Below are 230,686 nucleotides of genomic sequence, written 5' to 3'. Positions count from 1 at the left end.
GATCACACCGTCGAACGTGGGCTGGAGGAACTGCATTGGTCCTCGTGCGCCAGCGTAGTTCTCGGTTCCGTTCGCGACGCCGGCCAGTGGGCTGCGGCCGTGATCGCTCTCGATCTTGCCGATCGCGGCGAGGATCGACCAGTCCAGACCGGGACAGGATGGGGCGGCCGCCTGGTAGAGCGCCAGGTAGTCGCCGGGGATGTCGGCGAGCGCTGCTGTGCTCGGCTGGGTGCTGCTGTTCCCGAAGAGACCTTTGACGATGGCCTGCGCGATGCCGCCGAGTGCGAGGGGCAGGGCGACGACTACCGCGGCCACCGCGATGGCGATCTTCACGGGTCACCTCCCGAAGTTGCTGGTGGGCGGTGGTGGCGGAAGCGGCTCCGGCGCGGCCAGTGCTAGAGGTGCCCCGCGGTTCGGGACCGTGGGCGGGGCCGGTGCCGCTGGCGGGGTGGCCTGAGGCCAGAGCTGCGCGAGCTCGGCGAGCCTCAGGCGGCCGGGCCGTCGCGAGGTTGCAGTAGAGATCGGTAGCCACCTGGCAGCAGCCGGATCTCGCTCAGCCGTGACGTCCGCGGAGGTGGTGGCCGCCGGCACGAGCTCAGGGCGATCGAGCTGGGCCAGAGCGGTGGCGAGTGTGCCGCGTGCGCTGGTTTCGCGGCTGTTGGTCGGTAGCCACACAAGGACCGGGGTGCTGATTCCTGTTGCGGTTGCGAGCTTCTCGTAGTCGTGGAGCTTGCTGCTGAGGATGCCGAGGACCTCGGTGCCGAAGTCGAACTCCAGGAAGAACTCGATCTCGTGGCCGTCTTCCCGCCAGCGGCCGTATGCGTCGGGGCGAACCATGTCGCCGAACAAGCGCATGCAGCGCAACTCCGACCACCACGCGGTCAGCCGGCCGTCGGCGCCGCGCTGCTGGCTGAGCGCGACGAGGCTGGCGAAGAAGCCGTTGACCCCGACGGTGTGAGCCAGGCGCAGGGAGTACGCGATGCCCAATGCGTCTTCGTGTCGGTAACCGATCTTCTTGGGGTCGAGGCCTTCCTCGTAGGCGAGGGCGACCGCGCCGGCGATGTCGAGCACGTAATGCATGGGCGCGGTGCCCTTGGTGATGAACGGTTGGAAGCGGTCGACGACGCGCCACGTGAACAGGTCGCGCAGACGGTGGTTGGCGGCGCGTTTGCTCGGGTAGCAGAGTTCGATGATCTGCTTTGAGGTCAGGACTTTGTGTTCGTAGAGCATCCTGGCCAGCCATCGGTCTCGTGGCGTGAGCCGCCGGGCCAACTGCGCGTGGTGTTCGCCGGTTGTGGCTGCTCGAGGTGTGGGGCGTTGGGGCATGTGCCCTCGTAGCGTCCGTTGAGGGGTGGGGTTCGAGATCATGGAACGCACCTCCCATGAGTAGGGGACTAAGTGGCGCGGCGTGGATCCACAGTGGACGACTTCGTCTCGACGGCGCCCGAAGCCGGTGGACGTGTGTTCACCCTCGCCGCGTTGCGGATGGCTTTGGCGCGTCCGGGAATGGCCGGCCTGAGCTTCTCGGTCACCGCGGTGAACGCCGGGGTCTCTTCGCCGCCGACTACGAGGCGGGCCGCGACGTGGTAGACGCCGAGGTTCGCGAGGTCGTGTTCGGAGAGCCTCGGCATGGTGTGCCGCGCCAGGCGTTTGGCGTCTTCCGGTGAGACGTTGAAGTAGATCTTCGATCGGGCGTTCGTGCTGATGCCCTCTTCGAGTTCCTTCGTGAGCTGGTTCATGTATTGGTGCGCGAGGGTGGTGGAGAGCTTGTAGGCGCGGGCCTCGGCGAGCATGTCTTCAGCCGGGTAGGGCAGGTTCAGGAAGTTGTGGCACTCGTCGATGTACAGGCCGCAGTGGCGTCGTTGGGGCTTGGGGATGTTGGCTCGGCGGGTGGCGGCCTGCCAGGTGCGTGCGACGACGATCGAGCCGACCAGCTGTGCGGTTTCCGTGCCGAGGGCGTCGCGGGCGATGCGGACCAGGCAGATTCCGCCGTTGTTGAGCACGTCGTCCATGTCTACGGTGGATTCGCCGCCGGCGATGGCCGCGCGGACGAAGGGGCGGAGCAGGAAGCCGCGGACCTTGTTCATCAGCGGTGCGATCACCTGGGCCCGGTTGGCTTCGGAGAGGTCGTCGTACCAGGTCCAGAAGCCCCTGAGCACCTCGTCGTCGATGTGGTCGCGCGCCCGCTGGCGGAACGCCTGCACGGTGAGCAGCTTGGGCAGGTCGACGAGCGTCGGAGTGCCGGGCATCGCGGTGAGGGTGAGCAGGCTGGCGCGCAGGATGTCCTCGGTGCGTGGTCCCCACGAGGACGCGTAGATGCGGGAGAAGATGCTGACGAGGTTGTCGACCGCGCGGACTTTGTCCTTGCCGTCCAAGGGATTGAGAACTGGCGGGCGGGATCTGGAGTCGGCGTCGAACAGCACGACCTTCTCTCCGAGTTCCTCCGGCAGCCTCATCAGGAGGTCGGAGACGAGGTCGCCCTTGGGATCGATTACCACGACGCCCCTGCCGGCTTCGGCATCGGCCAGGATCATCTGCGCCATTAGCTCGGACTTGCCGGAACCGGTGGCCCCGAGCAGGTGAACGTGGTGCGTCGCGTCCGCGACGTGCAGGCCGACGGGGCGGGAGTGGCCGGAGTCGGAACGCCCGATCGGTTTGACGTGCTCGCCGACGTCGGCGATTCCTGGCGGGGGCGGGGCCGCCTTCGCTCCGGCCCGTTGCAGGCCGGGAGTGGCCTCGTCGACCGGCAGGTGCGCGATTGCTGCCAGCTCGCGGATCGAGAGCAGGTCACCCTTGCCGAACCGGCGATCGGCCAGGGTGGCGGCTGGGTGGCGGAGCCGGACCCGGCGGTAGTAGTTGTGCTCGGAGTACGCGGCGAACGCCGAGGCGATCGCATGCCCACGACCACGCAGAACCTCACGCACCGCTTGAACTTCGCCTGCGGTCGCGTTCGCTGGCACGGTGGTGGTGACCGCGTACCGGATCCGGGTCTCGAACTGGTTCGCCCGCAGCTTCTCAACGACAGCGCGGTCTTGAGCGGCGTGCTCCAGGCTGGCCTGCCGGTCGACACCGTGGGTCCGATGCCTTGGTGACGACTTCGGCGTCTTGCCCGGTGTGATGAGGTCGAGGAGCCGGCCGATCAGGTGGGGTGACCGGCCCGCGTGCACGCGGCGGGCAGCTCGACGTGCCTTGGCTACGCGGTGGCCGGCGACCGGGCGGGCAAGGACCTGAACGCATGCTCGCTCGTGCGGTCCGAGCCCGATCGGGGCGCCGAGCAGCGATCGGATCGGATCCACGGGGTGTTCGGTGCGGATCGGCAGTGCCTCGGTCCGTGCGAGCCGCAACTCGCCGCCAACGGCTTCGGCTTTCCGGCCCTTTGGGACGGCGGGCAACGGCTTCGCGGGTGAGGTCTGGGTGTGGGAGCCAGGCCAGGCGGCTTCGATCGCGCGCTCGACCATGCCGGGTGGCACCAGACCAGGTATCCAGAACTGGATCTGGACGCCGTTCGCGGTGAACGTGAGCTCGAAGGCGAGGTGGGGCTGGCCAGAGAAGCGACGCAGCCACCCAGGCCTGAGCAGGCCCACCAGGTTGGACCACATCGTGAGCGCACCGGACGGGTCGACCGTGGGTGGTGCGAGGACGGTGATCAGGCGGGCGTCGCTGACCAGCCGTTGGTGGTAGCGGCGCTGCCAGCGGCGTCGCGCGAGGATCACGCCGGCCGTCGCGATCGCGAGAGCAGGGACGACGACCGGCCCCCACGTCAGCGCGAGTTCGCACAGGTGCGTCAGGACGTTCTGGAACGCACCCAGAGGGTCTCGCAGGTAGTCCTGGATCGGCGAGAAGTGATTGGAGGACAGGCAAAACACGAGGCCTCCCTACGTAGCAAGTGAAGAGAAGCGGTCAGGCGGCATCGGCGTGGCCAGCCGGCTCGGTGTGGTCGACGACCAGCCGCAGGTGTCGACGGCGCCGCGCCGCGATGCGCTCGGTGTCGGCTTCGGCCTGCCATTCGGAGAACCGGCGTCCAGCGAGACGCTTGAGGAAGGCGGGAATCCGGTTGGCAGGAACCCCGACCAGCTGTGGCCCGAGCACCGCGAGCAGGTCGCTGGCCTCCTGGGAGGACCACCCGGCTTCCTCGATCGCGGCCTCATTCGGGAACACGTCGGCCACGCGGTCGACGTCCGGGTTCAGCGCGGAGTCCTGGGTCCCGCCGTACGAGAAGACCCACAAGAAGTTCGGTGGCGGATCCGGCTCGACGAGACGACGGAACCGGTCGACCTCCTTGCTGTAGGCGTAGAAGTTGGTGCCGGGTCGAGCGAGGCAGATCCGCAGCCAGGCCTGGAGGTAGGCGTCGGAGAAGAAGTCGCCGCTGTCGTGGATCCGGATCCACGCGCCGCGGAACTTCGCGGCGCCCAGCTCGGCGACCATCGCGGCCTCCCAGCCGGGCAGGTCGTCGAGGACGAACATCAGGTTCGCGTGGTGCTTTGCGCGGACGACGGGCCACGTGTAGGTGCCGTGGCGGGCGTAGCAGGCCTGGGCGCAGACGCCTGCGCTTGGGCAGGTGTTGTAGGTGCGGCCATCTGGAAGTCGACCGGCCCAGGCCGGCAGTGACCAGTTCCACGCGCCGATCTGGCGCATTTCGCGGTTCTGGGTGAGAAGTCGAGCCGGCCGACGACCGGCCTCGGGCGACGAAGCAGGCATGGGTGTCCCCTCGGAGTGCTAGGCGGCGTCGAGCTCGACGAATGCGGATTCGATGTCCGCGGCGGTGCTGGGCATGGCGGCGACCTCGGTCGGGTCCGACGTGACCAGGTAGTGCTCGGCGGGGGAGGCAATCGCCTGGAACGCCACCCGTTGCGTTCCGGTACTGAGCAGTCCTTGGCCTTGGTCGGCGGACAGCAGGAACTGGCGTTCACCCAGGGAGAGGTTGAAGACGCTGCAGATCTCGTCGATCGCCTGCGGGGCCTGCCGCAGCAGGATCTGCGTCGCGGCGTTCGCGACGACCGCCTTGCCCAGGTGCGACGCCAGCAGGTCCAGGGCGTCCTGCGAGATGGCCACGAGGCCGGCCTTGTGCTTCCTGAACGTCTTGGAGGCGCGGAACAGGAACTCAGCGCCCGCGCGCTCCTTCATCAGCAGCCACGCCTCGTCGACCACCACGAGCCGTCGCTTGCGGATCGCAGGGTTGGAGACCTGGCGCCACACCGCGTCCAGTGACAGCAGGGTGCCGATCGGCTTGAGCTCGTCGGACAGGTCTCGTAGCGAGAAGACAACCAGGTGCCCCTCTGGACGGGTGGTGGTCGGTCCGGAGAACAGGGTGGAGAACGAGCCGGTGACGTAGGGCTCCAGCCCCGTCGCGAGCTGAGGCGCGTCTGTTTTCGCGAGTGCCTCGGCGAGGTCGGCCAGCAGGGGCGCTGGGCGCGTCCAGGTCCGCGGGTCCGAGGTGATGCCGGCGCGTTGGTACGTCGCGGTGATGGCCCGGTCCAGCACTGCCCGTTCGGCTGGTTCCAGCTCGCGGCCCAGCAGCACCGAGACGACGGTGTGCATGAACAGCGATCGCCGGACAAGTGCGTCACGAGGTGCGGTTCGCCGCCCGTCGGGGCGGGTGTGGATCGGCAGGTCCATCGGGTTGAGCCGGACCTGGTCGGCACCGAGGCGGACGTGCTTGCCGCCGACGGCTGCGGCCAGCCGCGCGTACTCGTCCTCGGGGTCGATGACGTGGACCTCGATCCCGCGGTACAGCGAGCGCAGCAGCTCGAGCTTCACCAGGTACGACTTGCCCGCGCCGGAGCGTCCGAGGATCACCGAGTTGTGGTTGTCCAGGGCAAACCGATCGTGGTGCACGAGGCCTTGGCTGCCGATGTTGAAGCCGTAGAGCACGCCCGTCGGCGCACCGACCGAGGTCGGGTCGGGAGGTGGCAGGTCGGGGGAGGTGAACGGGAACGCCGAGGCCAGCGCGCTCGTGTCGAAGGTGCGGCGCATGCCGATCAGGTCCAGGCCCATCGGCAGGCTCGTGACCCAGCCCTGCAGACTCCTGTAGGTCGTCGGCTTGCAGTCCAGCAACAACGACGCCGCGAGCGAACGCACCGCGGACACCTCGTCGCTCAGCGCTTCCTCGGTGGGCGCGTGCACGGTCAGGTACAGGCCGAACCGGTACAGCTTCCCTTCGCCGCGGGCGACGCGCGCGGACAACTCGTAGGCGTCCTCGGTGGCCGCCTCGACGTGCGGGTCGATCAACCGGCCCTTGTCGCTGGTGTGCCGACGCCCAGACTCCAGTTTGGACAGTTGCTTCTTGAGACGGCTGGCCGCGGTGACGGGGTCGATCGGCTCGATGTGCAGCGAGACGTCGACCCGTCCGGGATTGGTCAGCAACGGCTGCAACCAACCGGGATGGACCTCGCGCGGGTAGCCGGTGACCGCAAAGGACGCGAGCCACTCGCCGCCGACTTCCAGGGCGCGCGGATGGACCGAGAGGGCATCAGGGGTGAACGTGCTCATCGGTGATTCCTCCCGACGGTGTCGAAGTCGTCGTCGTTCCACTCGGGTTCCGGCGCGGTGGTGATGACGTCATCCGATCCGGCGAGACCGGCGTCCGGCGGAATCAAGCTGTCGGGGTCGCAGGCCGAGGCAAGCACCCCGGTCGCCTGTCCGGAGTCCAGCGGGGTGACCACGATTCCCGCGGGTGACAGCAGTTCGGCAGCCTCGCCGAGTCGACGAGCGAGCCTGGTTTCCGCGGCCCTTCGAGCAGGTTCATCAACTACCTGGGCCCGCTTGGCGGCCTTGCGTTTGGCCATCAGCGCGGTGAGCGGGGAGACACCACCGAGGCCGTCGGTAGGACCAGCGGCGAACAGCGGCTCGCGCAGGACCAGCAGAACCTGACGCCGTAGCAGTTCGGTGGCGCTGCCGAGCTGGTCGAGGTACTCGGCGTGCTCGAACGCGGCCTGTTCCAGCGCAGGGTGCGGCAGTCCGCCGGCCTGTCCGCGGAGCTCGGCGATCTGACCGGACAGATCGAGCCGTTCGGTGCGCACGAGCACTTGAACCGGGGCGGTGAGCGAGTGCAGGTACCGGCCGAACGAGGTGACGAGGGACTCCTGCTCGGTGTGCGTGCGCAGGCTGAAGTTGACCGTGGAGCACACGGCGACGACCGCGACGCCGTCCTTGCCGAGGTCGATCACGCCGGTGTCGGTGATCCCGTCGGCAGGAAGCCGCAATGCGGCGGGAGAGGGCGTTGCGGCATTGCCCAGCCACTCCGGAACGTCGCGGATGCCTTCGGGTGCTGCGACTCGGTGTCGCGGGGTAAGCCGCTGCCGCAACGCGGCGAGCACGAGCCGATCCAGCGTGACGCCGTCGCGCTGACCGAGCGCGAGGAACGCGGCAGTGGCGCCGATCGGGATCGCGACGACGAGGAACACTGCCAACGGCACGAACGAGCGCGTGGCGGTGTACGTGGCGTACAGCACGATCCCGGCGACGGAGACGATGAGCAGCTGCCGCGCGGTGAGCGGGCCGAGCACGTGGTCCTCGCGGTCGACGTCCGAAGGAATCCTGACGGGCTGACTCATTTCCCTTCGCCTCCTGAGGGCTTCGGTGCTTGGAACACCGGCGGTGCAACGGAGTGGGTGCGCCGACGGGCATCGCCGATGCGCGGCGCGGGCTGCGCCTCCCGGAACACCGGCGTTGAAGGCGCAGTTGCCGACTTGGCCATCGGTGGTTCAGGCGGCGGCTGAACTGCCGGGCGGAACTGCAACTGCGGAGGCACCGAGGCCACGCGGACCGGCTTCACCGCCTTGGGCGCGGCGGTGCGACGGCGAGGTCCGCCGGCAACCTGGAACTGCGGGGAGCTACCGGGCTTGGGGCCTCGCCGCGGCCGAGTCATCGGCGCGTCCGGCGCGGCGGCCGAGCTGAACTCCGGCTGCGTCGGCCCGAGCGTCGCCGGCATGACGGCGGGATCGTGGATCGTGTGCTGAGGTTGGGGTTGCAGGAACTTCGGATCCTGGGACGGCACCCGCGACCGACGAGCGGCCCGCAGGCGTTCCGCGTCGTAGGACTCCTTGAGGCGCTTGGCGACCATCTCGGGAGTCGAGGCGAAGCGAGGCTGTGCCGGCCACCGAGGATCTGCGGCTGCGGTGCGGCCGGCCGTGCTGCTCGACCGCGTCGCGGTGCGAGCTCCAGCCGCAGAGGCCCGGCCACCACCGACCAGCGCCATCGCTTTGCCGAACGCGAACGCGTAGGCCAGACCACCGAGGAACGAGCGTCGTCCGCCTCCGACTCGCACCTGGTTCATGACCCAGCTCGGGATCTTCACCAGGATCCAGATCAACGCGATCAGGACGATCAGGTTGATGATGCCGTCCGCGGTCGGCATGCCGAAGAAGTCGAAGCCGCCCGGCTCGAGGAACACCTTGAGCGCCACGACCAGCGCGAGGCTCTGTCCAACCTGGATGCCGAGCACTCCGGCACCCGAACGCCAGAACCAGTGCGCGACGCCCTCCAACTGCGGCAGGCCATGGCACATCAGCGCGAGCGGCGCGCCGGCCAGCAGGATGGCGGTGAGCCCGACGCGCACGACGTAGCCGACCAGCAGCCCGATCAACAGGATGGTCAGCGCGAGCGACAACAGCCCGGCGAACAGACCACCGTCGATCACAGACTGGCTGACCAACGCCACGAGCAGTTCCTTGACCGATTTGCCGGACGCCTGCGGGTCGAGGCTGTCGCCGAGCACCGCCATCGACGCGGCGTTGGCGAACCTGATGGCCTGATCGCCCAGCAGCAAACTGAGGTTCGCGGCGATGAAGCCGACGGCCACGCGAGGTGCGATCTCGCGAATCGTGTAGCGCGTCTGGAGGCTCTGGTGACTCATCACCAGGATCCCCGCGAGCAGCACCAGCAGCGAGTAGGCCGCGACGACGAACAGCCGGGACTGCTCCCAGATCTCGCCGATACGAGGCAACTGGTCGAGGGTGGGCGTCGACAGGAGAGTGTCGCCGAGCATCTGCAGCAGCCAGTTCAGGGACTCGCCGACCAACAGGTTGATGAACGACGAGAAGCCCTCGTTCACGCACGCCGACAGATCAGTGATGCCGCACTCCGCGCGTTCGGCAGGAGGTTGCTGTGGGCCGACGGTCGGAGGCGGTGTTGTGGTCGGCGGCGTTGAAATGGTTGGAGGCGCGGTCGGTGTCGGCGCGGTGGGCGTTGGCGTCACGGGCTGAGCAGAGGCTGCCGTGGCGAGCGTTCCCAGCAGGCCGATGGCGAAGCACAGCACCAGCAAGCCGACGCACCACCGCGGTGGACGACGTGCCCTTGTTCGGGGCGGGGTGACCTCCATCGTCAGGCACCCACGATCCCTTTGAGGATCTCGACGACCAGCGGCGCAAGGGCCGCGAGCCCGTAGCCCCAGCCCGCGGACCTGAACGCGGACTTGGCTTTCTCGACTTCGCCGGGATCGTTGCCGCCCACGATCCAGCGGGCGCCGCCGATGGACAGGAACACCGTCGCCAGGCCAGCGAGGATTCCCATGATCCAGTTGCGGATGTTGTTGAGGACCTCGTCGACCGACTTGGCCAACGCGACGGCCATCGTGTCGGCACCGGCCACCGAAGCGGACGTCAGCAGTACGAGAGCAGCAGCTCCCGCGACCGCGGCGATGCGCGACCAGTTGGTCAGCGTTGTCGACTGTGGACCGTCGCCGACGAGAGCGTTACGCGAACTGCGTGCGGTGGCAGAGAAACGATCGATCAGGCGCATTGGGACCCCTCCGAAGGCCGGGCTGTGCGCGGGTGTGTCCCGCATCCCTGAACTCCGGAATTCGTGTCCGTTTTGGACACGCGATCCTCAACTGCTTGCTCCGAATCGCCTTCGAAGGCGGCCACGAAGGGCGACAGGGAAGACAAGTCGCGGCTTGGTCGGACCGGACGCGCAAGGGCTACCGATGCAGCCACTTGGTCGGTGAGCGGGTCGGTCGGATCGGCCTCGACGACGGCCTCGCGGAGGTAGTCGACAAGCCGGAGCTCGGCGCGCTTGCGGGTCTTGTAGACCGCCCACTCGCCGACCTCGTGCTGCGCGGCCCAGTCCGCGACGGACACGTTCTCCAGCCGAGTCGCACCGATCAGTGCGGCCTCGATCTGGGTCAGAACTCCGTCCGCGACCGCGCGGGCGAGTACCAGATCTGGATGTCCCCACGGAGCGTGCGGCGGTGCCGATCGGAATCCCGGCGCGACCGGAGTCGGACTCGACAACGCCTCGGAAAGAGCCTTGTGACCAGAGCGGTAGGCGGACCATCGCAGCCGCAAGATGATCCGCGGCGGACGCAGGTCGATGGTCGACAGCGCTGCGAGGAAGCCGCGCAGCACCTCCGCGTGAACGTCAGCCGGATCGCCGGCGAACCGGTCCGACAACGTGACCGCCACCGACGTCAGCGCGGGCAGCGCAACCCCCACGGCCGCGACGGTCCAGGTCGCTCCTTCCGTCCTGGAACGGAGCACCAGGTGCGCCCACACCGCGTCCCGAGTCGCCTGCGAACAGCGGCGTGCCAACAACCGGTCGCGGACCTCGTCGAGCGGGATGTCCCGGCCTGGGAGCCCCGTGAAGAGTCGACCGTTCAACGAGACCGGGTGTGGCCCGGTGACCAGCCAGTTGAATGCGTCCCGCGCGATGTCCAACGAGTTCGTGGTCATGTCTTGACTCCTGCAAAGTCGATGCGAACAGCAACGACGTCAGGAAGCCACGAGTGATACCAAGGAAATACCAAGACGCTATTAGGCTGAGAGTAGAAGGTCTCGACATGGCTACTAGCTGCCGCTACGGGAGCCTTTTTGTTGCGTCTCGGGTCGGGCTCCAGCACATGCGCTGAGCTGCGAATTCAGTGACCTTCTAGTTGTTCGCTAGCTAGCTCGTCAGTGGCGCACGCGGTCAGAAAAGAATCTTGACGCAGTGGTCTGGGTCAGATGTCGATAAATTCGGGTGACGAGTCCAAAAGGAAGCGGAAAAGCGGAGTTAAGGGGTGTCAGCTAACGCGCCACCGTCCCGTCGGAGGAGACACGCGATGACCCCAGCACACGGAAACAAGTCTGCCGAAGACGACTCCGAGAACCTCAGCAAGTCCCACCACGAGCCTGCCCTGATCCCGCTGCCCCGGACACGGCGAACACGTTGGCGGCGAGGCTTGCCCTTCGTGCTCCGCAATATCGTTTCCGGTCGTCCGAGCACCGTCTGGCCGTGTGCCCAGGACGATCTCGGCGAAGTCACCGGATTGCTCGCAAGCTGGTTGCTGACCGCGGTCGTGAAGATCGTCACCACCTACTCCCAACCCGGTCAACGAGTGCTTCTGCTCGAACCTGCGGCCCGCTTCACGTCAACCGGACTGCGAACGGTGCGCGGCAGCCAAGGGCAGCCCCGGTCCGGCCCGTACGCCGGGCTGCACGAGGCTGGATGGACAGTGGTCCGACTAGGTCGAGGCGTCCAGTCGCAGACCGTCGTCCCGAACCCAGAGCAAGAAGGTGCACATCTCGGCGCGGAGTCCGGACGCGGACTGACGGAGTCCGTCAGCAGTCCGACTGTCGACGGTCTCGCACGACCGTCGGCCCACACCAACCGCGGACCGGAGTCGGCGCCGCGTCGCGTCAGCTCGGACCGTTACGACCTCGTCATTGCGGCGGCGGAGCCGCAGGCGCTCAGCTGGTTCCTGCCCGCAGAGTGGGGTCATCTGCTCACCCCGACAGGCGTCCTCGCCGTCATCACCCGTGGTGACCGAGCAAGCCACCGATTCGCCGACCCGGCCGACTTGCTGGTGCGCGCTACCCACTCTGCGGGGTTGCTCTACCTCGACCGAATCGCCCTGCTGCGCACGCCGGTTCGAGACGGCGCGCTCGTCGTAACTACGCCGGCTGGCCACGTCCGTTCGCGGACTTCAACGAGCCCACCGACGACACCGGTTCGGCACGTCCAGGTGCACGACGACCTCCTGGTGTTCACCCGCCAGCCGACCAACGAAAGCGGGTGAGCTCTCATGCCCGAACACCTCGCGCCTCCGCTGTCGGTCTGGCCGACTGGGCAACACGACCCGTTCGCACAGCTGCGTGAGACCGGCCTCCTGCCTGGCACCGAGACCGACCTGGAGCGGATTCCGCCAGCTGTCGCGGCACACACAATCGCGACCTACACACACCTCGGCGACCTCGTCCTGGATCCAGATTGCGGTGCGGGCACCGTCCTGTCGGAAGCGCTGCGCGCCGGACGACAAGCGTTCGGACTCACTGCCGATCGCCGATGGTGGACCCTCGCGCGAGCCAACGTCACTGCCGCCAAGCGCGCAGGCGCTTGGCGGGATGGTTCGGTTCTCGACGCGCGACCGAAAGCCTTGGAGACGGTTCGAGCTGCCGGTCTTTCGGGCCGGGTCGGACTGATCCTGACCGCCGTGCGCACCGCGTCGGGCCGCATGGCCGGCCCCGGCGACGACCCGATCAAGTCCACCGTCGCCAACCTCACCACGACCTTGCGCTGCTGCGAGCCGCTGTTGCGTTCTGGCGGGCACGTCGCGGTCGTCGCGCAGCCTTACCGTCGCTCGGACGATTCCCTGGTCGACCTGACCACGCGACTAGTCGCGGCCAGCACCGCAGCTGGGTTGGTGTTGGTCGACCGGTGCATCGCGCTGACCGCCGAGCTGCGTGACAGCCGCCTGGTCACCCGAGCTTCGCTCGTTGAGCGACGCAGGTCTGCTCGCACATCCGGTTTCCCGACCTCCCTCGTGGCCCACCGCGAGGTGCTCGTGTTCCAGCGTGCCCACGATGTTGAACTCGCTGCTGCGGCCGTCGAAGTCGGCGCGCCTGGCTGGAGGCGAGCAGCATGACGGCACGCATCGATCCTCATGTGTGCGTTGGCCGGCCTGAGCTCGGCGGCCGGCGCAATGTGGAACTACACCGAGCTGCACGACGACGCCAGGTGGTCCGCGATGGCGCTTGAGCTGTTGCGCCTGACGGCTGGTCTGTCGCGGACGTGGGCAGGTTTTCTCCGCGACTGGGATCGAACGCTTCGGGCAGGCAACTACCCCGAGACCACCCGCTACAACTACCTGCTCGCCGCATCCCAGCTCGCCGGCTACCTCGCCGGGGAGTGCTCAGAGCCGCACGCCGCTGATGCTGGGGAAGATCCCACTGAGGTCCGCAAGGAACACGTTGAGGCGTTCCAAGCGTGGATGGTCGAGACCAGGTCGGCTGCTACCGCGCTGAACAAGCACAAAGGACTACAGCAGTTCTTCAAGTGGTTGATGCACGACGAGGAGGAGATCGATCGTTCGCCGATGGACCGAGTAAGGCAGCCCAAGACGCAGAAGAAGCTGATCCCAGTCATTCGGGACGACGACACGAAGAAGGTCCTCGACACCTGCAAGGGGAAGACCTTCGTTCAACTGCGTGATGAGGCGATCATCCGGCTCTACTACAACACCGGTGCGCGTCTGTCCGAAGTCGGTCGGCTGGATCTTGTTGATGTGGACTTGAACCTGGACTCGGTCCACTACCAGGGCAAGGGAGGTAAGGAACGACGGGTTCGCTTCGGTCCGAAGACCGCCCGCGCACTCAGTCGGTACCTGAGAGCACGCGAGCGCCACGTCGGTGCGGACTTGTCGGCCCTGTGGTTGGCGGAACGCGGACGGCGGCCGTTGGCACCGAACGGAATCAAGATAATGCTCAAGCGCCGCGGAGTTGCTGCTGGCTTGTCTGGGATACACGCGCACCGGTGGCGTCACAACTACGCCCACGAGTGGAAGAAGGCCGGCGGCGACACCGGCGACCTCATGCTCCTGCTCGGGTGGACGTCTGAAGACATGCCTCGGCACTACGGCGCCAGCGCCGCGGCCGAACGGGCACAGGACACACAGCTTCGCCTCGGGATCGGTGAAAATGTCTGACGATCAAGGGAAGGCAACGCCAGATGGCCTGACTGCCGCGCAACGAAGCTTCCGAGCGCGCATCGCCGCGCACGCCTCTTGGGCGCAGACGTCTGATCGAAGTGCGCGTACAGCGCCTGCGACGGACGGCTTCCTCAGGCGGTTCGAGCAAGAGGTCGATCCGAACGAGGAACTTCCAGCCGAAGTGCGCCGCGAGATGGCCGTTCATGCGCGGACCTCTTACATGTTGAGGCTGGCGCGACGTTCCGCGGCCGCGCGGCGTCGGCGCAATTAGCTGGCGGTGATCCGCCAAGATGGCGGCATGACGAAGTACGCCTTCGACGACGAACGCCGGGCCCTGATCGCGATGTGGGAGACAGGTGACGGCTGTTTGGCACGCACAGTTGCGGTCTTGCCGTCATTCGTCGACCGAGAAGGCGCGCTCCGTCTCGCGGCGAGTCTGACGACGCTGTCGCACATGGCGTGGTGGACCTATACGCACCCGGCAAGCGCTGTGGAGAGCATCGAACCGAACAGCGAGGGATGGCGTCGTCAGGGCGAACGGGAGGCTTTCGTCGAGGTGCTCGACCACTTGAGGAAGCCCTACCTGCCTGACGAGCAGGGTTACCTCGTTCAATCACTCGTTCGGGTGGAGGAAGCGGCGCATCGAGTCGGACGCGCCTCCCATGCGATCGGCGATCAGGAGCTCACGGACGCGGTCGTCGCGGACGTCCAGCAGGAGTTGGCTGCCGTCGAGCAGGCGGAACTAGGTGACTTCTCGGGTCGCGCCCGGCAAGCGGTTCAGCTGAGCCGTGCAGACGCTTCGCCACTTCAGGTCAATGCCGCGCACGACTACCTCAACGCGCATCCGCTGTGGTCGAGCAAGCTCTTCGAGGAGGTTGATCCCACCGCTGCCGCGGTGGCTGCGGCGCACTGGTTGCTGGCTGCCGCGGAGATCGTCAGCGAGGTGTCGGGTGTCAGTCCTGCAGCCGTCGTCATGGAGGCGGACAACATCGAGGCGCTAGCCGTGGAGACACCGACTTTGGTGTTGGAGCGTCTGATAGTCGGCGAGAGCCCGCGGCGAGTTGTCGTCGATCTGGTCGCTGGAGCGATGGCCGCTGCTGAAGGCAAGCTGTCCGATCCGGACGGCCTGGTGGACGCGATCGAGCAGGCGAGGGCGCAAGCTGAGCAGTACGGACCGGGCGATGAAGAGCTCCTTGCCGGACTGATGCCGCGAGTAACGCCCCTCGATCCGGCTCGTCCTGCGCAGGACCTTCTTGAGGACCTGTTGGACGGGATCCGAGGGTGTTGGCTGCTGTACCGGTCACACGCTGAACTCGGTGACGAGGTGGATCTCGACAACGAAGCTGCCGATGAAGAGATCGATGAGGAGTTCTTCGCGGCCGTTCGAGAGGAGGCCGACGCCAAGCGTGATCGACTCTTGTAGAGGACTGCTGCGCTGGCCGGGATATGCGCGCGTAGCGGTGAGGATCTAGTCCTGCTCGTCCAAACGGACGAATCGCCATCGAGGGCGTTAACGCGGCCGGACGTTACTCCGAAGGAGGCGATACATCGGGCAAGGCGGGAGGGAAGGGCATGAGGCTGAGACGTCTGAGGATGAGCGGCTTCCGGTCGGTGGGACCGGAGCCGGTCGAGCTGACCTTGGAGGAGTCGACGTTCCTGCTCGGCCCAAACGGCGCGGGTAAGACAGTTTTTCTACATGCGTTGGCTCGTATGTTCGGTTCCGAGCGCGGCTTGCACCGGTTTCACCGTGACGACTTCCATGTCCCGCTTGGCGAAGCGCCTGGAGCCGTCGCCGAGCGGGACTTGTGGCTCGAAGCTGAGTTTGTCTTCCCTGAACTCACAGCCAGCCAGGCATCTCCAGCCGTGGCGTCCCACTTCGCGCATATGCGCATGAGCGATGCCGATGGACAGTTGGCGGCGCGCTTTCGTCTGAGTGCACACCTCGACGAGAACGGCGAGATCAGTGACACATTCGTCCACGTCCTTGCTGTCGACGACGATGACGAACCGACGCGGACTGTAGTAGCCAGTCCTTACAACCGCGGCACCATCCAGGTTCACTACCTGCCTGCTCGGCGTGACCCTGCTGATCACGTCTCGTATGCCGCTAACTCTCTGTTGGGCCGCCTGCTACGGGCCGCAGACTGGAGCGCGGAACGGTCCGGCGTCGGGCAACTCGGTAAAGAGATCAGCAACGTTCTCGCTGCCAACACCGCCATCAAGCAGCTGATACTCGATCTCGGATCCAAGTGGCGCTCGCTACACTCCGGGTCTTTCCTGACCAGTCCAGGTATGGCCTTCACCCCCAGCGAGATCGAGGGCATTCTTCGGTACATCACCGTTGAGTTCACGCCGGGACCAGGTGCTCAGGTGGTCGACTTCTCCCGGCTCAGCGATGGTCAGCAATCCATGCTCTACGTCGCGCTGGTAATGACTGCGCACACGATCGGCCGGTCGTGCTTGGCCGGTGGTGGTGGCGGCTTCGACGTGGACGTGTTGCGACCACCTGTATTTACGCTGTTGGCTGTGGAGGAACCGGAGAACAGCCTGTCCCCGCACTATCTCGGCCGAATGCTCGCGGCACTGACCGAGATGGCCCGTGGCCAGGACGCCCAGGTCGTCGTCGCGACCCACTCCGCTTCGTTGATGCGCAGAGTGGAACCTCATCAGGTGCGCTACCTGCGACTGAACGGCGCCCGTCACACGACCGTAAGCGTGGTGACGATGCCACCTTCAGCGACGGAAGAACACAAGTTCGTTCGGGAGGCGCTGCATGCGTTCCCAGAGCTGTACTTCGCTCGACTAGTTGTGCTCGGCGAGGGCGACAGCGAGGAGATCGTCGTTCCTCGATGTTTGCGTGTATCCGGCTTGGAGGTTGATTCTTCATCGGTCTCGGTCGTGCCGCTGGGCGGCCGGCACGTCAACCACTTCTGGCGGCTTCTCAACGGCTTGGGCATCCCGCACGTCACGCTGCTGGACCTCGATGTCGGTCGCTTCCAGGGGGGCTGGGGACGCGTCAAGTACGCGGCGGCGCAGCTGTTGAAATTCAAGGGTCCCAACGGACTGGGGGCCACGGCCGAGCAGCTCGAAGGCATCGACACCAGCCAGGACGTGCGTGGTCCTTTTGGCCAGAAGGTGATTGCCTGGCTGGAGGGGCATGGGGTGTTCTTCTCCGCGCCCTTGGACCTGGACTTCGCCATGCTGCAAAGCTTTGCTGACGCCTACGGCATCTTGCCAGAAGAGAAACTGCAGCCTGACAAGGACATCATCGCGGCGGTGCTTGGGGCAAAAGGATCTGCTGTCGCTTACACGGACGGCGAGCAGCTTTTGTTTCCCGCGTACAGCAAGAGGTTTAAGGGCAGTGGAAGCAAGCCCGCCGGGCACATCGCGGCAGTATCCGTTCTGAACGACGGTTTGCTGCTGGCGTCCATGCCCGACCCGATAGGACGCCTGATCGGTCAGGTCCGCGTCACGTTGGAAGGACTTCCCGAGTGATTCCTTCGGATCAATGGCGGCCAGCGGACGACATGACCTTGGAGCCCAACGCGTTCACCGCTGCGACCCGCACTGGTGCGAACCTCGTCGTCACAGCAGGGCCGGGCTCGGGCAAGACGGAGATGCTCGCGCAGCGAGCAGACTTCCTGCTGCGCACGGGCCAGTCCCGCTATCCCCACCGCCTCCTGGCGATCTCGTTCAAGGCGGACGCTGCCAAGAACCTCACGAACCGGGTTCGGCGTCGTTGTTCGCCGCAGCAGGCCGCGCGGCTCGACAGCTACACCTTCCACGCTTTCGCCAAACGCCTGATCGACACGTTCCGTCCGGTGCTCACTGGCGTCGACGCACTCGACCGCGACTACGAAGTCGGCCCCAGCTACCTTCCGCCCCATCAGATCGACTTCCAGAACATGGCACCTCTCGCGACCACCATCTTGGAGCAGAGCGCGGTCGCGCGGGCCGCGCTGCGGCACACCTACGGTTTCGTCTTCCTGGATGAGTTCCAGGACTGCACGTCGAACCAATACGCCTTGCTACGAGCCGCTTTCCACGGCACTGGCGTTCAGTTGATCGCAGTTGGCGACATCAAGCAGCGCATCATGGGCTGGGCCGGCGCCCTTGAGGGAGTGTTGGCTCGGTTCGCTGATGACTTCGCAGCTGAGCGGTTGAGCCTCTACCTGAACCACCGTTCTCAGCCGCGGCTGAGGCGCGTGCAGAACGCGATGGTTCGGCAGATGGAGCCTGCCGATGCCCTTGACGATGGAGCCATTGAAGGTACCGGTGGTGTTGTCGAGGTCCTGCGTTATCCAGACAGTGCAACGGAAGCCCGCGACCTGGCCGACAGAATCCAGGGCTGGATCGTGAGAGATGGCGTACCCGCGGAAGAGATCGCAGTGTTGGTGGCGAACCAGGTCAGGCCGTACACCGAAGCTCTCAGAGCGGAACTGCGTGCGCGGCGAGTGCCGTTTAGGGACGAGACCGAACTTCAGGATCTCGCTTCCGAACCCGTTGCGACGTTGATCCTTGACTACCTCGCGGTCATCACGGAGGACGGACAGCCTGACGCCTACGCCCGGTTGGTGGACGTGGCTACAGGGTGGCACGAAGACGAGGAGATTACTCGTCGTGCTTACTCGGCGATCGGGCAGTTCCTGGACAAGGAGCGAGCCGCGTACCGCGCTGGCTCTTCGGGCGGGCTTGATGCCTCGGCGGACCGGTTCTTAGCGCAAGTCGGCGGCGATGTCCTTGCCGGTCTCGGACCTCAGTACCAGCAGGGCAACCGATTGCAGCAAGTCGTGGACGAGGTTTGGCAGCGGCTGCGGGAGATCCTGAATCAGACCAACGATGTGGGGCTGACGTTGCAAGAGTTTGCCGGTAGCTACGCGGTGAAGCTCATGACGGTCCACAAGGCCAAAGGTTTGGAGTTCCGCAGTGTCGTCGTGCTCGGTGTTGAGCACGAGATGTACTTCGGAGGCGCCACGGCTGCGCGGTCGACCTACTTCGTCGCTGTGTCCAGAGCACGACAGAACCTGTACCTGACCACGGCTGCAAGACGACCGCTTCCCTCCGCCCCGGTTAGACGATGGGACGAGGAACGGAACCCGCACTCCGAGTTCTTGGGGTACGCCAGCACGTCGTAGTGAACTAGGCCGGGAGCGGCAGCTGTGCAGGTCGCGAGCGTAGACGCTCCTGATCGCGAGGTAGAGAAGCAGCGACTCCTTTACTCTGCCGGTTACACTTGGAGGCGACCTGGAAGAACAGGCCGGAGCACGCCGCTCAGTCGTTCCACGACTGGGGGTCAAGGGGTCGCAGGTTCAAATCCTGTCGTCCCGACGGTCAAGAGGGTCTTCGCAGCTCAGATGCTGCGGAGGCCCTCTTTTTGTGATCTTGCCGAGTTCTGCCGGGTCGAGCACGCCGCTCATCGGCCCCTTTACTCGGAAGGCATTCACAATGTCTCTTCTGGACTTGAACAAGCTCTCAATCGGCCCTCCAGGATCCGCGTGTTTTGGACCGGATGCTGCGTTCCGCGAGTCACGCAGAGACCAGTCGCTACAACTACCCCTCGCCGCCGCGAAGCTCCGGCGGCGAGCGGCAGATCACGACCGGGTTGCTCACCGGGTTCGGCGGTCACCCTGACACCTGCTACCAGGCGTCCTCGGACAGCCTCGGCTCAAGCGGCTCCTCTTCTTGTGCGGGTGGCGGAACAGGTGGGGGCATCACGTGCGGCGGTTCCGGCAGCCAGTCCGGCAGTTCATCGATCACGCCGCCGTCGACCAGCGTCGCGTAGAGGTTGCGCACCTCGGCACGTGCCCGTGCCGCCGCCTTCTGGATCGCGGCTGTGACCTGTGCGGTGAGCGTGGCATTGGCTTGCCGCGACGTGCCCAGGTCTAGCGAGGTGAGCATGCCGGTCGAGTCGACCACCACGGTGATCGACCCGTCCGGTGAGCTCGCCGTGCCGGTGATCTCCCGTGCTCTGGCCAACGTGTCCGCCATGACCTTCGTCGAGTCGCGCCGCAACGCGCGCACGTGCATCTTGCGGAACTCGTCCTCGAAGGTGGCCATTGCGAGCTGGCTCCCTGTCAGCCCAGTCGGGCGGAGATGTTCGACGGCTCGGCCTGTTGAGCCTGCTTCTTCTTGTCCAGCCACCGTTCGACGCCGGGCGTCGGGTGCTCGGGCGCTAGCTGGCCCTTGGGGTTCCGGTCGAACTCGCCCATGTCCAACGGTGCCGGCGGCGGTGCCGGTCGGACCTCGTTCAGGTCGGCCAGTTTGTCCGCGACCTCGGTGGTGATCGCGCTCGTCAGGCGTTCCTCCAGCTCACGGCACACCGCGAGGTAGTTGTGCGCGATGTCGGCGAACGACTCGCCGCCGAGCGACTCCTTCGCCGCCTCGGCGCCCGCGTCTGCGATCGCGGCGCCGGTGGCCGCCACGAAGGTCCCCACCAACTCGTCGGCCGGGCCGGTGACCACGGCCAACGCGACGCCCGCGAGCGCGCCCAGTGCGGTGATCAGGACCTTCAGGTCGGATGCCTGGTCCTCCTCGACCTTCTGCCTGAGCGCGTCGATGAACTGGTTGGCGATCTTCAGCCAGTCTTCGCGGGCCGCCTTGATGATGCTGCCGTACGTGAGCACCGTGGCGGCGAGCCTGGTGCCGCGGTCTCGCTCGTCGTTGACGTAGTCCATCAGGGCGCCGCCGTAGTCGGCACACGCCTTCTGCGCCGCGCCGGTCCAGTTGCGGAAGGTGTTGGTGCAGCCGCTCTGGAAGTTCTCCATGCCGTCGTCGATCTCACGGCTGTTGCGCACGAGAGCCTCGTACACCGCGCCGACCTCGTCCAGGGGCTGACCGCTGAGCAGCATCGGCACCCGGAAGAAGTCCTCGTGTGCAACGCCTTGAACAGGCAGCCCCTGCGACAGTTGCCTGGTCCGCTCGAACGGATCGCTGGACTCGACGACCAGGAAGTGCACCCAGGTGGTCATCACCGCCAGCAGTGGGAAGACCCCTCGCACTGCCTCGGTGAACGTCTGGTCGAGGTTGTAGTCGGAGACGCTGTCGGTCACGGGTGCCTCCGGAAGCTCTCCGCGTTGGCCTCCTCGACCGTGCGGTAGGTCCGCACCACGTCCTCCAACGCCTCCTGAAACTCCTCCAAGGACCGCACGGCCGCGCGCTGGCCCTCGACCAGCGCCGCGCTCACCACCCCGTACAACGGGATGATCGCGAGGCCGGCGGGCATGATGGTGAGACCGCCCCCCATCACCGTGGTGGCCGGGTGGTCCTCGATCTTCTCCACGTCCTTCACCAACTGGGTGAAGTGCTCCACCGCCGGCCGGATGTCCTTGCGGATCCCGTTCTCGATGTCCGCGAGATCGGCCTGGAAAGTGCCCATCGAGTCCCCCTCTCGATCGCTCCCGACAGGCTAGCGACGGCGACCGAGATCATTCCGGGTTTGTGGAGAAGTCGGCCGGTCCCGGTCAGCGGGTCAGTGCTCCCGGCCGAAGCCGACGAGCTGCGCGCGAGACCTCGTGTTGCTGGCGGAGATCGTGACGCGATGGCCGGCGTTGCAGCAAGTTTCGCGCGAGCTGGGCGCACAGCAGATGTGACTTGGTGCCTGAACGGGACACGAGGTGCGAACCGGTCGAAAGCACGATCGAGCTCGGAGCACTTGTGGGTGTGACTTGCGTCTGTCCGGTCGTTCGGCCAACGCGTCCGGTACGGCTGTGGAATCCTTTGGGCCGGATGGTCGAGTGTGAGATGGAGTGCTGGTGAAGACGCCCGAGGAGTGGATGCGGGACTTCGAGGCGAAGATCGCCGAGGCGCAGGCCAAGGCCGCGGCCGTCCAGGAGGGACTGGCGCAGGCGGGTGGGTCGGCTTCGTCGAAGGACGGGTCGATCGTCGTCAGCGTCGCGCCCAACGGGGCGTTGACCGGCCTCGAGTTGACCGCGGACGCGATGCGGAAGGCGCCTGGGCAGTTGTCCGGGGAGATCCTGGAGATCGCGCGCAAGGCTCAGCGGGGTGCGGCGGTGAAGGTCGCTGAGACGTTCGGTGCCGTGGAGGGGACCGGGTCCGAGACCTACCGCCTGATCACCGAGTACCTGCCGCCACCCGTGGAAGAAGAGCAGCCGAAGCCTGCGGGCTACGCGTTCAACGAGGAGTACGAGGAGCGCGCCGCTACGGCGCCGCAGCCTCCTCCTCTGCCTGCGCGTCGTCCTGCGCCACGTCCTGACGACGACGAGGACTTCGGCGGCGACTCCATCTTCAAAAAGCACTGACGCCGGCTGGGGGAGAAGTGGCAGAGGAGAACAGCACGACCACGTGGTCCACCGGTGCGGGTGTGGTGGACAGTGTCGCGGGGTTCGTCGACTCGTTGACGTCGGAGTCCGAGGGTGAGGGGCCGGACGTCATCGACGTGGCGCTGGGTGGTGCGGGCGTGGTGGTGGACGTCGTGGCCACGATGGCGAATCCGCTGGGCATGCTGGCGTCGGCGGGTGTCGGGTGGTTGTTGGAGCACGTGGACTTCCTGCGCGAGCCGCTGGACGCGTTGCTGGGCAATCCCGATGAGATCAACGCGAACACCGATCAGCTCAAGCAGGCGGCGCTGCAGATGAAGGTGGTCGCCCAGGAGCACCGCGAGGACTTGCGTTCGGTGTCGGACTGGGAGGGCGATTCGGGGGACGCGTTCCGGCGCGAGATGGAGCAGATGGCCGCCGAGTACGACGCGCTCGGCAAGACCATGGACGGCACCGCGGCGATCTACGCGTTGTCCGGTGCGCTGGTGTGCGAGCTGCGGTCGTTGGTGTTCGGGTGGATTTCCGACCTGATCGGTGAGCTGATCGCGAGCGCGCTCATCGCGGCCGCGTCCGCCGTGGTCACGGCGGGCGGTTCCATCGCGGCCTTCGCCGGGTACGCGGGCACCCGTGCCGCCATGATGGCGACCAAGATCGCGGGCCGGTTGTCGAAGCTCGCGGCGGCGATGGCGCGTTTCGGTGGTCGCATGGCGAAGCTGGCGGAGAAGATGCAGGGCTTGGTCAAGGGGCTCGAGCGGTTCGCGGAGTACGGCGGCTACGCCAAGACCGCGTACGACGCCGTCAAGCCCTACGACATGCCGACCGCCAACGCCTGATGACCGGCCGGACTCGGGGGTCCTCCTCTCATCACGGTGGTAGTTCGCACAGCGGCAACACACCGTCCTCCTCGCCACCTCCGTCCTCGTCGTCGCCCGGTGGTGTCGGCGGACGTGGCACGCGGATGGACCCGGACGCGGTCGAGTCGCTCGGCGGGAAGATCGCCGGTCGCGGCGACCAGGTCCGGGCGGATGTCGCGGGCAAGCTGAACATCAACGCCACGTCGGGCAGCGCGGGTGTCTTCGGCCAGGTGGCGATGCAGCACGCCGACCGCGCCATCCAGACCGCCCGCGGTGGTGCCGAGAAGGCGGCCGAGGCCGCGGACAACGCGGGTCACAAGACCCGGGAGACCGCTCGCACGACACGTGACACCGACCAGTCGGTCGCGTCGTCGATGAACCGCGTCCAGCCGAAGGCTCCGGCCCAGACGTCTTCCAGCAGTTCTTCGAGCAGCACGCCGTCGCCTTCGTCGTCCTCGGGGAACCGCACTTCGGCGCCGCCGTCGACGGTGGGCTCTCCCGGAAGCGGGTCCACCCGGACGCCCGCTCTCTCCGGGCCGGCGGCGAGGGTGCCCGACAAGCCGGGTGCGTCCACGAACGCACCCTCTGGGTCTCCGGTCAGGCCTTCTGCCGTCACGACGTCCGGTGGACCCGGTTCCCGGCCGTCCGTGCCTGGGGCGAGCCCGTCCACCGCCGCTGGTACACCACCTGCGGGAGGCGGAGCGCCGCCGCGGACGCCGAGCCCGGCTACGGGCACCGGGACGGGTGGAGCACCCAGGCCTGGTGGGCCCGGGATGACTCCTGCCGGTGGCCCGCCTTCCGGCCAGGGGCGTGCGCCTGCCGGCCAAGCGCTTGCGGCTGGTGGCCTGCCCGCAGGTGGCACCGGGCCGGGACGTGCGCCCGGCGGCGGGCAGCCGTCGGGTGGCCCCGCCGCCGGTGGGGCTGCTGGTCCAGGACGTGCTCCTGCCGGGGGTCCGTCCTCGGGCCTCGCGGCGGCTGGTTCGCAGGGGCCGCGAAGTGCTGGAGGGCCGCCCATGGGCGGCCCGATGGGCGGGCCGGGACACGCGCCTTCGAGCGCGGCGGGCGGACACGGGCGTGCGCCAGTCGGTGGTGGTCCGCCGGTCGGCCCAGGGCGTGCACCGACCGGACCACCGCCAGGTGGGACCGGGTTTGGACACAGCCTCGCGGGTCAGCAGCGTGGGCCCGCTGGTCCGCACACCCCCGCGGCGGGGGGACCTGGCCGTGGACCCGCGGGTGGTCCGCCTTTCGGCGGTCCGGCCGGCGGACACGGGCGTGGGCCTGCCGCCGGTCCGTTCGGTGGCGGGCCGGGACCCTGCGGCCACGGCCGTCCGCCCGGCGTGCCGCCGCACCCACCTCGCGCGTCTGGTCCGCTGCCGCCCGCTCAGCGCGGGCCTGGTCCGGTTCCCGGTGGGCAGGGGCACGGCATGCCCAACCCTGGCGGGCAGCACGGTCCTGGCCGTGGAGGCCACGGACCGAATGCGCCTCACCCCGGTGCTCCTGGGCGCGGCGGCCCCGTGCCCGGTGGGCCTCCCGGGCCGGGCACGCGCCCCGGTGTGCCGCCTGCCGGCCACGCTTCGCCGCCTGGGACGCGGCATGGCTTGCCTCCGGGTACGCGTCCTGGTGGACCTGGGGTACCGCCCGGCATGCCGCAGGGGCGTCCCGCCATGCCGCCGGGCACGCACCCCGGCACGCCCAACCGTCCCACCGGTTTCCACCAGCAGACCCCGGGAACGCACGCTCCGCCTGCGCACCGTCCCCCTGGGTACGGGAACACACCTGGTGCGCCGCAGGGGTTTCCGCCTGCGGCAAGCCCTCATCAGGGCGTTGGTCAGGACAGCGTGCCGCCTCCCGTGCACGAGGCCTACTCGACGCCGCGACCCGGGCCGGACGGCAGCCCGCCGGTCGCCGTGCGGCACGTCGACCCGTCGTACTACGGCGTGGACCCGGCGAAGGTCGTGCACCGCGATGTGCCCGGCTGGACGCGGGACGAGAACGCGCTGTACCGCGGTGACACGCGGTCGCCGGAGGAGATCAAGGCGGCGGGCGGGTTCGACGTCAAGGAGCCCGCCAAGCAGCCGGACCTGCTCCAGCACGTCCACGGGGACACCAACGGCTTCGTCAGCACCACGTCCGACCAGCGCACGGCCATCGAACGGGCCGGCACCGGCGAGGGCAAGGTCTACGTGGTCAAGGCGCCCGGCGGCATCATGACCGACGCGACGCTGGACAGCGTCGGCGATCACCGGCGCCGGTACTCCGAGAGCGAGACGCTCTTCCCCGGCGGCATCGACTGGCGTTACGTCGAGGGCTGGCACCAGGTCCGGCACGAGACCGGGCAGGGGCTCGTGCTCGGGCCGTTCGTGCCGAACCCGGACTTCGTCGGGCACAACGGCAAGGGCTCCGACGGCACCACCGCGCAGTCGGACGGTGTGCCGGACACGACGCGGCCGCGCGCCGAGGAGCAGGCGCCTCCCCGCCGCGAACCTGGTGCGCCGCAACACAACGAGACGCCGGCCAAGGCCGATGTGCCCGAGCGACAGGCCGGTCCGACGCAGGCGTTGCCGAGGCCCGCGGACGTGCCGCGGCCGTCCATCGCGGAGCGGCTCAACACCGCGCCGCCGACGCATCAGCCGTCGCAGGCGGTGGCACCGACGCGTGCAGAACCGTCGCCGGTGCACGACCGCCTGAACACGCAGGAATCCGGTCAGCCGCAGCACGAGACCGAGCGCCGGACCCCGGAGCAGGACCGTTCGGAACGCGAGTCCGACCGGCCCGGCCAGGAACAGGAGCGTCCACAGCGCGAGCCCGAGCGCCCGGACCAGGAGCCGGATCGTCCGGACCAGGAGTCCCAGCGCGACGACACACCGTCCGAACAGGACAGGAACAGTCGCGACGAGGAGCCCCCGGAGCGGCCCCGGAAACCGCTCAGCGACCGTCTCGACCCGCTCGGCGGCGAGCTCGACGCGAACGTGCGCGACCACGTGCACACCACTCCGGCGGGCATGTCGATCTTCGACAGGTCGCAGGACCGCAACGAGTTCTACACGGCCAGGGAGCTGCCTCGCATTCCCGGCCAGTTCGTCGTCGACCTGCACGGCAGCGCGCACTCCGCACGGGTGGGCAACTACCCGCTCACGCCGAGGGACGTCGCGGACATCATCCGCGCGAACCCCGACTACCGGGGCGAGCCGGTCACTCTCGTCGGGTGCGACACGGGCCGGCGGGACGACGGGTTCGCGGCCCGGCTCGCCCAGGAGCTCGGCGCGCCGGTGACGGCGCCGAACACGGACGCGTGGGTCGACTACAACGGCAACCTGTTCGCCACCAGGACACAGGACAACGAGCGACCCGGCTGGCCGCCGGACGGCGAGTGGCGCACGTTCGGGCCGGACGGCTCGCAGCAGATCCACGAAAGTCCCCACCCGCCAGGGCACACCCCCGAGTGGGGCGACGACACGCCCGAGTTCGCGCCGGAGACCGCGGAACGGCGCGGCGAGCGGGAGGACGACTTCCGCGACATGCGCGACGACAACCGCGAGAAGCGCGAGGAAGGTCTGGACTCGGTCCGCGAGCTCACCGGCCGCAACCCGAGCACGGACGCCGAACGCCGCCCGCACGAGCGCACGCTGTCGACGGCGCGCTACCGCAGCGACCGCGACGGTGAGTCGGCCGACTTCTACAACTTCAGCGGCAAGCAGCACGACTGGAGTCCGGCGGCAGAGGCCCCGCAGCAGCCGCCGAAGAACGAGCGGCTCTTCGAGACGTCCAACGCCACGTCGTACGACCCGGAAAGCGGGAGCTGGCGCGACGGCAGCGGCACTCCCAGGGTCAACGACTCGGAACCGAAGATGTTCGAGGACCTCGCACGACACCAGCTCGCCGAGTACAGCGGCCTGTCCCGCAACGAGGTCGACACGGCACTGCGGGACGCCAACAAGACGGTCGACACGCTGAACAAGGAAGACCCGGACTACTACAAGAACGGTTTCAAGGGCGAGGTGCAGCGCACGCAGGACCGCATGTCCCTCGCCATCGACGAGCTGAACAGGCGTGGCGCGGCACGGGCCGAGGCCAACGGCACGACCTACACGCCGTTCTCCGCGGCGGACATCTCAGGTGATCTCCGCATGGTCGTCGACCTGCCGTCGGCCAAGCGCGACGGAACCCCGGCCGAGTTCCAGATCTGCATGTCGTGTCAGAAGATCATGCTCGCCTACGAGCGCGTCTTCCCGAACATGCGCCTGGAAGTCGTCAACCGAGCTGGAGAGAGGCTTTACCCGCTGTGAACCAACCGACTGACAACCCCGTCGAGCGCGTCGACGCGATCTTCGAGCGGGTGTGCGCGAACGGTCTGCGACGCGGGTCCGTGCTGGGCGCGTCCGACGACCAGATCGACCAGATGGCCGCGGAGCAGGGTGTGGAGCGAGTGCCCGAGGCGGTGCGCGAGGTGTTGCGCATCATGGGTGTCCGATCTGGACTGTGGCTCGCCGGCACCGCGTTCGGGGTCGACGCGATGACCGCGGAACGCAAGCGGCACGTCGTTGCCACACTCGCGGGCCTGGAACACGAGCTGGCTGATCCGCGCGGTCTGCTCGCGCTGACGGCTCACCAGGGCTACGCGTACCACGTCGTCGACGGCGCAGACCTGGACCAGGACGACCCGCCCGTCTGGGACGTCGTCGAGGGCGAGGGCGCGCGCCGGGCGTGGGGGAGCGTCAGCGACTGGTTCGCGGGAACGGCACCGGACGTCGCCGATCTCCGCGACGTGCTGGAGATGATGGAGGAGATGGGCAAGCAGCCGCCGAAGTGGGCCGAGTTCGTCGAACCTCGTCAGTCGTGACCGTCTTCTCGTTGTGCGGCAAGGAGTGAAGCAGGTGCAGTTCGACATCGCGATCGACGGGGACGAGGCGTTCCGGATCGGGACTCGCGCGGACGGGCCGGTCGAGACGGTGCTGGGCGCCGAGGTCTGGCGTGTCAGCGACGAGGGAGCCACGCTCACCGACCTCGATCCGTTGCAGGACAACGTGAGCGACGAGCGGCTGGTCGTCGTCCGCGAGCTGCGCCCGCTGTCCGGTGCCTGGCCGCAGTACCCGTCGCTGCCGCCCGGCGACCCGATGCCGCGCACGAACACCCCCGTCCTGGACCGGGTGCAGGACGCCCTCGTCGCGCTCGCACCCGAAGGCTGGCAACAGATCGAGCTGCACTGCCGCGCGCTCGGCCGCCGGATGGAGTACGAGGCGACGGTCACCCTCGACGGCACCGCCCGCGCGTGGGCACCGCCTGTGATGGTCGGTCAGTGGCTGCACCGGTTCCGGATGCGCGAGTTCCGCAACAGCCTCGGCACCTGGTTCACCGGAAGCTTCACGTTCGTCCGGAATGGCGAGACGACTCGCCGGTTCCTGATCGACGCACCGCCGGCGTGGCAGGTCGAGACGTCCGGGGAGACGCACGCGGCGGAGGAGCTGCGCCTCCTGCCACGGCGGCCGGAGGCTGTGCCGGACTGGATGTGGCAGGCGGCCGGCAAGGCCCAGCAGCGGGGGCGCGTCCACGCCTGGGACCCGCCCCAGGAGCCGGCTCGTCACGAACTGACGCGCGCTTTCGACGCTGTCGAGGACGGCAAGGGGGTCTGGTACCGGCCGATGGTCGGGGGCAGGGAAGCCGCCCTTCTCCTGCGTTACCTGGAGAACGCGCCGGTCGTGCTGTCGTCGCGCGGCTCGGCGACGGACCTCGTCACCGGCGGCGACGAGAAGGTCGTGCCGCTCGCCTACCAGACCGACGGACGCTGGACGTGGCCCGCGAGCGTGGTCCACCACCTGCGTGAGCACCAGGTTCCGCCGCCGTTGGAGCTCGTCGACCACATTCGCCAGCTGCGCTACGAACTACCCGTCGTGCCGGAGATCGCGAAGGCGCGCGCGGCGGCGCTCGCGATGGGGCGGCCGTTTCGCGAGGAACAGGTCGAGGCGGCGCTGCGCAAGGCGCTGGAACCGTTGTGGCCGTTGCTCACCCGCCTGCAGACCAGCCCGCGCTTCTACAGCCTCGACGGTCACCGCGAGCAGGCGTGGTGCCTGGTCCGCGACGGCGACTTCTACGAGGTCTACTGGGCCGCGGACGGCCTCAGGGAGAAGCTGGAGAGGTTCGCGGACGTCCGCAACGCGGTCGCCTACCTGACGGGCCAGCTCATCCAGAACCAGGACGCGCTGGGGTTCGAGCTCGACGAGGAACTGCCCGCGTGGCAGTCGCCGTTCCAGGTGATCTCCGAGCAGGACCCGTCGCTCGACACGATGACCGGCGTGCGGCTGACCCAGGTCGAGGACCTGTTCGTGCACCGCTACGGCGGCCACGAGGGCAATCTCGCGTACGAGAGCGAGATCGAGTCGGACCGCGAGCACCACCTCTACCGGCTCAAGGGTCCGTGGAAGGTGATCACCGCCGTCACGGCCGAGGGCGTTCGCGTCTACGTGCTGCCGAAGCCGTTCAGCGAGTACCCGGACCACATCGACGACTTCACGCTGCACCCCGGCCTGCCCGCGGTGACGGACTCCCTGCGCGAGCAGGCCCGTCGCCAGGTCCCCGACAGCTGGCTGTGGTGCGCCGACCCCGAAGTCAACCCGAACTTCGTCGAAGGCATCCCGGACGCGACGTTGTTCGGCGCGTACGCGGTGGGCCCCGACGGCGAGCTGACGGGCGAGACCTACCTCAACCCCGGCTACCGGCCCGGTCCGCAGCGACGCGGCTTTCCCGAGCCCCTGGCGGACCTCGACGTGGTACTGGGCTACGTCGCGGCCGGGTGGGCGCCGCAGCAGCGGCTGCTGCCGGCGGCGCTGGAGGCCACCCTGATCGTGGAGACCGATGGACAGGGCAACCTGCGCATGGGAGCCACGGCGGACGGGCGGCGGTTCGTGGCGGTGTGGTCGGCGCCGGGGCACGTGCCCGAGGAGGTCACGGCGCCGATGCAGACGACGGGTCGTGAGCTTGCCGCCGTGCTGGCCGGTGGGGTGCTGGTGATCAACCCCGGTGGACAGCTCGGGGTGGAGTTGCCGGGTGACGACCTGATCGCCGCGTTGAACGCCTGAGCGGCACCGGGCCGCCGGCGTTGGGGGGTGGGGCCGTGACCGGGGTCCGGTTCCCGCCGGACCCACCTGGTGTGGCGATGGCGCTGCGACGGGCCGAGAGGCGCAGGGTGCCGCGGTTCGGCGTCCCCGCTGCCGATGCCGTGCCGTCGGACTGCGCCGTGGTGGTCGTCATCGATGCGCGGTGATGACTTGCCGCGCGCCCTGAAGTCGTTGCCGCGACAGAGGCACCGTGCCGTGTGGGGACCGCGGTCGTGCGGATCGACGGCCACCCGCGGGCCGGGTGGGTCAGGGTCGGTCGAGCCCGGCCCCGTCGCGCAGGTAGGTGAGGGTCGCCAGCACCCGCCGGTTGCGCTCGTCGCCCGGCGTGAAGCCGAGCTTGGTGAAGATGTTGCCGATGTGCTTGGTGACCGCGGCCTCGGACACGACCAGCTTCTCGGCGATGCCGGCGTTGGAGTAGCCCTCGGCGATGAGGCCGAGCACCTCGAGCTCGCGGTTCGACAGGGTGGCGAGTGGGGTGCTGCTGCGCTTGAGCAACGTGCGGACCACCTGGGGGTCCACGACTGTCTCGCCGTTGGCCACGCGGTGGAGGATCGAGATGAACTCGCGGACGTCGCCGACGCGGTCCTTGAGGAGGTAGCCGACGCCTATGCCGCCGCCCGAGTCCAGGAGGTCCGAGGCGTAGCTGGTCTCCACGAACTGGCTCAGCGCCACCACTCTGAGGTTCGGGTTCGCCTCGCGCAGGCGGACTGTGGCGCGCAGGCCCTCGTCGGAGAAGCCCGGGGGCATGCGGATGTCGGTGACGACGAGGTCGGGGGAGTGCTCGTTCACGGCTGCTACCAACGCTTCTGCGTCGCCTACCGCTGCGACCACCTGGAAGCCGAAGCGGTCCAGCAGGGCGGAGAGGCCTTCTCGCAGCAGGGCGCCGTCTTCCGCGAGGACGGTGCGGATCACTTCGGGCTGCATGGGAACTCCGCTCGCACGGTGGTGGGTCCGCCGATCGGGCTGGACAGGGACAGGGTGCCGCCCAGGGCGGCGGCTCGGTCGGCCAGGCCGGTCAGGCCCGTGCCCAGGGCGGCGTCGGCGCCGCCCTGGCCGTTGTCGGTGATCTCGACGGTGAGGCGGTTCTTCTTGACCTCGGCGGAGACCTGGATTTCGGTGGCGTCGCTGTGCTTGCTGGCGTTGCTGAGTGATTCGGCGACCACGAAGTAGGCGGCGCTCTCGACCGTGGCCGGGGGGCGTTGCGGGATGGTGGTGGTCACGGTCACGGGAGTGGTGGAGCGGTCGGCGAGTTCGCGCAGGGCGGCGGGGAGGCCCAGGTCCGACAGCGCTTGCGGGTGGATGCCGTGGATGAACTCCCGCAGTTCCACCAGGAGTTGCTTGGCCTGGTCGTGGGCGTTGGCGACGGAGTCGGTGCCGGGGGAGTCCGGGGGCATCTCCACCTTGGCGAGGCCCAGTTGCAGGATCAGGCTGACCAGGCGTTGTTGTGCGCCGTCGTGGAGGTCGCGCTCGATGCGGCGGCGTTCCGCCTCGAAGGCGTTGACCAGGCGTTCGCGCGACTGCGAGATCTCGACCAACTCCAGTCGCAGGTGCTCGTCGGAGGCGCCCGAGATCAGTCTCCTGGCGGTGGCGCCGTGCAGGCCCGCCACGGCGGAGAACACGTACAGCACCACGGGGACGAGGCCCAGGCCCAGCAACGCGTACGGCAGGGCCTCGGACACCGTGCTCACCCGGCCGAGGCCCAGGGCGAGCGGGGCGTCCGGCCGGACGACGAACGGGCTGATGATCAGCGAGCCGACCATCAGCAGGGTGAGGAACAGGGCGGCGCACGGCAGTGCCGCCAGGGACACCACGACCAGGTAGACGACCTCTCGCCAGGTCGCGGGTTCGGTGTAGCGGCGGTGCAGCCACCCGATCCAGCCGTCGCCCTTGGCGCTCACGTGCGGCCACGACGCCGCGTCCGCCTGGACCAGGCGCAGCCGCACTCGCTCCGCCTGGGCCACCGGGAGGGCGGCCAGCGGGCCGCCCGCCACGACCAGCAGGAGTCCGCCGAGGCTGACGAGCACGATCTCACCGAGAGCGATCGGGTCCGGGCCGATGAACTTGAAGACCAGGTACAGCCAGGGCAGGCACAGCGCGGTGAGCGGGACGCCGGCCAGCGCCGACACCACCGGGGTGCTGAGCACGTACGCCAGGCCGCGCCACGGCCAGTTGCTCAGGAGAAAACGGCCGTGTGCCATCGACTCCCAGATGGTGCGTGCGGTGCGTACGGACACGATGCTCACCGTAGTCAACATCCACATCGGCGGTGCGCCGGTCGGAGGTAGAGGTTCCTCTACCTCCAACTCGGAAGTTAAGGACAGTGACTCCCACCTGCGGTGTGCGGTTGAGTTGTCACCGTTGGTAGTCGAAGCGCGGTGGCAGGCGAGGGGGCCCGCGACGGCCGCGCGAGCGGTCGTGTCACCGCAGACGGGGGTTTTCACATGTCTTGGAATCAGCACCTCGCCGCCGGTCAGCGGCACGGGGTGCCGAACGCCGGTCGTTCGGCCGTGGAGCTGCACCAGGTGACGCGGTTCTACGGGGCCAAGAACACCGGTGTGGCCGCGCTGGACAACGTCAGCCTGAACTGCCCGTCGGGGACCTGGACCGCGATCATGGGTCCGTCCGGCTCGGGCAAGTCCACGCTGCTGCACTGCGCCGCCGGGCTGGACCAGGTCACCAGCGGGCGCGTGCTGCTCGCCGGCCGCGACATCACCCGTGCCCAGGACAGCCAGCTCACCGAGCTGCGCCGCCGCACGATCGGGTTCGTGTTCCAGAGCTTCAACCTGATCAGCTCCCTCACCGCGGAGCAGAACGTCGCGTTCCCCTTGAAGCTCGCCGGCGTGCGGGTGTCCAAGAGCGACGTCCGGCAGACCCTCGCGAGCGTCGGGCTCGCCGACCGCGCGAGCCACAAGCCGCGCGAGCTCTCGGGTGGTCAGCAGCAGCGCGTCGCCATCGCCCGCGCGATGATCTCCCGGCCCGCCGTGCTGTTCGCCGACGAACCGACCGGCGCCCTGGACTCGCACTCCGCGAAGATCGTCCTCGAACTGCTGCGGAACATGGTGCAGACCGTCGGCCAGAGCATCGTCATGGTGACCCACGACCCCGCGGTCGCGGCGAGCGCCGACACCGTGGTCTTCCTGGCCGACGGCCAGATCGTGGACCGCGTCGACATGCCGACCATCCACGACGTCGCCGAGCGGCTCGCGCGGCTGGAGAGCTGAGCCATGTTCCAGATGTCGTTCAGCACGTTCCGCGAACGGTGGGAACTCTTCATCGGGGCGATCCTCAGCGTGGGCGTCGGTGTCGCCCTCGTGCAGGCCTCGATGCTGGTGCTGGCCGCCACGGGCGAACCGCAGATCCCGGCCGGCACGGCGCGCCAGGTCGAGGACAAGATCCGCGAGGGGTACGTGGCCGCCGCGACGGTCATGGGCATGACCGCGTTCCTCGCCATGTTCCTCGCGGTGTTCATCGTGAGCTCCACGTTCAGCTTCACCGTCGCGCAACGCCGCCGCGACCTCGCCCTGCTGCGCCTCACCGGTGGGAGCCGCACGCAGCTGCGCGCGCTGCTGCTGTCGGAGTCGCTGCTGCTCGGGGTGGTCGGCGCCGTGCTGGGCGTGCCCTTCGGGTTGGTCGCGAAGTTCGCGCAGACCTGGCTGCTGGTCGAGATCGGCCTGCTGCCGGAGGGGTTCACCGCGCCGTGGCGGTTCTGGGCCGTGGTCGTCTCCGGGATCATCGGCGTGTGCGTCGCGCTGGCGGGCGTGTTCACCGCCTCGCTGCGCGCCGCGAAGATCCTTCCGCTGGAAGCGTTGCGGGAGACGGGGAAGGCCGCCAGGGTCATGACCCTCTCGCGCTGGTTCTTCGGCCTGTCCTTCGCCTTCTGCACCATCGCGATGGTGATGTGGGCGCAGGGCGCCAATCTGATCGGCGCCATGATGGCGGCGCTGGGCATCTCCATGTTCGGCGCGGTCGCCATGAGCATGCTGAGCCCGCTGGTGGTGCCGTTCATGGCCTGGCTGTTCGGCACGCTCGTGCCCGGCAGTTCGCTGGTCGGCCTCGCCCAGGCGAACCTCCGCGACGGGGTGCGCCGCAGCGCGGCCACCGCGTCCCCGCTGATCGTGCTCGTCGCGCTGCTGCTGGGGCTCGCGGGCACGTTCGGCTCGCTGTCCGCGGCGGGCGGCGAGGAGGCGAAGCGGTCCGTGAACGCCCACCTCGTGGTGACGTCCACGGGCGAGGAGGCGGAGAAGCTCGCCGGCGTCGAGGGTGTCGGCGTCGCCTCGCGGCAGAACAGCGTGGACATCACGATCACCACGCAGAAGACCCAGAACAAGCGGGTGATCACGAGGAACTTCTACTCGGGGATCATCGCAGTGGACGCGGCCGACTACGCCCGCACGCACACGTTGCCGCCGGCGCGGGGAGACCTGGCCGCGCTGACCGGCAGCACCGTGTTCACCGGGCCCGCCCGCAACGCCGACCGGATCGACCCCGGCCAGGTGCTCCCGGCCGAGGCGGGAGGGCAGGCGCTGCAGCTGACGGTGGTCGGGGGCATGCCGGAGACCCTCGAGATGGGCGACAGCTTCCTGGTCCCGCGCCAGCTGCTGCCGAGGCAGGTGTGGGCGGGAGCGCCGACCGAGACCGTCGTCCAGGTAGCGCCGGGGCAGGACCCCGACGTCGTCGCCGAACGCATCGAGAAGGCCGGGTTCAGCGACGTGCAGACGGTGTCGGACTGGGCGGTCGCACGCGCGGAGAAGGCCCAGGACGGCAACGTCAAGATCCTCACCGTGCTCATGGGGCTCGCCGGGCTGTACGCGCTGATGGCCGTCGTGAACTCGGTGGTCATCGCGGGCACGGAACGCCGGCGCGAGTTCGCGGTCTCGCGGGTGACCGGGCTGACGCAGCCCCAGGTGGTGCGCACCGCCGTGGTGGAGGCGATCGGCGTGGCGGTCATCGGCCTGGTGCTGGGGTGCGTCGTCGCCGGGGCGGGCCTGATCGGCATCGGCGGTGCCGTGCACAAGGCGATCGGTACGACCGTCGTGTACGTCCCGTGGTCACTTTTGACAATTGTCGCAATTGGATCGATCGGACTCGTCGCAGTGACCAGTGCAATCACCGCCGCCATCGCCACCAAGGAACGTCCTGTGGCTCTGGTCACAACGAAGGAGTAATTCCAACCGGCGAGTGGCGGTCGGCGAGTGCTCCACCCCCGAGCGCATCGTCGACCGCCCTGCCGGACTAACGGGTTCACCCGAATGGAGGCCCATTTCCTCACAAGGAAACCGCGTTGGCCGTAAAAGTGGAATATGGCTACGGTCAAAGGCATTGCGATCGCGCGAGTTGGTGGTCGCGTATTTACTGGGGTATCACTCAGCTGTGCTAGCGTCAAAGTCGGGAAGGAGCCTTGGGGGCTTGGGGGCAAATAAGAAAGCTACTTATCGGTAGCTTCTCTCCCATGACCTCCGTGGTAGCTAAACACTCGGGGGGAAATGTGGTTCTGCGCATTCATTTCACGGCTGATGATCTGGCGCGAACACGCATGACGGCAGGACTCGGTCCAGTGGCGGAAAGCATTTTCGCGCTGGATCTCCTGGCGGGTCAACGCAGTCATCTCGTCCATGAACTGCGCAAGCACTTCCAGCGAAAGCTGGGTGATCGGCTGGCCGAGATGCAGCAGTTCGGCCAGGAGTACCAACCCATTCCCGACCTGCTGTGGATGCTCAACCGGAGGACTCCGGGCGAGGGCGTCCCCGCGGCCACTGGGGGCCGAGGGGCGCAGCAGATCGCGTCGACCGTGTTCGAGTTCTGCCGCAGCGTCGTGCTGCCGTCCTGGGGACAGCTGCGCGACCGGCTCGAGCTCGAACGCGAGGCCCAGGCGCGCATCGCCATCAGCAGCGGTGTCGAGGGTCTGCTCGGGGCACTGCACCCGAGGTTCTACTGGAACGCGCCGGTCCTGGAGATCGCGGACGCCGCTGACCGGGACATTCACCTGAACGGCAAGGGACTCCTGCTCAGTCCGGCGATCTTCCTCCAGGCCCGCCGGCACGCGCTGATCGAGAGCGAGAAGGAGAGCGGGATGACCACGATCGCCTTCTCGGTCGGCGCCGCCGAGGTCGGTGTCGACGGGTTGAACGACTCGTGGGACGCAGGCGAGCAGGCGCTCAGCGCACTGGTCGGCACCACGCGGGCGGCCGCGCTGCGGGTGCTCACGGAGAGCTGCACGACGAGCGTTCTCTCGGAACGGCTCGGCATTTCGCTGGCGGGGGCCAGCAAGCACGCGACCGTTCTGCGCAAAGCCGGGCTCATCACAACAGCGCGCAACCGCAACACCGCATTGCACACACTCACGTCCCTCGGCCGAGCCCTCCTGCACAAGCGGGAGGGTTCGCTGCTGATGCCCTCAGAAAGGTTTGCCTCATGACGACCAACCCTTTTGACGACCCGGACGGCAGCTACCTCGTGCTGGTCAACGCCGAGGGGCAGCACAGCCTGTGGCCGGAATTCATCGGCGTTCCCGGCGGCTGGACGGTGGTGCACGACGCGACAGATCGTGCTACGGCGTTGGAGTACGTTTCAACCAATTGGACGGACCTCCGCCCGGCCAGCCTCGTCGAGGCGATGACCAAGTAACTTAATCGTCCGGCTAAACAGGTCGAGCCAGGCAGCACGTCGTGCCAGGCTCGACCTGTTTCGTTTTGGGGCACATCTTCGCGTCAACAGGGGGTTCTCGTGCTCAGGTTCGAGCTGTCCGAAACCGAGGTCGACGATGTTCAACGGGTGGTGCGGGATCTCGCCCGGCGCTACGACACGGTCGAGGACGCGAATTTTCACGCCGAGGCGCTGGAAAACGCGCAGGAACTGCCGCGCCGGTTGCGCCGCGCCATCATCGACTACCGCGCGAACGAGGTCTCCGGCAGCTTCGTGCTCTCCGGCTACCCCGTGGACGACGCGGTGCTCGGCCGGACCCCCGCGGACTGGCGCGACAAGCCGGACCCCACCGCCACCACGCGCTACGACCTGATGTTCTACCTCGTCGGCAGCCTGCTGGGGGAACCGGTCGGCTGGGGCACGCAGCAGGACGGGCTGCTCATGCACGACGTCTTCCCGATCAAGGACTTCCGCGACGACCAGATCGGCTGGGGCTCCGAGCAGCCGCTCGTCTGGCACACCGAAGACGCGTTCCACCCGCTGCGCGCCGACTACCTCGGCCTGATGTGCCTGCGCAACCCGGACGGCGTGGAGACCACCGCCGCGGACATCGCGGACGTGAAGCTCGACGAGGAGACCAGGGCGCGGCTGTTCGAGGAGCGGTACTTCATCCTCCCCGACGACTCGCACCGGCCGCAGGCGTGGGCGGAGGACGAGCTCGCGGACCCGCGGCTCGCGCGGCTGCTCGCGCAGAGCCGGAACCGGGTGGAGAGCGCTCTCGCGAAGCCGAAGCCCGTGCCCGTGTTGTTCGGCGCCGAGGACGACCCGTACCTGTGCCTGGACCCGCACTACATGAAGGACGTCCAGGGAGAACGGGAGCAGGCCGACCTGGACAAGATCGGCAAGGCGATCGACGACGCCATGAGCGGGGTCGTGCTGCGGCCGGGCGACGTGCTGTTCATCGACAACTACCGGATGGTGCACGGCCGCAAGCCCTTCAAAGCCCGCTACGACGGCACGGACCGCTGGCTGCGCCGCCTCAACATCACGAGGGACCTGCGCAAGTCGCGGCACGCCCGCCTCACCGCCGCGTCCCGGGTCATCTACTGATGATCCGCCACATCGTCCTCTTCAAGTTCAAGCCCGGCTGTTCGTGGGACGACCAGCGGGCCGTGGCGGCGGAACTGTCCTCGCAGCAGGTCGGCGCACGCGTACCGGAACTGCTCGAGTGGCGCACCGGGCGCAACGTGTCCACCCGGGACGTCGCCTACGACTTCGTCGCGATGGGACTGGTCCGCGACGACGCGGACCTCCAGCGCTACCTGTTCCACGACTTCCACCAGTTCTCGGCCGGCCTGTGGCGGGAGATCGCCACCTGGGTGATCGCCGACCTCGAAGAACCCGTGAGCTCAGACCACGACGTGTGATGGGGGATCCTTGTACACCGTCTTCCACCCGGAACTCGCCGCGCTGACAGCGCGGCTCTCCGACGACCTCGCCGGCTTCCTGGCCGGGAAGTGGGACGCGGACCGGTTACGTGCGCACCAGCTGGCCGCGTTCCGCGAGACCGTCGCGCACACCCGTGAGCGGTCCCCGTTCTACCGGCGCCATCTGTCCGATGTGGACCCCGCGGCGATCACCGGCCTGGACGCCGAGTCGCTCGCGCACATCCCGTTCACCACCAAGGACGACCTGCGGCGCGAGCAGTTCGACATGCTCTCCGGCAAGGTCAGCGACGCGTGGATCTTCTACGAGACCACCGGCACCACCGGCGCGGCCACGCCCTGCCCGCGCGACAACGTGGACACGTTGCACAACAACGCGGTGCTCACGGCCTACTACGAGACGGTCTTCCGGCAGTTCGGCGACGACCAGGTCATCGGCGTGTCCGGACCCACCGAGCTGCACGCCACCGGGGACACGTTCGGCGACGTGTGCCGCAACCTGGGCCTCGCGGTGGCGAAGATGTGGCCGCACTCCCCGGTGATCGGCTTCCCGCGGGCGCTCGAGGTGATGCGGTTGCTGCCGATCACCGGCCTCTTCTGCACGCCCGGGATGGCGCTCTCGCTCGCCAAGGCGGCGATCCGCGACGGCCTCGACCCTGCCCGGGACTTCGAGCTCCGCACGCTGATGATGACCGGCGAGCTCGTCTCGCCCAGCCTGCTGCGGGTCATCGGGGAGCTGTGGGGGGCCAAGGCCTACAACTGCCTGTACGCCTCCCAGGAGGCCTCGATCCTCGCCGCTGCGGGAGCCGACGGCGCGCTGTACCAGGCCCCGCTGATCAACTTCTACGAGGTGGTCGACCCGGAGACCCTCGCGCCCGCCCAGCCGGACGCGGACGGCGTCCGCCGGGGCGAGCTCGTGATCACCAACCTCTACCAGGGCGTGAAGCCGCTGGTCCGGTACCGCACCGGCGACCTCGTCCGGGAACGGCCGCCGGCCCCGGACGCCACGGTGCCCGCGCCCCGCGTCGAGGTCCTCGGCCGGGTGCGCGACCAGCTGGAGATCAACGGCCACGTCATCTCCGGCTACGACCTCGAGGAGTTGCTGCTGCACGACGTGCACGGGTTCGTCGACTACCAGATCACCATCGACCGCGAGGACGGCAGGGACGCGCTGAGCCTGTTGTTCCAGCCCCGCACCCTGACCCCGGACGATCCCGGCCTGGCCGCCGCGGCGCTGGCCTGCTCCGAACGGCTCGGCGCACCGCTCACCGTGAGCTTCGGCGAGCCCGGCAAGGTCACCGCCACCGGCGCGATGGTCAGCTGGAAGGCCGCGCGGGTGATCGACCGCCGCGACCTCGTCGGCGCCGAAGCCGTTGCCGCGCAGGAGATCGCGTCCAGGAGGACGGCGTGACCAGCACTCCCGAACTGGGGCCCGTCGCCTACCACCGCGGTGAGTTCACCGACGCCAGGGCAGCCCAGCTGCCGTTGACCACGCAGGGCCTGCACTACGGAACCGGGGTGTTCGAGGGCATCCGGGCGCACCTGCTCGACTCGGGCGACCTCGCGGTGTTCCGGCTCGGCGACCACCTGGACCGGCTGCTCGCCGGCGCGCGCCTGCTCCGGGTGGACACCGGCGCCACCCGCGACCAGCTCACGGACGTCGTCGTGGAACTGCTGCGCCGCAACGGGTTCGCGGCGGACGTGTACCTGCGTCCGCTGGCCTACAAGCTCGGCCTGTTGCCGGGCACCCGCCCCGGCGTCGGGCTCACCGGGGTCTCCGACGCGCTGTCGATCGTGGTGTCCAAGCTGGGCGACTACCAGCCGCCGCAGGGCATCCGGTGCCTGATCAGCTCCTGGCGCCGGCCGGCCCGGTCGGCGGTCCCGGTGCGCGCCAAGATCACCGGCGGGTACGTGAACAACGCGCTCGCGCTCGACGAGGCGCGCTGCAGCGGGTACGACGACGCGATCCTGCTCGACGACCGCGGGCTGGTCGCCGAGGCGACCACGGCCAACGTGTTCGCGGTGCGGGACGGCGTGCTGGTCACCCCGCCCGCGACCGGCGACCGGCTGCCCGGCATCACCCGCGACACCGTGCTGACCCTCGCCGCCGACCTCGGGATCGACCGCGTCGAGTCCGAACTGGACAGTGCGGACCTGCTGCAGGCGGACGAGCTCTTCCTCACCGGGACCGGCTGCGGGGTCAGCCCGGTGGTCGAGATCGCCGGCCGCCCGGTCGGCACCGGCAGGCCGGGCCCGGTGGGTGCCGCCCTGCGGGAGACCTACGACCAGACCATCCGCGGCCGGCGTCCCGACACCCGCGGCTGGCTCACCACCGTTGCGCTGGCGGAGGCACTGCGATGACCACCATGACGAACGAGACCCGGGCGCTGGGCTGGATGTCCGTCGCGTCCGCCCCGGCGGTCCGGCTGACCTCCATCGGCACCCTGGGACCGGCGGGCACGAGCAGCGAGCAGGCCGCCGGGCTGCTGTGGCGCGAACTCGGCGAGGGACCGCCCGTGGTGCGGTTGTTCAACTCCTACGAACGCGGCGCCGACGCCGTGCGCGACGGGCACGTCAGCCACTTCGTGGTGGCCAACGCCTACCGCGACGCGCACGAGTTCTACATGGACCTGCGGCTGTCGCTGGCGTCGGTGTTCATCATGGACACCCCGCTGTACGGCCTGGCCCGCCGCCCCGGTGTGCACGACATCCCGGCACGGCCCACGATTGCGAGCCACCGGTCGCCGGTGCCGTTGATCCACCAGCTGATGCCGGCGGGCCTGAGCGTCGGGGACATCGAGGTGATGGCCTCCACCAGCGCCGCCGCGCAGGCGGCCCGCAACCGCGCCGTGGACCTCGCGCTGACCACCGAGGTGGCCGCGCGCAACCACGGTCTCGAGTTCATCTCCGCGACCCGCCCGATCCGGATGGTCTGGTCGGTGTTCGTGGCCGGTGGGGGTGGCCTGGCGGGACTGACCGGCCAGACCGCGGAAGGAGAGGGCTGAACGATGTTGTTGATCCTGGACGGTGCCGCGGTGCGCAAGGCGCTCGCGATGTCGGACGCCATCCCGGCGATGGCGGACGCGTTGCGCCGCTACAGCGAAGGGGTGGTCACCCAGCCGCTGCGGGCGATCCTGCGCCCGCCGTCGGGCAGCGAGATCTTCGCCAGCATGCCGAGCCACGTCGCGGGCCACGGCTTCGGGCTCAAGGCGATCATGCTGAAGCCGGACAACGCGGCGCGCGGCCTGCCGTCGCACGTCGGCGTCGTCGTCGTGTTCGACCCGGAGACCGGCTACCCGATGGCCACTGTGGACGGTGCCGCGCTCACCGGCATCCGCACCGCAGCCGTCTCGGCGGCCGCGACCAGGGCGCTGGCCCGCCCGGACGCCGGCGACCTCGCCCTCATCGGTGCCGGCGTGCAGGCCTACAGCCACCTGGAGGCCATGCACCTCGTGCGCGAGCTGCGCCGGGTGCGGGTGTACAGCCGCACGCGCGACCGGGCCGAGCTGCTGGCCAAGAACGCGGCCGCGCGGCTCGGGATCGACGTGGAGGTCACCGGGTCGGCGGCGGAGGCGGTGCGCGGCGCCGACCTCGTCTGCACCACCACCTCCAGCAAGGAGCCCGTGCTCGACGCCGCCGACCTGGCCGAGGGCGTGCACGTCAACGCGATCGGCGCGTCCACGAAGGACGCGCGGGAGCTGCCGTCCGCGGCGGTCGCGAAGGCCGCGGTGTTCGTGGACAGCAGGGAGTCCGCGCTGGCCGAGTCGACCGACATCGGCGCGCCGATCGCCGAGGGGCTGCTCGACCCGGAGCGGATCACCGAGGTCGGCGACGTGCTGCTGGGCAGGCGGCCCGGCCGGACGTCGCCGGAGCAGGTCACCGTGTTCAAGTCGCTGGGCATGGCCGCCCAGGACGTGGTGGCGGGCTTCCTCGTCGTGCGCGCCGCGACCGAGTCCGGCGCGGGCGTCCGGGTCAACTACCAGCTCGAGACGGGGGAGCACTGATGCCTGCGCTCGTCCTCGGCAACATCGTGGGCGTGACGAACCCGGAGGGGCTCGCGGAGTACCGCCGCCGGGCAGCGTCCACTCTGGAGCCCTACGGCGGCCGGTTCTTCCTGCGCGGCGCCGAGATCGACGTCCTCGAGGGGGACTGGGTGCCCGGTCACGTGTCGGTGCTCGAGTTCCCCAGCGCCGAGCACGCCCGCCGGTGGTACCGGTCGCCGGAGTACCAGGAGCTCGTGGCGGTGCGGACCGGGGTGGACCTGCAGCTCGTCGTGTTCGAGGGGGAAGAGGGATGACGGTGCGGGCGGACGTCGCCGCCGCACCCGTGCGGGCCGAGGTCCGCGTCCCGATCGCCTGGCGCCCGGTGGGGATCGTCGTCGCGGTCGTGTCGGCGGTCCAGGCCGTGTTCCTCGGCGCGTACGGCCTGTCCGCCGACGAGCTGTACTTCCGGATGCTCGGGGACCGGCCCGGCTGGGGCTACACCGACCAGCCGGCCGCGCTTCCCCTGCTGGCCAAGGCGGCCTCGGTCGTCTTCGGCGACTCCGCGTGGGGCATCCGGGTGCCCGCCCTGCTCTGCGGCGCGGCCGTGCTCCTGCTGCTGGCCGCGATCGTCGCGGAGCTGGGCGGCGGGCGCAGGGCCCAGCTCCTGGCGTTGATCGCGGTGGCATCCTCGCCGTTCGGCTGGGGTGTCGGACACTTCCTGCTCACCACGAGCGTCGACATGGTCGTGTGGTGCGCGGTCGTGCTGTTCACCCTGCGGGCCCTGCTGCGGGGGGACGGCAGGTGGTGGATCCACGCGGGCATCACCTGCGGGATCGGCCTGTACGTCAAGTACATGATCCTGCTGCTGCCGGTGGTGTGGCTGATCTCGATCGCCGTGCTGGGACCGCGGTCCGCGTTCCGGGACCGGCGGTTGTACCTGGGCATGAGCCTCGGGCTGCTGATCGGCCTGCCCAGCCTGCTCTACCAGGTGACGCACGGCTGGCCGCAGTTCGAGATGGCCGAGGCACTCGGCCGCGAGGAGGGCGCGGAGAACCGCTCGCTGTTCCTCACCAACATGATCATCATGCTGGGGCCGGTGATCGTGCCCGTGTGGATCAGCGGGATCGTCGGGCTGCTGCGCTGGAAGTCGTGGCACCCAGTGCGGTCGCTCGCCCCCGCGTTCCTCGTCGCCCTGGCCCTGGTCCTGTTGGTCCAAGGCGGTCGTGCCGACTACACCGCGGGATTCCAGCTCGCCCTCGTCGGCGCGGGGGCCGTGGTCGCGGACCGGTGGATGACCCGTGCCCGCTGGCGGCCCGCCCTGCTGTTCGGCCTGGTGGGCCTGTTCGCCCTGCCGCAGTTCGTGCTCGCGATGCCCGTGCTGCCGGAGAAGGTGTTCGCCCGGTACCCGGTCGCGAGCCTCTCGGTCGAGACCATCGGCTGGCCCGCGATGGCCGAGCAGGTCGGTAGGGTCTACAAAGGACTGCCCGCCGCGGAACGGGAGCGCGCCGTCGTGCTCACCGAGAACTTCGGCGAGGCCGGCGCGCTGCACCTGCACCGGGAACGGGTCGGGTTGCCCGCCGTTTACAGCGGTCACAACGAGCTGCACAACTGGGGACCGCCGCCGGAGTCGGCCGACGTCGTGATCGCGGTCGGGCTGAGCCGGGACACGTTCGCCGGCTGGCGGCAGTGCGACGTGGCCGCCCGGTACGACAACGGGATCGGCCTGGAGGCCAGCAAGGAGCAGGGACGCGAGATCCTCGTCTGCCGGGGCCCGAGCCGGTCCTGGCAGCAGTGGTGGCCCTCGCTGCGCCGCCTCGGCGGGTACTGAGCGGGGTCGTCCGCGAAACGGCGCCTCACCGAATGCCGGTGAGGCGCCGTTTCGCGTGTCCGCCCGAGCCTCTGGCCGTGCTGTTTCACCCGCGTGTCAAGGACCTGGCCGTCACGGGTCCTGTCCCTGAAGTATTGCCACCGGAACGTGTGCCGCGGTTCTCGGCGCGTTTCTTCGCGCCACACAAGGGGGTTCTGGTGGTAGAGCAACATGCGCGCGGCCTGTACGAGGCGTTCGCACAGCAGGTGCGGCGGTCACCGGACGCGATCGCGCTGGAGTTCGACTCGGGGTCGCTGACCTACGCCGAGCTCGACGCCCGCGCGGCCCACCTCGCGGCCGAGCTGGTGGCGTGCGGCGCCGGCCCCGAGGTCGTCGTGGGCGTGTTCGCCGAACGCGGGCCGGAGATGGTCGTGGCGCTGCTCGGCGTGCTCCGGTCCGGCGCCGCCTACGTTCCGCTGGACCCGGACTATCCGGCGCACCGCGTCGCGTTCCTCGTCGAGGACACCGGCGCGCCGATCGTCGTGGCCCAGCCGCGGTTGCTGCACCGGCTGCCCGCCACCGGGGCGCACGTGGTCGAGCTCGGTCTGCGCGCCGACCTGAAGTGCGACGAGGTCGTGACGCACCGGGAGAACCTGGCGTACACGATCTACACCTCGGGCTCCACCGGCACGCCCAAGGGCGTCCAGGTCTCCCGGGACTCGGTGCTGCGCAACATGGTCTGGACGCAGGAGCAGTACCCGATCAGGCCCGGCGACCGGGTGCTGCAGAAGACGCCGATGAGTTTCGACGTCTCCGTGTGGGAGATCTTCTGGCCGTTGTTCGGCGGGGCGACGCTGGTGCTCGCGCAGCCCGGCGGCCACCGCGACACCGACTACCTCGTGCGGCTCGTCCAGGACCGCGGGATCACCGTCGTGCACTTCGTGGCGTCCATGCTGACGGCCTTCCTGTCGCACCGGGAGGTGGCCGGGTGCACGACGCTGCGCGCGGTGTTCACCAGTGGCGAGGCGCTGCCCACCGACGTGCGCGACCAGTTCTTCGAGATCTTCGACATCGGCCTGCACGACCTGTACGGCCCCACCGAGGGCACCATCCACGTGACGTACGCGGACACCGTGGCCGGCGAGCCCACGGTGCCGATCGGCCTCCCGGTCACCGACATCACCACCCACGTCCTCGACGACCGGTTGCGCGAGCTCCCGGCCGGCGAGATCGGCGAGCTGTACCTCGGCGGCCGCCAGCTGGCCCGCGGCTACCACCGCCGTCCCGACCTCACCGCGGAACGGTTCGTCGCGTCGCCGTTCGGCACCGCCGGGGAACGCCTCTACCGCACCGGCGACCTCGCGCGGCTGCTGCCCGACGGCCGGATCGACTACCTGGGCCGGGTCGACCACCAGGTCAAGATCCGCGGTTTCCGGGTGGAGCTCTCCGAGATCGAGCTGGCGCTGCGCGACGTGACGGGTGTCGCCGACGCCGCGGTCGTCGCACGGGACCAGCAGCTGTTCGCGTACCTGGTGGCGGAGGAGGAGATCAGCCGCTCGGCGGTGCGGGCACGGCTTGCGCAACGCCTGCCGGAGCACATGGTGCCGGTCGCCTACGTCCTGGTCGACGAGCTGCCGCTCACGATGAACGGCAAGCTCGACCGCGCCGCGTTGCCGGAGCCCCAGCGCAAGGACCGTCTCACCGCGGGCTACCGGGCGCCCGCGGGCACGGTCGAGGAGCGGTTGGCGGAGCTCTTCGCGGACGTCGTGGGTGAACCGGTGATCGGCGCCGACGACGACTTCTTCCACCTGGGCGGCCACTCGCTGAGCGCGATGCGGCTCACCAGGGAGATCCGCGCCCGGTTCGGCGCGGACCTGCCCGCCAGGACCATCTTCGAGCACCGCACCGTCGCGGAGCTGGCCGTGCTGCTCGGCGGCGCCGTCCGCGCCGAGCAGGACGCGATCGCCGTCACCACCGCCGACCGGATGCCGTTGTCCACCACGCAACGCCGGTTCTGGTTGCAGCAGCAGCTCGACCCGGACTCGCTGGAGTTCTCGGTGCCCCTGGCCGTGCGGCTGCGCGGTGACCTCGACCTCGACGCGTTGCGCGCCGCCGCCACGGCCCTGGTCGCCCGGCACGAGCCGTTGCGCACGGTCTTCGACGACACCGGGGGCGAACCGGTCCAGGTGGTCCTGGCTCCGTCCACTGTGGACGTGACGGCGGTGGACCTCGTCGGCTGCCCGGAACCCTGCCTCGACGAGGTCGTGGACGTCGAGCTGCGCACACCGTTCGACCTGCGCACCGGACCCCTGATCCGGTTCCTGCTGATCGCGCTCGAACCCGGCGAGCAGGTGCTGCTGGTCAACGCCCACCACATCGCCGTGGACGGGTGGTCGCTCGGCCTGCTCACCGAGGAGCTCTCCACCCAGTACAACGCCGCGAGCAGCGGTCAGCCGGTGCGCTTCACCGCGCCGGAGGTCCGGTTCGCGGACTACGCGGACTGGGAACGCCGCACGCGCTCCGAGGAGGCCCTGGCGGACGAGCACGCCTACTGGGCCGGTCAGCTCGCCGGGCTGCCCTCGCTGCGGCTGCCCACCGACCGCCCGCGTCCCGCCGTCCGCACCACGTCGGGCGCCGCCCACCGGTGGACGGTGCCCACCGAGCTCACCGCGCGGCTCGGCGAGCTCGCCGCCGATCGCGACACGACGCTGTTCGTGGTGCTGGTCGCCGCCGTCCGGTTGCTGCTGGCGCACTGCTCCGGCCAGCAGGACTTCGCGCTCGGCGCCGCGGTGTCCGGCCGCGACCACGCCGCCACCGAGCCGCTGATCGGCAACTTCATCAACACCGTGCCGCTGCGCGCGCCGATCGACGTGCGGCTGCCGGTCGCCGCGGACCTGGACCGCACCCGCGAGACCGTGCTGTCCGCCTTCAGCCACCAGCGGGTGCCGTTCGACCAGCTCGTCGACCGCCTCGCCGGGGAACGCGACGCCGGCACCACCCCGCTGGTGCAGGCCATGGTGGTGCTGCAGAACACCCGCTTCCGGCTGCCCGAGTTCGACGGCGTCGCCGCGGAACGGGTCCCGGTCCCGCTGCACGCCGTGATGTTCGACATCGCCTTCGACTTCACCGAACGGGAGGGCGGTCTGGACGCGGAGATCCAGTACAACACCGACCTCTTCGACGAGGCCACGATCGCACGCATGGGAGGCCACCTCACCACGTTGCTCCAGTCCCTTGTGGACGATCCGTGGCAGCCGGTGCGCGACCTCCCGCTCGGCGACGAGGAGTGGGACCTGCTGCTGCGCCGGTGGAACGACACCGCGACCGACGTGCCGGCCGGCCTGACCGCGCAGGACCTGTTCGCGGAGGTGGCGGCGCAGAGCCCCGACGTGGTCGCGCTGACCTTCGGCGCCGAGAGCTGGACCTACCGCGAGCTCGACGAGCGCGCCAACCGCCTCGCCCACCACCTCGTCACTTCGGGCGCCGGGCCGGACGTGCCGGTGGTGATCTGCGTGGACCGGGGCCCGGACTTCGTGTTCGGCGCGCTCGCCGCGATGAAGGCGGGGTCGGCGTACGCGGCGATCGACCCGAACAACCCGGCGGACCGGCTGGGTTTCGTCGTGGAGGACACGCGTGCCCCGGTCGTGCTCACCCAACGGCCTCTCGTCGCGCGGCTGCCCGAGGTGACCGCCGCGGTGGTGTGCCTCGACGAGCTGGCCGACGTCTTGCCTGGCCTGCCCGCCACCGCGCCCGTCACCTCGGCGACGGCGGCGAACCTCGCGTACGTCGTGTACACGTCGGGCTCGACCGGACGGCCCAAGGGCGTGATGGTCGAGCACCGGAACCTGGTCAACCTGATCACCTGGTACCGCGAGCACTACGGGATCTCCAGTGAGGACAGGGGTTCCCAGATCGGCACCACCGCGTTCGACGCGGTCGCGCTGGAGGTCTGGTGCAACCTGATGGCCGGCGCGGGCGTCGCCGTCGCTCCCGCCGAGGTGCTGGACGACCCGCACGACCTCGCCGGGTGGCTGGTGGACCAGCGGGTCACCGTGTCGGTCGTGGTGGCCGGACGGCTCGAGGGCGTGCTGCGCGAGGTCGAGGACCGCGACGGTCCCCTGCGGCTGATCATCACCGGTGGCGACATGGTCCGCGCCCGGCCGCGCGCGGACAAGGGCGTCCGGGTGGTGAACCACTACGGGCCCACCGAGTCCACCGTCCTCGCCACCGGTGCCGAGATGCTGCCGGAGCACACCGGACGGCCCTCGATCGGCAGCCCGCTGGGGAACATCACCGCGCACGTGCTCGACGAGTGGGGGCGTCCGCTGCCCGCCGGCGTGCCCGGTGAGCTGTACCTGGGCGGTGCCGGCCTGGCGCGCGGGTACCTGAACCGCCCGGACCTGACCGCGGAGCGGTTCGTCGCCGACCACCTCGGCACCGTCCCGGGTGGACGGTTGTACCGCACCGGCGACCTCGTGCGGCGCAAGCCGTCCGGTGACCTCGAGATCCTCGGCCGGATCGACAAGCAGGTGAAGGTCCGCGGCTACCGGGTCGAGCTCGGCGAGATCGAGGCCGTGCTGCTCGGCCTGCCCGAGGTCGACGAGGCCGTCGTCGTCGTGCGGGAGGCCGCCGAGGGCCGCAAGCGCCTGGTCGGGTACGTGACCGCCGCAGCGGGGCACCACCCCGAGCCCGCGAGGCTGATCGCCGCGCTCGGCCGGGCCCTGCCGCCCTACATGGTGCCCTCGGCGCTCGCCGTCCTCGACGCCTTCCCCCTCACCGCACGGGACAAGGTCGACGTCGACGCGCTCCCGGACGTCGCGGACCAGCGGGCGGAGACCGGCCACGTGGCGCCGTCCGGCCCGGTGGAGACGGCGCTCGCCGAGATCTGGTCGGAGCTGACCGGCGTCGAACCGGTCGGCGCGCACGACAACTTCTTCGCTCTCGGCGGCGACTCCATCGTCGCGCTGCAGGTGGCGGCCAAGGCCCGGCGGGCCGGGCTCGTGGTGCGGTCCCGCGACCTGTTCCGGTGGCAGACGATCGCCGAGCTCGCCCGGCACGTCGAGTTCGAGCAGGCTCCCGCCGAGGCACCGGCCGCGTCCGGTCCCGCGCCGCTGAGCCCGGTGCAGGAGCTGCTGTTCGAGAGGTTCGCCGTTCCCGGTGACTTCTGCCAGTACGTGGTCGCGGACCTGGCCGGGACCGTGGACGTCGCCGCTCTCGCCGCGGCCGTGCACGCCCTGGCCGAGCACCACGAGGCGTTGCGGCTGCGCTTCACCCGCCGCCACGGTCGTCTCGTGCAGGTCCTGGCCGGGGTCGCTCCCGCCGCCCTGCCCGAGTTGGAGGAGGACGCGGCCGAGGTCGCGGCACGGCTCAGTGCGGCAACGGATCTGGAGAACGGGCCGCTCTTCCACGCCGCGTTGCTCGGCGGGGGCACCCGGCTGCTGCTGCTCGCGCACCACCTCGTCGTCGACGGCTTGTCGTGGCGCATCCTCGTCGAGGACCTCGAACGCGCCTACCAGCAGGCCAAGGCAGGTCAGCCGGTGTCGCTCGGCGTGCGCACGACCGGCTTCGCCGAGTGGTCTCGGCGGTTGCGGGAGGCGACCGGCGCGGGGGCGTTCGACGACGAGATCGCCCACTGGTCGGGGATCTCCCGGCGCCCGGCGGCCGTCGAGTCCACTGTGGACTCCGCTGGGACCGTGACGGTCGCGTTGAGCGCGGAGGACACCGACGCGCTGCTCTACGACGTGCCGGCCGTGTACCGCACGGAGATCAACGACGTGCTGCTCACCGCGCTGGGCGCGGCGTACACCGCGTGGACCGGCGACGACCGCGCTCTCATCGCGCTGGAGGGCCACGGTCGCGAGGAGGACCTGTTCGACGACGTCAGCCTGAGCCGCACCGTCGGCTGGTTCACCAGCTACTACCCGGTCGAGCTGGACCTGGCCGCCCCCGCGCTCGGCGACCGGATCAAGTCGGTCAAGGAGCAGCTGCGCGCGGTGCCGAGGCACGGCGCGGGCTACGGGGCGTTGCGCCACCTGGCCGGCACGAGCCCGGTGCCGGACGTGCGGCCGCGGCTCGCGTTCAACTACCTCGGTCAGTGGGACGCGGGCGTCGGCGGCTCCGCGCTGGTGGAACGGCTGTCGCAGGTCGAGCTCGTCCAGTCGGCGCGGGACCACCGGATGCACGAGGTCGACGTGGTCGGCGCGGTGTCCGGCGACCGGCTCTCGTTCGAGGTGACCTACGCGCGGGAACGGCACACCGAGGCCGAGGTCACGGCGTTCGCGGAGGCGTTCTCGTTGCGACTGCGCGAGATCATCGCGCACTGCCGGACCCCGCAGGCCGGCGGCCGCACGCCGTCGGACTTCCCGCTGGCGGCACTGGACCAGGCGACGCTGGACAAGCTCGTGGGCGACGGCCGCGCCATCGCGGACATCCACCAGCTCACGCCCGCGCAGAACGGCATCCTCTTCGACTCCCTGATGGACACCCGCTCCGGTGTCTACCTTGGACAGTTCGAGGCGGTGCTGGACGGCGTGACGCGACCGGACCTGTTCGCCACGGCGTGGCGCGACGCCGCCCACAACGCCACCGTGCTGCGCACCCGGATCGTCTGGGAGGGCCTCGAAGGACCCGTGCAGCTGGTGCACCGCGAGGTCGAGCTGCCCGTGGCGCACCTCGACTGGCGCGATCTCGACGCCGGCGAGCAGGAGCGGGAGCTCGCCGCGCTGCGCGAGGCCGACCGGGTAAAAGGCCTCGACCTCACCGTGGCGCCCGCGGCCAGGGTCACCCTGGTCCGGCTGACCGACAACCGCGTCCGTCTGCTGTGGACGGTGCACCACCTGGTGATGGACGGTACGAGCGCCTACCAGGTGCTGGGAGAGGTGTTCGTCCGGTACGCGCTGCTCACCGGCAGGCCGGTCACCCGTCCCGCCCCGCGCCGGCCGTTCGCGGACTTCGTGCGCTGGTTGCGCGGCCGAGACGACCGGGCGGTGCGCGAGTTCTGGACGGCGGAGCTGGCCGGTCTCACCGGACCGACCCCGCTGCCGTTCGACCTCGCCCCCACCGCCGGGCACCGCTCGGCCTCGACCGCGGACGTCGAGGTCGGGGTGGACGCCGAGGGGGTGACGGCGTGGGCACGCCGGCACCGGCTCACACTGAACACCTTGGTGCAGGGCGCGTGGGCGTTGTTGCTGGCGCGCTACAGCGGGGAACGCGACGTGGTCTTCGGCGCCACCGTCTCGGGACGGCCGGCCGACCTGCTGGACGCGGACAAGATCATCGGCCCGATGATCAACACCCTGCCGGTGCGGGTGCTCGTCGACGGCGGCGCGGACCTGGTGGAGTGGCTGGCGGGCATCCAGCGGTCGCAGGTCGCGGCGCGCGAGTACGACTGGATCTCGCTCGCCGAGGCGCACGAGTGCGGTGGCCTGTCCGCGGACAGCTCGCTGTTCGACAGCGTGGTGGTCTTCGAGAACTACCCGGTCGACCACGACGCGGCGGCGGCCAACGGCCTGGAACTGGTGGAGATCACGGCCACCGAGGTGTCCGGCTACCCGCTCGCCCTGGTCGTCTACCCCGGCGACGGACTGCGGCTCTCGCTGCGCTACGACCCGGCCCTCTTCACCGAGGACACCGCGCGGACGCTCGCGGACCGGCTCGCCCGCGTGCTGTCGTCGTTCGCGGGCGTCGAGTCCGCCGCGGTGCGGGAGGTGCGGCTGATCAGCCCGGACGAGTACCGGCGGAGCGTGCTCGACTGGACCGCCACCGAGCCCGCCTACTCGGTGGACCGCCGGATCGAGGACCTCATCGCCGAGCAGGCCCGGCGCGATCCGCACGCCGTCGCGGTCGAGGACGGCGACCGGGTGCTCACCTACGGGGAACTGGAGGTCCGCGCCAACCAGCTGGCCCGCTACCTGGTCTCGCGCGGGGTCCGGCGCGACGGTCTCGTCGGCATCGCGCTCGACCGCGACCTCGACCTGGTCGTCGCGATCCTCGCCGTGCTCAAGGCCGGTGCGGGGTACGTGCCGCTCGACCCGAAGTTCCCGGCCGCGCGGCTGGAGCAGATGCTGGCCGAGACCCGGCCACCGGTGCTCCTTACGCACGAACGGCTCCTCGGCACGTTCGCGGGCGCGGAGGGCGAGACCATCGCCGTGGAACGGATCGGGGCCGAGGTGGCGAAACGGGGCAGGACCGCGCCCCGCGTGCCCGGCAGGAGCCCGCGCGACCTCGCGTACGTGGTGTACACCTCGGGTTCCACGGGCCGCCCCAAGGGCGTGCTGATCGAGCATCGGTCGCTCGTGAACGTGATCCTGTCCGGCATCGAGCACTACGGCCTGGGGCCGGGCGGCCGGAAGCTGCAGTTCTACACGATGAGCTTCGACGGCGGGGTCTGGGACGTCTTCATGACCCTGGCGTCCGGGGCCACGCTCGTCATGGCCACTGTGGACGGTCAGGGGCAGGTGGACGACCTCGCGGGCCAGCTGCGCGAGCGCCGGATCACCGCGCTGACCCTGCCACCGGCGGTGCTGCCGCTGCTCGACCCGGAGACGTTGCCGGACCTCGCCGCGGTGGGCGTCGGCGGTGACGTGCTGCCCAAGGACCTCGCCGACCGGTGGTCCAGGCGGATGCGCCTGGTCAACATCTACGGCCCCAGCGAGACGGCGTTGTCGGTCACGCTGTTCCGGGCCAGGCCGGACGCCGCGTACCGCACGGTCCCGCTGGGGCCGCCGGTGCCGAACGCGAAGCTGTACGTGCTCGACGCCGACCTGGCGCCGGTACCGCCGGGCATGACCGGCGAGCTGTACATCGGCGGTGCGGGCCTCGGCCGCGGGTACGTGGACCGGCCGGACCTGACCGCGGAGAGGTTCGTGGCGAACCCCTTCGGGCCGGCGGGATCGCGGCTCTACCGCACCGGGGACCTGGTGCGCTGGACCGAACCGGGCTGGCTCGAGTTCGTCGGCAGGGCCGACGCCCAGGTCAAGATCCGCGGCTACCGGGTGGAGCTGGCCGAGGTGGAGAACGCCCTGCTGCGCCACCCGGAGGTCGCGGAGGCCGTCGTCCTCGTCGTCGGGGAGGGAGACGGCAAACGGCTTGTCGCCTACGTGTCCCCGGCCCGCGCGACGATCACGGCGGACCTGCGGGCCGACCTGGCGGCGCAGCTGCCCGACTTCATGGTGCCCGCGCAGACGGTCGTGCTCGACACCCTGCCCCTGGGACCGACCGGCAAGGTCGACCGGAGGGCACTACCCGCGCCCGACCGCGCGGACGCGACCGCGGCGGCGTACCACGCGCCCGCCGACCCGACCCAGGAGCTGCTCGCCGCCATCTACGCCGAGGTCCTCGGTCTCGACAAGGTCGGCGCCGGGGACAGCTTCTTCGAACTGGGCGGTGACTCGATCTCCGTGCTGAAGCTGACCTCCCGGGTCCGGCTGGCGTTCGGCGTCGAGATGTCACCGCGCGAGTTCTTCGACGCCCCCGCCATCGACGTGCTCTCGGAGCTGGTGCAGGACAAGGTCCTCGCGGCTCTGGAAGCCGAGCTGGGGGCCAGGTAGACATGGAGAGAGTTGTGGACACCTCGACGTCCCGCGCGGCACGCATCGCCGCGTTGCCCGCGCACGTCCAAGAAGAGCTGCGGCGCCGCCTCGCCGGTGAGACGCCGCTGCCCCGCACGCCCGACGACATCCCGCGGGTCCCGCGCGACCGGCCGGCGCCGCTCTCGCCCGCCCAGCAACGGCTCTGGTACCTGCACGAGGTCGATCCCGGCAGCGTCGAGTACACCTCGATGCGGGTGCTGCGGCTGCACGGCGAGCTGGACCTCACGGCGCTGCGCCGCGCGCTCACCGAGCTGGTGGCCCGGCACGAGCCGCTGCGCACCCGCTTCTCCACTGTGGACGGACAGGGTGTTCAGCTGGTCGGTCCGGCGACCGAGGTGGAGCTCCTCGTGGAGGACTGCCGCCCCGGCCCCGGCCGCAAGCGGGAGGAGGCGCTCGGCGACCTGCTCGACGCCGAGGCGCGCGTCCCGTTCGACCTGCGGGCGGCGGCACCGTTCCGCGTCCGGCTGGTCCGGATGTCCGCGCAGGACCACGTGCTGGTGCTGACCCTGCACCACATCCTCACCGACGGCTGGTCGATGGGCGTGATCGCCGACGAGCTGACGTCCGGGTACGCCGGGCGGGTCGTGGCGCCACCGGTCGTGCAGTACGCGGACTTCGCGGCCTGGCAACGGGACCGGACGTTCGCCGCGGACGAGGAGTACTGGGCGGCGCAGCTCGCCGGGCTGCGGCCGGTGGACCTGCCGACTGACCGGCCACGTCCGCCGGTCCGCACGTCCGCGGGCGACGCCTGCCGGTTCGCGATCGGCCCGGACACCACGGCACGGCTCGGGGAGCTGGCCGCGGGGGAGCGGGCCACGCTCTTCATGGTGCTGGCGGCCGCGGTGCAGCTGCTGGTGGCGCGCTACAGCGGCAGCGGTGACGTCGCCGTCGGCACGGCGCGGTCCGGCCGCAACCGCGTGGAGACCGAACGACTCGTCGGCTTCTTCGTCAACACCGTCGTCCTGCGGTCCAGGATCGCCGAGGACCGCACGTTCACCGAGCTGCTGGGCGAGGTCCGCTCGACCGTGCTGGACGCGTTCGCGCACGACGAACTGCCGTTCCAGCGACTGCTCGACCTGCTGAAGGTCGACCGCGACCCGAGCCGGTCGCCGCTGACCGAGGTCGTCGTGAACCTGCAGAACGCCCCGGTGGGAGCGGTGGAGCTGCCCGGGCTGCGCCTCGAGGAGGTGACGCCGCCGCTGCTGACCGCGAGCACGGACCTCGCGTTCGACTTCTTCCCGGACGGCGAGGGCCTCGCGGGCTTCCTCACCTTCAACTCCGACCTGTACGACGCCGCCACCGCGCGCCGGATCACGCGCCACCTCGGCACCTTGCTGACGGCGATCGCCGCCGCACCGCGCACCCCGATCGGCGCTCTGTCCATAATGGACGACGACGAGCGCGCCCTGCTGGTCGAGGAGTGGCCGGTCTCCGGTGCCGCGGTCGACCCGGTCACCGCGGGCGACCTGTTCGCCGCCCGCGTCGCCGAGACCCCGCACGCACCCGCGCTGGAGTACGGCGACACCACGCTGACCTACGCCGAGCTGGACGAGAAGGTCAACCGCCTGGCGCGGTTCCTGATGATGCACGGCGCCGGGCCGGAGAAGGTCGTCGCCGTCGCGTTGCCGCGCTCGGCGAGCCAGGTCGTCGCGGTGCTCGCGGTCCTGCGCAGTGGTGCCGCATACCTGCCACTGGACCCGGCCCACCCCAAGGAACGCCTCGAGTACGTGCTCGCCGACGCACGGCCGGTACTCGCCATCGCGGGCGGCGGGATGGGCAAGGTCCTCCAGGGCGTGCGGCTGATCTCCTTCGGTTCGCCCGAGGTCATCGCCACCCTGGGCCTGCTCTCCGCCGCGCCGGTGCGCAACGACGAGCTGCGGCCGGGGCACCCGGCGTACGTGATCTACACGTCCGGCTCGACCGGGCGCCCCAAGGGTGTCGTCGTCACGCACGCCGGTCTGCACGGCCTGGTCCGGCGCCAGGCCGAGCGGTTCGCGGTGCGGCGGGACGCGAAGGTGCTGCAGTTCGCCTCGCCGAGCTTCGACGCCGCGATCTCCGAGCTGGGCATGGCGTTGTTCACCGGCGCCACCCTGGTCGTCGCCGACGCCGGTGACCTGATGCCGGGCGAGCCGCTGGCGGAACTCGTGGCACGGCACCGGATCACCCACGTGACGTTGCCGCCCACCGCGTTGCGCGTGCTGGACCCGGCGGCGCTGCCGACCGTGACCACGTTGGTCGTGGCCGGGGAGGCGTGCCCGCCGGCGCTGGTGCCGGTCTGGTCCGCCGGGCGGCGCATGATCAACGCCTACGGCCCGACCGAGGCGACCGTGTGCGCCGCGATGAGCGAACCCCTGTCCGGTGGCGCGGTCGTGCCGATCGGCCGTCCGCTGGCCGGTACCGCGGTGCGGGTGCTCGACGCGGCACTGCGCCCGGTGCCCGCCGGGGTGCCCGGCGAGCTCTACCTGTCCGGCCAGGCGCTCGCCCGCGGGTACCTCGGGCGGCACGCGCTCACCGCCGAACGGTTCGTGGCGGACCCGTACGGCGCGCCCGGAACCCGGATGTACCGCACCGGCGACCGCGCCCGCTGGTCCGCCGCCGGGGAGCTCGAGTTCCTCGGCCGCACCGACGACCAGGTGAAGATCCGCGGCTACCGGATCGAGCCCGGCGAGGTCGAGAACGTCCTCACGGGCCACGACGAGGTGGCGGAGGCCGCGGTGGTGGTCCGCCCGGACACGCAGGGATCCCCGCGCCTGGTGGCGTACGTCGTCAGCGAGCTCGACGTCACGGCGTTGCGCGACCACGTCCGGCGGCAGGTGCCCGAGCACATGGTGCCCGCGCTGTTCGTGTCGCTGGAAAGCCTGCCGCTCAACCAGAACGGCAAGGTCGACCGCGCCGCGCTGCCCGACCCCGTGGTGCGGCAGGACGGCGAGCTGGTCGCCGCGGTCACGCCCGCCGAGCAGACGCTGGCCCGGATCTGGGCCGACCTGCTCGGCGTGGCCGAGGCCGGCGTGCGCGACAACTTCTTCGAGCTGGGCGGCGACTCGATCCTCGGTTTGCAGGTCGTGGCGAGGGCACGGGACGCGGGCTGGACGATCACGCCCAAGCAGACGTTCCTGCACCAGACCATCGCGGAGCTCGCGGCCGTCGCGGTCCCGGTCGTGGCGGGCAGGGCCGAGGCGGGACGGGTCACCGGCGAGGTCACCGCGCTGCCGATCCAGCACTGGTTCTCCACCGAGCTCGCCGCCAGCGCGGACCGCTTCAACCAGTCGGTGCTCGTCGAGCTCCCGGACGAGCTGGACCAGCGGGCGTGGCTCGCCGCGCTGGCGGCCGTGTTCGACCGGCACGACATGCTGCGCGCCCGCGTGACGGGAGGCGCGGGCCTGGAGATCCCGCCGGACGCCGATCCCCGCGCGCTCGCCGAGGCGGCGCACCGGGTCGTCGACCTGTCCACTGTGGAGGACGCGGAGACGGCGATCGCGGCGGAGGTGGAGCGGGCCCAGCGGGACTTCCCGCTCGCGACCGGTCCGCTGGTGCGCAGCAGGCTGTTCCCAGCCTGTGCGGACCGCGCCTCCCGGCTGTACCTGGCGATCCACCACCTCGTCGTCGACGGCGTGTCGTGGCGGGTGTTGCTGGGCGACCTCGACGCGGCCTACCGGCAGGCCCTCGCGGGCACCCCGGTCGAACTGGGCGCGCGCACGACCTCGTTCGCCGAGTACTCCTCCGGTCTCGCCGGCCTGGTGCGCTCCGGTGCGTTCGACGAGGAGCTCGAGCACTGGCGCGCGGCCACGTCGTCGGTGCGGCTGCCGCTGGACCACGACGGCACCAACACCGTCGCCGACGCCGCGACCGTGCTCGTCCGGCTCGGCGAGGAGGAGACCGAGGCGCTGTTGCGCGACGTTCCCAAGGCGTACCGGACGCAGGTCAACGACGTGCTGCTGAGCGCGCTCGGCACCGCGCTCGTCGAGTGGACCGGCGGCGGGGTGGCCGAGATCGCGCTGGAGGGCCACGGCCGCGAGGAGGTCCTCCCCGGCATCGACCTGTCCGGCACGGTCGGCTGGTTCACCACCCTGTACCCGGTCTCGCTGACGCTGCCCGCGTCCGGCGACTGGGGCGCGGTGCTGAAGTCCGTCAAGGAGCAGCTGCGTGCCGTGCCCCGCAACGGCATCGGGTACGGGGCCCTGCGCTACCTCGGCGACGGGCTGGACGCCGGGCGCGCGCCGGAGGTGAGCTTCAACTACCTCGGGCGGATGGACGCCGGTGGCCCGGACTCGGGTCTCTTCGGCACCAGGTTGCCCGTACCGGGTGCCGAACGCGCGCCGGAGCAGGTGCGGCCGCAGCTCGTCGAGATCAACAGCGTGGTCGCCGGCGGCCGGCTCGACCTGCACTTCACCTACGGGAGCCGGATCCACGACGAGCGGACGATCCGCGCGCTGGCCGAGCGCTTCGCCGAGGCGTTGCGCGAGATCGTGCGGCACTGCGCCGAGCCGTCCTCGCGCGGGTTCACGCCCTCGGACTTCCCGCTGGCCGGACTCGACCAGTCCACAGTGGACCTGATCGCCACCGGGGACATCGAGGACGTCTACCCGTTGAGCCCCGCGCAGGCCGGCATGCTCTTCCACTCGCTCGCGAGCACCGGGCGGGACATGTACACCGGCCACTTCGGGCTGCGGGTCGGCGGGGTGTCCGATGTGGACGAGATGGCGGCCGCGTGGCAGCGGGTCGTCGACCGGACACCCGTGCTGCGCACGTCGGTGCGCTGGCAGGACGTCGCCGAACCGGTCCAGGTCGTGCACGCGCGTGCCGCCGTGCCGGTCGAGCAGGTGGACCTCCGCGCCCTGACCCCGGCCGCCCGCGACGCGGAACTGGCCCGGCGCTGGGACGAGATCAGGTCGGGGGAGGTCGGGCTCGGCAGCGCACCGCTGCTGCGCCTGCACGTCGTCCGGCTGACCGACGACGCCGTGCAGCTCTTCTGGTCGGTGCACCACATGATGGTCGACGGCTGGAGCTTCGCCGGCGTGCTGTCCGATGTGTTCACCGAGTACGCGATCGGCACGGGCCGCGTCACGCCGGACGCGCGGGTCCGGCGGCGGCCCTACCGCGACCACCTCGCGTGGCTCGCGGACCAGGACCCGGAGGAGGCGGAGAGGTACTGGCGCCGGGTGATGGCCGGCTTCGCCGTGCCCACCGCGCTGCCCTACGACCGGCCACCCGTGCGGGCCCACGGTTCCCGGACCACGCGGGACACCAGGCTCAGCCTGTCCGCGGCGGACTCCCGGGCGCTGTACGACACCGCGCGGAACGCCAGGATCACGGTCAACACCCTGGTCCAGGGCGCGTGGGCGGTGCTGCTGGGCCGCTACGCCGGGGAACGCGACGTCTGCTTCGGCGCCACCGTCGCCGGCCGTCCCGGCGACCTGCCCGGCGTCGAGTCGATCATCGGGCCGTTCATCAACACCGTGCCGGTGCGGGTGCGACTCGACGGCCGCGCCGAGGTCGTCGACTGGCTGAGGGACCTGCAGCACGCCCAGGTCGAGTCCCGGCAGTTCGAGCACGTCGCGCTGAACCGCATCCAGCGGTGCAGCGACGTGCCCGGCGGCACCGACCTCTTCGACAGCCTCGTGGTCTTCGAGAACTACCCGTACGACAGCGAGGCCGCGGCCCGGTTCGGCCTGAGCACCGGGACCTACCTCGGCGAGGAGCACACGAACTACGCGCTGACCCTCACCGCCCACGCCGAACGCGAGCTGCACCTGTCGATCGGCTACGACCCGGCGTTGTTCGACGAGGCGACCGCGGAACGGATCGCCGGTCACCTCGTGACGGTGCTGCGCGCCGTCGCGGACAACCCCGCCGTCGCCGTCGACGACCTCCCGCTGCTGACGGACGAGGAGACCACCCGCCTGCTGGTGGAGTGGAACGACACGGACGCCGACTTCCCGGAACCCGAGCTGATCCACAGCCGGTTCGGCGCCGCGGCGGCGCGGTACCCGGACCTCCCGGCCGTCACCGACCGGGACACCGAGCTCACCTACGCGGAACTGGACCGCCGATCCGGGCAGCTCGCGAACCTGCTGGCCGGCAAGGGGATTCGGCGCGGCGACCTCGTCGGCGTGTGCACCGGACGCACCGTGCACGCGGTCGTCGCCCTGCTCGCGGTCCTCAAGGCGGGAGCGGCGTTCGTGCCGCTCGACCCCTCCTACCCGCGGGAGCGGCTCGACGTGATGATCGACGACGCCGAGCTCGGCGTCGTCGTCACCGACCGGGACCGCGGTCACGCCGGTGAGATCAACCTCGCCGAGACCGACCTCTCCGGCTACCCGGAGACGGTGCCGCACAACGAGAGCACGGTCGACGACCTCGCGTACGTCATCTACACCTCCGGCACCACCGGCCGTCCCAAGGGCGTCATGGTGGAGCACCGGCACCTGCACCACATGATCGAGTCGTGGGACCGCCGGTACGGCATCCGGGAGCTCGCGCCGGTCGTGCTGTCGGTGTCCAGCCTGTCCGTCGACCTGTTCGTCTCCGACTTCGTGCTGGCCTGCCTGTACGGCGGCCGGATGGTGATCTGCGCCGACGACCAGGTGGACGACCCGGCGGCGCTGGCGGACCTGATGCTGGCGAGCGAGGCCCAGCTCATGATCACCGTGCCGTCGCTCGCGCGGGCGGTCGTCGCGGAGTTCGGCTGGCGCGGCACCCGTCCGGAGGCGTTGCGGGTCCTCATGGTCGGCTCCGAGGGCTGGCACGTCGACAGCGCCGTCGAGGTGTCGGCCGGGCTGCACCCGGACACCGCGATCGTCAACTGCTACGGCTCCACCGAGACCACAGTGGACTCGACGACGTTCCAGCTCGGCACGGACCCGCTCGGCGAGTCCGCGTTCGTCCCGGTGGGGACACCGATGGCGAACACGCGGATCTACGTCCTCGACGACCGCCGCCGACCGGTTCCCGTCGGCATCGCCGGCGAGTGCCACATCGGCGGGGGAGGGGTGTCGCGCGGGTACCTGAACCGGCCGGAGCTCACCGCCGAGCGGTTCCTGGACGACCCGTTCGTGCCCGGCGGCCGCATGTACCGCACCGGTGACCTGGTGCGGCGGCGGGCCGACGGGAACATCGAGTACCTCGGCAGGACCGACGACCAGGTCAAGGTCCGGGGCTTCCGGGTCGAGCTCGGCGAGGTGGAGACGGCGCTCGGCCGGCACCCCGGTGTCGAACGGGCGGCCGCGGCCGTGCGGCCCGACGCGGCCGGGGTGGCGCGGCTCGTCGGCTACCTGGTGCCCGCGACGGGTGGTGCGCCCGGTGCCGCGGAGCTGCGGGCGTTCCTCGCCAGCAGTCTGCCCGCCGCCGCGGTGCCCACGGCGTTCGTCGTCCTCGACGAGCTTCCGCACACGCCCAGCGGCACCGTCGACCGCCGTGCCCTGCCGAGCCCGGACACCGAGGCCGATCCCGGAAAGCCCTACGTGGCACCGGGAACCGCGGCCGAGACGGAGATCGCCGAGATCTGGCGCGAGGTGCTGGGCGTGCGGCGGGTCGGTGTGCTCGACGACTTCTTCGACCTGGGAGGCGACTCGGTCCTGGGCATCCGCGTGGTGTCGCGGGTCCGTGCCCGGCTCGGTGTCGCACCCTCACCGCGGCTGCTGTTCGACGCGCCGACGGCCGGTGCGTTCGCGGCCGCCGTGGCAGCACTGGACACCGCGGTGGCCCCGGTGCCGATCACCCCGGCGGACCGGTCGCGGCCGCTGCCGTTGTCGCACACCCAGCGCCGCCTGTGGTTCCTGCACGACTTCGCACCGGACAGCGCGGAGTACAACACCGTGCTGGCACTGCGGCTGACCGGCGCTCTCGACGTGGAGGCGCTGCACCGCGCGGTGACGGGACTGGTGCGCCGCAACGAGTCGCTGCGCACGGTGTTCGACACCGACGACGGCGTGGCGTTCCAGATGCCGCGGGCGGAGGTGGAGGTGCCGTTCACCGTCGTCGACCTGTCCGCGGCGCGGGAACGGCTGGACGAGGTGGTGCGGCAGGCCGTCTCCGCGCCGTTCGACTTGCGGACCGGACCGCTGCTGCGCGCCCTGGTGGTGCGCCTGCGTGAGGACGAACACGTGCTCTCGCTGGTGATGCACCACATCGCCACGGACGGCTGGTCCATGGGCCTGCTCACCACTCAGCTCGCCGAGTTCTACGTGGCGGCCGCACGGGGTGAGGAACCCGACGCCGAACCCCGTGGCCTGCAGTACGCCGACTACGCGGCCTGGCAGCAGCGCGAGCTCGGTGGCGCCGAGCTCGGCCGCCGCCTCGGCGTCTGGCGCGAGCGGCTCGCGGGCCGGCGGCCCCTCGACCTGGCCACGGACCACCCGAGGCCGGCCGTGCGGTCGTCCGCGGGCGCGATGGTCCGGCTGGACCTGCCCGCCGAGGTCCTTGCGGGACTGAGGGAAGTGGCGCGTGCCTGCGACGCCACCCTGTTCATGGCGCTGGTCGCCGGTGTGCAGCTGGTGCTGTCCCGGCGCGCGGGGCAGGACGACGTGACCGTCGGCACCGCCACCTCCGGCAGGGACCGCGCCGAGGTCGAGGACATGACCGGCTTCTTCGTCAACACGGTGCCGCTGCGGTCCACTGTGGACGAATTCGGGTCGTTCGCCGAGCACCTGGGCCGCGTGCGGGCCACCGTGCTGGAGGCGTTCGCCGCCGAGGTGCCGTTCGAGCTGCTGGTGGACGCAGTCAGTGCCGAGCGCGACCCGAGCCGCACCCCCGTGGTGGAGGCCATGGTCGTGCTGCAGAACGCCTCCGGCGGCCCCGCCGTCGTGCCCGGCCTGGAGGTGGAGGAGCTCACCTTCGTCGCCGACGAGGTCGGTCACGACCTGATGTTCGACTTCATCGAACGCGACGGCCGTCTCCTCGGCGGGCTCGGCTACAGCACGGCGCTGTTCGAGCAGTCCACCGCCGAAGGGCTGCTGGCCGAGCTCGCGGTGGTGTTCGAGCACGCCGTCGCGGAGCCGGCCCGGTCGCTGCGCACCGTGCCGACGTTGCCGGAGCGAGTGGAGGACCTGGTCCTGCGCGAGTGGACGGCGACCGCTCCGGTGGTCACCGGGGCCACGCTCACCGGCCTGCTGGCGCCGCAGTCCACTTCGGACTCCACCGCCCTGTGCTGGGGCACGGAGGAGATGAGCCACCGGGAGCTGCACCGCCGGGCGGTCGCGTTGGCCACCCACCTGGTGGCGTTGGGTGCCGGACCGGACACCGTCGTCGGCGTGTGCGCCGAACGCGGTCCCGGTCTCGTGACCGGCCTGCTGGCCACGCTGTACGCCGGAGCCGCCTACCTGCCACTCGACCCCGCCTATCCGGCGGAACGGCTCGGGTACATGGTCGAGGACTCCGGCGCGGTGCTGGTGCTCGCCACCGGCGCCGAGGCGGAGAGGTTCGGCGGCCGGACCGTCGTGCCGCTCGACGAGGAGCACGCGCGTCTCGAGCTCGACCTGCCCGACGTGCACCCGGACACCCTCGCGTACGTCATCTACACCTCCGGCTCCACCGGAACGCCCAAGGGCGTGATGATGACCCACCGGGGCATCGCGCACCGGATCGCCTGGGCCGCACGGCACTACGGGTTCGGTCCGGGCGACCGGGTGCTGCAGAAGACGTCGGCGAGCTTCGACGCCTCGGTGTGGGAGTTCTTCCAGCCGCTCGCTGCGGGCGGCGTGCTCGTGCTCGCCCCGCCGGGAGCGGACCGCGATCCCGCGCAGCTGGCGGAGATCGTCGAACGGGAGCAGGTCACCACCGTCCAGTTCGTGCCGACGATGCTGCGCGCGTTCGTGGAGGAGGAGCACACCGGCAGTTCGCTGCGACACGTGTTCGTCGGCGGGGAGCCGTTGCCCGCGGACCTGCGCGACCGGGCGCTCGACGTGCTGGAAGTGCCGCTGCACAACGAGTACGGCCCCACCGAGGCCGCCATCGGCGTCACGCACGCGGAGACCGAGCGCGGGGCGGAGCGCGTCCTCCTCGGACCACCGCTGCCTGGCACCCGGTTGTACGTGCTGGACGAGCGGCTGCGGCCGGTCGCGCCGGGGGTGCCCGGCGAGCTCCACATCGCCGGTGTCCAGCTGGCCCGCGGTTACCGTGGCCGGCTCGCGCTGACCGCGGAACGGTTCGTGGCCTCGCCGTTCGGCGAGCCGGGGGAGCGGATGTACCGCACCGGCGACCTGGTGCGGTGGACGCCCGATGGCCGCCTCGAGCACCTGGGGCGAACCGACGACCAGCTGAAGTTCCGCGGGTTCCGCGTCGAGCCCGGTGAGATCGAGGCGGTGCTGCGCGAGCACGCCGAGGTGAGCCGTGCGGTCGTCGTCGTGCACGACGACCGGCTGGTGGCGCACGTGCAGCCTGCGGTGGACGGGCGGTCGCTGCGCGCGCACCTGTCCGAACGGCTGCCCGCGCACCTGGTCCCGTCGGTGTTCGTGCCGATGACCGAGGTGCCGCTGACACCGAACGGCAAGGTGGACCGCCGTGCGTTGCCGGCCCCCGCCCCGGAGGTCGTGGCCGGCGACGCGGACCGGGTGGCCCCGAGCACGGACCTGGAACGGGCGCTCGCCGGGCTCTGGGCCGGTGTGCTGCGGGTGGACGTGGACGCGATCGGCTTGCGGGACAACTTCTTCGCGCTCGGTGGTGACTCCCTCCTCGGCATCCAGCTGGCGTCACGGGCCAGGAGGGCGGGGCTGCGGTTCAGCTCCCGCGACCTGTTCCTGCACCAGACGATCGCCGAGCTGGCCCCCGTGGTGTCGTTGCCGGAGCAGGAGAGCACGCCGGTGCCCACCGGTCCGGGCGAGGTGCCGCTCACCCCGATCCAGCACGAGTTCTTCGCCACGCACCCGCTGCGGCCGGAGCACTTCACCCAGTCGACGTTGCTCCGGCTGCGGCCCGGCGCGGACCCCGGACGGCTGCGGTCCGCCCTGGTCGCGGTGACGCGCCGGCACGACGCCCTGGCGTTGCGGTTCGAGCGGACCTCGCGCGGCTGGAGCCAGGTGTTCCGGCCGGACTCCGCGCGACTGCGCTGGGTGGAGCACGACCTGGCCGCGGTGCCGGAGAACGAGGTGCGCGCGGTCGTGCACGAGCACGCCGTGCGCGCCGAGGAGAGCTTCGACCTGGCCGGTGGTCCGCTGTTCACCGCGCTGTACTTCGAGCGCGAGGAACCGCTGCTGTTCCTCACCGCGCACCACCTGGTGGTCGACGCGGTGTCCTGGCAGGTGCTCCTCGAAGAGCTCTCGCTCGCCTACGACGGGCAGGAGCTCGCCCCGCCGAGCGGGTCGTACCGGGAGTGGGCGACGCGGCTGCGCGACCACGTCCTGGCGGGCGGGCTGGACGCGGAACGCGAGCACTGGGCGGCGGTTCCCGCGCCGGTGCCGCTGCCGGTGGACGACGCGGTGCCGCCGCTGGCCGGTGCCGCCGAGGTGATCTCCACCGAGCTGTCCGCCGAGGAGACCGAACGGCTGACCCGCAAGGTCACCGGACGGCTGCGCAGCGGCGCGGACGCGATCGTGCTGTCCGCGGTCGCCTCCGCGCTGGCCCGCTGGACGGGCGACGAGCAGGTGGTGGTGGACCTGGAGCGCCACGGCCGCGAAGACCTGTTCGCCGACGTGGACCTGTCGGGTGCGGTCGGCTGGTTCACCAGCAAGTTCCCGGTGGCCCTGACCGTCGTCGCCGGTCAGGACCACGCCGCACTGGTCCGGCACGTGCGCGGCCGGCTGCGCGCGGTGCCGGGCAACGGACTCGGACACGGCGCGCTGCGGTACCTCGCACCGGACGGACCCACCGGCCACCGCGCCCAGGTGGTGTTCAACTACCACGGCCAGGTCGACGGCAGGTCCGGCGCGGACACCGGCTCACTGGTCGCGGGCGTGGCCGACCCGGTCGGGCTCGACCAGGCGCCGGACGAGGAACTGGCCCAGCCGCTGGAGGTCGTCGGCGCTATCCAGAGTGGACGGTTGCGGCTGTACTGGCACTACGCGGCCACCACGCACCGCCGCGACACCGTGCAGGCCGTCGCCGACCACGCCGTGAGGGTCCTGCGAGATCTGGTGGAGGGCGTGTGATGCTCGACGAACTGGCCGCGCGGCACCAGGTTCCCGGCGCCCAGCTGGTGGTCCGGCGGGGTGGTGCGACGACGGCGTCCGCGGTCGGGGTCGCGGCGGACGCGGCGTTCCCGCTGGGGTCCGTCACCAAGCCGGTCACCGCGATGGCGGTGCTGGCCCTGGTGGCGGACGGCGACCTCGATCTGGACGATTCCCTCGCGGAGCACCTCGGCCCTGCTCACCGGCACCGGACGCTGCGGCAGCTGCTGAGCCACACGGCCGGGCTGCCCGCCACCCTACGCGAGGAGGACGAGACCCTCACCAGAGCCCGCTGGGCGGCGCGCTTCGACGACGAGGCGTTCCCGCCCGGCGCCCAGTTCTCCTACTCGAACCCCGGGTACGTGCTGGCCGGTCACCTGGTCGAGCTGGTCACCGGGATGGGCTGGGCGGAGGCGGTGACCGCCATCGTGCTGGAGCCGCTGGGCATCACCCCCGCGTTCGTGGCGCGGACCGGGGAACGGGAGGTCGTCCTCGGGCACACCGTCCGAAGTGGAGAGACGGCGGTGCTGCTCGACGGACCGCAGGCACCACCGATCGAGGACCCTGCTGGAGGACTCGCCCTGAGCGCCGCCGACGTGGTGGCGCTCCTGGACGCCGACGTGAAGGGGATGTGCGAGGACCAGCTCGCCGGAGCGGCCGTCGGGTCGTTCGGGCTGGCCGACGGCTGGGGTCTCGGCTGGGCCCGGTACCAGAGCTGGTGGGGCCACGACGGCACCGGCGACGGCACGTCCGCGCACGTGCGGTTCGACCCCGGCACCGGGGACGCGGTCGTGCTCACCGCGAACGCCGGCACCGGCCCCGAGCTGTGGCGGTCGGTGCTGGAAGGCCTGGCAGCCCAGGGGATCGAGGTGGGCGACCACCCGTTCTCCAGCCTGCCCGGCGCCGGTGACCCGGTGGCGCCGCCCGCCGGGTCCACCGGCCGGTACGTCAACGGAACCCTCACCCTCGACGTCACCACCACGCCCGACGGCCTGGCGCTGGCGCTCGACGGCAAGCCCTACGCCGGACTCACCTGCTTCTCCGGCCACCGCTTCCTCGCGCGCGAGCTCACCTCGGCGCGCACGGCCTACACCGGCCGCTTCGTCACGGGGCCCGGTGACGCCGTGACGCACGTGCAGATCTCCGGTCGCCTGTCCCGCAAGCTGTAGAGAGGAACGAACCGATGTCGGACGGTGTCGCACCGGACGTCCCGTTGTCCAGGAACAGGAACTACCACATCCTCTGGACCGGGCAGTTGTTCTCCGAGTTCGCGGCGGAGCTGACGCTGATCGCCTTCCCGCTGCTCATCCTGTCGATGGCCGGCTCGCCGCTGCAGATGGGCGTGGCGTCCTCGGTCCTCGCGGTGGCCACCACCGCCGCGGTCGCGCCCGCCGGGGTGCTGGCCGACCGGTGGGACCGCAAGAAGATCATGCTGGTGTGCCAGGCGTTGCGCGTGCTCGCCATCTCCAGCCTGGCGGTCGCGCTGCACCTGGACCACTACACGTTCGGGCACCTGCTGGCCGTCGCCGTGGTGGAGGGCGTGCTCGGCTCGGTGTTCCAGCCCGCCGAGCACGCGGCGCTGCCGTCGGTGGTGCCCGAGTCGCAGCTCTCCAACGCCGTCGCCCGCAACGCGGCCCGGCCGTTCCTCGCGATGCTGCTCGGCCCCGTCGCGGCCGGCTACCTGTTCGCGCTGAACCCGATCAGCCCGTTCCTCGCGAACGTGGTCATCCTGACGATCTCGCTGGTCACCCTGCTGTTCCTGCGGCTGCCCCGGCGCGGCGCGGTCGCGGAGCCGGAGGCCGAGCCCGGTCCCGGGTTCAGCGGGCAGTTCGCCGAGGGGGTGCGGTGGATGCTCGGCAACCGGGTCATCCGCACCACCATGGCGTGGGCCGTCGTCGCCAACATGGTCTTCTCCGCCCTGCTGATCATCATCATGACGATGTCCAACGAGGACAGGGTCGGGCCTGGGGAGATCGGCCTGATGATGGCGTGCTTCGGGCTGGGCGGCATCCTCGGCGCGGTGGCGGCGGGCTGGTTGCACGACGCGTTGAAGCCGTCCGTGGTGGTGCTGGGCTTCAGCTGGATCCTCACCGCCGCCGTGGCCGTCATGGCCGTGGTGCCGACCGGGGTTCCGCTCGGCGTGGTGCTGGGGGTCGCCGCGTTCTTCGCGCCGGTGGCCAACACCGTGGTGATGACGTACCAGATCACCACGACCCCGGACGAGCTGCGAGGCAGGCTGTCCGGCCTCGCCGCGCTCGCGTCCGGTGCCGCCGCCGCGTTCGGGCCCATGATCGGCGCGTTCCTGATGGCGGGCCTCGGGGACGGGCGCAAGGCCGTTCTCGTGTGCGCCGCCGGACTGTTCGTGGTGGCGGTGGTTTCGACGGCAAGTCCTGTGCTGCGACGCTTTCCCGCTGCGAAGAAGGCCGAGGTCGAGCCGGTTTCCGCCTGATCCGCGCACGACGAAGGCCCTGCCGCTGATGTGCGGCAGGGCCTTCGTCGTGTGGGGGGTCAGAACGTGCCGGTCCAGTGCAGCTTCGGCCAGATCGAGGACCACGGTTGCCTCGGGCCACCGCACACCAGGACCTCCTTGTCCTGGTTGATGTTCGGCAGCGCGAAGGTCAGCTTGCCGCGCACCTCGCAGCTCGAGAACAGCCGCTCGAACGCGGCCCGGTCGACACCGACCGCGATCACCAGGGTCTTGTCGTCCTCCGGGACGCCGAAGCCCGCGTAGGAGTTGTTGCCGCTGTACGCCCTGGGCAGGCCGGCGCCGTACCGGTCCACCGCACCGGCCTGGCTGTAGTCGTGGCCGTAGACGACCGCCTTGCGCTGGTCGGCCTCCGAGAGATCGCGGTAGACCGCGGCCACCTGGTCGGCGAGCTCCTTCGCCCCGGTCTGCCCGGTCTGCACCTCACCGCCGAGCCCGGCCAGCACCGGGTTGTCCAGATAGGACTGAACGGGCAGGATCGGCAGCACCACCAAGGCGTTCACCGCCGCGTTGGCCACCACCGCGACCACCAGCACCGTCTGCCTGAGCCGGCTGCGCGCCCACCGGACGGCGGGCACGGCGCCGATCGCCACCAGCGCCACGAGGATTCCCTCGTTGTAGCGGGGGAAGCCGCCGAGCGCCAGCAGCGCGACGACGATCAGCAGGTACGCGAGGCCGATCGCCCGGTACGGCCGCCAGTCCGGACGGCGCAGCAGGGCCACGAGACCGCCGATCCACACCGGCGCCAGCAGCAGGCCGCCGAACAGGAACTGGCCGATGAGGAAGCTGATCGCGGTGTTGACGTCCGGCGCACCGGAGAGCTCCCCGGCCACCGTGAACTGCGGCCAGCCGTGCGTGGCCTGCCACAGCAGCGCGGGCGCGGCGATCGCCAGCCCGACCACGGCGCCGAACACGACGAACCTGTCCCGCAGCAGCTCCCTGCCGCGGGTGAGCAGCAGGCCGCCGAGCAGTCCGAGCACCAGCAGCACGACCAGGTTCTTCGCCTGCATCCCGATGCCGGTGACGGCGCCGATCGCGAGCCACAGCCGGGAGTCCCCGGTGCGCACGAGCCGGATCAGCAGCCAGCAGACCGTCAGCCACACCAGGTGGTCGACGGCGGTCGGGTGCAGGGTGTGGCCGGCCGCGAGCGAGCTCATCGCGCCGCCGGCCGCGGCCGCCGCGAGCAGCTGTGCCGCCCCGCCACCGCCCATCTCCCGCGCGATCAGCCCGGCGACGACGACGCCGATGCCCGCCAGCAACGCGGGCACGACGCGCAACGCCGTGACGGTGTCGCCGAAGAGCGCCGTCTGCGCCGCGGCCAGCACCGCCACCAGCGGGGGCTGGTCCTCGTACCCCCAGTCGAGGTGGCGCCCGGCCACCCGGAAGTACAGCTCGTCGAGGTAGTAGCCGTGCCGGGGCGCGAGCACCAGCAGCAGCAAGGTCATCGCACCGCCCGCCGCGGCCAGCGCGGGCCGGCGCACGGCCGGCACCGCGACCGGTGACGGCGTGGCCACCTCGGTCTTCTCGTCTGTGGTCGACATCGTCCTCACTTCGTCCCAGTAGTCCGCGTGGGCCAGTGTCTCCGGGTGAGTCGGTGCGGCGTAAGGAAGTTCGCTGGTGGTTCAAGTTCGACCGGCGCAGGTTGACCGCAGGGGAAAGGACCCAGGTGAGTCCGCCCGCCACCGCCTCCCACCGCCCTTTTCGCTGGTGGCAAAGGGATTCTGGGCTGTTAGCGTTGCGTCGTCCTATCCCGGCGGCCTCGGTGCCGGCGGTGAGTTCGGCAGGTGCGAGGGAATTTTCTGGCGGGGGCCTGGGGGAATCGGGCGGCTGGGGAATGCACGTCCTTTCGAGCGCTGGGCTCCAAGCAGCTTGCTCTTGTCGCCTATTCCAAAGGTGCTTGTGAACAGACCATGACGACGACCACGACTTCTCCCGTCCAGCTGGGCAACCTGACCCAGTTCGAGTACCTGGCTCTCAACAGCCCGCTCAACCTGTCGGACGGCCACGCCCGCCAGGAGCTCACGCCAGGCCAGATGCGGATCATCGACGACCTGCCCGTGTTGTGGGCGGAGGCCGTCAAGCTGCCGGTCGAGGAGGTGGAGAACGGGGCCAAGCGGGCCTACTTCGAGCTGCTCGGCCAGGCGAGCTTCCCGTCGGAGCGGGTGCTGAGCTGCTACTCCTCCTCGGTCGCGATGGAGATCTTCGCGCGGGCCCTGGCCACGAGGACCGACGCCATCGGGCTGATCCACCCGACGTTCGACAACATCCCGGACATCCTGCGCGGCGTGGGCCTGCGCCTGGTGCCCGTGGAGGAGGACGTGCTGCACGGGGGCGACCTGCCCGACGCGCTGCTCGCCCAGGTCGGCTGCGTCTTCGTGACCACGCCGAACAACCCGACCGGCCGGGTGCTGCCCGCCGACCGGTTGCGCAGGCTCGCCGAGCAGTGCGCCGAGCACGACGTGGTGCTCACGCTAGACACCTCGTTCCGCGGCTTCGACACCGACGCGCACTACGACCACTACGCGGTCCTGCGCGACAGCGGCTGCCGCTGGGTGGTCATCGAGGACACCGGCAAGCTGTGGCCCACCCAGGAGCTGAAGATCGGTTTCCTGGTGTCCTCGGAGCACGTCGGCCTGCCGGTGCACGAGGTCTACTCGGACATCCTGCTGGGCGTCTCGCCGGTGATCATGGGCATGATCCGCCGGTTCTCCGAGGACGCCGCCGCCGGCGGTCTCGCCAACCTGCACCGGTACATCGCGCGCAACCGGGCCACGTTGCGGTCCGTGCTCGCCGACGTGCCGGGCGTCTCGTTCCCGGACCTCGCCAGCCGCGCCAGCGTGGAACGCCTGCACGTGGGCGATCGGCTAGGCCTCGACGTGTGGTCGCGGCTGCAGGACTCCAACGTGTTCGTGCTGCCGTGCCAGAAGTTCCACTGGGCCAGGCCGAACGAGGGCGACCACCTGCTGCGCATCGCGCTCTCGCGGTCCGAGTCGGCGGTCCGGGGCGCGGCCGACGCGCTGCGGACCGTGCTGCTCGACGGATGACCGTCCGGCTCTCCCCGCGCGACACCGCCGGGCCGTCCTCGCACGACCGCCACTGGCGGGCGGGCACGGTGCAGGCGGTGTCCCCCGCGGGGACCCTCGACCTCGGACCCGGTTACCTCGAACCGGGGTTGCTGCCGGTCGACCTGATCGGCGAGGCCTACGCCGTTGCGGCGCACCGGTTCGGCGCCGCGGCGTTGAGCTACGGCGACAACCAGGGCGCGCTGCCGTTCCGCGAAGCCGTCGCGGCGCGTGCCACCGCTCTCGAGGGGCTGCCGTGCGGGCCGGAGAACATCCTTGTCACAGCGGGGAGTTCGCACGGTCTGCACCTGCTCGCCACCGTCCTCGCGCGGCCGGGACAGCAGGTCCTCGTCGAGCGGACCGGGTACGACTTCGGCCGGGCCGTGCTGCGCGACTGCGGCCTGGTGCCGCGGTCCGTGGCGACCGACGGTGACGGTGTCGTGCCCGAGGCGCTGGACGAGGCCCTGCGCGAGGGAGCGGGGCAGGTGGCGTTCGTCGTGCTCACCCCGACCTTCCACAACCCGACCGGCACCGTGATGCCGCTGCGGCGGCGGATCGCCGTGCTGGAGGTGGCTGCCCGCCACGGCGCGGTGCTCGTCGAGGACGACGCCTACGCCGAGCTGGACCTCGACGGCACGGGCGTGCCACCGTCGCTCGCCGCCCTGGCCGGGCACCGCGGGGTGGTGCGGCTGCGGACCGCCTCCAAGGTCCTCGGCCCGGGCCTGCGGCTCGGCTGGATGCAGGCCGATCCCGCCGTCGTGCGCCGGTTCACCGCCCACGGACTGCTGGTCAGCGGCGGCAGCGCGAACCACCTGTGCTCGCTCGCCGTGCAGACCCTGTTGTGCGACAACACCTTCGACCTGCACCTGGACTGGCTGCGGGCGCGGCTGGCCGAGCGGCGCGACGCGGCGTACGACGCGGTCGCCGACCAGCTGGCCGGCGTGGTCGAGGTGCGGCGGCCGCAGGGAGGCTTCTTCCTGTGGCTGCTCGCCGGGCAGACCGAGAAGTCCTTAGTGGACCGGGCTTCCGCCGCCGGAGTGGTGGTGGCGGCCGGCTCCCGGTTCGGCCACACCGAGGTGGCCGCGGTGCGCCTGTCCTACAGCTTCACCCCGCCGCCGCTGCTGCGCGCCGCCGTGACACGGCTGGCCGACGCCTGGAAAGGGACGTCATGACCGACCGTGCGCCGAAGGGATACAGCCTGCCGCTGTCGCCGTCCGGCCGTTCCTCGATGCTCACCGCGCCCCCGTGGCACTTCTCCGGTGACGTGCTGATGGTGGACTACCGGGTGGACCCGGAGGCCGCCGCCGCGTTCCTGCCGCCGGAGCTGTCACCCGGCCGCGATCCCGGCGCGGCCGCCGCTGTGTTCGCCCAGTGGCAGTGGACCTCGGACGACGGTGCCGAGCTCGAAGACCCGCAGCGCGCGCAGTTCGGCGAGTTCCTGATCCTGCTGGCGTGCGAGTTCGAGGGCGAGCAACTCGCCAGGTGCCCGTACGCCTGGGTCGACCGCGCGGTACCGCTCGTGCGCGGCTGGCTGCAGGGCATGCCCAAGCAGTTCGGCGAGATCCACCAGACCAGGCCGATGTCCGTCGGCAGGGCCGGACCCCGGATCGCGCCGGGCGGCCGGTTCGCGGGCTCGGTGTCCGTGCTGGGCCGCCGGGTCGCGGAGGCGGCCGTGACGCTGCGCGCCGAGTCGCCCGAACCGCCGCACCTGCACACCGTTCCGCTGGCGCACAACAGGGTCACGCCACCGTGGCTGACGGACGAGGAACCGGTGTCGCAGCTGGTCGCCTCCACAGTGGACGGTGTCGAGTTCTCGCCCGTGTGGTCGGGAGACGCCGAGCTGACCCTGTTCGACGGCCTGCCCGCGGACCTCGCGGACCTGGAGCTGCTGGCTCCCGTGAGCGTCGGGCAGGGGCATTGCTTCTCCTACGCCGAGACGTTGCACGGCGGCCGTCCGCTTCTCCCTGGATCGGCAGAAACCACTTCCACGAACAACGACTGGGGCACACCGTGACCGCTGAACTCCTGGAAACCCAGCGCCTGCTCAGCGCTGCCGAGATCTACAACTCGACCCTCGCGTCGTGGGCCATCAGCGCCGCCTGGGAACTGGGCGCCCTCGACGAGCTCCTCGAGCACGGCAAGCTGGACGCCGTCGAGTTCGCCCACCGCAAGAACCTCGACCCCGCCTCCACCATCGGCATGTTCGCGGCCCTGGCCAGCGTGAAGGCCGTGCACCGCGACGACACCCTGGTGTGGGTCGGCCCGAACTTCGCGGAGGTGGAGAAGTACCGCTCGATCTTCCACTGGCTCGCCCGCGGCTGCTCCGGCCTCTTCACCGAGATGCCGTCCGTGCTGCGCAACGAGAACAGGCAGGGCGAGGAGTTCTACCAGCGCGACGCGGGCGCGATCAGCTTCGCCTGCCGCGAGATCAACGGCCGCTTCTGGGACCCGACCTTCTGGCGGGTGATGAACGGGATCGACTTCGAGTTCACCCACGTCGCCGACCTCGGCAGCGGCAGCGGCGGCCGCCTGATCCAGATCCTGCAGCGCTTCGAGGGCACCACCGGCCTGGGCATCGACATCGCCCAGGGCGCACTGGACTTCGCGGCCGGCGCGGTGGCCGAGGCGGGACTCTCGGACCGCATCTCGTTCGCCCTCGACGACGCCCGCAACCTCACTGCGAAGCCGGAGTACGAGAAGGTCGAACTGCTGACGTGCTTCATGATGGGCCACGACTTCTGGCCTCGTGAGGACTGCGTCCGCAACCTGCGCAACCTGCGCGCGCTGTTCCCGAACGTGCGCAAGTTCCTGCTCGGCGACGCCACGCGCACGGTCGGCATCGCGGACTTCGACAAGCCGGTCTTCTCGCTGGGGTTCGAGGTCGGCCACGACATGATGGCCACCTACATGCCGACGATCGACGAGTGGCTCGGGGTGTTCGGGGAGGCGGGGTGGCACCTCGACCAGATGCACCGGATGGAGGTGCCGGCGGCCTCGGTCATCTTCGAGCTCAGCTGACCGGTCCAGGGCTCTCGCAGCCGTGCGAGGGCCCTGACTCGCTCCTCTCCAAGCACGTACCTCGTGGTGTGGAACACGGCCCTCCGGCTCGACGTAGTTCGGTGAATGAACTAGCGTCGCGGGTAGTTCAGTGAATGAACTACCGATCGGAAGGGAGACCGCCATGTCGTCCGTGCTCATCACCGGTGCGTCCAAGGGGATCGGCCGCGCCATCGCCGAGGAACTCGCCCACCGCGGCCATCACGTGATCGCCACCGCCCGCCGGCCGGAGGAGCTGGACGACCTGCCCGTGGCCCAGCGCCTCCGCCTCGACGTCACCGACCAGGCGAGCGTCGACGCGGCCATCGGGGCGGCCGGCGAGGTGGACGTGCTGATCAGCAACGCCGGGGCCACGGTGCGGGGGCCGCTGGAGAGCATCCCGCTGGCCGAGGTGGACCGGCTCTTCCAGCTCAACGCGCTCGGTGCGCTGCGGGTGGCGCAGGCCGTGCTGCCCGCCATGCGGACGCGCGGGGACGGGCGGCTGGTCTTCGTGTCGAGCGTGCAGGGGCGGATGGTGCTGCCGATCATCGGGCCGTACGGCGCCAGCAAGTGGGCTTTGGAGGCGCTGGCGGAGACGTTGGCGGTCGAGGCCGGGCACTTCGGCGTCAAGGTGAGCATCGTGCAGCCGGGGGCGGTGGCCACCGGTGGTGCGGAGCGGGCCGCGACGTTCCTCGCCGACGACGACCCCTACCTGCCGTTGTACCGCCAGGTCGGGGTGTTGCGCGGTGAGGTGGTCACCGCCGAGGACGTCGCGGTGGTCGTGGCCGACACGGTCGAGAACCCCGCGCCGCCGTTGCGGGTGCCGGCGGGCGCCCCCGCCGAGCGTGCGCTGGCCGCTCGGAAGGAGGCGCCCGAGGACGTGCCGTTCGTCCCGGCCGGGCTGGACTGGTAGGTCAGCCCCTGGTGTGGCGGTCGAGGAGTGCACGCAGTGCGGCCATCTCGGCGGCCAGCGCCTCGCGACCCGCCGGCGTGACGCTGACCCACGTCTTGGGGCGCTTGCCCTCGTAGCCCTTCTCCACGAACAGGAGTCCGGCCTCCTCCAGCACCGCGATGTGGCGCGAGAGGTTGCCCGCGGTGAGGTTCAGCGTGGACCTCAGGTAGGCGAACTCCACGCGCTTCACCTCCGCCGCGATCGTGAGGATGCCCAGGCGGTGCCGCTGGTGGACGACGTCGTCGAGGGCCGCTGTCGGGTGGTCCGTCACGGCGACACCCGCTGGGCCGCCAGTGCGCCCAGACCACCGAGCACGAGCACGGTCGCGAGCAGCAGCACGTCCTGGCCGGCGCCCAGCGCGTCGATCTTCATGGGTGAATTGTCGACGATGAGCACGCAGCCCGTGAACACCACCGCGATCACCGCGCACAACTTGCTGCGCTCGATCCACGCGAGCGTCAGCAGGCCGATCGCGATCGCCATGAACTGCGCGCCGCCGCCCATCCCGAGATCGATGCCGACGTCGGGCACCTGCAGCAGTGACAACGCGACCGACGCGAGGAGCAGTCCGACCGGGATCGTCAGCAGCCGGGCGCGTCGTGCGCGGAACGCGAGCAGCGCCAGGCCGAGCAGCACCGCCATCGCGATCGCGACCACCGGGAACGTGGGGTCGATCGGGCTGTACCGGTAGAACAGGCTGGTGCTCAACGGAATCCCGAACAGCACCGCGACCAGCCCGAGCAGCGCGACCTGGACGTAGGTGCCCGTCGGGGTCTCGACACCGACCCGCCGCGCGCGCCAGCGGTACCACCAGACCGTGGCGAGCAGGCCCGCGACGAGCGCGCCGAGCCAGTACAGCGAGAGCGCCAGCGGGTGCACCACCTCGGTCTTCAACCTGAGGTGCATCAACGGGTCCAGCCACCAGCCGCGGCCGCCGTCGACCAGGTGGTCGGTGGGGTTCGGGTCCGCCTGGGACAGTGGCAGCGAGACCAGCGACAGCACGCCCATGAGCAGCAACGGGAACCAGTACCCGTGGCGGTCGTCGCGGGCGCGCTTGCGCAGGCCGGCCAGTTCGTCGAGCAGTTCGCCCGGATCGGTCGTCATCTCGTTCCCCCAAACTCGACTGCGATGCAGTTAGGTTTGCATCGCAAACCACAGCTGTCAACCCCGCCCTCGCGGCGTCATTTCCGCGTGTCATCTATTTGTCGTGTCGACGATTCCGCGACGTTGTGCTGCTCCGTTCGAGTTGTGCCGAACTCTGTCGGTAACGTGAACGGTGGATGTGGCGAAGAAGCACGCGCAAGGTTCGACTTCGGCCCGGTGCGGTACGCGCTCGTGGTGTTGTTCGACGACCGCACGGTCTCGTGGAGGAAGCGCAGGGAAGACACGCTTCGCGCAGGTGAAGTATTTTCCGACGGGTGACACGCGCCGCCTTGTGATGGCTCTGAGCTGCGGAGATGGGTGAACTTCTGCTTGTTCTCGCGCGTGAGGCGGCTCGGTCTGGCCTCTTTCTGTCAAGTTTCCCGGTGGCTGCTCATGCTGTTTTCGTCCTGAAATAAAAAATGTCGATGGCGCGGTAACGCGTTGTCGTGAAATGCCGATCTCGACGGTACTTGGCGTCTGTGGAGCACGTTGATGTGGTAAGGAGCGGGAGCGTGGAGCGGCTCGATCGCGTGGAATACCGCGGTAGTGGGAGGTGCCGGCGAACAGCGCTGGCGGCAGTGGGTCTGATGGCGTTGCTCCCCGCCCTCGCCGGGGTGACGTCCGCGTCCCAGGAGCAACCGCCCACGTTGCCCGCACTGCAGGTCGTCGTGCTCGTCGACGAGTCGGGGAGCATCGCGGAGCAGGACCTCGAGCGGGAGAAGGAGGCCGCCAGGACCATCGCGTTCAGCGTCCTCGCGCCCGGCTCGGTCGTGTCCGTGGCCGGGTTCGGCAGCGCGGACCGGGAGGGACAGTCCGCGGTGGACGCGGTGTGCCCGCCCACGAAGCTCGACTCGGCGCAGCAGCGCGACGTGCTCGCGAACTGCATCGGCAAGCTGCGCAAGCGGGGCGACGGCGAAGGCGCCGGCACCGACCACGCGGCCGCGTTGCAGCAGGCGCTGTCCTACGTGAAGGGCGGCGGGCCGGAGAAGAAGATCGTCTTCCTGCTGACCGACGGCAAGCTCGACGTGTCGGGCAGCGGTCAGTACGGCGAACAGGGCCCGCGCCGCAACGAGGTCGGTGCCGCCAAGGCCCGGGAAGCGCTGGCGGAGCTGGAGAAGACGGGCGCCCAGGTGTGGCCGCTCGGGTTCGGCAACGTCGACGTCGAGGCGCTGCGCGGCTTCGCGAGAGGCACGAGCTGCACGCCGTCCGTCGCCAACCCGCGCGAGAAGGTCGTGCCCTCGTCCGCGGAGCTGCTGCCGGCCGTCTACGAGGCGTTCAGCGCGGCGGGGTGCGTCGCCATCCCGCCACCGCAGCGCGGCGACCTGGCCAAGGGCGGCTCGCTGGAGCTCACCCTCGACATCCCGGCCGTGGCGAGCGACGCGTCGATCGTCGTCTACAAGCGCAACCCGAAGGTGCAGGTCGAGTACCGGGCCGCGGGCGCGAGCGAACCCGCCCCGCGCGCCGGTGGCACGAAGTTCGACTTCGCCGGCCAGGCGACCGAGACGGAGTCGGTGCTCATCACCGACCCGCAGCCGGGGAAGTGGACCATCCGGCTGTCGTCGGCGGAGGTGTCCGCGCAGGACGTGGCCGCGACCGTGATGTACCAGGCCGCGGTGAAGGCGGTGCTGTCCGTCAGCCCACCGCAGCCGGCCGCGGGCGAGACCGTCGACGTGACCATGCAGGTGTGGGCGCGCGGCAAGGCCGTGACCGAGCCGGACCTGGTGCGGGGCCTCACCTTCGTCACCACCCTGACCGGCAGCGCGGGCTTCCCCGCCCAGCAGGTCACCCTCACCGACCCCGACGGCGACGGCACGTTCTCCGGGCAGCTGAAGGTGCCGGACGACGCGACCGGCGACCTCACCTACACCGGCCAGGTCACCGGCGTCGGCGTCGGCGGCGACACCCGCGTCTACCCGGCCAAGGTGCGCAAGGACACCAAGGTCTCCGGCCAGATCCTGTTCGACAGCAACCGTTCCGAGGTCACGCCGGGTGGCACGGTCTCCGGCACCGTCTCGGTCACCAACAACTCGGGGCAACCCGCGGACCTGCAGCTGCGGCTCGACGACCTCTCGCCCGGCACCACGCTGACCGTCGACCCGGCGGAGGTGCCGGCGGGAACCGGTGCCACGACGGCGAAGTTCACGCTGCGGTTCGGGCAGGACACCGCCCTGGGCGTCAACAGCGGCACGGTGCGCCTCGTCGACCGGGCCGACCCGTCGACCGTCTACGCCGAGCGCCTGTTCTCCACGGACGTCCAGCCGCCGCCAGGAGTGCTGGAGAGGCTCTGGTACCTGTGGAGCGCGCTCGCGTTGGCACTGCTGGTCGTCCTCGTGTGGCTGGGCCGCAGGCTGGCTCGCCGGCGCAGGGCGATGCAGGTGGGCGGGCTGTCCGCGCAGCTGTGGCAGGGCGGCTACTTCGCCACGGAGGTCGAGCCCGGCAACCCGCGCGGCAAGGCGTTCCAGTTCGTGCTCGTGGAGGAGTTCACCGGCCGGCGGCTCCAGCAGGCAGGCCCCGGCGAGCCGAACGTGTACGAGGTGCGGCGGGTCGCGGGCGGCGTCAGCCTCACCGCGCCGGGCCGCCAGCCGGTGCGGCTCGCGCTGGGCGAACGCACCGACATCGGCGGGGACCTCTCGATCGGTGTCGTGGACCAGAACGGCGCCGGGTTCTCCGACACCACCACGGTCTTCGAACCGCCGCAGGCGAACCCGTTCCCCGCATCGTCCACAACAGACTTCGGCGGCCCGCCGGCGCAGCCCTTCGCCGGTTCGTACGACCCGTTCGCGGACGGCCCCGGACCGGCCGCGCCGGTGAACGGCAGGCACGCGTCGCCGGACTTCGGGCCGCCCGGCGGGTCCACGCGGTCCACCGACCACCACTTCGATCCGAACAACCCGTTCTGACCGGACCCGGATCCCTTCTGCGACAAGGAGTGCGAAGCCCACATGAGGATCTATCAACCGATGCTGTTCGTCGGGCTCGGCGGGACCGGGTGCAAGGTCGGCGCGGAGCTCGAGAAGCGCCTGCGCGAGGAGCTCTGCGGCCCCGACGGCACCAGGCTGCTCTCGACCATGCAGGACTCGACCTTCCTGCCCTACCAGCTGCCTTCGTGCCTGCAGTTCGTCTACGCGGACCTCAGCACGAACGAGCTGCAGCGCGTGCGCCGCGAGGTCGTGCCCGGCCGTGAGCACGAGCAGGCCGCGCAGAAGACCATGCACCAGATCACCGACCTGGTGCCCGCGGGCCTCGGCAACTCCGCCGACGTCGCGCAGAGCCTGCGGATCAACACCGACGAGGACACGATCCACTGGTTGCCCTCCAAGGAGAGCGACCCGCGGGTCGGGCCGCTGCTGCGCGGCGCGGGCCAGCTGCCGACCGTCGGCCGCGGGGTGCTGTTCGAGACGATCCGGCGCAACCCCGACACCGCGGTGCTGGGCATCAAGAACGCACTCGCCGCCATCAACGAGTCCGCCGGCGACCTCTTCGTCGTCAGCGGCAAGCACGCGCAGCGCGTCGACGCGGTGACCGTGTTCGTCGTGTTCTCCGTGGCGGGCGGCACGGGCAGCGGCATCTTCTACGACTACCTGCACCTGATCGGCGAGACGCTGCGGCGCGGCGGCAAGGTCGCGGAGATCTACCCGCTCGTGCTGATGCCGTCCGCGTTCGACGACGGCCAGGGCGGCGGGCGGCCCGCCGAGCTCAACGCCGGCTCGTCGCTCGTCGACCTCTTCCGGCTGATCGACGACCAGAACGCGCAGGGGTCGCCGGACGAGCTGGACGACAAGGGCACGCACGGCGCTGTCTCCGTCCGCTACCCGCAGCTCGACCAGGTGCAGCTGCTGCCCAACACGGTGCAGACGGCGTTCCTCTTCGGACGGCCGGTCGGCGGCGTGCGCCGGGACGACCTGAACCGGTCGATGGTGTCGCTGATGACCTCGCTGATCGGGGCTGGGCCGAGCGACGCCGAGGACGACGAGGACGGCGCGAACCGGCAGCACCAGTCGTTCGCGGACGACTTCATCAACAGCAAGGTGGACCGGCACGCCACCGCGGACACCGGCGTGGGCCGGCGCGGTGTGACGACCAGCGCGGTCGCCGCGCTGACCACCCCGTTGCTGGAGCTGACCGACGTGGTCGCCTCGCACCTGCTCGCCAACGCCGTCAACGAGCTGCTCGTCCCGCCGGGCGCCGCGGAGACGAACAAGCCGCACATCCGGCAGTTCATCACCGCGTCCGGGCTCGACCGGCTGCTCGACGCGACGCCCGCGCGGATCCCGCCGATGGGCAGCCCGGTCGGGTACGGGCCGGTGCTCGCGGCGCTGACCGACCGCGCGAACGCCATGGGCGCCAACGTCGAACGCGGCATGGAGGCGCTGGCCGGGCCGGTCGCGACGCTGGCGCAGGACTTCGACCCCGCCGCGGCGGCCTCCGTGCTGCTGCGCGACCTCGACCTGTTCCGCCTGAACCGCGCCGTGTTCGGCCACCGCGACCTCACCGACCCGCTCGACAAGGGAGGGTTCCGGTCGCTGCTGGAGGGCTGGCGCACCCCGCCCGCGCCGCCGCCCGGCATGAACGCCGCCGCGCCGCCGTTGCCGAAGAACCTGCAGAAGAAGTTCATGCAGCGCCTGCGGATCGCCGACGAACCGGTGCAGCAGGTGACGCGGCACCAGGACGCCTGGTACGCCTGGCAGACGCGCCGGATGTGGAACGCCTCGTGGAACGACAGCCACCGCCTGTGGAGCAGGCCGTGGCAGGCGTTCACCGAGCAGTTCCGCGCCATCCACGACGCGTTCGTGAACCACGCGCGCAACGACCCGACGCAGTTCGACCTGCGCTCCCGCGACCTCTACAAGGCGCGGGTCGGCGTGACCTACCTGCTGCCGCCGGAGGACCACGGGCTGGAGGGCTTCTACCAGTCGGTGCTCGACCGGCTCAAGCAGGACCTGCAGCAGCACCTGGGCCCGCACCCGCACGAGGGCCACATCCTCAACCTGTTGCTGGGCCAGGAAGGCTGGGCCGACGCGTTCGCCAGGGGACGGCAGGACCCGGAGGCCGCGGTCGCGTCCGTGCGCCAGCGGATCAAGGAGGCCGTCGCCGAGTGCGTGCGCCCCAGCGACCGTGCCCGTCCCGCGCTGGTGCCGCGGATGGAGGACCTGCTCGCGAACGCCGTGCAGCGGCGGGACAACACGGTCACCGAGACCGACCTGAACAGGTTCCGGCAGAAGCTCGCCGAGCTCGTGCCCGGTGGTTTCGCGCCGGACGGGCACGCGCCGCTCAAGGCGCTGTTCACCTACCCCGCCTCGCAGCGGGACGGTGACATCGAGCGGTTCCTGCGCCGGGAGGTCTCCCTGCCGCTCGACATGGTGGGGGAGCCGGAGTTCCGCGCGGTCCTGGCCGACGCGATGGTCGTGGTGCTCAACCGGAGCTCGATGGGCGTCACCGAGGTGCCGGAACTGCGCCGGGTCATCAAGGTCTGGGCCGAGGCGCAACGCCGGCCGCAGCCCCAGGACCTGCTCGCGTGGCGCCGCCGCCTCAGCCAGGACAGCCACTACCTGCTGATGAGCGAGCAGGACCGCCGGCAGGTGCTGCACCGGCTGCTGTGCGCGGCCTGGGACGGCAAGGTCGTCGTGTCGGGCAAGCTCGCGAGCCCGGATCACATCACCGTGGAGATCGGCAGCAGGGAAGCGGTGTCGATGAAGCTCGAGCTGACGCCGCTCGGCTCGCTGTCGTCGTGGGCCAGCGTGCTGCAGGCCTACGAGCGCTGGGTGCTCACCGACGACAACCTGAGCAGGCGCAGCCTCGCGGCGCGGCTGATGTCGTCGATCCCCGAGCGGGCCGACCGCTCGCCGTTCCCGCCGGCGCCGGAGTTCTCCGCCATCGCCGACCTCGTGGACCAGGAGCAGCTGAAGATCACCGAGGCCGAGCAGCACCGCGTGCTGAGCCAGGAACCGCAGCTCGCCGTCATCCGGGAGTTCTGGTCCACGACGCTGCCCGCGGCGCTGCGCCAGCAGGTCGCGAACACCTCGAAGAACCTGCTCGACCTGCGCGAGCAGGTGCGCGTGGCCCACGGGCTGGGCGGTGAGGCGGCGGTATGAACACGTCCAGGGTCGTACTGGTCGACCTGCGGGGTGGCGCCGGCGGTCTGCCGAGCGGCGAGCTGTCCGGCGGGGTGCTGGTGCTCGACAACGCCCGCTCGCTCGTCGAGCACGCCGACGTCTACCTGTCGCTCGTCGGCGAGAACATGGTGACCGCCGTCGTGTGCATCGCCATCGGCGAGGCGGGCACGGACAACGCGCTCGACGGGGTGGTGCTCACGGTGCCGCCCGCGTTGCAGCACGCCGCGGTCCTCTGGGTCGGTGACCCGGAGGGCGTGGACTGGGCGCCGGAGAACGCGCCTCCCCGGCCGGTCGACCAACCGGGCATGGGACTCGTCCACCTGGTCGCCGCCCTCCAGATGCCCGCGCTCTTCGACCGCGTCGTCGCGGCGGCCGAGGACGCGCCGGCCGTCGCGGTCAACCCCGGGCTCCGGATCGTGTCGAGCGCGGCCGACGCCGTCGAACTGGCGGAGGCACGGGCGGCGGCCGTCCGGTCGCTCTGCACGATGGAACACCTGCCCCCGCACGACCTCGGCGCGTCGATCCGGCAGACCGGACCGCTCGCGGGAGAGGGCGCGGTGGTCGCGGGGCCGGTCCAGGCGGCGAAGACGGAAGCGTTGCGGCGCCTGGGACACGTGGCCGGGCTGGCGCGGGTGCTGAGGACGCCCAAGGCGTTGTTCGGCTCGGCTCGGCCCACCGAACGGCTCGGCACCCAGGTCACCTGGGCCGGCCAGGCGGTGGAGAACTACCGACTGGCGGTCGTGGAACTGCTGCGGCGCATGGACGGTCACGTCCAGGCCGGGCGGCCGGCCGTCGAGGACGTGGTGGAGCTCGGTGTGCAACGGCCGCGCGAGGCGAACCGCGCCGAGCTCGCGGCGGACCTGCGGGAGGCGGTGGACACCCGGCTCGGCGAGGGGGTTCCGCTCCCGGTGCTGGCGCACGAGTTGCGGATGGTGGCCGCGAACTGCGGACCCCAGGGATGTGCGACCGACCTCGACCAGGTCACCGGGCGAGGACCGCTGGAGCTCGCCATGCCGGCGTTCAAGCGGTGGCCGCTCACCCTGCTCACCCTGCCGCTGATCTTCCTGAGCTGCGGCGTGCTCGCCCTCGTGCTCGGGCCGGGGTGGCCGGGCTGGGCATCGGGCGTGCTGCTGGCCGCGGCGTGGTTCGGCGCCGGGCTCCTGCTGCTGGCCCGGCGTCCGGAGAAGGAGGCGGAGGCCGGGCTCGCCGCGGCGCTCGTGCCCGCGTTGCTCGCCTACGGCCTGACCGGCCTCGCGGGTGTGGTGGCGGGCGTCGTCGCGGGCAGGTACGTCACCGGCCAGGTCCCCGGCGGCCTGTTCGCCGGGGACCTGCTCATCAGCGAGCTCGTCGGCCTGTCGCCGGTGACGGTCGGCCTGCTGGTCACGCTCCTGATCGTCCTGTGCGGAACGACGATCGTGCTCGGCTGGCGCGGGGCGGTGCGGGACTGGCGCGGAGCGTTGCGCGTGGCGGACCTGGAGAACGCGGTGGCGGACCTGACGCGGATCGCCGAGGACGCGACCGTCCGCGAGTGGCAGCCGCTGCACCGCAGGGAGGCCATCGCGACCGTCGCGACGGAGGTCGCCGCCGGACTGGAGGAGATCACCGGTGCGCTGGAGGAGGCGGGGAACCGGTTGTTCACCATCCCGCCGGGAACCCCGGCCTCCGGGAACGGTCTGGCCTCGATGGCCCGGCCGGTGCCCCAGGAGCTCTACACCGTCATCCGCGGCGACCTCGCCGACGTGTGCCGGGGCGCGCTGGAACCCGCCTGGCCCGCCGCCGTGACGTCCGTGCGCACCGGGGAGGGCGTCTACGCCCAGCGCCTGGACCGGCTGCTCGGGGAGTACGGCGGAGACGTCCGGCGCAACGGCCTGCTCTCGGCGAACCGCTTCGGCGGCGACCACGCCCCGCGCGACGCGCTGATGGCCAGGGTGTGGTCCGAGTCCCCGACGGCGCTGGCCGCCCTGCGCACCGAGGCGGGCGGGGACATGACCCAGCTGTGCCGCGGTGCTCAGCTCGGCTACCTCAGCACGTCCGCGGCCCCCGGCCTGGTGCGGTTCGGGCCGCAGCGGCTCCGTCGCCTGCTGGAACAGGAGGGAGTCCACAGAGGACTGACAGCGGACCCCGGCATCACCTGGGGAGAGGGCGGGGAGTTCGTGGGCGCGTTGCGGCTGCTGCCGTTGCGGACCGAGTCGGTGCGCCAGTTCGTGGGCGGTGACCGGTGACGGGGAAGACCGACGTGGTGCGCTGCCGGTACATCACCGGCGAGCTCAAGGAGATCGAGATCGAGGGCCACACCGAGTTCGTCACGCCCGGCTCGGTGCTGGAGCAGCGGCTCGTGCGGGTGAACGGGAAGCCGTTCGTGTGCAAGTACGTCTCGCGCGCGGCGGGTGCCCGCAACCCGCGGCTCTACGACCTGCTGGACAACGAGATCCGCGCGGGCGCGCGGCTCGGCCAGAGCTACCCGGACCGCTACCCGCGGGAGCTCGCCCAGCTGGTGGCGTACAACATCGACGCGGAGGAGCCGTTCGCGTTGCTGCGCGAGTACTCCGGGGTGCCGGTGGCAGGCCCGGCGGCACGGTTCCAGGACGCGGAGCGCAAGCAGTTCGAGCGCGCCCTGTTCCGCCTGCTGCGGCTGACGAGCGAGGCCGGGGTGGTGCACGGCGCGGTGACCACCGACGCCCTGCGCTGGGACAACGGCGTCCTGCAGCTGGTGGACTTCGAGTCCTCCGAACGCGTCGGCGAGCTGCGGCGCCCCGGCGCGGGCGCCGTCCGGTCGCCCGAGCAGGCGGCGGCCACCGGCGTGGTCGACGCCAGGGACGACCTGTGGGCCGCGGCGCTGCTCGTCCGCCGGCTGCACCTCGGGCCGTCGGTCGACGCCCAGCCGGACCGGCGCCACGACCCGGACCGGTTGCGGGGCCTGCTGGATCCCGTGCTCGGCACCACGGTGGAGCACCGGCCGACGGCGGCCGAGCTGCTGAGCAGGTTGCACGGGGACAACCACCTGCCGTCGTTCGTCGACCCGGAGGCGCGGTTCGCCCAGGGGCGCGAGCTGTTCGAGAACGTGGCCCGCGGCAAGGCGCCGGCTCGGGGCCAGATGGCGACCGCGGGTCGTGCGCAGTCCACTGAGGACTCTCCCGGCAGGAGGCGGAAGAGGTTCTTCCCGTTCCTGTCGGCGATGCTCCTCGTGTCGGTGATGGTCGTGGCCTCGGAGGTGATCGCGTGACCACGTCCGGCAGGACGACGCGCTGCCCGATCTGCGCCGACGAGTTCGCGTGGCCGAACGAACCGGAGGTCTGGCTCTTCAACCCCGGTGACGGCCGTTACGAGCTGTTCGACATCTCGACCGTGTCCCCGGTGAAGCAGGCCGACCTGATCCGCAACGGGTACCGGCGCTGTCCCAACCCGTCCGCCGATATGGTCGAGCACTTCCTGCCCGCGAGCTTCGGCCACCACGGCGACCCGCTCGTGATCGGCCTGGTCGGCGCGCCCAGCTCCGGCAAGACCCACCTGCTCACCGCGATGATCCGGCAGGCCTTCCTGAACGGGCTGGCCGCGTACGGGATCACCGTGACAGCGCTGGACTTCCGCAGGCACGTGCACTTCCGGGACCAGTACATCACCCCGCTGGAGCGCGGCGACGGACTGGCGGGCACGGGTACGGGCGTGATCGAGGCGGCGGACATCCTGCTGCTGCGCGGACCGACCGGGGAACGCCCGCTGATCTTCTTCGACGTCTCCGGCGAGGACCTGCGGAGCACCGACGCCCGCAACCGCGCCACCAGGTTCCTGCTCGGCGTGGACGCGGTGATCTTCGTGCACGCCTCGGCGGACCCTGCCGAGAAAGGACTGTCCTCCGTGGACAGCGAGAACCGTTCGTTCGAGCTCGCGATCGAACGGCTGCGCGACCGCGTGCTGCCGGCGGCGATCGCGGTCACCAAGTCGGACCGGCTGAGGTACGTGGCACCGGCGGACCGCTGGTTGCACCGCGGGGAGGAGCAGGTGCTGAACGCGGCGCGCATCCGTGCCGAGAGCAGGGACGTCTACGCCTACCTGCACCACGTCGGCTCGGGGGCGTCGCTGCGCCCGTTCGAGGCGTTCTCGCGCTGCACGCTGCACTTCACCTCCGCCAGCGGAGGGGACGCGCTGCCGAAGCAGGCCGACAAGGAGTTCCCCAAGTACTTCCCGCGCGGGTTCCGCCCGTCCAGGGTGCTGGAGCCGCTGATCTCGATCCTCGCCATGACCGGGGTGATCGCCGGCCAGGAGGCCGAGAGAGTGGGCATGCCATGACGGACCGCCGGCCCGACGAGGTCATCGACGAAGCGTTCTTCGGATGGTCCCTCGACACGGGTGAACACACCATCGTCTCCAGCTCGCTCGACGCGCGGCGGGCGGAGATGTGGCGCACGAGGCTGCAGGACCACGTCCGCCTGCAACCGGTGAACGGCCTGGAACCGCCCGACGTGGCGCTGTCCTACCTGGAGTTCCCCGACGGGCACGCCGCCGTGGTGCGCCGCGTGCGCGAGGGCTTCTCCGAGGGCCGGGGCAACACGCACGTCCTGATCGGGTCGGTGGCGACGCTCGACGCGGCGCTCGCCCTGCGGCTGGAACGCTGGGTGGGCTGGAAGTCGGCCGCCCCCGCCGGGGGGATGGGCACCAACTCGGTCCACTACCTGCGCAGCTGCGCCGCCGACGCGCCCGAGCCGCCGCTGGACCTGGTCAGGTCGCTGGAGAAGCAACTGGTGGCGGTGATCGCCAAGATCCTCGAGTACCCGGCGTACCCGCTGAGCGTCATCGGCTGTCCGGAGACGAGCAGACTGCCGCTGCTCTGGGCCGTGCGCAGGGCCGCGGAGAACTACCTGGAGCGGGAGTTCCCCGAACACCGGAGGCGGTGGACCTTCTCGACCTACGAGGACCGCCACGGCGCCAGCATCGACAACCTGCCGGAGATCGTGTTCCTGCCGGTGGTGCCGAGCGCGGGCGAGGCGCACCGGCGGCTGGTGGTGCGCTTCCACGAGCCCGTCGTGGACCAGAGCCCGCTGGTCGAGATCGCTGGACACCTCGTCGCGGGTCTGCTCCGCAGCACGCCGCCCCCGAACAGGCCGCCGGTGCCGCCCCCGCCGGTGGCGCCGCGCCCGCCCGAACCGAGGCCGTCCGCCGCGCCGGCCGACCTGCCGTCCGGTGGCGTCCGCGTCCCGCCGAGCACCGTCCCGGCGAGTGCCGTCGCGGTGGACCCGGCGCCGCCGCGGGGGATGCCGTCGAACCTGAAGGAGCAGCTGACCACGCCGTTGCTCAACGCCAGGAACGTCACGGAGTTCCTCCAGGAGCTCGACACCCTCGCGCACGTGCCGGACCGCGCACAGCTGCGTGCCGCGTTCGACGCCGACACGGTGAACCGGGCCGCCGAGTTCGTGGAGATCGACACCAGGTTCCAGCTGCTGAACCGGTTCCTCCAGACGCTCTACGGCGCCGATCTCCGGGACCTCCAGGGGGCTCCGGAAGCGCAGAAGCACGCCGGCCGGCTCATCCGGACCTGCCAGTCCGAACAGCTCTCGCTGATGCTGGGCAGCGCGGCCGCGAGGCACGGCAGACCCGAGATCGCCCAACGGGTCCTCGACAGGGCGTTGCAGCTCGGAGGACCGCTCAAACCGGGTCCGCGCAGGCGCGTCCGGGGCGTGCTGCCGTGGGCGATCACCCGGTCCCAACGGGTCGTGCTGCTCGCGCTGGCGGCGGTGCTCGTGCTGCTGACCGCGGTGCTGAGCGGCTACTTCCTCGGGCAGAACGAGTCCGCCGACCCGGTGGTGGGTGCCGCGCCGGCCACCACCTCCGCCGTCGTCGAGTCGGCGCGGCAGGAGCAGGTTCCCCAGTTGAAGTTCGGACGGGCCCAGGTCGCGGCGGACCCGGCGCGGTCGCGGGTGTTCGCCTTCGTGACGGCCGAGGGGCGGTACTTCCCGCAGCAGCCCTGCACACCGAGCGAGGACGGGAACTCGACGTGGGACTGCGCGCAGACCTACGTCCCGCCGGTGAAGCCGGGGGCGCCGTCCGAGTTGCTGGCCGTGGTCGTACCGGCGGACCAGGCCGACGGCCTGACCCGGGACGCCGAGCAGCGCAAGGGCATGCCGCGGGCGCCGGAGTGGGTCAACCAGGTTCCGGTCAGGTCCTGAACCGCGGTCCGGGCGCCCCGGTGTGCGGGGCGTCCGGACCGCGCTGAACCCAGGCGATTCGCTGTCGGCGTCATCGACCGGGTGCGGTGCCGCCGGCCAGCCGCCCGGACGCGAGCCACGCCGCGGGCACGGGCGCGACGGACCGGCCGTGGCCGATCGCGGGGTCGTCGCCCGCGTGCACCTCCGCCCGCCACCCGGCCGCGCCGAGCCAGTCCGCGATGTCGTCGCGGCCCGCGGCGAAGACCACCTCCTGCTTCTTCAGGCCCTCCCGGACCCGGCTGCCGCGACTGCCGAGCATCGAGGCCTGCAGGTGTTCGAGGAACAGGTGGCTGCCGGGGGCCGAGAGCGCGGTCACCGCGTCGAGCAGCGCGTCGCCCTGGCTCGGTGTCAGGTACATCAGCACGCCCTCGACGAGCCACGCGGTCGGTCGTGACGACGTGAAACCCGCCTGGCGCAACGGGTTCGCCCAGTCGGTGGTGAGATCGGCGGCGACGCCGGCCCGGTCGCAGGACAGGCGCAGCCCGGAGCGCGCGAGCAGGGCCGTCTTGAACTCCGTCATGGCCGGCAGGTCCAGTTCGAACCAGCGGGTGCCGGGTGGGCAGGGCAGGCGGGCCGGGCGGCCGTCGATGCCCGCCGCGAGGGTCACCACCTGCCGGACGCCGGCGGCGAAGGCCTCGCCGAGGCGGTCGTCGAAGTAGCGGGTGCGCACCAGGTGGTAGGTGGCGAAGCCGTTCGCGCTCGAGCGCATCTGCTCGACGAACGACGCGAGGCCCTCGTGGTCGCCCAGCTCGCGCAGCAGGTGCCCGGCCAGGGGGTCGGTGAAGAGGTCGGTCTCGGCGGCCCTGACCCAGGCGGTGTAGAGGGCGGTGCGGCTCAGGCCGTCGGCTGGGATGTGCGGGTCCGCCATCGGTCTCCTCGGTCACGTCGAATCGGCGTCGCGGGTTCTCCGGAAATCGTTGGGCCGGACCAGAACCGACTACTCACCTGTGCCCGAATGTCGGCACGTGGTCGGCGTTCGATCCGTCGCCCGCCGTTACTCCGGTAGTCCGATCGGGGCCAACTGATAGCGCCTTCGAGCAAACCTATCGAATTCGCGCGCGATTGCGTACACGATCGGTGTCGCGGCGTTACGCGGGTGGAAGCAGGAACGACATGCAGAACGTGTGCGCTGACGTGCTGGGACGTGGGGGAGGTCGCATGGCCGGCCGGATGACCCTCCTCGTCCTGCTGCTGTTACCGGCCGGATGTGGTACCGCTCCCACGATTTCCGACGCCGCCGTCGTCCATTGCGCCGCCCCCGCGCGACAACAGGAGACCTTGCAGGCCGCGGCCGCGTTGCGACTGGTGGATTCCACTTCTTTTGGAAACAAGGTGGTCGTCGGCGGTAAAACGCTGTCGTTCGACGAATGGCGCGACGGGTACCGGACGAATTTCGTGAAGGCTTGCGCCGCGTTGTCCGAACCGGTGATGAAACCGGCGTCGACCCCGGCGTGGCTGACCACCCTTCTCACCGTCGCGACAAGTCTTTTCTCCGCGCTGGTCGGCGCGTGGGTGGCCTGGTACACCGCGAACCGGCGCGACGACCGCACCCGCGGGAAGCAGCAGGCGGTCGCGCTCAGGACGGCCAGCGGCGAGTTCGTCGCCGCCGTGCGCGACTACGGTGACGTCCGGCTGCGGGGCAGCGCGGACGGCACACCCCCGTCGGCCGCCGAGGTGTGGCGGCGGCGCGACCTGCTCGCGAACCAGGTCGCGGTGGCGGCGCTGCTGTGGCCGGACTGGACGGCGCCGCGCACGCTGCGGACGGAGCTCGCGGCCTTCGGCGAGACCGTGGAGGACGGCTGGGACTTCGACCGCGACCGCACCGAGTTGCGCCCGCGCGCCGACGCGCTGACCGCGGCCGCCGTGGGGATCGACGGCCGGGTCGAGGTGCTCGCCCGAGCGCTGGAACGGCCCGCCGACGCGGAGAAGTTGTTCCGGCGCACGGACTTCCGCGAGGCCGAGGTGGCGCGCCGATGAACCCCTACCTCGTGCCCGCAGGGGGCGACGGCCCCGGCCCCCTGTGCCCGCACACCGATCCGGCGCACGAGCGGTACTACGTGCCGGTCGACCACACCCTGGCCGCCTTCGAGCAGTTCAAGGACGCGATCGGGGACGCCTCGCTGATCCGCGTCACCGGACGGCTCGTGGTCGCGGTCGGCTGGGACGGCTGCGGCAAGACGTCGTTGCTCAACCGGTGCGCGACGCACCTCAAAACCGTTCTGCGCGGGCAGGGGAAAGGCCAGTGCCTGGTGCTCTCCTTCGTGGACGCCTGCCGCGACAGCGATTCCGTCGAGGTGCGTGAGAACGCGGTCTACGAGTGCCTGATCGACGAGCTCGAGAACCGCGACATGATCAAGCCGCACCACCGGGAGAAACTGCGCGGCCGCGATCTCAAACTCGGTTACCTCTACCTCAGCAAGTTCGTCCTGGGCGACACCGTCGTCGTGCTCCTGCTGCCGCGCGTCGAAATCGAGCAGGAGGTCGAGGACTACGCGCACTGGACGCACAAGAACATCGTCTTCCTCGTGGAAAGCCGGCAGATCGAGGCAGTGCGGGCGCACTGGCCGAAGATCCGGGACGCCTGCCGGGGGTCGACACCGGTCCAGCTGGAGGTCGGCAAGCTGGAACCGGACGACGGGTGGGCGTTCGTGCAGGCCCGGAACTGCCACTCGGCGGATGGTGAGAAACACCCGTTCGTGTCACAGGAAACGATACGTGCGGTGATCAGGGCCAAGGAGTTCTCGATCGGTGAGTTACACAATCTCCTCTACGGGCTGTTCGAGGAGATTCTGGCGGAGCGCGCGAATTCGGGTTCGTTAGGCTCCGGCCTGACGGACGAGGTGACCTACAGCACCATCACTGATTTCTACTTCAGGCGGGGAACGACGTGATGAGCGAGCACCCTGGTCCAGCCCCCAGCGACAACCCGTTCCTGATGGCGGCGGTCGCGAAGCCGCGCGAGTTCTCCGCCGGCACGGTCTCCATCCCGACGCCGTCGATCACCGAGGCCGTCAGCATCGTCGACAGCTTCCTGCGGCCCTCGACGCTGCCGTCGGGCACGGTGATCGCGATCGTCGGCGAGTACGGCACGGGCAAGAGCCACCTCGTCGGCGCCGTGCTGCACCACGCGCTGAGCGCCCCGGAGCGGTGGCGGCCGCGGGTCGCGTTCCTGGAGGCGCGGCCGGCCACGTTCGTCGACCTCTACAAGCAGCTCATCGGCACGGAACTGCGCCGCGACGACGTCTGCGCGCGGGTGCGCGAGTTCTACGCCGACGTGCTCGCCGACGCGCTGGGCGAGTCGGAGCTCACCGCCGGGATCGCGCACCGCCTGCGCTCCGGCGACGCCGACCCCGTCGAGGTGTCCGACCGGCTGAACCTCATGGGCAGCAAGTACCTCACGCGCCTGCGCGAGCGGCTGGAGGCGGTCACGCGCAACCGCGCGTTCGGCATCGTCCTGCCGTTGCTGCTGCGGCACGACTTCGCCGACGCCGCCTGGGAGTGGCTGTCCGGCCACCACCCCGACCCGGTGCTGGTCGACCGCGGCGTCGACACCCCCATCGCCACCGAGGAACTCGCGCTGGAGGCCATGGGCGTCATCGCCCTGCTCTACAGCACGCGCGAGCGCAAGTTCATGCTGGCGATCGACGAGATGAACAAGGTCGTCTCGGCCACCCGCAAGCCGACCGAGAACGCCGTCGACGCGTTCGAGAAGCTGATCCGCGTCTTCGCGGGCGCGCAGGCGCTGCTGGTCCTCGCCGGGCTGCCCGACTACCTCGACGAGCTGGGCGGCACGGTGCAGCAGCGCATCGGCCGCACGATCCTCGTCTCACCGCTGACCGCCGACCACGCGATCGAGTACATCCGGCAGAGCCAGGAGGCGATCGGCCGCGGCCGCGTGCTGCACCCGTTCACCGAGGACACCGTGCGGTACCTGGTGAAGCTCACCGACGGCAACGCCCGCCGCATCATCCGGCTGTGCAACCACCTCTACCGCCACGCGATGGACCTGAGCCCGCGCGACCCGTCCCGGGCGCGGGTCAGCGAGGCCATGGTGCGCAAGGTCGCGCGGGACCAGGCGGGCGCCCGCAGCACCGACCACGTGCGCAACGAGATCCGGCAGGTGCTGGCCGCGCTCGGCCTCAACTACGAGCGCGACCACTGGATGGACCCGCAGACGGACTCCCGCGCCGACTACTGGGTGCCGTACGGGGACGAGGAGGGCGCCGGCTGCGCGCTGGTGCTCACCGACACCGTGCTCACGCAGGCCGACTGCGACGCGCTGGTCAGCCGGGCGACGTTCCTGCAGACCGCCGCCGAGCAACGGCAGGTGCTGCTCATCGTCGTCGGGCTGCTGAACGCCGACTTCGTCTCGGAACTCGGCGAGGCGTTCAGCGAGGAGCCGATCTCCTACGACCACTGGACGTTCACCGAGACGCTGTCCTCCGTGCTGGAACGGCAGCTGCGGCTGCTCGACCGCGACGACGCGCTCGCGCTGGGGGAGGAGCGGTTCCGGCGTCTCGGCCGGCAGCAGGCCAACACCCAGCGGATGCTGGAGCAGGCGCTGAAGTCGCTGACCGCCATGCGGTCCTCGTCGGAGCGGTCGCTCGGTCAGATCCAGCGCGAGCTCACCGAGCTCGGCAGCGCGGACCGGACCGCCGCCGTCGCGGAGTCGCCGCCGCTGCGCCTGCCGCCCTCGGTGATGGCGCTGTTCACCACCGCGCAGTCCCTTTTGGACGGACTGGACCAGGTCGACGCCACGCTGCGCACCGTGTTCGCCGCCGCGGCCGGGGACTCGGCGAACGCGATCGACGCCCGCGTCGCGGTGCGCGCGCAGCTGCGGTCACCGCACCTGTTCTCCGCCGTGGGCGTGGGCGCGCTGCTGCGGACGCTGCTGATCACGTTCCGGGACAGCATCAACGAGTGGTACCGCTCGTACGTGCCGAGCTCGTCCGGCGGGCCGTACCCGGTAGACAAGGACAGGCTGAGCGCGCTGTGCCGCGCCTACGACACCGTCTACGAGTACATCCCGTTCTACCGGCTGGAGGACCTCGACGGGTTCAGCCCGCAGCTGGTCGACGGCAACGTGCTGCTGCCGGCCCAGATCGGCGAGGCCCAGGAGGTGTTCAACCTCCTGAGCGGCCAAGTCCAGGCGGCCGTGCTCGAGTCGGTCGCGGAGGGCCGGTGAGCAGGGCCACCACGCGGTCGCCGTAGTTCTCGCAGAACCCGGTGAACACGCCGTGCAGGGTGTTGACCACCAGGATGGCCGGGGCGACGACGGCGGCCGTGCCGGGGAACTCCGGTTCCAGCAGCAGCACCAGGACGATAGCGGTGATCCCGTTCTGCTGGGCGAACGCGATGGAGGTGCGGTCGCGGCGCGCGAGCCCGCCCGTGATCACGAGGCCCACCAGCACCTGCGCGCCGAACGCCGCCAGGCCGAGCACGATCCCCTGCGGCACCAGGACTCCGCCGACGAGCAGGAACCCGAGCAGCACCGAGGCCGTCAGGAACGCCACCCGCGTCACCCGGTCCAGCACGGCCGCGATCGGCGGCCGGGCCACCAGGCCGAAGACCGCCACGCCGAACAGCAGGAACTGCCACACGCCGACCGCGAGCACCGCGACCACGAGCACCAGCCGCACCACCAGCCGGACGCGGTCGTGCCGGACGAGCGACAGCAGCCACCACACCCCGATGCCCGCGGCGGCCAGCGCCAGGTTCGCGATCACGTTGGTGCCGAAGGAGAACAGCCCGCCCTGCGCCAGCGCGCCGCCCGTGGTGACGCCCTGCGCCCGCAACGCCAGCGCGGAGAGGTAGATCGTGAGCAGCATGGTGATCGGGTCGTCGAACGCGGCCCACGCGGCCAGCACGCTCTTCGCCCGCTGCGACAGCCGGGACGACCTCATCGCCGCCGCGGTCGACAGGGGGTCGATCTGCGCCACCGCGATGCCCAGCACCAGGTACGCGGGCGTGGAGAACGAGAGCCACATGACCGTCGTGACGAGCGCGGCCTTCACCAGCACGCCCACGGTCACGGCGGTGACGACGATCCTCAGGTGCCGGCGCACGTCCGCGAGGTCGATGCCGAACGTGCTGCCGTACAGGCCGATCGCGAGCAGTGCCGTGGCCGCCGTGAAGTACCAGCCGGACGACGTCACCTCGTCCTGCCCGGTGGTGCGCGCCAGCACCCAGCCCGCGCCGACCGCCACCAGGAGCAGCAGCAGCCGTCGCATCGTCGCGCTGAACGCGCCGGTCGTCGTCATCGCAGCGACCGGACGATGACGCCGAGCCGCGAGACCTTGTCGTCGGACGGCGAGACCTCGTTCTGGCTCAGCGTGACGCCGACCAGGTACTCCCGGGGCCGCACGCGCAGGTAGCAGATCGCACCCTGCTCCACGTCGAGCACCACGCGTTCCAGCCGCCCGCCGAGCACCTTTCGGCACATCCGGCCGAACTGCGACACCACCGACGGCAGCCGCCCGCCCAGCGCGTCGTAGAACCGGCGGCGCTGCGCCGTGCTGATGCTCCCGCTGAAGAACCTGCGCACCTTCGGGTCCTCGAACACGTCGGCGGTGAACACCGGCTCGTCGTCGGCCCACCACGACACGAGGTGCAGGTCGCGCGGGTCGACGACCTTCAGGCACTGCTCGGCGACCGGGCCGCTCGCGTCGCCGGACGTGTGCACCGCGCCGGGCGGCGCGACCGGCACCACCGCGGGGTCGGCGTCGGAGTCCGGCAGCCGTTCGGTGAGCCAGCCGCCGAGGTTCAGGGCCTGGCGGGACACCCTGAGCCGCAGGTCGGTCGCGATCGAGGAGGTGCGCCTGTCGGCCTCCCTCACGGCGCGGACCTCGCTCCACGTCACGGGTTCCGGCTGCTCGTCGTGGCGGGCGAACCCGATCAGGTGCTGGTCCGGCACCACGGAGTCGCAGTACACCGCGCCCGTGGCCGCCTGCAGCACCACCCGGATCAGGGACCCGGTGCGCGCCGGGAGCAGCTCGCGTTCGAGCTCGCCCACGAGTGTGCTGACCATGCGCGCCGTCCGCACGTAGTCGTCGCGGTGGCACTCGGCGTGCTCCGGGTCCGTGCCGAGCAGGTCGGCGGTGACGTCCGTCCGGCCGTCCGTGTAGTGCCCCAGGTGGCACAACAGGTGGTCCCCGGTCATCGCGTCCTGCAACACCTCGACGACGTCGTCCCACGCGGTGTCGACGTGCGGTCCTTTGTGGACGTGTGGTGAAGTCACTTCGGCCGCCTCCTTCACATCTCGGGTACGTCGAGCACCACGCACTGCCACTTGTTCGTGGAGACCGCGAGGTTCGCGGCCGCCGTCTTCGTCGTCGGGTGGGTCGTGCCGAGGTACTCCACGCAGTCCTCGTGCACCTCTTCGAGCAGTTGCGACCCCAGGTCGGTGTCCGAGGTGCGGGCGAGCACCACGGCGTGCGCCAGACGGCCGGCCAGGGCCCACGGGTGCACGTCGCCGAGTCTCGTCACCAGGCCCGAGCGGGCCTCCTTCACCTGCAGCAGCGCCGTTTCCGGTGCGCGGCCGAGCCAGTGCTCGAAGATCGCGAGGTCGAGCTGGCACATGAGCGCGAACGCGTGGAAGGGACCGATGTGCTTCCAGTAGCCGTTGAGGCAGTCGCGGGCCTGGTCGACCGCGACGTCGAACTCGCCCACCGCGAAGTGGTTGGCGGCGAAGCTGAGCTTGCACGCCCGCGTGTCCGGGTGGCTCTCGCCGAACGTCTGGCGGTACTCGGTCAGCACCTCCCACGTCGTGGCCTTCGCGGTGGCGCTGTTGCCCCGGCACCGCTGGATGATCGCCTGGTTCCACTTGATCCGCAGCAGGTGCCGCGGCGCGCCGTCGAGCTGCGCGACCCGCTGCTTGGCCGACTGCAGCTCGTTCCACGCCTCGTCGTAGCGGCCCAGTTCGCGCAGGTAAGTGCCGATGCTGCAGGTCGACCACCAGACGTCGAGGCTGGTGGGTCCGAGGACGTCGAGCCGGCGGTCGCGGTTGGCCCGCTGGACCTCGAGAGCCCGGCCGGGCTCGCCCGCGAGGAACAGCGACTGCGCCAGGTTGTTGGTGGCGCGCAACGTGTCCGGGTGGTTCTCGCCCAGCACCCGGCGGAAGCCGCGCACCGTTGCCTGCTCCTCCGCCAGCGCCTCGCCGAACAGGCCGAGCACCCGCTGGCCGTGCGCGACACCGCGGGCCGTGCGCAACGTCCTGGGGTGGTCGCGGCCGAGGATCCGGCGCTGGTCCGCGAGCAGACGCTCGTCCACCGCGAGCGCGTCCGTCGGCCGGTTCAGCGACCGGTAGAGGTTGCCGAGGTGGAACCGCAACCGCATGCGCAGCCCCGGTGCCTCGTCCTCCGGCCACGTCTCCAGCAGCCGCTCGCACAACGTCGTCGCGAAGAGCCACGCCTCGTGGTCGCCCTCGCGCAGGAAGTAGCCCATCTGGCTGACCAGCCAGCGCCGCACCGCGAGCGAGCGGGACGCCGGGGCGCCGCTCGGCACGATGTGCCGGGTGAGCTCCCGCATCTCGTCGGGGCAGGCCTGGTCGAGCTCGCTCTCCGACGGCGCGGTCGCGGCCAGGCCCTCCTGCACGGCCGTGTGGACGGCGGCCAGTTCGTCGGCGGGCGTCAGCTCGGCGATGTGCGCGAGCACGAGCGGGTGCGCGGCCACCGTGCCCGGCCTGCGCCAGTGGACGTGGAAGATCCCGTAGCAGACGCCGTGCCACAGCAGACCGTCGAGCTCGACGTCGTCCAGCGCGTCGGAGACCGCCGCGAGGACGGAGACCTTGTGCAGCAGGGAGAGCGCGATGCCCTCGCTCGCGAGGAACGAGCAGACGGCGGCCACCCGCAGGGTCGACCGGCCGAGGTCCGCCTGCTCCAGGGTGTTCACGGTGAGGCGGACCGCGCGGGCGATCGGGTCGCCGTCCCCGAGCGCGTCGGCGAGGGCGCAGAACTCCTGTGCCGCACGGATCTCGGCGTTCTCGCGGCGGTCGGCCTGCTGCCGCCCGAGCCGGGCGGTCTGCACGATCCACGCCCGCGCGAGCCGCAGCGCGAGGGGTTCGTGCGCGACGCGGGCCGCGACCTCGCGCAGGTCCTCCTCGCCGACGTCGGTGAGCGAGCGGCGCAGGTACTCGATGCTGTCGGCCGGTGCGAACGGGCCGAGCACGACCGGCTCGGCGTGCTCGGGCCGGGCGCGCGAGGTGACGACGACGTGGCCGCAGCCGCGCGTGGGCACCAGCCCGTCGAGCACCCCGGGATCGTCGGCGCCGTCGTAGACGAGCAGCCAGCGCTTGGACTCGTCGGCCCGGCGCAGCACGTCCAGGACCTTGTGCGTCACCTGGTTCTCCGCCGGGACGCCCAGCACGCGCGCCAGGCCCGCGAGGCCCTCCGTGACGGACCTGCGGTCGCGGGCGGGGATCCACCAGACGTGCTCGTAGTCGAACTCGAACCGGTGGGCGTACTCCTTGGCCAGCTCGCTCTTGCCCACCCCGGCCGCGCCGGTGAGCCACCACGTGACCGGGGTGTCCGCGCCGGTGAGGGCGTCGCGCATCGCCTCCAGCTCGGTGCCGCGGCCCGCGAACAGGGCGAGGCGGGGTGGCAGGTTGCGCTGGTTGCGGCTGACGGTGAGCGGGTAGCGGGTGCCCGCGCCCGCGGCGCCCGGCACGAACGAGAGCGCTTCGAGCAGGCGGGTGCGGGCGTTGCCCTCGTCGAGGCCCGCGATCGACACCCGCGTGCCGCCGGGCGGCGGTTCGGTGTCGTCGACCGCGATCGTCACGACCCGGCCGTTCGCCGGGGGCAGCGGGTGCCGCGAGCACAGCCGCACGAGCGTGGTGCCGGACGCGTCGGCCGTGTCCGCGATCTGGGCTCCGGCCGCGATCAGCTGCGAGCGCACCCAGTCGGCCCAGGGCCGGTCCTGCGGTGCCCACCGCAGCGAGACCAGGGTGGGCAGCAGCCCGACGCTGCGCCGGTAGCTCTCCAGCAGGTCGACGGCGAGCGTGCGCGGGACCGCCGCCGGACCGCCGATCGCCGTGACCAGCCGCTGGTACGCCTCCGGCTGGGCGGCGTCGTCGTGGGCGAGCACGGCGAGCGTCTCCGCGAGCGAGCCCCCGTCGTGCGGCGGGATCGCCACGACCTCCGCGGCCATGGTCCGGCCGTACTCGTCGGCCTCCTGGGCGAGCAGCGAGTCGAACGCCGAGGTGACCACGGAGAGCGTGCGTTCGGCCCGCTCCTTGTCCGCCTCGTCGAGGCGCACCGGCACCGCCACGACCTTGATGGTGACCGGGGTGGCGTTCCACACCTCGCCGGCGAACCGCGCCGCGTTCCGGATGCTGCTGTTGAGCGGCTCGAAGCAGACCGCGACGACGTCGCTCAGCCGCGCCAGCTTGGCGGCCAACTCGGGGGAGAGGGCCGCGGGCGAGTCGATCAGGACGTGGTCGTAGGCCGAGCGCTGGATGCCCGCGCGCAGCGACTCGACCTCGCCGAGGTCGCGGTCCTGCGGGTCGAACCCGCGCACCGGCGTTCCGGGGTCCGGTGAGGCGAGGACGTCGACGCGGCCGAGACCACCGGGCAGCTCGTAGCGGCGGGCCTCCATGTGCGGGTAGGCCTTCTCGTCGAAGAGCAGGTCCCGCGCGGGCGTGCTGAACCTCGTGTCGTCGAGCACCTCGTCGAGCAGCTCCCGCACGCTCATCGAGCGGGCGTGGAACGGCTGGAGGTAGTCGTGCACGTGCGGGGCGTCGCTGCCCCAGTCCGCGATGGCGACCCGGCGGCCCGCGGCGGCGAGCGTCCACGCGACGTTCGCGACGACCTCGGTGCGCCAGACGCCGTTGGTCGGGGAGGTGAAGGCGACGATCCTCGGTTTGCCGGGCGGGGGTCGGTCGTCGGTCATCGTCGCTCCACGTGCGCTCTCGTCAGATCGTGTTCTGGAAGGCCGCGTAGTGGTCGACGTTCGACGCGTTTTCCCGCAGCACCCGTTGCAGAGATCTGGTCAGAACCGAGGGCGGCAGTGCGTCGAGCTGATCGAAATCGACCTCGCTGAGATCGACCAGATCCGACTTCAAGCCGGCGTCGTGCTGGTCTGCCATGTCCCGGCGCCGTCCCCTCCGCCCCATTGCGGTGCCCGACAACAGTATGTCCGTGGATGGCCTTGACGCGTTAGCGGAAGACGCAATCTAATTGGGTGATTCCATCCTCCGATGAGGTGGTGTCCGGCATTATCGGGGTATCCGTGAGGTGTGTCGATCGGCCACCTGGGCGGAGATTCCATCAATCGTGGCGGAAGCGGTGCGACGTGGGGCGACCATTCCGGCAGGTGATCCTCAAGATGCACGCGCGGTGCGATCTCGCGTGCGATCACTGCTACGTCTACACGATGCGGGACCAGCGTTGGCGGATGCGTGATCGCACCATGTCGTCGTCGGTGATCCGGCAGGTGGCGTCGAGGCTCGAGGAGCACGTACGCGCGCACGGCCACACCTCGATCGACGTGGTGCTGCACGGCGGCGAACCGTTGCTGGCCGGGGTGGAGCGCTTGGCGGAGGCCGTGCGGGTCATCGGGGCCGTCGTGCCCGCCCGGTTCACACTGCAGACGAACGGCGTCCTGCTCGACGCCGCGACCGTGGACGTGCTCGCTGACCTGGGGGTTCGGGTCGGGGTGAGCCTCGACGGCGACCGCGAGGCGCACGACCGGCACCGCCGGCGGCCCGACGGCGGCGGGAGCTACGACGCTGTGGTCACCGCGCTGGAGCTGCTCCGCGGGAGGTCGATCTTCGGCGGCCTGCTCTGCACGGTGGACCTGGCGAACGACCCGGTGCGCACCTACGAGGCGTTGCTGCCGTTCGCGCCGCCCCGCGTCGACTTCCTGCTGCCGAACGCGAACTGGTCCTCCCCGCCGCCTCCCGGCTCCTACGCGGACTGGCTGACCGCGGTGTTCGACCGCTGGTACTCCGGCGGTGAGACGCAGGTCAGGGGCTTCGAGGAGATCATCAACGTGCTGCTGGGCGGTGGCTCGTCGGTCGAGGGCTTCGGCACGGCGCCGCCCGCGAGCGTCGTGATCGAGACCGACGGGGCGATCGAGGTGTCGGACATGCTGACCTCGGCGTTCGAGGGGGCGGGCGCGACCGGGGCGGTCATCGGCTCGTCGTCGCTGGACGCCGCCGCCGCGCGCTTCCCCACGATGTCGGCCCCGCCCGCCTGCGACGGCTGTGACCTGCGCGAAGTGTGCGGTGGCGGGGTTTACGCGCACCGCTACCGAGCCGGTTCGTTCGCCAATCCGTCCGTGTACTGCGACGACCTGTACGCCCTCATCACGCATGTGCGCGCACGGGTCGTGCGCGACATCGCGGCGTTGCCCAGGGTTGCTCGATGACCACGCACGAGATGGATCCGTCCATGTTCGCCGACCTGGCCGCCGGCGGTGGCGGCCCGGCCGCGATCGAGCTGCTCGCCAGGGCGCGCCGCAGCCGCACGGTCCTGCTGCTCCACGCCGTGGTCAGCCTGGCGGAACGCTCCGGCCACCCCGGCGCCGACCTGGTGCGCGGCACGTACGAGCAGCTCAGGGCCGTGCCCACCGCCGCGTTGCGCGCCGTCCTCGACTACCCGCGCGTCGGCGCCTGGGCGGTGCGCACGACGGCCCGCCTGCAGTCCGGCGCCCCCGCCACCCCGGAGCAGCTCACCGCCGTCCTGGCCGCCGCCCGCGTGCGCGCCGGCGTCGAGGGCGTCGTCGAGGTGCCCGGCGGACCGCTGGTGGTGCTGCCGTCGCTGGGCACGTTCCGGCCGTCGACCTCGCGCCCGGTCCAGGTCGTGACCACGGCGTCCGGCAGCGTCGCGACCGACGGGGAGGTCCGCGCGGACCTCCGCGCGGCGGGCGAGCACTGGCGCCCGGTGGGCCGCCTGCGCGTCGAGCACGACGGACTCGCGCTGGTCCTCGCCGTCGACGGCACGGGGGAGCAGAACCTCCCGGCCCAGGTCAGAGCCCACGACACCCTCCCGGCGGGGCAGGAGGACGCCTGGTGGGAGCGCTGCTCCGACGCCTGGCGCCTGCTCGTGACGAGGCACCGCCCGGTGGCCGAGGAGATCGCCGCGACCCTGTCCGTGCTGACCCCGCTGTCCACTTCCGGCACCGGCCACGCGGCCCTCACCTTCGCCAGCGCGTTCGGCTGCGTGGCCATGTCCCTGCCGGACGACCCGAGGGTGATGGCGGTGGCCCTCGCGCACGAGGTGCAACACGGCAAGCTGTCCGCACTACTGGATCTGTTCCCTTTGGTGGACGGCCTTTCTCCGTATCGCATGCACGTCGCCTGGCGCACCGATCCGCGGCCACCCGTGGCCGTTCTCCAGGGCGTATACGCACATCTGGCCGTGTCCACTTTCTGGAGCCGGTACACCGACCGGGAAGCACGCGCGGAATTCGACCGCTGGAGCACCGCCACCCGTGCCGCACTCCGTTCTTTGGCGCGCTCCGGGACGCTCACCGAGTTGGGTGAGATTTTCGTCGAACGGATGCGCCTCGTGACCGATTCCTGGTCGGATTCCCGCAATCAATGCCAAAAAGTTGACAACCTGAATTCCTTTTCACTCGGAATGTCGAGAGCGGGTGCACGCCGCTGCTGAGCGGACGCTTTCCCGCGGTGGAGTGACGCGCGTCGCCCTCCGCCGATGCGGGACCGGCAACGCCGACGACATAGGGTGCTGCAGGTGTCGCAGTGCGGCCTCGCCCGGTTGCCTGGGTGCTTCCGAGAGCGCGGTCGCCGCCAGAGGACAATGGCCCCGACCGTTCGGCTCCAGGAGGATTGTTGATCCACAAGTTCTCGGTTCGCTCCGCGGGGGTAGCGGAGCCCGACATCCGCGAGCTAGGCCGGTCGTGGGGCCTCGACGACCTCGAGGTGTGGCGCGACTACTACGTCGAGTTCCAGGAGGCGCCGGACGCCTCGGCGCTGGGTGAGGTGGCCGCCGTGCTCGGCGACCAGCTCGACGTCGAGGTCTCGCTGGACCAGCCGCTGCCCGCGGGGGCCGTGCAGGTCGCCTACAAGCGCGGCGTGGTCGACAACGAGAGCGACTCCATCGTCACGGTGTGCGGGCTGCTCGGTGTGCGGGCGCGGGCCGGCAAGGTCGCGACCGGCTACCTGTCGGCGTCGCCGCAGCTGCGCGACCTGGTCGTGGCCACGCGGTTCAACCCGACGATCGAAGAGCTGCACGACGAGGAACCGCACTACGACACCCTCGTGCCGCAGGGGCACTACGAGTCGGCCGTGCAGTACGACCTGCGCGGGCTCGGCGACGACGAGCTCGCCGCGCTGGGCACGGCGGGTGGGCGGAACCTGTCGCTCGCGCAGATGAAGCACGTTCAGCACGTGCAGGAGACGCTCAAGGACGAGTTCGTCACGGACGTGCTGCTGGAGGCGCTCGACGCCCGGTGGAGCGACCACTGCGCGCACACGACGTGGAAGTCGCTCGGCAGCCTGCTCGGCCGCCTGGTGCAGGCCGCCAAGGACGTCGACAACCCGAACGTGCTGAGCATGTTCCACGACAACGCGGGCGTCTGGGACTTCTACGACGGCCACGCGATCGCCATCAAGGCCGAGACGCACAACGGCCCGTCGGCCATCTCCGGCTACTTCGGACAGTTGACGAAGCTCGGCGGCGTGCTGCGCGACATCCTCGGCACGGGGCTGTCCGCGGACCCGATCGGCAGCTTCGAGTACACCGCGATCGGCGAGCCCGAGGCGCCCGCGCCGATCAAGGGCCGGCCGGACGCGAAGCGGCTCGCGGGCGAGACGATCCGCGCGATCAAGGAGTACGGCAACACCTTCGGCGTGCCGATGATGTCGTCGCGCATGACGTTCCACCCCGCGTACCGCGCCAAGCCGTTCGCGCTCGGCGGCAGCATCGGCCTGCTGCCCGTGTCGGCGGCGCAGCGCGGGACGCCGCGGCCCGGCGACTTCGTCGTGCTGATCGGCGGCCTGACCGGCAACGAGGGCATCCACGGCGCGTCGGCCAGCTCGGCCGGTGCGGTCATGGACACGGCCGCCGTGCAGATCGGCGCGCCGCTGGAGCAGGTCAAGTTCCGCAAGGCGCTGATCGAGCTGCGCGAGGCGGGCTGCATGAGCGCGCTCACCGACGTCGGTGGCGCGGGCCTCAACAGCGCCGTCGGCGAGATCGGCGAGGCCTGCGGCGTGTGGATCAACACCGCGCTGGTGCCGCTCAAGACCGCGGCGCTGCCGATGTGGCGGATCCTGCTGTCCGAGTCGCAGGAACGCATGCTGCTCGCCGTGCCGCCGCAGCACCAGGAACGCGCGAAGCAGATCCTCGACCGCCACATGGTGCGCTCGACGGTCATCGGCAGGTTCGCGGACACGGGGCGCTACCACGTGTTCCACGCACCCGACCTGACCGAGGAGGCGCTGATCGCGGGCGCCCCCGACGTCGTCCCGGCACACCAGGGCGAGCTCGGCTTCGACGTCTCGTACGACCTGCTCGACATCGAGGTCGAACGGTTCGAGGTCGGCCCGCCGCCGCGTCCGACCGAGCAGGTGGAGTGGCCCGAGCTCGCGCCCACGCAGCTCGCCGGGCTGCTGGAGGAGGTCGTCGCCGACGCCGAGGTCGCCTCGCAGCACTTCGCCGACTCGCAGTACGACTCCACGGTCCAGGGCAACACCTGGTACGGCCCGCACTACGGCACCGAGCAGTCGGTCCGCACGGCCTACTGGGCGGGGACGCCGGTCGACGGCTCCCCGGCCGCGGCGGTGCTCAACACCGCGTTCAACCCGTGGATGTTCGACGCGGACCCGGTCGCCGCCACCCGCCAGATGTTCTGCGCGGCCGTCGCGGGCCAGGTGCTCGCCGGTGTCGCGGTCAAGGACATCTGCATGTGCGACAACTTCTACACCCCGCACCTCTCGCCGCACTGGCGCGAGTGGCTCGTCGGCATGGTGGACGAGCTCGCCGGGCTGGTGCGCCACTTCGGCGTGCCGCTGATCTCCGGCAAGGACTCGTCGGCCGGTTCCGTGCAGACCGACGAGGGTCTGGTCAGCGTGCCGCCCGCGGTGTTCCTGAGCGCGCTCGGCAAGGTCCCGCACCGCGACGGGCTGCTGCGCGAGCAGTGGACCACGGCCGGCAACGTGCTGGTGCAGATCGGCCTGCGGACGTCGTCCCCGGTCGGCACGGTCGCCGCGCGCAAGCTCGGTCTGCCGGTCGGCGCGCTCGACGAGGTGGACCTGTCCGAAGTGGACAGCTACCTGGCCGCGCTCACCGCGAGCCGCACCGTGATGCACAGCGGTGCCCGCATCGGCGCCGGTGGCGTCGCGGCCGTGCTCGCCCAGGGCGTGCTCGCGAGCGGCATCGGCGTGGCGCTGGAGTCCGCGACCACCGAGTCGCTCTTCGCCGAGCACCGCGTCGGCGCCGTCGTCGAGGTCTTCCCCGAGGACGTCGCCGCCCTGCCCGCCGAGCTGAACCCGGTCGTCCTCGGCACGCTCGAGGGCACCGGCGTCCTGCTCGAGGGCATCGACCTGTTCGCACCGGCCGCGCGCGACGGCTGGCTCAACTCGTTCACGGCGAGGATCGCATGAAGCCGACCGTCAACGTCCTGTACCTGCCCGGCACGAACTGCCAGGAGGAGACCGTCCGCGCGTTCGCCGAGGTGGGCGCGGAGCCGCGGATGCGGTTCGCGGCCGACCTGCTGGCGGGCACCGACCGGCTCGACGACGCCGACATCCTGTGCATCCCCGGTGGGTTCTCGTTCGGCGACCACCTCGGCGGTGGCGCGGTGGCGGCGGCGTTGCTGCGCAGCCACCTCGCGGACCAGTTCGAGGCGTGCCGCACCCGGCCGTTGATCGGCATCTGCAACGGCTTCCAGATCGCCGTGCGCGGAGGCTGCTTCGGCAAGGTGGGCCTCAAGGTCAACAGCGCCGGCACGTTCCGCAACGAGGAGAACCAGCGGCACGTCGTCGAGACCGACAACGACAGCCCGTGGCTCGCGGGCCTCGGCGGGCAGACCCTGTCCTTCCCGTGCGCGCACGGCGAGGGCCGGTTCGACCCGGGCAGCGAGACGGCCGGGTTCCGCGTGGCGCTGCGGTACGAGAAGGACTCGAACCCGGACGGGTCGTTCGAGGACATCGCGGGCATCACGAGCGCCGACGGCCTGGCGTTCGGGCTGATGGACCACCCGGAGCGGGCGGTGGACCGCGAGGTCCGGCTGGCGTTCTTCGAGAACGGCGTGCGCGCCGTTCGCTAGTGGTTGCTGGTGCCGGCCCCACCGCGACCGCGGGGGCCGGCACCATGGCCGTTCGATGATCACCACGGCAGGTTGGTGATCATGAAATCACTCCTGATCGCGGCCGTCGTCGCCGTGACGCCGTTACCGCCGCTGCAGCCGGATCTGTTGCAGGCGGCCATCTCCGACCTGCGGAACCCGGTCGCGACGTCCGCGCAGCTGCGGGTCGCCGGGGACGCGGGCCGCTGGTACGGCACGGCGGGCCTCGCCGACGGACGGCGCGCGGTGAGGCCGGACGACCGGTTCCGGATCGGCAGCGTCACCAAGGTCTTCGTCGCGACCGTCGCACTGCAGCTGGTGGCGGAGGGCAGGCTCAGCCTCGACGCCAAGGTCCGGCACTACTTTCCGGACGTCCCGCAGACCCTGGACGCGGTCACCGTCGGCCAGTTGCTCAACCACACCAGCGGAATCCCGAACGAGGTCGGCTACCCGGACCTGAGCACGCCCTCGAAGGTGCTGGAACACCGCTACGACCGGTGGACGCCACAGCAGCTCCGCGACCTGATCCCCGAGGGCGAGCCGAAGTTCACGCCCGGCACCAAGCAGGAGTACCGCGGCATCAACTACCTCCTCGCCACGATGGTCGTCGAGAAGATCACCGGCCGGGACATCGCGCGGGACGTCGAGGAACGGATCACCCGTCCGCTCTGCCTCACCGGCACGTACCTCCCCGGTCGCGACGAGACGCGCATCCGCGGCGCGCACGTCCACGGCTACCTCGACGTCTCGGGACAGCGGGTCGACGTCAGCGACTTCAACTCCTCACGGGCGCACGGGGAGGGCGACATGATCTCCACGACCGCCGACCTCACGCGGTTCACCGAGGCGCTCTTCGCTGGACGACTGCTGCCGCAAGCTTTGCTGGACAAGATGTTCACACTGCCTGCCGTGTCCATGGTGGACGGTACGCCCGCGCGGTACGCCACCGGCCTGCAGACGTTCTCGATCAACGGGATCGAGGTCTGGGGCAAGACGGGGGAGTGGTACGGCTACAACGCGGGCATGTTCTCGACGCGGGACGGGCAGCGCAGGATCGCCTACTCGTTCACACCCACGGTCCGCGACGCCTCGCAGCAGCTGATGACGCTGAGGATCGCCAACGCGGTGACTAGCCCTTCAGCCGATCGGCCTTGATCCCGTACTGCGCCATCTTGCGGTAGATCGTCGCCCGCCCGATGCCGAGCTCCGCCGACGCCTGCGCGATCGTCGCGCCGGGCGCGGTCAGGCACCGGACGATCTCGTCCCGTTCCAGGGCCTGCAGCCTGCTCAGCCGGTGCCCGACGCTCGTGAACACCTCGGCGGGCAGGTGCTGCACGTCGACCACGTCGGAGCGGGCGGCGGCGATCCGCACGACCTGGCGCAGCTGCCGGGTGTTCTCCGGCCACTCGTACGACAGCAGCGCGCGCACGGCGGCCGAGGTGAACGTGACCTCGCGGCCCCGGTCGCGGTGCGCGAAGTAGTGGGCCAGCGGCAGGACGTCGTCGGGGCGGTAGCGCAGCGCCGGTGCCTCCACCACGACGTCGACCAGCGGTGCCAGCGCTTCCGGGAGCGGGCCGGACGAGGTCAGCGCGAAGCCGGTGAGCAGCGGGGCGAGGGAGGACGCGGCCCACGCGGGCAGCGCGTCCACGTCCGAGACGACGACGCACGTGTCGGCCTTGCCCAGTTCCGGGGTCCACAGCCGCAGCCACGAGCTCACGTCGTCCGGTGCCGGGGGACGGGCGTTGAGCAGGCGTTCGCGGGGGCGGACCGCGCGGCGGGCGAGGGTGGCCAGCGCGGTCTTGCCCGCTCCCGCCTCACCGACGACCGCCACGACGCGGCCCTCGCGCATGGCGTCGGCCGCGGTCGCCAGCGCGGAGGTCCACGCGGCCGAGAGCCGGGGCGGTTCGATCCGGTCGGCGTAGACGCGGAACACCTCGCCGCGCGGGGTCGGCCTCGCCTTGCGGCCGGACGTGCGGGCGAGCATCAGCGCCGCCGTGGTGCCCGCCGCGGCCTGGGCCAGTGCCAGGAGCAGGTCGGACGACTGGTCGGACCACGTCGTGAGGTTCACGCTGCCGGCCAGCGCCCCGCTCACCGGGTCCAGCACCGGCACCGCCGCGCACGTGTAGCCGCGCAGGCCCGTGCAGTAGTGCTCGTCGGCCCTGACCAGCGACGCGGTGCGGTCGGCGAGGGCGAGGCCCAGGCCGTTCGTGCCGGCGTTGGTCTCCGCGAAGTAGAAGCCCGGCGCGAGGTGGACGCGGTCGAGGGAGCGGACGATGCCCGCGTCGGTGCAGAGCCGGGTCAGCACCAGGCCCTCGCTGTCGGTGATCATCAGGCTGATGGGCTCGTTGGACAACGTGGCGTGCAGGCCGCGCAGCACCTCGTGGCCGCACTCGTAGAACAACGACGACGTGTCGACCGTGCCGGTGAAGACGGGGCGGACCTCGTCCTCGGGCACGCCGTAGCGCTCGCTGCGCAGCCACGAGGCCCGCAGGCGCTGGGGGATCGCGGCCAGCTGCCGGTCGTCCACGTCGACCTCCTCGTCGCCCGTCCGGACCCCAGCGTACGACTCGCAGGGTCGCCGGTCGCGGGTCGCGCTGTCTCAAAGTGAGACACCGGACGGGTCCCTGAGCTGCGGCGATCTTCCTACGGTCGGTCCCAACCACCACAGGAGGCGGCCATGTACTCGAAGGACGGCGAGAACTACTTCATCGTCGACGCGCACATCGCGCTCTGGGACGCCCGCCCGGAGAACCAGCGCAACATCCACGGCAAGCAGTTCATCGACTGCTTCTACGACTACCACCGCAACCTCTCGCCGGAGGAGGAGGTCTGGTCGTACGAGGAGTACCTGTACCAGGGCGGCGAACGCCTGATGAAGGACCTGTTCGACGACGGGTACGTCGATCACGCGATCTTCCAGCCCGCCCACCTGGGTGCCTTCTACCACAACGGTTTCGGGCAGACCGAGGAAGCGTTCGCGCTCGCCTCGAAGCACCCGGACAAGCTCACCTACAACCACTGCTGGGACCCGCGCCGCGAGCAGCAGGGCCTCGACGAGCTCAAGCGCGACGCGGAACGGTTCGGGCTCAAAGGCGTGAAGCTCTACACCGCCGAGTGGTTCGGCGACTCGCGTGGCTGGCGCCTCGACGACCCGTGGAGCTACCGGTACCTGGAGACCGCGCAGGACCTCGGCATCCGCAACATCCACATCCACAAGGGGCCGACGATCCGGCCGCTCGACCGCGACGCGTTCGACGTCGCGGACGTGGACCACGCGGCGACGGACTTCCCCGAGCTGAACTTCGTGATCGAGCACTGCGGGCTGCCACGCCTGGAGGACTTCTGCTGGATCGCCACGCAGGAACCGAACGTGCACGCGGGACTCGCGGTCGCGATGCCGTTCATCCACACCCGGCCGCGCTACTTCGCGCAGATCGTCGGCGAGCTGCTGTACTGGCTGAACGAGGACCGGATCCAGTTCTCCAGCGACTACGCGCTCTGGACGCCGCGCTGGCTGGTCGAGCGGTTCGTCGACTTCCAGATCCCCGCGGACATGACCGAGTACGCGCCGCTCACCGTGGCGCAGAAGAAGAAGATCCTCGGGCTCAACGCGGCCAGGATGTACGACATCCCCGTGCCGGAGGGCCTCGACGTCGCCCCGGTCGCGCAGGAGGCGGTGTCGGTCGCATGATCGAGACCGCTGTCCACGAGGCGCTCGACGAGGTGATGGACCCCGAGCTGGACGAGCCGATCACGACGCTCGGGTTCGTGCGGTCCGTGGTGCTGGACGGTGACGTGCTGACCGTCCACTTGCGACTTCCCACCGCGTTCTGCTCGCCGAACTTCGCCTACCTCATGGCATCGGACGCCAAGGACGCGCTGCGCGGACTGGCCGAGCACGTGGTCGTCGTGCTGGACGACCACCACGACTCCGACGTGATCAACCGCGGCATCGCGGCCGACTCGGGATTCGTCGGCACGTACGGCGAGGAGGCGTCGCGAGACCTGGAGGAGCTGCGGCTCACGTTCCGGCGCAAGGCGCACGCGGCGGCGATGGAACGGGCCGTGCGCGACATGCCGCTGGACCGCCTGAGGACGCTGCGACTGCGGGACCTCCCGGCGACCAAGGCCTCGGAGGCGTTGCGACGCAGGCGTTCCGCACTCGGCTTCGACGCCGCGCCGGACGCACTCGTCCTGGTCGACGACACCGGCGTGCCGCTGCCGCCGGGCGACCTGCCGCTGCGGCTGCGGTTCGCGCGGTCGGTCGGCATTTCCATCGAGGGCAACGCGCACTTCTGCCGCGGCCTGCTCCGCACCCGTTACGCAATGGAGGGAACGGCATGAGGGCCGTACAGGTGGTCGGGTACCACAAGGCGTTGGAGCTCACCGAGGTCGCGCAACCCGAGGCGACCGGCCCGTTCGACGTCGTCGTGCGCATCGGCGGCGCGGGCGTGTGCCGCACCGACCTGCACATCCTCGAAGGGCAGTGGGCCGAGAAGTCCGGCGTCGCGCTGCCGTACACGATCGGCCACGAGAACGCGGGCTGGGTGCACGAGGTCGGCTCGGCCGTCACGAACGTCGTGCCCGGCGACAAGGTGATCGTGCACCCGCTGATCACCTGCGGCCTGTGCCGCGCCTGCCGCAGCGGCGACGACGTGCACTGCGCCGCCTCCCAGTTCCCCGGCATCGACACCGCCGGCGGCTACGCGGAGTACCTGAAGACCTCCGCCCGCAGCGTCGTGAAGATCGACGACGCCCTGGAGCCGTCCGACGTGGCGGCACTGGCCGACGCGGGCCTCACGGCGTACCACGCGGCGGCCAAGGCGGCGCGCAGGCTGCGGCCGGGGGACCGGTGCGTGGTGATCGGCGCGGGCGGCCTCGGCCACATCGGCGTGCAGGTCCTCAAGGCGCTGACCGCGGCCGAGATCATCGTCGTCGACCGCAACCCGGACGCGGTGAAGCTCGCCTCGGCCATCGGCGCGGACCACGGCGTCACGGCCGACGGCACGCACGTCGCGGCGGTGCTGGACCTGACCGGCGGCGACGGCGCCGAGACGGTGATCGACTTCGTCGGCGAGGGCGGCGCGACCAAGGACGGCGTGGCGATGCTGCGGCGGGCGGGCGACTACCACGTCGTCGGCTACGGCGAGAACATCGACGTGCCCACCATCGACATCATCTCCACCGAGATCAACCTGATCGGCAACCTGGTCGGCTCCTACACCGACCTGTGCGAGCTGATGGTGCTGGCGGCGCAGGGCAAGGTCACGCTGCACACGCAGAAGTATCCGCTGGACCGGTTCCAGGACGCGATCGACGACCTCGACGCCGGTCGTGTGCGCGGCCGGGCGATCCTCACGCCGTGAACCTGCGCGCTGCGGCCTCGGTGCCGCAGCGCGTTCACCACCCGCCGGGCAGGAAACCGTCTTGGAGGCGGTCAGTAGTCTCTGGCCACAGCCTCACGTGAGAGGGTACGGCCGATGCCTGGCGTGTTCGTCAACTACCGCACCGGAGACGGTGAGTGGGCTGCTGCCCTGGTCAAGCGGGAGTTGAGCGCGCGTTTCGGAGCCGACCAGGTCTTCTACGCGAGCCAGTCCATCCGCCTGGGCGAGGACTTCTCCCGCGAGATCCTCAGCGGCCTGCGCCGCTGCGAGGTCCTCCTGGCCCTGATCGGCCCCCGCTGGGTCGACGCCGTGGACCGCGAGGGCGTCCGCCGCCTGGACAAGCCCGACGACTGGGTGCGCCGCGAGATCCTCGAGGCCTTCGACTGCGGCCTGCGCGTCATCCCCGTCCTGATGGACGGCATCGACCCGCTGCGCGAGGCGGACCTGCCCGACGTGCTGCGGCGCGTGGCCCGCTGCCAGTACCTGCGCATCCACCACCGCAGCGACGACCTGGACCTGCCCCGCCTGGTCGACGAGCTGGTCGAACTGGTTCCCGAACTCCTCGCCCCGCGGCCCGCGCGGACCTCCATGTCGTCGCGTCAACCCGCCGAGGGCGAACTGCGCGGCCCCGTCACCGAGTTCCGCCAGGCCCTGGCGGAACCGCTCGGCCAGTCGGTGCACGACCGCGTCCAGGCGGCGGCCACAGCGGCGCTGGAACTGCTCACCGAAGCGCGCTACCCCACCACCGGCCACCTGGACGAGAGCGACCTGCCCGCCGAGCTGGAGAAGCGGCTCACCGGCTACGAGCACGACCTGGCCCCGTTGCTGCGCCTGGTCGCCATCGGCGTGCGGTCCGGCGACCGCCGGCACGACGAGGTGTGGACGAGCCTCGTCGAACGCTTCCTGCGCCGGCCGTCGCGGCACCACGGCGCGAACGACGTGTGGGTCGACGCCTCGGCGTACCCGGCATTGCTGCTGACCTGCGTGATCGGCGTCGCCGCGGTGGTCGCGCACCGGGAGGACCTCCTGCACCGCCTGCTGTGCCGGACCGCGGCCACCTCCGCCGACGGTCGCACGACACCGGTGCTGCGCGAGCTGGCACTGCGCAACGTGGTCGACCCGCGGCACGCGGCAGCGCTTCCCACGTGGGGCGGTTCGCCTCCTCACCAGGCGCTGAGCGTGCAACTGCGTCAGGTGCTCAGCCGCGTGTTCTTCAACGTCGTCGACGGCCCCGCCTTCGAGTGGGCGTTCGCGGACTACGAGTTCCTGCGCAGCCTGCTGGAGCTGCACGAGGCCCCGTTCTCGTCGTTGGGCGAGTTCGCGGTGCGGCTGGACCACGACGACTCGGTCATCTACCAGCGCAACGCGGCGCGGCTGGACGCGGACTCGGCCCTGCTGCGCGCCGGGGCGTTCGGCGGGGAGCGCGACAACGTCGCGGCGGCGTGGCGCGAACTGCGCCAGGCCACCCGCGCCCGCTACTCGTGACCGGCCTGCGCGCATCACTCCGGCACGACCAGAGACCGTAGGCGGGCCCGACGACAACGCCGTGCAACCAGCGTCACCTCACCGGTCTGACCGACGCGAGCCCGACGGTGCCCGACGCGCGTTCGCACCGGTCAGTCGAGCTCGTCCAGCAGCACCAGGCTGAACTGGTTGCCTCCCGCGACCGCCGTCACCCCGCGGTTGTACTCGGGTGGGGGAGGGGGCAGGTAGGTGTAGGTGATGCCCCACCCGACCACGGTGCCGTCCCTCTTCAGCGCCAGCACGTGCTGGTGTCCGAGGTTCAGGGCGACGACATCGGTCCTGGCTTCGTCCGGCACCCGGTAGATGTGGGACTTGGACAAGCCGAAACTGGTAACCGTGCCGTCTTCCGCCAGCACCACTCCGGCGCTGTCCGTGTAGCCGACCGCCCGGACGGCACCGTCGAACCGGAAGGTCAAGTCCTCTCCGTACGGCCAGACGACGATGGAGCCGTCTGCCTTCCAAGCAGCGACTTTCAGGTCACCCGCGGCGATCCCGACCACACCGCTGGACAGCTCCGCGGGCATCTCCGACGGGGGGCCGACACCATAACCCCACACGATCACGCGGCCGTCGTTCCTCAACGCCACGCTGTACCCCGGCCCTGCGGAGACTGCGATCAGGTCGTGCGCTTCGGCCGGCACGGTCGTCTCGCCCACGTCGTTGCTTCCCCAGGCGACGACGGAGCCGTCGTCCTTCAGCGCCAGGCTGTGGTCTCCACCGGCCGAGATCGCGATCACGCCGCTCAACGCCTGCGAGGGCACCTTGAGCTGGTCGAAGGTGTTGTCGCCCCACGCGATCACGCGGCCGTCGGCTTTCAACGCCACGCTGTGACTCAGACCGGCGTCGATCGCGACCACGCCGCTCCTCGCCTCCTGCGGAACATCGATCTGGAGGGCGGCGTCTTCGTGGCCCCAGGCTTTGACAGCACCCCTTCCCACGCTGAACTGCCGGGAGGACTGCGCGGTCCGGGATCCCTTGGCGATCGTGAGCGTGACGACGTAGTGGCCCGCAGTGGTGAACGAATGGGTGAATTCAGCAGTCCGCGCGGTCACTTCGGGTACTGGCCGGTCGGACCTGGTGACGGTCCACTCCCACCTGTCGGGGTCGCGGGTCGTGTCGGCGCTGAAGCGCACCGACTCCCCGATCACCGGCTTCGGCCGGCGGACGTCGAGCGCGGTGATGGCCGGTGGGGCGTCTGGCGGATCCACGACCACCGTCGTCTCCGCCTCGGTCTGCTTGCCCGTGCTGAAGGTGGCGGTCGCGCGGACGGTGAACGAACCCGGTGCGGACCACCTGTGCCGGGCAGAGGGACCGGACGCCTCTGCTCCGTCACCGAACGACCACCGAACCGCGGCGTGGACGGCGGGGCGCAGTACGAAGACCAGCTCGAACTCGTCACCGATCGTGCCCCGGTTGCCGGGCTTGACCAGGATGGACGCCGTGGCGCCGGGAACTCTCTGGCTGGAGTCACCGCTCAGACCGGGAAGTCCAAGCCCCGCGTCCGGCTTCTGCCGGCCGGTCTTCTGAGCGTTGTCAGAGGGCTTGCTCTCGGGCACCTGAGGCACGTCGGGCGTGGCGGGGTCGTCGGCGTACTTGGTGATCGTGCGCACGTCGCCCCACAGGTCGAGCACGCCGGCCTTGCTGCTCCGCGGGTCGTTGAAGTAGACGATGTCGTCGCGGGTGATGAGCTCGAACGGTGCCGGTTGGTCGAACAGCCGGCGCTGGGCCACCACCCGTGACGGGCCGAGGTCGACGATCGTCGCCTGTCCGGTCGAGTGGTCGGGCACGACCGCGTGGCCGTGGACCTCGACCGGGGTGCCGAGGTCGGCACCCGCGGCGGAGACCTGCACCGGCGCAGTGCAGGAACCGGACCCGAAGGTGCACGTGATCAGCTCGCCGCGGGAGGGAACCAGGATCAGCACCCTGGCGAGACCGGGGGACCCGCTGATGATCACGTCGTCGTCGGGACGGAGGTCCGGGCGCAACGTCCGGCTGACGCCTCCGCTCTCGGGGTGGATCAGCTGGACCCTGCCGTGCTCCGGGTCCACCAGCGCGGGCAGGCCCTGGGTGATCGCGAGACGACCGTTGCCGGTGGCCGCGGGACGCACTCGCCGCTCGCCGCCGCCCAGCCAGACGACGTCGCCGGTCTCGTCGTCGATCGCCCACACCCGGCCTTCGCCGTCGACGACACCGCTACCCGGCCTGACCCTGTCGGCCAGGTGCTCGGGTTCGCCGGTCGGCACCAGCGTCAACGGATCGACCGCCGTGGTCATCCCGCTGTGGACGTCGAGCACCCGAGTCGCTCCCGGCGAGGGCAGCACGACCAGTCCGTTGCTCGCGGGAAGAACGGACACCGGCGGCGAGACCCGTTCGGTGGCACTGTCGACCCGGCGCAGCGCACCGGTCTTCTCGTTCAGGACCAGGGCGGCGTCCCCCTGCTGGGAGACGTTCAGCGCCGTGCTCGGACCATCGACCTCCACCTGGGCCTTCACCTCGGCGGAGGCACCGTCCACCAGCGTCGCCTGGCCAACTCGTTCGGACGCGAGCCACACCGCTCCGGAGTACATGCGCGCTTGCGAGGTCTCGTACCCCGGGCCCACCACCACGACCGCGCCGGTGAACGCGGCGACGACGGCGAGAACAACTCGGACATGTCTCGGTTTCATCGGTATCGCCCCATCTCCAAGTTCTCGCCGGCCCGCCGCCTGCGCCGCCTGACGCTCCACGCCGTCCACAGCGGACGCGGGTCCACCGCCGCGCGCACCCGCGCGGTGGACAGGCGTTGCGGGTGCAGTCCTGCCCTCAACCGCGCCTCGTGTTCCCAGGCCTGATCCGATTCCGGCCGGCCGACGAGTTCCGGTGCGTAGATCGCCGCAGTCGCCAGCCGCGCGGTCGCGGCGATCGAGTTCGCCAGGTCCCCCAGGTCGCCTCGCACGTGCTGAGCCACCTCGTGGAACGTGAGTGAAACGGGTACCGAGACGCCGCGCTCGGCCAGCCGGTCGAGCTGTTCCTGCCAGGCTCCGAGAATCCGCGCCGCGTCGTCCGGATGACCTCGCCTGCGCCGACGGCGGGAAGCTTTGCCGAGCGCCACGAACCCGCCTGCCAGGACGAGGAGCAGAACGACCGCCGGCACCAGGACCAAGGTGCCGTTCAGGACATCGCTCCAACGCAGTGCCCACGAGTCCGGCGCGATGGTGGACTGCGCTTCCGCCTCGGGCGCCGGCTCCGGGGTCTCGGCCGTCGGCGAGGCCTGCGGCGGGACCACGCGGGGTGGTTCCTGCGGGGGCGGGGGCAAGGGCGTGGTGCTGCTGCCGGTCGGGTCGTACTTGACCCAACCGAGTCCGGTGAAGTGCACCTCGGCCCAGGCATGGGCGTCGGCCGTGGTGACGTGGAAGGCGCCGTCCCGGGGAGAGTGCAGGCGGTAGCCGACCGCGATCCTGGCCTGGAAACCCCACATCCGGGCGATCACCGCGAACGCGGCGGCGTACTGCTCCGCGTACCCGCCGGCTCCACCTGTCAACGCGCGGTCGATGGCGGCGTACGAATGTCCTGGTGGACGATCCAGCCGGTAGCTCAACCTGCTCAGTTGAGTCTCGAGGTGGACGAGTTGGTCGCGAGCATCAGCCTCGGAGTGTTCGCGAACCTTCGCCGCCAGCGAACGCAGCGAATCCGGAACACCATCGGGGAGCGGATCCGAGCGGGTCGCCGTCGGCACGGACCGTGCCGGTTCGATGACCCCCTGACTGGTCTCGGCTGTGAGGTCGTAGCTCAGACCCGACGTGATCGGACCTGTTCGCACCACCACGCCCGAGTCCGGGTCGAACCCCACTCTCCCTGTTCCCCCGCGCAGGTCCACCTGGGACGGCCAGCCGACGACGGGGAGGTACGGGCCGGAGAGCTCTTGCAGTTCGACCTGGATTCTCAGCTGTTTGCGGGACGTCATGTCGGGGTCGATGGTGAGGCGGCTCCCGGCCACTCGGTAGGTGTCGTCGGAAGTCCACGTGGTGCCGTCGAACCGGTCGAGGGCGGCGGTGCGGATCCGGTTGATCCTCGGGATGGTCGAGGAATCCGCCCGCACCACGAACAACGGGCGTGGTGGGCTCTCGTTGAGCTGTTTCTTCAGCTCCGCCAACGGGGTCAGCGTGTCGGTGTCGAGGAGGGGCGGGGCGAGCACGTCGCGCGGGTCGAAGCGGTGGTCGCCCGAGGCGAGGGGCAGCACCTGTCCGCCCGCCACGCCGAACAACGCGCTCGCGGCGATCATCGCGGCCACCAGCGCGAGGGCGACGACGGGTCTGCCGGACGGGCGGGCGGTGGACACCGCACTGCCCCGGTGGGTGCGGACCGCGATCAGGAGCAGTGCGGCGAGCAGGAAACCGGCGGTGGCGGCGGGGTGGCCGCCTGCCTGGTTGCCGACCGCCAGCAGCGCGAACAGGAAGGCGGCCAGCGGTGGGGCGAGAGGGGCCAGCGGGTGCCGGGTGCGCAGGACGAGCAGGACCGACGTGAACGCCGCCGCCCACGTCACCAGCGCCGGTGCCGCCAGCAGTTCGGGCCAGCTGTCGGCGGGCGCGCTCACGGTGAGCAGGCGGTTCCAGCTGCCGCGCGTTCCGCTGAGGACGGCGGAGGCGGCGCCGCCGAAGACGCCGTAGACGAGGACCGCGGCCAGTCCGAGGGCGCCCAGCACGGCCGTCGCCCACACGTGCCGGTGGCCCGCCACGGCCGTCAGCGCGCCGACGAGCCAGGCGAGCGCGAGCACCGGCAGGTAGCCGGTCGTGGCGAAGAACCCGTGGTACACCAGTGTTCCCGCCGCGGTGGCCACCACCGCGAGCACCACCTCGGCCGTGCTGCCCGGCGCGAACCTCCGCCAGTTCACCGCAGCACCAACCGGTTCCAGCTCGTCGCGAACATGTCGCTGCTCGCCGCCGAGACCGCGAGCACGCCGCGCGGCCTGGCCGGCGCCACCGCGTCCGGTGTGACGAGCTGGGCCAGGCTGAGCGAGAGGAACCGGGGCCGCAACGACATCAGCAGCCGGGTCGCCTCCGCGTCCGTGCGACCGGTGACGACGACGAGCGCGACGCCCTGGGTGTCGGTGACCACGTCCCGCACCAGTTCGGACAGTGCCGCGAGGCCCCTCTCGGCACTGTCGTGCCGCACGGAGGACAGGAGTTCCAGGGCGGTGCCGCTCGACTCGCGTTCCGCCCCGCCGGTGGTCTTCAGGTGGAGCGGCATGCTCGCTCGTTCGGCGGCGACGCAGAACGACGCGGCGACGCGGACCGCGTCCTCGAAGAGCGTGCCGGGGTAGGTCGCGGAACCGGTGTCCAGCACGACCAGTTGGCGCGGCTCGTCCGGCACGACCACGTGACGCGCCATGACGGTGCCGGTCCTCGCGGTCGCGCCCCAGTGGATGCGTCGCCAGTCGTCGCCGGGGACGTACTCCCGCAGGCTGTGGAACGCCGCCCCGCCCAGCGGGGCGTTGCTGGTCGTGTGGCCTTCGGCGTCCTGGGACCCGCCGAAGGTGATCATGGCCAGGTGGTGCACGCGCGGGTAGACGTGGACGACGAGCTCGCCCCCGGTCGCGCGGCCGCGCTGGAGCAGTCGCAACGGGTCGGAGTGCCCGAGCCGCACGGGTGGGATGACGTAGCGGCCGCGGCGGCTGACCGGAAGCGGATAGCCGACCGTGCACTCGCCGCCGGCGGCCAGCGCGGGCACGGAGACGGTCGTCCGGTCTCCTCCGAGCGTCTCGGTGACCACCAGCGGTGGGCTGCGGCGGCGGCCCACGTTCGTGACGGTGAGCGTGCCGTGCGCGGCGTCGCCCTCGAACACCCGGCGCGGCCGGATCTCCCGCACGACGGTCAGCTTCGGCGTCGCGAGCAGCCACAGCGCGGCGATCAGCAGGGTGCCCGCCGCGGCGAGGCCCAGGGTCACGAGTTCCGGGTAGTCCGCCCACACGCCGAGGGCGACCAGGCACACGGCGGTGGCCGCCATCCACGCGCCGGTCGTGGTCAGACCTGTGCTGGTGAGCCTGCTCATCGGCCGGACGGGACCGGCGCGGTCGCCAGGACCTCGGTCAGGATCGCGTCGGTGGTGCGCTGCTGGATGCGGGCTTCCGGGGTGAGCAGCAGGCGGTGGTTGAGGACCGGGATGGCGATCGCCTTCACGTCGTCGGCCGTCACGTACGGGCGCCCGGCGGACAGGGCGTAGGCCTGCGCGGCGGTGATCATGGCGATGCCGCCGCGCGGGCTCACGCCCAGTTCCACGTCGGGGTGGACCCTGGTGGCGCGGACCAGGCGGGCCACGTACTCGCGGAGGTCCTCGGCCACCCGTTGCTCACGGACCGCCCTGATCATCAGGCGCAGGTCGTCGAGCTCCATCACGGACTTGAGCTCGTCGGGGCGCCTGCGGGTGACGCCGTAGGACAGGATGCCGACCTCGTCCTCGAGGTTCTCCGGGTAGCCGATGCTGATGCGCATCATGAACCTGTCGAGCTGCGCCTCGGGCAGGGCGTAGGTGCCCTGGTGCTCCACCGGGTTCTGGGTGGCGATGCACAGGAACGGGTACGGGACGGGCACGGGGCGGCCGTCCACGGTGACCTGGCCCTCGGCCATGACCTCCAGCAGGGCGGACTGGGTCTTGGGGGAGGCGCGGTTGATCTCGTCGCCCAGCAGGATGTGCGTGAAGACGGGGCCCTGGCGGAACTCGAAGCGCGACCGGCCCTGGTCGTAGACCTGCACGCCGGTCACGTCGGAGGGCAGCAGGTCGGGGGTGAACTGGATGCGCTTCACGTCGGCGCCCGCGACCGAGCGCGCGATCGCCTTGGCGAGGGACGTCTTCGCGACGCCGGGGACGTCCTCGATCAGCAGGTGGCCCTCGGCGAGCAGGCACACGAGCGCCAGCCTGACCACGTCGTGCTTGCCGCGGATGAAGTCCTCGACGTTCGCGGCCAGCGCCTCGAACCTGCGCTGGAAGATCGCCGCATCGGACACCTCAGAGCCCCCATCGTGAACCTTGCTAGTGGATGTGACCGCGCAACGCCGCGGTGAGACGGGGGTGGACCTCGCGGACCGCCGCCTGGTCGCGTTCACGGCCGAGCAGCCGGGCCAGTCGCTTCAGGTCCTGCCGCACGGTGGCCGAGTCGACCACGTCGGCGGAGTCGAGGACCTTGGCGGTCAGGACGCTCGCGTGGTCGATGTCGCCCGCGGCAGCGTAGGCGAGGGCGCGGCGGGCGCCGAACCGGGCGTGCGTGCGGTGGGCGCTGCCGGGCACGAGGGCGAGCTGCCGGTCGAACGCGTCGGCGGACTCGCGCGAGCGGCCCAGGTCGTGCAGGCACCAGGCCTCGACCAGGCTGTTCAGGTCCGGGCCGCTGACCGAGGCCGAGCCCATCGCCATGCCGTCGGTGGTGCCCGCGCGGTCGAGCAGGACGGCGGCGCGGTCGAGCGCCCGCCGGCAGCTGTCGTAGTCGCACGCCAGGGCGTGGCCCTGGGCTTCGCGCAACGCGGCGAGGCCCTGCACGCGCGGGGACGTGCCCGGCGCGGCCTGCGCCTGCTGGGCCAGGTCCACGGTGCTGGCCGCGTCGTCCCGGTAGAGGGTGATCAGGGCCTGCCTGATCAACGAGTACGTGGCGAGCTCGGTGTCGCCGGCCGCCGCGCCCATCTCCACCGCGTTGCGGGTCCACCACATCGCCGCGCGGTCGTCGCCGGACTCCTGGGCCATCCACCCGGCGTACTCGCTGTAGCGGGCGGCGAGGCCCAGCAGCTCCTCGCGCACGGGGGAGGGGGCGCCGTTCGCCATGCCGCGCAACGTGTGGGTGTGCACCGTGACCATCGGCAGCACCACGCTCGGGCTCGTCGTCTGCCCGAGCTGCCTGACCTGCGCGAACAGTGATCTGAACGCGGTGAGCGTGCCGTCGTGCGCCGCGCTCGCGGAGGCGGCGGGAGGGGCGCCCAGCGTCAGCCCGAGCAACGAGGCCGCGCCCGTCGCGATCGCCTGCCGCCGGGGCATCGGAACCATCCAGCTCGACCCGTCCGGAGCCATGCTCATCACCCACACTTCGCCGTCGCCGTCGGCCGCGACGGCTGCGGGCGGGCTCGCGGGAGTGGGCTGGTCCACCAGGGCTGCCAGGCGTCCACCGGCTCCGAGAACCGCGTCACAGCGCCGGGCCAGATCCACACCTGGTTGCTTGACACCAGTCTCGATCTTGCCCAGATAGCCCTTGCTGTAGTGGACCTGCTGCGCCAGCGCCGCCAGCGACAGACCCGCCGCGGCACGCAGGCGCCGCAGCTCCACACCAAAGACATCCGACTGCTCAGCCATGGGTCCCCGCCTTCGACCGCCGCTCCCCGCGGCCGTGAACCGACCACTGCAGACTACTGAGCCGCTGGTCGCGGGCCCAGTCCCCCCGGAGTGCCGGTGTCAGGACGACCCCTGGCCGAGTTCGAGTCTGCGCGGCTGCGCGGCCGAATCCCAGGCGTCTCCCGTCGCCCTCGTGATCGGGAGACGGGAGACCCCTGCCCAGCGGGGCCGTGCGGGGACATGCTGGTTCCGGGCGGTGAAACACCCAGCACCGCCCTGGTTCTGGGGGGTGTGGCGGCAGGCCGGGGCTGGGGGCTCAGTCCTGCCGCCACAGACCAGACGTGACGGAGGGGGCGGAGATGAACAGGGACTGGACGGGCGCGCCTTCCTGACTGAACGCGGCCGGTGTCCCACCGGGACTGTCCCGCCGGGCCTGGGGGACCGGCGGGGCGTCCACACCGGATTGGTCCGCCCACGCGGGGAAACGGAAGGAAAACCGTCGGCCCTCGCCGTCCTCGGAGGACTTCCGGAGACCGCCGAAGCCGGCGAGAGCTTTTGGTTCCGCCCGCGATTCCGTCGGACAGGTGATGCAGGTGGAAGTGCAACCAAATGCGGTCGCGCGCCGAGCGGACGCGTGGGCGGGCAGAAAACAGACAGAAAACGTGCGGGTCTCCGCCGTCCCGATGGCGTCGCTGTGGCGGAGGCCACTTCTCCGACGGTCGTCCCGCCTCGTGCGTGCCCGGAGTGGCATTGGTGGGCACCGGCGGTTCCTCCCGCGCCGCAATCGGTGCGCGTTCCCGGGACGCTGCTCGCCGCCGTCGCCGCCGGAAGTGTCGTCGCAGTGGCGGTGACCAGCGCAATTGTCGCGCTCTTAACGACGCCGCACAGGCCTCTCTCGTTGATCAAGGCTGAGGAATGACCTTGAGTTGATCACGGCACGCGACCGCGTTCCAGGTGCGAATTCGCGAATAAGTCCTGGTAACGGATAGCGACGATTGGTCGCGCTGCGGTGGTCCCTTAGAAGACGGCGAGCGCCGTTGTCAAGTTCGGGGTCAATAGCCCCGCGTTTCCACAGTTCAGTTGGCAAAAGCCCAGCTCGTCATCCTTTCGCCCGCTCGGTCACGGAACGCCCGCGCTCGCGGGAGAGCGTGTTCCCCCACCACAACGAGGCGAGGGATCCTCAGAACAGGGGGTGTTGCGGAACGCATCCGACTGAGTACTCTGCTCTCACCCCCTCAAGATCATCGCTGTTGATCGTGTTGATCATGTGGTGTTATCTTTCCGTCGCCAATTCGGGTGGTCGTGGAGCGTTGTGAAGCTGAAGAACGTGCCTGAGACGAATTACAAGACAATTCGTTCCCGGCTCACTGGTGTCGTGGTGGTTCCCAGCGTCGTCCTTCTGGCCATGTGGGCGCTGTTCTCGTCGTACACGGTGTTCGAGGGTCTCTACCTCCAGCTGGTCGCCTCCGGCGTGCGGGACGCGTCGATCCCCGCCGTGCAGTCGTTCGCGTCGCTGCAGAAGGAACGCGAGCTGTCCATGACGAGCCTGAGCCGCTCGGGTGCGAACACCTCGGCGGCGCTGGTCAAGCAGCAGCAGGACACCGACAAGGACGTCGAGAAGATGAAGTCGGCGTTCGCGGAGCTCGCCTCCCAGGCGCCGCAGGAGATCGTCGACGGCATCAACAAGCTCAACGGGCTCCTCGACCAGCTGCCGGACCAGCGCGAGCGCCTCGAGTCGGGCAACGCGTCCAAGGACGAGGTCTACCGCTACTACAACAGCGTGCTCGACGCCGGTGGCGCGCTGTTCGGCACGCAGGCCCGCGTGGTGCCCGACGCCGAGACCGTCCAAGGCGCGATCGGCGCGGTGCAGTACTTCCAGGCCTCCGACGCGGCCTCGCGGTCCAGCTCGATCGCCGCCGGTGCCATCGCGGCGGGGAAGTTCTCGCCGGAGGAGCACCGCGAGTTCGTGCAGCTCGTCGGCGCCTACCACTTCAACCTCAACGTCAACGAGGCCACCGCGCTGCCCGCCGTCCGCGAGCACTACAAGCAGCTCACCGGCAGCGCGACGTACCAGCAGCTGGTCACGCTCGAGAACCGCCTGCTGCAGAACGCGGAACGCAACATCGGCGGCCAGGTCACGCTGGCGGACTGGGAGAACGCGAGCCGCGCGGTCTCCACCGAGCTGACCACGATGGTGCAGGAGCAGTCCACCGGCGCCGTCAACATCGCCATGGCGAACGGCAAGAGCAAGTTCACCACGGTCCTCATCGGCAGCCTCATCGCCCTGATCGCGGTCATCGCCGGCATCTTCGTCGCCGTGCGCGTCTCGAACCGCCTGGTCAACAAGGCGTTGATCGTCCGCCTGATCAGCCTGAAGAGCGACTCCCTCAAACTCGCGCACGAACGCCTGCCGAACATCGTCGAGCGCCTGCGCGACGGCAAGCACGTCGACGTCGCCGCCGAGGTCCCCGCTCTCGACTACGGCAACGACGAGATCGGCCAGGTGGCCGACGCGTTCAACGCCGCGCAGTACACCGCCGTCGCCGCGGCCGTGAAGGAGTCGCAGACCCGTGAAGGCGTGAACCGGGTCTTCCTCGACATCGCGCGCCGCAACCAGGGTCTGGTGCACCGCCAGCTGAAGATCCTGGACAAGCTGGAGCGCGAGGAGGAGAACCCGGACCACCTCGACGCGTTCTTCCAGCTCGACCACCTCGCCACCCGCGCGCGCCGCAACGCGGAGAACCTGATCATCCTCACCGGCGAGCAGCCGGGCCGGCAGTGGCGCAAGCCCGTGCGCATGCTCGACGTCGTCCGCGCCGCCGTCGCGGAGACCGAGCAGTACGCCCGCGTGAAGGTGAACCCGGTGCCCGAGGTCGCGCTGGTCGGCGCCGCCGTCGCGGACACCATCCACCTGATCGCCGAGCTCGTCGACAACGCGACCTCGTTCTCCTCGCCGCGCTCGCAGGTCGAGATCCACAGCAGCGAGGTGCCGCAGGGCCTCGTCATCGAGATCGAGGACCACGGCCTCGGCATCAAGCCGGAGGACCGCGAGCAGCACAACAAGATGCTGGAGGCACCGCCCGACTTCGAGGCGATGCGCCTGCGCGGTGAGTCCCGCCTGGGCCTCTTCGTCGTCGCGCGGCTGGCCTCGCGCCGCCACATCCACGTCGAGCTGCGCGACTGCCCGTCCGGCGGCACCATCGCGCTGGTCCTGATCCCGTCCGAGCTGATCGTCGGCGAGGCGGGCGCCGTGGACCCGGCCGACTCCGTGCAGATGCCCAAGCCCACGTTCCGCCAGCAGACGATGCAGCAGGCCGCGCGGTCCCCGGAGGCCCTGGAGGCGGCGGTGCCGATGCAGGGCGAGCTCGTCCCCGACGCGCGTCCCGGCGAGCGGCCGACCGAGACCTTCCACCTGGACGAGTTCTGGGCCGGGAGGGCAGTGGGAAACGCACCGGCCCCAGGCCCGGAAAGGGACCTGGACAGCAGCAGCGGGCACATCGAGCTGCCCCGGGAAGACCGCCTGGCCGGCGCCTGGCCGACCGCCGACCCGGCGGAAGGTGAGCAGACGACGCGTCAGAACACCCGGCCCGAGCTGCCGCGCCGCAGGCGCCAGCAGCACCTCGTGCCGCAACTGGCCAACGACGAACCCCGGCCGATGCCCGAACTCGCGGAGTTCAACCCCGAGGAACGGGCGGAGCGCACCCGCGACGGCATGGCGGCCTTCCAGCGCGGCACCCGAGACGCGCGCCAGGCCGACGACGTCGTGGAACCGTGAAAACGCATACTGAAAGGGCTATTTCCGTGGACGACCTGACCGGCGGGCACCCCGAGCTCAACTGGCTGCTGGAGGACCTCGTCGCGAGAGTGGTCGGTGCCCGGCACGCGGTGGTGCTCTCCGCGGACGGCCTGCTGCTCGCCCACTCTCCCGAGCTGTCCAAGGACGACTCCGACCACCTCTCCGCGATGGCGTCGGCGTTCCAGAGCCTCGCCCGCGGCACCGGCCGGCACTTCGGCGGTGGGCAGGTCCGCCAGACCATCGTGGAGATGGAGCGCGCGCACCTGTTCGTCACAGCGGCGGGCCAGGGCGCCTGCCTCGCCGTGGTGGGCGACGAGGACGCCGACATGGGCATGATCGCCTACGAGATGAACATGCTCGTCAAGCGCGTGGGCGCGTACCTCTCGTCGGCGCCCAGAACACTGGCGTCGCCGAGGATGCCCAACCCCCTCGGCTTGTCATGAGCAACTCCTCCGACTGGTGGTACGACGAGGCGGCGGGCCCCATGGTCCGCCCCTACGCGATGGTGAGCGGTCGCACGAGGCCCAAGCCCGCCGGCGAGGACCTGGCGCTCACGACCCAGGTCAGGGCGCTGCGCACGACGACCGACCAGGGCACGCTGTCCGTGGAGCACCTGGAGATCATCAAGCTCTGCCGGAAACCGCTTTCCGTCGCGGAGGTCGCCGCCTACCTGCACGCACCGCTCGTGGTGGTGAAGGTGCTCCTGAGCGACCTCATCCAGCGCGGTGACGTCATCACCAGCGGCCCGGCCACCAGGGTGGCCCCGGTCGACATGACCCTACTCCAGAAGGTGCTCGATGGTGTCCGTGCAATCTGAGCAGGGGCGTGAGGAACTCACGATCCCGACCTCGGTCAAGATCGTCGTCGCCGGTGGGTTCGGCGTCGGCAAGACGACGATGGTCGGCGCGGTCAGCGAGATCACCCCGCTGCGGACCGAGGAACTGCTCACCGAGGCCGGCGAGGAGATCGACGACCTCTACGGCGTCGAGGGCAAGACCACGACCACGGTCGCCCTGGACTTCGGCCGCATCACGATCAACCCGGAACTGGTGCTGTACCTCTTCGGCACCCCGGGCCAGGACCGCTTCTGGTTCCTGTGGGACGAGCTCGCGATCGGCTCGATCGGCGCGGTCGTGCTCGTCGACACCCGCAGGCTCGACGCGGGCTTCGGCGCCATCGACTTCTTCGAGCGCCGTGGCATCCCGTTCGTGGTGGCGGTGAACTGCTTCCAGGGCAGCCACTCCTACACGACGCAGGAGATGCGCGTGGCCCTCGACGTCTCCGACGCCGTGCCGCTGGTGCTCTGCGACGCGCGCGACCGCGAGTCGTGCAAGAAGGTGCTCGTCACCGTGATCGAGCACGCGATGAACCGGCTCGACGTGATGGCCTGACGATTTACGGTCCGAAGCCCTTGGCGCGTTGTGCGCCAAGGGCTTCGGCGTCTCCTGGGGGCGCAGAACCTTGCTGAGGTCCTGCTTACGCGTTCCTAGACCTTCACCTGCTCCAGCCGGCAGCGGAACGGCCGCAGCATCACCGGCGCGTGGGTGACCCGGTAGCCCGGCACCCGCTCGGGGTTCTTCGCGATGCCCGCCAGCGTCTCGGCCACGTACTCCAGGTGGCTGCGGGTGTACACGCGGCGGGGGATCGCGAGCCGCACCAGTTCGAACGGCGCGGGCGTGAGCAGCTCACCGGACGCCTCGTCGATCTCGCCGAGGTAGAGCGATCCCAGCTCGGCGCAGCGGATCCCGCCCGCGAGGTAGAGCTCCGACGCGAGCGCGTGCCCGGTGAAGCGGCTTGGCGGGATGTGCGGCAGCAGCCTGGCCGCGTTGAGGTAGACCGCGTGCACGCCCGTCGGCCGCACGCTGTCCACGCCCGCCTCCCGCGCGCACTCCGCGAGGTACGCGGTGGCCTCGGCCCGCTCCCGCAGGTACAGCGGGTCGGTGACCTCCATCAGGCCCTGCGCGCACATGTCGAGGTCGCGTCCGGAGAGCCCGCCGTAGGTGGTGAAGCCCTCGCCGGCGATCAGCAGCAGTTCGCACCGCTTGGCCAGTTCCGCGTCCTGCAGCGCGAGCATCCCTCCGATGTGGACGATGCCGTCCTTCTTCAGGCTGAGCACGCACCCGTCGGCGAGGCGGAACGCGAGCTTCGCGACCTCGCGCGGGCTGTGGCCGCGGAAGCGCTCCTCCCGCTGCGTCACGAGCCACGCGTTCTCCGCGAACCGGGCGGCGTCGAGGAAGAACGGTACGCCGTGCTTGCGGCACAACGCGCTCACGGCCTCCAGGTTCGCCATCGACACCGGCTGCCCGCCGCCGCCGTTGTTGGTGATCGTCATGACGACCACGCCGACGTCCTCCGGCCCGTCGAGCAGCGCCTCGAGCCGGACGAGGTCGATGTTGCCCTTGAACGGCTCGTCGCTGTCGAAGTCGGCGGACTCCGGGCTCGGGAGGTCCGTCGCGATGCCCCCCGCGAGCTCGACGTTGGCCCGGGTCATGTCGAAGTGCGTGTTGCTGACCGAGAGCTGTCCCGGCTTGAGCAAGGCGTTGAACAGGATCCGTTCCGCGGCCCTGCCCTGGTGCACCGGGAAGATGTGCTCGTAGGCGGTGAGCTCCTCGGCCACCTCGCGGAACCGGAACCACGACCGGGAGCCCGCGTAGGTCTCGTCGCCGCGCATTCCCGCCGCCTGCTGCTCGGCCGACAGCGCACCGGTGCCGGAGTCGCTCAGCAGGTCGATCGTCACGTCCTGCGCCGCGAGGTTGAACTGGTTGCAGCCGGCCTCGGCGTAGCGGCGTTCCCGGAAGTCGCGGGTGGTGATGGGAATGGGCTCGACGACCTTGATGCGGTACGGCTCCACGGCGGTGGCCTTTCTGGTGCTGCTACGCGGATAGTGCGGTGGTGCGGGGCGGCGTGACGTCGTAGGCCTCGGACGACAGGTAGACCGAGACCCCGGGCTTGGGCCGGCCGAGGCGCAGGGACACGTGGGCGATCAGGCCCACGCCGTCGCCGAGGGGACGCTGGACGATGCTCGCGAGGGCCATCACGAACGGCGTGGTGTCGAGCCCGCAGCGGGCCATGATTGCGAGGACGCGCTCGCACGCCTCCAGGTCGTCCTGCACGTAGTCGCGCACCGGGATGTAGAGCGAGTAGCCGCTCGGCCGGTCGGTGTCGCCGGACATGAACGTGTAGCTCGACATCAGCGGGCGCCGGGAGAACGGCCCCGTGCCGCCCCTGGCGAGCTCGCAGACGTCCGCCAGCAGTTCCGGGTCGGTGTCGGGCACCGCGGCCGCCGCCCGCACCACGTCCGCGATCACCGCGTCGTCGTGGGACACGTAGGTCTTCACCCGCGCGCGGTCCTCGTCGGTGAGGTCGAGGGCGAAGAACGAGAACCGGTCGAGTCCGGTGCGGCGCAGCCCGTGCTCGGTGACGGCGGGCAGGGCGGCGCTCAGACCGAGTCGCGAGAGCCCTTCGGTGACCAGGGCGGTCCCGTTCTCCCGCCCGCGCACGTCGGGGTTGAGGTAGACCTTGATCGCTTCCTGGCTGCTGGGGTGGACGATCAGCGAGTACCAGAACGCGAAGTCGCCCTGCGGGTCGTCCGGCAGGAACAGCTCGCGCACCCGCTCGAACTGGTCGAGCCGCAACCCGTGCCGGTCCGCGAGCCGGTCCAGCACGCCGAGCGCGGCCGCCAGGTTGGCCTGCCCGTCCGGGCGCTCGGCGAGCGACTCGACGATCATCCGCACGGCGGGGCGTTCGTTTCGGGCCAAAGCCACCGAGAATTCGACCGGGGTGTGGTCGTCGGCGACGAATGAGGGCCAAAGGGGAGAGGAGGAGAGAGGGAGTCTGCTGCCAGGTCCTAAAGCCTCACTCAGCAGTTTTGTCGCCGTATTAGCGGATCCCGCTAAACCGACGGCGCGCAGGAGGTTGGTGAGTTGTCCTGTGGCGAAATCGTGCAACGAGACTGGCGCGCTCAAGACGGGGCACTCCTGATCGGCCGGGGAATCAGGCTGGGCGCAATCCCTGACGGGGTGGAATCGCGAAGTGAATTCTCTCAAAGCGCCACATGGGCTGGTCAAGGGCCAAGGGGGTTGCATGCGACACTCTGGACTGTGATGAAGATTGCGCCACTCGGTCTATTGACGTGAGCGCTCACGGGTGATGTCACGGTTAATTGCGTCTGCGGGCACGGGTGTGCTATGCGCCATCCGCACCGGCTTCGCAGAGTGAGCAATTGTGCAATTCGCGGGCCGCGTGGTAATGCGCCCGAATCGCGACCGTTTGTCCCGGTACAAAAGAAACGGGGGTGCCCGCGTCGCGGACACCCCCGTTCGGGGTTGATTCGAAATTCGTCAGCCGTTGGACTTCGCGCACCGCGCTTTGCCGGGACAACTGCGGATCATGCGGACCGACGGCGCCTCGTCGATCGTCGCGGGCGGGTTCACCGCCCCGCCGGGCCACTGGACGGAGATCGCGATCGACGCCGCGTTGTTGTCGTAGTTCTTCTCCAGCAACGCGCGGTCGGAGTTCACGACGTTCACGACGTCGTACACACCGGACTTCACGCCGGTGAGGTCGAGCCACTGGAAGTCGACCTCGTGCTTGTAGTCGTCGCCCGAACCGACCGAGATGCCGAACACTGTGTCCAAGGCGGACGGGTTGTGGTGCTCGCACATGTGGCCGTCGAGGCGCTTCGCGAGCTGCCCCGCGGGGGTGGCCGGGTCCGTCGGCCGGTTCGGCAGGTAGTCGAGCACCTCGTAGCGGTCGCCGATGCAGAACCCGTTCTTGCGGTCCGTCACGACCACCTTGCCGTCCGGTGTGCGCAGCTGGAAGTACTCGAAGTTGAGCAGGTGCCAGTGCGTGTGCGTGGGCGCCGGCTCGTAGTAGGCGCTCGCCGTGGTCTCGCGCCGCGCCTCGTTGTACGAGCCCGCGATCGAACCGTCCACACCGGACTGGACGGCCTGGCGCACCTTCATCGTGGGCGTGGCGGTGCTGTCGCGGTGGGCGTGCAGCAGCAGCGGTCCGTCGCCGACGTTGTCGATCGAGGTCGTGAACCGCAGGCGCACGGCCTGTGCGGACCCGCCGCGGAACATGCACTTGCCGCGCGGCGCCGAGGCGTCCTCGACCAGGCACACGTCCCAGTCGCGGCACAGCAGCGGTGAGCCGTGGTAGCCGCCGGGGCAGCCGATCGGCGCCTGGCGGAGGTCGGGCAGCAGCGGCGCGGGATCGGCCTGGACGTGCTGCGAGGACACCAAGTTGACCGCGGTGATCGTGAGTGCTGCGATCACCGCGCCGATTCTGCTGACCATGCGGTGTTCTCCTGGGTCGAGGAACTCCTGGCGTCGCGCAGGAGGGCGGCCGTCACCGAGCAGGAGAGCTCGACGCTCGAGTTCCAGCTCGTGACGTTGGGGTACACGTGGGCGGTGGTGGCGAGCCGCAGGCGCGTGCCGGGCACGTCGACCGGCGGCCGCCGCGCGAGATACCCGAGCGGGTACACGGGTTCGACGAACGGCGCCTTGAAGACGCGCACCTCGTCGACGTCGTCGCGCGAAAGTCCTTTGTGGATGCTCAGCAGCTGCTCGGTCCACCGGGCGGCGATGGCGTCCGAGTCCTCGCGGTAGAGCGCGGACTCGCGGTCGGTGTAGTGCATGACGTAGACCAGGTGCCGGTCGCCGTAGCGCTGCGAGCCGGTCAGCGGGGTCATCTCGATGACGCCGTCGAAGTCCGTGCCCGACCGGATCACCGGTGCCCAGTAGTGCCCGGACAACGGCTTGCGCAGGAAGAAGAGCGTGTTGACGACGCCCTGGTACGGCAGCCGGACGTCGGGCAGCAGCGGGGCCAGGTCGGCGTCGGCGATCGCGCGCAACGCGGGCAGCGGGACCGTGGAGACCGCGTGGTCCGCCTCGATCGTCTCGCCGTCCGCCAGCGTGACGACCACCCGGTCCCCGGAGGCCTCCAGCCTGCCGACGGGGGCCGAGACGCGGACCTCGCCGCCGTGCGCCTCGATGGACGCCCTCAGCGCGTCGATCACGCTCTCGTAGCCGCCGGCCGGGTAGCCGCGCACCGACTCGTTGCTCTCGCGGCCCAGGCGCTGCCACACGTACAGCGCGGGCACGTCGCCGAACGCGGCGCCGAACTTCGCGCCGAACAGCGGGGCGAGCAGCAGCTCCCAGATCCTGTCGCCGTACAGACCGCGCAGCCAGTCCTCGGTGCGCAGGTTGTCGAGGTCCTTGCCCTTGCCCAACCGGCGCAGCAGCAAGGAGATCACGCCGAAGCGGATCCGGTTCACGAGGCTCAGCGGGCGGAACCGCAGCAGGTCGAGCGCGGAGTTGAACGACCGGTGCTCGCCGCCGACGACCATGCCCATCGTGGTGGGCCGCCAGTCGACGCTCTCGCGCAGGCCGACCTCGTCCAGCAGCGCGAGCAGTGCCGCGTCCGTGGGCATCACGCAGTGGTAGAAGCGTTCGACCGTGCGGCCCTTCGAGGTGAAGAACGTGCCGAGGCCGCCGAGTTGGTCGCTCGCCTCGAGCAGCGTCACGGCCAGGCCCTCGCGGGCGAGGCGGTGCGCGGTGGCGAGGCCGCAGATGCCCCCGCCGATCACGACGACGCGCTGCGGCATCAGAGCTTCCGGAACGGCACGGGCGCGAGGCGGTCACGCGTGAGCAGGAGCAGGTACTGCTTGAGCGTGCGGCCCAGGCGGAGCTTGCTCGCGCCCGGCTTGCGGTCGTAGCGCAGGTGCAGCGGGATCTCGCTCACGATCGGGCCGCAGTGCCGCAGCTTGAGCAGGAGCTCGACCATGCAGGCGAACCCGCGTTCCTCGACGAGGCGCTCGCCCCAGTGCGCGGCGGCCCGGCGCAGCAGGCTCACCCGGTAGGCGCGGAAGCCGCTGGTGAAGTCGCGGACCCCGTCGAACTGCAGGACCCGGCCGAACACGACGCGGGCTCCGCGGGAGAGCAGCCGGCGCCACTGCGGTGCCGTCGAGTCGTCGCCGCCCGCGACGAACCGGGAGCAGATCACGACGTCCGCGCCGGCCTTGATCTCGGCCAGCATCGCCGGGAACACGCCGGGGTCGTGCGTGTCGTCGGCGTCCATGACGATCAGCACGTGCTCCGGGGCGGCCTCCGCGAGCGCCGCTCTCAGTCCTGATTGGACGGCCTGGCCGAGCCCGAGGTTGACCGGGTGCGTCACCAGGCGGACGTCGAGCCCGCGGGCCTGCGCCACGGCGGCGCCGGTGCCGTCGGACGAGCCGTCGTCGACCACCCAGACGGTGATCCGGTCGGCGAGGTCCGTGCCGGCGATGCGCGCCAGCAGGGACGGCAGCGCCACGGCCTCGTTGTAGGCGGGCAGGACGACGTGCACATCGCCGCACGTGCGGATCGGCTTCTGCACGATTGCGACCGGTTCACCGGCCGAATGCCGGATGCCGTGTTCGTCGACTCTCACTGAACGCCCCCTCTTCGGTGGCTCGTGGTTGGTGGCGTGAATTATTGACACGGCGTGCTAAAGCTTTGAGTGCGGCCCTGGGTGAGTTCAGGGCAGGAACAACGTCGAAACCTCACCAACCGCGTTCGCGCGCGACACTGAAGAGGGAATATTGATACCCGAAGAGATGATTTCTCAGAGTTCATTCACTCTTTCGTGCGCTTCTGCGACTCCAACTCCTTCGATCGGATGATCTTCCATGAGGCGATTCTCGGCGGTTGCCGTTCCAGCAGAACCACCCCTCGCGCGCGAGACTGATCTCCGCCGGCCCTCGCAGCGGCCCCTCAAGCCGTCCTCGGTGGGCCGGGACGTGCTCAGCCGGGTGAACGCGGTCGCGGTCCTGCTCGCCCTCGCGGACCTCGTGACGCTCGTCGTGGTGTGCGTGCGGCACGACGTCGCCTGGGCCTGGGGGGCCTGGGTCGTGGCCGCGGTGCTCACGATCAGGGGGGCGTGGCGGCTCTACCGGCGGCGGCTGTGGCTGTCCTGGCTGCAGGACCTGCCCCGGTCCGCAGCGAGCACGGCGCTGGCGTTCGCCCTGCTCTCCGGGGTGGGCCTGGTCACCGGCACCGAGCAGGCCGAGCTGTCCCCGGTGCAGTGGGCGATGCTCGAGTTCGCGCTGGCCATCGAGCCGGTGCGCTGGTGCGTGTTCGCCTTCGGCCGCTGGTGCCGCCGCCGGTTCGACCGCTGCGACCGCACGATCATCGTCGGCGCGGGCGAGGTCGGCGTGAACCTCGCGCGGACCATGCTGGAGCACCCTCAGTTCGGTCTGCGGCCCGTCGCGTTCGCCGACTCAGGCCCCGACCCCGACCGCGAGCCGCCGCTGCTGGAGGTCGTCGAGGGAGACCTGGCCGACGCGATCGTGCGGCTCAAGGCCGGCACCGTCGTGCTCGCGTTCTCGCACACCCGCGACTCGCCGCTGGTCGACGCGGCCATCACCGCGCACCGCCTCGGCTGCTCCACCCTGGTCGTGCCCCGCATGTACGAGCTGCACCCGGACGGCCCCGGCATCGAACGGCTGCGCAGCTACCCGCTGATGCGCCTCGGCACCGCCCCGACCAGCAGGCCGACCTGGTGGATCAAGCGCGCCGCCGACCTGCTGCTCGCCGCGGTCGCCCTGGTCGTGCTGTCCCCGGTGATCGGCCTGTGCGCCCTCGCCGTGCTGGTCGAAAGCGGCCGGCCGCTGTTCTTCCGGCAGGTCAGGGTGGGGATGGACGACCGCACGTTCACCCTGTTCAAGATCCGCAGCGTCCGGCAGTCCGGCGCGGACGACTCGCAGGTCACGTGGTCCGTCGTCGGCGACTCGCGGGTCGGCCCGGTCGGCCGGTTCCTGCGCCGCACCTCGCTCGACGAGCTGCCCCAGCTGTGGAACGTCCTGCGCGGCGACATGTGCATTGTCGGGCCGCGCCCGGAGCGTCCCGGTTTCGTTCGCGAGTTTTCCGCTATTCACGAGCTATATTGGGCGCGCCATCGCGTTCCGACCGGCTTGACTGGACTAGCCCAGGTGCACGGTCTGCGAGGTGACACTTCAATCGCCGACAGGTCTCGATACGACAACTACTACATCGCGAATTGGTCGTTGTGGCTTGACCTGAGGATTCTACTGATGACAGCGGGTGAGTTGTGTTGTCGGAGAAATCGCTGATACGTCGATTCGCAGCTGTCGCTCTCGTACTTCTTTCGAGTGCATGTGCGGTCAGCGCCGCGGAGACGGACCCGGTCACCACCGGGCCGCTGCCGAAGGCGCTCGCGCCGTGCGCGTGGTGGTACGGCATCGGCGACTCGCCCACGTCCTGGGAGATCAGGTCCGCCGCGAAGCACTACGACGTCGTGGTGCTCAACGCGTGGGAGACGGCCGCCATGCGCAAGCTCCACGAGCTGAACCCCAAGGTCAAGGTGCTGGTGTACAAGGACTTCTCCAGCACGCGCAACTACAACGGCGCCGTCGAGGGCGACCGCGACGCCCGGTACCTGCCCACCGGCATCGGGTACAACGCCGCGCAGCAGCGGCAGCCGGCGTGGTTCGCGATCGACACGCTCGGCAAGCGCATCGAGTGGGACGGCTACCCGCAACACTGGCAGATGGCGGTCTGGGACCCGGCCTACCAGAAGGCGTGGTCGGACGCGGTCGTCGCCGAGGTGCTCCGCGAGGGCTGGGACGGCGTGCTGGCGGACAACGACTTCAGCTCGCTCAAGTACTACTCGTCCGGCGTGATCGCGGGGACCGCCGACCCCGCGGGCACGGACCGGCTGCTGCGCGACGGCCTCGACGGCATGCTCCAGCTGACCGGGGACCTCCTCGAGAAGTCCGGGAAGATGCTGATCCCCAACGTCTCCGAGTCCCAGCTGACGCCCGGCCGCTGGTCGGCGCACTCCCGGTACGCGGGCGCGATGGAGGAGAACTTCGGGCTGCAGGGCGACGACGGCACCGGCGAGCTCATCACGTTCCAGGGCAACCAGTTCAAGGAGCAGCGCGCCCAGGCCGCGCTCGGCGAGTCCTGGTTGCTGCTGATCACGCACACGAAGACGGACAAGGAGGAACGCGTCGGGTACGCCTCGGCCGCGCTCCTCGCGAGCCCGCACACGTGCTGGACCAGGGCCCAGCCCGACTACAAGAACCCGTACTGGTCGCTCTACCAGGACGCGCGGCTCGGCGAGGCGGTCGAGACGGCCAACCGCCTGCCGAACGGGGTGTGGAACCGCCGGTACTCGAACGGCTGGGTGGCCGTGAACCCGACGAAGACGTCCGCGCTGCTGACGCCTCCGCCGGGCCTCGTGACGCTGCGCGGCGAAGCGGTGCCGGCCCAGCTGGACCTGCCGTCCGCCGACGCGGTGGTGCTGGTCAACGGTCCGAAGCGGTGAGCCGCCGGTAGAGGTCGAGGTGCCTGCGGGCGCACACCTCGGGCGTGAACCGCTCCCGCGCCCTCGTGGCGAGCCGGTCACCCGTGCTCGCGGGGTCGGGGTCGGCGAAGAGCTGCCGCAGCTTCGCGGCCAGCGCGGCCACGTCACCGGGCTTCGGGCACTCCTCGCCCGGCACGCCCAGCATGTCCGCGACGCCACCGGTGTCCGTGGCGACGACGGGTTTGCCCGCGGCCATGGCCTCCGCGACGACGAGCGGCTGCTGCTCCATTGTGGACGGCAGCACGAGAGCGTCGTGCTCCAGCAGCAGTTCGGGGACGTCGCCGCGGAAGCCCAGGAACTCCACCCGGTTCGCGAGACCCCGGCGCGTCACCCTGCCCTCGGCCTGGAGCCGTTGCGGACCGTCGCCCACGACCGTGAGCGTTGCGTCCTCCGGCATCGTGGTCTCCAGCGCGTCGAGCAGGTTCAGCAGGCCTTTGCGCTCCACCAGGAGTCCGACGAAGATCAGCCTGCGCACCGGCCGTGCGGGCGGGCTCACGGCCCCGACCTCGACGCAGTTGTCGATGTGGGTCATCCGGTGCGGGGGCACGTAGAGCCGTTCGCGCAGGAACCGGCCCATCTCCCTGGCGGGCACGACCGTGCGGTGCACGACGCGGGCCACGGCGGCGTCGGCGGCCAGCACCGCCCTGGTGTAGGCCGGGGGAGGGGTGGCGCCGCGGACGTTGCGGAACCACGGCTCGGCCACCTCGTCCGGCACGCCGTGGTAGGTGTGCACGATCTTGGTGCCGCTGGTCGCGAGGCCCGCGCTGACGAGTCCGGAGCGGCGGTCCTGGGCGTGCACGACGTCCGGCCGCCACGCCTTGATCGCGGCGCGCGCCTGCCGTGCGGCGGCCATGTCCCCCTTGCGCAGCACCAGGGTCTCTTCGAAGTACGGGTCGACGAGCTCCGCGCCGCGCCGGGGCCGGGGGCCGAACACGCGCACCTCGGCGTCGCCGGACTTGGCCAGCGCGGCGGCCAGGCGCACCGTCACGTCCACCGGGCCACCGCTGTCCTGGGTGAGCAGGTAGGCGATCCGTGTCATCTGCGTCCTTCCTCGGCGACCAGCGTCGCGGTGAGCGTCACGATCCGGTCGGTCATGCGGTCGCGGTCGAACAGGGTCTCGGCCCTCTGCCGGCCCCGCTTTCCTTCGGTGGCGGCGAGCTCCGGGTCGGACAGCCGCAGCGCAACCGCTTGCGCCAGGGCGTTCACGTCCTCGGCCGGGACGACCTCGCCCGCGTCGCCGATGCTCTGCGCGACGCCCTCGACGTCGAACGCGACCACGGAACGCCCGCAGGCCATGGCCTCCAGCGGCACCAGGGCCATGCCCTCGGCGCGGGAGGGCAGGACCACGACGTCGGCGTCGGCGTAGTGCTCGGCGACCGCGGTGCTGTGGCCGTGCCAGCGGACGTTCGGCGGTGCGGTGGACCTGAGCCGTGCGGCCAGCGGGCCGTCGCCGACGAGCACGAGCTCGGCGTCCGGGACCTTCGCGAGCACGCCGGGCCACGCTGCGAGCAGCAGGTCCTGGCCCTTCTGGTGGGCCAGCCTGCCGACGCACACTGCCGTGGGGGTGTCGTGGGCCTTGGGGCGCGGGGTGAGACCCGCGGTGTCCACGCCGTTGCAGACGACCTCGGCGCGTGCGGTGATCTTGGCGGTACGACCCGCGGCGAGCTCGTCGTCGCTGACGCAGAGCAGCAGGGTGGTCCAGCGGGACGCCCAGGTCTCCCAGCGCCGGCTCGCCCGGCTGAGCAGGCCGGTGGCGACGCGGAACGACCACAGGTGCGGCTGGAAGATCGTCGGGGTGCCGCCCCGCAGCACGAGCCTCGCGAGACCGGCCTTGGAGCTGTGCAGGTGCACGACGTCCGGGCGGTGCGTGCGCAGGATCTTGGCGATGGTGCGCAGTTCTCGTGCGGTGGCCGGGCCTGGGGTGCGCGTGGCGGGCCAGGGGTGCAGCGGGATGCCCACCCGGCGCGCCTCGTCCGGCAGCCATCCGGTGGGAGGGCAGGCGATCGCGACGTCCCAGCCCTGTCGTCGCTGTGCGCGGGCCAGGGCGAGGACCACGACGGCGACCCCGGCCTCGACCGGCTGCGTGACGTGGACGATCTTCACGCGCGCTCCTTCAGTCCGATGAGGACGGTTCGGTTCAGGGGGAGGGCGATCGCGCCGTAGGTGACGAGGAGCAGCAGTCCGGTGGTCACGACGCCGGCCGGGGTGGTGCTGTCCGGGAGCACCGCGGCGAGGGCCCAGCAGGCGAGCGCTCCGCCGAGCACGGTCGCGAGCGCGCGGACCGGGACGGGGAACGCGAGGCCGTGGCGGACGAGGACCAGCCAGGTCACCGGTACGAGCAGCCAGACGACGGCCAGCTGCGTGAGCGCGACCGCCGCCGGGCCGCGTTCGGTGGTGAACACGAGCGCGGTCAGCAGGGCGACGAGGTGGGTGGCTTCGAGGGCGAGGTACTGGCGGGCGTGCCCGGCGGCGCGGATCACCTGGTAACAGACGTGCAGCAGGCCCAGGCCGAGACCGTAGCCGCACAGCAGCACGAGCAGGCCGGCCGCGTCCGCCCACTGCTCTCCGAGGACGACGATGCCGTGCGCCGAGAGCGCGACCGTGGTGTACAGGCCACCGGTGATCACCAGTGTCGCGACGGTGAACCGGTGCAGGGTCGCGGGGAGCTCGTCGCTCCGTCCACTTCGGACCAGCCCGGCGCAGATCGGGAACAGCACACCGCCGAGCACGACCGCGATCATGATGTACGGCACCCAGGCGATGCGGAACGCGAGCGAGTACCCGCCCACCGCCTCCGGGCCGAGGACGTGTCCGATCGCGAGGTAGTCGACGTTGATCAGCAGCACCGCGATCAGCGCGCCGGGGCCGACGACCACCAGCCACCCCGCCGCCTCGGCCGCGGCGTCGCGGTCCCAGGTGGGCCGGATCCGCGCTCCGGCCACCGCGGCGAGCACGGGTTGGGCGACGGCGGTGCAGAGCAGGCCCATCACCAGCGCCGTCGGGCCGGTCCCGGTCGCCGCCAGCGTGACGGTGACCGCCGCGCCGACCAGCATTCCGCCCGCGTCGGGGAGCATGCGGCGGCGGAAGTCGAGCTCGCGGTGCATCAACGCCATCTGCACGCCGCCCGCCGCCGTGAACGGCAGGGTGAGCGCCGCGAGCCGCAGCATCCCGGCGGCCTCCGGAGCCCCCAGCGCCGTGGCGATCGGGTGCGCGGCGACGACGATGACCGCCGCGAGCGCCACGCCGGCCGCGACGCTCATCGTGAGCACGGTGCCCGCGGTCCGGAGCGGCTCGCGGGCGGTGCGGCTGACGATGTCGTACACGCCCATCGCCTGGACGACCTGACCGATGTTGACGATCGACACGACCAGCGCCACGGCACCGAGGTCGGCCTCGGTCAGGAACAGGGCGAGCGCGAGGGTCACCACGATCTGGCTGCTCTTGCTCACCAGGTTGACCGCGAAGAGCCACAGCGACCCCCGCACCGCCACGTCCGTCATGCGGTGCGCCGCACGTGCCTGAACGCGAACACCGCGAGCACCAGCCACGCCGCCACCACCGCGACGCCGTCGAGCGTGACGGCGGCCCGCGCCCCGAGCACGCTCTTGACCGCCACGTCGACGAAGTGGAGGTGCGCGAACGGCACCGCGAGCAGCAGGGTGGCGACGCCGGCCCACCGCCAGTGGCCGTCCTTGCGCCTCCGCCAGCAGAGGACGGCCAACACCGTCATCGCCGGCACCGCGATCAGCACGTCACCGGGCTGGTGCACCAGTGCCACGACGATGCCCAGGCACGTCAGCAGATCCGCGACCGCGGAACCGTCCCGCGTGCGGTCGAGCTTGCGCGCCAGCAGCGCCGTGACGGCGAGGACCCCGCACAGCGCCACGAGTTCCGCGGCGGGCGGCAACCACCCGGTCGTCCGGAAGAACACGGCGGGCAGGTCGACCCGTTGCGCCGTCATCGAGTCCACCGCGCCGTACCCGGTGGCGCTCGCCCACTCGAGGTTGCGCGAGATGACGTCGAGGAACGCCCCGACCCCGCCACCCCGCAGCACGAGGATCGCCGCCACCGGCAGACTCGCCACCGCCGCGATGCCCGTGCCCAGCAAGGCGACCCTGCGGTCCCCGCGCACGAACAGCAGCAGCGCCAGCGGAAGCCCGAACTGCGGCTTCAACCACGCGAGCGCGAGCGCGGCCGACGCCCACCCGGGGCTCTTGGCGCGCAACGACAACGCCCCGGCCGCGCCGACGGCGATCAGCGGGTTGACCTGCCCCACGTACATCTGGGCCTTGCCGACCTGGCTCGTCACCAGCAGCGTCGCGATGACGACGGTGCCGGCCACGAGCGGCAGCCGCGCCCGCCCCGCCGCCATGACGGCCAGCCCGATCAGCAGCGTGAGGCACGCCAGCGCGAACGCCACCGCGCCCACCCGGTACTCGGGCAGCGCGAACGGCAGGTGCAGCACGAGGTGGTAGGGCTGGTAGAGGTTGAAGTTCTGCCGCACCGGCCAGTGCTCGAACATCACCGCCGGGTCGTACGGGTTGCCGCCGGCGAGGAACTCGCGGATCGGGAAGTAGAGCGCGTCCCGGAAGTCCTGCATCCGTTCTTCGGGCAGGTTCGCCTCGGTGGGCAGCGGCACCTGCCACGAGGGCTGCAGCGCGCGCAGGGCGCTGAGGGTGCCGGCCAGTGCGACGAGGGCGACGCCGATGGTCTTGGCGAGGCCTGCCCGGTTGGTCGTGGTGATCACTCGGGCACCACCGCGAGGACGATGGCCGTCGAGGCCGCTGCGGCCACCGCGGCCAGGGCGGCGAGGGCCGTGAGGCTCAGGGCCGTGAGGACGACCGGGAGGTCCACGCGGTGCACGAGGGCGGCCCAGTGAGAGGCCAGTGAGAAGCCGCTGGTTCGGGACGGGGTGTCGTCGATGTTGCCGCTGAGGGAGCCGCTGTCGATGCCGTCGCCGTCCGCGCCGCCGTGGGAGCGGCCGGCGCTCGAGGTGGCGCCGCCGCTGGTGCTGACGGGGCCTTCCCCGCCGCGGCTACTGCCGGTCCTGCCGCTGCTGGGGCTGACGCCGTCTTCCCCGCCGCCGCCACCACCGGCGCGGCTCTCGTCCGCAGGAGGCCCGTACTTCGTCTCGGTCACGCCAGCACCACCGCCACCAGCACCGAGGTGGGCGGCAGGACCGCGAGCGCCGTCGCCAGGTCGTGGCGCCGCGCCCGGTCCCGCGACGCCACCGCGATCACCGCGGTCCCGTCCGCCGGCTCGGAAGCCTTGTCCGGCAACGCCCTCGCCAGCTCCTCCGCCCGCTCCCCGAGCGACGGGCTCACCGGCAGCACCCGCACGGGCCGTGCCGCCGCCACGCACAGCGCGGTCAGCCGCTCCGTCAGGTCGGGATCGCCGTCGTCGGCGACCACCACGGGGTGGCCGACCCGGGCGGACGCCAGCGCGCCGCCCACCACGTCGCGGCGCAGGCGGCGCACCGCCACCACGGCCACCCCGGCGATCACCGCGGCTGCCAGGGCGAGGCCGGTGGCGAGGCGCCAGTCCGGGGACACGACGGACGTCTCGGGGCGTGGGTCGACCAGGCGGAACCGGGCCGCCGGGGCCAGCAGGTCCGCGGCGATCACGGCCTCGGCCACCGCCGTCACCGCGGCGGAGGCGTGCTCGGCCGAGTCCGCGCGGACCGCGATGCGGGCGACGCCCGAGGCCGGGACCAGTTCCACGGAGATGGCGGCGGCCAGGCGGTCCGGGGTCGTGCCCGCCGCGCGCGCCGCCGGGTCCAGCACGGACGGGCTGCGCACGAGCTGCACGACCGCCGGCGCGGCGAGGGAGGTGACCTCGCCGAACTGCGCGCTGTCCGGGGCGGACGGGGTGGCGAGCAGGGTCAGCCTGCCCTCGGTGACGCCGTCGCGCAGTGCGACGGCCAGCAGCACGGCCGCGCCCACCAGCACGGCGGCCACCAGGCCTTCCAGCACAGCTCTGCGAGCTTTCATCGTCCCTCCAGGACGGTACGGAGCAGTTCGTCGTAGGACTTCATCAACGCGTGCGCGTCGGCCGTGCCGTCGTGGGACGCGGCCACCGAACGCGCGGCGGGGGAGAAGAGCAGGCCGCGCAACGCCCGCGCGGTCTGGCCCGGGTTGCGGCGCGGGACCAGGACGCCACCGCCGCCGGACAGGACCTCGCGCACACCGTCCACGTCGGACGCGACGATCGGGCGGCCCGCCGCCAGCGACTCGAGCAGCGCGATCGGCATGCCCTCCCAGTCGCTGGTGAGCACGGTGACGTCCGCGGCCTCGAACAGATCGCGCACGTCGGTGCGGGTGCCGAGGAACCGGACCCGGCCGTCGGCGCGCGCCTCGAGGTCCGCGCGCAGGCTGCCGTCGCCCGCGAGCCACAGCTCGCAGTCGCCGGGGATCTGCGCCCACGCGTCGAGCAGCACGTCGTGCCGCTTCTGCGGTTCCAGCCGGGCGGGGCACAGCGCGACGGGGACGTCGAGCGGTGTGCCGAGCCGGGCGCGCACGGTCGCCCGGTCGACGGCCGGTGTGGAGGGGAAGGCGGCGTTGGGGATCACGACCGAGTCGAGGCCCGCGTCGCGCAGGCGGTCCCGCGCGGCCGACGCCACGGACACCACGACGGACGACACCCGGCGCAACACCCGCACCGCACCGGGCACGTCGGCCTCGGCCACGCCGTGGAACACCGTCACCACGGGCCGCCGGGCCGCCAGCCGCGCCACCAGCGACGCGGACACGTTGTGCGCCACCACGACGTCCGGCCGGAAGCGGCGCACCGCCACCCGCGCCGCCCGGACGGCGCGCAGCACGCCCAGCGGCGAGCGACGGGCGAGCGGCACCGCGAAGACCGGGATCTCGGCGGCGCGCAACGACTCCAGGCGGAACCCGGGACCGGACGCCACCGCGGACTCCCAGCCGACGTCACCGCCCGCCAGGGCCATCCCGGCCACGAGCGCCTCGGCACCGCCCGCGCCCATCTCGCTGATCACGTGGAGAACGCGCATCGGGACTCCTCGGTGGAACGCCGGTCGATCGCGGCCGCGAAGGCGACCAGCGACCACAGGGGCAGGTAGTACTGCTCGGACAGGAAGATCGAGGCGACCAGCACGGCGATCAGCGCCGCCTGCACGGCCACGGCCTCACGCCGGTCGTGCCCGCGCCGCAACGCCCGTTCGCTCGCCACGAACCCGACGGCCACGAACGCGATCAGCAGCGCGAAACCCGGCACCCCGAGCTCGGCCGCCACCTCGAGGAACAGGTTGTGCGCCACCGGGGTCTGCTCGTCGATCTCCGCGTTGCGCCCGGCCGCCGCGTACTCCTGGCGGAACCCGCCGGGCCCGACGCCGAGCACCGGGTCGTCCGCGAGCATCCGCGACGCCGCCTGCCAGCGCAGCATCCGGGTGTCGGCGTTGGTACCCGCGATGTGGCTCTTCTCCTGGAACGCCCGGGACAGCTCGGCCTGCGCCGCCGAGGCGAACACCAGGGCCGCGAGGCCCGCGACCGCCGCCGTCACGACCACCGCGCGGACCGGCAGGGCGCGGCGCGCGATGAGCCACGTCAGCGCGCAGGCCAGCGCGATCCCGCCGCCGCGCGAGAACGTCGCCGCGGCACCGGCCACCAGCACCACGCCGAGCATCAGCGGCAGGGCCCGCGACCGCACCGGCAGCGCGACCAGCAGGGGCAGCGCCGCCACGAGGAAGAACGCGAGGTCGTTGGGGTCCTCCAGCGGACCGGTGGCGCGCAACGAGCCGCCCGCCACGCTGAGCAGGCCCCCGCCCGCCGCCACGACCGCGCCCGCGACCGCCGCCGCGAGCAGCCAGCTCACCGGCACGTCCCGCGCCGCCACGTCGGCCAGCACCACCGCGATCACCAGGAACGGCACCCACCGCACCAGGTACTCGAGCGTGAACGGCTCGGCCACGTGCACCGCGGACGTCGCGAGCAGCACCACCGCGAGCAGCGCGACGACGAGCTGCACCGGGTGTGCCGAAGGCAGCCTTCGTCGCCGCAGCAGGGAGAACAGCCACACGCCGATCAGCAGGGCGGGCACGACCTTGGCCGACTGCGCGTGCGCCTGCAGCAGGTACCCCTCCAGCGGCGCCAGTGCCACCGTCCCGCAGGCGAGGACGCGCAGCAGGACGGTCAGCCACATGCGACCGGATCCCGTTCGCGCAGCGCGGAATTCGCGATCCGCTCGACGTGCGCGCCCGTGCCGACCACGTCGAAGTGGCGGCGCAGCGACGACAGCACCCAGCCCAGCAGCGCGACCTTCTCGGCGCCGGGCACGGCCATGCCGGGGAAGAACTCCATCCCGGGCGCCTCGGCACCGGAGAGCACGTCCGTCGGGTGCAGCAGCAACGACGGGGAGACCTTGCGCAGCAGGCACAACCGCAACGCCGTGCGGAAGTACCCGCGCGCCAGCCGGGGCGAGACCTGGTGCAGCTGCAACAGGTACGCGCCGTGGATCGGCACGCGCAGCAACGGCATCGTCGTCACCGGCAGCTCGACCAGTCCGTCGCGCCAGCGGTACGCGGTGTTGGGCGCGCGCACCTTGCCGAACCCGCCGAACAGGTCCTCGCCGCCGTCCGTCGACCCGGCCGAGCGGTTGTGGTACGCCCGCGCCAGCGGCCCGATCCAGGTCGGCAGCACGCTCGCGTCGTAGCTGTAACCCCTGCGCCGCAACACGTCCAGCAACGCGGGCGTCACGCTGTAGCCCGGCCCGCGGAACCCGACCGGCTTCGGAGCTCCGGCGGCCATGATCGCTTCCTCGGCGCGCAGGACCTCCTTCTCCACGTCCTCGTCGGAGAAGCGGTGCAGCCACGGCTGGTGCCAGAACGAGTGGTTCGCGATCTCGTGCCCCGCCGCGGTCATCGACGCGACCGCCTCGGCGCCGTCATCCCGTTCCGCGTCCGCGCCCACGACGAACACGGTCGTGGTCAGGCGGTGCTCACCGAAGACGTCGAGCAGGCGCGGCACCGCGGACGGCAGGAAGCTCGGCCTGCTCTCCCACCGGGGATCGCCGTGCGTGCGCAGGTACGCCCACAGGTTGTCGAGGTCCAGCGACACACTGGCGACGGGCTTCACCGCTCGTCCCGGGCGCCGACCAGGTCCGCGGCGGGCCTGCGCGCGACCGACCCGAGCACCAGCACGCCCGACACCACGAGCAGCACACCGAGCCCGACCCACCACTCCCGCCCGGCCGCGATCTGGTCGCCCATCACCGCGAGCCCGGCCGCCGAGCCGATCACCACGGTGGTCGCGTCCATCGACGCCACGGCGGAGGTGGCGGAGACCCGTTGCAGCGAGGAGGCGAGGCAGGCCTGCCCGACGAACGCGGCGAGCACCATCACCCACGTGAGCGGGTGCAGCACCAGGTCCAGCACCGGCTTGCCGGCGACGTTGCGGGCGGCCACCGCGACCACCGCGAACGCGACGCCGGCGAGCACCGGCGTCAGGGCAGGGAGGACGCGGGCCAGCGGCAGCACCGCGAGCGTCAGCACCCCGAGCACGACCAGCGCGGGCACCAGCGGGAGTTCACGCGCGGTGGACGGCGCGGCCGCGCCGGTGAGCAGCAGCAGGCCGCACGCCATCACCACCAGCACGCCGATCTCGACGCGCCGGATGCGCCAGCCCAGCGCCACGACGCCGATCACGGTGGCGAGGCCGACCGCGCACGACGAACCGGCCTGCACCAGGTAGAGGGGCAGGCTCTCGCGGGCGAGGAACGCGAACAGGAACCCGCCGACCTGGCCGGTGAACCCCAGCAGGTACAGGCGGTCCGAGGCGAGGCGGGCGAGCAGCCCCAGCCCGGCGCCGGGTCGTTCGTCGGCCCTCCGCGCGGCGACGGTCTGCGCGACTATCCCCAGGCCGTAGAGCACAGTGGACACCGCAAGTGCCAGATGACCGGACATGAGCGCGGACACTACGACACGCTTGTGCCGCAACACTTTCGAGCGATATCCCAGGCAACTCTTTCGAGTGAACGTGGGCGGGATTCGCCCGATTTCGACAAGATCGATGAAGTACCTTGCCGCGGTGCGGGAAACGAACACCGTGACGATCGTCTGCGGCACGAGACCGGAGCTGATCAAACTCGCGCCGCTCGTCGAGATCTTCGGCAGCGCGTGCACCATGATCTACACCGGTCAGCACTACGACCGCTCGATGTACTCGCTCATCCGCCGCGATGTGCCGGAACCGGGCGGCTTCCACGAACTGCGGCTCGGCGGGCTGCGCCGCGGCGACCAGCTCGGCCGCGCCGTCTCGGCGGTCGACGAGGTGCTCGCGGCGGAACGCCCGGCGGCCGTCATCGTGCAGGGCGACACGACGTCCGCGCTCGCGGGAGCGTTGGCCGCCAACGCCTGCGACGTGCCGCTGGTGCACGTGGAGGCGGGGCTGCGCAGCTACGACCGCGCGATGCCCGAGGAGCACAACCGCGTGCTCATCGACCACCTCTCCGACCTGTGCTGCGCGCCGACGGAGTTGAACCGCCGCAACCTCCTCGGCGAGGGCGTCGCGGAGAGCCGCATCGCCGTCACCGGCAACACCGTCGTCGAGGCGCTGGCGCACGCGCTGCCCTCCGCGGACGAGGAGGAGGTGGTGCTGGGCGAGCTGGGCCTCAAGCCCGACGGCTACGTGCTCGCCACGATCCACCGGCCGGAGAACGTCGACGACGCGGCCAACCTGGAGACGATCCTGCGCGAGCTCGGCCGGCTGCCGCTGCCGGTCGTGCTGCCGCTGCACCCGCGCACCGCGCAGCGCGTCACCGCGTTCGGCCTGGACCCGCTGCTGCACGGCCTGCAGGTGGTCGAGCCGCAGCCGTACCGGTCCTTCCTCGCGCTGGCGCACTCCTCCGCCGTGGTCGTGTCGGACTCCGGCGGCATCCAGGAGGAGGTGAGCGTGCTCAAGCGGCCCGTCGTGGTGGTGCGGCGCAGCACCGAACGGCCGGAGATCGAGGGCACGTTCGGCACGCTCGTCCCGCCCGGTCCGCTGGTCGGCGCCGCGGTGCTGCGGTGGCTGGACGACGTCGAGGGGCACCGCGCGGCGCTGGCGGAGATCCCGTCGCCGTACGGCACCGGGTCCCCGTCCGAGCTCATCGCGGCGGCGGTCCGGCGGATGCCGGCGTCGGCTCGCTGACCCGTTGCTCCGTCCGGCCGCTGCTCGCGGCGGACACGAAGCCGATCATCACGAGTCCGAAGCTCACCAGGCCGAGCGCCAGGACGATTCCGCCGTGCAGCACCACCGCGAGTGCGAGAGCGGTGCGGCGCAACCGGGAATTCCCGAGCACGCAGATCACGATCGCCGATTCGAGCAGGATCGTCCCCCACGTGATCGCGGGGGACAGAAGTGGTGAATCCGCGAACGGCACGAGTAGCGAACCGGTTCCGAAATACGCGTCCTGCATCACATGGTGCATCGCGCTGCCGTCACGCCATTCCGGTTCCCGGAGTTTGATCCAGACCGCCTGGCCGTAGACGACCACGACCTGCACTCGAATGGCCCAGTGCGTGATCCAGGACGCGCCGCTCCACCACGGCGTCAATGGCGTGTCCGGTCGTCTCCAGTGCCAGACGCGATCGTCGGCGAGGCACAACGGGATCAGCAAAAGGGTGACGATTCGCGCCACGTTCTCGCCACCGTTGGGCACGTGCATCGCGGCGGCGAGGCTGAACGTCGCGTACCAGTGCGGAATGCACGTCCAGCGCGGACGGTAACCCGAGGCCGCGAGCACGAGTGCGGCGATCGTGACCAGTCGGGCAACTGTCTGCGCGCCTGGAGAACTGTCCAGGCACCAGAGTGAAAGAGTGCGCAATCCGTCACATCGGGGACCGATTGGTCCATTCGGCACAACGGGGAAAAGGTCGGTGTCCGAGGTGAACACGAGTGCGGACAGTTCCGCGATCGCGACCAGTGACCGAGCGGCGCCGAGAGCCCGCGTGCGGGGGTCGAACGCGAGCGCGCGGGCTACCGGGGTGCGCACGTGAGCTCCACGGGGACGACCCGGACGACGTGCCGGACCGTGCCGTCCCGGCTGGGCCTCTCGGCGGCGAACACGGTGGGTCCGCACGCGGCCGGGTTGGTGAAATAGCTGGTCAAGGTCACCGCAGGGGTGGTGGAGACGACGGTGGCGCAGTCGGCCACCGTCGCTGCCGCGCAGTCCCGCCAGCGGTCGTCCGGCAGTTCCCGGGCTAGGGCCAGCAGCCGGACCAGGTCCGCGTAGGCCCCGCGGTCGAGGCCGCCCAGGTAGTCCCGGTCACCCGCGGTCCGGGTGATCGGGACGAACGTGCCGGCGGCTTCGTCGTGGCGGTACACGACGGTGAACTCGCGCCCCGCCGCATTCGTGAAGAGCTGCATTCCGACGGGCCAGAACAACCGGAAAGCGTCGCGCTGGGCGCTGATTCCCGGCCCGACGACATCGGCGGGCAACTGGGCGGCGGTGGTCGCGAGCAGAATCACGCCGAGTGCGGCGCCGGTGAAGGCCATGCCTTTCGCGGCACGGGCCTGGGAGTCCATTTCGGTGGACATCGGACCGGGATTCCCGGTCGGTTCAGCACTCGCCCGTCGTGCACGGCCCGATGATGAGCGCGGTCTGGTTACCCGATTCCACCGGTGCCGTGTCCGCTGCGGAACTGGCAATGGTGATCGCGGCCAGTGCCGCAGCCGCCAATAGCGCGCCGAAGAAACCCGCGGTTCTCATTTCTTGATCCCCTCCTGGATGCGATGAGGAACCTCCCTTCCTCATCACTGCGGAGGGGAATATGACAGCGTTTGTCCACTTCGTCAACTGGTAACGGGGTGTGCGCGACCGGCTCCGCAGCGTGATTCCACCCGAGGCTGAATCGGTACAGAAATCCCGGCGTATCTTTCCGCCTCTTGTCCACTCTTAAAGGTGATATCTCCTGTCTTCGCCGCGGTGCCACCGATGTCCGCCGACGGCCACACTGGCGTACTCCGAGACGGAAAGCGTGCGGCTGAATGGATTATCGGATTCTGGGCCCGCTCGAACTGCGGTCCGCCGGGCACCCCGTCGCGCTCGGCGGGGAGCGGCAGCGCAAGCTGCTCGCGCTCCTGCTGCTCGGCACCGGCACCGTCGTGTCCTTCGACCGGCTGATCGACGAGCTGTGGGAGGACCCGCCCCAGACCGCGCGCCGCCAGGTCTGCAACGCGGCGGCCGCGGTGCGCCGCGTGGTCACGCGCGGCGGTGGCCACCTGACGACCACCACCCACGGCTACCGTCTCGACCTGCCCGACGGCAGCCTCGACGCGGACCTGTTCCGCGCCCGGCTCCGCGAGGCGGACGCCCTCGCCGGGAGGGGGGAGCCGGCGCAGGCCGTGGCGTTCCTGCAGAGCGCGCTCGACCTGTGGCGGGGACCGGTGCTCACCGGGCTCACGTCCCCGTCGATCGACGCGGAGGCCGAGGGCCTGCGCGAGCAACGGCTGCAGGCGGTGGAGCGGCTCGCCGGGCTGCGGCTGGAACTGGGGGAGGTGACCTCGCTGCTGGGAGAGCTGATGGGCCAGGTCGCCGAGCACCCGTTGCGGGAGTCGCTGCGCGCCACGCTCATGCGGGCGCTCGACCGGGCCGGGCGCAGGGGGGACGCGCTGACCGTGTTCGAGCAGGGCCGGCGGGCGCTGGCCGACGAGCTCGGCACCGACCCCGGTCCCGAACTGGCCGGGCTGCACGCCGAGCTCCTGCGCGCGCGACCGGTGCCGGTGGTGGAACCCCGGCGGTCCCCGCTCCCGTTCGACATCCCCGACTTCACCGGCCGTGAGTCCGAAGTGGACGCACTGGTCGAGGCGATCGGGGACCGGGCGCCCGCGATCGTCACGCTCGAGGGCATGGGCGGCATCGGCAAGACCGCGCTGGCCGTGCACGTGGCGAACCGGCTGGAGGACCGCTTCCCCGACGGACGTTGCTACGTCGACCTGCGTGGGTTCACCGCCGACACCGCGCCGCTGGCCGCGGGCGCCGCGCTCGAACTGCTGCTGCGCCAGATCGGCGTGCCACCGGAGCGCATCCCGGTGGACCCTGCCGCGCGCCGCGACCTGTGGCTCGCCGAGGCGTCCGGCCGCCGCCTGCTGGTGGTGCTCGACAACGCCGCCGACGCGGGCCAGGTCCGGCCGTTGCTGCCCGGCGCGTCCGGGTCGGTCGTGCTGGTGGTGAGCCGGTGCCACCTCGTGTCGATCGAGGGCGCCGTGCCGGTGTCGCTGGACGTGCTGCCCGCGGCCGACGCGGTGGCGTTGTTCAGCCGCATCGCGGGCCAGGAGCGAGCGGACGCCGAACCCGAGGCGGTCGCGGACGTGATCTCGTTGTGCGGCGGGCTCCCGCTGGCGATCCGGATCGCGGCCTCGCGCTTCCGGCGGCGGCCGTGGAGCGTCGCCCACCTCGCCGAGCAGCTGCGCGACCGGCAGCGCCGGGCGCGGGCGTTCACCGCGAACGACGTCAGCGTGGCGGGCGTGCTCGCCCTGTCGTACCAGCACCTCCCGGCCGACCGGCAGGAGCTGTTCCGGAAGCTGTCGCTCGTGCCCGGCACCGACTTCGACGCCCACGCCGCCGCCGCGCTCGCCGGGGTGCCGGTCTGGGACGCGCAGGACGTGCTGGAGGAGCTCGTCGAGTGCAACCTCCTGCTGCAGCGCAGGTCGGACCGCTACTGCCTGCACGACCTGGTCCGCGACTGCGCCCTCGACCTCGCCGACCGCGCCGGTCCACCGTCCGAACTGGACACCGCGCGGCACCGGTTGTTCGACTACTACCTGCACCTCGCCGACGTGCGCGGCCGGCGTTCCCTGCCGGGACGGCGCGGCTTCGAGCCCTCCCTGACGTGGCAGCCGGAACTGCCCGCCGCGGAGTCCGAAGAGGACGACGTGCGCCAGCTCCGCGCCGAGTACAAGAACATGGTGGCGGTGGCCGAGTACGCGAGCGCGCACGGCTGGCACGTGCACGCGTGGCAGCTGCCGTGCCTGCTCATGCCGTACCTGACCCGTGTGGGACTGCGGTCCGGGGTGCTGGAGCTGTCCCGCAACGCGTTGAAGGCGGCGCAGGCCCTCGGCGACCGGTGCGGCGAGTCGATGGCGCTGACGAACATGGCGTTCGCGTTGCGCGAGGAAGGACGGCACGGCGAGGTGCTCGACTTCCTCGGCCGGGCCATCGCGATCAGCCGCGAGCTGGGCGATCTTCCCGCGGCCGTGGGAGGTCTGCGCGACCTGGGCGCCGCACAGGTGCAGGCGGGCATGCTGGCCGACGCCGCCGGGAGCTTCGCGGAGGCTGTGGCGCTCGCGCGGTCCATCGGCGACCAGCGGGCCGAGGTCAACTCGACCATCGACCTCGGGTTCGTCGACTGCAACCTCGGCCGCCACGCCGAGGCCGACGCCCGGTTCCGCGCCGCACTGGCGATGCACCAGCGCAGCGGCTACACCGGCGGCGAGGTCGTGGTGCTCATCAACCTCGGCTGGCTCGCCCAGCTGCGCGGCCGTGACGGCGAGGCGGCCACCGCCCTCGAACGCGCCGTGCGGCTCAGCCGGGAGATCGGCATGAGCCGCGGCGAGTGCATCTCGTTGGCCTGGCTCGGGGTGACCTACCGGAGGCAGGGCAGGATCGCGGACGCGTTCACCGCCGGGCGGGAGGCCCTGGACTCGGCGCGGCGGATGGACCTGCGCGAGCCGGAGGGCGACGCGCTGAACGGGCTCGGCGAGACCTGCCTCGCCGCCGACCGGGTGCGCGAGGCCGAGACGATGTTCCGCGACGCCGAGGAACTCGCGATGGCGGGCGCGCTGCCGATGGTGCGGGCACGGGCGCACGAGGGTCTCGCCCACGTCGCGGCCCGGCGCGGCGAGCACGAGTGGGCGCGCACGCACTGGGAACGGGCCGTCGAGCTCTACCCGGACGGCGCGGTGGACGCGGACAACGCCCGCGCGCACCTGTCCGGCACCGGCGCCGGCTGCATGCGGTGTGCCTGCGGGCGGCCCGCACCGCGCGCGCTGACGGTCGTGCGCGAGGTCGCGAAAGTGAGCTGACCAGCGCCGACATCCGTGCATCGGTCGCCGATGCGGCACGGATGCACGGCGTTGGTGCACTGCTTCCGACAGGTCGTACAGGTAGGAAGTGGTGCTCGAAGATGCTGCAGCCCGCGTTACCCGCAAGGCTGGTGGATCGGCCCGCGCTGACCGCGACGCTCGACGCCGCGACCGCCCACGAGGTGGTCGTGGTGACGGCGGGGCCCGGGTGGGGGAAGACGACGTCGGTCGCCGCGTGGGCCGCCACGCGCAGGGCGGCGTGGCTCGACGCGGCCGACGTGTCGCTGGAACGCCTGTCGCGCGGGCTGTTGCGCGCGCTGAGACAGCGATTACCGCGCCTGCCCGCCGAGCTGGTCACGACCACGGCCCAGGGCGCCGAGACGGTCGCCGCGCTGATCTGCGGCCTGCTGGACGTGCACCTCGACGAACCCCTCGTGCTGGTGGTCGACGACGCGGACGCGGTGCGCGGCGAGAGCGCCCGGCTGCTGGAGGCGTTGTGCCGCACCAGCCCCGACCGGTTCGGTCTGGTGCTGCTGACCCGCGGCGCGCTCGCGTTCGACCCCGGACCGGCCGGCGAGATCGGCGCGCGCGAGCTCGCCTTCTCCGAGCAGGAGATCGCCGCGCTCGTCGACGGCGACGCGGCGCAGGTGCTGGCGCGCACCGGCGGCTGGCCCGCGGCGGTGTGCCACGGCGAGCTCACCGAGGAGGTGGCGGCGTCCGCTCTCGCGGCGGAGCCCGCGCGCAACCAGGACCTGGTGCGGGCGATCGCGTTGCTGGGCAAGGTGTCCACGGCGCTCTGCGTGGCGCTCGGGTTCTCCGACGTGCGCGAGACGCTGGCCGGACTGGCCGGGCGCGGACTGGTGACCGGGCCGGACTGGCGCGTCCTCGCACCCGTCGCGGACCTGCTGCGCCAGGAGGGTGTCGAGGACGAGGACATCCGGCTCAAGGCCGCTGTCTTCTGCGAACGCACCGGTGCGCACGCCGACGCGCTCGCGCACCTGGTCGCCGTGCGCCGGTGGGACCTGGTCGCACGGTTGTTGCTGCGCCGCGACGAGCAGATCGTGGCGGGCGGCGACGCGGACGCGGTGCTCGCCGCGCTGGAACAGCTGGAGATCGACGACGCGCGGCTGTACCTGGTGTGGGGGTTCGCCCTGCAGCACAAGGGGGACTGGCTCGGGGCGCTGCACTGCTACGAGCAGTCGGGCGAGCACACCGTGCGGTCGTCGTGGCGTCGCGGGCAGCTGCACGCGCTGGCGGGTCAGACCGGTCAGGCGGTCGAGGTGTTCGAGCGGACGGTGTTCGACGACATCGCGTCCCTGGACGAGGTGCGGCTGCTGTCGCTCGCGGTGCGCTGGTTCCGGGAGACCGGGCGCATCGCACGGGCGGAGGAGCTGGCGGAGCGGTGCGCGGAGTCCGCGAAGAGGTGCGGCGGGCACGGCGCGTTCGCTTGGAGCAGCAGGGCTTTCGGGGTGCTCGCGGGCTTCGGCGGTGACCGGGCGGCGTTCGAGATGCACTACGGCCGGGCGGCGGACCGGGCGCGCCGGGCCGGCTGCCGGATGCTGGAGCTGACGATCCGGTGCGAGCGCGCGCGGTTCCTCGCCGATGAGTTCGGGCCGGAGCAGGCGCTCGCCGAGGTCGACGAGCTGCTCGTCCTCGGCAGGCAGGCCGGGCTCACCGGCCACGAGCAGGACTGCCGCGGCGTCCGGGCGCTCGCGGCCGTCCGGCTCGGCCGCTTCGACGAGGCCCTGCGCGACGCCGGTACGTGCCCGAGGAACCTGGTGATCAGGGCGGAGGCGCACCGCAGGCGCGGGGAACCGGGCCAGGCGCAGGCGTTCCTGGACGAGGCGCTGGCACTGCCCGGCGCCGACCCGCTGGTGCGGGCGACGCTCGCGCGGGTCGTCGCGGGCGAGGACGCGGTGGCCGCGCGGGCGCTCGCCGAGGAAGCCGTTGCCACGAGCCAGGTGCTGCGCGTGCGCGAGGTTCCCGCGCTGCTCGCCCGCGGCTGGGTCGCGGTGCTCGCGGGGGACCGGGAGACGGCGCGGGCGGACGCGGCGACGGCCCGGTCGCTCGCGGGGAGGCGCGGTGACCGGGCGGGGCTCGCGGACGCCCTGCAGCTCGCGGCGGCGACCTCGGCCGACGGTCCGGCGCTCCTGGCCGAGGCCGCGATGGTGTGGCGCGTGGCGGGCGACCCGGTGGGCGCGGCGACTGCCGAACTGGCGCTGGCGCGCTCGACCGGTGCCGAGACGACGTCGTTCGAAAACGAGCTGCGGGCGCACGGTGTGCGCACCGACGTCCTGCTCGCCGACGTGCTGGGAGCGGGGACGCGGCGGCGGGCGCGGATCGCCGTCCGGACGCTGGGCGGGTTCCAGGTGCTGCGCGACGGCGTGCCGGTGCCGGCCGCGTCGTGGCAGTCGAAGAAGGCGCGCGACCTGCTGAAGATCCTGGCGGCGAACCGGGGACGGGCGGTGCCGCGGCCCCAGCTCGTGGAGCTGCTGTGGCCGGACGACCGGTCGGACCGCACGGCGAACCGGTTGTCCGTGCTGCTCTCGACGTTGCGGGCCGTGCTGTCGGTACCGGGCCTGCCGGCCGACGCCGAACCGCTGGTGGCGGACCGCGACACGGTGTCGCTCGACCTGTCCTTCGTGGACCTCGACGTCGCCGGGTTCCTGGACGCCGCGAGCACCGCGCTCGTGGCGGACCGGCGCGGCGACCCGGCCGCAGCGGCGTTGCTGACCGACGCCGACGAGCTGTACCTCGGCGAGTTCCTGGCCGAGGAACCCTACGAGCAGTGGGCGGTCCAGGTGCGCGAGGAGGTCGGCGCGCGCTACACGGCCGTGCTGCGGGCGTTGGTGCGGCTGGTCCGCGACCCGGACCTGCAGGTCGGCTACCTGATCCGGATGCTCGAACTGGACCGCTACGACGAGAGCGCGCACGTGCGGCTGGTGCGGGCGTTGCGGGCGGCCGGGCGGCACGGCGAGGCGCGGCGGCGGTACCAGGTGTACCTGGAGCAGATGCGCGACATCGGGGTCCGGCCCGCCGAGCCGAACCTGTTCGGCGCGCAGGGTTCGGAGGTTCTTCGGGCGGGCTGAGCCTGCTCTTGGGCGGCCGGGGCCGTCGTTCGTGCCAGCGCTGGTGCGAACGGCGGCCCCGGCCACGTTTGTGCTGATGGGACAGGCATAAGGGAGCCGTCAGGTTTCCCGAAGGGTGCGCTAAGACCCGCTTCGTAGCTTCGTCTGGTGAACGAAAACGGGGGAAGCGGCTGGCTGACGCGGCCGAAACCGAGGCCGGGCGCGGCGCTGCGGGTGGTGTGCCTGCCGTACGCCGGTGGCGGTGCGTCGGCCTACTGGGACTGGGCGGACCTGCTGGGCGAGTCCGTCGACCTGTGGGTCGCGGCGTTGCCGGGCAGGGAAAGGCGTTTCGGCGAACCCGCGCTCACCGAGGCCGCGGCGATCACCGGACCGCTGGCCGAGGCGATCCGCGCGGAGATCGCGGCACCGGTGGTGCTGTTCGGCCACAGCATGGGCGGGCTGCTCGCGTTCGACGTGGCCCGGCGCCTGGGCGGGCTGGCCGAACACCTCGTGGTCTCCGCGACCAAGGCGCCGCACCTCGCGTTCGGCGGCGCACCCCACCTGCTCGACGACGCGGGCCTGCTCGACTGGATGACCACGCTCGGCGGTGTCCCCGCGGACCTGTTGGCACACCAGGACATGCTCGCGCTGATCCTGCCGACGCTGCGCGCCGACCTGACGGTGTGCGCCGGGTTCCACGGCACGCGCGACGTCGTCGACGTGCCGGTCACCGCGTTCTCCGGCACCGACGACCCGCTCGCGACCGTGGCCGACGTCGCCGCCTGGCGGCACCACACCGTCGCCGGCTTCGACCTCGTGGTCCGGCCGGGCGGCCACTTCTACCTCAAAGACGATCCGGCGGCGGTGACGAGCGTCGTGCGGTCGCTCGCGGCCAGGGAAGGTGTGCAGTGACCGACCAGTTCCCCGCTACCCGCGGCCAGCAGCAGATCTGGTTCTCCGACCAGCTCGCGCCGGACGTCACGTTCAACACCGTGCCGGTGCACGTGGAGATCACCGGCGATCTCGACACCTACGCGCTCGCCACCGCGCTGAACGCGGTGATCGACCGGCACGAGCCGTTGCGCACCAGCTACCGCCTCGACAGCGACGCGCTGGTGGCGTCCGTCGCGCTGGAGGCCCACATGTCGATTGCGGCACGCGACCTCCGCGACCTCGCACCGGCCGAACGCACCGCGCGCGCCGAAGCGTTGGTGGCGGCCGAACTCGCTCGCCGTGTCGACATCACCTCGGGTCTGCCGTTGCGGATCGTGTTGCTGCGCCTGGAGGACGACCGCCACCAGCTCGTGCTCCTGGTGCACCACATCGCGATCGACGGCGCGTCCGTCGCCGTGATCCAGGACGAGCTGCCGCGCTGCTACCAGGCCGCGGTCGACGGAGGAGACGTCGCGCTGCCCCGGCCCGCGGTCGCCTACCGAGACATCGCGCCGCTCGACGGCGGCGTGGAGCACTGGCTCACGGAGCTGGCCGACCTGCCGGAACCGCTGGAGCTGCCGGCCATCCGCACCCGTCCCGCTCCGCCGGACTTCGCCGCCGAGTCGTTGCCCCTCGTCGTGCCGGAGGACCTGGCGAACGCGGTGCGCCGCGCCGCGAGCACGCACCGGTCATCGTCGTTCATGGTGCTGCTGAGCGCGTTCTCCGTGTTGCTGCACCGGTTGACCGGCTCGTCGGACGTGGTGGTCGGCTCGCCGTCGGCCGGCCGCGAGCACGCCGACACCCACGAGCTGGTCGGCTACTTCGTGAACATGCTGGCGCTGCGGGTGCGCCTCGGCTGGGACCCGACGTTCGGCGAGGTGATGGACGTCGTGCGCGGCTCCGTGCTGGACGCGCTCGACCACCGCGACGCGCCGTTCCACGAGGTGTGCTCCGCGCTCGGGCAGACCGGGGACGGCGACCGGCACCCGGTGTTCCAGGTCGTCTTCGCGTCCCCGCCGCCGCTGGCCGGTCCGCTGGCCGCCGGCAGGTGCGTGTTCACGTTCGTCCAGGGCACCAGCGACCAGAGCCTCTACGACCTCGAGCTGCAGCTGCCCGACTCCGGCAGCGGCGAGATGCGCGGCTGGGTCAAGTTCCGCACGGCGCTGTACCGGCGCGCCGACGTCGTCGACCTGACCGAGCGCTTCGCCACCGTGCTCGGGCAGCTCACCAGCGCGCCGGACACGCGGCTGTCGAACCTGTCGCTGCTCTCCGGCGACGAGCGCGGCCGGATTGTCCGCGACCTCAACGCGAACGCCACCGCGTACCCGGCGGACGCGACGCTCGTCGAGCTGTTCGAGCAGACCGTCGACCGCTTCGCCGCGGACGTCGCCGTCGACTTCGGCGGCGTGCGGCTCACCTACGCCGAACTGGACCAGCGGGCCAACCGGCTCGCCGCCCACCTCGGCACCCTCGGCGTCACCGTGGGAACGCCCGTCGGCATCCTGCTGGACCGTGGCGTGGACTGGATCGTCGCCGCGATCGCCGTGCTGAAGGCCGGTGGCGCCTACCTGCCGCTCGACCCGGAGTACCCGCTCGACCGCCTGCAGTCGTTGTGCGAGGACGCTTCCGCCGCCGTCGTGGTCGCCGATCGCGGCGCCGAGCTGTCCGGCGTCGAGCTGGTCGACCTGTCCGCGATGGTCCTCACCTGCCCGGCCGACCGTCCACAGCGGACGCTGGTCGCGGACGACCTCGCGTACGTGATGTACACGTCCGGGTCGACCGGTATGCCGAAGGGCGTGTGCGTCAGCCACCGCAACGTGGTCCGGCTGGTCCGCGACACGAACTACGTCGACTTCGCGCCCGGTGACCGGGTCGCGCAGGCCTCGACGACGACGTTCGACGCGGCGACGTTCGAGATCTGGGGAGCCCTGCTGAACGGCGGTCGTCTGGTTGGCCTGCCCAAGGACGTCGCGCTCGACCCGGCGGCGCTGGGGGAGTGGTTGCGGGCCAACGCGATCGACACGTTGTTCCTCACCACGTCCGTCGCGATGCACGTGGCACGTGAGTTGCCCGGCGCGCTGTCCGGGTTGCGCTACTTCGTGTTCGGCGGCGAGCAGCCGGACGAGCACGCGGTCGCCGCGCTCATCGCCCACCCCGGCGGTCCGCGACACGTCGTGAACGGCTACGGCCCGACCGAGACCACGACCTTCGCGTCGAGCCACGAGTGCGAGCGTGCGCCGGGCCGCATCCCGTTGGGGCGCGGGTTAAGCAACACCCAGCTCTACGTGCTGGACCAGTACCTGGAGCCGGTCCCGCCGATGGCCGTGGGCGAGCTGTGCATCGGCGGTGACGGCGTCGGCCGCGGCTACGTCGGCAACCCCGCCCTGACCGCCGACAAGTTCGTCCCGGACCACCTGGGTGGCAAGCCCGGCTCGCGGCTGTACCGGACCGGTGACCTCGCGCGGTTGCTGCCGGACGGGACCTTCGAGTACCTCGGCCGGGCCGACCGCCAGGTCAAGATCCGCGGGTTCCGGATCGAGCCCGGTGAGGTCGAGGCCTGTCTGCACTCGTCGGGGCTGGTGCGCCAGGCCGTCGTCGTACCGCTCCCGGACGCCGCCGGTGACGTCCGCCTGGTCGGGTACGTCGTGCTGGAGCGGGCGGGCGACGAGCAGCTCGACGAACTGGCGCGGCACGTGCGCGCCGCGCTGCCCGCCTACCTGGTGCCGTCCGCGCTGGTGCCGCTGGAGTCGTTGCCGTTGACCCGCAACGGCAAGCTCGACCTGCGCGCGTTGCCCGACCCGGAGATCACCGCGGACGAGGAGCTCGACGAGCCGCGCACGCTCACCGAGGTCGCCGTCGCGAACCTGTGGCGCCAGGTGCTCGGCGCGGAGTCCGTCGGGCGCGACACCAACTTCTTCGACTGCGGCGGCCACTCGCTGAAGGCGGCGAGGATCCTCGCCCGCGTCGAGAGCGAACTGGGTGTCCGGCTGCCGATGCGGTCGCTCTTCGACCATCCGACCGTCGCCGGCATCGCGACCGAGGTCGACCGGTTGCGCGACACCACACCCGTACCCGTCGGCGTGATCCGTTCCGAGGCCAGGGCCTCGCGTTCGGTCGCCGACCTGCTCGATCTGTGACTGGAGGGGAAGTCGTGCAGGACGTGTTGCGGCGCTTGAAGGCGCTGGACCCCGAGAAGCGGGCGGCGGTGTTCGCCCAGCTCGCCGCACGGGGTGAGGACTTCGGCGTCTACCCGGTGTCGTCCGGGCAGCGGCGGCTGTGGCTGCTCGACCAGCTGCACCCCGGCAGCGCCGTCTACAACGTGCCGTACGCCTTCCGGCTGCGCGGCACCGTGGACGCCGATGCGCTGGGCAAGGCGTTGCTGGAGGTCGGACGGCGGCACGAGGTGCTGCGGACCGTGTTCCTCGACCTCGACGGCGAGCCTCGGCAGGTGATCCTGCCGGAGCCGCAGTTCTCGCTCGTGGTGTCGCATGTGGACGTTGCCGACCGTGACGCGTTTGCGGCCGAACGTGCCGCAGAGGTGGCGGGGGAGCCGTTCTCGTTGGCGGACGGGCCGTTGCTGCGGGCGGAGCTGGTGGTGTTCGACGCCACCGACGCGCTGCTGCTCGTGTCGATGCACCACATCGTCTGCGACGGCTGGAGCACCCAGCTGCTGTTCGCCGAGTGGGAGGCCGCCTACTCGGCCCGCGACCTCGGACCCGCCCCTGCGCAGTACCTCGACTTCAGCCGCTGGCAGACCGAGTGGCTCGACGGTCCCGAAGGCGCGCGGCTGCTGGAGTACTGGACCTCGCAGCTCGCCGGCGTGCCGCCGGTGCTGGAGCTGCCGGCCGACCGCCCGCGTCCGGCCGTGATGAAGATGCGGGGCGGTGCCGTCGAGTTCGCCTGGCCCGTCGCGCTGAAGGAGCAGCTCGACGCGTTCTGCCTCGCCGAGCGCGTGACCCCGTTCATGGTGCTGCTGACCGCGTGGAACGTGCTGCTGCACCGGTACTCCGGAGCCGACGACATCGTGGTCGGCACCAACGTGGGCAACCGGCGCGCCGAGATCGAGGACGCCATCGGCTTCTTCGTCAACACCGTCGCCCTGCGGACCCGCGTGGACGCCGACGTCAGCTTCCTCGAGCTGCTGCACCAGGTCCGCGACACGACGCTGGCCGCGCAGCAGCACCAGGAGCTGCCCTTCGAACGGGTCGTCGAGGCGCTGGCACCACCGCGCAGCACCGCGCACCAGCCGGTCGTCCAGACGATCGTCGGCATGGAGGACGGCCAGCACTCGCTGTTGTCGTTGCCGGGCGTCGAGATCACCCGCGTGCCGGCGCACTCCGGCACAGCGAAGTGGGACCTGGAACTGGGCGTCACGTCCACCGAGGGCGGGATCACCGGCCTGCTGGAGTTCGACAGCGCGCTGTACGAACCCGAGACCGCGCGCCGCCTGCTCGGCCACCTGGAGACCCTGCTCGGCTCCGGGCTCACCGACCCGTCCTGCCCGGTCGGCCGCCTGACCATGATCACACCGGCGGAGCGCGCGCAGCTCCTCCAGGACTGGAACCCGGTGCCCTCCGCGCGGCTCGACGGCGTGCTGGTGCACGAGCTGGCCGAGGCCTCCGCCGACCGCACGCCCGACGCCGTGGCGCTGGTGTTCGAGGACCAGGAGCTGACCTACCGGGAACTGGACGAGCGGGCGAACCGGCTCGCGCACCTGCTGCGGTCTCGCGGCATCGGGCGGGGTGACTTCGTCGGCATCAGCCTGCCCCGGTCGCTCGACCTCGTGGTGGCGCAACAGGGCGTGCTCAAGTCCGGCGCCGCCTACGTGCCGCTCGACCCGGAGTACCCGGCGGAGCGGCTGGCGTACATGGTCGCCGACTCCGGGCTGCGCGTGGTCGTCACGCTGGCGGCGTTCTCCGCGCGCTTCCCCGACGTGTCAACGCTTCCGCTGGACGAGACCGACTTCTCGGGAGTGCCCGCTGCACGGCTCGCGCGGACCGTGGAACCGGACGACCTCGCGTACGTGATCTACACGTCCGGGTCGACCGGCAAACCCAAGGGCGCCATGCTGCCGCACCGCGGCGTCGTGAACCTCGCGGACGAGCTGGCGCGCGTGCTCGGCATCGGGCCGGGCAACCGGATGCTGCAGTTCGCGTCGTTCAGCTTCGACGTGTCGGTCGCCGACATCATGGTGACGCTGCGGTCCGGTGCCACGGTCGTCCTGGCCGCGCAGCACGACCTGCAGCCCGGCCCCGATCTGGCCCGCACGATCAACGACCAGCGCGTCGACGTGGCGTGCCTGCCGCCGACCGTGCTGCGGCTGACCGACCCGGCCTCCGTGCCCGGCCTGCGGACTCTGATGGCGGGCGGAGAGGCGTGCCCCGAGGAGGTCGCGGCCGCGTGGGCGGCGGGCCGGCGGTTCATCAACGTCTACGGACCCACCGAGGCGTCCATCTGGATCACCGCCGCGGAGTGCGACGGCACCGAGAGCCCGTTGCCGATCGGACGCCCGATCACCGGCAGCACGGCCTACGTGCTGGACGCGCACGGGGAACCGCTGCCCGTCGGCGTGCCGGGGGAACTGCACCTCGGTGGCGTGCAGGTGGCGCGCGGGTACCTGCACCGGCCGGAGCTCACGGCCGACCGGTTCATCGCCGACCCGTTCGGCGGTGGGCGGCTGTACCGCACCGGTGACCTCGCGCGGTTCCGGCCGGACGGGCAGGTCGAGTTCCTGCGCCGGATGGACGACCAGATCAAGCTGCGCGGCTACCGGATCGAGCTGGGCGAGATCCAGACGGCGGTGTGCGCGCACCCGTCGGTGCGCGCGGCGGTCGTGATCGCCCGCGAGGACGTGCCGGGTGACGTGCGGCTGGTCGCCTACGCGGTGGCCGCCGACGGCTGCGAGATCGACGCCGCGGAGCTGCGTTCCTCGCTGCGGCGCGGGCTGCCCGAGTACATGGTGCCGTCGGCGTTCGTCGCGGTGCAGACGATCCCGCGCAACCCCAACGGGAAGCTCGACCACCGCGCGTTGCCGAAGCCGGAGTCGGTGCGTTCCGAACGGGTCGTGGTGCCCGCGGGCAACCAGACCGAGCGGACGATCTCCGACGTCTGGCGCGAGGTGCTGCGGATGGACCGCGTCGGCGCCGACGACAACTTCTTCGACCTCGGCGGCAACTCGGTGCTGCTGGTCAAGGCGCGCAGCCGGCTCGCGGAGCTGTTCGCTCGGGAGGTGCCGACGGTGACGCTCTTCACCTACCCGACGGTGCGGGCGCTCGCCGCCCACTTCGACGGCGGTGGCGCGGTGGAGACGCGGTCCGCTGGTGGCAGGAAGGCATTGCTGGCTCGGGGGAGGAAGTCGTGACGGAGTACACCGGACTGGAGATCGCGGTCGTCGGCATGGCCGGCCGCTTCCCGGGATCATCCACAGTGGACGAGTTCTGGGAGCAGGTGCTCGCGGGCGAGGTCGGCGTGCGCCGCTTCACCGACGAGGAGATGGACGCGGCGGGCGTGTCCGCGGAACGACGCGCCGAGCCGGGTTTCGTACCGATGGGTGGCGCGCTGCCCGGCATCGAGTTCTTCGACGCCAAGCTCTTCGGCTACAGCCCGCGCGACGCGGCCGTGCTGGACCCGCAGCAGCGCGTCTTCCTGGAGTGCGCCTGGCACGCCCTGGAGCACGCGGGCCACCTCGGCGGCGGGCGGGAGATCGGCGTCTACGCCTCGGCGAGCGTCGACACGTACCTGCTGCGCCACCTGTGGAACAACCCCGCCGTACCGGGCGGCCTGCACCCGCTCGACCTGTTGCTGGCCAACGACAAGGACACGCTCGCCAGCCGCGTCGCCTACCACCTCGACCTGACCGGCCCCGCGATCACCGTGCAGACGGCGTGCTCGTCGTCGCTGGTGACGATCCACGTGGCGTGCCAGGCGCTGCTGGGCCACGACTGCGACATCGCCCTGGCAGGCGGCGTCTCGATCCGGCCGCCGGTGCACGAGGGCTACCAGCACACCGAAGGCGGCATCCTCGCCGCCGACGGCCGCTGTCTGCCCTTCGACGCGGACGCGCACGGCGTGGTCGCGGGCAACGGCGTCGCCGCCGTGGTGCTGCGCCGCCTGGAGGACGCCCTCGCCGACGGCGACACGATCCACGCGGTGATCAAGGGCACCGCCGTGAACAACGACGGCGCGAGCAAGGTCGGCTTCACCGCGCCGAGCGTCACCGGCCAGGCACGGGTCATCAGGGCCGCGCACGACCTGTCCGAAGTGGACTCCTCCACGATCGGCTACGTCGAGGCGCACGGCACCGCCACCCCGCTGGGCGACCCGATCGAGGTGGCCGCGCTGAAGCAGGCATTCGTCCACCCACCGCAGGCCTGCGCTCTGGGGTCGGTCAAGGCGCTGATCGGCCACCTGGACGCGGCGGCCGGTGTCGCCGGGTTCGTGAAGGCCGCGCTCACCGTGCGGGAGGGCGTCGTACCGCCCAGCCCGTACTTCACCGCCCCGAACCCCGAGACGGGGCTTCCGGACAGCCCGTTCTTCGTCAACCGCGAGGCGGCGCCGTGGCCGTTGGAGGGGCCGCGGCGGGCCGGGGTCAGCGGGTTCGGCATGGGCGGCACCAACGCGCACGCCGTGCTGGAGGAACCGCCGTCGCCCGAACCGATGCCGCCGACCCGGTCTCGGCACCTGGTGGTGCTGTCGGCCGGGAGTGAGGGGGCGTTGGAGGAGAGCCGGGAGCGGCTGGCCGCGCGGCTTGCGGTGGGCGGCCTGGAGTTGGCGGACGTGTCGTACACGCTGCGGACGGGGCGGAAGGTGCTGCGGCACCGGTTGGCCGCGGTGGTGGGCGGAGGTGGGGAGGGTTCGGCACCCGAGGCCGCTGTTGGCACCGCCACCCCGACCGCCGCCACCACTGCCACCGCCACCGGCCGCGCCACCATCACCGCCGCCGCTGGCCTCACCACCAGCGCCACCACCGCGCCCACCAACACCTCGCTCGCCGAGGTGTGGACCGGCTCCGGCGACCGGCGCGACGTCGTCTTCCTCTTCCCAGGCCAAGGCTCGCAGTACGCCGGCATGGCCGCCCACCTCACCGCCGAGGAACCGGTCTTCAAGGCCGCCCTCGACGAGTGCGCCGCCCTCCTCCCGTTCGACCTGCACGAGGTCCTCGCCGACACCGACCGCCTGACCCGCACCGAGTTCACCCAGCCCGCCCTCTTCGCCGTCGAGTACTCGCTCGCGAAGCTCTGGGAGCACTGGGGTGTGCGGCCGAGCGCGATGCTTGGGCACAGCGTCGGCGAATACGTGGCCGCGTGCCTGGCCGGGGTGTTCTCGCTGCCGGACGCGCTCGAGCTCGTCACGGCACGTGGCGCGCTCATGAGTGCGTTGCCCGGTGGCGCCATGCTGTCCGTGCCGCTGGGTGCCGACCAGCTGGACCTGCCGGCGGACGTGTCCCTCGCGGCGAGCAACGCGCCGAACCTCAGCACGGTCGCCGGCACGTTCGAGGCGATCGAGCGCTTCGAGCAGACCGTCGCCGGTCGGCGGCTGCACACCTCGCACGCGTTCCACTCGGCGATGATCGACCCGATTCTCGACGAGTTCACCGCGTTGGTCGAGCGGATCGGGCCTCGTACGCCGCGGATCCCGTTCATCTCCAACGTGTCCGGCACCTGGATCACGACGGAGGAGGCGACCGACCCCCGGTACTGGGCCCGGCACGCCCGTGCGGCCGTGCGGTTCAGCGAGGGGCTGACGACGCTGGTCGCCGAGCCGGTGACGGTGCTGGAGGTCGGGCCGGGCAACGTCCTCACGACGTTGGCACGCCAGCACGACCTCAAGGGCGGCGCGGCATTCGGGTCGTTGCGGCACCCGCGCGAGGACAAGCACGACCTCGACACGATGCTGGCCGCGGCGGGCAGGATGTGGATCGCCGGCGTGCCGGTCGACCTGGGCGCGCTCACCGCGGACGAGCGGCGGCGCAGGGTTCCGCTGCCCGGTTACCCGTTCGAGCGCGCCCGCCACTGGGTCGACCTGCCCGGCACGGCGCCGCGGCCGATCGAGGTCGTCGAGGTGCTGCCGCAGCCGGCCGAGGTCGTGCTGCCGCAGGGTGATCTCGGGCTGGTCACCGGCATCTGGCAGGAGCTGCTCGGCATCGCGCGCATCGGGCCGGACGACGACTACTTCGAGCTCGGCGGGCATTCGCTGCTGGCCAACCAGATCCTCGCGCGGATCACGGCGGAGCTCCAGGTCACGCTGCCCGCGGGCGCGATCTTCGAGGCGCCGACGCCGCGCAAGCTCGCCGCGCGGATCGACGCGCTGCGCGGCGACGAGCCCGAGCAGGACGACGAGTTCGCCCGGCTGCTCGCCGAGATCCGCGACATGTCACCGGAAGAGCTGCGGGCCGAACTGGACCGCGAGCGGGACGCCCAGGAGATCTCCCAGTCATGACAGACCACCTGACCAGCTCACTGACCGAGGAGCAGAGACAGCTCCTCGCGCTGCGCCTGCGCAACGCCGACCGGTCGCAGCCGGTGTCGTTCACCCAGGAGCAGCTCTGGTTCCTCGACCGCCTCGACCCCGGCAACCCCGCCTACGCCATCCCGTTCGGGCTGGAGCTCACCGGGCCGCTCGACCGCACCGCCCTCGAACTGGCCGTCGGCCGGGTCGTGGACCGGCACTCCGCCCTGCGCACCACGTTCTTCGAGCGCGACGGCGAGCTGCGCCAACGAGTACGTGACAACGTGTCCATCGCCATCGAGGTCACGGACCTGAGCGAAAACCCCAAACGGGCCGAGGAAGTCGCACAAGACCACGCCCGGTACGCGTTCGACCTCAGCGCGGGACCGCTGGTGGCGTTCCGGCTCGTCGTGCTCGGGCCGGAGAAGCACCTCCTGCTGGTGACCGCGCACCACATCGTGTTCGACGCCGCGTCGGCCGAGGTGTTCGGCGCCGACCTCGCCGCCTTCTACGGCGGAGAGACGCTGCCCGAGCTGACCACGTCGTTCGGCCGGCACGCCGCCGCCGAACGCCGCAGGCTCACCGCCGAGGTGATGGACGAGCACCTCGCGTACTGGCGGGACAGGCTCGCGGACAGCCCGGCGCGCTCCACCGTGCCGTCCGACCTGCCGCGCCCGGCGGTCCAGACGCACACCGGCGGCCGGCGGCACTTCGTCGTGCCCCGCGAGCTGACCGAGAAGCTCGCGGCCCGCGCCCAGCAGCTCGGTGTGTCGCTGAACGCCGTGGTGCTCAGCGGGTTCGCGGCGCTGATCGGCCAGGACCGGGTGCTGCTCGGCATGCCGGTGAGCGGCCGCGGCCGACCCGCGCTGGAGCACCTGATCGGCTCGCTGGCGAACATGCTGGTGCTGCGGGTGGACGTCCGGGACGACGCCGACGAGACGATCCGCGGCACCCACCGCGCGATCAGCGAGGCCTACGCCCACCAGGACGCGCCGTACGCACGGGTGGTGGAGGCGGTCGACCCGCCGCGCGACCCGAGCCAGAACCCGCTGTTCCAGGCCATGCTGAGCCTCACCGAGGCCTCGGCTCCCCGCACGGCGGCCGGTGTCGAGTTCCGCCCGTTCGAGGTCGACAACGGGCTGACCGACTTCGACCTGTTCGTCGTGCTGTCCCGAGTGGACGGTGAGCTGCGCGGCGTCATCGGCTACAACGCCGACCTCTACCTCGACGAGACCGTCGGCGAGCTGGGAGAGCGGTTCCTCGCCGTGCTCACCGGCCTCACCGCGGGCGAGCTCCCGCGCCGGGACCGGATCTCGATCGCCGCCACGTTCACCGCCGACCCCGTCCGCGCACCGCTGGACGTGCTCAACGGCGTGCTGCGGCTGCCCGTGGACGTGGAACTCGCGCCGTACCAGCAGATCGTCCAGCACCTGCTCAAGGGCGACGCCGGCAGGCTGGCCGACGTCGTGCTGCTGCGCTGGGAGGACTGGACGCGGCACGGCGACGCGGTCGAGGCGAACTGGCAGGACCTGGAGAACGCGGTCACGGCCTACCGGCAGCGGTCGGCCGCGCCGCTGCACCTCGTGGTGTGCCCGTCCGAGCAGTCGTTCGGCCACCTCGACGACCGGCTCGCGGTGCTCGCGGACTCGGTCGACGGCGTGCACGCCACGTGGTTCGCGGACTGGGCGAAGGCACTGCCGGTCGGCGCCACCTTCGACCCGCAGGCCGACAAGCTCGGCCACGTCCCGTACACGCAGGAGATGTTCGCGGCGCTCGCGATCCTGCTGACCCGCAGGCTGCACCCCGGTGCACACCGCCTGCACCTGCTGGAGACCGCGCTGGGCGACCCGGCGTCGCTCGCGGACCGCGCGGCGCCGGCCGTCCGCGCCGTCGCGATCGACACCCCTCCGGTGGCCCCGCGCACGACAACCGAGGAACGGCTCGCACGGGTGTGGCGGGAGGTGCTCAAGCTCGACGAGGTCGGTGTCACGCACGACTTCTTCGCGCTGGGCGGCCACTCGCTGCTCGCGACGCAGCTGCTGTCCAAGGTGTTCGCGGAGTTCGGCGTCGACGTCTCGCTGCACGCGCTGTTCACCCACCCGACCGTCGAGGCGCTCGCCGAACTCGTCGAGGAGCCGCAGGAGACCGGGCATCCGCTGTCGCCGGTCTCCCGCACCGAACCCCTCGCGCTGTCGGCCATCCAGCAGCGCATGTGGGCCGCGACCCAGCTCGACCCCACCACCACGCGCATGAACACCACGTTCGCGGTGGCGCTGCGCGGCTCGCTGGACGTGCCGGCATTGCGCGCCGCGGTCGCGAACGTCGTGCGACGGCACGAGATCCTGCGCACGACGTTCACCGAGCAGGACGGCCGGCCGGTCATGGTCGTGCACCCCGACATGGACTGCTGGCTGCCCGAAGCCGTCGGCTCGCCGGAGGAGTTCCTGGTCGAGCACACCACCCACGTCTACGACCTGGAGCACGGGCCGCTGCTGCGCGTCCGGCTGGTGCGTACGGCCGCGCAGGAGCACCACCTGTTGCTCGGCATGCACCACATCGTCTGCGACAACACGTCGTGGGGCGTGCTGCTCGGCGAGCTGTCCGCCGGCTACCGGGCCGGTGACCTGCCGGAACTGACGGTCCAGTACGCGGACTACGCGGCGTGGCAACAGGACCTGCTCACCGACGAGGCGCTCGCCCCGCACGAGGAGCACTGGCGCACCTACCTGGCCGACGCGCCGTCGCAGCTGGAGGTGCCCGCGGAACGCCCCGAGCGCAACGAGACCCGGCGCACGTCGTCCGTCGTGCCGGACCGGGTGTCGGCGGCGCTGAAGGACCTGGCACGTGCGGAGGGCAGCACACCGTTCGCCACGCTGCTCGCGGCGTACGCGGTGGTGCTCTACCGCCGCAGCGCGCAGCCGGACGTCGTGCTGAGCGTGCCCCAGCAGGGCAGGCCGCGGCCCGAGGTCGAGCACCTCGTCGGCTGCTTCACCGACCTGCTGCCGATCCGCGTGGACCTGGCCGGCCGCCTCACGTTCCGGCAGGTCGTGCAGCGGGTGCACCGCGCGATGGTCGACGGCTACCAGCACGGTGACGTGCCGTTCTCCAGCGTCGCCCACGTGCTGCCGCGGCAGAAGGGGCGGCACCCGGTCTACCAGTGCGCGTTCAACTACGCGGACCTGCCCGACGAGGCCGTGAACTGGCCGGGGCTGGAGCTGGAGCCATTGGAGGTGCCGGTCACGAGCCTCGACTTCGACCTGTTCCTCACGCTCACCACCGAGCACGGCGAGTTGGCCGCGACGCTCGAGTACAGCGCCGACCTGTTCGGCACCGACGGCGCCGGCGACCTGCTCGACTCGTTCGTCGCGCAGCTCACCGACCTGGTCGAGGCGCCCGACACCCGGATCGTGGTCGAGTCGTCCACTGTGGACCGCCAGACGATGGGCGTCGCGTCCTCGCGGCCGCTCGACGGCGTGCTGCCGGTGCTGACCTCGTGGCTCGACCGGCTGGACCTGCCGCTCGCCGTCAGCACGACGGCGCCCGGACAGGTGCTGCGTCCGCTCCTGGACCCCGCGGCCGGGTTCGGCGGCGGGACTACCGCGTTGGTGCTGCGCTGGGAGGACCTGTTCGACGGTGGCGTCGCCGCGTTCGAGCTGGCGTTCGACCGGCTCGGCACCGCGATCGAGCGATGGACCGAGCGCACCGGCGGGGAACTGGCCGTGCTGGCCACGTCCGAGCGCGTCGAGAAGCCGTGGCCCGGCGTGTTCGGCCACGCCGCCGACCGGCTCGCCCGACGGTTCCCGACCCTGAAGGTCATCGATCTGCTGACCGAGCAGGGCGACCATGACGTCGTGCTGGGCACCGAGCTCGCCCGGCTGCTGAGTGAGCTGCCGGAGGAGCAGCAGGCGAAGGAACTGCCGCGCACCGACGACGAACGCGAGCTCGCGGCCGTCTGGCAGGACGTCCTGAAGGTGCACGAGATCGGCGTCCACGACGACTTCTTCGAGCTGGGCGGCGACTCGATGACCGCCATCCAGGTGGTGTGGCTCGCGAACCAGGCGGGGATCAAGTTCACGCCCGCCCAGCTCACGGCCAAGCGCACGATCGCGGAGCTGCTGCGCGTGCCGATGTCCGAGGAGCAGCAAGCGCTTGCGGCCGTGTGGCGCGAGGTGCTCAAGGTCGACGAGGTCGGCGCGCACGACGACTTCTTCGCGCTCGGCGGCGACTCGATGACCGCCATCCAGGTGGTGTGGCTCGCGAACCAGGCCGGCATCAGGTTCACCCCCGCCCAGCTCACCGCCAAGCGCACGATCGCCGCGCTGCTGGTCGCGGACTCACCGGAGCAGGTCGTCGACCAGGGACCGGTGGAGGGCGACTTCCCGGCCACGGGTGCGCAGCGCTGGTTCTTCGAGGCGCTCGCGACGTCGATGGTCGCGCCCGCCCACTTCAACCACCCCTACTACCTGCGCCTGCGCGTGCCGGCGACGCCGGACCAGCTGGAGCGCGCGACGAACGCGTTGGTCGCCCACCACGACGGGATGCGCCTGCGGTTCCGCCGCGAGGGCAACGACTGGCACGCCTCGCACGGCCCGGTCGACGGCGCGATGCCGTTCGTGTCGTTCGACGTGTCGGACGCCGCCGACCGCGAGAAGGCGATCGAGGCCCACCTGAACGAGGTGCACCCGACGCTGGACGTCGCGGACGGCCCGCTGGCCAAGGTCGTCCACTTCGGACTCGGTGGACACGAGCCCGACCGCGTGATGCTGATCTGCCACCACCTGGTCACCGACGGCGTCTCGCGCAGCCTGATCCTGGAGGACTTCCAGAACGCGCTGCGGCAGGTCCTCGCCGGCCGGTGCGTCGACCTCGGGCCGAAGACCACGTCGTTCCGTGACTGGGCGCGCAGGATCGACGAGTACGCCCGCGGCCCGAAGCCCCTGCAGGAGCTGGAGTACTGGGAGCGGCAGGCGCCCGGCAGCGAGGACATGACGCCCGACCTGCCCGGCCGCAACACGTTCGGCGTCATGCAGGACATCCACACGACGATCGACGCCGAGACCACCACACGCCTGCGTGAGCTGGCCAAGGCGCACCACGTCGGTGTCAGCGACCTGGTGGTGTGGGCGTCCGTGCGGATGGCCTCGGACCGCTTCGGCGGTCCGGAGTGGACGATCGCGACCACCGGGCACGGCCGCGAGGCGCTGTTCGACGGCCTCGACCTGTCCCGCACGGTCGGCTGGTTCCAGGTCATGTACCCGGTCCGGCTCACCCTGCCCGAGACGGGCGACACGGCAGCGATCGCCTCACTTGCCGACCAGCTGAAGCAGGTGCCCGTCAACGGCATCGGCTACGGCCTGCTCCGCTACAACCACCCGGATCCCGCCGTCCGGCAGCGCCTGGAGACGCCGAACCCGCAGCTCACCGTCAACTACGCGGGCGCCTTCGGGTTCACCGACCTCTCCAGCGCGGACGAGCTGTTCGAGCTGTGCCAGTCCGAACTCGGTGTCCTGCAGGACAAGGGGACCGAGTGGCCGGGCCGGATCGACGTCGTCGGCTCGCTCGTCGACGGCCGGATCCGCATCGAGATGAACTACGGCACCGAGATGTACCTGCCGGAGACCGCGCGCCGGATGCTCGGCGAAATCGAAGGGCTGCTCCGTCAGCTCGTGGACCAGAACAGGATGAGGTAATGCCCAAGCCTTCGGGATTCGGCGCGTTCACGATCATGTGGGTAGGACAGCTGCTGTCCGCGCTCGGCACCCGCATGACGAACTTCGCGCTCAGCATCTGGGTGTGGCAGCACACCGGCTCGGCCACGTCGATGGCGCTGATGATGTTCTGCGGCTTCGGTTCGACCGTGCTGTTCAGCCCACTCGCGGGCAGCCTGATCGACCGGCTGGACCGCAAGGTCTCGATCATCATCTCCGAGATCGGGTCGATCGCCGTCACGTTCATCCTGCTCGCGTTGTTCCTTACGGACTCGACGCAGCTGTGGCACCTCTACCTCGTCAACGTGCTGACCGGCGCGTTGCTCGCGATCCAGGGGCCGGCGTTCGGCGCCACCATCGCGCTGATGATGGAGAAGGGGAAGTTCCTCCGCGCCAACGCGATGATGTGGTCGGTCAAGAGCTTCCCGGTGATCTTCGCGCCGGCGTTCGCCGCCACCCTGCTCGGCCTGACCGGCATCAAGCTGATCCTGTTCATCGACGGGCTCACGTACGTCGTCGCGATCATCACCGTGCTCGTGGTGACGATCCCTCCTGTGCCCGGCCAGGACCGGGAGAAGAGCACCTTCTGGCAGGACTGCGTGTTCGGGTTCCGCTACATCGTCGAACGCCCGCCGCTGCTCGCCGTGCAGATCGTCCTGTTCTCCATCAGCCTCCTCGCGGCGCTGGCGTGGGCGCTGATCGTGCCGCTGGTGCTCGCCCGCACCCTGGGCGACGAGGGCACGCTCGGCCTGGTGCAGAGCATCGGCGCGGTCGGCGGCGTCCTGGGCGGCACGCTGCTCGCGTTCATGAGGCCGCCGCGCCGCAAGATGCTCGTGGTGCTCGGCGCGATCCTGGTGTTCAGCATCGTCGGCCGCATCCTCTACGGCGTCGGCGACGGCCTCATCGCGTGGGCCGCGGCGATGTTCTTCGTCGAGCTGACCATCCCGTTCATCGACGGTCTCGCGCAGACCATCTGGCAGGAGAAGGTCGACCCGGCGGTGCAGGGCCGCGTGTTCGCCGCCCGCAACTTCTTCGAGAACCTCTCGGTCCCGATCGGCTTCGCGGCCGCCGGCCCGCTGGTGGACAAGGTGCTCGAACCCGCTATGCGCGGGGACACGGCACTCGCCGACACGTTCGGCTGGCTCGTCGGCACCGGACCGGGCTCGGGCATCGGGCTGCTGTTCGTGGTCGTCGGCGTGCTCGGCGCGGGCGTCGGCGTCGCGGGCTTCCTCAGCCGCAACGTCCGCGAGGTCGAGACGCTCGTCCCCGACCACGAGCCGGAGCCCGAGGCCAAGCCGCTCGACCGCCAGCCCGCGCTGGCCGACTAGGAGACCGACATGACCCACCGAGTGGTCGTCAACGACGAAGAGCAGTACTCGATCTGGCCCGCCCACAAGGACAACGCGCCCGGCTGGCACGACGCGGGCGTCAGCGGGTCGAAGGACGAGTGCCTGGAACACATCGGTCGCGTGTGGACGGACATGCGCCCGCTCAGCCTGAGAGGACGGTCATGACCTTCACCGACGTGGTGGCCGGTGCCCTGGACGTCGATCCGGCGCACGTCACCGACGACGCGGGCCAGGACACGCTGTCGAGCTGGACGAGCATGCGGCACATCCAGCTGATCGTCATGCTGGAGGAGGCCTACTCGCTCTCCTTCGACTACGAGGAGATCGCCGGCGCGCGGACGGTCCGGGAGGTCCGGGAAGTGCTGCGCGCCAAGGGGGTCGAGGTCTGATGGACACGCGACTGCGCTGGCAGAAGATCGGCCGGACCGACGTCCGCCCGGTCGTGCGCGTGGGCCTGCTCGCGAGCTACACGATCGACCCGCTGGTGCCGCACCTCGGCGTCGCGCTGCACGACGCCGGCCTCCCGGTCGCGTTCGACACCGCGCCGTACAACCAGATCGTGCGGCAGTGCCTGGACGACACCTCGGAGATGGCGCGGGTGAAGCCGGACGTGCTCGTCGTGGCACCGCGCTTCGAGGAGCTGGGCGACGAGCTGCTGACCGCGGTCGACGCCGCGGTGTCGGCGGCCCGGCGCTGGGGGTCGTTCCTGGTCGTCGTGCTGCCCGCCGTGCCGGAGGACCGGGCGTACGGGCAGCTCGACGACGGGCGGGCCGCGGGCACGGCCGCGACGGCGCACGAGGCCAGGGAGACGATCCGGGCCGAGCTCGCGGGCCGTCCGGACGCCTGGGTGGTCGACGCCGAACGGGCCGTGCGGGCGGTCGGCACGGCCAAGGCGCACCACGCCGCGATGTTCAAGTTCGCCAAGATCCCGTACACGGAGGCGGTGTTCGGCGAGCTGGGAGGCCAGCTGGCCGGGGTGCTGCGGGCCGTGCACGGGCTGACCCCGAGGCTGGTCGTGGTGGAGTCGGGCGCCGGACTGGAGGAACCGGCGCGGTGGCTGCGCGAGTCCGGAGCGCGGATCGTGGTGCGAGCGGAGGGGGAGGAGGTCGCGGACGTGGCGGCGCGCGAGGGTGTGCCGGTGGAGTCCGCGGTGCTGCTGACGCTGGGGGAGGCGGCTGCCGGGTCCGCGCCGGTGCTGCGGCTGGGCGGCAAGCCCGCCGGGTGGCGCGACGAGGTGACGCGGTCCGGCCTGCTCGACCGCCTCCCCGCCCCGGACCGCACGGCACCCCGCGTGCGCCACTCCACCAGGGAGACCGTCTCGCTCGACGACTTCATGGCCGGCCTGAACGTCGAGGTCGACCTCGAACCCGTCGGTCCCGACTCCGCGGCGAAGGTCGTCGAGGTGGTCTCCCGCGCCAAGGACTTCACCCTCGGCACCGAGAAGCTCGACCTGACCGAGGACCGCGAGGTGTTCGCGGTCCGCGTGCGCGACAAGTTCGGCCAGTACGGGATCAGCGGCGCGGTCGGCATCACCGGCGGGACCGTCGTGGACGTGTTCTCGCTGTCCTGCGTCGTGCTCGGCAAGGGCGTCGAGGACGTCGTGCTGCAACGGCTGCGCGCCGAGCACGGCGACCTCGTGTTCCGCCACCGCGCCACCCCGCACAACCAGATCACCGCCGGGTTCCTGACGGACGCCGGAGCGAGAATCGAGGAGATCCCGTGACCATCCACTTCGGAGTCGTGTCGCTCGGCCACGTGCTCGGCGACCCCGTCGACGTGGCCACCGCCGCGCCCGGCTACACCGACGACGTCGACCGCGTGCTGGGCTGGGGCTTCCGCACCTTCCACCGTGCGAAGGACGGCGTCGGGCTCACCGACCTGGCCGCCGAGGCCGGTGCCAAGGCGCTGGGCGACGCGGGTGTGCAGCCGCACGAGGTCGACCTGGTCGTGCTCGCGATGTCCGACCTGTCCGAGCACCTGTACTGGGACGCGGCCGGCGCCACGCAGGCCAAGATCGGCGCCCACGGGTCGGAGAACGTGCTGCTGACCCAGGCGTGCGGCGGGGGAGTGGCCGCGTTCGACGTCGTCGCCGGCAAGTTCGCCACGCACCCGGACTACCAGACCGCGTTGATCATCGGCGCCAACCGGGTGTGCGAGCCGTACTGGAACCGGATGGAGATCAACACCAGCATCTTCTCCGACGGTGCGGCGGCGGCCGTGGTCAAGCGCGACCACCCGCGCAACCGGTGGCTCAACACCGAGATCATCAGCGACGGCCGGTACGCCGACTTCATGATGATGGACGTCGGTGCCGCCGCGCGGCCGTTCGCCGGCCAGCAGGACGTGGGCGTCAAGAGCCCGCAGAAGCGGCTGGAGGAGTTCTTCGCGGGGGACATCCGCAAGATGTTCGAGTTCGTCTCGACCATCCGCACCAACAACCACGAGGTCGTGCGCCGCTCCTGCAAGCGCGCGGGCATCGAGCCCGCCGACCTGCGCAAGCTGCTGCACCTGCACGACAGCGTGCCCGCCATGACGTTGCTGGCCAAGGACCTCGACCACGGTCCGGAGTGGACGAACACCGAGGTGTCCCAGGCCTACGGCCACGTCGGGTGCGCCGACCAGCTGATGTCGCTCGAGCACTACCTCACGACCGAGGAGCTCACCGAGGGCGACGTCGTGGCACTGACCAGCACGGCCAGCGGCATGCACTGGCTGTGCACGCTGCTGGCGATCTGAGGGGGAGGAACTGTGGAGAACAAAGAGATCCTGGCGCGGATCCGCCAGTTGACCAAGCCTGGCGCCGACGCCGACCCGGCGCTGCTCGGCGACCTGCGGCACCTGACCGACATCCCGGCGCTGCTCGAAGCCGGACGGCTGCTCGGCAAGGTACCGGCGGACCTGTTGGGCAAGCTCAAGCCGTTGAAGGTCGCCATCACCGGCACGTTCACCGCATCCGGTGTCGCACCGCTGCTGCGGATCGCGTTGCTGGGCAAGGGGATCGCGCCGGAGATCCACGTGTCCGGCTTCGACCAGCTCGCCGTCGACCTGAGCAGCCCCTCCTCGCCGCTGGCGGAGTTCGGGCCGCAGGTGACGCTCTGCCTGCTGCACGACGACTGGTTCGTGCCGGCCGAGTGGGACGACGTGGAGGTGCTCGACAGCGCCGTCCGCGGCCGCTGGTCGATGTTCGACACCCTCGTCGGCGCGTTCACCGAACGCTCCGGCAGCGCGGTCCTCGTGCACACCGTGCCGTTGTCACCGGTCGAGATGCGCGGCGTCGTCGCGTTCGACGGCAGGGCGGCGCTCGGCCGGGTCTGGCGCGACCTGAACAGCGACCTGCTCGGCATGGCGCTGCGCCGCGACCAGGTCCACGCGCTCGACCTGGAGGCCTACCTGGTCGACGCCCCCGTCCGGCTGCGCGACGAACGCCTCTACCGGTTCGCGAGCGCCGCCTGGACGCCCGAGGTCGAGCAGGTCTACGCGACCGAGGCCGCGAACTTCTGCCGCGCGTTCCTGGGCCTCGCCAAGAAGGTCCTCGTGCTCGACCTCGACAACACGCTGTGGGGCGGCGTCGTCGGTGACGACGGCCCGAGCGGCATCCAGATCGGCTCGATGTACCCCGGCAACGCCTTTCGCGAGGTGCAGAGGCGTGCCGTCCAGCTGCGCAAGCAGGGCGTGGTCCTCGCACTGGCCAGCAAGAACGAGGCCGCGATCGTCGACGAGGTGCTGGAGACCCACCCGGACCTCGTGATCCGCCCCGCCGACATCGCGGCGCGCGCGGTGAACTGGCAGCCCAAGGACCACAACATCCGCGGGCTCGCCGGCCAGCTCAACCTCGGCCTCGACAGCTTCGTCTTCGCCGACGACAGCACGTTCGAGACGCAGCTCGTGCGCGGTTCGATCCCCGAGGTCACCGTCGTGCACCTGAACGGCGACCCGGCCGATCACGTGACGGCGTTGCAGCGCAACGGTTCCTTCGACGTGCTGACGACGACGGCGACCGACCGCGACCGCACCGCGCTCTACAAGGCCCGCGCCGAACGCACCGAGTTCGCGGACTCGTTCAGCTCCGTGCAGGACTACCTGCGCAGCCTGGAGATCGTCGTCACCGTGCGGGAGGCCGACGAGTTCAGCCTGCCGCGCCTGGTCCAGCTGGGGCAGCGCACCAACCAGTTCAACATGATCGGCGGTTCCCACGCCGAGGCGCGGACGCGGGAGATGGCCGCCTCGGACGACCACCTGGTGTTCGTCTTCGAGGTGGCGGACCGCTTCGGCGCCGAGGGCGTCGTCGGCGGCGTGTGGGTGTCGAAGCACGACGACCACTGGCTCGTCGAGAACTTCGTGATGAGCTGCCGCGTCTTCACCCGCGGCGTCGAGCACACCGTCGTGCAGCACCTCGCCGACCGCGCGCTCTCGTCCGGCGCCACCAGGCTGGAGGCGGACTTCACCGCCACCGACCGCAACAAGGCCGCCGCCGCGTTCTACCCGGACGCCGGGTTCACGCAGAACTCCGAAGGTCGCTTCACCCTGCCGCTGCACCCGCGGCCGCAGATCGGTCCCGAGTGGACCACCCTCGTCGTGGAAAGGGAGTCCGCCGATGTCTGAGGTCTTCGTCGAGGTGGCCGACCTCGTCGGTCAGGTCACCGACCTGCCGGCCGAGGAGATCGCGGCCGACGCGCGGTTCGACTCGCTCGCCAACTGGACGAGCTACGACGCGCTGCGCCTGCTCACCGGCATCGAGCAGAAGTTCGCCGTGCGCCTGGACCTGCAGGAGTACTTCGCGATCAAGGACGTCGGCGGCCTCGTCGCCGCCGTCGCGAGCGCCCAGGAGAAGTCGGGATGATCCTGCGCATCGACCACGTCGGCGTGGTCACGTCCGACATCGCGGCGGCCGCCCCCGCCCTGGCCCTGCTGGACCTGAAGTGCACCTACGAGGACGACGTCGACGTGTACGGCGTCGCGACCTCGTTCTGGCAGTGCCCCGGCGACACCACCTCGATCGAACTGGTCGCGCCGGTCCGCGAGGACGCCGCCGTGCACGGCCACCTGAAGCGCCTGGGCCCCGGCCTGAACCACGTGGCGTTCGAGGTGGACGACATCGACGCGGACCTGCGCGCGCTGCAGGACCGCGGCGCCATCCTCGTCGACGAGGAGCCCCGCCGGGGCGGACGACCCGGCCTGCGGGTGGCGTTCGCCCACCTCGGGCCGGCCACCGGCCTGCTGGTCGAGCTCGTCGACTACGGCAAGCTGGCCTGAGAGGACGCGGGACCCGCCGCGGAGCCGAGTTCGCTCTTGCGGCGGGTCAGCACCAGCGGCCCGTCCTCGGTGATCGCGACGGTGTGCTCGGAGTGCGCCGTCCGCGACCCGTCGGCCGACCGCAGCGTCCACCCGTCCTCGTCGTAGGTGATCCTGTCCGTGGTCGCGGCGAGCCACGGCTCGATCGCGATGGTCAGTCCGGGCTTGAGCTTCATGCCGTGCCGGCGCCGCCCGTTGTTCGAGACGTGCGGCGCCTCGTGCATGGTCCGCCCGATCCCGTGCCCGCCGAACTCGAGGTTCGGCGTGTACCCGAACTGCCCGCACACCTCTCCGATGGCGGCCGAGATGTCACCGATCCTGTTGCCGGCCTGCGCGACGTCGATCGCCGCCTGCAACGCCAGCTCGGTGGCGCGGACCAGCCGCTGGTCCTCCTCGCGGGGCGTGCCGACGATGACCGTCATGGCCGAGTCGGCGGCCCAGCCGTCGATCAGGACCGCGATGTCCATGGTCAGCACGTCGCCGTCCTGCAGCACGTAGCTCTTGGGCAGCCCGTGCAGCACGGCGTCGTTGACCGCGAGGCACGTGACGTTGCGGAACGGCCCGCGCCCGAACGACGGCGAGTAGTCCCAGTAGCAGGACACCGCGCCGCGCTCCTTCAGCATGTGGCGGGCGTGGTGCTCGAGGTCGAGCAGGTTCACCCCGACCGCGGCCCGCGCGGCGAGCTCGTCGAGCACCTCCCCGATGAACTGACCGGTGACGTGCATGCGCTGGATCTCGGCGGGTGACTTGAGCTCGATCAACGTGTTCCTCCAGGAGCGGGTGCCGGTATAACTATACCGCCGCTGGCGGGGTGTCGCCCGAGGGGCGTCCGGATCGCGGTACCGGGTGGCTGAAGATGACCACCCTGCCGTGGGACACGCGTTGCGCGCACGTGGCCGCGTCACCACAGTGGCCTGGTATGAAGCAGGTGCTGCAGCACAGGATCGACTCGACCTTCGCCCATTACGACGTCAACCGCAACGGCGTCATCGAGCTGGCGGACGTCTACGCGCTCGCCAACCGGCTGCTGCGGGCGTTCGGCGAACCGGCGTCCTCGGAACGCGGCCGCGAGCTGGTCGAGGCCTACGACCGCTTCTGGGAGATGCTGGCCGACCACTGCGACACCGACCGGGACGGCAGGATCGGGCCGGTGGAGTACCGCGACGCGATGAACGAGGCGTTCGTCGAGGGCGGGCCGATCAACCTGGACTTCCTCGAGGTCGTGCAGTCCCTGCTCGACCTGATGGACACCAACGGCGACGGCCGGGTGGACGCGGACGAGTTCCAGGTCCTGCTGACGGCGCGCGGGCTGAGCGCACAGGAGTGCCGGCTGGCGTTCACGCACCTCGACACCGACGGGGACGGCGCGATCAGCGTCGAGGAGTACGTGACGGCGGTCCGCGACTACTACACGAACCCGGCGGAGGACACGCCCGGCAGCTGGCTCTACCCCAAGGCGCTGCAGCGCGTCTGAGTAGCGCTCACGTCCGCCGCTAGGGTGGCCGGATGGTCACCCGCGCGGAACGCACCGCCTCGAACCCGGACCTGGGGGTCCTGTCGGGCCGCCTGTTGTTCGCCGTGCAGCGCGAGCTCTTCACGAAGCTCACCGAGCTGGGGTTCGGCGACCTGAAGCCCCGGCACGGCGCGGTGCTCGCGTACCTCGACCCGGACGGCGTGCGCGCGACGGACCTCGCGCAGCTGTCCGGGCAGCACAAGCAGATCATCGGCACGCTGATCGACGAGCTGGAGTCGCTCGGCTACGTCGAGCGCAGGCCGGACCCGAGCGACCGCCGGGCGAAGCTCGTCTGCCCGACCGGCCGCGGGCTCGCGCAGATGCAGGCGGCCGACCGCATCATGGCCGAGATGCAGGAGCGGCACGCGGAACGCCTCGGCAGGGGCGAGTACGCGCTCTTCAAGCGCATGCTGGTCGACATCACGGAGCACCAGCGCCTGGCCGGTCGGTCCTCGCGGGACTGACCGGCCCTGTTCTGGATCTTCAGCGTCGCGCGGGTTGGATTTAGTCAAGATTAATGACTATCATGAAATCATGACTACTTCGGTGGAGCTGACCCGCTTCCGCGTCGCGCCCGAGAACGTCGAGGCGCTGCTCGCCGCCCGGCCGGGCATGATCGCCGACTTCGAGGCCGACCGCGAGGGGTTCCTCGGTGCCCGGCTCGTGCGGCTGCCCGGCGGCGAGTGGCTCGACATCGTCGAGTGGCGTTCGTCGCGGGACTACGCCGCCTCCAGCGCGAAAGGCCCGAACCTGCCGGGCATCAAGGCGTTCTTCGACGCGATCGACTCGCTCGTCGTCGCCGAGGAAGGCGAGCTCGCCGCCTCGCGCTGACCCCCTCGCACCTGTCTGCCGAAAGAGGACCCGATGTTGCGCAAGATCGCTTACGGCAGCGAGCCGTCCCAGCACGGCGAGCTGCACCTGCCGTCCGGCGAGGGCCCGTTCCCGACCGTCGTGATGATCCACGGCGGCTGGTGGGCGGCCATGTGGGACGACACCGCCGTGCAACCGCTCATCTCCGACCTCGTGGGGGAGGGCTGCGCGGTGTGGAGCGTCGAGTACCGCCGCATGGGTGAGCCGGGGGCGGGCTGGCCCGGCACGTTCGCGGACGTCGCGCGGGCGGTGGACCTGCTGGCGGAGCTGGACGCGCCCCTCGACCTCTCCCGCGTCGCCGTCGTGGGCCACTCGGCCGGAGGCCACCTCGCGACCTGGACCGCGCACCGGTCCGCGCTGCCCGCCGGTGTGGTGGGCGCGGATCCCGTCGTGCCGCTGGTGGGGGTGGTGTCGCTGGCGGGTGTGCTGGACCTGGTCGCGGCCGACCGCGCCGGGCTCGGCACCGAACTGGCGGACCTCGACGGGGAACCGCCGCGTGGCGCGCCGGGACCGTCCGGACCCGAGTACTGGCCGGTCGTCGCCGCCGGGGTCGGGCGGGGCATGACCCGCTTCCTGCTCGGGGCCTCGGCGGCGGAGGACCCCGGCCGGTACGCGGTGGCGTCGCCGGTCGAGATGGCCGACGGGGGCGTGCCGGTGCTCGCGGTGCACGGTCTCGCGGACGAGGTGATCCCCGCGGCGTTCAGCCGGGAGTACGCGCGGCGGCACCCGCGCGCGGAGTTCGTGGAATCGCCGGGAGCGGACCACTTCCACGTGATCGAGCCGGACGGGCACGCGTGGACCGTGGCGCGGAAGTGGTTGGTGGACAAGCTGTCCTGAGGTGCGGGCAGGGGGCCCGGCGGACCGGACCCCCTGGTGGTTCAGAGGCAGAGGTAGCTGGCGGCGGACTTCGGGTCGCCGTGCACGTACCGCGAGGTCCGCGGGTACGGGCAGAGGTTGCGGGTGGCGTCGGCCGTCGCCGCGGTGAGCGTGGCGGGTGCCTTGCCGCGTTCGACCCAGTCGACGAGCTGGCCCAACGCGTTCGTGGGCTGCGCGCCGGTGCCGCCGAAGCAGTGGTCGACGCCGGGAGCGGTGAACAGGCGGTAGAAGTCGTTCACGTACCCCATGCGCCGCTCGACCGCGTCGCGGTACATCAGCGTGCCGCCGGGCGGGATCAGCTGGTCGTTGGTGCCGACGAACGTGATCAGCTTGCCGCCCGAGCGCCGGAACGCCGACAGGTCGGGGTCCGAGGTGCCGATGACGCCGTCGAACTCGCGCACCGACTGCCGGAACAGGTCGCGGTACTGCGCGTAGGTGAGCTTCGAGGTGTCGAAACCGGGCTGCTTCAGCAGGAAGTTCTGCACCCACAGCGCCGCGACGGGGAAGCCGTAGGTGGGGAAGCCGGGGATCGTGCCGGCGAGCCACACCGGGTCGGCGCCCTTCGGCAGACCGGGCCAGAGGCTGCGGCCGCGCTCGTCGGTGGGACCGTCCCAGATCTTGCGCATGACGTCGGCGTCGGCCTTGGTCACGGTGACCTCGTTGCCCTCGCACAGGATCTTCGCGCCGATGAGCTGCCGCGGGTCGTAGCTGCAGCGGTCCGGGCGGTCGACGATGCCGTTGGTGACGCGGTCGTTCGCGTCGCACGCCTCGACGGCGGCCTTGCGGAACGCCTCCAGCACGCAGTTGCCGACGACGTGCTTCTCGTTGCCCTGCACGACCTGCGGCCAGAGCGTGGCGACGGCGAACTGGGACCAGTTCACCGCCGGTGCGTTGGCGAGAACGCCGTCGTAGTCGTCCGGGAAGCGTTGCGCCTCCGCGTATCCCTGGCGGCCGCCGGTCGAGCAGCCGTTCCAGTACGAGTAGGTGACCGAGCGCTGGTAGTGCCCGCGCACGACCTGCTTGGCGATCACGGCGGCCTCGTGCACCGAACGGCTCGCGAAGTTGGTCAGCAGCGTCCGGTCGAGCTCGCCGTTCTTGAGCGCCCAGCTCGCGTTCAGTCCGTCGAGCACGCCCGCGTCGGTGGTGACGGCCGCGTACCCGTCCTTCAGCGCCTGGGCGAACGGCGCGCCGGTGTCGCCCGCGGCGTACGCGCTGCCGCCGACGCCCTGCAGCCGGCCCGTCCAGTTCTGGGGGAGGCCGACGACGACCTTCACGTGGTCGTCGGTGTGCGTGAGAGTCACGGTGATCTCGCAGTGCGTCTCACGACTCACGGCGTCCACGGACTCGATCTTCGCGCCCTGCGGTGCGGTGACCGCGGTCCTCGCGCAGTCCGGGGTGCTCGCCGACGCCGGCGCGAGCGGCGCCAGCCCGGTCAGGAGCAGCGTTGTAGCCAACAGCTTCGTCAGTCGTCTCACGCCACGCGACGTTAGGCACGGGCGTCCGGCGCTCGCGCCCGTCAGGTGACGCTGCCGGTGTACGTCACTGGACCGGGTGACAGACTTCCGCGCATGCGCGAGGTGGGGAACAGACGCTACCGGCTGGTCCGCGAGCTGGGGCGCGGCGGCATGGGGGCCGTGTGGCTGGGCAAGGACACGGTGCTCGGCCGTGACGTCGCAGTCAAGGAACTCCTTCTACCCGTAGGGGTTCCGGCCGCCGAACGCGCCGTGTACCAGGAACGGGTGCTGCGCGAGGCACGGATCGCCTCGCAGCTGCGGGACCCCGCCGTCGTCACCGTCTACGACCTCATCTCCGAGGACGACCAGACGTTCATCGTGATGGAGCTGATCGACGCGCCGACGCTGGAGGAGTCCGTCGACCTCGACGGCCCGCTCGGCACGCGCGAGGCCGCCACCCTCGCGGGCCAGCTGCTGGGCGCCCTGGAGGTGGCGCACGCGTCCGGCGTCGTGCACCGCGACGTCAAGCCCGGCAACGTGATGGTGCCCGGCAGGGGCACCGCGAAGCTCACCGACTTCGGCATCGCGCAGACCGTCGACGACCCCCGGCTGACCGCCACCGGCACGTTGATCGGCTCGCCCGCCTACATGGCACCGGAACGCCTGGCGGGCGGCGACGCCTCACCGGCCTGGGACCTCTGGGCGCTGGGCGCGACGCTGTTCTTCGCCGTGGAGGGCTGCGGCGCGTTCGACCGCCCGACCACCTCGGCGACGATCCTCGCGGTGATGAACGAACGCCCGGTGCCGCGCGTGACCGGCCCGCTCGGCGAGCTGATCACCGGGCTGATGCACCCGGACCCGGCGGCGCGGCTCGGGGTGGAGCGGGCGCACCGGCTGATCGAGCACGCGCTGGTGGTGGCGGAGCAGCACCCGACCCGGCCGCCCGCGGTGGACGGCACGCCGACGGTGGCCGGGCCGACGCTGACCGTGGTGCCGCCCGGAGGTGGCGCGGTAGTGCCGCCCGGAGGTGGCTCGCCGGGGTCCGGTCCGGTGGCTCTCCCGCCGTTCGGCTCCGGGGCCGCGGTGGGTGGGTTCGCGCCGGGGCAGCCGGTGTCGGGCGGGCTTGCGGCGGGTCGGCCGGTGTCCGGTCCGTTCGCGCAGGGGCAGCCGGCCTCCGGCCCGTCCGGCCCCCTCACCCCGGCCCACGCGGTGCCCGCCCAGCCCACCTCCGGCCCGGTCGCGATAGGCCAGTTCGCCCCCGCCCCCGTCATCCAGGTCCCGCCGCGCCCCAAGCGCTCGATCGGCCTCGCCCTCTCGGCCACCCTGACGCCGCTCTTCATCGTCGGCGCCCTGGTCCTGCTGTACTTCACGGTGTTCAAGCCGATGCTCGCGAACATGGGCGTCGGCGTGCCGGACGGCCCGGCGAGCACCGCCGCCATGCAGCCCGTCCTCACCATCGGTCCGGACGGCGACATCAAGGACGGCGCGCTGTCGCTGGCGTTCCGCAACTCCTGCCTCACCTGGCTACCCGCGAAGGGCGCCCCGAAGGTCGAGAGCAAGCACCGCGTCGGCTGCTACGGCGAGCACGACGTCGAGTTCCTCGACACCGTCCTCGCCAACACCGAGATCGAGAAGGACGTGCCGTACCCCGGCGCCGAGGAGCTCACCAAGGTCGGCGGCAAGGGCTGCACGAAGACGTTCCTGTCCGACAAGGTCGCGGGACAGGACAAGGAGAAGACGCTGCGGTACTGGGTGATCATCCCGACCGCGGAGGCGTGGAAGGTGAAGACGGAGAACGGGTACCGCAGCTCGGACCGGCTCATCCACTGCTTCGTGGGCAAGGCGGACGGGTCGAAGCTGACCGAGCCGCTCGTGAAGAACTAGGTGCCGGACCGGCGAACCGGCCCGGCACCACCTCACTCCGAGACCGCGATCGCCGACGCCGGGCACACCGCCGCCGCGTGCCGGACGTCCGCGAGCCGCTCGGCCGGCGGGTGCGCGTCCAGCAGGTCCACCAGCCCGTCGTCGTCGCGCTGGTCGAACACGTCGTCCGCGGCCAGCACGCACTGGCCCGCGCCGACGCACTTGCCCTGGTCCACCACGATGTTCACGCCTGCCTCCAGGTGACGGGCAGCTCGGCGACGCCACCGGTGAGCGTCGCGCGGACCTGCAGCTGGTCGAGTTCCTTGGCGAGCCTCATCTCCGGCAGGCGCTTGGCCAGCGCGGCGAAGACCACGCGCAGCTCCGTGCGGGCGAGCGAGGCGCCGATGCAGAAGTGCGCGCCGTGGCCGAAGCCGAGGTGTGTCCTCTCCGGACGGTCGGGGTCGAACTCCTCGGCGTGGGAGTACACCGTCACGTCGCGGTTGGCCGCGTTGATCGACAGGACCAGCGCGTCGCCCGCGTTGATCGTCACGCCCGCGATGTCCACGTCCTCGCGGGCGTAGCGCAGCAGGCCGAGGTCACCGGGCGCGCCGAGGCGCATGACCTCCTCGACGACGGCGTCGACGCGGCCGTCGGGGTCGGCGACGAGCGCGTCCCAGCGCGACCGCTCGGTGAGCAGGAACAGCACGCCCAGGCCGATGCGGTTGACCGTGGTCTCGTGGCCCGCGAACAGCAGGCCGACGCAGAGCCGCACCATCTGCACGTAGTCGAACGACGGGTCCTCCGCCTGCGCGCGCACCAGGTCGGAGATCACGTCCTCGCCGAGCTGACCGCGCTTGCCCTCGACGAGCCCGACCATGTAGCGGAAGAACTCCTCCCGCGCCGCGTGGGCCTCCTCGCCGATCTCCGTGCTCGCCATGCGCTCGGACAGCGACGCGAAGAGCTCGTTGTCCTCCTCCGGCACGCCGAGCAGGCCGCAGATCATGGCCACCGGCAACGGGAACGCGAGGCCGCGGTGCAGGTCGACCACGCCGGTCCGCTCGTGCTCGGCGATCAACGAGTCCAGGCAGGCGTCCACCAGCCGCTGCATGTTCTCGCCCAGCATCCGCATCCGCTTGGCCGAGAACGCGGGTGTCAGCAGCCGGCGCATCCGCGTGTGGTCGGCCTCCTCGGTCGCGTACTCGCCGGTGGGGCCGTCCTGCACGGCGGAGGTCGAGATGCGCGAGGCCTTCTCCGGTTCCGGGTGGGACCGGCCGAAGCGCTTGTCGCCCAGCAGGAGCTTGACCTCCTCGTACCGCGTCACGAGCCAGGCCGGGTCGCCCGCCGGGGTCGTCACGGGCGCGATCGGCGCCTCGCGTCGCAGCACCTCGTAGAGCGGAGCGAGTTCGAGGACGTTCGGCCTGGCCAGCGGCAGCTTCAGGCGCTCTGCGTCAATGCTCATGCACCGACCGTAGCGCTTAATGGCAGATGGTGCCAATAAAGATCCGACCGGGTGACGTGCTTGAATCACCCGATGACGGACGTTGCGACAGAAAAGCCTCGCCGGGGCCGGCCGCCGGTCAGCGACGAGCAACGTCAGCGTCAGCGCCTCGACCTCTCCCGCCACGCGGTCCGGCTGTTCGCCGAACGGGGCGTCGCCGCCACGTCGGGCGAGCAGATCGCGCAGGCCGCGGGCGTTTCCGAGCGCACGTTCTGGCGGTACTTCCCGCACAAGGAGAGCTGTGTGGAGCCGCTGCTGACCAAGATGGTCGACGCGTTCTGCGCGGTCGTGCGGGCCTGGCCGCGCGAGCTGGAGCTCATCGACCACCTCCGCGAGGCCTACACGCCGCTGCTGGACGCGGCCTCCGACGAGGACATCGAGGCGGTCCTCGCCGTCGTGCGCCTCACCCAGGGCGAACGGGCGTTGCGCGCCGCGTACCTGATGCTGCGCGAACGCGCCGAGGACACCCTCGCGGAGGTGCTGGCCGAACGCACGGGCCTGCCGCGCGACGCCATCGAGGTGCGGGTGCAGGCCGCCGCCATGAGCGCGGTGCTCAAGGTCGCCACCGACGACGTGGCGAGGGCGGCGGCGGACGGCGTCACGCGGGACACCCTGGAGGGGCACCGCGAGCAGATCGCGGCGGCGTTGCGCGGCCTGTCGCAGGTCATCTAGCCGCTGAAGCTCGACCAGGCCCAGATGAACGCCACGATCAGCGTGATCACGACGACCACCCCGGCGGTGCCGGCGATCGCCATGCCCTTGCCCGCCGACCGCCACGGCGCGGGCGCGGCCACCCGGACGGCGAGACCGGCGATCGCGGAGCCGAGCGCGATCCAGACGAACGAGTAGGCGTATTCGCCGCCCTGCCAGCCCAGCGGCCGCAGCGCGTTGGTCAGGAAGGCGACGACGGTGAGCACGAGCAGGACTGCGGTGGTGGCGAACCCTCCCAGTGCGGCGAGGCGGCCACGGTCAGTTTCGGTCACCCTTCGAGGGTGCCGCCGACACCCGGCGGCGGCATCGGTACAACTACTCAACGGCGCAGGAACGCCACTCGGTCGCGCAGCGCGAGAGCGACCGAGTCGAAGCCTTTCTGCACGTACTCGCCCTGCGCCGCGAACACCGCGTCCGCGTGCTTGCCGGTGAACGTCTCGAACGTCCGGTAGCTGCACCGGTCCGCGGTCACGGGCGTGATCACCTGGTCGCGCGTGCCGAGCAGACCGGGGAACGTGTCCCCGGTGTCGTACCGCAGCAGCCGCGGCGCCTCGACGACGCGGATGTACTCGCGGCTGACCCACGTCCCCTCGCTGCCGTCGGGTTTCGGCAACGTCAGGTCGATCGGCTCGCCCACGACCAGTGTCGTGGACACCGCGAGCGTGTAGGGATTCCACTGTGGATAGTGGGGGTAGTCGAGCAGCACCTCCCACACGAACGCGGCGGGCGCGTCGATCTCGACGACCACGGACTCGATCAGGTTCGCGCTCATGCCGGCATGTACTCCCCGCCGTTGACGTCGAGCACCGCTCCGGTGACCTCGGAGGCGTGCCGGGACAACAGGTACAGCACCGCGCCCGCGCAGGCCTCGTCGGTCGGGATGCGGCCGAGCGGGTTGCGGGCGGCGATCTCGTCGTAGACGTCCTGCTCGGTGATGCCGCGCGCCTCGGCGGTGAACTTCAGGTAGAAGCGCACGCCCGGTCCGTCGAGCCAGCCCATCACGGCCTGGTTGGCGCGGATGCCGTGCTCGCCCAGTTCCAGGGCGAGGAACTGGGTCGCGGTGGCCATCGCCGCCTTCGCCACGGCGTAGCCGCCCTCGCCGCGCATCGGTTTGCGGGTGGTCATGGTGCCCACGTTGACGATCGAGCCGCGGCCGGCGGCCTTCATGTGCGGCACGACCGCGCGGGTCACGTTCAGCGCGCCGAACAGGATGATGTCGATCGAGCGGCGGACCGCCTTCTCCGGGGTGTCGAGCAGGTCGAACCAGCCGGGGTGGCCGAACGCCGAGTTCACCAGGCCGGTGACCGGGCCGAACCGCTGCACGGCCGTCTCGACGAGTGCCGCGACCTCGTCGGGCCGGCGCACGTCGCACTGCACGCCCACGGCCTCGCCACCGGCCGCGGCGACGTCCTTCTCCACCTGCTTCATCACGTCGGCGGAACGGGCGGCCATCACGACCTTCGCGCCCTCGGCGGCGGCGCGGACGGCGAGCTTCGAGCCCAGTCCCGGACCCACGCCGGTGATCAGCACGACCTCGTCTTGCAGCATCACAGGTAGACCTCCGAGTAGAACGCGAAGTCGTGGCGCAGCTGGTCTTCGGACAGGCCGTAGTCGGCGGGGGCGTAGGAGTGCGAGCCGTGCCGTTCGGTGCGGTTGCGCGCCAGGTAGGCCTCGAACGCCGCGTCGTCGGCGGGGCCGGCGGGCAGGCCGAGCGCGTCGAGGACCTGGCGGGCGACCTCCACGGGTTTGCTCACCGTGTCGGCGAAGCGCACGTCCACGAACCGGTCCGGGCGCGCCGAGCGGGCGGCGGCGAACCCCCGCAACGTCGTGGCGAACCGGCGGGACCAGTACCGTCCAATGCGGACCGGATCGACGTTCTCGCTGTACTGCGAGGACATCGCGCGCACCATCGACGCGTACGACGGCACGGCGCTCACGGGGGAGCGGTGCGTCATCACGATCTTGCAGTCGGGGAACTCGTCCAGCACGGTGTCGGCCGCGGTCAGGTGGTGAGGCGACTTGAGCACCCACGGCACCGAACGGCCGGAACCCTGCCACTGCAACACCTGCAGCCACTCGCGCAGCTCGCGGTAGGCGGGGCGCTGGTCGGCGGCCCGCAACCAGTCGCCGTAAGCGGGCACCCAGTAGAACGAGTCGAAGCTCATCGACACGAACGTCCGGTCCAGCAGGATCACGTCCTCCTCCGGCCCGTCCCACACCACGGTGTGCAGGTCGCCGAAGTCGGGGGAGAGCTGCGCGAACATCCGCATCCGCTCCCGTGCGCGGTGTTTGCGCTGCTCGGCGTCCGGGCCCTCGCCGGGGAACGGCAGCGGGTAGGCGACCTCCCACGACAGCGTGGACGTCACCTGGGGCGAGGCCGCCAGCAGCCGATGCAGCAACGTCGAGCCGGTGCGCGGCAGCCCGCAGATCTCGGCGGCCACCCGCACCTCGACGTCGAGCACGTCGGGGTGCGCGCGCTGGAACGCCCGCAGCCGCAACCGGTCCGACAGCAGCGCGGTCAGCCGGTGCTGGGTGAGCTCGAAACCCAAGGGGGACAACGCTGCCTCGGTGTTGAGGCTGCGCACCAGCACGTCCAGCGGCTCGCGGAACCAGTCGTCGCCGAAGTCCGCGAGCCCGGTCTTCGCCCGCGCGGCCTCCAGCAGCTGCGGCACGTCCAGCTCGGTCGTGACCGTCATCGAACCTCCTCCAGCGGCACCACGCGGCACTTCGGGACCGGGTGCTCGGTGGCGCCGAGCCAGCGCAGCAACGCGGTGCCCGAGGTGTGACCGCAGGTGTCGATCCAGTTGCCGGCGCCGGGGTCCTCGGCGGCGACCACGATCGTCAGGCGGCCGTCCACCAGCGACGCCGTGTGCTTGTTGACGGTGATCCGGCGCCGGTGGTCCAGCGACTCCATCCACCAGTTGTCGAGCTGGAAGTTCCAGTACGGGCAGTCCGGCACGTCGGTCTCGATCACCCACGCCTCATCGGGCCGCAGCGTCCAGTACCCGTGCAGGTAGAAGATCTCCGGATCGCCGCCGGCCCGCTGGAACATCTCCTGGCCGAAGTCCGGCAGCTCGTTGGGGCGCTTCATGAACGTGCGGGTCCAGTGCGCGAACGTGGCCGCCGTGCCGTGCACCGACAAAGCCGCGCGCTGCAACGCCTTCGCCAGGAACTCCGGGGTGAGCGGCGCCGGTTCGGCCGGTCCGCCGACCTGCTCGATGTGCCACGAGCCGGGGCTCTCGGACTCGCGGTCGAGGTAGGTCTGGCGCACCACCAGTCCGGTGGAGTCGGGGGCGAGCGGCAGCCAGTTCCCGTCGTGCTCGGTGGCGCTCGCGATGATCTCCACGGTGCCGTCCGGCGCGACCACGAGGTCGGCGTCGGACAGCTCGCCGGTCGAGGCCATCGTGCCGTCCTTGGCGTACCGGTTGGCCTTCGAGCCGATGCTGAAGTACGAGATCGTGCCGCGGGTCCCGGTGATCCGGTACGTGCGGTCGCCGCGGACGTTCGCGGACAGGTAGACGTTGTCGGGGTTGTCCGCGCCGATCTTCACGAGGTCGAGCTCGTGGAAGCGCGGGAAGTCCGGGTCGGCGTTGTCCAGGCAGGAGTACAGCATCTCGCGGGTCAGCCGGGCGAGGTAGCGGTGGCCCTCGGCCCGGTCCAGCGGGGTGTCCGGCCCGGAGAGCACCACGTCACCGGCCTTCTCGAGGGCCCGGCAGAACTGCGACCACGCCTCGTCCGGCACGGCATGCCTCCCGAATCTAGAACGTGTTCTAGCTGAAGCTACACCAAACTGGACAACGTTCAACAGACGCCGAGCGCACGCAGTCGCTGCAGCACGGCCTCGGCGGCGGCCTCCGCGCTCAGCACCGTGGTGTCCACCCGCACCTCGGGGTCGCGCGGTGGTTCGTAGGGGGAGTCGATGCCGGTGAAGTTCGCCAGCTCACCCCGGCGGGCCTTGCGGTACAGGCCCTTCGGGTCGCGCTGCTCCGCGACGGCGAGCGGGGTGTCGACGAAGACCTCGCAGAACTCGTTCTCGTCGACGAGGTCCCGCGCGAGCGCCCGCTCGGCCCGGAACGGCGAGATGAACGAGACCAGCACGATCAGCCCCGCGTCGACCATGAGCGCGGCGACCTCGGCGATCCGCCGGATGTTCTCGACCCGGTCGGCGTCGGTGAACCCAAGGTCGGAGTTGAGGCCGTGCCGCACGTTGTCCCCGTCGAGCAGGAACGTGTGCCGGCCCTCGGCGTGCAGCGACCGCTCGACCAGGTCGGCGATCGTGGACTTGCCCGCGCCGGACAGCCCGGTCAGCCACACGACGCACGGCCGGTGCCCGTTGCGCGCGATCCTGGCCTGCTTGTCGACGGTGAGGGTCTGCCAGCGGACGTCCGCCGGGCGCAGCGCGAAGTCGATCATCCCGGCGCCGACCGTGGCGTTCGAGAGCCGGTCCAGCACGATGAACGACCCGAGGTCGCGGTTGGTCGCGTAGGGCTCGTACGGCACCGGCGCGTCGAAGTGCACGGTGTCGACGCCGATCTCGTTGAGCGCCAATGACTTCGTGGCGGTGAAGCCGACCGTGCGGGCGCCGATCTTGGCGAGGTACTGGCGGCCGGGCAGCAGCCCGGTCTCGTGCAGCCAGACCAGCTTCGCCCGGAACGAGGCGGCCGCGGCGGGCGGGTCGCCGGCAGCGCCCAGCACGTCGCCGCGGCTCGCGTCCACGTCGTCGGCCAGCACGACCGTCACCGACGACCCGGTCGGCGCCTCGTCCAGGTCGCCGTCCATCGTGACGATCCGGGCCACTCTGGTCGTGCGGCCCGACAGGCGGACCGGCTCGTCGCGCCGCAGCGTCCCGCCCAGCACGCGTCCGGAGAGCCCGCGGAACGACGCGTCGGGCCTGTTCACCCACTGCACGAGGAAACGGGACGGGCCGCCTCGGCGCGGTGAGGGCTCCACTGTCTCCAGCCACCGCAGCAAGGTCGGTCCGTCGTACCAGGGCGTCAGGTCGTTGCGCTCCACGACGTTGACGCCCTCCGTCGCCGCCATCGGCACGCACGTGACCTCGTCGAGCGCCAGTTCCGCCGCGAACTCCAGGAACTCGGCCTTGACCTGCTCGAACGCGTCCTGCGAGTAGCCGAGCAGGTCGAGCTTGTTCACCGCCAGCACGACGTGCCGGATCCCGAGCAACGACACGATGCGCGCGTGCCGGCGCGTCTGGTCGAGGACGCCCTTGCGCGCGTCGAGCAGCAGCACCGCCGCCTCGGCCGTGGACGCTCCGGTGACCATGTTGCGCGTGTACTGCTCGTGGCCCGGGGTGTCCGCCACGATGAACCGCCGCGCGTCGGTCTCGAAGAACCGGTAGGCCACGTCGATCGTGATGCCCTGCTCCCGTTCGGCGGCCAGCCCGTCCACCAACAGCGCGAAGTCCAGCTCACCGCCGCGCGTCCCGACCCGCCGCGAGTCCGCCTCCAACGCCGCGAGGTGGTCGGCGTACAGCAGCTTCGACTCGTACAGCAAGCGCCCGATCAGCGTGCTCTTGCCGTCGTCCACGCTGCCGCAGGTGATGAACCGCAGAAGCTCCATCAGAAGTACCCCTCCCGCTTCTTGCGCTCCATCGACCCGCTGCCGTCGTGGTCGATCACCCGCCCCTGCCGCTCCGACGTCGTCGCGGCCCGCATCTCCTCGACGATCTCCGCGACCGTGCGCGCCGCACTGCGCACCGCGCCCGTCAGCGGGTAGCAGCCCAGCGTCCGGAAGCGCACCAGTTCGGTGCGCGGCGCCGCGGTCAACGGCATACGGTCGTCGTCGACCACGATCAGCGCGCCGTCGCGGTCGACCACCGGCCGCGGCGCCGCGAAGTACAGCGGCACCACGGGAATCCGCTCGCGTTCGACGTAGCGCCAGACGTCGAGCTCGGTCCAGTTCGACAGCGGGAACACCCGGATGCTCTCGCCCGGCGCGACCCGCGTGTTGTAGAGCCGCCACAGCTCGGGCCGCTGGTTCTTCGGGTCCCACTGGTGCTGCGCGGTGCGGAACGAGAACACCCTCTCCTTGGCGCGCGAGGCTTCCTCGTCCCGCCGGGCGCCACCGAACGCGACGTCGAACCGGTGCTCGTCCAGCGCCTGCCGCAGGCCCTGCGTCTTCCAGAGGTCGGTGTGCACGGCGGACCCGTGGTCGAACGGGTTGATGCCCGCCGCCACGCAGTCCGGGTTGCGGTGCACGACGAGGTCCAGGCCCAGTTCCGCCGCCGTGGCGTCGCGGAACGCGATCATCTCCCGGAACTTCCACGTGGTGTCCACGTGCAGCAACGGGAACGGCGGCTTCGACGGATGGAAAGCCTTGCGCGCCAGGTGCAGCAGCACCGAGCTGTCCTTGCCGATCGAGTACAGCAGCACGGGCCGTTCGCTCTCCGCCGCGGCCTCGCGGAAGATGTCGATGCTGTCGGCTTCGAGCCGGTCGAGGTGGTTCACGCGAGCACCCCTGCGAGCTCCGGGCGGCAGATCAGCAGGTCGGGCAGCCACGGGTCGGGCTGGTTGTAGCGCAACGGGCCGCCGTCGGCGCGCGAGGCGTGCAGCCCGGCCGCGCGGGCCACGAACACCGGCGCGGCCGAGTCCCACTCGTACATGCCGCCGGCGTGCAGGTAGGCGTCGGCGTCGCCGCGCACGACGGCCATCGTCTTCGCGCCCGCGCTGCCCATCGGCACCAGGATGGCGCCGATCGCCTCGGCGACCCGCTGGGCGAACGCCGGCGGCCGGGTGCGGCTCACCACGATGCGCGGCCTGCGGTGTGAAGTCCTCGGCCCGGCCGGGAGAGCGGGCACGGCGACCGCGCCCGCGACCAGTTCGCCGCGCTCCCACAACGCCACGTGCACGGCCCAGTCGGTGCGGCCGGGCTCGGCGTACTCGCGGCTGCCGTCCAGCGGGTCGATGATCCACACCCGGTCGGCGGCGAGCCGGCGCGGGTCGTCCGGTGCCTCCTCGGACAGCACCGCGTCGCCGGGCCGGTGCTCGGCCAGCTGCGCCGCCAGGAAGAGCTGCGCCACGTGGTCGCCGTCGCCGGGTCTCACGCGGACCAGCAGGCGCCCGGTCTCCGTCGCCAACCGCCTGGCCAACTCCGCGTCCGTCTCCGCCATGCACCCGAGGGTAGCGAGCAAACCGAACAACGTTCAATATGCTTCTGAACGTTGTTCAAGTTAGGCTGAACGGCGTGAGCACCGAGCACACGGCCTGGGGTGACGCGGAGGGCAGGCGGCGCGACATCCTGTCGTCCGCCGAGCTGATCCTCGAAGAGCAGGGCTACGCGGGCCTGACCATGCGCGCGATCGCCGTCGGCGCGGGCGTCAGCTCCGGCACCCTGTACCAGTACTTCTCCGGCAAGGAGGACGTCTTCGCGGCGTTGATGGAACGGCGCCTGGACGAGCTGCAGCACACCCTCGCGACCGTCGACCGCGGTCTCGGCGTCGCGGGCGTGCTCAGGGAGATCGAGCCCCAGATCACCGAGTTCTGGCGCCGCTTCGGGCGGTCCGCCGCGCAGTGGGAGGCCAAGGTGCTCTCCGGTGGCCGCCGCGGCAAGGAGGTCGCGAACTCGGCGCAGGACTACCGCAAGACGCTCAAGGCGCTCGCGAAGGCGTTGCGGGAGACCGCCGAGGCGTCGGGGCAGCGGCTGATCGACGATCCCGCGCTGCCGCACTGGGTCTGGGACTCGCTCATCGGCCTCGCGGACGACCTGCTGCTGCAGGGCGCCCGCATCAACCGGGTCAAGCCGGCTCAGCTGGTCGCGTTCGCCACCGGCGCGATCGAGCGGGGGATCACCGCCCGCTGACGGGCTGGTCGTAGCGGCGGCGGATGCTCGTGCCGAGGAGGCTCACGTCCGCGCCGTACACGTGGATGGAGATCGCCACCGAGCTGGAGTTGTTGCACACCTTGTGGATGTCGCCCGGCGGCACCAGGTAGCCCGCCACGCCCTCCGGGGTCTTGTTGACCCGCAACGGGATCAGCCGGTCACCGCGCAGCCGGTAGGTGGTCTCCTCCTCCTCGCCGACGTACGTGCCGACGACGCACCACGAGACGTGGTCGTGGATGCAGGTCTCCTGACCGGGCAACCAGACCAGCGCCACGACCGAGAAGCTCCCGTCCGGCTCGACGTGCAGCACGTGCTGGCGGTACGCGTTCGGGTCGGGCTCGCGCTGGGCGGCGCTGAGCAGGAACGGGTCGGTGAGGTGGCCTTCCAGCGTCGTCGCCACGCGCGCCGCGACGGCCTCCTCGGCACCGCCGCGCGCGATCGCGGCCCGGAGCGAGCCCACCAGGAGCGTCGCCGTGGGGGAGAGCAGGCTGTGCGTCATGAGCGGGTCCTCCTTCAGGGAAGCGGAGATCAGCCGATCAGCACCGAACCGGTCAGCACCAGCACGACGATCACCGCGGTCGAGAGCAGGCCCAGCAGCAGCACCGCCGGGCCGGAACGCATGAGGGAACGCAGCTTCACCGCCGTGCCGAGCGCGAACATGCCCGCCGCCAGCAGCACGGTGTCGACGAACGTCGCCGCGGACAGCACGACCTCGGGCAGCAGCCCGGTCGCGCGCACCCCGGCCATCGCGAGGAACCCGAGCACGAACAACGGCACGATCGGCGGCCGCTGACCGGACGCCGGGTACTTGAGGCGCTCGGCGAAGCTCACCGCGGCGAGCATCGGCGCGAGCAGCACGACCCGCGTCAGCTTCACCGCGACGGCGATCGCGAGCGCGCCCGTCACCGGACCGGCGGCGGCCACGACCTGGGCGACCTCGTGCACGCTGCCGCCCGCCCACACGCCGTACTGCGCGGGCGTGAGGCCGGTCAGCGGGAACGCGGCGGGCAGCGCGAACATCGCGATGGTGCCGAAGAGCGTGACCAGGCCGAGTGCCTTCGCCACGTCCTCCTCGTCCTGCTGCCGCACGCTGTTCATGGCCGCCACGGCCGACGCGCCGCAGATCGAGAACCCGGTCGCGATCAGCAGCGACAGGCCCTCACCGACTCCGAGCAGCCGGCCGAGCCACCGCGTGACGACGAACGTCACCACCACCGCGACCACGGCGAGGAGCAGGATCTCGTAGCCGAGCTTCAACACGTCCTGAACGACGAGCTTCAACCCGAGCAGCACCACGCCCAGGCGCAGCAGCCGCCGTCCCGCGAGCTTGATGCCGGGCGTCATCGACGCGGGCAGCGTCACGGTGTTGGCCACGACCGCCCCGAGCAGCACCGCGATGGTGAGCGCGGAGATCGACGGCTGCAGCCACGACACCAGCATCGCGATCGCGACACCGCCCGCGACCAGCGCGAGGCCGGGCAACACCGAGTCGGCCGTGCGCGGAGTCGTCCTGGCGATGCCCATACCGGTAACGGTGACCGGCCCGGCCTATGCGCAGTAGATGACCATTTCTTGGGGGCCTATAAGCCGCGCTTATGCCTGGGCGGACGCGGAGATGAGCGCGTCCACCGTGGCGCGCATGATCGGCAGCTGGATGAGGTCCGGCCAGGTGTAGAGCGCGGTCAGCCGCTGCGCCGCCGACTCCACGTCGACCGTCCGCAACCCGGGGTGCTGCAGGAACGACAGCAGCAGCCGAGGCACCAGCGCAACGCCCAGACCTGCGGTGACAAGGCTCTGGATGGCCAGGTTGTCGTCCGTCGAGCAGGTGATGTCCGGGACGAACCCGGCCTTCTCGCACGCCTGGTGTAACGCGCGCTGGCACCGCACACAACCGGCGATCCAGCGTTCCTCCGCCGCCTCGGTCAGCGACACCCGCTCCCGCCCGGCGAGCCGGTGCCCGGCCGGCACGAGCAACGCGAGCGGCTCGCGCAGCAACGGCACGCTGAGCATGCCGCTCACGGTGGCCTCGTCCTGCGGTTCGTCGAGGTAGCTGAAGCTCAGCACCACGTCGACCTCACCGCGCCGCAGCAGCGCGAACGAGTCCGGCGGCTCCTCCTCGACCAGCTCGAGCCGCAGCTGAGGTCGTTCCTCGGCGAGGATCGCGGCCGCCGCGGGCACCAGCGAGACGTTGGCGCTGGGGAACGCGCAGATCCGGATCGTGCCGATGTCGTGCGTCGCTATGGCGCTGACCTGCTGGTGGGTCGTGGCCAGCTGGTCGAGCAGCTCCGACCCGCGCTCGGCCAGGATGCGGCCCGCCTCGGTGAGGTGCAGGCCCCGGCCCGTGCGGACGAACAGCGGGCCGCCGACCTGTCGTTCGAGCGCGCGCATCTGCTGACTGACGGCGGGCTGGGTGCAGTGCAACTGGCGGGCGGCGGCGCTGAACGAGCCGGTCCTCGCGACCGTCGCGAAGACCTCTAGCTGGCGGGTGTCGAACACCTCCGCACTGTAGGGGTCATTTGCCCGTGACGAGCGAGTCGAGCGTCGCGCCGTTGTTCTCCCCGCAGTGCCTCTTCGACGCGTCGAGCGTCATCGGCTTGTCCGCCTCGTCCGCCCGCCCGGCCTGCCCGAAGAGCCGCCGCAGCAGCTCGACCTGCTCGTCACCACCAGCGCGCAGGAAGTCGCCGCAGCTCGACTTGACGGTGAGCCGCCCGTCGGACGGGATGAGGTCCACCGGCCCGAGCACGAACAGGAAAGCGATGATGATCGCGAGCCCGAACCCGATGACCGCGCCGCTCGCGGAGCTCTTGCGCGGCGCGAGCCAGTGCTCGGCCTGCTCGACGAACTCGTCGGCGGGGGACAGGTCGGTGTCGATCCAGAACTCCAGGCTGTCGCCGCCGGTCATGTCGAACTGGACGTGACCGGCGGCCAGCATGATGCGCACGATCTGGCCGCGGTCGTACGACCCCGCCCAGAAGGGCTCCGGCCGCACGAGCACCAGCCGGTCGGGCAGCAGGAACACGACGTCGCGCTCGCCCCTGGCGAGCCGCTCGGTCTGGCCCGGGCCGACGACCGTGCCTGCCAGCCGGGCCATCACGAGGGCGTGTTCGTGCTCGTCGAGGGCCGCGGCGGCCGACGACCAGAGGTCGGGTTCCACGTCACTGCTATCGCTGCAGGCAGGGACGTTAGTTAGCCGCGGCCGCCGAGTTTCCTCCGTTTGCCTTCCTAGAAGGTCAGCTTCCAGGAGTTGACGTAGCCGGTGTCCGCCCGCGCCACGTCCCGGACCTGCAGTTTCCAGGTGCCGTTCGCGACCTCGGTGGACGCGTTGACCGTGTAGGTCGCCACGACGTTGTCGGCGGAATCACTGTTGGAGGAGTTCTTGAGCCGGTACGCCGTGCCGTCCGGGGCGATCAGGTCGACGACCAGGTCACCTCGGTAGGTGTGCACGATGTTGACGTCGACCTTCAGCGTCGACGGGGCGTTGCCCGTGACACCGGAGACCGTGATGGAGCTGGTCACCGCGGTGCCGGCGTCCGGGATCTGCACGTCGGCCGTGTTCTCGAACGTCTTGCCGGGAGGCGTGCCGGCGCCGACCGCCGCGAGCGCGTCCACGCGGCCCTCGCCGAAGAAGTTGTTCTTCGCCGTCGTGCCGGAGCAGCGGCTGTCGGAGCAGCTCAGGTCGTCGGCCTGGGTGGCGAGCAGCGTGCGCAGCTGCGCCGGGGTGGCCGTCGGGTCGACCGACTTGAGCAGCGCGGCGACGCCCGCGACGTGCGGGGAGGCCATCGACGTGCCGGACTTGTTGCCGTAGGTGCCACCGGGGATCGTCGAGTAGACGCCGTCGCCGGGGGCGGCGACAGCGATCTTGTCGGTGCCGTAGTTCGAGAACACCGACTTGGCGTTGGACGAGTTGATCGACGCGACGCTGACCACGCCGGAGACCTCGCCCGGGACGCTCAGGCAGGCGTTCGAGACCGAGCGCTGCACGGCCGTCGAGTCGTTGGGGCTCGACGAGTCGCTGCTCTTGTTGGCGAGGTTGTAGTTCTCGTTGCCGGCGGCCGCGACGTGCAGCACGCCCTTGCCCTCGGCGTAGGCCACCGCGCGCTTCACGCCCTCGAGGATCGCGTCCTGGTCGGCGTTGTCCGGGCAGTTGAACAGCCACGGGTCGGTGTAGTAGCTGTTGTTGGTCACCTCGAAGCCGCGGTCACCGGAGAAGACCATGGCGCAGATGGTGTTCTCGGGGAAGAACAGCCCGCTCGGCTCCTCCGCGATGCGCACCGAGGCGATCTTCACGCCGGGCGCCACGCCGACCATGCCGCGGCCGTTCTTGGCCGCCGCGATCGTGCCCGCGACGTGCGTGCCGTGCGTACCCGTGTCGCGCCACGAGCCCGTGCGCGTGTCGAGCTTGCCGTAGGCGCACGACGCGGAGTTGGCGGCGTCGAAGTTCGCCTTGAGGTCGTCGTGCAGGTCGTCCACGCCCGTGTCGAGCACACCGACCGTGACGCTGGACGAACCCTGGTTGACCGCCCACGCCTTGTCGGCGCCGATCTGCGTCATGTCCGCGCGCAGCGGCTCCGACGTGGCGGGCGGTTCCTGCTGGGCCGCGGCGGGGACCGGCGGGTTCGCGGCCTGGGCCGGGATGTCACTGGTGCGCGTGGCACCGACCTTCTGCACGCCCGACACGGCGCGCATCTTGGTGGCGAAGTCGGAGGCGCCGGAGTGCGCGACGATGACGCCGATGGCGTCGTAGCTCGTCCACACCGTGCCGCCGTTGCCGCTGACGGCCGTCGCGGCACCGGCGGTCGCACCGGGTGCGGTGATGACGAGGTAAGAGCGCGTGCCCGCGGCGGGTGCGGCGGCGGCGGGGGTGGCCGCCGTCAGCACACCGGCGCCCACGGCGGCGGCGATGACCGCCGTCCGCAGGCGAGATCGTGAACCCAGGAACACGGATTCCTCCAACTCCTCAGCGGGCGATGCCCGCGCACGTCGCGCGGGTGCAGGGGCCCGTCAGAGTCAGTAGAGGAGCCGGACCGGGAATCGGGACGCGCGTTTTCAGAAATGCCCTGTTCGGCTTACTACGAAAGTCGCACGTCAGGCGTGGGACATCGGGTCGTTCGGGTACGTGCGGATCGGGCGGATTAAGCTCCGATGCGATGGTTGCACCAGACCACGACGCACCCACCGTGTTCGTCGTCTACACCCACGACTCGCCGCGGCACAAAGCCGACGTGCTCGCATTCGCGACGCTGCTGATGAACAACGGCGTCCAGACGGAGCTCGACCAGTGGGCCGAGGGCCCGCGGCAGGACTGGTACACCTGGGCGCTGCGGCACATCCGGTCCTCGGACTACACGATCGTGGTGGCCTCGCCGCAGTGCAAGGTCGTCGGCGACGGCGGGGCGGCCGCCACGGAGAACCGCGGCTCCCAGTCCGAGCTGCGCGCGATCCGCGACCTGCTGCAGGACGACTACGACCGGTGGCTGCCGAAGCTCCTGCCCGTCGTGCTGCCCGGCCGCGACGTCACCGAGATCCCGCTCTTCCTGCAGCCGCGCGCGGCCGACCACTACCTGGTCGAGCTGACCGACGCGGGCATCGAGCACCTGTTGCGCGGCATCTACGGCGAACCGAAGAACGTCCGTCCCGCGCTGGGCCGCCGACCCGTCTTCTCCCAGCAGATCCCGCTGCTGCCCGCCAGCCCGCCGCCGGTCGCCGAGCCGTCCTGGCAGGTGCTGTCCGACGAGGTCGACGTCGTGTGGCGGACCAACATCGAGGCCCTCGCGGGCTCGTGGCCGAGCCAGTGGCCCGCGACGCTCGAGGTGCACCTGGCACCCGTCGCCGACGCCGGGATCTCCGCGAGCCAGCTGCGCGACCTCGAACAGCGGATGCCCGCGTACGCCGCCGAACGCGAGATCCTCGACGCGAGCTCGGGAGTCGAGGCGCCACGGGCGAAAGGGGTCGTCCAGGTGTCGTCGCGACGCCCGTTGCACGCGGACGGCGGCGGCATGGCGGCGTTGCGGACCGGTCAGCGCTCGGCGTGGATGACCCTGCCGCGCGCGGGCCTGGCCAGCGTCCTGAGCCGCGACGACGTCGTGCGCAAGATCCGGCTCATGCTGTCCGCGCTCGCCGACCTCGGTCCCGCGCTGCCGGGAGAGGTGGTGCCGACCGCGGGCATCGATCCGGTCGACCTCGTGCGCCGGGCCGGTCGCCGGGCCGCCCCGCCGTCGTCGCTGTCGTCCGTGGTCCGGCTGCCCGCCGACGAGTACCTGACCTCGGCCGAGCTCGTCACGATGACGGACCAGGTCGCGGCCGAGCTGACCGAGCGGCTGCTCGACAAGTTCCCCGAGCCGCCCCGGTGACGTCCTGTTCCACGTCCGGCGGTGTCCCCGTCGGGCACACTTGTGTTGTCGTGATCACCGTGGCGGTGGTGGGGGGCGGTCCATGACGACGCGCAACGTGGTGAAGGGGACGGCGTCCGGCGTCGTCGTGCAGGCGGAGACGATCACGGGCGACCTGCACCTGCACGCCGCACCCGGCGAGCACTCGGTGGTGCCGCGGCAGCTGCCGCCGGTGCCCCGGGGTTTCACCGGCCGCGAGGACGTGCTGGCCGCGCTCGACGCGGCGGTGGCGGGGGTCGCCGGGGAACAGCCGGGGACGTCGCCGCTCGTGGTCGTGTCCGGCATGGGCGGGGTCGGGAAGACGACCGTCGCGGTGTGCTGGGCCCACCGGGCCATGCGGGACTTCCCCGACGGGCAGCTCTACACCGACCTGTCCGGGTACGGGGTGGGCGTGCCGGTCACGCCCGGCGAGGCGCTCGGGGCGTTCCTGCGGGCGCTCGGCGTGGCGGCCGAGACGATCCCCGCCGAGGTCACCGAGCGGACCGCGATGTTCCGGTCGCTGGTGAGCGGCAGGAGGCTGGTGCTGGTGCTGGACAACGCCCGCTCGGAGGACCAGGTGCGGCCGTTGCTGCCCGGCACCGGGTCGTGCGCGGTCGTGGTCACCAGCCGGGCGAACCTCACCGGGCTCGTCGTCGACCACGGCGCCGAGCAGGTGCGGCTCGACGTGTTCAGCGAGCAGGAGGCCCTGGAAGCGCTGCACACGCTTATCGGCCCCCGGTTGGCTGAGGAGCCGCAGGCGGCGGTGGACCTGGCGCGGCGGTGCGCGTACCTGCCGCTGGCACTGCGAATCGCGTCCGGGCTCGTGCTGAACTCGCCCGACGTCACGGTCGCGGAGCTCGCCGACGAGCTGTCCGACGAGCAGGCGCGGCTCGACGTGCTCGACACCGGCGACGACCCGCGCACCGCCGTGCGGTCGGTGTTCTCCTGGTCCTACAAGCAGTTGCCCGCGGACGCCGCGCGCCTCTTCCGGTTGCTCGGGGCCGCGCCGGGCCGGCAGTTCGACAAGCGCGCGCTGGCCGCGTTGCTGGACGTGCCTGTCACGGCGGCGAGCCGCACCGCCGCGGTGCTGGCGCGGGCGAGGCTCGTGCGGGAGCGGTCGCAGGGCCGCGTCGAGGTGCACGACCTGCTGCGGGTGTACGCGGCGGAGCTGGTGCGCGAGGAGGACACCGACGCCGGTCCGGCCCTGACCCGCTACTTCGACCACCACCTGCACACCGCCGACCTGGCCGACCGCGTGCTCACCCCGCACCGCTACCGCCTCACCCTCGACGGGTCGCCCCGGCACACGCCGAACTTCGGCACCCGCGAGGACGCGCTCGCCTGGCTGACCGCGGGCCGCGACGCGTTCGTCGGCCTGCTCCGCGCGGGCGACCCGGAGCTCGACCGGCGGCGCTGGCAGCTCGCCTACACGCTGCGCGGGTTCTTCTTCCTCACCAAGGACTGGGACACCTGGGTCGACACGCACGAACTGGCGCTGGCCGCGGCCCGCCGCCTCGGGGACGGCCACGCGGAGGCGTTGACCCACAACAACCTCGGCATGGCCATGCTCGAACGCGGCGACGGCGAGGCCGCCGAACCGCACTTCGTCCGGGCGCAGGAGCTGTTCGAGGCGGCGGGCGACCTGCGCGGCGTCAGCAACGCCCTCGGCAACGAGGCGTGGGTGCTGCATCAGCGCCAGAAGCACGCCGAGGCGCTGGAGGTCGCGGGGCAGGCGCTGGAGAACTACCGGCGGCTCGACGCGCCCGTGAACGCGGGCATCACGTTGCGCGGCATGGCGGTCTTCGCGGCGGCGCTGTCGTTGTTCGACCAGGCCCGGGCACACCTGGCCGAGGCCATGGACCTGTTCGCGGGCACCGGTTCCGAGCTCGACACGCTGATGGCGCTCAACTGCCTGGGCGAGGTGCACAACGAGGCCGGCGAACCGGGCGAGGCCGCCGGGGCCCACCGCCGCGCGCTCGCGCTGGCGGAACGGCTCGGCAGCAGCTACGAGCTGGCGCGGGCGCACTTCGGCCTCGGCCGGTCCGCGCTCGCCACCGGCGACAACACCGCGGCACGGCAGGAAATGGCGCTGGCACAGGAGCTCTACGCCCGGCTCGGTGCCCGCGAGGCGCACGCGGCGGAGCAGTTCCTCGACCTGATCCCCGGCGCGGCGGGCTGACGGGAACTGGACACGCCGATCCCTCCGTTCGGGTGAAGTCGGGCCAGGACTGGACATCGGGCCCGGATGAGCGGTGATCGACACCGCTAAACTCCACGCCCGTCACCGTGCCCGGAGGTGTGATGGGTGTCCCCGCCGATCAGCTCGTGAGCGAGCTGAAGGCCGTGCGCAAGGGCCACGGCGTCGAGACGGACGACATAGCGGCACGGGTGGGCCGGGGCCTGCGCCACGTGTGCGGCGTCGAGGACGGCGACACCGGCGAGGGCGTGCGCCGCAAGGTGCGCGGCCGGTTGAACGCGCTGATCGACCAGTGCCACCCGGACCAGCAGAAGCTGCTGCGCGCCGCGCTCGGGCTCGACTCCGCGACACCGCGGATGTACCAGGAGCGGATCAAGGAGATCGCGGACGTCGCGTTCGTCGACCCCCGCACCGTGCAGCGCCGGATCGACAGCGCGCTCGTGCGCCTCGCCCAGCTCGCGCTGGAGACCCGCCGCCAGGCCGACGTGCGACGCCGTCCTCCCTGGCACACCGCGGACCTGCGGGTGGTGACCAGCTTCGACCTGCGGGTGCCCGAGGTCTACGAGACGCGCCGGATCGTCGCGGGGCAGGACGGCGTCGAGGAGGTCGACATCGGCCTGACGCTGACCCCGCCCCCGGGCTGGACCGGGTCCGGCAGCATCGAGGACCTGGGCGTCGACCTGCTCTACGGCGGCGAGCTCGGCGAGGGGACGATGAAGGCCCGCAACCGCATCGGGTTCGCCCTGCGGCTGCCGGAACCGCTGGCCCGCGGCGACGAGCACGAGTACGCGTTCCGGGTGAGGGTGCCGGCCGAGCGCGGCATCGCCCCGCACTACGTGTGCACGCCGAAGTACCAGTGCGACAGGTTCTCCCTGCACGTCCGCTTCGGGGGTGTCGTGCGCCCGCACCGGGTGTGGCGGCTCGCGGGGGTGCCGCCGCTGGAGCTGGACGACCCGGTGTGGGCGGGCGACCTCGCCGTCCCGAACAGGGTCGGCGAGGTGCACGCCGTCTTCGAGGACCTGGAACCGCAGCTGTCCTACGGCATCGGGTGGAGCACCCAGTCCTGACGGACGCGGGTCACGACCCGGTCAGTTCCACACGCGCGTGTGCCTCCCACACGACCACGGGAACGAGCCCGGCGTAGTGGTCGCCCGCCTGCGCCCACCACGTGGCGGCCTCCTCCTGCGCACCCGTCCGCGCGGCGACGTTGCCGAGCCCGGTCAGCGCGCGGGCGCGTTCGAAGCCGTTGTCCGCGAGCTCGGCCAGGTCGGCGGCCTCGGCGTACAGCTCGCGGGCCCTCGCCGTCTCGCCGGTGCGGTACTCGACCCAGGCGAGGCAGTTGATGCCCCTGACCACGTCGATCGGCGCGGAGGCCGAGCGGCGTGCCTCCGTCGCGTGCGTCCTGGCCTCGGCGAACCGGTCCAGGCAGGTCAGCGCGAACGCGATGCCGCGCAGCGTGATGACCGTGTTGCGCTCCCGGCCGGCCCGCCGGTACTCGGCGAGGGCGGCGGTGAGGCCCTCCATCGCCGCGGTGGCCTCGCCCTGGTGCATGCGCGCCCAGGCGAGGCTTGCCGAGGCGTCGACCGCCCCCGCCTTGTCGCCCGCCTTCACGAAGGACGCGAGCGCCCGTTCGTGGCAGTCGACGGACTCGGCGACCTGGCCCATCTCCAGCCGGGCCATGCCGATCCCGTTGAGCACCCGGCCCGTGGCGGCCGGGTCGCCCACGGCGGTCGTGAGCGCCGCGAGGTGCATGTGGATCCACGAGTCGTAGAGCTTCTCCTGGAAGAAGAAACCCCTCACGGCGAGGGCGAGCTGCCAGCACCGTTGGTCGGTGACGAGGTCGGTCAGCCGCACGAGCGTCGGCCACTGCGACCGCATCCACGCCAGCGCGCCGGCCGCGTCCTCGAACGGCGTCTCCGAGTGCAGCGACGCCCGGACGGCGGGCCGGTGCCGGGCCGGTTCGAGCAGCTCGTCGGCGGCGATCGCGGCGGCGAGGTAGTGCTCGACCAGCCGGTCGAACGCCGGGCGGGCCAGTTCGTCGGACGGGCGCACGTGCTGCATGGCGTAGGTGTGCACGAGGTCGTGCAGGTGCACCTGCTCGTCCGGCGTCCGGGAGACGAGGTGCGCCTCGTGCAGGCCGTCGAGCAGCAGGTCGGTGTCGCCGGGGGCGAGTCCCGCGACGGCCTGCACCGACGGCACGGGCATGCTCGTGCTGGGGTGGTTCGCCATCAGCCCGAGCAGGTCGCGCTGCTCCGGTGGCAGGAGGTCGCAGGTGATGGCGAGCGCCGCGCTGACGCCCCGTTCGGTCTCCTCCAGGTAGGCGAGCTTGGTCGAGCGGTCGGCCAGCCGCTGCAGGAACCTCCGCGCGCTCCACCCGCCGCGCAGGACCCTGGCCGCGGCGATCCTGATCGCGAGGGGCAGGTGCCCGCAGTGCGCGACGATCGCGGCGGCGTCCCCGTCGTCGACCGCGGTCTCACCGCGCATCAGCGACTGGAAGAGGCGCAACGCCTCCGGCGGCGTGAGCGCGTCGATGTCGATGTGCCAGGCGTCGTCGAGCGACGGCAGCCGCCACCGGCTCGTGACGATCACCCGGCTGCGGCCCTCCGCCGGCAGCAGCGACCGCACCTGGTCGGCGTTGCGGACGTTGTCGAGCACGACCAGCACGTCCCGGTTGCGCAGCGTGTCGCGCAGCAGGTTGGTGCGCCCGTCGGGATCGGCCGGGATGAGGTCCTGCGCGGTGTCGAGGGACTGCAGCAGGTGGTGGGCGGTCTCGGCGGGGGACTGGGCGTGCATGCCGGGACTGTGCCCGCGCAGGTCGAAGAGCAGACAGCCGTCCGGGAACGAGTCGGCGGCCGCGCGGGCGGCGGCCACGGCGAGCGCGGTCTTGCCCGACCCCGCCATCCCGCTGATGACGGCGACCTTGACGTTCTGGCGCTCGCCGAGCACGGCGCTCAGCGCGGTGAGCTCGGCGGTGCGGCCCACGAAGTGCGCGGTGTGCGCGGGCAGGCCCATGAGTCCGCGCGGCTTGCGCCGGGCCGGCTGCGCCTCGGCGATGGCGACCAGGTCGCCGTTCGCCTCCAGCACCCGGTCGTAGGCGGCGGCGAGCTCGCGGTTCGCCTGGGTGTGGCCGTTCTCGACCTTGCTCAGGTGGCCCTTGGTGAAGTGCACCAGTCTGGCCATCTTGTCCAGGGAGAGGCCGGCCGACTCGCGCCGGCGCCGGAGTTCGGGTCCCAATTCCACCATGCCTGTCGCTCTCGTTTCCCGCTACGGACCGGTGACGCGGACCCGCGGGCGGGAGGCCCGCGGGTCCGCCGTTCCCCCGGTCAGCCGAGCAGAGTGCTCAGCACGACGATGATGAAGTGCGTGTGCATGACGGTCCTCCTCCAGCCGATCCGGGTCTCGTGTCACCACGATGGTGTGATCCACCCGGTGCCGGGAGGAACCGGTTTCCTGTTGTGCAAACCGGTTGGAAACCGTGAAACCCGTGTTCAGCTGTCGTTCTCTCGAACGGGGAGCTAGCCGCCGGTCTTGCGGGTCAGGCTCTCGATCGTGCTCGCGAGGCGCAGCAACGGCCCTGGCAGCCGGAGCAGCCCCTGCGCGACCCGTGCCATCGACGCCCACTGCTGCCAGGCGCCGTGCTGCGCGACCAGCACGGGTGCCGCCTCGTCGATCAGCTCGCGGGCCAGGTCCAGCTCGTGCGCCTTCAGCAGGCAGACGCCGAGCTGGAACCGGGTCAGCTGGGCCTCGGGATGTCGGCGGCCCAGCGCCTCGGCGTGCCGGGGCAGCAGGTCCTCGTAGATCTTCCTCGCCCCCGCCCAGTCGCCCTTGTTCGCGGTCGCCAGGCCGGTGTAGAGCCGCGCGCGCAACGCCAGCGGGTGCCGCGGCCCGAGCGAGGCGTGGATGCGCTTCTCGGCGTCGGTGAGGACCTTCAGAGCGTCGCCTGGGCGGGAGTTGTTGTGCAGCGTCAGCCCGTGCAGGACCTGGAGGTCGAGCGTCAGCGGGTTGTCCGGGCCGTACCACTCCACGGACTCCGCCAGTGCCCGTGCCACCTTCTTCGTGGCGAGCTCCCACTCCCGCGTCCGCGCCCGCCGCTCCGACCACGCGAGGACGAGCTCGCCCTCGGCCTCGACGGCGACGGCCTCGCGGGCGAGGTGGTGACGGGGCAGCCCGGCCTCCCCGAGCACGCGGATGACCTGGTCGGCCGTCGCGCGCGACTCGATCACCCTGCCGGACAACAGCTGCAGCCTCGCCGCCTCGATCGCGACGCGTGGCCACGGACCGGCGTGCGTGCCCGTCGGGTGCTCGGCGCGCAACGACGACCACAGTCCCGTGATCCCCTCGAACGCCTCCTTGTACCGGCCGCGGCGGCGCAGCGCCGCCATCCGCATCAGCACGGTCTTGTCGCGTTCCTCCTCCGGCATCCACACGGGCGCGAAACCGAACTGCCCCACCAGTTCGTGCTCGTGGAAGACCTCGTCGGCCTGGGCGATGTCCCCGTCCAGGCCGTGCGCGCAGGCGGCCAGGAACCGCGCGCGGTACTCGGTGTGGCCGTCCGATCCCTCCAGCAACCCCTCGGTGAGCCGCAGAACTTCTTGCGTTTCCCCGGTTTCCACGGCGATCCGCGCCGCCGCGAGCACGTCCCGCGCGAGCGGCCGTTCCCCACCGGCACCCACGGCCGCACGGCGCGCGGCACGTGCGGCGAGGAGGTCCCCGTGCTCCTCGTAGACCTCCGCGACCGCCCTGAGCAGCTCGAGCCGGCGGCTCGCGGGCACCGCCGGGTGTTCCGCGATCTTCACGGCGTGCGCGCACATGTCCGTCGACTTCGTCTTCAACGCCGACAGCACGACCGCCGAAGCCTGCTGTGCCAACGCGTCCAGCGAGTGGTCGAGGTCCACCCCGGCCACGTCGGCCACCAGCGCGTGCAACTGCCACAGCTGCCGGCGCGTGCCCTCGCCGTGGTGGACGCGGTGCAGCAGGCAGTGCGCGTCGAGCTCGTCGAGCGCCTCGGCGACCAGCACGGGCGTCCGCTCACCCAGCAACGGCGACAACCCCTCCACCAGCAGGTCGCCGCCGAACGGCGCCCTGGCGAGCAACGACGCGAACCCGAGCACCGCCCGCGCGTGCCGCTGACGCGCCTCGACGATCGGCCGCAGCACGTCGACCACCGACCCGGTGTCCTCGGGGAACTGCTGCAGCGCACCGGTTCCCTGCCCGCCGCGCAACGACCGGACGGCGGCGGTGATGATCAGCGGGTGGCCGTGCGACCGGCGGACGAGATCCGCGACCGCGGAGCGTTCGTCATCGTCGAGGTCGGGCCACTGCGCCCTGAACAACTCCTCCGCCTCGACCGGCGTGAACCCGTCGAGCGCCACCGTCCGAACCGGCCAGTCCGGTGTCCCGGTACGACTGGTGAGCACGGTCCTGACGAACGGCGACGGCACCACCAGCTCGTCGAGCACATCGTTGTCCAGTCCGGCGGGCACGTCGTCGACCACCCACAGCACGTCCTGCCCGGCGGCGGTGATCCGCTCTCCCAGCGTGGCGCGGGCCTGCCGCAGGTCGAGCCCGGTCAACCCGATCCCGAACCGCGTGCGCGCCACCCGGTTCAGCTCGGCCGCCCAGTGCGCCCGCACGTCCCCGACGACGTCCCCGAGGCCCGTCCACTCCTGCCCGCCGGGAAAGGCGTCCCGGAACAGGAACCCGTACTGCTCGGCCAGCGCGGTCTTCCCCATACCGGGCGGCGCCTTGACCAACACCACCGAGTGCGACTTCGGCGCCTGCGACGCGAAGCGGCCGTCGCCCTGCAACGCGCTGTGCACGTCCCACAACGCGCGATACCCGCCGACGAACCGCCGCGGGTGCCGAAGCCGTTCGTGGAACTCGCGCCCCGACGAGTCCGGCACCCCGCCCATCGGCCCGGCGAGCCGGTTCACCTTCTCCAGCACGGCTTTCGCCAGTACGTCCACATCGGAGTCGTGCCGCCACGGCAGGTAGACGGCGTCGGTGAACTCGATCGGCGCGATGTGCCGGTCGTCGCCCTCCGGGTTGACCACGACGATCCGGTCCGTCGGGTCCTCGTGGTGGTGCAGCGCCGAGAGGAACGCCCTGGTGAACTCCCACTGACACGCGTAACGGGTGGGGTAGCGGCGCGAGTAGAAGGCCACCAGCAGGTGCGACCGGTCGAGCTCCCGGCGGAGGTTCTCGGTGATCGGGTCGAACACGTGGATGTCGCGATCCCTGACCACGTCGATCCCACGAGCCTCCAGGCCTGCCTCGACGACGTCGACAGCCGTCTCGTCTGCCCACGTGTAGCTCAGGAAGATCCGCGGTCGTGCTGCGGTCATCGTTCGGTGCCTCCGCTCGTCGTCCCACCACCTTGCCCGCGGACGCACGACACGGGCCAGGCGAAAACCTGACAGAAGTTCGTCAGATTCCCGGCGCCGTGTCCACTTTTCCTTCCTGTGCCCTCGTTTCGCGTACTCCTGTTCGGAGATCGTCCCGGATCCGTTACGAGGTCACTCGATCGGATCAGCGGGTGGGCACCGGCGTCCCGGCCCCACCCGCCGGCTCAGAGCACACCCGCGATCGCGGGCAGCAGGTCGCGGAAGGTGCGTCCCGAGGCGGGGATGCCGAGAGCGGTCATCGACCACCCCGACCCCTCTCTCGTCACCTTCGCCATGATCTGGGCGTTGTGCCGGCCGGAGCCCGACAGCGTGTACTTGGCGACCTCGGCACCCCCTCCCGCCTCGTCCACCAGGCGGCAGAACGCGTTCTCGATCTGCGAGAAGTCCTGGCCCGTGAAGGAGTTCACGGTGAACACGAGCGTCGTCACCTCGGCGGGCACGCGCGCGAGGTCGACCCGGATCGACTCGTCGTCGCCGTCTCCGGCGCCGGTCAGGTTGTCGCCCGTGTGCACGACGGCCCCGTCCCTGCTCCTGAGCTGCTGGAACCAGATCTGGTCGACGAGCTTGCCGGCCGCGTTGAAGAGCAGGGCCGAGGCGTCGAGGTCGATGCTCTGGTCGCGCAGGCCGAAGAGGCCTCTCTTCTTCACCGCGTCCCAGCCGAGGCCCATGCGGACGTTCGTGAGCGTGCCGCCGTCCTGCTTGCGCAGCGACACCTTCTGGCCCTTGGTCAACGTGATGGTCATGCCGTACCGCCTTTCATGGGTGGGTTCGCTACTTGCGGCCTGCCGTCCAGCGCAGACCCCAGCCGTACTCCTGGTCGAGGCGCTGCTGCCCGCCGTCGAGGTAGCGGACCTCGCGGCGCACGGTGAGCTCTCCCGCGCCCGACTGCTCGATCAGGGCGATCGCACACATCCGCGCGTTGTCACGGGGTTCGTCGAGCCGCACCTCGATCGTGGGCCCGGTCGCCGGGTGCAGGGTCACGACGCCGTCGGCGGCGGCCCAGTTCGGCACGCCCTCGTAGATGAAGGCGAACACGACGACGCGCCGGATCCGGGCGGCGTGGGCGAGGTCCACGTAGAGGTTCTCGCCGGCGGTGCCCGAGCCGGAGCGGTCGTCGCCGTCGAGCCGGATCACCTTGTCCCGCAAGCCTTCCGGGCTGGCGCTGAACGAGTTCCCGAGCGCCTGCACGACACCCTTGGACCCGTCGGTGAACTCGTAGAGGCAGCCGAGGTCGAGGTCGATGCCGGACGGGGCGAGCCACTGGCGCAGGAGCCCACCCGCGCCCTTCGGCGCCGGCCGGGCGTTCCAGTTCAGGTTGACGCGCAGGACGCCCGTGGACTGCTTGTGCAGCGAGACGCTCGGCTTGGACTTGGTGAGCAGGACGGTGCCGGTGGACCCTCCCGCGGGGCGCTTCGTGTAGTCGATTGCCATGGCACACCTCAGGTTCTGGCGGTTTCCAGGGAACGGCCGGCCGCGGAGACCCTGCGGTTGCGGACGACCGAGGAGACGAACGCGAGCAGGATGAAGCTGATCCCGATGAGACCGGTCACCAGTTCGGGGATCTCGAACCTGATGGTGCCCAGCAGGAGGACGGCGAGCGCGCCGATCGCCCAGTGCGCGCCGTGCTCCAGGTACACGTACTCCTCCAGGGTCCGCTGGCGGACGAGGAAGACGGTCAGCGACCGCACGAACATCGCGCCGATCAGGCCGAGGCCGATCGCGATGATGATCGGGTCGGACGTGATCGCGAAGGCCCCCACGACGCCGTCGAAGCTGAACGTCGCGTCGAGGACCTCCAGGTACAGGAAGGACATGAACGCGGCCTTGCCCACCTTGACCTTCAGCGAGTCGCCACCGTGCCGCTCCGGGTCGAACCGCGAGCTCAGCGCCTTGACGAGCACGTAGGTCAGCAGTCCGAAGACCCCGGACACCACGACCGTCGTGGACTTGCCCTCCGGCGCGAACTCCAGTGCCGCCACGCCGATCACGAGCAGCGACACCGCGACCGAGAGCTGCTCGAGCTGCCCGACGCGGGCGAGCGGCCGTTCCACCCAGCTCATCCAGGTGATCTCACGCCGTTCGAAGACGAAGTCGCAGAACAACGTCAGCAGGAAGATGCCGCCGAACGCGGCGATGGCGGGGTGCGCGTCGTGCAGGATATGGGCGTAGGTGCCGGGCGTGTGCTGGTCGCCGCCCTCCATCGCGAGCGAGATCGCCGAACCGGGAGAGAGTCCGGCGGTCACCCCGACGACGAGCAACGGGAACGCCAGGCGCATGCCGAAGACGGCGATGAGGATGCCGACCGTGAGGAATAGCTTCTGCCAGAACGCGTTCATCGTCTTGAGCACCGTCGCGTTCACGACGGCGTTGTCGAACGAGAGCGTCAGTTCGAGCACGCCGAGGATCGCGGCGAGGGCGAGGCCCGCCGGACCGGCGTAGAGGTAGGCGCCGACGAGTCCGACGGCGGTGACGGCGAGCGAGCCGCCGAACGTCCTGAGCCACATGGGTTTCTCCGTCGGGACGAGGGTGGGCCGGGCGGGAGGCCCGGCCCACCGGCTGCGTGCGCGGGACCGGAACGGACCGTCAGGCCACGTTCACGCCGTAGTCGCGGGCGATGCCGGAGAGCCCGGCGGCGTAGCCCTGCCCGACCGCGCGGAACTTCCACTCGCCACCCGCCCGGTACAGCTCGCCGAAGAGCATCGCGGTCTCGGTCGACGCGTCCTCGCTCAGGTCGTACCGGGTGATCTCCGCGCCACCGTCCTGGTTGACCACGCGGATGAACGCGTTGCGCACCTGGCCGAACGACTGCGATCTCGCCTCCGCGTCGTGGATGGACACCGCGAACACGATCTTGTCGCACTCGGCCGGCACGCCCGCGAGGTCGACCTTCAGCGACTCGTCGTCGCCGTCGCCCTCGCCGGTCAGGTTGTCGCCGGTGTGCTCGACCGAGCCCTCCGGGCTCTTGAGGTTGTTGAAGAAGACGAAGTGGCCGTCGGACATGACCTTGCCCGAGGCGTCGCACATCAGCGCGCTGGCGTCGAGGTCGAAGTCCGTGCCGCTGGTCGACCGCGCGTCCCAGCCGAGCCCGACGAGGACCGCGGTGAGGCCGGGGGCCTGCTTCGTGAGCGAGACGTTGCCACCCTTGGTGAGCATTACGGTCATTGCTTCCTCCTGTGTTCAAGGCAGCCGCCGACAACGGCTTGAGCGCATTGATCGCCGAATATCTCCGACGATTTCGAAGTGAACTGTCGAACGTGCACTGGACATCGGAGCGGAAGTGCGGCTGTTACCGGTCGGCGGACCCGGTCCCGACGTTGTCGTGAATCTGTCCAGTCTTTGTCGGGTCACCCCCGCGCTGGACGCGCGGACTGGCCACCGATCGAGAAAACCGCTGGTCCGGACGCATGGATCCCTGCTCTCCGAACTTGTTTCAGCAGGTCGGAGACGTATTCTCGATCAGTCCGAATTCCGCGCTGACGACCTGGTCACGGCTTAGCGAGGCAGGCGGGTTCTGGTGTCAGAGGTGTGGAATGCTTGGTGGCCCGGTCGTTGTTCACTCGGAAGGTCGACGAGGTCCTGATGCCCGATAACGAAACCTATGACGTCGCCGTGTCGTTCTCCGGCGCGCAGCGGGAACTGGCGGAGAATTACGTGCGGGCCTGCGAGGCTCTCGGCCTGAGCGTCTTCTACGACAGGAACGTCTCGGCCCGAATGTGGGGACGCAACTTCATCACCGAGTTCCGCAAGATCTACGGGCAGGGCATCGCGAGATACGTGGTGCCCTTCTTCTCGCGCGACTACCTCGGCGGCCCGTACCCGATGGACGAGTACAACGCCGCGCTCACCTGGTCGATCGAGCTGCGCGAGGACGCCTACATCCTGCCGATCATGGTGGGGGACGTCAGGGTGCCCGAGGAGCTGCTGAGCTCGGCGACCGCCCACCTGCGCGCGGAGGACTGGTCCGTCGAGGAGCTGGCGAAGATCACCTTCGAACGCGTCCGCACCACTCAGCCCGCGCCGCCCCCGGAGCCGGGCGTCCTGCTGCCGCGGATCGCGCCGGGCGGCTACAGCCCGTACGAGACGTTGGAGGCCGCGCTTTCCCTTGTCGGCAGGCGGTTCCAGGAACAGGCGCCGCTGTTGGGGCAGTACGGGTACCTCTGCCGCGTGCGGACCGCGGACCGCGAGGTCGACGTCCGGGTGGAGACCGGGGGCCGGTCCGTGTACGGCTTGAAGGTCTGGTTCGACGACTCCTTCGGTCAGGACCAGCTGGCGGTGGGCATCGGCTGGCCCTCGTTCCAGGGCAGGGGGATGAACGGCTGGGCCACGGCGGAGTGGGACGAGCAGCACCAGGAGGGCAGGCTGAAGTTCGCCGACGGCCTGCACGGCACGGGCGACGCGCTGCTGACGGCCGACCAGTTCTTCGACGCGTTGTGGCGCAAGGTCGTCGAGCACATCGAGCAGACGCACCGATGACGGAGGCCGACCGCGCAAAATCCCCTCAGGCCGGCGTGACCGCGGCCCGGTACGCCTCCAGCAGGAGCCCGTGGAAGTGGTGCACACCGTGCTCCGACAACCCGGTCCCCGCCGGGTCGTACACGATCCGCCCCTGCTCGAACGCCGGCGTCCGCATCCCGCGCTGCACGCTCTCCACGATCCCGATGTCCTGCTGCTGCAACACCTCGTCGATGTACCGCACACCGTCCACCTCGGCGGCACTCATCTCGGCTGTCTCGAAGTAGAAGTCCCACGTCTCGCGCGTGCGTTCCGGACCGTCCGGGAGGATCTGCAACACCATGAAGTTCGCCCGGCCGGGGTAGCGCAGCAGGCACGTGTTGGGCCACAGCCACCACACGGCGTGCTGGTTGACCGTCGCGCCGGACACGTCGTACGCGCTGTTGGCCTGCTTGCCCGCTTCGGCGAAGTGGCTCGACCAGATGCCGTGCGTCTGCACGTCGTACGTGCCCATGTCGACGAGGTCGACGAACTCCGGGTGTGCGATGTGGCAGTGGTAGCACTCCAGGAAGTTGTCGACGACGTTCTTCCAGTTGGAGTCGATCGTGTACGTGAGGCGCCGGGCGTGCGTCAGGGTGGCGACGTCCGGTGCCCAGAGGTCGATGTCCGCGGCCAGGTCTGGTGCCTGAGAGGCCAACGGGCGAGCGGTGGGATCGAGGTTGACGTAGACGAAGCCGCCGAACTCCTCCACGCGCACCTGGTCCAGGCACACGGCGGACTTGTCGAAGGTCTCCATGCGGTCGGCTCGGCGGGCTGCCTTCAAGCTGCCGTCCAGGTCGTACGTCCAGGCGTGGTACGGGCAAACGATGTTGCGTGTGACGCCCGAGCCGCTCAGCAGTTCGTGTGCGCGGTGCTTGCACACGTTGTAGAAGCCGCGCAGCACGCCGGAACGGTCCCGCACCACGGCGATCGGCATGCCCGCCACCGTCGAGGCGAGGTAGCTGCCGGGCTCGGCCAGGTCGCGGACGTGGCAGAGCCATTGCCACGTGCGGGCGAAAACGGCCCGTTGTTCGAAGGCGGACCACTGCGGTTCGACGTACGCCTCGGCGCGCAACGACAGCGAGCGCGCGGGATCGGGGTGGTAGCCGGTAGCGATGCGATCGACGTCGTCCGCCGTGACCCTCATGCGTCCCAAGGTAGAGCTGTTTGAACGGTCGTTCAAGAGAGGGCGATGTCCTCGCACAGCTTGACGGCACGGCGCAGGGACGCGCGGTCGAGGCCGAGCAGCGCGGTGAGCCACATGCCGTTCTGCACCACGTCGACGTCGGCGGCCCGCTTCGCGCACTCGTGCCGGGACAGCTCCGGCCGGGCCGCGCGGATCAGCCGGGCCAGGCCGGCGCGGTAGCGGGCCTGGGCCGCGGTGTTGATGCGCTCGAACTCCTCGCCTGCCTGCGCCAGCGACCACAGCTGCAGCCGCAGCGACAGGTACTCGGTCGTGAGGAACTCCGGATCGGCCACGCGCCGCAGCGCCACCCGCAGCCGTTCGCCTGCGGGCAGCGCGGGGTCGGGTTCGACGAGCGCGACGTCCTGCTCTTCGATGCGCAGCAGCGCGGCGCTGATCAGGCCGGTCTTGTCGGTGTAGTGGTAGTTGACGAGACCGAGCGCGACGCCCGCCTCCCGTGCCACGGCGCGCATGCTGACGCCGCCGATGCCGTGCCGGGACAGCAGGGTGAGCACGGCGTCGAGGATGCGCCCGGCCGAGTCGGTGCTCACCGGCTCACCTTCCGGGCGACGATCCCGGCGAGCTCGTCGGTCGTGTAGTTCTCGAGCTTCAGGTAACCGATCGCGCGGCTGAGCAGCCGGGACGGCACCTGCACGTCGCCGACCATGATCGGCAGGATGTAGCCGCCGCCCATGATCTCCAACGCGTGCAGCGCGGCCGCGTGGAACTCGTCCATCGGCCACGGGCTCGCCAGGTACTCCCGGGACAGGAACGGCATGAAGTACCGGGCCTGCGCTCCTCCGTAGATGTCCCGCATGTCGTAGTGGAGGTAGGAGCCCCAGAACTCGACCGTCTTGTCCTTGTCGTAGAACACCTTCACGCCGAGCTGCTGGCACGCCCTGACGAGGGGCTCGACCTCGTCCCGCTGCGCTCCGGCGAACGAGACCGCGACGTCGTAGGCACGGTGGTCACCTGTCACGGAACGATCGTAGTGAGGCTCGCGGGCAGGCGTTCGAAGCCGCGCAGGATGCGTGTCGGCCGCCGGCGCGCGCCGGGCAGCGGCGCGAGGCCGGGGAAGCGCTCGAAGATCGTGCGCAGGCCGATCTCGCCCTCCATCCGCGCGAGCTGGGCGCCGAGGCAGTAGTGGCGGCCCGCGCCGAACGACACGTGGTCGCGCGCGTTGGCCCTGCTCACGTCGAACACGTGCGGGTCCTCGAACACGGACGGGTCGCGGTTCGCCCCGGCGAGCACGGTCGTGACGAGCTGACCGCGGCGCACGGGCACACCGGCGACCGTCGTGTCCCGCGCGCACAGGCGACCGGTCAGCAGCACCGGCGGGTCGTGGCGCAGCACCTCGTCGACGGCGTTGGACCACAGCTCAGGCCGGGCGCGCACCGCGGCGAGCTGCTCGGGATGCCTGGTGAGCAACGAGATTCCGTTGCCCAGCAGGTTGACGGTCGTCTCGAACCCGGCGGCCAGCACCAGGCCCGCGGTGGCCTTGAGCTCGCGCTCGGTGAGGCCGACTCCGTCCTCGCGGGCGGTGATCAGGCGGCTGAGCAGGTTGTCGCCGGGATCGCGGCGCAGCGCGTCGAGATGGCGGGAGAGCCAGGCGTCGAACGTGTCGAGCGTCGACTCGACGTTGCGGAACACCCGCCACGACAGGCCCAGGTCGAGGCTCGGCGCGGCGGCCGTGCCCAGGGCGAGCACGGTCTCGCGCTCCTCTGGCGGCACGCCGAGGATCTCGCTGATCACCGTGACCGGCAGCAGCCCGCAGTAGGTCTCGATCAGGTCGACCGGGTCGGCCGGGTCGAGGGCGTCGAGCAGGTCGTCGGCGATCTGCTGGGTGCGCACGCGCAGCTGTTCGACGGCGCGGGCGGTGAACACGCGGGTGACGAGCTTGCGGTAGCGGGTGTGCGCCGGCGGTTCGACGGCGAGCAGCGAGGGCGGCTGGACCGGGTGCATGGTCTCGGTGGCCGACCACGCGGCCAGTTTCCCGAGCACACCGGCGCCGAAGCGGGGACGTGCCGTCACGAACGCGTCGTCGGACAGGACCGCCTTGACGACCTCGTGCCGCGTCGTGGTGTGGCCGATGCGGGTGGCGGCCAGCGGTCCCCGCGCGCGGATCTCGTCGAACAGGCCGGTGAGGTCGGCGCAGGTGGAGGCCTCGACCGTGATGCGGCCCTGCAGGTCGCCGCGGCGGGCGGCGAGACGCAGCACGGCCCGCGGCAGGGCGTGGCCGATGCTCCAGCGCACCGCCGGTTTGACGTGCTCCTCAGCCAGGCTCGTCACGTTCGCAGCGTGGCCGGTAGGCCGCCACGAGTCAAGGTCTCGGCCATCCGGTCGAACGCCGAGTCCACTTGGGACCACCGGTAGCCTGCCGCGCCATGGACTTCCGGGCGCTGATCGACCGCATCGACCACGAACTGTGGCGGACCGAGGTCGAGGACTTCGTGCGCGAGCAGGGGATCACGACGTTCGACGGTCTCGTGGACGTCCTGACCACCTCGGAGGACGGCCAGGTCCTGCGGCAGGGGCACCGGGTGTTCTCCCTGGTGAACGCGGACGACGAGACGTACGTGGCCCTCCTGCGCCATCCGCACCACGGCATCCGCAGGGCGGCCGCGGCCATGTTCCGCAACGAGAAGGCGCTCCGGTACGCCGAGGACCTGCTGCCGTTGCTCGCCGACGAGGACCACTACGCGCAACGGGAAGCGTTGTGGGCGTTCGGGACCATGGGGCCGGACGTGCTGCCGCTGCTGCAGGAGACCCGCCGCACGGCCAAGGGCGCGCTGCGCCGGGGCGCGTTGGTGGGCATCGCCGAGGCGGGCGGCCCGGACGCGTTCACGCCGGAGGACCGCAGGGTCGTTGACCGGTTCATCCGCTCCAAGCTCGAAGACGACCGGTACAGCATCGACGAGATGCACCTGTGCGGTGGCTGGTACGCGATCAGGACCGAGGACCAGGCGGCCGTGCTGGCCGTCTGCGGGCTGCAGGACCCCGTGCCGGTCACGAAGGTTCTCGGCGCGCAGGCCTGGAACAACGACCACCACGCGTGGACCAAGGACGAGGAGCACGTGCGGTGCGCCAGGGTCTACGTCACGGGCGCGTGGGACGGCTGGACGCTCGTGTTCGGCGAGCCGTTCGAGCACGGAACCCGGTCGGTGACGGAGATCTGCGCGGTGCTGAGCGCGGTCTTCGGCGAGGCGCACTACTACGGCGAGAGCTGCGGTGACGGCTGGACGGCGTGGTGCGTCGCACGAGGTGGCGAGATCGTCCGGTACTACGACGCGTTCAAGGAGGAGGAGCAGATCGGCGAGCTCGACGTCGAGGACGGCTGGTGCCTGCCGCACGACCTCAGCGACGAGAACGACGACCTCGACGACATCTACGCCACCGACGTGGCCGAGGAACTGTCCGTCAACCCCCGCTACTTCGAGGGCGACACCGAGGGCCACGGCGTGCTCGCGCTGACTCAGTGCGGCATCAAGTACGGCTCTCCCAAGGGTTTCCTCCAGGTCGTGCTCTGACCTCAAGCCTGGATGACGGGTACCTCCAACGCGCGCACGACGTCGTTGTCCGCGTCGGTGATCACGCCGGCGACATCGGCGAACGGCAGCACGGAGAACCTCGACGCCGTACCGATCTTCTCGGAGCTGGCCAGCACGTAGGTGTCTGCGGCCTGATGAGCGAGCGCGCGCTTCATCGCGGCCTCGTCCGCGTCACCGGTCGTGAGTCCTGCTTCGGGATGCACGCCCGTGACGCCGAGGAAGAAGACATCGGCGTGCACGCCCCGTGCGGCCTCCACGGCGGCGGCGCCGCACGCGACCATCGAGTGCTTGAAGAGCCTCCCGCCGATCACGTAGACCTCCACGCCCCGATGCTCTTCCAACGCGCTCGCGATCGTCGGACTGTGCGTGACGACCGTGGCGTGCAGTTCGAGCGGTAGCGCGCGCACGACGGCGAGAGTGGTCGTACCGCCGTCGAGGATCACGGTGCTCCCAGGCTCGATCAGGGACGCCGCTGCCCGTGCGACCCGTTGCTTGCCATCGACCTGCACGCCCTGTCGTGTCGCGTAGTCGGCGATGGCGGGGGATACGGGCAGTGCGCCGCCATAGACGCGTTGGCAGAGACCTGCCGCCGCGAGATCACGCAGGTCCCGCCGGATCGTGTCCTCGGAAAGGCCGACCTCGGCGGCGAGGTCCTTGGCGACGATCCGGCCGTCGGTGCGCAGCCGTTCGAGCAGCAGTTCACGGCGTTGGGCAGCCAGCATGCACGTTTCTCCTTGTTTTTGCCGAGTCTTGCACATTATGGTCGGGAGCATGCTGATTCTGATCGCCGGCCCCTACCGCTCCGGCACCGGGGACGACCCCGCACTGATGGCGCGCAACCTCGAACGCCTGGAGGAGGCCGCGTGGCCGCTCTTCCGCAGCGGGCACGTGCCGATGATCGGCGAGTGGGTGGCGCTGCCGGTGCTGCGCGGCGCGGGCGGCAGCTCGCCGGCGGACCCGATCGCGTCCGAGATCATGTACCCGACGGCGGAACGCCTGCTGCGGCACTGCGAGGCCGTGCTGAGGCTGCCCGGCGAGTCGACCGGCGCGGACGAGGACGTGCGGATCGCCGAGGAACGCGGGCTGCCGGTCTACTACCGGGTCGAGGACGTGCCGGGCTACCAGGCCGCTTAGGCCCGGGCGGCGGCCACGAACGCGCGCATCCGGCCGTGGTCCTTCACGCCGCGGCTCGACTCGATGCCGCTCGACACGTCCACGCCCCACGGCCGCGCGACGCTGATCGCCCCGGCCACCGTCTCCGGTGACAACCCGCCCGCCAGCACCCACGTGCCGGTCGGCGGGTTCTCGGCGAGCCGCGTGATGTCCCACTGCTCGCCCGACCCGGCCACGGGCGAGTCGATCAGCAGCAGTTCCTCGCCGAACGCGCCGGTGCGCACGTCCGTGTCCGGTCCGAGCGCCGTCGCCCGCACCAGTCCGAACGGCAGCTCGGCCAGTTCGTCGAAGGCTTCCTGCGGGTAGTCGCCGTGCAGCTGCAACGCGCGCACGCCGGTCTTCAGCGCCATCTCGCCCGCTTCGGCGGCCGGAATCCCGCGCACGACGGCGACGGTGAGGACGTCCGCCGGCACCTCGGCGACGAGGCGTGCCGCCAGGTCGACGTCGATCTGCCGCGGGCTGGCGGTGAGTACGAACCCGACGGCGTCGGCCCCCGTCTCGACGGCCACGGCGACATCGGACTCGGTGCGCAGACCACACAGCTTCACGAACACGCCACGGAGTCTACTTATGTGGCCACGAACGCACTGTCACGCAGCTAACAGTCACAAGCGTGCGCGCTGCCCGGTCCTACTTAATGGAAGAGACGGGCAACGGAGGCCGTGATGACTGAACATCAGCTAGCCACATCGGTTTTGGTGATCGGCAGCGGTGGCGCGGGACTGCGCGCCGCCATCGAGCTCGCCGAGAGAGGCGTCGACGTCCTGGTCGTCGGCAAGCGCCCCAAGGCCGACGCGCACACCGCACTCGCCGCCGGCGGCATCAACGCCGCGCTGGCGACCATGGACCCGTCCGACACGTGGCAGCAGCACGCGGCGGACACCATCAAGGAGAGCTACCTCCTCGCGAACCCCGAGATCGTGCGGGTCGTGGCCGAACAGGCGCCGCGGGGCATCGAAGACCTCGAACGGTGGGGAATGCCGTTCGCGCGCGAGCAGGACGGGCGCATCTCGCAGCGGTTCTTCGGCGCGCACACGTTCCGCCGCACGTCGTTCGCCGGCGACTACACCGGCCTGGAGATCCAGCGCACGCTCGTGAACCGGGCCACGCAGCTGGACATCCCCATCCACGACACCTGTTACATCACGCGGATCCTGGTGCAGGACAACGTGGTGTTCGGCGCCTACGGGTTCGACCTAAACACCGGCAAGCGATACGTCTTCCACGCGGACGCCGTGATCCTCGCGGCGGGCGGGCACACCCGCATCTGGCGCCGCACGTCGAGCCGCCGCGACGAGAATACCGGCGACTCGTTCCGCCTCGCCGTGCTCGCCGGTGGCCGGATCCGCGACCCCGAGCTCGTCCAGTTCCACCCGTCCGGCCTGCTCGAACCGGAGAACGCGGCCGGCACGCTGGTGTCCGAGGCCGCACGCGGCGAGGGCGGAGTCCTCACCAACGCCGCGGGCGAGCGGTTCATGGCCCGCTACGACCCCCAGCGCATGGAACTGTCCACTCGCGACAGGGTGGCGCTCGCCGCGTACACCGAGATCAAGGAGGGCCGCGGCACCCCGAACGGCGGCGTGTGGCTCGACGTCTCGCACCTACCGCGCGAGCAGATCATGCAGCGCCTGCCCCGGGTCTACCAGACCCTGCTGGAGCTGCAGATGAAGGACATCACCCAGCAGCCGATCGAGATCGCGCCGACCGCGCACTACTCGATGGGCGGCGTCTGGGTGGCGCCGGACGACCACTCGACGGGCGTCGACGGCCTGTACGCGATCGGCGAGGCCTCCAGCGGTCTGCACGGCGCCAACCGGCTCGGCGGCAACTCGCTCATCGAGCTGCTCGTCTACGGCCGGATCGTCGGCGAAGCGGCGGCCGGGTACTCGGCTTCCCTGACCGCGCAACGACGTTCGCACGCCGCACTCGCCGAGGCGCGGTCCGAAGTGGACGAACTGCTGGCCGCCGACGGGCCGGAGAACGTCCGCGCCCTGCAACGCGCCCTGCGCAACACCATGACCGAGCACGCGGGGGTCGTCCGCGACGAGGCCGGGCTGCGCAAGGGACTCGCCGAGCTCGACGAGCTGGAGGGCCGCATCCGCCAGGTCGGCGTGCACCCGGACCTCGCCGGGTTCCAGGACCTCGCCCACGCCTTCGACCTCAGGTCGTCCGCGCTCGCGGCCCGCGCCACCCTGGAGTGCGCCCTCGAACGCCGCGAGACCCGCGGCTGCCACAACAGGTCCGACTTCCCGGACACCGATCCCGCGCAGCAGGTGAACCTCGTCTGGGCGGGCCCCGGCCAGGTGGTCCGCGAGGAGATCCCCGCGGTGGGGGACGAGATCGCGGCGTTGATGCGCGAGGTCGACACGGCCGGCAAGCTGGTCGAGTGACGTGACCGGTGCGGGAGCTCGCGGGCTCCCGCACCGAAACGGCCCCGTGGCACGGAGATCTGTGGCACCGTTCGGCATCCACGCCGAGAGGAACACCGTTGTCCGACCACGAGGTCGCTGGCTGGGAGCTGACCCGCCACGAGGACCAGGAGACCTACCGCAAGCGCTTGGCCAACGGCATCACCGTCCGCGCCTGCTGGGACGGCACGGGCACGGTCGACGCCTACGTCGAGCCCGTGGGCATCGGCCGCACGATCACGAGCAGCCGCATGGAGTTCCGCGACAAGGAGGCGTTCTTCACCGCCGCCCGGCTCGTCGTGGACATGGCGGCGAACCTGCCGTCGTTCCGGATGGGCGCCCTGACCCGCGCGGACCACGTGCTGACCTCCGAGGTCGCCGGCTCCGTGCACGCGATGCCGGGATCGGGCGCGGTGCCGGAGGCGGCGCTGACGTTCACGCTCACCGACGGACGCGCGATCACGCTGGTCCTCGACGAGAACCAGGCCGACGACCTGACGTCGAGCATCTACTCGCTGAGCAAGCACGTGTGGTCCGAGCAGCGCGAGGAAGTGCGCCGCGCGCCGGTCGCCGAGGCCGAGGTGCCCGACGTCAGCGAGGTCGACGCCGGGCCGGACACCGCGCACGAGCTGTTCGCCGTGCTGGAGCGCAAGTTCGGCGTCACCGAGGACTTCCTGCTCGCGCTCACCGACTGGTCCGCCGTGGTCGTCGTCGGCGAACCCGCGGTCAGCACGCTGCTCGACCGCGTGGACGAGCTGTCCGCGGCGATCGCGCCGAGGTGGTTCCCCGGCGCGACCGAACGGCCCGGTGAGGTCTGGGTGGTGCTGTACCGGGCGCGGTGAGCCTCAGGAGTTGAGGCCGAGACCCGACACGACCTTCGTGGTCACCGACGTGGTGCCGATGACCTGGCCCTACTTCAGGGAGGTGCGAGGTCAGTTCGGCGGGGGAGAGGTCCGCCGGCGACCCGTTCAGGTACTGCCGGTCGCCCACCGCGTCGTGCCGGTAGAGCCAGGTGCCCCGGCGGTCGGCGGGGATCCAGGTCTGCTGCCGGTAGTCCTGCAGGTACATCCACCGGTGGTCGTACTCGCTCATCGACCAGCGGGCGTTCTCGACGACGTGGAGGTACTGGCCCGGCCGTCCTGCTCGTCGTCAGCAACGCCTGGTCCACACGACGCCCCGGCTCGACTCCACGATCGCGAAGCTGAGCCGGTCGGGGTCTGCGGCGCCGAGCGCGACCCGGACCTCCGCGTTGACGTTGATGTCGCGCCGCTCGCCGCACGGCACCCACTGCACGTCCGCGGCGTCGGGCCGGTACCGCAGCTGCCACTCGCCGCTCGACGGCCCGGTGAAGGCCCGGCTCACGGACGCGGTGGGCGAGGTGCCCTGGAGGTAGGTGCTGACCCGGCCGAGCCCGGTCGCACCGTCCTGCAGGTGCGCGTAACCCTCGTACGTCGTGCGCGCCAGCCCGTAGGTGTACCCCTCCGGCGGCGTCACGCGGACGCTCACCTGGCAGTTCTTGCGCTGCTCCAGCGGCGACGAGCCACCACCCGCCCGCGCGAGGAACACGTGGTAGCCGATCGTGAACTCCCGGCCGTTCGTCGCGACGTCGGCGTCCCCGGCCGGGCAGCCCGACCCGTTGACGGTGACGACCTCGAGGAACGGCGCCGCCTCGGTTGGCTCTGCGGCGGGTGCCGGGGACGAGAGGGCGATGAGCGCTGCCGCTGCCGTGGTGAGCATGGGGAACCTCTCCGTGGGGTCGCGTGGCGGCGGCCTCAGACGGTAGCGGCGATGCGCCTGACGGTTCCCTGACGTTTCACGGCTTGAAGGGCAGCAACTCCTCCTCGACCCCGGTCCTGACCACCACGCACGTCGACTCCGGCACCTCCTGCCACGCCCCGACCAGGTCGCCCAGCGGCTCGGACACGACGAGCCGCGAGTCGTCCGCCAGGTCGTGCAGCGCCGGGTTGTCCGGGTATTGCCGGCGCAACGTCGACACGTCGGTGCTGTGGAACAACGTCCGCGACTTCCCCCGGCTCGAGTACCGGAAGGCCCACGTCGTCGACCCGTCCGTGACCGCGACCGTCATCTGGACCGGGTACTCGACCCCGGCCCGCCGGCCGACGTCCTCGACGAACTCGACCATGCGTGCCACCCCGGCCGGCGGGTCCTGCTCCAACCCGAAGCTGACCGCGAGGTAGAACATGACCTCCGAGTCCGTCGACCCCTCGATCAGTGGGAACAGCTCGGGGTCGATCGCGAGCATCAGCTCCCGCCGCACCAGCGGGAACTTCGCGATGAGCCCGTTGTGCATCCACAACCAGTGCTTGTACCGGAACGGGTGGCAGTTGGACCGCTGCACCGCCCCGCCCGTGGACGCTCGCACGTGCGCGAACACCCGGTCCACGGTGATCTGCGCGGACAGCTCCCGCAGGTTGCGGTCGTTCCACGCGGGCTCCGTGCTCAGGAACAGCCCGGGCGTGCTCGCGTTGCCGTACCAGCCGATCCCGAACCCGTCCCCGTTCACCGCCGTCGCACCGAGCCGCGCGTGCTTCGACTGCATGACGAGCGAGTTCTCCGGCGCGTACAGCAGCTCCTCCAGCAGAACCGGCGAACCGGAATACGCGAGCCACCGGCACATTTGCGAACCTCCTAGACCCCAGCGTTACATGGGAACACGTAGCAGACCGGATTGCGAGGTTTGCGGCGACGCGCCATCCTCGGGCAGCATGGCTGGGTGACGGTCCCTCCCGGCTTACGGCCCCCGCCCTACGAACAGCCGCGCGGGAACTTCGAGACCATCGAGGTGTACGCGCCGGCCGAGCCGGTCCCCGCCCCTCCCGCACCTGCTCAGGAGCCTGAGGAACGCTCGGACATCGCCGTCATCGGCCCGATCGCGGCCCTCGTGCTGGCCCTGACCGTGTGCACGTTGATCCTCGAACACCCGGCCGCCCGCGCGGTGGCCGCCGGGCTGGCGACGGTCGGGTTGATCGTGGCCGTCGTGTTGATGCTGATGGGGAAGAAGCCGCAGCCGGGGCGGCACGTGGCTCGGCACGCCGTCGACCCGGAGGCGACGGATCGGATCGCGCCGCCTGGGTGGGGGACGACCGACCGGCGCCGGTGACGGCTGCACCGCACCTGCTGCGCCGCACCTGCTGCATTACTCCACCTGCCGTGCCAGCTGGCCTGCCGCGTCACTGGCCTTCCGCGCACCCCGCTTCCGCGCACCCCGCTTCCGCGCACCCGATTGCCGCGTGATGACGTGGCCATGGACAACAGGGGTGCGTGACGCTGCCTCTGCGACGCGCGGCCCGTTCATCGCTGGGTGCGTGTTGCTGCCGCTGGTACACGCGGCCTGCTCATCGCACATTGCGTGACGGAGCCTCTTTCACGCGCGGTCTGTTGACCGCAGACCGCGTGCCGTTGCCTCCGCGAGGAGGCTGCCCGCTCACCGCAGGAGTGGGTGCTGTGCCTTCGCGACGCGCAGCCCGCTCACCGCAGACCGCGTGCCGCTGCCCCTGGGACCCGCGGCACGCTCACCGCAGAGTCCGTCACCCTTGCGACGCGCGGCCCGCTCACCGCAGAGTCCCGCCACCACCGTGTCGCGCGGCCCGTTCACCGCAGCGTGGCGAGGCCCGCCTTCGCATACTTCTCGTCCAGGTCGCCGCTCGGCGCCCCGCCCACCCCGATGCCCGCCACCGGCGCGCCGTCCGCCGCGACCGGCACGCCGCCCGCCAGGAACAGCGTGCCCGGGATGTCCCGCAGGGTCGCGCCCTGGCCCGTCACGCGGCCGGCGAGCTCCGAGGTCGGGGCGTTGAACGACACCGCGGTGAAGGCCTTGCGGCGGGCCGACTCCTCGGTCTGCGGGCCCGCGCCGTCGCCCGCGAGGAGCACCACCAGGTCGCCGCTGCGGTCCACCACGGCGACCGTGACGCGCTGGTTCTCCTTCTCCGCCGCGTCCAGCGTGGCCTTGGCGGCCCTGACGGCCGCGTCGATGGTCAGCACCTTCTCGGTGCGGGTGGTGGTGCGCTGGTCTGCTGCCGCGTAGCCGCCGCCCACGGTCAGGACTACGAGGGTGGCGACTGCGATCTTCTTGATGTCCATGGGTGCAACGGTGCTCTGGTCGGGGGTGTTTGCCATGGTGGGGACGGTTGAAGAGGGGTTCAACCCATCGGTTGACCCGGTGGGGTGCTTCGGGCGCCTACAGTCGCCGTTGTGTGGCTGCACAGGGCGATGCACGCGGGTTTCTACGTGCTGGTGACTGCGTCGGCGGCGCGGTACGTGACGTACCACGGTGCCGATCTCGTCGTGCTCGGCCTCGCGCTCGGGATGGGCGTGCTCTATCCCGCCGGCGTGCGGTGGACTCGGGCGTTGCCGGCGGTGCTCGCCGTGTGGCTGGTGCTGGTGTGGCTCGCGCCGAGCTTCGGCTGGTGCGCGATCCCGTTGTTCTTCCAGTGCCTGCGCCAGCTCCGGCCCCGTGTCGCGCTGCCGATCGCGGCGGTGCTCACGGCGGCCGTCGTGCTGGCGCAGATCAGGTTGGCGGCGGTGTTCGACTGGTCGCTGGTGCTCGGGCCGGTCGGTGTCGCGGTGCTGACGGCCGCGGTGTTCTTCGACCGCGCCCGCCTGCTGCACGAGGCGGGTGTGCTGGAGGAACGCCAGCGGCTCGCGCGCGAGATCCACGACACGCTGGCCCAGGGCTTCTCCAGCATCGGCCTGCTGCTGTCGCTGGGCGAGACCCGCAAGGCCGCCGAGGTCGCGCGGGAGAACCTGGGCGAGGCGCGGCGGTTCGTGCGCGGGTTGGCGCCGATCCACGGCACGCTGGTCGACGCGTTGCACAGGCTGGTCCCGCACGTGGAGATCACCGGCGACCCGTACGCGCTGAGTGTGCAGACGGAGGTGGCGTTGCTGCGGGTCGCGCAGGGCGCCGTGGCCAACGTCTTCGAGCACTCGGGCGCGGGCCGCGTCGCGATCACCCTGTCGTACCTGGGCGACGCGGTGTCGATGGACGTGGTGGACGACGGCTGCGGCTTCGACCCCGCGGAGGTGAGACCGAGGGCCGGCCGGGGCCACGGGCTCGCGTCCATCCGCGGCCGCATCACCGAACTCGGCGGCACCGTGTCCGTCGAGAGCGCGCCGGGGGAGGGAACCGCGGTGGCCGTCACGGTGCCCACGCCGTGAGGGTGCTGGTGGTCGACGACCACCCGGTGGTCCGCTTCGGGGTCGCCGGGCTGCTGTCGCGCGACTTCGAGGTGATCGAGGCCGCGACCGGAGAGGAGTCCCTGACCAAGGCGTCCGAGGTGGACGTCGTGCTGATGGATCTCCAGCTGGGCAAGGGGATCGACGGTGTCGAGGCCACCCGCAGGATCCGGGCGATGGAGAACGGGCCGCAGGTCGTGATCCTGACGACCTACGACTCGGACGCCGACATCGTGCGCGCGGTCGAGGCGGGAGCGATCGGCTACCTGCTCAAGGGCTGCGACCCGAAGGAGCTGACCGCCGCCGTGCACACGGCGTCGACCGGCCAGACCGTGCTGTCCCCGGACATCGCGCAACGGCTGCTCGGCCAGGTCCGCGACCCCGCGCCGAAGGTCAGCAAGCGCGAGATCCAGATCCTGGAGTGCGTGGCCAAAGGCCTCGCGAACCGCGACATAGCGAAGGAGCTGTTCATCAGCCAGGCCACGGTGAAGACGCACCTGGTGCGGATCTTCACCAAGCTCGGCGTGGAGACGAGGACGGCGGCCGTCACGACCGCCGTCGAACGCAAGCTGATCCGGATCTGATGGTCGCAGCAGGCGTGACCTGATCGCGAACCGGTTCTAGTCGTCGAGGGAAGGAGGAGTGGTCCGCGTCAGCCGCGCGTCCGGCTGACCGCCCGACATGGCGAGCATCCCGCGCAACACCTGCAGCAGCTTCCGCAGCCCGCTCGGCTTCTTCCGGTTGATCCCGCTGATGACCTGCTTCAGCACCGACAGCTGGTCGAAGTAGATCCGCTCGGTGACGAGGTTCTCGTCGGCGTCGAAGATGAAGTACGCGTTCATCCGCGTGCGGTGCGTGCCGCCGGTCGCCGGGATCTTGCCCAGCGGCCCGAGGTGCGTGCCGATCAGCCAGAACTCCACGATGACGGCGTCGACGCTGTGGCGGAACGAGATCAGCTCGTGGTGCTGGTCGGGGAACGCCACGCGCGTGTCGGTGTAGTACTGCCGCACGGCGCTGTCGCCGTCGTGGACGACCATCTGCGCGATGACCTCGTAGTGCGGGTGCGGGAACGTCGAGAGCGTGGCGTCCCAGTCGTGCGCCACCTCGTCGCGGAAGTGGTCCAGCACCAGCTTTTCGCGGGCGCGCAGGACTTCCTCGGGCGGCAGGACGAAGCGGGAGGTCATCGAGGCTCCTCAGTGGACGATCTGGTGGTGGCGGAACGTGGGCTTGGTGCCGGGGTTCGTCCAGGCTCCGGTGAGCTCGCTGGACGGGAAGAACTGCAGGAAGCGCGGGTCGGCCTGGCTGCGGTCGGCGAGCGTCTTCTCCAGGACGATCGAGTTGTACTGGTCGGCGGTGGTCTCGACGGTGTTCGCGTTGAGCACGACCTCCTGCTGCCACCGCCGTGACCACGCGGCAAGCCCCGGCAGGCGGGAGTGCTCCGGCGTGAGGGCCTCGGCGGCGATCACGTTCTCGCTGCTCACCCAGATGCCGGTCGAGGTGTTGACCACGAGGCTCTGGTTGCCGAACACGTGGCCGGGCGTCTTGACCACGGCGACGCCGGGGCCGAGCACCACCGAACCGTCGATCGGCAGGAACCTCTCCGGCGGCAGGTCGCGGTAGGTCGCGGGCTGGTACCAGGGCTTCTGCAGCGGGTGCAGCTCGGCCAGCGCCATCAGCTCGTCGCGCTGCACGATCACCTTGGCGTTCGGGAAGTACGGCGCGGGGCCGATCCAGCGCCGCAGGTCCTGCGTGTGCAGGTGGTCGAACATCAGGTAGTCGACGTCCTCGGGCGCGATGCCGAGCCGGTCGAGATGGCCGGGCACGGTGCCGTGCACCTTGACCACGCGCCGCTCGACGACGCTGGGCGTGCGGTCGGACAAGTCCTCGAAGTACGGCGTGTACCGGCCGTACTCGTGGTCGCTCGGCTCGAACAGCAGGATCCGCTCGCGACCGTCCTCGGTCCAGCGGATCACGAGCATGCGGTTCGTGATCGACAGGAACGGCGCGATCGCCCGCGACGCCCGGAACAGCCCGAAGCGCGTCGGGTACGGCAGCGTCACCAGGTCGCGCGTGACGATGCTCGACGGCGTGCCGGTGGTGGCGAACTCGCGGCGGAACGCGAGCCCGCGCTCCCGTGCCACGCGCAGCCGCGCGCCCGGCCCGCCCTCGGCGGTGGAGATGCCGGCGAGCGTGTCGATCTCGGTGCCGATCGTCGGCAGATCGGTGGTCGTGCCCCACGGGAACTGCATCATCCCTCCAATACCCACAGTGTGGGTTTTATTCGACGATAAACCCACGGTGTGGACATCCGCAAGGCACAATGGACGGGTGACTGGAACGCGCCGAGGTCGTCCGCGCACGCCGCTGCTGTCCCGCGAGTCGATCGTCGCGGCGACGCTGCAGGTCATCGACGTGGAGGGTGTGGCGGCGGTGGGCATGCGCTCGGTCGCGCGGGCGCTCGGCGTCGACGCGAAGAGCCTCTACAACCACGTCGATGGCAAGGACGGTCTGCTCGACGCCGTCGCGGAGCAGTTGCTGGGCGGCCTCGCGCTCCCCGAGCCGAGCGGGGACGCGCGCCACGACCTCCACGCGATCGCGCACGCGTTCCGGACCGGCGCGAACGCCCATCCCGGTGCCGCGCCACTCGTGCTCACCCGCCAGCTGTCGTCACTGGAGGGGCTCGCCCCGGTCGACGCGGTGCTGCGCGTTCTGCTCGCCGCCGGCGCCGGTCCCGAGCAGGCCGTTCACCTGCTGCGGATGCTCCTCGCCACGCTCATCGGCACGCTGCTGCGCGAGGTCTCGGCGGCGCCGACGTTCGGCAGCGACGACGGTGCGCGCAGGCAGGCGCTGGAGGCCTCGGGCCTGCCTGCGGTCACCGAGGCCGCGCCACACCTGGCCGAGTTCGACCGCGCGGCCGAGTTCGAGTACACCGTGGACCTCGCGATCACGGCCGTGCTCGACCGCATCGCGCGTCAGCGCTCGGGAACCGAGTCGTCGTAGGGGACGCCGTTGATCTTCAGCCTGCGGAGTGGACCGAACGGCGGCAGACTCCCCAGGCGTGACTCTCCGACGGTGGCCCGTGGTCGCGGCGTCCGGCTTCGTCTTCGCGGCGCTCGTGTACGTCCTCGCGGTGCTCACCAGAGCCGGCCAGACCATCGAGAACGCCGCCCTGCGCGGCGCCGACCAGGACAACGTCGACGAGACCGACGCCGCCTGGGAGGCGCTCGGTCAGATCACCGTCTACTCGCTGGCCGCGGCCGTCCTGGTGGTCGCCCTCGTGGGCGTGCTCAGGAAGCGCTGGGACCTCACGATCGCGGCGGTCGGCGTGATCGTCGCGGGCCAGGTCGTGGTGCAGGCGCTCAAGCGGTTCATCCTGCCGCGGCCTCAGCTCGTCGAGGTGACCGGCGACTACGCCCACAACAGCCTCCCGAGTGGACACACGACGATCGCGATGACCGTGCTGTTCGCGGCGATCATCGTCGTGCCGTGGAAGTGGCGCGGGGTCATGCTGTTCTTCGTGCTGCCGTGGGCGACCGCGATCGGCCAGTACACGCTCACCGCGAAGTGGCACCGCCTCAGCGACACCCTCGCCGCCGACGGCATCGCGCTCGGCATCGCCGCGCTCGCCGCGTGGTGGTTGCAGCGCAAGGGATCGCTCCGGCCCTACACCGGGCCGAGTCGCAAGGGGCGGGTGGTCCTGGTCGTGTTCTGGTCGCTCGTCGCGGTGGCGACCCTCGCGCTGGGTGGCTTGCTGTGGGGGTTCTCGCTGGCCAACGAAGGGCTGAACGCCGACGAGTGGGTGATCTACCTGGGCGCGGGCACGTTCGCGTCGGCCGGGTCGCTGCTCGCCGCGCTCGCGTACCTCGCGTGCTGGCGCCGGATCGAGTGACAACCAGTTGATCTCCCGTGCGTCCTGTTCTGTGGAGAGGTTTCCGGAGGAGGGGACAGGACGTTGAGTTTCAACCGACGTGCGGTGCTGGC

The 230,686-nt window shown here is 71.1% G+C and carries 176 protein-coding genes (2 of these 176 cut by a window edge); 94 read left to right on the top strand and 82 right to left on the bottom strand.

What is annotated here, in order from left to right; all coding sequences use genetic code 11:
• The 9 genes from ABZX02_RS06955 to ABZX02_RS06915 all read right to left on the bottom strand — a co-directional run.
• Nucleotides 1-294, bottom strand: the 5' portion of a protein-coding gene (locus ABZX02_RS06955) for a bifunctional lytic transglycosylase/C40 family peptidase (RefSeq protein WP_355295835.1). It extends 609 nt beyond the left edge of the window; 294 of the gene's 903 nt are visible here — the first part of the coding sequence; the start codon lies at nt 292-294; the stop codon falls past the left edge of the window.
• 42 nt (nt 295-336) lie between these two features.
• Nucleotides 337-1,230, bottom strand: coding sequence for a replication-relaxation family protein (locus ABZX02_RS06950; protein ID WP_355295614.1), 894 nt, complete (start codon nt 1,228-1,230; stop codon nt 337-339).
• 164 nt (nt 1,231-1,394) lie between these two features.
• Nucleotides 1,395-3,866, bottom strand: a complete 2,472-nt coding sequence (locus ABZX02_RS06945) for a DUF87 domain-containing protein (RefSeq protein ID WP_355295612.1) — start codon at nt 3,864-3,866, stop codon at nt 1,395-1,397.
• Nucleotides 3,867-3,900: 34 nt separating this feature from the next.
• The gene (locus ABZX02_RS06940; RefSeq protein ID WP_355295611.1) at nt 3,901-4,698 is read right to left on the bottom strand and encodes a hypothetical protein; all 798 of its coding nucleotides are present in this window, start codon (nt 4,696-4,698) and stop codon (nt 3,901-3,903) included.
• Between the two features lie 18 nt (nt 4,699-4,716).
• A complete protein-coding gene (locus ABZX02_RS06935; RefSeq protein ID WP_355295609.1) occupies nt 4,717-6,489 on the bottom strand; it encodes a DUF87 domain-containing protein in 1,773 nt (590 codons plus the stop codon).
• Complete coding sequence (locus ABZX02_RS06930) at nt 6,486-7,553, bottom strand: PrgI family protein (RefSeq protein WP_355295607.1); 1,068 nt, start codon at nt 7,551-7,553, stop codon at nt 6,486-6,488. The genes ABZX02_RS06935 and ABZX02_RS06930 overlap by 4 nt, the downstream gene beginning before the upstream one ends.
• Complete coding sequence (locus ABZX02_RS06925) at nt 7,550-9,262, bottom strand: hypothetical protein (RefSeq protein WP_355295605.1); 1,713 nt, start codon at nt 9,260-9,262, stop codon at nt 7,550-7,552. The genes ABZX02_RS06930 and ABZX02_RS06925 overlap by 4 nt, the downstream gene beginning before the upstream one ends.
• 59 nt (nt 9,263-9,321) lie before the next feature.
• On the bottom strand, nt 9,322-9,606 hold the full coding sequence (locus ABZX02_RS06920; RefSeq protein WP_355295833.1) for a pilin: 285 nt from the start codon (nt 9,604-9,606) through the stop codon (nt 9,322-9,324).
• Nucleotides 9,607-9,728: 122 nt separating this feature from the next.
• Nucleotides 9,729-10,667, bottom strand: coding sequence for a hypothetical protein (locus ABZX02_RS06915; protein ID WP_355295604.1), 939 nt, complete (start codon nt 10,665-10,667; stop codon nt 9,729-9,731).
• Between the two features lie 368 nt (nt 10,668-11,035).
• Between ABZX02_RS06915 and ABZX02_RS06910 the strand changes: the two genes are divergently transcribed.
• The 6 genes from ABZX02_RS06910 to ABZX02_RS06885 all read left to right on the top strand — a co-directional run bounded on the left by ABZX02_RS06910 (nt 11,036) and on the right by ABZX02_RS06885 (nt 19,035).
• The gene (locus ABZX02_RS06910) at nt 11,036-11,992 is read left to right on the top strand and encodes a hypothetical protein (protein WP_355295602.1); all 957 of its coding nucleotides are present in this window, start codon (nt 11,036-11,038) and stop codon (nt 11,990-11,992) included.
• Between the two features lie 6 nt (nt 11,993-11,998).
• Nucleotides 11,999-12,838 (top strand): DNA methylase, encoded by an 840-nt coding sequence (locus tag ABZX02_RS06905; RefSeq protein WP_355295600.1) that lies wholly within the window; start codon nt 11,999-12,001, stop codon nt 12,836-12,838.
• Between the two features lie 102 nt (nt 12,839-12,940).
• Nucleotides 12,941-13,897: a tyrosine-type recombinase/integrase gene (locus ABZX02_RS06900; RefSeq protein WP_355295598.1), complete on the top strand. Its 957-nt coding sequence runs from the start codon at nt 12,941-12,943 to the stop codon at nt 13,895-13,897.
• A gap of 301 nt (nt 13,898-14,198) precedes the next feature.
• Entirely contained in the window at nt 14,199-15,323 is a 1,125-nt protein-coding gene (locus tag ABZX02_RS06895; protein WP_355295596.1) for a hypothetical protein, read from the top strand.
• A gap of 149 nt (nt 15,324-15,472) precedes the next feature.
• Complete coding sequence (locus ABZX02_RS06890) at nt 15,473-17,395, top strand: AAA family ATPase (RefSeq protein ID WP_355295594.1); 1,923 nt, start codon at nt 15,473-15,475, stop codon at nt 17,393-17,395.
• 32 nt (nt 17,396-17,427) lie between these two features.
• Complete coding sequence (locus ABZX02_RS06885) at nt 17,428-19,035, top strand: ATP-dependent helicase (protein WP_355295592.1); 1,608 nt, start codon at nt 17,428-17,430, stop codon at nt 19,033-19,035.
• A 502-nt stretch (nt 19,036-19,537) separates the two neighbouring features.
• On the opposite strand, the gene ABZX02_RS06880 is transcribed toward ABZX02_RS06885, so the two are convergent.
• The 3 genes from ABZX02_RS06880 to ABZX02_RS06870 are packed head-to-tail and all read right to left on the bottom strand — an operon-like array spanning nt 19,538 to nt 21,275.
• The gene (locus ABZX02_RS06880) at nt 19,538-19,957 is read right to left on the bottom strand and encodes a YbaB/EbfC family nucleoid-associated protein (protein ID WP_355295590.1); all 420 of its coding nucleotides are present in this window, start codon (nt 19,955-19,957) and stop codon (nt 19,538-19,540) included.
• Nucleotides 19,958-19,974: 17 nt separating this feature from the next.
• Nucleotides 19,975-20,949, bottom strand: a complete 975-nt coding sequence (locus ABZX02_RS06875) for a hypothetical protein (protein WP_355295589.1) — start codon at nt 20,947-20,949, stop codon at nt 19,975-19,977.
• The gene (locus tag ABZX02_RS06870; RefSeq protein ID WP_355295588.1) at nt 20,946-21,275 is read right to left on the bottom strand and encodes a hypothetical protein; all 330 of its coding nucleotides are present in this window, start codon (nt 21,273-21,275) and stop codon (nt 20,946-20,948) included. The genes ABZX02_RS06875 and ABZX02_RS06870 overlap by 4 nt, the downstream gene beginning before the upstream one ends.
• Nucleotides 21,276-21,651: 376 nt before the next feature.
• Here ABZX02_RS06870 and ABZX02_RS06865 point away from each other — a divergent pair, with 376 nt between their 5' ends.
• Nucleotides 21,652-22,158 carry a YbaB/EbfC family nucleoid-associated protein gene (locus tag ABZX02_RS06865; RefSeq protein WP_355295586.1) on the top strand — a complete coding sequence of 169 codons (507 nt, stop codon included), beginning with the start codon at nt 21,652-21,654 and terminating at the stop codon, nt 22,156-22,158.
• A 17-nt stretch (nt 22,159-22,175) separates the two neighbouring features.
• Complete coding sequence (locus ABZX02_RS06860) at nt 22,176-23,009, top strand: hypothetical protein (protein ID WP_355295584.1); 834 nt, start codon at nt 22,176-22,178, stop codon at nt 23,007-23,009.
• A gap of 31 nt (nt 23,010-23,040) precedes the next feature.
• Here the strand turns inward: ABZX02_RS06860 and ABZX02_RS06855 are convergent, their stop codons facing one another.
• Both ABZX02_RS06855 and ABZX02_RS06850 read right to left on the bottom strand, forming a co-directional pair.
• Nucleotides 23,041-23,337 carry a hypothetical protein gene (locus ABZX02_RS06855; RefSeq protein WP_355295582.1) on the bottom strand — a complete coding sequence of 99 codons (297 nt, stop codon included), beginning with the start codon at nt 23,335-23,337 and terminating at the stop codon, nt 23,041-23,043.
• Nucleotides 23,338-23,343: 6 nt separating this feature from the next.
• Nucleotides 23,344-23,604 carry a hypothetical protein gene (locus ABZX02_RS06850; protein ID WP_355295580.1) on the bottom strand — a complete coding sequence of 87 codons (261 nt, stop codon included), beginning with the start codon at nt 23,602-23,604 and terminating at the stop codon, nt 23,344-23,346.
• A gap of 1,264 nt (nt 23,605-24,868) precedes the next feature.
• Between ABZX02_RS06850 and ABZX02_RS06845 the strand changes: the two genes are divergently transcribed.
• The 4 genes from ABZX02_RS06845 to ABZX02_RS06830 are packed head-to-tail and all read left to right on the top strand — an operon-like array spanning nt 24,869 to nt 30,288.
• Nucleotides 24,869-27,316 carry an enterotoxin A family protein gene (locus ABZX02_RS06845; protein ID WP_355295578.1) on the top strand — a complete coding sequence of 816 codons (2,448 nt, stop codon included), beginning with the start codon at nt 24,869-24,871 and terminating at the stop codon, nt 27,314-27,316.
• Nucleotides 27,313-27,870, top strand: coding sequence for a hypothetical protein (locus ABZX02_RS06840; protein WP_355295577.1), 558 nt, complete (start codon nt 27,313-27,315; stop codon nt 27,868-27,870). Before ABZX02_RS06845 ends, ABZX02_RS06840 begins: the two co-directional genes overlap by 4 nt.
• A 34-nt stretch (nt 27,871-27,904) precedes the next feature.
• Complete coding sequence (locus ABZX02_RS06835) at nt 27,905-30,103, top strand: SseB family protein (RefSeq protein ID WP_355295575.1); 2,199 nt, start codon at nt 27,905-27,907, stop codon at nt 30,101-30,103.
• 35 nt (nt 30,104-30,138) lie between these two features.
• Nucleotides 30,139-30,288: a hypothetical protein gene (locus ABZX02_RS06830; protein WP_355295574.1), complete on the top strand. Its 150-nt coding sequence runs from the start codon at nt 30,139-30,141 to the stop codon at nt 30,286-30,288.
• 100 nt (nt 30,289-30,388) lie between these two features.
• On the opposite strand, the gene ABZX02_RS06825 is transcribed toward ABZX02_RS06830, so the two are convergent.
• Together ABZX02_RS06825 and ABZX02_RS06820 are read right to left on the bottom strand one after the other, a co-directional pair.
• Nucleotides 30,389-31,066 (bottom strand): response regulator transcription factor, encoded by a 678-nt coding sequence (locus ABZX02_RS06825; protein ID WP_355295572.1) that lies wholly within the window; start codon nt 31,064-31,066, stop codon nt 30,389-30,391.
• Nucleotides 31,051-32,376: a sensor histidine kinase gene (locus ABZX02_RS06820; RefSeq protein WP_355295570.1), complete on the bottom strand. Its 1,326-nt coding sequence runs from the start codon at nt 32,374-32,376 to the stop codon at nt 31,051-31,053. The genes ABZX02_RS06825 and ABZX02_RS06820 overlap by 16 nt, the downstream gene beginning before the upstream one ends.
• Before the next feature lie 207 nt (nt 32,377-32,583).
• On the opposite strand from ABZX02_RS06820, the gene ABZX02_RS06815 reads away from it, so the two are divergent.
• The 16 genes from ABZX02_RS06815 to ABZX02_RS06740 all read left to right on the top strand — a co-directional run bounded on the left by ABZX02_RS06815 (nt 32,584) and on the right by ABZX02_RS06740 (nt 68,156).
• Nucleotides 32,584-33,363, top strand: a complete 780-nt coding sequence (locus tag ABZX02_RS06815; RefSeq protein ID WP_355295568.1) for an ABC transporter ATP-binding protein — start codon at nt 32,584-32,586, stop codon at nt 33,361-33,363.
• A gap of 3 nt (nt 33,364-33,366) precedes the next feature.
• Nucleotides 33,367-35,307 carry an ABC transporter permease gene (locus ABZX02_RS06810; protein WP_355295566.1) on the top strand — a complete coding sequence of 647 codons (1,941 nt, stop codon included), beginning with the start codon at nt 33,367-33,369 and terminating at the stop codon, nt 35,305-35,307.
• A gap of 284 nt (nt 35,308-35,591) precedes the next feature.
• Nucleotides 35,592-36,557 (top strand): winged helix-turn-helix domain-containing protein, encoded by a 966-nt coding sequence (locus tag ABZX02_RS06805; protein WP_355295565.1) that lies wholly within the window; start codon nt 35,592-35,594, stop codon nt 36,555-36,557.
• On the top strand, nt 36,554-36,766 hold the full coding sequence (locus tag ABZX02_RS06800) for an MbtH family protein (RefSeq protein WP_355295563.1): 213 nt from the start codon (nt 36,554-36,556) through the stop codon (nt 36,764-36,766). Before ABZX02_RS06805 ends, ABZX02_RS06800 begins: the two co-directional genes overlap by 4 nt.
• Before the next feature lie 99 nt (nt 36,767-36,865).
• Nucleotides 36,866-37,894, top strand: a complete 1,029-nt coding sequence (gene gntD, locus ABZX02_RS06795) for a guanitoxin biosynthesis L-enduracididine beta-hydroxylase GntD (protein WP_355295561.1) — start codon at nt 36,866-36,868, stop codon at nt 37,892-37,894.
• Complete coding sequence (locus ABZX02_RS06790) at nt 37,894-38,211, top strand: Dabb family protein (RefSeq protein WP_355295559.1); 318 nt, start codon at nt 37,894-37,896, stop codon at nt 38,209-38,211. The genes gntD and ABZX02_RS06790 overlap by 1 nt, the downstream gene beginning before the upstream one ends.
• A gap of 10 nt (nt 38,212-38,221) precedes the next feature.
• Nucleotides 38,222-39,640 (top strand): phenylacetate--CoA ligase family protein, encoded by a 1,419-nt coding sequence (locus tag ABZX02_RS06785; protein ID WP_355295557.1) that lies wholly within the window; start codon nt 38,222-38,224, stop codon nt 39,638-39,640.
• The gene (locus tag ABZX02_RS06780; protein ID WP_355295556.1) at nt 39,637-40,590 is read left to right on the top strand and encodes a branched-chain amino acid transaminase; all 954 of its coding nucleotides are present in this window, start codon (nt 39,637-39,639) and stop codon (nt 40,588-40,590) included. Before ABZX02_RS06785 ends, ABZX02_RS06780 begins: the two co-directional genes overlap by 4 nt.
• A gap of 5 nt (nt 40,591-40,595) precedes the next feature.
• Entirely contained in the window at nt 40,596-41,234 is a 639-nt protein-coding gene (locus ABZX02_RS06775) for a hypothetical protein (RefSeq protein ID WP_355295554.1), read from the top strand.
• Between the two features lie 3 nt (nt 41,235-41,237).
• Entirely contained in the window at nt 41,238-42,233 is a 996-nt protein-coding gene (locus ABZX02_RS06770) for an ornithine cyclodeaminase family protein (protein ID WP_355295553.1), read from the top strand.
• Entirely contained in the window at nt 42,233-42,526 is a 294-nt protein-coding gene (locus ABZX02_RS06765; RefSeq protein WP_355295552.1) for a DUF1330 domain-containing protein, read from the top strand. The genes ABZX02_RS06770 and ABZX02_RS06765 overlap by 1 nt, the downstream gene beginning before the upstream one ends.
• Nucleotides 42,523-44,040: a glycosyltransferase family 39 protein gene (locus tag ABZX02_RS06760; RefSeq protein WP_355295550.1), complete on the top strand. Its 1,518-nt coding sequence runs from the start codon at nt 42,523-42,525 to the stop codon at nt 44,038-44,040. The genes ABZX02_RS06765 and ABZX02_RS06760 overlap by 4 nt, the downstream gene beginning before the upstream one ends.
• A gap of 197 nt (nt 44,041-44,237) precedes the next feature.
• Nucleotides 44,238-53,567, top strand: a complete 9,330-nt coding sequence (locus tag ABZX02_RS06755; RefSeq protein WP_355295548.1) for an amino acid adenylation domain-containing protein — start codon at nt 44,238-44,240, stop codon at nt 53,565-53,567.
• A 2-nt stretch (nt 53,568-53,569) separates the two neighbouring features.
• Nucleotides 53,570-65,689 carry an amino acid adenylation domain-containing protein gene (locus ABZX02_RS06750; protein WP_355295546.1) on the top strand — a complete coding sequence of 4,040 codons (12,120 nt, stop codon included), beginning with the start codon at nt 53,570-53,572 and terminating at the stop codon, nt 65,687-65,689.
• Entirely contained in the window at nt 65,689-66,876 is a 1,188-nt protein-coding gene (locus ABZX02_RS06745; RefSeq protein WP_355295545.1) for a serine hydrolase domain-containing protein, read from the top strand. The genes ABZX02_RS06750 and ABZX02_RS06745 overlap by 1 nt, the downstream gene beginning before the upstream one ends.
• A gap of 14 nt (nt 66,877-66,890) precedes the next feature.
• Nucleotides 66,891-68,156: an MFS transporter gene (locus ABZX02_RS06740; protein ID WP_355295543.1), complete on the top strand. Its 1,266-nt coding sequence runs from the start codon at nt 66,891-66,893 to the stop codon at nt 68,154-68,156.
• Between the two features lie 59 nt (nt 68,157-68,215).
• Here the strand turns inward: ABZX02_RS06740 and ABZX02_RS06735 are convergent, their stop codons facing one another.
• The gene (locus ABZX02_RS06735) at nt 68,216-69,733 is read right to left on the bottom strand and encodes a glycosyltransferase family 39 protein (protein WP_355295542.1); all 1,518 of its coding nucleotides are present in this window, start codon (nt 69,731-69,733) and stop codon (nt 68,216-68,218) included.
• A gap of 369 nt (nt 69,734-70,102) precedes the next feature.
• Between ABZX02_RS06735 and mppP the strand changes: the two genes are divergently transcribed.
• From mppP to ABZX02_RS06710, 5 genes are all read left to right on the top strand, one after another.
• Nucleotides 70,103-71,236 carry an enduracididine biosynthesis enzyme MppP gene (gene mppP / locus ABZX02_RS06730; protein ID WP_355295540.1) on the top strand — a complete coding sequence of 378 codons (1,134 nt, stop codon included), beginning with the start codon at nt 70,103-70,105 and terminating at the stop codon, nt 71,234-71,236.
• A complete protein-coding gene (locus ABZX02_RS06725) occupies nt 71,233-72,426 on the top strand; it encodes an aminotransferase class I/II-fold pyridoxal phosphate-dependent enzyme (protein ID WP_355295538.1) in 1,194 nt (397 codons plus the stop codon). The genes mppP and ABZX02_RS06725 overlap by 4 nt, the downstream gene beginning before the upstream one ends.
• Nucleotides 72,423-73,268, top strand: a complete 846-nt coding sequence (gene mppR, locus ABZX02_RS06720) for an enduracididine biosynthesis enzyme MppR (RefSeq protein ID WP_355295536.1) — start codon at nt 72,423-72,425, stop codon at nt 73,266-73,268. Before ABZX02_RS06725 ends, mppR begins: the two co-directional genes overlap by 4 nt.
• Nucleotides 73,265-74,272, top strand: a complete 1,008-nt coding sequence (locus ABZX02_RS06715; protein WP_355295534.1) for a class I SAM-dependent methyltransferase — start codon at nt 73,265-73,267, stop codon at nt 74,270-74,272. The genes mppR and ABZX02_RS06715 overlap by 4 nt, the downstream gene beginning before the upstream one ends.
• 163 nt (nt 74,273-74,435) lie before the next feature.
• Nucleotides 74,436-75,203 carry an SDR family oxidoreductase gene (locus tag ABZX02_RS06710; RefSeq protein WP_355295532.1) on the top strand — a complete coding sequence of 256 codons (768 nt, stop codon included), beginning with the start codon at nt 74,436-74,438 and terminating at the stop codon, nt 75,201-75,203.
• 1 nt (nt 75,204) lies between these two features.
• Here the strand turns inward: ABZX02_RS06710 and ABZX02_RS06705 are convergent, their stop codons facing one another.
• Nucleotides 75,205-75,513, bottom strand: a complete 309-nt coding sequence (locus ABZX02_RS06705; RefSeq protein WP_355295530.1) for a transcriptional regulator — start codon at nt 75,511-75,513, stop codon at nt 75,205-75,207.
• Nucleotides 75,510-76,346, bottom strand: a complete 837-nt coding sequence (locus ABZX02_RS06700; RefSeq protein ID WP_355295528.1) for a hypothetical protein — start codon at nt 76,344-76,346, stop codon at nt 75,510-75,512. Before ABZX02_RS06700 ends, ABZX02_RS06705 begins: the two co-directional genes overlap by 4 nt.
• 626 nt (nt 76,347-76,972) lie before the next feature.
• On the opposite strand from ABZX02_RS06700, the gene ABZX02_RS06695 reads away from it, so the two are divergent.
• The 6 genes from ABZX02_RS06695 to ABZX02_RS06670 are packed head-to-tail and all read left to right on the top strand — an operon-like array spanning nt 76,973 to nt 88,659.
• A complete protein-coding gene (locus tag ABZX02_RS06695; protein ID WP_355295526.1) occupies nt 76,973-79,285 on the top strand; it encodes a vWA domain-containing protein in 2,313 nt (770 codons plus the stop codon).
• Nucleotides 79,286-79,327: 42 nt separating this feature from the next.
• Entirely contained in the window at nt 79,328-82,477 is a 3,150-nt protein-coding gene (locus tag ABZX02_RS06690) for a tubulin-like doman-containing protein (RefSeq protein WP_355295525.1), read from the top strand.
• Nucleotides 82,474-84,720, top strand: coding sequence for a hypothetical protein (locus ABZX02_RS06685; RefSeq protein ID WP_355295523.1), 2,247 nt, complete (start codon nt 82,474-82,476; stop codon nt 84,718-84,720). Before ABZX02_RS06690 ends, ABZX02_RS06685 begins: the two co-directional genes overlap by 4 nt.
• Entirely contained in the window at nt 84,717-85,721 is a 1,005-nt protein-coding gene (locus tag ABZX02_RS06680; protein ID WP_355295521.1) for a hypothetical protein, read from the top strand. The genes ABZX02_RS06685 and ABZX02_RS06680 overlap by 4 nt, the downstream gene beginning before the upstream one ends.
• Nucleotides 85,718-86,785: a hypothetical protein gene (locus tag ABZX02_RS06675; RefSeq protein ID WP_355295519.1), complete on the top strand. Its 1,068-nt coding sequence runs from the start codon at nt 85,718-85,720 to the stop codon at nt 86,783-86,785. Before ABZX02_RS06680 ends, ABZX02_RS06675 begins: the two co-directional genes overlap by 4 nt.
• The gene (locus tag ABZX02_RS06670; protein WP_355295517.1) at nt 86,782-88,659 is read left to right on the top strand and encodes a hypothetical protein; all 1,878 of its coding nucleotides are present in this window, start codon (nt 86,782-86,784) and stop codon (nt 88,657-88,659) included. The genes ABZX02_RS06675 and ABZX02_RS06670 overlap by 4 nt, the downstream gene beginning before the upstream one ends.
• Before the next feature lie 70 nt (nt 88,660-88,729).
• On the opposite strand, the gene ABZX02_RS06665 is transcribed toward ABZX02_RS06670, so the two are convergent.
• The gene (locus ABZX02_RS06665; RefSeq protein ID WP_355295515.1) at nt 88,730-89,566 is read right to left on the bottom strand and encodes an SAM-dependent methyltransferase; all 837 of its coding nucleotides are present in this window, start codon (nt 89,564-89,566) and stop codon (nt 88,730-88,732) included.
• Between the two features lie 245 nt (nt 89,567-89,811).
• Here ABZX02_RS06665 and ABZX02_RS06660 point away from each other — a divergent pair, with 245 nt between their 5' ends.
• From ABZX02_RS06660 to ABZX02_RS06650, 3 genes are all read left to right on the top strand, one after another.
• Nucleotides 89,812-90,675, top strand: coding sequence for a hypothetical protein (locus tag ABZX02_RS06660; RefSeq protein WP_355295513.1), 864 nt, complete (start codon nt 89,812-89,814; stop codon nt 90,673-90,675).
• Between the two features lie 80 nt (nt 90,676-90,755).
• The gene (locus ABZX02_RS06655; protein ID WP_355295511.1) at nt 90,756-91,589 is read left to right on the top strand and encodes a hypothetical protein; all 834 of its coding nucleotides are present in this window, start codon (nt 90,756-90,758) and stop codon (nt 91,587-91,589) included.
• A complete protein-coding gene (locus ABZX02_RS06650; RefSeq protein WP_355295509.1) occupies nt 91,589-93,883 on the top strand; it encodes a hypothetical protein in 2,295 nt (764 codons plus the stop codon). The genes ABZX02_RS06655 and ABZX02_RS06650 overlap by 1 nt, the downstream gene beginning before the upstream one ends.
• Here the strand turns inward: ABZX02_RS06650 and ABZX02_RS06645 are convergent.
• From ABZX02_RS06645 to fxsA, 4 genes are read right to left on the bottom strand one after another with little or no spacing between them, the layout of a single operon-like run.
• Nucleotides 93,822-94,958, bottom strand: a complete 1,137-nt coding sequence (locus ABZX02_RS06645) for a cation:proton antiporter (protein ID WP_355295507.1) — start codon at nt 94,956-94,958, stop codon at nt 93,822-93,824. The two genes, ABZX02_RS06650 and ABZX02_RS06645, sit on opposite strands and share 62 nt — an antisense overlap.
• A complete protein-coding gene (locus tag ABZX02_RS06640) occupies nt 94,955-95,935 on the bottom strand; it encodes a hypothetical protein (protein WP_355295505.1) in 981 nt (326 codons plus the stop codon). The genes ABZX02_RS06645 and ABZX02_RS06640 overlap by 4 nt, the downstream gene beginning before the upstream one ends.
• 14 nt (nt 95,936-95,949) lie before the next feature.
• Complete coding sequence (gene fxsT / locus ABZX02_RS06635; protein ID WP_355295503.1) at nt 95,950-99,582, bottom strand: FxSxx-COOH system tetratricopeptide repeat protein; 3,633 nt, start codon at nt 99,580-99,582, stop codon at nt 95,950-95,952.
• Between the two features lie 22 nt (nt 99,583-99,604).
• Complete coding sequence (fxsA, locus tag ABZX02_RS06630; RefSeq protein ID WP_355295501.1) at nt 99,605-99,778, bottom strand: FxSxx-COOH cyclophane-containing RiPP peptide; 174 nt, start codon at nt 99,776-99,778, stop codon at nt 99,605-99,607.
• 206 nt (nt 99,779-99,984) lie between these two features.
• On the opposite strand from fxsA, the gene ABZX02_RS06625 reads away from it, so the two are divergent.
• The 5 genes from ABZX02_RS06625 to ABZX02_RS06605 all read left to right on the top strand — a co-directional run bounded on the left by ABZX02_RS06625 (nt 99,985) and on the right by ABZX02_RS06605 (nt 107,097).
• The gene (locus tag ABZX02_RS06625) at nt 99,985-101,061 is read left to right on the top strand and encodes an FxsB family cyclophane-forming radical SAM/SPASM peptide maturase (RefSeq protein WP_355295500.1); all 1,077 of its coding nucleotides are present in this window, start codon (nt 99,985-99,987) and stop codon (nt 101,059-101,061) included.
• A complete protein-coding gene (locus ABZX02_RS06620) occupies nt 101,058-102,305 on the top strand; it encodes an HEXXH motif-containing putative peptide modification protein (RefSeq protein ID WP_355295498.1) in 1,248 nt (415 codons plus the stop codon). Before ABZX02_RS06625 ends, ABZX02_RS06620 begins: the two co-directional genes overlap by 4 nt.
• A 182-nt stretch (nt 102,306-102,487) precedes the next feature.
• Nucleotides 102,488-105,259, top strand: coding sequence for an AIR synthase-related protein (locus ABZX02_RS06615; RefSeq protein WP_355295496.1), 2,772 nt, complete (start codon nt 102,488-102,490; stop codon nt 105,257-105,259).
• Complete coding sequence (locus ABZX02_RS06610; protein WP_355295494.1) at nt 105,256-105,924, top strand: phosphoribosylformylglycinamidine synthase subunit PurQ; 669 nt, start codon at nt 105,256-105,258, stop codon at nt 105,922-105,924. Before ABZX02_RS06615 ends, ABZX02_RS06610 begins: the two co-directional genes overlap by 4 nt.
• 81 nt (nt 105,925-106,005) lie before the next feature.
• Complete coding sequence (locus ABZX02_RS06605) at nt 106,006-107,097, top strand: serine hydrolase domain-containing protein (protein ID WP_355295492.1); 1,092 nt, start codon at nt 106,006-106,008, stop codon at nt 107,095-107,097.
• Here the strand turns inward: ABZX02_RS06605 and ABZX02_RS06600 are convergent.
• Nucleotides 107,072-108,469, bottom strand: coding sequence for a helix-turn-helix domain-containing protein (locus ABZX02_RS06600; RefSeq protein ID WP_355295490.1), 1,398 nt, complete (start codon nt 108,467-108,469; stop codon nt 107,072-107,074). The two genes, ABZX02_RS06605 and ABZX02_RS06600, sit on opposite strands and share 26 nt — an antisense overlap.
• 150 nt (nt 108,470-108,619) lie before the next feature.
• Between ABZX02_RS06600 and ABZX02_RS06595 the strand changes: the two genes are divergently transcribed.
• The 4 genes from ABZX02_RS06595 to ABZX02_RS06580 all read left to right on the top strand — a co-directional run bounded on the left by ABZX02_RS06595 (nt 108,620) and on the right by ABZX02_RS06580 (nt 112,811).
• Nucleotides 108,620-109,633 (top strand): amidohydrolase family protein, encoded by a 1,014-nt coding sequence (locus tag ABZX02_RS06595; RefSeq protein ID WP_355295489.1) that lies wholly within the window; start codon nt 108,620-108,622, stop codon nt 109,631-109,633.
• Nucleotides 109,630-110,286: an iron-sulfur cluster assembly protein gene (locus ABZX02_RS06590; RefSeq protein WP_355295487.1), complete on the top strand. Its 657-nt coding sequence runs from the start codon at nt 109,630-109,632 to the stop codon at nt 110,284-110,286. The genes ABZX02_RS06595 and ABZX02_RS06590 overlap by 4 nt, the downstream gene beginning before the upstream one ends.
• On the top strand, nt 110,283-111,308 hold the full coding sequence (locus ABZX02_RS06585; protein WP_355295485.1) for an NAD(P)-dependent alcohol dehydrogenase: 1,026 nt from the start codon (nt 110,283-110,285) through the stop codon (nt 111,306-111,308). Before ABZX02_RS06590 ends, ABZX02_RS06585 begins: the two co-directional genes overlap by 4 nt.
• A gap of 114 nt (nt 111,309-111,422) precedes the next feature.
• A complete protein-coding gene (locus ABZX02_RS06580; RefSeq protein ID WP_355295483.1) occupies nt 111,423-112,811 on the top strand; it encodes a toll/interleukin-1 receptor domain-containing protein in 1,389 nt (462 codons plus the stop codon).
• A 131-nt stretch (nt 112,812-112,942) separates the two neighbouring features.
• On the opposite strand, the gene ABZX02_RS06575 is transcribed toward ABZX02_RS06580, so the two are convergent.
• From ABZX02_RS06575 to ABZX02_RS06555, 5 genes are read right to left on the bottom strand one after another with little or no spacing between them, the layout of a single operon-like run.
• Nucleotides 112,943-115,516 carry a PKD domain-containing protein gene (locus tag ABZX02_RS06575; protein WP_355295481.1) on the bottom strand — a complete coding sequence of 858 codons (2,574 nt, stop codon included), beginning with the start codon at nt 115,514-115,516 and terminating at the stop codon, nt 112,943-112,945.
• Nucleotides 115,513-117,720 carry a DUF3488 and transglutaminase-like domain-containing protein gene (locus ABZX02_RS06570; RefSeq protein ID WP_355295479.1) on the bottom strand — a complete coding sequence of 736 codons (2,208 nt, stop codon included), beginning with the start codon at nt 117,718-117,720 and terminating at the stop codon, nt 115,513-115,515. Before ABZX02_RS06570 ends, ABZX02_RS06575 begins: the two co-directional genes overlap by 4 nt.
• On the bottom strand, nt 117,717-118,877 hold the full coding sequence (locus tag ABZX02_RS06565; protein WP_355295478.1) for a DUF58 domain-containing protein: 1,161 nt from the start codon (nt 118,875-118,877) through the stop codon (nt 117,717-117,719). The genes ABZX02_RS06570 and ABZX02_RS06565 overlap by 4 nt, the downstream gene beginning before the upstream one ends.
• Entirely contained in the window at nt 118,874-119,830 is a 957-nt protein-coding gene (locus ABZX02_RS06560) for a MoxR family ATPase (protein ID WP_355295476.1), read from the bottom strand. The genes ABZX02_RS06565 and ABZX02_RS06560 overlap by 4 nt, the downstream gene beginning before the upstream one ends.
• Nucleotides 119,831-119,855: 25 nt before the next feature.
• Entirely contained in the window at nt 119,856-121,157 is a 1,302-nt protein-coding gene (locus ABZX02_RS06555) for a helix-turn-helix domain-containing protein (RefSeq protein WP_355295474.1), read from the bottom strand.
• Between the two features lie 1,354 nt (nt 121,158-122,511).
• On the opposite strand from ABZX02_RS06555, the gene ABZX02_RS06550 reads away from it, so the two are divergent.
• From ABZX02_RS06550 to ABZX02_RS06535, 4 genes are read left to right on the top strand one after another with little or no spacing between them, the layout of a single operon-like run.
• Nucleotides 122,512-124,911 (top strand): nitrate- and nitrite sensing domain-containing protein, encoded by a 2,400-nt coding sequence (locus ABZX02_RS06550; protein ID WP_355295472.1) that lies wholly within the window; start codon nt 122,512-122,514, stop codon nt 124,909-124,911.
• Nucleotides 124,912-124,937: 26 nt separating this feature from the next.
• Nucleotides 124,938-125,375: a roadblock/LC7 domain-containing protein gene (locus tag ABZX02_RS06545; protein WP_030475700.1), complete on the top strand. Its 438-nt coding sequence runs from the start codon at nt 124,938-124,940 to the stop codon at nt 125,373-125,375.
• Complete coding sequence (locus ABZX02_RS06540; protein WP_355295470.1) at nt 125,372-125,749, top strand: DUF742 domain-containing protein; 378 nt, start codon at nt 125,372-125,374, stop codon at nt 125,747-125,749. Before ABZX02_RS06545 ends, ABZX02_RS06540 begins: the two co-directional genes overlap by 4 nt.
• Nucleotides 125,730-126,323 carry an ATP/GTP-binding protein gene (locus ABZX02_RS06535; RefSeq protein ID WP_355295468.1) on the top strand — a complete coding sequence of 198 codons (594 nt, stop codon included), beginning with the start codon at nt 125,730-125,732 and terminating at the stop codon, nt 126,321-126,323. Before ABZX02_RS06540 ends, ABZX02_RS06535 begins: the two co-directional genes overlap by 20 nt.
• Before the next feature lie 95 nt (nt 126,324-126,418).
• On the opposite strand, the gene ABZX02_RS06530 is transcribed toward ABZX02_RS06535, so the two are convergent.
• The 5 genes from ABZX02_RS06530 to ABZX02_RS06510 form a co-directional block, all read right to left on the bottom strand.
• The gene (locus tag ABZX02_RS06530) at nt 126,419-127,783 is read right to left on the bottom strand and encodes a tryptophanase (RefSeq protein ID WP_355295466.1); all 1,365 of its coding nucleotides are present in this window, start codon (nt 127,781-127,783) and stop codon (nt 126,419-126,421) included.
• Nucleotides 127,784-127,805: 22 nt separating this feature from the next.
• The gene (locus ABZX02_RS06525) at nt 127,806-129,017 is read right to left on the bottom strand and encodes a tryptophan dimethylallyltransferase family protein (RefSeq protein ID WP_355295464.1); all 1,212 of its coding nucleotides are present in this window, start codon (nt 129,015-129,017) and stop codon (nt 127,806-127,808) included.
• Between the two features lie 255 nt (nt 129,018-129,272).
• On the bottom strand, nt 129,273-130,208 hold the full coding sequence (locus ABZX02_RS06520; RefSeq protein ID WP_355295462.1) for a lysyl oxidase family protein: 936 nt from the start codon (nt 130,206-130,208) through the stop codon (nt 129,273-129,275).
• Complete coding sequence (locus ABZX02_RS06515; RefSeq protein WP_355295460.1) at nt 130,205-131,539, bottom strand: NAD(P)/FAD-dependent oxidoreductase; 1,335 nt, start codon at nt 131,537-131,539, stop codon at nt 130,205-130,207. Before ABZX02_RS06515 ends, ABZX02_RS06520 begins: the two co-directional genes overlap by 4 nt.
• Nucleotides 131,539-132,363: a glycosyltransferase gene (locus ABZX02_RS06510; RefSeq protein ID WP_355295458.1), complete on the bottom strand. Its 825-nt coding sequence runs from the start codon at nt 132,361-132,363 to the stop codon at nt 131,539-131,541. The genes ABZX02_RS06515 and ABZX02_RS06510 overlap by 1 nt, the downstream gene beginning before the upstream one ends.
• A 238-nt stretch (nt 132,364-132,601) precedes the next feature.
• Between ABZX02_RS06510 and ABZX02_RS06505 the strand changes: the two genes are divergently transcribed.
• Both ABZX02_RS06505 and ABZX02_RS06500 read left to right on the top strand, forming a co-directional pair.
• On the top strand, nt 132,602-134,044 hold the full coding sequence (locus ABZX02_RS06505) for a sugar transferase (RefSeq protein ID WP_355295457.1): 1,443 nt from the start codon (nt 132,602-132,604) through the stop codon (nt 134,042-134,044).
• Nucleotides 134,026-135,261, top strand: coding sequence for a putative glycoside hydrolase family 15 protein (locus tag ABZX02_RS06500; RefSeq protein WP_355295455.1), 1,236 nt, complete (start codon nt 134,026-134,028; stop codon nt 135,259-135,261). Before ABZX02_RS06505 ends, ABZX02_RS06500 begins: the two co-directional genes overlap by 19 nt.
• Here the strand turns inward: ABZX02_RS06500 and ABZX02_RS06495 are convergent.
• The 10 genes from ABZX02_RS06495 to ABZX02_RS06450 are packed head-to-tail and all read right to left on the bottom strand — an operon-like array spanning nt 135,242 to nt 145,222.
• Complete coding sequence (locus ABZX02_RS06495; RefSeq protein ID WP_355295453.1) at nt 135,242-136,339, bottom strand: glycosyltransferase family 4 protein; 1,098 nt, start codon at nt 136,337-136,339, stop codon at nt 135,242-135,244. The two genes, ABZX02_RS06500 and ABZX02_RS06495, sit on opposite strands and share 20 nt — an antisense overlap.
• Nucleotides 136,336-137,403 (bottom strand): glycosyltransferase, encoded by a 1,068-nt coding sequence (locus ABZX02_RS06490; protein WP_355295451.1) that lies wholly within the window; start codon nt 137,401-137,403, stop codon nt 136,336-136,338. The genes ABZX02_RS06495 and ABZX02_RS06490 overlap by 4 nt, the downstream gene beginning before the upstream one ends.
• On the bottom strand, nt 137,400-138,800 hold the full coding sequence (locus ABZX02_RS06485; protein WP_355295450.1) for an oligosaccharide flippase family protein: 1,401 nt from the start codon (nt 138,798-138,800) through the stop codon (nt 137,400-137,402). The genes ABZX02_RS06490 and ABZX02_RS06485 overlap by 4 nt, the downstream gene beginning before the upstream one ends.
• Nucleotides 138,797-140,047, bottom strand: coding sequence for a glycosyltransferase family 87 protein (locus tag ABZX02_RS06480; RefSeq protein WP_355295449.1), 1,251 nt, complete (start codon nt 140,045-140,047; stop codon nt 138,797-138,799). The genes ABZX02_RS06485 and ABZX02_RS06480 overlap by 4 nt, the downstream gene beginning before the upstream one ends.
• Nucleotides 140,044-140,439: a hypothetical protein gene (locus ABZX02_RS06475; protein WP_355295447.1), complete on the bottom strand. Its 396-nt coding sequence runs from the start codon at nt 140,437-140,439 to the stop codon at nt 140,044-140,046. Before ABZX02_RS06475 ends, ABZX02_RS06480 begins: the two co-directional genes overlap by 4 nt.
• Entirely contained in the window at nt 140,436-141,290 is an 855-nt protein-coding gene (locus tag ABZX02_RS06470) for a hypothetical protein (RefSeq protein ID WP_355295445.1), read from the bottom strand. Before ABZX02_RS06470 ends, ABZX02_RS06475 begins: the two co-directional genes overlap by 4 nt.
• The gene (locus ABZX02_RS06465) at nt 141,287-142,315 is read right to left on the bottom strand and encodes a glycosyltransferase (RefSeq protein ID WP_355295443.1); all 1,029 of its coding nucleotides are present in this window, start codon (nt 142,313-142,315) and stop codon (nt 141,287-141,289) included. The genes ABZX02_RS06470 and ABZX02_RS06465 overlap by 4 nt, the downstream gene beginning before the upstream one ends.
• Nucleotides 142,297-143,463, bottom strand: a complete 1,167-nt coding sequence (locus ABZX02_RS06460; protein ID WP_355295442.1) for an O-antigen ligase family protein — start codon at nt 143,461-143,463, stop codon at nt 142,297-142,299. Before ABZX02_RS06460 ends, ABZX02_RS06465 begins: the two co-directional genes overlap by 19 nt.
• Nucleotides 143,454-144,395, bottom strand: a complete 942-nt coding sequence (locus ABZX02_RS06455) for a polysaccharide deacetylase family protein (protein ID WP_355295441.1) — start codon at nt 144,393-144,395, stop codon at nt 143,454-143,456. The genes ABZX02_RS06460 and ABZX02_RS06455 overlap by 10 nt, the downstream gene beginning before the upstream one ends.
• Nucleotides 144,392-145,222 (bottom strand): hypothetical protein, encoded by an 831-nt coding sequence (locus tag ABZX02_RS06450; RefSeq protein WP_355295439.1) that lies wholly within the window; start codon nt 145,220-145,222, stop codon nt 144,392-144,394. Before ABZX02_RS06450 ends, ABZX02_RS06455 begins: the two co-directional genes overlap by 4 nt.
• Before the next feature lie 124 nt (nt 145,223-145,346).
• Here ABZX02_RS06450 and wecB point away from each other — a divergent pair, with 124 nt between their 5' ends.
• Nucleotides 145,347-146,447 carry a UDP-N-acetylglucosamine 2-epimerase (non-hydrolyzing) gene (gene wecB / locus ABZX02_RS06445; RefSeq protein ID WP_355295437.1) on the top strand — a complete coding sequence of 367 codons (1,101 nt, stop codon included), beginning with the start codon at nt 145,347-145,349 and terminating at the stop codon, nt 146,445-146,447.
• Here the strand turns inward: wecB and ABZX02_RS06440 are convergent.
• From ABZX02_RS06440 to ABZX02_RS06430, 3 genes are read right to left on the bottom strand one after another with little or no spacing between them, the layout of a single operon-like run.
• A complete protein-coding gene (locus tag ABZX02_RS06440; protein WP_355295435.1) occupies nt 146,404-147,291 on the bottom strand; it encodes a sporulation-delaying protein SdpB family protein in 888 nt (295 codons plus the stop codon). The two genes, wecB and ABZX02_RS06440, sit on opposite strands and share 44 nt — an antisense overlap.
• Nucleotides 147,276-147,836 carry a hypothetical protein gene (locus ABZX02_RS06435; RefSeq protein WP_355295433.1) on the bottom strand — a complete coding sequence of 187 codons (561 nt, stop codon included), beginning with the start codon at nt 147,834-147,836 and terminating at the stop codon, nt 147,276-147,278. The genes ABZX02_RS06440 and ABZX02_RS06435 overlap by 16 nt, the downstream gene beginning before the upstream one ends.
• Nucleotides 147,837-147,858: 22 nt before the next feature.
• Complete coding sequence (locus ABZX02_RS06430; protein WP_355295432.1) at nt 147,859-148,008, bottom strand: hypothetical protein; 150 nt, start codon at nt 148,006-148,008, stop codon at nt 147,859-147,861.
• Nucleotides 148,009-148,286: 278 nt separating this feature from the next.
• Between ABZX02_RS06430 and ABZX02_RS06425 the strand changes: the two genes are divergently transcribed.
• From ABZX02_RS06425 to ABZX02_RS06355, 15 genes are all read left to right on the top strand, one after another.
• Nucleotides 148,287-151,322, top strand: coding sequence for a BTAD domain-containing putative transcriptional regulator (locus ABZX02_RS06425; protein ID WP_355295431.1), 3,036 nt, complete (start codon nt 148,287-148,289; stop codon nt 151,320-151,322).
• A 101-nt stretch (nt 151,323-151,423) separates the two neighbouring features.
• Nucleotides 151,424-154,411 (top strand): AAA family ATPase, encoded by a 2,988-nt coding sequence (locus ABZX02_RS06420; RefSeq protein ID WP_355295429.1) that lies wholly within the window; start codon nt 151,424-151,426, stop codon nt 154,409-154,411.
• 147 nt (nt 154,412-154,558) lie between these two features.
• Nucleotides 154,559-155,302: an alpha/beta fold hydrolase gene (locus ABZX02_RS06415; RefSeq protein ID WP_355295427.1), complete on the top strand. Its 744-nt coding sequence runs from the start codon at nt 154,559-154,561 to the stop codon at nt 155,300-155,302.
• Nucleotides 155,299-158,460 carry an amino acid adenylation domain-containing protein gene (locus ABZX02_RS06410; protein ID WP_355295426.1) on the top strand — a complete coding sequence of 1,054 codons (3,162 nt, stop codon included), beginning with the start codon at nt 155,299-155,301 and terminating at the stop codon, nt 158,458-158,460. The genes ABZX02_RS06415 and ABZX02_RS06410 overlap by 4 nt, the downstream gene beginning before the upstream one ends.
• Complete coding sequence (locus tag ABZX02_RS06405) at nt 158,457-161,684, top strand: amino acid adenylation domain-containing protein (protein ID WP_355295424.1); 3,228 nt, start codon at nt 158,457-158,459, stop codon at nt 161,682-161,684. Before ABZX02_RS06410 ends, ABZX02_RS06405 begins: the two co-directional genes overlap by 4 nt.
• Nucleotides 161,681-164,761: a beta-ketoacyl synthase N-terminal-like domain-containing protein gene (locus ABZX02_RS06400; RefSeq protein WP_355295422.1), complete on the top strand. Its 3,081-nt coding sequence runs from the start codon at nt 161,681-161,683 to the stop codon at nt 164,759-164,761. The genes ABZX02_RS06405 and ABZX02_RS06400 overlap by 4 nt, the downstream gene beginning before the upstream one ends.
• Nucleotides 164,758-170,460: a condensation domain-containing protein gene (locus tag ABZX02_RS06395; protein ID WP_355295420.1), complete on the top strand. Its 5,703-nt coding sequence runs from the start codon at nt 164,758-164,760 to the stop codon at nt 170,458-170,460. The genes ABZX02_RS06400 and ABZX02_RS06395 overlap by 4 nt, the downstream gene beginning before the upstream one ends.
• Nucleotides 170,460-171,806 (top strand): MFS transporter, encoded by a 1,347-nt coding sequence (locus tag ABZX02_RS06390; RefSeq protein WP_355295418.1) that lies wholly within the window; start codon nt 170,460-170,462, stop codon nt 171,804-171,806. Before ABZX02_RS06395 ends, ABZX02_RS06390 begins: the two co-directional genes overlap by 1 nt.
• Nucleotides 171,807-171,815: 9 nt before the next feature.
• Entirely contained in the window at nt 171,816-171,992 is a 177-nt protein-coding gene (locus ABZX02_RS06385) for an MbtH family protein (RefSeq protein ID WP_253325371.1), read from the top strand.
• Nucleotides 171,989-172,216 (top strand): acyl carrier protein, encoded by a 228-nt coding sequence (locus ABZX02_RS06380; RefSeq protein WP_089927016.1) that lies wholly within the window; start codon nt 171,989-171,991, stop codon nt 172,214-172,216. Before ABZX02_RS06385 ends, ABZX02_RS06380 begins: the two co-directional genes overlap by 4 nt.
• Nucleotides 172,216-173,550, top strand: a complete 1,335-nt coding sequence (locus tag ABZX02_RS06375) for a hypothetical protein (RefSeq protein WP_355295415.1) — start codon at nt 172,216-172,218, stop codon at nt 173,548-173,550. Before ABZX02_RS06380 ends, ABZX02_RS06375 begins: the two co-directional genes overlap by 1 nt.
• The gene (locus ABZX02_RS06370) at nt 173,547-174,563 is read left to right on the top strand and encodes a 3-oxoacyl-[acyl-carrier-protein] synthase III C-terminal domain-containing protein (RefSeq protein WP_355295413.1); all 1,017 of its coding nucleotides are present in this window, start codon (nt 173,547-173,549) and stop codon (nt 174,561-174,563) included. Before ABZX02_RS06375 ends, ABZX02_RS06370 begins: the two co-directional genes overlap by 4 nt.
• A gap of 12 nt (nt 174,564-174,575) precedes the next feature.
• On the top strand, nt 174,576-176,429 hold the full coding sequence (locus ABZX02_RS06365; protein WP_355295411.1) for an HAD-IIIC family phosphatase: 1,854 nt from the start codon (nt 174,576-174,578) through the stop codon (nt 176,427-176,429).
• A complete protein-coding gene (locus ABZX02_RS06360) occupies nt 176,422-176,667 on the top strand; it encodes a phosphopantetheine-binding protein (protein ID WP_089927029.1) in 246 nt (81 codons plus the stop codon). Before ABZX02_RS06365 ends, ABZX02_RS06360 begins: the two co-directional genes overlap by 8 nt.
• Entirely contained in the window at nt 176,664-177,080 is a 417-nt protein-coding gene (locus ABZX02_RS06355) for a VOC family protein (protein ID WP_355295408.1), read from the top strand. The genes ABZX02_RS06360 and ABZX02_RS06355 overlap by 4 nt, the downstream gene beginning before the upstream one ends.
• Here the strand turns inward: ABZX02_RS06355 and map are convergent.
• Nucleotides 177,062-177,880: a type I methionyl aminopeptidase gene (gene map, locus ABZX02_RS06350; protein WP_355295406.1), complete on the bottom strand. Its 819-nt coding sequence runs from the start codon at nt 177,878-177,880 to the stop codon at nt 177,062-177,064. The two genes, ABZX02_RS06355 and map, sit on opposite strands and share 19 nt — an antisense overlap.
• 158 nt (nt 177,881-178,038) lie before the next feature.
• Here map and ABZX02_RS06345 point away from each other — a divergent pair, with 158 nt between their 5' ends.
• The 4 genes from ABZX02_RS06345 (at nt 178,039) to ABZX02_RS06330 (ending at nt 180,339) form a co-directional block, all read left to right on the top strand.
• Nucleotides 178,039-178,593 (top strand): EF-hand domain-containing protein, encoded by a 555-nt coding sequence (locus ABZX02_RS06345; RefSeq protein ID WP_355295404.1) that lies wholly within the window; start codon nt 178,039-178,041, stop codon nt 178,591-178,593.
• A 32-nt stretch (nt 178,594-178,625) separates the two neighbouring features.
• Nucleotides 178,626-179,096 (top strand): MarR family transcriptional regulator, encoded by a 471-nt coding sequence (locus tag ABZX02_RS06340; protein WP_355295402.1) that lies wholly within the window; start codon nt 178,626-178,628, stop codon nt 179,094-179,096.
• A 70-nt stretch (nt 179,097-179,166) separates the two neighbouring features.
• Entirely contained in the window at nt 179,167-179,463 is a 297-nt protein-coding gene (locus ABZX02_RS06335; RefSeq protein WP_355295400.1) for a hypothetical protein, read from the top strand.
• Between the two features lie 33 nt (nt 179,464-179,496).
• Nucleotides 179,497-180,339 (top strand): alpha/beta hydrolase, encoded by an 843-nt coding sequence (locus ABZX02_RS06330; RefSeq protein WP_355295398.1) that lies wholly within the window; start codon nt 179,497-179,499, stop codon nt 180,337-180,339.
• Nucleotides 180,340-180,380: 41 nt separating this feature from the next.
• Here ABZX02_RS06330 and ABZX02_RS06325 read toward each other — a convergent pair whose 3' ends face one another.
• Complete coding sequence (locus ABZX02_RS06325) at nt 180,381-181,853, bottom strand: tannase/feruloyl esterase family alpha/beta hydrolase (RefSeq protein ID WP_355295396.1); 1,473 nt, start codon at nt 181,851-181,853, stop codon at nt 180,381-180,383.
• 93 nt (nt 181,854-181,946) lie between these two features.
• Here ABZX02_RS06325 and ABZX02_RS06320 point away from each other — a divergent pair, with 93 nt between their 5' ends.
• Nucleotides 181,947-183,716, top strand: coding sequence for a protein kinase (locus ABZX02_RS06320; protein WP_355295394.1), 1,770 nt, complete (start codon nt 181,947-181,949; stop codon nt 183,714-183,716).
• 32 nt (nt 183,717-183,748) lie between these two features.
• Here ABZX02_RS06320 and ABZX02_RS06315 read toward each other — a convergent pair whose 3' ends face one another.
• Nucleotides 183,749-183,943 carry a ferredoxin gene (locus ABZX02_RS06315; RefSeq protein WP_355295392.1) on the bottom strand — a complete coding sequence of 65 codons (195 nt, stop codon included), beginning with the start codon at nt 183,941-183,943 and terminating at the stop codon, nt 183,749-183,751.
• Nucleotides 183,940-185,154: a cytochrome P450 gene (locus ABZX02_RS06310; protein ID WP_355295390.1), complete on the bottom strand. Its 1,215-nt coding sequence runs from the start codon at nt 185,152-185,154 to the stop codon at nt 183,940-183,942. Before ABZX02_RS06310 ends, ABZX02_RS06315 begins: the two co-directional genes overlap by 4 nt.
• Nucleotides 185,155-185,226: 72 nt before the next feature.
• Between ABZX02_RS06310 and ABZX02_RS06305 the strand changes: the two genes are divergently transcribed.
• Nucleotides 185,227-185,865, top strand: a complete 639-nt coding sequence (locus ABZX02_RS06305) for a TetR family transcriptional regulator (RefSeq protein WP_355295388.1) — start codon at nt 185,227-185,229, stop codon at nt 185,863-185,865.
• Here ABZX02_RS06305 and ABZX02_RS06300 read toward each other — a convergent pair.
• Genes ABZX02_RS06300 through ABZX02_RS06265 form a run of 8 tightly spaced genes read right to left on the bottom strand, consistent with a single transcriptional unit; the run spans nt 185,862 to nt 193,030 of the window.
• Nucleotides 185,862-186,176 carry a hypothetical protein gene (locus ABZX02_RS06300; RefSeq protein WP_355295386.1) on the bottom strand — a complete coding sequence of 105 codons (315 nt, stop codon included), beginning with the start codon at nt 186,174-186,176 and terminating at the stop codon, nt 185,862-185,864. The genes ABZX02_RS06305 and ABZX02_RS06300 overlap by 4 nt on opposite strands.
• Before the next feature lie 47 nt (nt 186,177-186,223).
• Nucleotides 186,224-186,676 carry an SRPBCC domain-containing protein gene (locus tag ABZX02_RS06295; protein WP_355295385.1) on the bottom strand — a complete coding sequence of 151 codons (453 nt, stop codon included), beginning with the start codon at nt 186,674-186,676 and terminating at the stop codon, nt 186,224-186,226.
• The gene (locus tag ABZX02_RS06290) at nt 186,673-187,452 is read right to left on the bottom strand and encodes an SDR family oxidoreductase (RefSeq protein ID WP_355295383.1); all 780 of its coding nucleotides are present in this window, start codon (nt 187,450-187,452) and stop codon (nt 186,673-186,675) included. Before ABZX02_RS06290 ends, ABZX02_RS06295 begins: the two co-directional genes overlap by 4 nt.
• On the bottom strand, nt 187,452-188,600 hold the full coding sequence (locus ABZX02_RS06285) for a sulfotransferase (protein WP_355295381.1): 1,149 nt from the start codon (nt 188,598-188,600) through the stop codon (nt 187,452-187,454). The genes ABZX02_RS06290 and ABZX02_RS06285 overlap by 1 nt, the downstream gene beginning before the upstream one ends.
• Complete coding sequence (locus ABZX02_RS06280) at nt 188,597-189,646, bottom strand: DUF1214 domain-containing protein (RefSeq protein ID WP_355295379.1); 1,050 nt, start codon at nt 189,644-189,646, stop codon at nt 188,597-188,599. Before ABZX02_RS06280 ends, ABZX02_RS06285 begins: the two co-directional genes overlap by 4 nt.
• 59 nt (nt 189,647-189,705) lie before the next feature.
• A complete protein-coding gene (gene cysC / locus ABZX02_RS06275; RefSeq protein ID WP_355295377.1) occupies nt 189,706-191,481 on the bottom strand; it encodes an adenylyl-sulfate kinase in 1,776 nt (591 codons plus the stop codon).
• Nucleotides 191,481-192,398 (bottom strand): sulfate adenylyltransferase subunit CysD, encoded by a 918-nt coding sequence (cysD, locus tag ABZX02_RS06270; RefSeq protein WP_355295831.1) that lies wholly within the window; start codon nt 192,396-192,398, stop codon nt 191,481-191,483. Before cysD ends, cysC begins: the two co-directional genes overlap by 1 nt.
• Entirely contained in the window at nt 192,365-193,030 is a 666-nt protein-coding gene (locus tag ABZX02_RS06265; protein ID WP_355295375.1) for a 3'(2'),5'-bisphosphate nucleotidase CysQ, read from the bottom strand. Before ABZX02_RS06265 ends, cysD begins: the two co-directional genes overlap by 34 nt.
• 74 nt (nt 193,031-193,104) lie before the next feature.
• Here ABZX02_RS06265 and ABZX02_RS06260 point away from each other — a divergent pair, with 74 nt between their 5' ends.
• On the top strand, nt 193,105-193,719 hold the full coding sequence (locus ABZX02_RS06260; RefSeq protein ID WP_355295374.1) for a TetR/AcrR family transcriptional regulator: 615 nt from the start codon (nt 193,105-193,107) through the stop codon (nt 193,717-193,719).
• On the opposite strand, the gene ABZX02_RS06255 is transcribed toward ABZX02_RS06260, so the two are convergent.
• The 5 genes from ABZX02_RS06255 to ABZX02_RS06235 form a co-directional block, all read right to left on the bottom strand.
• Nucleotides 193,706-194,239 (bottom strand): cysteine dioxygenase family protein, encoded by a 534-nt coding sequence (locus ABZX02_RS06255; protein WP_355295372.1) that lies wholly within the window; start codon nt 194,237-194,239, stop codon nt 193,706-193,708. The two genes, ABZX02_RS06260 and ABZX02_RS06255, sit on opposite strands and share 14 nt — an antisense overlap.
• Before the next feature lie 29 nt (nt 194,240-194,268).
• Nucleotides 194,269-195,264: a putative sulfate exporter family transporter gene (locus ABZX02_RS06250; protein WP_355295371.1), complete on the bottom strand. Its 996-nt coding sequence runs from the start codon at nt 195,262-195,264 to the stop codon at nt 194,269-194,271.
• A 69-nt stretch (nt 195,265-195,333) separates the two neighbouring features.
• The gene (locus tag ABZX02_RS06245; RefSeq protein ID WP_355295369.1) at nt 195,334-196,236 is read right to left on the bottom strand and encodes a LysR family transcriptional regulator; all 903 of its coding nucleotides are present in this window, start codon (nt 196,234-196,236) and stop codon (nt 195,334-195,336) included.
• A 16-nt stretch (nt 196,237-196,252) separates the two neighbouring features.
• Nucleotides 196,253-196,894, bottom strand: a complete 642-nt coding sequence (locus ABZX02_RS06240) for a hypothetical protein (protein ID WP_355295367.1) — start codon at nt 196,892-196,894, stop codon at nt 196,253-196,255.
• Between the two features lie 68 nt (nt 196,895-196,962).
• Nucleotides 196,963-198,681, bottom strand: a complete 1,719-nt coding sequence (locus tag ABZX02_RS06235; protein WP_355295365.1) for a S8 family serine peptidase — start codon at nt 198,679-198,681, stop codon at nt 196,963-196,965.
• A gap of 206 nt (nt 198,682-198,887) precedes the next feature.
• Between ABZX02_RS06235 and ABZX02_RS06230 the strand changes: the two genes are divergently transcribed.
• The 3 genes from ABZX02_RS06230 (at nt 198,888) to ABZX02_RS06220 (ending at nt 203,372) form a co-directional block, all read left to right on the top strand.
• Complete coding sequence (locus tag ABZX02_RS06230; RefSeq protein WP_355295363.1) at nt 198,888-200,090, top strand: SEFIR domain-containing protein; 1,203 nt, start codon at nt 198,888-198,890, stop codon at nt 200,088-200,090.
• A gap of 82 nt (nt 200,091-200,172) precedes the next feature.
• Entirely contained in the window at nt 200,173-202,287 is a 2,115-nt protein-coding gene (locus ABZX02_RS06225) for a tetratricopeptide repeat protein (protein WP_355295361.1), read from the top strand.
• A gap of 122 nt (nt 202,288-202,409) precedes the next feature.
• Entirely contained in the window at nt 202,410-203,372 is a 963-nt protein-coding gene (locus ABZX02_RS06220; RefSeq protein WP_355295359.1) for a hypothetical protein, read from the top strand.
• A 10-nt stretch (nt 203,373-203,382) separates the two neighbouring features.
• On the opposite strand, the gene ABZX02_RS06215 is transcribed toward ABZX02_RS06220, so the two are convergent.
• The 6 genes from ABZX02_RS06215 to ABZX02_RS06190 form a co-directional block, all read right to left on the bottom strand.
• Entirely contained in the window at nt 203,383-205,548 is a 2,166-nt protein-coding gene (locus tag ABZX02_RS06215) for a helix-turn-helix domain-containing protein (RefSeq protein ID WP_355295357.1), read from the bottom strand.
• A 272-nt stretch (nt 205,549-205,820) separates the two neighbouring features.
• Nucleotides 205,821-208,649 (bottom strand): toll/interleukin-1 receptor domain-containing protein, encoded by a 2,829-nt coding sequence (locus ABZX02_RS06210; protein ID WP_355295355.1) that lies wholly within the window; start codon nt 208,647-208,649, stop codon nt 205,821-205,823.
• Nucleotides 208,650-208,873: 224 nt separating this feature from the next.
• Nucleotides 208,874-209,452: a TerD family protein gene (locus ABZX02_RS06205; RefSeq protein ID WP_355295353.1), complete on the bottom strand. Its 579-nt coding sequence runs from the start codon at nt 209,450-209,452 to the stop codon at nt 208,874-208,876.
• Nucleotides 209,453-209,480: 28 nt separating this feature from the next.
• Nucleotides 209,481-210,140: a tellurium resistance protein gene (locus ABZX02_RS06200; protein ID WP_355295351.1), complete on the bottom strand. Its 660-nt coding sequence runs from the start codon at nt 210,138-210,140 to the stop codon at nt 209,481-209,483.
• A gap of 8 nt (nt 210,141-210,148) precedes the next feature.
• Entirely contained in the window at nt 210,149-211,213 is a 1,065-nt protein-coding gene (locus ABZX02_RS06195) for a DUF475 domain-containing protein (protein ID WP_355295349.1), read from the bottom strand.
• A 79-nt stretch (nt 211,214-211,292) separates the two neighbouring features.
• Complete coding sequence (locus ABZX02_RS06190) at nt 211,293-211,871, bottom strand: TerD family protein (RefSeq protein ID WP_355295348.1); 579 nt, start codon at nt 211,869-211,871, stop codon at nt 211,293-211,295.
• Nucleotides 211,872-212,288: 417 nt separating this feature from the next.
• On the opposite strand from ABZX02_RS06190, the gene ABZX02_RS06185 reads away from it, so the two are divergent.
• Entirely contained in the window at nt 212,289-213,182 is an 894-nt protein-coding gene (locus tag ABZX02_RS06185; RefSeq protein WP_355295346.1) for a toll/interleukin-1 receptor domain-containing protein, read from the top strand.
• A 25-nt stretch (nt 213,183-213,207) separates the two neighbouring features.
• Here ABZX02_RS06185 and ABZX02_RS06180 read toward each other — a convergent pair whose 3' ends face one another.
• The 4 genes from ABZX02_RS06180 to ABZX02_RS06165 are packed head-to-tail and all read right to left on the bottom strand — an operon-like array spanning nt 213,208 to nt 216,672.
• Complete coding sequence (locus tag ABZX02_RS06180; protein ID WP_355295345.1) at nt 213,208-214,347, bottom strand: ring-hydroxylating oxygenase subunit alpha; 1,140 nt, start codon at nt 214,345-214,347, stop codon at nt 213,208-213,210.
• A 32-nt stretch (nt 214,348-214,379) separates the two neighbouring features.
• Nucleotides 214,380-214,934: a TetR/AcrR family transcriptional regulator gene (locus ABZX02_RS06175; RefSeq protein WP_355295344.1), complete on the bottom strand. Its 555-nt coding sequence runs from the start codon at nt 214,932-214,934 to the stop codon at nt 214,380-214,382.
• Nucleotides 214,931-215,362 carry a toll/interleukin-1 receptor domain-containing protein gene (locus tag ABZX02_RS06170; RefSeq protein ID WP_355295342.1) on the bottom strand — a complete coding sequence of 144 codons (432 nt, stop codon included), beginning with the start codon at nt 215,360-215,362 and terminating at the stop codon, nt 214,931-214,933. Before ABZX02_RS06170 ends, ABZX02_RS06175 begins: the two co-directional genes overlap by 4 nt.
• On the bottom strand, nt 215,359-216,672 hold the full coding sequence (locus ABZX02_RS06165; RefSeq protein ID WP_355295340.1) for a cytochrome P450: 1,314 nt from the start codon (nt 216,670-216,672) through the stop codon (nt 215,359-215,361). Before ABZX02_RS06165 ends, ABZX02_RS06170 begins: the two co-directional genes overlap by 4 nt.
• Nucleotides 216,673-216,767: 95 nt before the next feature.
• On the opposite strand from ABZX02_RS06165, the gene ABZX02_RS06160 reads away from it, so the two are divergent.
• On the top strand, nt 216,768-217,910 hold the full coding sequence (locus ABZX02_RS06160; RefSeq protein WP_355295338.1) for a HEAT repeat domain-containing protein: 1,143 nt from the start codon (nt 216,768-216,770) through the stop codon (nt 217,908-217,910).
• Between the two features lie 2 nt (nt 217,911-217,912).
• Here ABZX02_RS06160 and ABZX02_RS06155 read toward each other — a convergent pair whose 3' ends face one another.
• Nucleotides 217,913-218,653 (bottom strand): DeoR/GlpR family DNA-binding transcription regulator, encoded by a 741-nt coding sequence (locus tag ABZX02_RS06155; RefSeq protein WP_355295336.1) that lies wholly within the window; start codon nt 218,651-218,653, stop codon nt 217,913-217,915.
• Between the two features lie 49 nt (nt 218,654-218,702).
• Between ABZX02_RS06155 and ABZX02_RS06150 the strand changes: the two genes are divergently transcribed.
• Entirely contained in the window at nt 218,703-219,065 is a 363-nt protein-coding gene (locus tag ABZX02_RS06150) for a DUF4406 domain-containing protein (RefSeq protein ID WP_355295334.1), read from the top strand.
• Here the strand turns inward: ABZX02_RS06150 and ABZX02_RS06145 are convergent.
• Nucleotides 219,062-219,658, bottom strand: a complete 597-nt coding sequence (locus ABZX02_RS06145; RefSeq protein WP_355295332.1) for a phosphoribosylanthranilate isomerase — start codon at nt 219,656-219,658, stop codon at nt 219,062-219,064. The genes ABZX02_RS06150 and ABZX02_RS06145 overlap by 4 nt on opposite strands.
• A gap of 111 nt (nt 219,659-219,769) precedes the next feature.
• Between ABZX02_RS06145 and ABZX02_RS06140 the strand changes: the two genes are divergently transcribed.
• Together ABZX02_RS06140 and ABZX02_RS06135 are read left to right on the top strand one after the other, a co-directional pair.
• Nucleotides 219,770-221,494, top strand: a complete 1,725-nt coding sequence (locus tag ABZX02_RS06140; protein ID WP_355295330.1) for an FAD-dependent oxidoreductase — start codon at nt 219,770-219,772, stop codon at nt 221,492-221,494.
• 98 nt (nt 221,495-221,592) lie between these two features.
• Nucleotides 221,593-222,354 carry a hypothetical protein gene (locus tag ABZX02_RS06135; protein WP_355295328.1) on the top strand — a complete coding sequence of 254 codons (762 nt, stop codon included), beginning with the start codon at nt 221,593-221,595 and terminating at the stop codon, nt 222,352-222,354.
• Between the two features lie 307 nt (nt 222,355-222,661).
• Here the strand turns inward: ABZX02_RS06135 and ABZX02_RS06130 are convergent, their stop codons facing one another.
• Complete coding sequence (locus ABZX02_RS06130) at nt 222,662-223,249, bottom strand: DUF4360 domain-containing protein (RefSeq protein ID WP_355295326.1); 588 nt, start codon at nt 223,247-223,249, stop codon at nt 222,662-222,664.
• Nucleotides 223,250-223,325: 76 nt separating this feature from the next.
• Nucleotides 223,326-224,150 carry a class II glutamine amidotransferase gene (locus tag ABZX02_RS06125; protein WP_355295324.1) on the bottom strand — a complete coding sequence of 275 codons (825 nt, stop codon included), beginning with the start codon at nt 224,148-224,150 and terminating at the stop codon, nt 223,326-223,328.
• A 96-nt stretch (nt 224,151-224,246) separates the two neighbouring features.
• Here ABZX02_RS06125 and ABZX02_RS06120 point away from each other — a divergent pair, with 96 nt between their 5' ends.
• Nucleotides 224,247-224,633, top strand: a complete 387-nt coding sequence (locus tag ABZX02_RS06120; protein ID WP_355295322.1) for a hypothetical protein — start codon at nt 224,247-224,249, stop codon at nt 224,631-224,633.
• Between the two features lie 491 nt (nt 224,634-225,124).
• Here the strand turns inward: ABZX02_RS06120 and ABZX02_RS06115 are convergent, their stop codons facing one another.
• Nucleotides 225,125-225,613: a heme-binding protein gene (locus ABZX02_RS06115; protein ID WP_355295320.1), complete on the bottom strand. Its 489-nt coding sequence runs from the start codon at nt 225,611-225,613 to the stop codon at nt 225,125-225,127.
• 111 nt (nt 225,614-225,724) lie between these two features.
• Here ABZX02_RS06115 and ABZX02_RS06110 point away from each other — a divergent pair, with 111 nt between their 5' ends.
• Together ABZX02_RS06110 and ABZX02_RS06105 are read left to right on the top strand one after the other, a co-directional pair.
• Nucleotides 225,725-226,687: a sensor histidine kinase gene (locus ABZX02_RS06110; protein WP_355295318.1), complete on the top strand. Its 963-nt coding sequence runs from the start codon at nt 225,725-225,727 to the stop codon at nt 226,685-226,687.
• A complete protein-coding gene (locus tag ABZX02_RS06105; RefSeq protein ID WP_355295316.1) occupies nt 226,684-227,289 on the top strand; it encodes a response regulator transcription factor in 606 nt (201 codons plus the stop codon). The genes ABZX02_RS06110 and ABZX02_RS06105 overlap by 4 nt, the downstream gene beginning before the upstream one ends.
• A gap of 36 nt (nt 227,290-227,325) precedes the next feature.
• Here ABZX02_RS06105 and ABZX02_RS06100 read toward each other — a convergent pair whose 3' ends face one another.
• Nucleotides 227,326-227,889 (bottom strand): ester cyclase, encoded by a 564-nt coding sequence (locus tag ABZX02_RS06100; protein WP_355295314.1) that lies wholly within the window; start codon nt 227,887-227,889, stop codon nt 227,326-227,328.
• Between the two features lie 9 nt (nt 227,890-227,898).
• Nucleotides 227,899-228,954 carry a hypothetical protein gene (locus tag ABZX02_RS06095; RefSeq protein WP_355295312.1) on the bottom strand — a complete coding sequence of 352 codons (1,056 nt, stop codon included), beginning with the start codon at nt 228,952-228,954 and terminating at the stop codon, nt 227,899-227,901.
• A gap of 79 nt (nt 228,955-229,033) precedes the next feature.
• On the opposite strand from ABZX02_RS06095, the gene ABZX02_RS06090 reads away from it, so the two are divergent.
• The 3 genes from ABZX02_RS06090 to bla form a co-directional block, all read left to right on the top strand.
• Nucleotides 229,034-229,705, top strand: coding sequence for a TetR family transcriptional regulator (locus ABZX02_RS06090; protein WP_355295310.1), 672 nt, complete (start codon nt 229,034-229,036; stop codon nt 229,703-229,705).
• A gap of 58 nt (nt 229,706-229,763) precedes the next feature.
• Nucleotides 229,764-230,594 carry a phosphatase PAP2 family protein gene (locus ABZX02_RS06085; RefSeq protein ID WP_355295308.1) on the top strand — a complete coding sequence of 277 codons (831 nt, stop codon included), beginning with the start codon at nt 229,764-229,766 and terminating at the stop codon, nt 230,592-230,594.
• Nucleotides 230,595-230,657: 63 nt separating this feature from the next.
• Nucleotides 230,658-230,686, top strand: partial view of a class A beta-lactamase gene (gene bla / locus ABZX02_RS06080; RefSeq protein WP_355295306.1) — the beginning only. The gene runs 853 nt beyond the window's last position; 29 of the gene's 882 nt are visible here — the first part of the coding sequence; the start codon lies at nt 230,658-230,660; the stop codon falls past the right edge of the window.

The sequence above is a fragment of the Lentzea sp. NPDC003310 genome, from assembly GCF_040610935.1.
Classification (GTDB): Bacteria; Actinomycetota; Actinomycetes; order Mycobacteriales; family Pseudonocardiaceae; genus Lentzea.
Note: the sequence above shows the minus strand (reverse complement) of the source record. Positions and strands in the feature narration are given on the sequence as shown.

What these genes read in the sequence shown, in the direction of transcription:
- ABZX02_RS06950 (WP_355295614.1), bottom strand. Translation starts at nt 1,230, where the DNA reads ATGCTCTACGAACACAAAGTCCTGACCTCAAAGCAGATCATCGAACTC.
- ABZX02_RS06940 (WP_355295611.1), bottom strand. Translation starts at nt 4,698, where the DNA reads ATGCCTGCTTCGTCGCCCGAGGCCGGTCGTCGGCCGGCTCGACTTCTC.
- ABZX02_RS06935 (WP_355295609.1), bottom strand. Translation starts at nt 6,489, where the DNA reads ATGAGCACGTTCACCCCTGATGCCCTCTCGGTCCATCCGCGCGCCCTG.
- ABZX02_RS06930 (WP_355295607.1), bottom strand. Translation starts at nt 7,553, where the DNA reads ATGAGTCAGCCCGTCAGGATTCCTTCGGACGTCGACCGCGAGGACCAC.
- ABZX02_RS06915 (WP_355295604.1), bottom strand. Translation starts at nt 10,667, where the DNA reads ATGACCACGAACTCGTTGGACATCGCGCGGGACGCATTCAACTGGCTG.
- ABZX02_RS06910 (WP_355295602.1), top strand. Translation starts at nt 11,036, where the DNA reads ATGACCCCAGCACACGGAAACAAGTCTGCCGAAGACGACTCCGAGAAC.
- ABZX02_RS06905 (WP_355295600.1), top strand. Translation starts at nt 11,999, where the DNA reads ATGCCCGAACACCTCGCGCCTCCGCTGTCGGTCTGGCCGACTGGGCAA.
- ABZX02_RS06900 (WP_355295598.1), top strand. Translation starts at nt 12,941, where the DNA reads ATGGCGCTTGAGCTGTTGCGCCTGACGGCTGGTCTGTCGCGGACGTGG.
- ABZX02_RS06895 (WP_355295596.1), top strand. Translation starts at nt 14,199, where the DNA reads ATGACGAAGTACGCCTTCGACGACGAACGCCGGGCCCTGATCGCGATG.
- ABZX02_RS06890 (WP_355295594.1), top strand. Translation starts at nt 15,473, where the DNA reads ATGAGGCTGAGACGTCTGAGGATGAGCGGCTTCCGGTCGGTGGGACCG.
- ABZX02_RS06885 (WP_355295592.1), top strand. Translation starts at nt 17,428, where the DNA reads ATGACCTTGGAGCCCAACGCGTTCACCGCTGCGACCCGCACTGGTGCG.
- ABZX02_RS06880 (WP_355295590.1), bottom strand. Translation starts at nt 19,957, where the DNA reads ATGGCCACCTTCGAGGACGAGTTCCGCAAGATGCACGTGCGCGCGTTG.
- ABZX02_RS06870 (WP_355295588.1), bottom strand. Translation starts at nt 21,275, where the DNA reads ATGGGCACTTTCCAGGCCGATCTCGCGGACATCGAGAACGGGATCCGC.
- ABZX02_RS06825 (WP_355295572.1), bottom strand. Translation starts at nt 31,066, where the DNA reads ATGCAGCCCGAAGTGATCCGCACCGTCCTCGCGGAAGACGGCGCCCTG.
- ABZX02_RS06815 (WP_355295568.1), top strand. Translation starts at nt 32,584, where the DNA reads ATGTCTTGGAATCAGCACCTCGCCGCCGGTCAGCGGCACGGGGTGCCG.
- ABZX02_RS06810 (WP_355295566.1), top strand. Translation starts at nt 33,367, where the DNA reads ATGTTCCAGATGTCGTTCAGCACGTTCCGCGAACGGTGGGAACTCTTC.
- ABZX02_RS06805 (WP_355295565.1), top strand. Translation starts at nt 35,592, where the DNA reads ATGACCTCCGTGGTAGCTAAACACTCGGGGGGAAATGTGGTTCTGCGC.
- ABZX02_RS06800 (WP_355295563.1), top strand. Translation starts at nt 36,554, where the DNA reads ATGACGACCAACCCTTTTGACGACCCGGACGGCAGCTACCTCGTGCTG.
- ABZX02_RS06790 (WP_355295559.1), top strand. Translation starts at nt 37,894, where the DNA reads ATGATCCGCCACATCGTCCTCTTCAAGTTCAAGCCCGGCTGTTCGTGG.
- ABZX02_RS06775 (WP_355295554.1), top strand. Translation starts at nt 40,596, where the DNA reads ATGACGAACGAGACCCGGGCGCTGGGCTGGATGTCCGTCGCGTCCGCC.
- ABZX02_RS06770 (WP_355295553.1), top strand. Translation starts at nt 41,238, where the DNA reads ATGTTGTTGATCCTGGACGGTGCCGCGGTGCGCAAGGCGCTCGCGATG.
- ABZX02_RS06765 (WP_355295552.1), top strand. Translation starts at nt 42,233, where the DNA reads ATGCCTGCGCTCGTCCTCGGCAACATCGTGGGCGTGACGAACCCGGAG.
- ABZX02_RS06760 (WP_355295550.1), top strand. Translation starts at nt 42,523, where the DNA reads ATGACGGTGCGGGCGGACGTCGCCGCCGCACCCGTGCGGGCCGAGGTC.
- ABZX02_RS06750 (WP_355295546.1), top strand. Translation starts at nt 53,570, where the DNA reads ATGGAGAGAGTTGTGGACACCTCGACGTCCCGCGCGGCACGCATCGCC.
- ABZX02_RS06745 (WP_355295545.1), top strand. Translation starts at nt 65,689, where the DNA reads ATGCTCGACGAACTGGCCGCGCGGCACCAGGTTCCCGGCGCCCAGCTG.
- ABZX02_RS06740 (WP_355295543.1), top strand. Translation starts at nt 66,891, where the DNA reads ATGTCGGACGGTGTCGCACCGGACGTCCCGTTGTCCAGGAACAGGAAC.
- ABZX02_RS06735 (WP_355295542.1), bottom strand. Translation starts at nt 69,733, where the DNA reads ATGTCGACCACAGACGAGAAGACCGAGGTGGCCACGCCGTCACCGGTC.
- mppP (WP_355295540.1), top strand. Translation starts at nt 70,103, where the DNA reads ATGACGACGACCACGACTTCTCCCGTCCAGCTGGGCAACCTGACCCAG.
- ABZX02_RS06725 (WP_355295538.1), top strand. Translation starts at nt 71,233, where the DNA reads ATGACCGTCCGGCTCTCCCCGCGCGACACCGCCGGGCCGTCCTCGCAC.
- mppR (WP_355295536.1), top strand. Translation starts at nt 72,423, where the DNA reads ATGACCGACCGTGCGCCGAAGGGATACAGCCTGCCGCTGTCGCCGTCC.
- ABZX02_RS06710 (WP_355295532.1), top strand. Translation starts at nt 74,436, where the DNA reads ATGTCGTCCGTGCTCATCACCGGTGCGTCCAAGGGGATCGGCCGCGCC.
- ABZX02_RS06700 (WP_355295528.1), bottom strand. Translation starts at nt 76,346, where the DNA reads ATGACGACCGATCCGGGCGAACTGCTCGACGAACTGGCCGGCCTGCGC.
- ABZX02_RS06695 (WP_355295526.1), top strand. Translation starts at nt 76,973, where the DNA reads ATGGCGTTGCTCCCCGCCCTCGCCGGGGTGACGTCCGCGTCCCAGGAG.
- ABZX02_RS06690 (WP_355295525.1), top strand. Translation starts at nt 79,328, where the DNA reads ATGAGGATCTATCAACCGATGCTGTTCGTCGGGCTCGGCGGGACCGGG.
- ABZX02_RS06685 (WP_355295523.1), top strand. Translation starts at nt 82,474, where the DNA reads ATGAACACGTCCAGGGTCGTACTGGTCGACCTGCGGGGTGGCGCCGGC.
- ABZX02_RS06670 (WP_355295517.1), top strand. Translation starts at nt 86,782, where the DNA reads ATGACGGACCGCCGGCCCGACGAGGTCATCGACGAAGCGTTCTTCGGA.
- ABZX02_RS06665 (WP_355295515.1), bottom strand. Translation starts at nt 89,566, where the DNA reads ATGGCGGACCCGCACATCCCAGCCGACGGCCTGAGCCGCACCGCCCTC.
- ABZX02_RS06660 (WP_355295513.1), top strand. Translation starts at nt 89,812, where the DNA reads ATGCAGAACGTGTGCGCTGACGTGCTGGGACGTGGGGGAGGTCGCATG.
- ABZX02_RS06650 (WP_355295509.1), top strand. Translation starts at nt 91,589, where the DNA reads ATGAGCGAGCACCCTGGTCCAGCCCCCAGCGACAACCCGTTCCTGATG.
- ABZX02_RS06645 (WP_355295507.1), bottom strand. Translation starts at nt 94,958, where the DNA reads ATGACGACGACCGGCGCGTTCAGCGCGACGATGCGACGGCTGCTGCTG.
- fxsT (WP_355295503.1), bottom strand. Translation starts at nt 99,582, where the DNA reads ATGACCGACGACCGACCCCCGCCCGGCAAACCGAGGATCGTCGCCTTC.
- fxsA (WP_355295501.1), bottom strand. Translation starts at nt 99,778, where the DNA reads ATGGCAGACCAGCACGACGCCGGCTTGAAGTCGGATCTGGTCGATCTC.
- ABZX02_RS06620 (WP_355295498.1), top strand. Translation starts at nt 101,058, where the DNA reads ATGACCACGCACGAGATGGATCCGTCCATGTTCGCCGACCTGGCCGCC.
- ABZX02_RS06610 (WP_355295494.1), top strand. Translation starts at nt 105,256, where the DNA reads ATGAAGCCGACCGTCAACGTCCTGTACCTGCCCGGCACGAACTGCCAG.
- ABZX02_RS06605 (WP_355295492.1), top strand. Translation starts at nt 106,006, where the DNA reads ATGAAATCACTCCTGATCGCGGCCGTCGTCGCCGTGACGCCGTTACCG.
- ABZX02_RS06595 (WP_355295489.1), top strand. Translation starts at nt 108,620, where the DNA reads ATGTACTCGAAGGACGGCGAGAACTACTTCATCGTCGACGCGCACATC.
- ABZX02_RS06590 (WP_355295487.1), top strand. Translation starts at nt 109,630, where the DNA reads ATGATCGAGACCGCTGTCCACGAGGCGCTCGACGAGGTGATGGACCCC.
- ABZX02_RS06585 (WP_355295485.1), top strand. Translation starts at nt 110,283, where the DNA reads ATGAGGGCCGTACAGGTGGTCGGGTACCACAAGGCGTTGGAGCTCACC.
- ABZX02_RS06580 (WP_355295483.1), top strand. Translation starts at nt 111,423, where the DNA reads ATGCCTGGCGTGTTCGTCAACTACCGCACCGGAGACGGTGAGTGGGCT.
- ABZX02_RS06575 (WP_355295481.1), bottom strand. Translation starts at nt 115,516, where the DNA reads ATGAAACCGAGACATGTCCGAGTTGTTCTCGCCGTCGTCGCCGCGTTC.
- ABZX02_RS06565 (WP_355295478.1), bottom strand. Translation starts at nt 118,877, where the DNA reads ATGAGCAGGCTCACCAGCACAGGTCTGACCACGACCGGCGCGTGGATG.
- ABZX02_RS06555 (WP_355295474.1), bottom strand. Translation starts at nt 121,157, where the DNA reads ATGGCTGAGCAGTCGGATGTCTTTGGTGTGGAGCTGCGGCGCCTGCGT.
- ABZX02_RS06540 (WP_355295470.1), top strand. Translation starts at nt 125,372, where the DNA reads ATGAGCAACTCCTCCGACTGGTGGTACGACGAGGCGGCGGGCCCCATG.
- ABZX02_RS06535 (WP_355295468.1), top strand. Translation starts at nt 125,730, where the DNA reads ATGGTGTCCGTGCAATCTGAGCAGGGGCGTGAGGAACTCACGATCCCG.
- ABZX02_RS06525 (WP_355295464.1), bottom strand. Translation starts at nt 129,017, where the DNA reads ATGCAACCCCCTTGGCCCTTGACCAGCCCATGTGGCGCTTTGAGAGAA.
- ABZX02_RS06515 (WP_355295460.1), bottom strand. Translation starts at nt 131,539, where the DNA reads ATGCCGCAGCGCGTCGTCGTGATCGGCGGGGGCATCTGCGGCCTCGCC.
- ABZX02_RS06505 (WP_355295457.1), top strand. Translation starts at nt 132,602, where the DNA reads ATGAGGCGATTCTCGGCGGTTGCCGTTCCAGCAGAACCACCCCTCGCG.
- ABZX02_RS06495 (WP_355295453.1), bottom strand. Translation starts at nt 136,339, where the DNA reads ATGACACGGATCGCCTACCTGCTCACCCAGGACAGCGGTGGCCCGGTG.
- ABZX02_RS06485 (WP_355295450.1), bottom strand. Translation starts at nt 138,800, where the DNA reads ATGACGGACGTGGCGGTGCGGGGGTCGCTGTGGCTCTTCGCGGTCAAC.
- ABZX02_RS06470 (WP_355295445.1), bottom strand. Translation starts at nt 141,290, where the DNA reads ATGAAAGCTCGCAGAGCTGTGCTGGAAGGCCTGGTGGCCGCCGTGCTG.
- ABZX02_RS06465 (WP_355295443.1), bottom strand. Translation starts at nt 142,315, where the DNA reads ATGCGCGTTCTCCACGTGATCAGCGAGATGGGCGCGGGCGGTGCCGAG.
- ABZX02_RS06460 (WP_355295442.1), bottom strand. Translation starts at nt 143,463, where the DNA reads ATGTGGCTGACCGTCCTGCTGCGCGTCCTCGCCTGCGGGACGGTGGCA.
- ABZX02_RS06450 (WP_355295439.1), bottom strand. Translation starts at nt 145,222, where the DNA reads ATGTCCGGTCATCTGGCACTTGCGGTGTCCACTGTGCTCTACGGCCTG.
- ABZX02_RS06435 (WP_355295433.1), bottom strand. Translation starts at nt 147,836, where the DNA reads ATGTCCACCGAAATGGACTCCCAGGCCCGTGCCGCGAAAGGCATGGCC.
- ABZX02_RS06430 (WP_355295432.1), bottom strand. Translation starts at nt 148,008, where the DNA reads ATGAGAACCGCGGGTTTCTTCGGCGCGCTATTGGCGGCTGCGGCACTG.
- ABZX02_RS06425 (WP_355295431.1), top strand. Translation starts at nt 148,287, where the DNA reads ATGGATTATCGGATTCTGGGCCCGCTCGAACTGCGGTCCGCCGGGCAC.
- ABZX02_RS06420 (WP_355295429.1), top strand. Translation starts at nt 151,424, where the DNA reads ATGCTGCAGCCCGCGTTACCCGCAAGGCTGGTGGATCGGCCCGCGCTG.
- ABZX02_RS06395 (WP_355295420.1), top strand. Translation starts at nt 164,758, where the DNA reads ATGACAGACCACCTGACCAGCTCACTGACCGAGGAGCAGAGACAGCTC.
- ABZX02_RS06390 (WP_355295418.1), top strand. Translation starts at nt 170,460, where the DNA reads ATGCCCAAGCCTTCGGGATTCGGCGCGTTCACGATCATGTGGGTAGGA.
- ABZX02_RS06385 (WP_253325371.1), top strand. Translation starts at nt 171,816, where the DNA reads ATGACCCACCGAGTGGTCGTCAACGACGAAGAGCAGTACTCGATCTGG.
- ABZX02_RS06380 (WP_089927016.1), top strand. Translation starts at nt 171,989, where the DNA reads ATGACCTTCACCGACGTGGTGGCCGGTGCCCTGGACGTCGATCCGGCG.
- ABZX02_RS06375 (WP_355295415.1), top strand. Translation starts at nt 172,216, where the DNA reads ATGGACACGCGACTGCGCTGGCAGAAGATCGGCCGGACCGACGTCCGC.
- ABZX02_RS06360 (WP_089927029.1), top strand. Translation starts at nt 176,422, where the DNA reads ATGTCTGAGGTCTTCGTCGAGGTGGCCGACCTCGTCGGTCAGGTCACC.
- ABZX02_RS06355 (WP_355295408.1), top strand. Translation starts at nt 176,664, where the DNA reads ATGATCCTGCGCATCGACCACGTCGGCGTGGTCACGTCCGACATCGCG.
- ABZX02_RS06345 (WP_355295404.1), top strand. Translation starts at nt 178,039, where the DNA reads ATGAAGCAGGTGCTGCAGCACAGGATCGACTCGACCTTCGCCCATTAC.
- ABZX02_RS06340 (WP_355295402.1), top strand. Translation starts at nt 178,626, where the DNA reads ATGGTCACCCGCGCGGAACGCACCGCCTCGAACCCGGACCTGGGGGTC.
- ABZX02_RS06335 (WP_355295400.1), top strand. Translation starts at nt 179,167, where the DNA reads ATGACTACTTCGGTGGAGCTGACCCGCTTCCGCGTCGCGCCCGAGAAC.
- ABZX02_RS06330 (WP_355295398.1), top strand. Translation starts at nt 179,497, where the DNA reads ATGTTGCGCAAGATCGCTTACGGCAGCGAGCCGTCCCAGCACGGCGAG.
- ABZX02_RS06320 (WP_355295394.1), top strand. Translation starts at nt 181,947, where the DNA reads ATGCGCGAGGTGGGGAACAGACGCTACCGGCTGGTCCGCGAGCTGGGG.
- ABZX02_RS06310 (WP_355295390.1), bottom strand. Translation starts at nt 185,154, where the DNA reads ATGAGCATTGACGCAGAGCGCCTGAAGCTGCCGCTGGCCAGGCCGAAC.
- ABZX02_RS06305 (WP_355295388.1), top strand. Translation starts at nt 185,227, where the DNA reads ATGACGGACGTTGCGACAGAAAAGCCTCGCCGGGGCCGGCCGCCGGTC.
- ABZX02_RS06295 (WP_355295385.1), bottom strand. Translation starts at nt 186,676, where the DNA reads ATGAGCGCGAACCTGATCGAGTCCGTGGTCGTCGAGATCGACGCGCCC.
- ABZX02_RS06290 (WP_355295383.1), bottom strand. Translation starts at nt 187,452, where the DNA reads ATGCTGCAAGACGAGGTCGTGCTGATCACCGGCGTGGGTCCGGGACTG.
- ABZX02_RS06285 (WP_355295381.1), bottom strand. Translation starts at nt 188,600, where the DNA reads ATGACGGTCACGACCGAGCTGGACGTGCCGCAGCTGCTGGAGGCCGCG.
- cysC (WP_355295377.1), bottom strand. Translation starts at nt 191,481, where the DNA reads ATGGAGCTTCTGCGGTTCATCACCTGCGGCAGCGTGGACGACGGCAAG.
- ABZX02_RS06265 (WP_355295375.1), bottom strand. Translation starts at nt 193,030, where the DNA reads ATGGCGGAGACGGACGCGGAGTTGGCCAGGCGGTTGGCGACGGAGACC.
- ABZX02_RS06255 (WP_355295372.1), bottom strand. Translation starts at nt 194,239, where the DNA reads ATGACGCACAGCCTGCTCTCCCCCACGGCGACGCTCCTGGTGGGCTCG.
- ABZX02_RS06250 (WP_355295371.1), bottom strand. Translation starts at nt 195,264, where the DNA reads ATGGGCATCGCCAGGACGACTCCGCGCACGGCCGACTCGGTGTTGCCC.
- ABZX02_RS06230 (WP_355295363.1), top strand. Translation starts at nt 198,888, where the DNA reads ATGGTTGCACCAGACCACGACGCACCCACCGTGTTCGTCGTCTACACC.
- ABZX02_RS06225 (WP_355295361.1), top strand. Translation starts at nt 200,173, where the DNA reads ATGACGACGCGCAACGTGGTGAAGGGGACGGCGTCCGGCGTCGTCGTG.
- ABZX02_RS06220 (WP_355295359.1), top strand. Translation starts at nt 202,410, where the DNA reads ATGGGTGTCCCCGCCGATCAGCTCGTGAGCGAGCTGAAGGCCGTGCGC.
- ABZX02_RS06215 (WP_355295357.1), bottom strand. Translation starts at nt 205,548, where the DNA reads ATGGTGGAATTGGGACCCGAACTCCGGCGCCGGCGCGAGTCGGCCGGC.
- ABZX02_RS06210 (WP_355295355.1), bottom strand. Translation starts at nt 208,649, where the DNA reads ATGACCGCAGCACGACCGCGGATCTTCCTGAGCTACACGTGGGCAGAC.
- ABZX02_RS06205 (WP_355295353.1), bottom strand. Translation starts at nt 209,452, where the DNA reads ATGACCATCACGTTGACCAAGGGCCAGAAGGTGTCGCTGCGCAAGCAG.
- ABZX02_RS06200 (WP_355295351.1), bottom strand. Translation starts at nt 210,140, where the DNA reads ATGGCAATCGACTACACGAAGCGCCCCGCGGGAGGGTCCACCGGCACC.
- ABZX02_RS06195 (WP_355295349.1), bottom strand. Translation starts at nt 211,213, where the DNA reads ATGTGGCTCAGGACGTTCGGCGGCTCGCTCGCCGTCACCGCCGTCGGA.
- ABZX02_RS06190 (WP_355295348.1), bottom strand. Translation starts at nt 211,871, where the DNA reads ATGACCGTAATGCTCACCAAGGGTGGCAACGTCTCGCTCACGAAGCAG.
- ABZX02_RS06185 (WP_355295346.1), top strand. Translation starts at nt 212,289, where the DNA reads ATGCCCGATAACGAAACCTATGACGTCGCCGTGTCGTTCTCCGGCGCG.
- ABZX02_RS06180 (WP_355295345.1), bottom strand. Translation starts at nt 214,347, where the DNA reads ATGAGGGTCACGGCGGACGACGTCGATCGCATCGCTACCGGCTACCAC.
- ABZX02_RS06160 (WP_355295338.1), top strand. Translation starts at nt 216,768, where the DNA reads ATGGACTTCCGGGCGCTGATCGACCGCATCGACCACGAACTGTGGCGG.
- ABZX02_RS06155 (WP_355295336.1), bottom strand. Translation starts at nt 218,653, where the DNA reads ATGCTGGCTGCCCAACGCCGTGAACTGCTGCTCGAACGGCTGCGCACC.
- ABZX02_RS06150 (WP_355295334.1), top strand. Translation starts at nt 218,703, where the DNA reads ATGCTGATTCTGATCGCCGGCCCCTACCGCTCCGGCACCGGGGACGAC.
- ABZX02_RS06140 (WP_355295330.1), top strand. Translation starts at nt 219,770, where the DNA reads ATGACTGAACATCAGCTAGCCACATCGGTTTTGGTGATCGGCAGCGGT.
- ABZX02_RS06130 (WP_355295326.1), bottom strand. Translation starts at nt 223,249, where the DNA reads ATGCTCACCACGGCAGCGGCAGCGCTCATCGCCCTCTCGTCCCCGGCA.
- ABZX02_RS06125 (WP_355295324.1), bottom strand. Translation starts at nt 224,150, where the DNA reads ATGTGCCGGTGGCTCGCGTATTCCGGTTCGCCGGTTCTGCTGGAGGAG.
- ABZX02_RS06115 (WP_355295320.1), bottom strand. Translation starts at nt 225,613, where the DNA reads ATGGACATCAAGAAGATCGCAGTCGCCACCCTCGTAGTCCTGACCGTG.
- ABZX02_RS06100 (WP_355295314.1), bottom strand. Translation starts at nt 227,889, where the DNA reads ATGACCTCCCGCTTCGTCCTGCCGCCCGAGGAAGTCCTGCGCGCCCGC.
- ABZX02_RS06095 (WP_355295312.1), bottom strand. Translation starts at nt 228,954, where the DNA reads ATGCAGTTCCCGTGGGGCACGACCACCGATCTGCCGACGATCGGCACC.